The sequence below is a fragment of the Planococcus sp. S3-L1 genome, from assembly GCF_030063085.1.
In the GTDB taxonomy this organism is placed as follows: Bacteria; Bacillota; Bacilli; order Bacillales_A; family Planococcaceae; genus Planococcus; species Planococcus kocurii.
Map to the genome: position 1 here is coordinate 288,358 of NZ_JASISN010000001.1, position 168,655 is coordinate 457,012.

Here is a 168,655-nt window from a genome sequence, read left to right on the forward strand (position 1 = left end):
AAGCTTTGTCAGTTCTTATGCGTTCCATCATTTAACGGATACAGAAAAAGCCCAAGCTTTTCAACTTTATGCCGATCAACTGCCAAGAGGCGGAAAAGTAATTTTTGCAGACACTGTATTCGTTTCAGAAAGAGCCAAACAGGAAATAATTGCGTTTGAACAAAATAGAGGTCATCTTAATTTAGTAGAAGACTTGAACCGTGAATACTACACGACGGTTCCAAAACTAGAAGAGTTGATTACAAAAGCAGGGTTTACCGTAAAGTTGTCGAAGATGAACAACTATGTCTTTCTGATTGAAGCAACTAAAATCTAAGGAGCGATAGAGATGAAAAAAATGAATGTTGAAAGCTTTAACTTGGATCACACAAAAGTAGTGGCACCATATGTCCGTTTAGCTGGAGAAAAAACAGGAGCTAAAGGCGATACGATTCGCAAATACGACATCCGTTTCAAGCAACCAAACAAAGAGCATATGGAAATGCCTGGACTTCATTCGCTTGAACATATGATGGCTGAACACAGTCGCAATCATTCTGATAACATCGTTGATATTGGGCCAATGGGATGCCAGACAGGATTTTATTTGTCTGTTATTAATTTGGATGATTATGATGAAATTCTTCAAATATTAGAAAATACATTAAAAGACGTCTTAGAAGCAGACGAAGTGCCAGCATGCAATGAAGTTCAATGTGGTTGGGCTGCGAGTCATAGCTTAGAAGGCGCGAAAGAATTGGCGCGTGAAATGTTAGCGAAAAAAGATCAATGGACTCAAGTATTCGCTGAAACAGCGAACTAAGGAGAATCTTGATGAATTATGTAACGACCATTCAACAATTGATCGGGAACACACCATTACTAGAGTTAACACATAGTAAAATCCCAAACGGTTGCCGCATCTTTGCCAAGCTTGAATATTTCAATCCAGGCGGAAGCGTCAAAGACCGATTAGGCGTTTCGCTTATTGAAGATGCTGAAAAGCGTGGTGTCTTAGAGCCAGGCGGCACAATCATAGAGCCAACTGCTGGCAATACCGGCATTGGATTAGCGATTGCTGCAATTGGCAAAGGCTATCACGTGAAATTTGTAGTACCCGAAAAATTCAGCCAAGAAAAACAAGGTTTGATGCGCGCATTAGGAGCAGAAGTCATTAACACACCGACGGCAGAAGGCATTAAAGGTGCCATCAAAAAAGCCGAGCAATTGGTTAAAGAGCAAAATGCCTTCTCACCTTCTCAATTTTCCAACCCGGCGAATCCACAAACTTATGTTCAAACACTTGGTCCGGAAGTTTGGACTGCATTAGACGGAGAAATTGATATTTTTGTTGCGGGTGCTGGATCAGGTGGAACTTTTATGGGGACTGCTCGCTATTTAAAATCGCAAAAGCCATCGATAAAAACGGTCATTGTGGAACCAGAAGGCTCAATATTAAACGGTGGGTCATCAGGACCTCATTTGACCGAAGGCATCGGCATGGAATTTTTGCCGGATTATATGGATAAAAGCTATTTTGAAGCGATTCATACAATTACGGACAAAGATGCATTCATGGCAGTTCGAGAACTAGCGAAGACAGAAGGCTTGTTGGTTGGTAGTTCGTCAGGAGCGGCATTTGTAGCAGCGTTACGCGAAGCCGAAAATGCGAAGCCTGGAAGTCATATCGTGACAGTGTTTGCCGATTCAAGTGAACGCTATATGAGTCAACATATTTACGATAGAAGTTTTGAGGAGGAACAGCAATGAAGCCAAAAACGAGATTAATCCACGGTGGCATTGTCGGCGACGAAGCAACAGGCGCTGTATCGACACCGATTTACCAAGTGAGCACGTATAAGCAGGAAGCGGTCGGGAAATTTAAAGGCTATGAATATTCACGTACCGGAAACCCGACACGTCACGCACTGGAAGAATTGATAGCAGATGTCGAATTCGGTCATGCTGGATTTGCATTTGGCTCAGGGATGGCCGCTATTTCATCAGTTATGATGTTGTTTTCAGCAGGTGACCATATCGTGTTAACCGATGATGTATACGGTGGAACTTACCGTGTCATCAATAAAGTATTAAACCGCTTTGGCTTAGAATTTACTTTTGTGGATACTGGAAACCTAGCAGAAGTAGAAGCCGCTGTAAAAGAAAACACAAAAGCGATTTTCATTGAAACACCGACCAACCCATTGCTAAAAGTAACGGATATTGAAGCTGTTGCAGCATTTGCGAAGTCGAAAAACTTAGTAACGATTGTTGACAATACATTCATGACGCCTTATTTACAAAACCCAATTAAATTAGGTGCAGATATTGTCTTGCATAGCGCAACAAAATACATCGGTGGACATAGTGATGTTGTGGCAGGACTGGTTGTTGTGAATTCAGCGGAACTTGCTGAGGAAGTTCACTTTGTGCAAAATTCGATCGGTGCAATTTTAGGACCACAAGATTCTTGGTTACTCATTCGCGGACTGAAAACCTTAGGTCTGCGCATGGAAGAAGCGAACTCTAATGCGCAAAAAATTGCGGAGTTTTTAGAAGGGCACGACGTTGTTGGGAAAGTCATTTATCCGGGACTCGAAAGCCACCCAGGTCGCGAACTAATGCAAAAACAAGCGACGGGCTTTGGCGGCATGATTTCGTTTGATGTCGGCAGTAAAGAAAAAGCAGGAGAATTACTGGCGAAATTGAAATACTTTACGTTGGCCGAAAGCTTAGGGGCAGTTGAGAGTTTAATTTCTGTGCCAGCGCAAATGACACACGCATCGATTCCAATTGACCGCCGTGCAGAGTTAGGTATTGTAGAAGGTTTGGTGCGAATTTCAGTCGGAATAGAAGATGTAGAAGATTTGATTGAAGACCTAGCGTATGCATTAAAATGAGTAGAAAGCGGACCTCGGTCCGCTTTTTCTTTTGGAAAAAATGGCGGTATGGTAAGATAGAGACAGAATTTCGTTTTGAAAGGAAGAGGACATTGTCAAAAAAACTAGATGCATTTTTAGATGAGAACTTAACAGAATTAAAAGAGCAAGGTCTTTACAATGAAATTGACCCGGTTGAAGGACCAAACGGCGCGATCATTAAAGTTCGCGGCAAAGATCTGATCAACCTTTCTTCAAATAACTACTTAGGACTTGCGACAAACGAAGACTTGAAACAAGTAGCAAAAGACGCAATCGATAAGTATGGCGTCGGAGCAGGTGCGGTTCGTACGATTAACGGAACGCTTGACCTACACGTGAAACTAGAAGAAAAGCTTGCTGAATTCAAAGGAACAGCAGCAGCAATTTCCTATCAATCTGGTTTTAACTGCAACATGGCGGCGATTTCAGCTGTAATGGATAAAAACGATGCGATTCTTTCGGATCAATTAAACCATGCATCGATTATCGATGGTTGCCGTTTATCGAAAGCGAAAATCATCGCTTTCAAACACTCGGATATGGAAGATTTGCGCATGAAAGCAAAAGAGGCTACAGAATCAGGTCTTTACAATAAAGTGATGGTCATCACAGACGGCGTCTTCTCGATGGATGGCGACATTGCCAAACTTCCAGAAATCGTGGAAATCGCAAAAGAATTTGATTTGATTACGTATGTGGATGATGCACACGGATCAGGCGTAACGGGTAAAGGTAAAGGAACGGTAAAACATTTCGGTCTTGAAAAAGAAATCGATATGCAAATGGGAACTTTATCTAAAGCAGTCGGCGTTGTCGGCGGTTACGTAGCTGGTAAGAAAAACTTGATCGATTGGTTGAAAGTGCGTTCACGTCCATTCTTGTTTTCAACAGCAGTAACTCCAGGAGACGTTGCAGCGATTACTGCAGCGGTACAAATGATCATTGACTCAACAGAATTGCACGATAAGCTATGGGAAAATGGCGATTACTTGAAAAAAGGTCTAGACGCCTTAGGCTTTGACATCGGTCATTCCGAAACACCAATCACACCTTGCATCATCGGCGACGAGAAGTTAACACAAGAATTTTCAAAGCGTTTATTTGAAGAAGGCGTTTATGCAAAATCAATCGTCTTCCCAACAGTTCCAAAAGGCACGGGACGCGTACGCAATATGCCAACAGCGGCTCACACAAAAGAAATGTTAGATGAAGCGATCGCGACTTACGAAAAAGTCGGCAAAGCATTAGGCGTTATCAACTAAAAAATACGAAACAAGCCAAGCGACATGCCGCTTGGCTTGTTTTTATTTCCAAATAAAGGCGATACTGTCCAGATTGGACCAAATACTGTCCGAATCGTGCAAAATACTGTCCGAATTTCTCAAATACTGTCCAAATCAACCCGAATACTGTCCAAAGCCTTTTCTTGCGCCTCAAAATAAATCGCAGCAAAGACTTTTGCCGTCACCAACATGGCATTTTCATTAAAATCAAAGTTTTCATGATGATGCGGGTAAACCAATTCGCTATCATCCATTTTGGCGCCAACAAAAAAGTACGCGCCTGGCTTAGCTTGCGTATAATACGTAAAATCCTCAACTGGCATAATCGGATCGATTTCCACTACATGTTCATCTCCCAGCACGCCGCGTGCAGCGGCACGAACAATATCCGTTTCAGTGAGGTGATTCCAAAGCGAGTCGTAGCCCGTTTCGATGATCAATTCGGCAGTGGCGCCCATCGCTATGGCGACATTTTCCACAATTGCCCGTAAACGTTGTCCTGCAAGTATGCGAAGCTCAGGATCAAAGACACGAATGGTGCCTTCTAAAACAGCTTTGCTTGAAATAACGTTATCAGCATCACCCGCATGGAATTTACCGATAGAAACGACCAATTCTTTTAATGGATTGGCGTTACGGCTAACAATGGATTGAAGCGCGACCATAATATGGCTCGCTACTAAAATCGGGTCGATGCCTTGATGAGGTTCTGCGCCATGAGTTCCAGAACCGTGGACGGTAATTTTGATAGCATCTTCAGAAGCTTGCAAAAAGCCATCCCGCAAATAAACGCGACCCACATCCATCTTGCTCTGCAAATGAGCACCGAAAACTGCATCGACCCCGTCTAAGCAACCATCTTCAATCATGGCACGTGCCCCGCCTGGTGATAGTTCCTCACCAAATTGATGGATTAACACGATGGTTCCAGGCAAATCTTTTTGGATCGCGACCATCGCTTTTGCAAAACCAAGTAACGCAGCGGTATGTCCGTCGTGTCCACAAGCATGCATAACACCAGGGACCGTAGATTTATACGAGACATCTTTTTGATCCTCAATCGGCAACGCATCGAAATCGGCACGGAACGCGATCGTCTTGCCCGGTTTGCCACCACGAATTGTTCCAACGACCCCTCGTCCACCAACATTACGACGAACGTCAACGCCCATTGCTTCTAGTTGCTCTGCAATAAAAGCAGGAGTCGCGATTTCTTGATGCGACAACTCAGGATTCATGTGTAAGTATCTTCTAATTTCTACCATCTCTTCGAACAACGAATCGATTTGTTGTATGATTGTCATTTTCAAAACTCCTTTGATTATCAAATAAATTATCAATTATTCATAAAGTTCACTATAGTATAAGTATACAACAAGTTAAATCCATTGGAGGCTCTTAAATGAAAATTACAAAAGCGACGTTACACGCGGTCAGATTTCCTCTCAACGAACCATTTATTATTTCTTACGCAACTTATCCAGATATGCCAGCATTGATTGTCGTATTAGAAACGGATACCGGACTGACCGGCTACGGCGAAGCAGTTCCAGATGAGCATGTCACGGGAGAGTATTTTACTTCGGCATTTGAAGTGTTGAAAGAACAATTCCTCCCGGCAATTATCGGGCTGAGTCCATTCGACATCGAAGCGATTCATTCGAAAATGACTGCCTTAATGACAGGTAACTCAGCTGCAAAAGCCGCTGTGGATATTGCTTGTTATGATTTAATGGGCAAAGCAGTGGGACAGCCAGTTTACAATTTAATTGGTGGACAAGCAACTGCATATTTGGATTATCCCAAAGTGCTGAGCATCGAAGCGCCTGAAATTATGGCGGAAAAAGCGTTGCACGCTGTCGAAATGGGTTATGCTTCCTTGAAATTGAAAGTAGGCAAAGGACAAGCAAAAGAAGACGTAGAGCGAATTTTAGCTGTTCGTCAAGCAGTCGGTAGCGACGTGCCAATCCGTGTTGATGTCAATCAAGGATGGAAATCACCAGGCATTGCAGTCGCAGCGATTAAACAACTCGAGGAGGCTAACATTGCCTGGATTGAACAGCCAATCCGTATGGGGGATATTCGCGGATTAGCAGAAGTCCGGTCAAAGACAGCCGTCCCAATTATGGCTGACGAAAGTATTCAATCGATGGAAGACTTGCTAGAAATTATTCGTTTGCAAGCAGCAGATGTTATTAACATTAAGCTAATGAAATGTGCCGGCATTTTCTATGCTACGCAAATGGCGAAGACTGCTGAAGCCGCTGGCATGTTGTGCCAAATCGGTTCGATGGTAGAATCATCTGTTGCTTCAGCAGCAGGCTATCACGTTGCGATGGCACGTATCAATATCGAAAGCACAGAATTAACCGGACCATTGCTCTTTAGCGAAGAAATTGGCGATTTAACTTATGAACATCCATATGTATTGTTATCAGGCAAGCCGGGTTTAGGTATAGAAATAGATCAAGCACAGCTAGACAAACTAACAGTAAAGTCATGTGTAATTGAGTAGAAACAGAAAAACTCGCATCCCTTACAAGGGGTGCGAGTTTTTCTGTTTATAAGAGTCGAATCTACACGGCAGCTTGCGCTTTTCTGGTTGTCCAGCGCAAGCAGCCAGATTCTAGGGTCTTAAGCCACTCTCACTATGCGACTGACGAGACGTCGCTTCGCGAGAGCGTCTTACGCCCGTCGAATCTACACGGCAGCTTGCGCTTTTCTGGTTGTCCAGCGCAAGCAGCCAGATTCTAGGGTCTTAAGCCACTCTCGCTATGCGACTGACGAGACGTCGCTTCGCGAGAGCGTCTTACGCCCGTCGAATCTACACGGCAGCTTGCGCTTTTCTGTTAATCCGTATCTTGAATTAAACTCAAAAAGCGTTTGGTTCGTTCTTCAGTTGGGTGATTGAAAATGTCTTCCGGCTTGCCGCGTTCGACGATGCGTCCTTCGTCCATAAACAATACTTCGTCAGCGACGCCTTTGGCAAAGCGCATTTCGTGTGTCACGACAACCATCGTCATGCCTTCAGCGGCTAAATCTTTCATAACTTGTAGCACCTCCCCAACTAATTCGGGATCGAGTGCAGATGTTGGTTCGTCGAAGAGCATGACTTTCGGTTCGAGTGCTAGCGCTCGCGCAATACCGACGCGCTGTTGTTGACCACCACTCAGTTGGAACGGGTAGTCATTGATTTTTTCGCCGAGCCCAACTTTTATGAGCAATTGCTCTGCTTTTTGTTTAGCTAGTTTTTTGTTTTGTTTTTGAACAGTAATGGGTCCTTCCATGACATTTTCAAGAGCGGTCATGTGAGGAAATAAATTATAATGCTGAAAGACCATGGCGGATTGTTTACGAAAAGCCATGATTTGCTTTTTTGATAATGGTTTAGCGAAATCGACCGTTTGTTCACCAATTGTTACTAAACCCGAAGTTGGGGTTTCCAACGTATTTAGGCACCGTAGAAATGTCGTTTTTCCAGAACCAGAGGGACCAATCACGACAATTGCTTGTCCTTTTTGAACATCTGTATCGATGCCTTTTAATACTTCGAGTTTACCGAACTTTTTATGCAAATTTTTTATTGAAATCATATTGAACTCCTTACTGCATTCAGTAACCTGCGTGTATTATCTGGAAACATAACGGTCAAAACGATGTTCGAGCCTGCCTTGGACTAATGACAAGGCAAAGCAAATGACCCAGTACAGCAATGCCGCTTGACCGTATAATAGCAGGAATTCATAATTGGTTGCGGCAATTTGCTGTGCGACTCTGAACATTTCGGTAACTAAAATTAGGGAAGCAAGAGACGTATCTTTGACTAAACTGATAAAGGTATTGGACAAGGGAGGCAAAGAAACGCGCGATGCTTGTGGCAAAATGACGCGCCGCAGCGATTGCGTGTAGGACATGCCAATGGTATTGGCTGCCTCCCATTGCCCTTTTGGAATGGACAAGATCGCTGCTCGAATCACTTCAGACGCATAAGCGCCGACGTTCAGCGAAAAACCAATGACTGCTGCTGGGAATGGATCGATTGTGATGCCAAGTGTCGGCAATCCATAAAATAAGATGAACAATTGAACGAGTAAAGGTGTCCCACGAATAATGGAAACATAAACACGTGCGATAAGTTGAAAAATCTTAACTGTGGAAATTCGAGCCAGCGCTGTCAAAACCGCCAATATCAAACCGAAAATAAAAGAGATAATCGATAAAGGTAATGTAAATTGAAGTGTTGCTTCGATCAAAGGAAGAAATGAGGATTGCGCAATATCCACAAGTCGTTCCATTCTGACCGGATCCGAAAAAATACTATTCAAGTACATTTTCACCAAACCATTTTTCTGAAATTTCATCGTACGTGCCGTCTTCAATCATGTCAGCTAGTGCTTGGTTTGCTTCCTCTACTATTGCGCCGCTGCCTTTTCTAAATAGTAGCCCACTTTGTGCAGCATCTTCTGATTTATCTATTACTTTTACTTTCGCATCTGGACGTTGTTTCAGAAAATCCAAAACGGTTAAATTATCGTTAACGGTTGCATCCACGCGACCAGAATTCAATAATTCAATCGCTTGGTTAAATCCTTCAACCCCTTCAAGCTCTGCGCCAAAAGAAGTTGCTGTTTCAGCGTAGTTACTTGTGAGCGATTGTGCAGACAACTGACCTTTTAAATCTTCGAAGCTTTTAATTTCATTATTATCTTCAGCGACTACTAGGACTGCGGTCGACGTAATGTATGGATCTGAAAACTCATAGCTTTCTTGGCGTTCTGGATTAATACCGACTTGATTGGCTACCATATCAAACCGGCCAGCATCCAACCCCGCAAACATGGCATCCCATTGTGTTTCAAGGAATTCAGCTTCTACGCCGAGGCGATCAGCCACTTCACGTGCAATTTCAACATCAAAACCAGTGAGTTCTCCTGAGGCATCATGGAACGTGAAAGGCGGATATGTGCCTTCTGTACCAATGACCAACGTTCCTTCTTCTTGGACTTTAGCCAATACATCGTCTTCGGATTTACTGGCATCATCTGTCGTTGGATCTTCTTCCTTTGAACCGCTGCAAGCAGCTAAAACGAACATTATTCCTACTAATAAAAACGTTAAACTAAATTTTTTCATCAATAATCTCCTCAATTCCTTTGTAGTTTTAATCTAGATAATTTCTTTTTGAATGTGTATCTTCTTATTTTTTTCCTAAGCTAGACAACCAAAATATAAAGTTTATTTAACCTACTTGTATAGTTGGTTTTAAAGCTAAAAAAAAGAACAATTGCTGACTAATCAAAAGAAATCCTAAAGTTGGTCTATTATAGCATGTCTTTTCCTGTTCTCCAACCGTGCAGACATAGAAAATAAGTCCGAAATTTTGGATTATCAATGATCAAAGACTTACAAAGGCTATTTCATCAATAGAAGTAGCTATTCAGGTGGATTTTGAAGAAAATATTTGTATTTTTAAAAAGAACATCTTATAATGACTTAATAGGAAAGCTTTAATTGACAAGGTTTATAGGGATATTTTTGTGTTTTTGGACAGGACAAATGTTTTTGGGGAAAAGGAGTGTTGGAAATGGAACGAATTATGATTACGGGTGCTTTAGGACAAATAGGGTCAGAACTTGTTGGCAAAATGCGCAGCATATATGGCAATGATAATGTCTTAGCAACAGATATACGTCAAACTGCCGATCAATCAGGACCTTTTGAAATTTTGGATGTAACAGATGCACAGAGAATGTACGATTTAGCAAAAGATTTCGGTGCAGACACGATGGTTCATATGGCGGCTCTATTATCAGCGACTGCTGAAGAAAAACCATTACTTGCTTGGAACTTGAACATGGGGGGGCTTGTAAATGCACTTGAAGCCTCTCGCAAGCTAGGTATGCAATTTTTTACGCCTAGTTCTATCGGAGCGTTCGGTCCTTCAACACCTAAGAAAGATACGCCACAAGATACGTTACAGCGTCCAACAACAATGTACGGTGTTAATAAAGTAGCTGGTGAATTGCTCTGCGATTATTATCACACGAAATTTGGTGTCGATACACGCGGTGTTCGTTTCCCCGGGCTCATTTCGAACGTAGCACAACCGGGCGGCGGCACAACTGATTATGCAGTCGATATTTATTACCAAGCAATTGAAAAAGCAAGCTACACTTCATATATTGCAGAAGGAACAGCTATGGACATGATGTATATGCCTGACGCGCTGCAAGCGATTGTCGACTTAATGGAAGCAGATTCAGATCAGTTAATTCACCGTAACGCATTTAACGTAACAGCAATGAGTTTCACGCCTGAAGAAATTGCAGCGTCTATCCAAAAGCACATTCCCGACTTTAAAATGTCTTACGCAGTTGATCCGGTGAGACAGGAAATTGCAGATAGCTGGCCAGACAATATCGATGCATCGGCTGCGAAAGCCGAATGGGGCTTTAAAACGTCATATGACTTAGATGCAATGACTGTCGATATGTTAGAAAAGCTAAAAAAAAAGCTTCAACTAGTTTAAGACAATAAAAAATGCCATCCGCAATTTGCGGATGGCATTTTGTGTAGATTAGAACAACAAGTGCGCAACGCCTACAACAATCGGCAAAGCGATAATTGTACGAAGCAAGAAGATGATGATCAGGTCCAGGATGTTGACAGGGATTTTAGATCCAAGTAACAATCCACCAACTTCGGACATGTAAATCAATTGTGTGACGGACATGGTAGCGACGACAAAACGTGTCATTTCAGACTCGATGTCTGCACCAAGAATAGCAGGTAAGAACATATCAGCAAAGCCAACAACCATTAATTGAGCGGCTTCAGCTGCTTCTGGAACACCGAGCAATCGCAGGTAGGGTTCAAACGGTGTACCAAGAATGCTGAATACAGGTGTATACTCGGCTAAAATCAATGCAATTGTACCAAATGCCATTACAACTGGTGCAACACCAATCCACATATCTAGTACGTTTTTAAAACCATCCTCAAAAAACTTTTTAACTGAACGATTTCCTTCAGCTTTTGTCAAAGCATTTTCAATTCCGTGAGAAGTGACATTATAGCCTTGTGGAACATCTTCAGATTGAGAATCTTGAGGTGACCCGTCCATGAACGTAGTCGATTTGTTTGTCAGTGGATAAAGGCGTGGCATGATCAATGCCAAAATAACACCTGCTAAGATAACAGTAGCGTAGTACGGAAGGAAATAGGTGCCGAGGCCGATTTCCTGTATGACTACAATAGCAAAAGTAATCGAAACAACGGAGAACGTGGTTCCGATAATCGCTGCTTCACGCTGCGTATATCTGTTTGCCTCATATTGCTTGCTTGTCAATAAAACACCAATGGTACCATCTCCAACCCATGACGCCAAAGCATCAATAGATGAGCGACCTGGCAAGCGGAAAAGTGGACGCATGATTTTTACCATTATCGTACCGAAAAATTCCAATAAGCCAAAGTTCATCAAGAGGGGAAGAAACAATCCAGCAAAAAGAAAAATAGTGAAAAGGAAAGACAGTAAACCATCTCCAGATAAAAGAAGTCCGCCGGTATTTTCATTCCAGATAGGTTCAGGACCAACTTGGAACAACACCATAACCGCAAAAACCGCGCCGAGAATCCGAACAATCGTCCAAAATAGATTGACATTAAAGAGCTTGTCGATAAATGAAACATAGTCAGTTTCATTAACTTTTTTAGTGATAAAGAACAATGAACCGAGAGCGGCTACGATTAAAATGCCCATCATAATCCACGGTACGATGGATTCGATCGCTCCAGCCATAAGGTTAGCAAGAACTGCTATAGTTACCATCCAGCCATCTTCAGTTGGAATTGGCACTAAAAACAGGAGGATTCCGAGTAAAGAAGGAATCAAAAACAATAACCATGTTGAAGTAGAAAACTTTTTCACAAATAATTCCCCTTTTCTCCGTGCATGAATACACATAATAATAACTGATTATACAACGCTTTCCCCTATGTAAACGCTTTTATAACCAATGTTTATATTATCTGAAAATGCCTTAAAAAAACACCCCCCAACTGAGAAAAAGTTGAAGGGTGTTTTTTAGAAGGATTTTTCGAAATCTTCGTGCCAGCGATAATGATAAAAACGTTCTTTGGTTAACCAGTTTTCTGTAGCAGTATCACCTTGCTGAAGCTTATGTTCCATTTCTTCCAGCATCCAAGCTGTTTGTGAAATATGAGCTTTCATGGAATTCATTTTTTGCTCACGGACTTCACGGATGTCAAAAACGACATCAGGTTGGCCGAGCATCTCCACCGTGTTATTTGCAAAAGCTACGCCGTGAAGTGTTGGCCGATCTTTCATTCGGCGGACAGCACGAACAACAGCGCGTGCTGTTGCCTCATGATCTGGATGGACCGCAAAGTCCGGGTAAAAGGTGATGATTTTTGAAGGATTGAGTTCTTCAATCAAATCCGTCATCATCTTAACCATTTTCTCATCATCTTCAAACTCAATGGTTTTATCACGCAAGCCCATCATTCGAAGATCGGTTAATCCCATTGCGTCTGCAGAAGCTTGAAGCTCTTTTTTGCGGACTACAGGGAGCGATTCTCTCGTAGCAAAGGGCGGATTGCCTAAGTTGCGTCCCATTTCGCCAAGTGTTAGGCAAGCGTATGTAACAGGGGTGCCTTGTTGAATATGTGTCGTGATCGTTCCGGAAACACCAAATGCTTCGTCATCCGGGTGAGGGAAGACGACCAGCACATGACGTTCGTGTGGAATTGTCATTATGTGTCCCTCCTTTAATAACTAAACGGTGTTTCGCTAATTTCAAGCGCAACCGCTAGTTTTCCGTCTCCGGCGTGTCCGGCAAGCAACAGCCGACCCTCTTCGTCTAATTCGTAATGCGTAATGCCTTGTGCGTAGACCCAGCCATGCGGTAATTTTAGTCCAACACGGTGTGGACTGTCACCAACCACTTTTCCAAGTTCGTAATTGATCACAACGTTCCGGATAAATGCACCGGCGTTGAAAAAACTTTCGTTAAAATGTGAGGCATAAGAGCCGTTGGTTGTTTCCAAATGAAGGTAAACATCTTTACCGGCAAAAGCATCCAGCTGGACTTGTAATTTTTTTACTTCAACTAATTCCATGATGTTCCTCCTATAAAATCGGTATTCTTTCAGTATAAGGAATTATGTATGAGAATGCGATTAGGTTGCTTTGTAAAGCTAAGATTGTCCTGAGAATTCGCCCGCAGATAGGAGGCTAACAACCGCACTTCATTTCAACAGCAACAAAATTGGACCGCAAAAAAAGCGCGCCGAAGAAAATCCGGCACGCGTTTGTTCTTGCTTATAATTCAGTCACAATGACTTCAGGTTTTGTGAATTTCGAAGCGGCACCGTGCATAACTGGACCAACGTATTCGTTCAGCTTCCAGCCGTGCTGAATTGCTGTTGCGACAAAAAATTTCGCATTTAGAACAGCGTCTTTAACAGATTGCCCGTTTGCTAAGTTCGCGGTAATCGCAGCAGCGAACGTACAACCTGCGCCGTGGTTATAAGTGGTATCTGTTTTTTCAGATGTCAGTAAATAATGTGTTTTGCCATCAAACAATAAGTCTGCTGCTTTTTCATGCTGGAGCTGTTTGCCGCCTTTGATGACCACAAATTCTGCGCCGTGTGCGTGAATTTTTTCAGCGGCCGCTTGCATGTCTTCAACAGTTTTCAACACGCCCATTCCGGATAAATTTCCTGCTTCTACCAAGTTGGGTGTCACGACTTTGGCGTTTGGCAATAAATACTTTATCATGGCATCCACATTTTCAGGGAACAACACTTCGTTTTCCCCTTTGCAAGCCATAACGGGATCAATGACAACGTCTTTGATTCCAGAGTCTGCAATGGCTTTGCCGGCCATTTCAATGATGTCTACAGTTGGGAGCATACCAGTCTTCAAAGCGTCAACCCCTGTAGAAAACGCTGTTTTCAACTGGGCGTCTAGTGTATCTAATGCGATCGGATGAATCCCATGACTCCAGCCATTCTCAGGATCCATTGTGACGATGACCGTTAATGCGTTCATGCCATAAGTTCCGTGTTCTTGGAATGTTTTAAGGTCTGCTTGTATGCCTGCACCGCCAGAAGTATCTGATCCAGCAATGGTTAAGGTTTTTTTGAGTGTCATTAGGTTAGCTCCTCTAAATTGGATTGTCTTTGCCACTATTTTAACAAAATTTCGAGTGTTTACAACGAATTACGCTTATTCGGGACAAGCAGTAAAACGGTAGTTGCAACGCAAATAAGCAAAAAGGCAGTCGCAAAAATGCCCATTAAAACAAAGCCGCTTTTGAAAAGACCAATCGTAATAAGTAATGTTAGAATAGAAACAACAGCAATAATTACACCTAAACAGCCTAGTCCAGCGCGCTTTGCGCTTTCAGGAGCTGTTGTGCCTTTCGTTTTTGAAACACTCGTAATCTTTTCGCGCCAATCGGCCATCGTAATCGCTCCTTTGGACAATCGTACCATGAAGCTGGATAAATAGAACATAAGAAAGTAGGGGATATTTTGGCTAAAGATCCACGGATGACTGAAATCGAACGGTTGTTAGAAGAAATGAAAGAGCAAGGGGATACGAAAGAATCTGGCTTCTGGAAATATGCCAAACTGATGATGAGTGTTTTTCGCAATTCTTTTTTAGTGCTCATTGTGGTTTTACTATTACTTTTAGTGGCCTTGCCCCTTGGAGCTTTTTGGATGATTAAAGGCAGCACCTTCACAGAAAGTAAAGGCGCTTTTTTAGAACAGATTCAGGACTTGAATGAACTGTCCACAGCGGAAGCTTTTTCGAAAGTGATTATCGAACGCGAGGACAATTCATTATTTGGTCAGGAGATTGGCCTCGATTTGCCTGGTACAAAACGGCAATTATTGGTTGTTATTCCAGGGTCAGTACGAGCTGGAATTGATTTTTCCAAAGTATCTGAAGACGATATAGTACTCGATGAAGATGCTCAAACAGCGACATTAACATTGCCCCCAGCAGAATTTCTAGGAGGACCGGAATTGTTCATGGATCAAGTAGAAGTTTATTCGTATGAAGGGCTGTTTCGCAGCGGGGCTGACATTTCTGAAGCTTACGAACTGGCAGAAGAAGCTAAAAAGTTGATGCTTCAAGAAACCGAAGGCCAAGGTGTGTTACAGACGGCCGAAGATAATGCTGCGCGTTCTGTTCAAGAGATGTTCGGCTTGGTCAATTATGATGTTACAGTCGAGTTCGAGGAGTGATGGAGTTGAAAAAACAAATTTTTCACAACGATTGGCAGCAGGTCATCGGTAAAGAATTCGACAAACCGTATTATTTGGAGCTGCGTGCGTTTTTGAAAGAAGAATACGCTGAGCAAACGATTTATCCTGCAATGGAAAATATTTGGTCGGCCTTTGAACATACTGCCTATCGCGATGTAAAAGTCGTTATTCTCGGACAAGATCCATATCATGGTCCCAACCAAGCACATGGACTTAGTTTTTCTGTTTTACCCGGAGTAGCGCATCCGCCAAGCTTACGGAATTTGCTGAAAGAATTAAAAGAAGATATTGGTTGCGAAAAACCAAAAGATGGCACTTTAACGAAATGGGCCGACCAGGGCATTTTAATGATGAACAGCGTATTGACAGTAAGAGCAGGAGAAGCACATTCGCATCGCAACAAAGGCTGGGAGACGTTTACGGACAGCGTGATTGGTAAATTGTCCGAGCGCGAAGAGCCAATTGTTTTTATATTATGGGGCAAACCTGCCCAAATGAAAAAACGACTGATTGACCTCGATAAACATGATGTGCTTGAAGCGCCTCATCCAAGTCCGCTCAGCGCCCATCGTGGATTTTTTGGCAGTCGGCCTTATTCAAAAGTGAACAGTCTGTTACAAAGCCGCGGACAACAGCCTATTGATTTTTGTTTGGACTGAACTGTAGCAGGTGGACGTGTTAAACTGGAATTAAATCAAAACGGAGAGGGGCTGTATCATGGCCATCGATACGACGCGTATTTTAAATGAAATCGACAAGCATACGACGCGTGCTCGGGATGGCGATTCTTCAAAGTTTCGCGACTCAGTCGTAGCCATTCGTGCATTATGCGATTTGTTGTTAGAAGACGAGCAACCGATGAGCGACATTCAAACCCCACGTGCCGTGCCGCTTTCTTCCCCTCAGCCGCAAACGCAGACAGTATCTGCCGTCAACAAGCTGAAAGAAGAAGACGCAAACGGCGATTCGCTGTTTGAATTTTAAATGGAAAGAGGAAGTTAACTATGAAGTTTTTCTTAATTGCTGGAGCGGTTAACGCTCTTTTATCTGTAGCGTTCGGCGCATTTGGCGCACACCTTTTAGAAGGTCGTGTTGCAGACAAGTATTTGGATACATGGCAAACTGCCGTACAGTATCAAATGTTTCACTCGATTGGCTTGATCGTTGTCGCAATCTTGATGAGTTCAACGCTACTCGGATCACTCAGTTCATTAAGTTGGGCCGGTTATTTAATGCTTGCCGGAATTGTTATTTTCTCAGGTAGCTTATACGTATTAAGTTTGACGGGAATCGGCGTTCTTGGCGCTATTACGCCAATCGGAGGCATTGCGTTTATCGCCGCTTGGATCATGGTCATTATCGCTGCAGCTAAAGCATTATAATGACGTTGAAAAGGGCAATTCGCTTCGCGCGAATTGCCCTTTTTTTGAGTCGTTTTGCCGTTTGGACAGTAAAGTATATGATTCGGACAGTATTCGATGGAATTCGGACAGTATTTGTCGCGAAACGGACAGTATTTTGTTCCATTCGGACAGTATATCCAAATAATTGGAATAAATTCATAAAAGTTTGCTGGAAATCTCTTCACGAGGTGCGGTCACAAAAATTCAAATAGAAAAAGTCGCCTAAAGGGCGACTTTTCAATATAGATCAATTAAACTTCTAACATTTTAGTTGTGCGTTCGGCATCTAGGCGTGTGCCTACATAGAATGAACCAAATTCTGCGTAACGCGCGCTGACTTCGTCAAAACGCATTTCGTAGATCAACTTTTTGAATTGAAGAACGTCGTCTGCAAACAAAGTAACGCCCCATTCGTAGTCATCAAAGCCGACAGATCCAGAAATGATCTGTTTGACTTTACCAGCATAGCTACGGCCGATTTTACCATGAGATAGCATTAATTCTTTACGTGTATCCATTGGGAGCATGTACCAGTTATCATCACCGTCGCGACGCTTGTCCATTGGATAGAAGCAAATATACTGCGAACGTTGAAGTTCTGGGTATAGACGAGAACGGATATGTGGATTTTGGTAAGGATCTTCATCTGATTTTCCGGCAAGGTAGTTAGAAAGCTCAACAACTGAAACGTATGAGTACGTAGGAACTGTATAAGCAATCAATGTCAATTTGTTGTATTCTGTTTCAAGTTCGTTTAATTCGTCCATCGTTTCACGTAACATCATTAACATCAAGTCAGCTTTTTGGCCAACAATTGAATACAAGGCATGTGCGCCGGTTTTATTTTCATCAGCTTGGTTGATTTTGTCCATGAATGCTTGGAATTCGTCGATCGCGAATTGGCGTTCTTCGTCCGTTAGCATTTTCCACGAAACCCAGTCCATTGAGCGGAAATCATGGAGAACGTACCAGCCGTCTAATGTAATTGCAGCTTCATTCATTACTCAAACACTCCTTTTAATGTAAATCTCTCATCAATCAGTTTATCACACTGGCCATACAACTTCCTTTAAAACAAATGGCTGTCACTAATTTGACATGACGTCCATGGGTTTTCAGTGCTTGCTGAAAAGAGTAAACTAGAGACATGGAATTGCAGAAAGAGGAGAAAAAAATATGCCGTTATTTTTTGAAGAAACAGCTTGGCGTTTTTGGGATCAATCGTTAAGCGCGAAAAGTCGCTCTGCGCTTGAATCATTTGCAGCAGACGACACATTATGCGAGTTGGTGGGGGCGGGAAAGAGCACGCCAACCGTTCGAACATGGGTGCACGACGATACGGTAGTGTTAGGAATCCAAGATCATCGTTTGCCGCATATTGAAAAAGGCATGGATGTATTAAAAGACCATGGCTTTACGCCGATTGTACGGAATTCAGGAGGACTGGCAGTTGTGCTGGATGCCGGCGTTTTAAACATCTCGCTCGTGCTATCGGAAAAAGACAACGCCATCGATATCTCAGCGGGTTACGACTTGATGCTCGATTTGGTGCGTGAATTATTCCCTGAAGCGGATATTGACGCCTACGAAATCGTGGGATCGTATTGTCCAGGCTCTTACGATCTCAGCATTGGGGGTCGGAAATTCGCGGGCATTTCACAGCGCCGAATTCGTCGCGGCATCGCTGTTCAAGTTTATTTATGTATTGAAGGTAGTGGCGCACAGCGTGCAGAGGTCATTCGTGACTTTTACAAAGCGGGACTCCAAGGCGAAGAAACAAAGTTTGCCTATCCTGAAATAAAACCAGAAACAATGGCATCGCTTAGTGAACTATTGGCAAGACAAATTACTGTCCAAGAAGTTGTTGTAGATTTACATGCTTTGATGGGGTCACCAGTACCGATGGCGCTACAGCCTGATGAAACAGAGTTATACGGATTTTATTTAGATCGTGTAGTTGAGCGGAACCGAAAAATGCTAGAACGTCCTCTTGAATAGCATTGTGGCACTGGTGTAGAATAGCTGTTACATGAAAAAACGGAGGTGCGCGGGTGAGTTACGCAACACAAAAATTAGCCGAAGAAAAAGTCTTTAAAGATCCAGTTCATCGATATGTCCACGTGCGCGACCAAGTGATTTGGGACTTGATCAATTCGCGCGAAGTTCAGCGTTTGCGCAGGATCAAGCAATTGGGCACTTCATATTTAGTCTTTCACGGGGCGGAACATAGCCGGTTCAACCATTCGCTTGGCGTTTATGAAATCGTCCGCAGGATTTCGGATGATATTTTTCACGGTCGTCCAGAATGGGATGAAAATGAACGGTTAGTAGTGTTGTGCGCAGCGCTTCTTCACGACTTGGGACACGGTCCGTTTTCGCATTCATTTGAAAAAGTTTTCTCTGTCGATCACGAAGAATTTACACGGAAAATCCTGCTTGGAAATACTGAGGTTAACGAAATTCTTCAGAACGTATCACCAGAGTTTCCGACGAAAGTGGCAGAAGTTATCGCTAAAACGTATTCAAATAAACAGGTTGTGTCGTTGATTTCTAGTCAAATCGACGCGGATCGCATGGATTATCTTCAGCGCGATGCTTATTATACGGGGGTTTCGTACGGTCATTTTGATATGGAGCGAATTCTACGGGTGATGCGCCCACTAGGTGATCAAGTGGTGATCAAATCGAGTGGGATGCATGCAGTTGAGGATTACATCATGAGCCGCTACCAAATGTATTGGCAAGTGTATTTCCATCCAGTTGCGCGCAGTGCAGAAGTGATTTTACGGAAAATCCTTCAACGGGCGAAAGAATTGAGTGGAAATGGCTATAAATTCGAACAACCTCCAACTCATTTCTTATCATTTTTTGACCGCAGTTTTACGTTGAAAGACTATTTGGCGCTAGATGAAGGCGTCTTAATGACTTATTTTCAATTATGGATGACCGAACGTGATCCGATTCTTTCGGACTTGTGCGACCGATTTGTCAACAGGCGTTTGTTTCAATATGTCGATTTTGATCCAGCCAAGAATTACAAGAAGCTGGGCGAGTTGACCGAATTGTTTCGTTCTGCCGGCATAGACCCAGAGTATTATTTGATTGATGATTCAACTTCTGACTTGCCTTATGATTTTTATCGCCCGGGTGAAGAAGAGGAACGTTTGCCAATTCATTTGTTAATGCCAAATGGTGATATTAAAGAATTATCACGCTTGTCACAAATTGTGGATGCGATTTCAGGTAAACGCAGAACGGATTATAAATTGTATTTTCCAGCTGAACTGTTGATCGACGGCAAAAAGACAGCCATCAAGCAGCAGATTTTGGAAATGCTTCGAGAAGGAGGGGTCTAGTTGCTCCAAGAACACGCAAAAATTGTGGATTTTATTGCCACTGCAGAAGGTGTAACCGGTCGCAAGAAATTGCAGAAAATGATTTACATCATGAAGAAGCTGGACATTCCGTTTCAGGAAAAATACGAGTTTCATATTTATGGACCGTATTCAGAGGAATTGACTGCTCGTGTAGAGGAGTTATGCGACATGGGATTTTTATCAGAGGCATTGGAGGATAAAGGTTCTTATGTTCAATATAAATATACGGTAACAGAAGAAGGTCAGGAGTTTCGCAAGGTTTTGGGCACCTCTATTTTAGAAAACCCAGCGACTGCTGAAAAACTGAACGCCAAAAGTGGCCGTTTTTTAGAGTTAACCGCAACACTCTTGTATTTCGATAATTTACCTCATCAGGAACAAATTGACAAGCTACACATCGTCAAAGGAAAACTTAACTTTACAGTAGAAGAGATAGAAGATTCTTTTGCCTTTATTGCGGAATTGAGTTCATAACAAGCAGCAAACGAAAAAACTCCCGTAACGGGAGTTTTTTGGCTATTTTATGGGAAATGTCTAATCTAGCTTTTATCGGAGCTGACCAGGCACTTTCACTTTTCTATTGATCCAGCTGCAAGTGCCTAGCTCCTCGGGACATAAGTCAACCCAACTGTGTGGCAGAGAGCGCCACACTGCTGGTCCGTCTTATGCCTGTCGGAGCTGACCAGGCACTTTCACTTTTCTATTGATCCAGCTGCAAGTGCCTAGCTCCTCGGGACATAAGCCAACCCAACTGTGTGGCAAAGAGCGCCACACTGCTGGTCCGTCTTATGCCTGTCGGAGCTGACCAGGCACTTTCACTTTTCTATGGTCCAGTTGCAAGTGCCTAGCTCCTCGGGACATAAGCCAACCCAACTGTGTGGCAGAGAGCACCACACTGCTGGTCCGTCTTATGCCTATCGGAGCTGACCAGGCACTTTCACTTTTCTATTGATCCAGCTGCAAGTGCCTAGCTCCTCGGGACATAAGCCAACCCAACTGTGTGGCAGAGAGCACCACACTGCTGGTCCGTCTTATGCCTGTCGGAGCTGAACAGGCACTTTCACTTTTCTATGGTCCAGTTGCAAGTGCCTAGCTCCTCGGGTCATAAGCCACGCTAGCTGTGCGGCTGAAAACACGCCGCTTCGCCAGCGCGTCTTATGCTTGTCGAAGCTGAACGGCCATTTCCGCTTTTCGAGTTGTCCAGTTCCAGCAGCCAGATTCTCGGGTTATAAGCCACGCTAGCTGTGCGGCTGAAAACACGCCGCTTCGCCAGCGCGTCTTATGCCCGTCGAATCTACACGGCTGCTTTCACTTTTCTTTATTGATCGCTAAAGAGTTTGCCTTTTGTGCCGTAATCTGTTTTTTTCATGTCTTCGATAAAGACGGTTACGTTTTCGATTGGTGCGCCTGTCGTTTCAGAAACGGCTTCGGATACCTTTTCAACAAGTGCGCGTTTCTGGTCTTCTGTGCGACCTTCGAGCATTTTTACAGTAACGTATGGCATAATGAATACAGCTCCTTTTCTTAAGAATACTATCATCATAGCAGAACGGAGGATTCAGACAATGGCGAATGAAGAAAAACCAAAACAAAAAGTAGGATTTACCATTATAAAAAATGATCCAACGGACGGCCATAAAGGTTATGGCATTGGATCTCTATCTTTGGAGAATGTTTCTCCCTTATTTATTGACGTAGAAGAGCAAGAAGCGTTTATTGATATCGGTGCCATGCATGCCCGCAGTGAAGTAGAGCGCGGCATTAAATTTACAACTAACCGAGAAGATTCGGCAGGTGGCAAAGATTATTGGCTTGTGTGGATCACCATCGATTTTAATCCGGTAGGCCCTTATTACGCCGGAGTTGCAGCGTGTGAAATGGTCGTCAATCGTGAAAAACGAAGAGGCTACAAAATTTTAGCAGATCACGTGAACCGCATGGACAAATCAATGAAACGCAAAATTCTTGTGGACCAAATGGATGAGCCATCAAAACGCGTACTGGCCGACTATTTAGCATCGCATAATGCAGAAATGTGGAACAATAGCACAGAACAACTTCATCAAGATTTGGGTCGCTAATAAATAAATGTTTTTGTCTAATAAAAAAATGCTTTATTGAACAGATTGTGACATTTAAAATTGCGTCTACCGTACGGTTGAAGTTGTTTATAAAAGGCAGTACACTAGAACTACAGCTTTTCAATAGAAAGCTAGGACACCTGATAGCGAGCAAGTGCCGTGAGCCATTGCGATAAAACCCAAGCCCAATGCCTCATGTCTCTTTCTCCGCACCATCAGGATTTAAAAAGGTTTTCTGTGCAGGGAAAAAGTTCCCTGCACAGAAAACCTTTTTATTTTTAGTGTAGTGCAGCTTTGAGCGGGTAAAGAGGAGTATGAAATAAATATTGCACTTTTTTGGAAAACACTTATACTTTTTTAAGTGGATTTTATTCAGAATGAAAAGGAGTTTGGTTATAGATGGCAGGATTTTGGTATACAGAAAAGCAAACAGAAAACTTTGGGATTACGATGAAAATCAATAAAACCCTTCATACAGAACAAACAGATTTTCAATATCTTGAAATGGCAGAAACAGCGGAATGGGGCAATATGCTATTTTTAGACGGCATGGTCATGACTTCTGAAAAAGACGAATTTGTTTATCACGAAATGGTTGCACACGTTCCCTTGTTTACACACCCGAACCCAGAAAACGTATTAGTCGTTGGCGGTGGTGATGGCGGCGTAATTCGTGAAATTTTAAAGCACCCGTCTGTTAAAAAAGCGACACTTGTCGACATTGATGGAAAAGTAATCGAGTACTCGAAAAAATTCTTGCCTAGCATTGCGTCAGGCTTAGAAGATTCACGCGTAGAAGTGATCGTTGGAGACGGATTTATGCACATTGCAGAATCAGACAACGAATTTGACGTCATCATGGTAGATTCAACAGAGCCTGTTGGACCCGCTGTAAACTTGTTCTCTAAAGGTTTTTATGCAGGAATTTCAAAAGCCTTAAAAGAAGACGGAATTTTTGTTGCCCAATCAGACAACCCATGGTTTAAAGCAGATTTGATCAAACAAGTGCAAAGTGATGTAAAAGAAATTTTCCCAATCACTAGTCTGTATTTGGCGAATATCCCAACGTACCCGAGCGGTTTATGGGCATTCACGATTGGTTCGAAAAAGTACAACCCACTAGAAGTACCAGCAGAACGTTTCCATGAAATCGACACGAAATACTACACGCCAGAGTTACACAACGCTGCGTTTGTATTACCGAAATTCGTGAAAGATTTGACAGGAGAATAACACATGAGATTTGACGAAACGTATTCAGGAAAAGTATTCATTAAAAGCCACCCGAATTACGAAGAATCAAAAGCCGTTCTCTACGGCATGCCGATGGACTGGACAGTTAGTTACCGTCCGGGATCTCGTTTTGGTCCGAACAAAATTCGCGAAGTTTCAATTGGACTAGAAGAATATAGCCCGTACCTTGATCGTGAGCTAGGAGACGTTAAGTTTTTTGATGCAGGCGACATTCCGTTACCATTCGGTAATCCGGAAAAAAGCTTAGTGGAAATCGAAACGTATGTACACACTCTTTTAGCGGACGAAAAAATTCCAATGGGCATGGGCGGCGAGCATTTGGTGTCATTGCCCGTAATGAAAGCAGTCGCTAGCAAATACGATGATCTGGCAATTATTCACTTTGATGCGCACACAGACCTTCGCGAAAACTACGAAGGTGAAGAATATTCGCATTCGACACCGATACGCAAAATCGCAGATCATATCGGACCGAAGAACGTCTATTCATTTGGTATTCGTTCAGGGATGAAAGAAGAATTTGACTGGGCCAAAGAAAACGGCATGCACCTTTCGAAATTTGAAGTGCTCGAGCCGTTAAAAGAAGTTTTGCCAACGCTTGAAGGGCGCAATGTGTACGTCACGATTGATATGGACGTACTAGACCCTGCACACGCACCAGGAACCGGAACAGTTGACGCAGGCGGTATCACGTCTCGCGAATTACTAGCTTCTATCCATGCAATCGCAGCATCAGGTGTCAATGTCGTCGGTTTTGACCTTGTAGAACTAGCACCCGTGTACGATCATTCCGACCAAACAGCGAACACAGCAAGCAAATTAATGCGCGAAATGATTTTAGGTTGGGTGAAATAAGAAAAGCGCAAGCGGCCGTGTAGATTCGACGGGCGTAAGACGCGCTAGCGAAGCGGCGTTTTTTCAGCCGCACAGCTAGAGTGACTTATGACCCTAGAATCTGGCCGCTAGAGCTAGCCAAAAAGAAAAGCGAAAGCGCACATGTATCTCTGCCGGGCATAAGACGGATCGACGAAGCGGCGTTCTTTGCCGCACAGTCGAGACGGCTTATGACCCAAAGAGCTGTACGCTAGAGCTAGCCAATAAGAAAAGCGCAAGCGGCTGTTCAGTCCCGACAGGCTTAAGACAGAACACGCAGGAAATCTTGATTTCCGCAGTGGGCTGACTTAAGACCCCGAGGGACTAGCCGCTAGAGCTAGCCAATAAGAAAAGCGCAAGCGGCTGTGTAGATTCGACGGGCGTAAGACGCGCTAGCGAAGCGGCGTTTTTCCAGCCAATTAAATAGACCGTCAAACCCGTCTGGAATGTTTCTAGACGGGTTTTCTTATGGTGGCAAGAGCCTAAATTAGAAAACTTCTCTTGAAAACGGTAAAATGAAAAAAAGAATCCAGTAGAAGAGGTGCGTAGCATGAAATTGTATAAATGGACGGGGCCACAAGCTCAAGTCGAACAAATTAAGGCAGACCAACCAAATGCGAACATGATCCAGTTACAGAATGAGAAAGAAGCTGTTGTGCTTTACGAGGCAGGAGACGGGACAACTTTACGCAACGCAGAAGCGTATGAAGTGTTAAACGCTGTGGGCCATATTGAGGACGGCGGCTACGCGGTTTTTAACAATATTCCGGTAACAGATGAAGGTCGCGATCTTTTTGAATCGCGTTTTCAAAACAGAGCTGGAATGGTAGAAAAAGAACCTGGCTTTGCAGCAATACGTGTACTGCGTCCGCTTTATTCGGATACTTATACTATTTTAACTTTATGGAAAGACGAGAAATCGTTTAAAGATTGGCAAGAGTCACAAGCATATGGTCATGCACATGCAAAACGTGGTACAAAAGAAGGGATAGACAAACGACCAAATATTTTTCCGCGACCTTCTTTTGTCACTACCTATACGAAGTAACATTAAAATAAGGCAGACGGAGAAAACGAATTGTTTTCCCGTCTGTTTTTGGTTCCAGAAATAGTGGGCGCTACGTTTATTAAAATCCAATTAGAGATATAGATGAAGAAAGCAATAAAAAAGAAAGGACAGTGACTTATGCATGAGTTTGATGAGGTATTCATCCAAATCTTGGTGTTATTGGCCATTGCGATTACAGTTGTCGGGATTGCCAGAAAAATCAAGCAACCAGACACCATTGCATTAGTTCTGGTAGGTCTTTTGCTGGGAACGACTAGCTTACCATTTCCATTCATTGACATGGCCGAAGAATTTATTACACAATCGGAAGTTTTCCAAGTGATCATCATTTCTTTGTTTTTACCTATCCTGCTTGGTGATGCTACGTTAAAGCTTCCTTTTCATCATTTATACAAACGAAGAAAGACCGTATTAGGCCTTGCTTTAGGTGGAACATTTATATCATTTGTTGTGATTGGGTTTTTAACTCATTTTTTGCTAGGTCTTCCTTTAGCAGTCGCTTTTACGTTTGCGGCATTGATGAGCGCAACCGATCCAATCAGTGTCTTATCCATCTTTAAATCTGCAGGGGTTTCAGAAAAGCTTTCCACAATTATGGAAGGCGAATCTCTTTTTAATGACGGAATTGCGATCGTCTTATTTCAAATCGCGTCTGTTTATTTACTGACTTATATTGATATGGGCTGGGCAGGCTTAGGCAGTGGTGTGTTGCTATTTCTTCGTTTTGCTGTAGGAGGCATATTGGTGGGTGTCATTCTGGGGTACCTCTTTTCACAAGTTATTCGCTTTTATGACGATTATCCTTTTGAAATTGCCATCTCTGCATTATTATTTTTCGGGAGTTATTTTATCGCAGAGCATATACACGTGTCTGGAATCATCGCTGTAGTAGCAGGAGGGTTTGTTTTTAATGATTACGGCGGTAAAATCGGGATGTCAGAGTTAACGAAAAATGCGATTAATACATTTTGGGACGTCATCACACTTATTGCGAATTCGTTAATTTTCTTGATTGTCGGATTGGAAATTCGCAATATCGATTTTTCTGGTCAATGGTTGATCATCTTGTTGGCCATTGTGATTGTTTTAGTGGCGAGAGTTGTTGCTCTGTTTTTCAGTACAATGCCGGCTAAAGACTTAAATCGTAAAGAGCGGATTTTATTGAACTGGGGCGGGTTAAAAGGGAGTTTATCGATTGCCTTAGCATTAAGTCTCCCGGCAAGTTTCGACGGACGTGAAACGATTTTAATCCTAACGTTTGCGGTCGTCCTGTTTTCTTTAGTCATTCAAGGCTTAACCATCAAACCATTGATTAAACTATTAGGACTTCAGTCAAGATAAACCCAATCATACGAATGAAAAATAAACCGACCCTAAAATAAAGGGTCGGTTTTTGCTATAAATTTATCGAATTTCTCCATTCGCAACGTCCCGGTAAAAAGAACTGGTGCAAACAAGTAGGTGCTGTATTGAAAAAGCCGAGTGAATCGGGCTATAATGAGAAGGTTATTATTTGACGGGGAGGCGGAGAGACATGCAAAAGACAGTACAAATAAAACTGACAACGACGATCCGTCAGCCGGAAATGGAAGAACAAGTAATGGTATTGGAATCTCGAGGAACATTAACGGAGAAAAACCAGCTGCGCTATTTGCAGTATGCCGAGCAGCAAGATGACCTTGAAATTCGGACGATGGTTAAACTTCAAGAAAATGAAGCGGTGATTATGAGAAGCGGCGGCTTGCAGATGCGGCTCCCTTTTTTATTACATAAAGAACAAACCGGCAATCTGACAAATGAACAAGGATCGTTTATGTTGACGACGAAAGCGCATGAACTGTTGATCAGTGATACACGATTCAAGGTTCGATACGATATGGCATTAGGGTCAGAACATGTCGGTGAATACGAAATGGAAATACAATTTATGGAGGCTAAATAATGAATGCAGTAGAACAAGTTCAACACGCCATTAAAACAGCATTTGCGGAAGCAATCGAAAAAGCAGAGTTAACAACAGAATCAGTTGAAGTACAGTTGGAAACACCGAGAGATAAAACAAATGGCGATTATGCAACGAATATTGCGATGCAATTAACACGTTTGGCGAAAAAGCCACCTCGTGAAATTGCCGAAGCGATTGTAGCAAATCTTGATAAAGATGCAGCGAACATCCAAACAGTAGATATTGCTGGACCCGGATTTATCAACATTACAATCAAAAAAGATTATTTGCAGGACGTTGTCAAAACCGTACTAGAGCAAAAAGTAGATTACGGGCGTTCAACGGCAGGCGGCAATGAACGCATCCAAGTAGAGTTTGTTTCGGCTAATCCAACTGGAGACCTGCATTTAGGGCATGCGCGTGGCTCGTCAGTCGGCGATTCGCTATGCAACATTCTAGACTTGGCTGGATATGATGTATCTCGTGAATATTATATTAACGATGCCGGTAACCAAATTAACAATTTGGCTTTATCGATCGAAGCGCGTTATTTTGAGGCACTTGGCAAAGGCGACAGCATGCCAGAAGATGGCTACCGTGGCCAAGATATTAAAGACATCGCAGAAGCGCTGGTTCAAGAACATGGCGAAAAATTTGTCAGCATGACGCATGAAGAGCGTTTTGAAACATTCCGTCAACACGGGTTAAAAGTGGAATTGGCTAAACTGCAGCAAGATTTAGCAAACTTCCGCGTTGAGTTTGATGAATGGTACCCAGAATCATCCTTATACAAAAATGGTAAAATCGATGAAGCATTAGCTAAGCTCCGTGCAAATGGTCATGTCTTTGAAGAAGAAGGTGCTACTTGGTTCCGGTCAACAACATTTGGAGATGACAAAGATCGTGTCTTAATTAAAAATGATGGCACGTATACGTATTTAATGCCGGATATTGCCTACCATGAAGATAAATTGCAACGCGGTTTTGGCAAGCTGATCAACGTTTGGGGTGCTGACCACCACGGTTATATTCCACGGATGAAAGCGGCGATCGAAGCGCTTGGTTATGACCGTGATACACTTGAAGTGAGCATTATTCAGATGGTGCAATTGTACAAAGACGGCGAAAAAATGAAGATGAGTAAACGTACAGGAAAAGCGGTAACGATGCGCGAACTAGTCGAACTAGTTGGACTAGATGCCGTTCGTTATTTCTTCGCGATGCGTTCAGGCGATTCGCATATGGACTTTGATTTGGATTTGGCTGTTTCTCAGTCCAACGAAAACCCGGTTTATTACTCGCAATATGCGCATGCTCGTATTAGCTCAATCTTGCGTCAAGCAGAAGAACAAGGTTTACTAGCTTCAGAAGAGCATTTAAACTTGTTGACTTCTGAAAAAGAAATTGATGTGTTGAAAAAAATTGGGGATTTCCCACAAGTCATCGCAGATGCAGCGAAACAACGTGCACCTCACCGCATTACAACGTACATTCAAGAATTGGCGTCAAATTTCCATAGTTTCTACAATGCCAATAAAGTATTAGATGCAGCAAACGCCGAAATGACAAGTGCTCGTTTGGCATTGATCACGGCTGTGAAAACAACGTTAGCGAATGCACTCAAAACAGTCGGCGTTAGAGCTCCTGAAAAAATGTAAGCGAAAGCTAAACGGTTACGTGTATAATGAAACAGAATTCGAACTTTATAGCGATTCATAAAGGTGCTTATGTCTAAGAACATGAGTTAAAAGGGAAGCCGGTTCAACTCCGGCGCGGTCCCGCCACTGTATGTGAGAGGAATTTGCAATATGCCACTGAAGCAATGCTTTGGGAAGGTGCAAACACCAATGATCACAAGCCAGGAGACCTGCCTTTATGACAACACACCCATATGCCTGCGAGGAAAGGCTGGATGCGCATGCTTTTTTATGGCGTCCTTTCAATCCCTCGCAGAACTTTGCGGGGGATTTTGTTTTGTGTCAGTTTTAAGTAGTCCACAAATCAGCGTCCGCCTGCAGCGATTTTTATAACAAAAACATGACACTCTAGGGGGATTTTAATGATGAACAAGTTTTGGAAGTTTGGAGCAACAGCGGGATTAGCAGCCGTTTTACTAGCAGGATGTGGAGATGCGGCAACACCTGAAGAGGATGTCGAAACACCAGCAGAACCACCGGCAGAAGTAGCAGAAGTTGAATATCCGGTAACCATCATAGATGCAGTCGGAGATGAAATTGTTATTGAAGAAGAGCCAGAAGCTATTGTCTCGATGATTCCATCGAATACAGAAATTGCTTATGAATTAGGATTAGGCGAAAAAATGGTCGGCGTATCCGATTATGATAACTACCCAGAAGAAACAGCGGATGTTGAAAAAATTGGGGGACAAGAATTTAATGTAGAAAAAATTATTAGCCTTCAGCCAGACTTAGTGCTTGCACACGAATCGGGACTAGGTGTTGGAGATGCTGGATTGCAACAATTACGTGATGCAGGCCTTGACGTATTCGTCGTTCAAAATGCGGCTAGTTTTGAAGAAGTTTACGATTCAATTACAGAAATTGCACAAGCGACAGGAACGATGGAAGCAGCAGAAAAACTAGTTTCAGAAATGGAAGTCCAAGTGGCTGAAATCGAAGAACTGGCAGCAACAATTGAAGAACCCAAAACGGTCTTTTTAGAAGTCGGCAGCCAACCGGACATTTACACAACGGGAAGCGGCACATTCATGGATGAAATGTTGACATTGATTAATGCGGAAAACGTTGCTGGCGAATTAGAAGGATGGGTTATTATGGACCCAGAAGCAATCGTTGCAGCAAATCCGGATGTTATGATCACGACAGAAGGCGATTATGTTGAAGATGCAGTCGGTCAAATTAAAAAACGTGGCGGCTTTGCAGAAGTAACAGCTGTTAAAGAAGATGCCATCTACAGTTTAAATTCAGATATGCTCACTCGTTCAGGACCACGTTTAACTGCAGGACTAATGGAAATGGCACAGGCAGTTTATCCTGATGTTTTCAATGAGTAAACATCTAGTAGCATACAGCGTCTCTCTGCTGATTTTAGTAGGAGCCGTATTGCTCGGGGTGACCGTTGGAACGGTTTCTATTTCACCAGTTGTGCTGTGGAATCCGTCATCAGATGAAGCGGCGGCCAATATTTTATGGAATATTCGCATGCCTCGCGTAATTTTGGCAGGGCTTGTTGGAGCAGCGTTAGCGATTGCGGGTGCTGCGTTCCAAGGGCTTTTAAAAAATCCATTGGCCGATCCTTACACCCTGGGAGTGTCTTCCGGTGCCTCAGTCGGCGCTGTGACGACGCTCTTTTTTGGTATTTCGATACCGTTTTTAGGACCCTTCACCTTACCGGTTATGAGCATGATCGGAGCATTGCTGACGATGTTTGCCGTTATGAGCTTTGCAAAACTGGTGGATCGCTCGATGAAAATGGAAACCGTCATTTTAACTGGAATCATCTTTAGTTCATTTCTTGGATCAATTATTTCTTTAATGATTGCTTTAACAGGAGAAGAGTTACGGCAAATTATCGGGTGGCTGCTCGGCAGTGTGTCTATGCGTGGTTGGCCATATGTCCGAATGGCGTTGCCGTTTGTGTTAATCGGTTCTTTCATATTATGGCTAAAGCGTCGTGAATTAAATGCGATGCTGTTCGGTGAAGAACGCGCGCAGCACTTAGGCGTAGATGTCAAAAAGAGCAAAATGACGATCTTGATTGGCGGATCGGTACTAACAGGAGCCGCTGTTTCGGTTTCTGGAACGATTGGTTTTGTCGGATTGGTCGTTCCGCATATGACCCGTTTATTATGGGGATCGGATCATCGCCACGTTTTGCCTTTGTCGTTTATTAATGGAGCCGCTCTTTTGATCGTTTGTGATTTGGTATCACGAACGATTATCTCACCAACAGAATTGCCAATTGGTGTCATTACGGCGTTTATCGGCGCACCGGTATTTGCCTTTATCTTTTTCCGGCAGCGCAAAGGAGGGGTATAACAATGCTTGAAATAAAGGATCTAACAGGTGGCTACGGCGATAAAAATATCGTAAAAGACGTATCTTTTACTGTGAAGAAAGGCTCTATTCTAGGTATTTTAGGGCCAAATGGTAGCGGCAAATCGACCTTAATGAAATTAATTAGTGGTGTATTGCCAGCTGAAAGCGGCGAAGTTCGAATCGAAGGTATGTCGATTGCAGATTTTCCAGCTAAAGAACTAGCGAAAAAAATGGCGGTATTGCCTCAATTGCATACACACGCCTTTTCCCATACAGTTCGAGAAACGGTCTCGCTTGGCAGGTATCCGCATCAAGGGGGCTGGTTTTCATCATGGTCTGAAGAAGATGAGCGGACCGTTATAGAAGCCATGCGCTTGATGGACATTAGCCATTATGAAAAAACGCAAATTGACCGGATGTCTGGTGGCGAGCAGCAGCGTGTTTTCGTCGCACAAGCATTAGCGCAAGATGCGGGCATTTTACTATTAGATGAACCAACGAACCACTTAGATATTAACCATCAAAAGGAATTGCTCGATACCATTAAAAAGCAAGCTATTGAAAAAGAGTTAACCATTGTTTCGATTTTTCACGATATCAATTTGGCGTCTATGTATTGCGATCAATTATTGTTGCTTGACCGGGGTCAAGTTGTTCGAATGGGTGAACCACATGAAGTGGTTCGCGAACAGGATATTGAACGGGTCTATAAAACGCGAGTTAGCAATCACCCACATCCTGAATTACCAAAGCCGCAAATCACTTTATTGCCAGGAGTTAAGAATGCTTCAGCCATCTTCAAAATTCGGGCAGAAGAATTTCAGATTTCTAAAGACATGGTGCTATACAAAAGCCCCATTCCGTTAAAAACGGTTTCCTCAGCAGTCGTCAATGCAGGCTCCGGATGGTTCCGGAATTTTATGAATCGCCATGTGGATGCGTTTTATAATGTAGATGATAGTGTTCACGAAATGACGGAGTATATTGCGGGAAATGGCTTGAAAACGACGGATACAGTAGGAATGATGACAGCGGTTCAAACGCAAGATGCCATTGTTAAAGAATATGCAGGTCCTTTTGGTTCGGTCGTCATTGCGGTAACTGCAGGCGTTGGAAACGGTGTGGATGTCTCAAAAGCAGTAGAACGTACGCTACGCGTTGGTACCATCAACACATGGATACTAGTTAATGGAGTTTTGTCGGATGAAGCATTTATCCAAGCAATGATTACGGCGACTGAAGCCAAAACGAAAGCACTTCAACAAGAGCAAGTTAAAGATCCGCTGACTGGTACAATTGCAACCGGAACATCGACTGATAGTTGTTTGGTTGCGGCAACGCAACAAGGGGAGCAATTGCCTTATGCAGGGCCAATTACCGAGCTTGGAAAATTAATCGGTGTTGGCGTTTTTGAGTGTACTGTCGAAGCACTCAAATTATATGAACTAGCGAAAGCGAAAAATTGATAATGGCACATATTATCGCGATAGTGCTAGGTTTAACCATCGATCGTATGGTTGGAGATCCACCAAATTGGCCGCATCCGGTTCGCTGGATCGGCACAGCAATAAGCACATTAACGCGTCGCTGGAACAAGGGGGCAAACGCCTACCGAAACGGCTTTTTGTTAGTAGGAACTATTGCCTTGACCGTGTTTTTGATTGTTTATCTAGTTGTCGCACTGGCGTACTCGTTGAACCTTTTTGTAGGAATTGTCTTAGAAGCTTTACTGATTGCTTCTGGACTTGCCCAGAAGAGCTTAAAAGACGCAGCGATGGATGTTTACACGCCGCTGATCGATAAAGATATGGTGTTAGCACGTGAAAAATTATCTTGGATTGTCGGCAGAGATACAGCTGGCTTGAATGAAAGTGAAATAACGCGAGGCGTTGTTGAAACGGTTTCTGAAAATACGAGCGACGGTGTGACCGCGCCATTATTCTGGGCATTTTTGCTTGGAGCACCTGGATTATGGTTGTATAAAGCGGTCAATACGCTGGATTCAATGGTCGGTTACCATAATGAGGAATTTGAGAAGTTTGGCTTTGCTTCAGCAAAAACCGATGATGTGCTGAATTTCATTCCGAGTCGGTTAACCGGCTTTTTGATTTTAATCATGACAGAAAACAAACAGGCACTGTCCTTACATCAACGTTTTGCGAAATGGCTACAAGATGCACCCAAGCATCCAAGTCCAAACAGTGGTTGGTTAGAAGCGGCTACAGCGGTGCAACTGGGCATTGAGCTCGGTGGTGTAAATCGTTATCGTGGAGTCGAGACTTACCGTGCACGAATGGGAATCCCGATTTATCCATTAGAAGCACGACATATTCATGACACTGTTGGACACATGCAACGAGTCACCATTGGATTTTTCATTTTATTTGTTTTAGGAGGGATCTTGCTTGGTATTGCCTAATCACGGAGCTAATCCACTACATCTGTATAAACAAGCTGGAATCACTCCCCCTGAGCAAATTGTGGATTTCAGCGAAAACGTTCATCCGTTCGGTCCACCTGCATTCTTGGCAGAACAGTGGCCCAAAATGCTAGAACGGGTCGGAACTTATCCCGATCCACAAGGAGAACCGTTTCGCACAGCAGCTGCAAAATTTCATCAAGTAAAAGTAGACCAACTGGCTATAGGGAACGGTGCAGCTGAGATTTTCACTTGGTTAGCTAGAAGATATCGCAATCAACAAGTAGTATTAATCGAACCGGCATTTTCTGAATACCGCCAAACGCTGGAATCGGAAAACGTTCAGATCAGAGTGATTCAGCTGGGACCGGAAAATGGCTGGAAATTGACGTTGGAAAAACTTCAACCCGCCATTGTAGGCTGCACGGCGCTGTACATTTGCAACCCACAGAATCCTACAGGTATTTTGTTAGACCTCGAAACACTTAAAAAAATAGCGCAAGCTTGTTTAATTCAAAACTGCGAACTGGTACTTGATGAAGCCTTTATCGATTTTATTGGCGAACAAGTTTCGTTTATGCCGTTTTTACAGGAATTTCCGAATGTTATCATTGTTCGTTCGATGACCAAAATGTATGCAATTCCTGGGTTGCGACTGGGCTATGCGGTTAGTCAAACTGAAACAATCGATCAATTAAAGCAAGGAGCGGCACATTGGAATGTTAATGCCTTGTCTGCTGCGATTGGAGCAGATTGTCTGAAAGCAGTCAGTTATCGCTTCAAGGTGATTGGAGCCGCTTCAGCAGAACGACAGAAGATGCAGCAGTTTTTTAGTAGAAATCATTGTCGAACAACTGATTCTGCCGCTAATTTCTTGTCGTTTCAGTTGCCAGACCCGTATGATTCTCAAGCGTTTTTCGTAGAACTATTAAAAAAAGGAATGGTCCTTAGACACACGGAATCGTTCCGAGGAATGGATGGCAAGTGGTTCCGAATCGGCATGAAGTCAACGGAAAATATGGAGAAACTTCGGGAGGCGATTGCAGCATGGCTCGAGGTCAATTAGTTTTTATCAGTGGTGGAGTTCGTAGCGGCAAAAGCGCTTATGCAGAAATGCTTGTACGTGATACTGGCAAGGGCCGGAGGATTTATTTGGCTAGCGGTCAAGCTTATGATGAAGAGATGATCGAGCGCATTGAACGTCATCGAAAAGATCGGCAGGAAGATGGCTGGCTAACTATTGAGCAAGCCTACAGTATGGCAAATGTGTTACAAGAGCTTGAACCGGACGATTTGGTGCTATGGGACTGCGTAACAACGTGGCTTGCCAATGAACTTTATGAAGGTTGGGAAACGGGCAATATGTGTGCTGACATTGAAGACTGCATGGAGCAGAAATGGGGTAAGTTACAAGAGACGATTCTGGAAATGTTGAATACAGTCCATTTGTTGACAATTGTCTCAAATGAAGTATTAGACGACTTTGTGCGAGATCGACTGTACCAAAGCTGGCTTGGGCGTATTCATATTTGGCTCGTTCAGCAAGCTGATCAGGCACTCGAAATGGAAAATGGGTTGTCATTTAGAAGGAAGTGAAAAAATGCGTGGAATAATGATTCAAGGAACTTCATCAGATGTCGGAAAAAGCATGATATGTACAGCTTTTTGCCGAATTTTTTCTGATGAAGGATTCGAAGTAGCTCCTTTTAAATCGCAGAACATGTCGAACAATTCCTACGTCACAATACTTGGCGAAGAGATTGGTCGCGCGCAAGGTGTTCAAGCAGAAGCAGCGCGTGTTTTAGCGACCGTAGACATGAATCCAATCTTACTGAAACCTGAAAGTGGGATGAAATCGCAAGTGATTTTATTTGGTAAAAAACTTGAAACGATGGATGGTATGGATTACCGAGCACAGTTTTACGAAAAAGGATTAAAAGCAATCGATCAAGCACTAGCAAATTTGGCGCAAGACTTTACTCATCTAGTTATTGAAGGAGCTGGGAGTCCAGCTGAAGTCAACTTAAACGACCGCGAGATAGTTAATATGACGGTTGCTAAACGTGCAGATGTTCCGGTAATTTTAGTAGCCGATATCGAACGAGGTGGTGTTTTTGCATCGATTATCGGAACGCTCGCTTTGATACCCGAAAAACAGCGAGTTAAGGGTCTAATCATTAATAAATTCAGAGGCGACGTACAGCTTTTTGAAGAGGGTATCCGTTTTCTTGAATCGTATACAGGCATACCGGTACTCGGAGTTATTCCTCATATGGATCGTCATGAAATCGAACAAGAAGATTCGCTTGGAGTTCAAGCTGTTCAGCAGATATCCAGAGTTGAACATGCGATTGAACTAGTTGTCTGCAAACATCCTTATATGTCAAACTTCACAGATATTGAACCTTTTCTCAATGAACCAGATATTACCATTCGTTGGGCTGAAACAGTTGCTGATATTGGACATCCAGATATCTTGCTGTTACCAGGCACGAAAAGCACCATTGCAGATCTGCGCTACTGGAAACAGCAAAAGCTTGGAGCCAAACTGAGTGAACTGTACGGCAACACATGGATTGTCGGTTTGTGCGGAGGCTTTCAACTGTTTGCTGAAACCTTAACAGATCCACAAGGTTACGACGGCACAGCAGTAGAAAATGAAGAAGGATTTAGCTTGATCCCATCTATGCATGTGGAGTTTCAAAAGCAGAAAATGGTTCGACGCCAGAGAGCTACAGTAAAGTTTGAACATGCAGAAGTTGAAGTCGCAGGTTATGAAATTCATCACGGTAAAGTGACAGCATCCGCTTATCCGCTTATGCATTGTGGAGATATAGGAGAGGGATATTTTCATAATCGGCTACTGGGCACACATCTACATGGGTTTTTCCAGGATCTACACTGCCGTACTGCGTTTCTCGCACCCATTCGAAGGCAGAAAAATCTACCAATACCTTCACGTGAAGTAGTGAAGGATCCTTTTGATCGCTGGGCAGGACATGTTAAACGTCATCTCGACTGGGAGAAAGTCATAGAAATAATGGAAGCCGATCAATGAGCCGGCAGCTAAGAACAGGCCTTTTATTAGCGCTTCAATTTTTTTCAGTGATCCCAGTGAAAAAACAATTACCAATGGAAAAAATTCATATTACGGCGATGTATGCGATGCTGCCACTAGTAGGCATCCTTTTCGGTAGTGTTTTAGCGGTGTCGGTTTGGTTGTTACGTGATGCGACGGATGTCAGTTCATTGCTAATCGGCTTTGTCGTTGTCGCAATTGGCCTAGTGGTAACCGGAGGATTGCATATGGACGGACTGGCAGATACGGGCGATGCTTATTTTTCTTATCAAGACCGAGAAAAACGCTTAGCTATTATGGCAGATCCGCGGATTGGTGCTTTTGGAACGATGGTGTTACTACTGGCGATTGTTGGAAAAGTGATTATCGTGGCCGAATCGGTAGACTCTGTTTCTCTAGCAGTGATTTTATGGATTCCTGTTTTTTCAAGAATTGGCATGCTGGTCTTGTTCAGCTCAACCAAGTCAGCAAAACTTGATGGACTTGCAGCATTCTTTCAGCAACGGACAAATCACAAAGTCGTCTGGCTACTGGCGATTGCATGGCTGGGTTTTAGCTTTGCTGTGACCGTTTGGAGTACGACTAGTTGGATTGCGCTGATTTTGCTGATGCTATTACTTGTCTCACTTTGGCTGTACCGCGCTTGGTGCCTAAAGAATTTTGGCGGTGTTACAGGTGATTTGTTCGGCGCTTATGTGGAAGGAGTGGAAATTTTATTATGGATCAGTCTTTTGTTCTTCGTTTAATTCGCCATGCCGCTACACGAGGCAATGAACAAAAACGCTATATCGGTTGGACCGATGAATCCATTTTGCCCTTTAAAGCCACGCCTGACCTGCAGATAAAAAAAGTTGTGGGCAGTGATTTAAAGCGATGTCGAGAAACTGCTGCTATCCTGTTTCCCAATGCAGTTTACCAGGCAAACAGAGATTTTCGGGAATGTCATTTCGGTCAATGGGAAATGAAAACTTACGATGAGTTGAAAAGTAGTCAACTGTATCGGAACTGGATAGATCACCCTTGGCAGATCAGACCACCAAGTGGTGAAAGTCTCGCTGACATGGCGGAGCGAGTCGAACGAGGTTTGAAGAAACTGCCAGAAGGTAAAGCGATTACGCTCGTTCTTCACGGGGGACCGATTCGTTACTTAATTGCTGAAGCTTTGGGTGACAAATTTCAAAATCAAACTGCGCTGCATGGTGGTTGCCACATGTTAACGTGGCAGAGTCGCCAAGCGTTCGAGGAGCGTGAATTATGCACATCGTTTTCGGTGGAGCCTTTAACGGCAAACGGCAATACGTAAAAGAGCAATTGAAAAACCATAATGTTGACTGGAATGAAGCTCGGTTACCTGAAATAGCAACTCGAGAAACCGTCGTTATTGCAGGTTTAGAAAATTGGGTGAGACAACAACTTGAACAAGGTTTTTCAGAACAGTATATGATAGAACAAGTAAGGAAAATAGCTGGCCAGAAACAACTGTTGCAAATTTGGGTGCTGACAGATTTGAATCGCGGCATCGTGCCGACTGAACGGATCGAGCGTGAAATGCGCGACGTTCTTGGCCGGTTGTATCAATTTTTATTTCATGAAGCAGAAAGTATTACACGAATTTGGTACGGCATTCCACAAACAATAAAAGGGGCGGATCAAGATGAAAATTTACACAAAAACAGGCGATAAAGGGCAAACTAGTTTAATCGGAGCACGTACGGATAAAGATGCACCACGCGTAGAAGCCTATGGCACTATTGACGAAGTGAATTCGTTTATTGGCAAAGCGATGACGGAATTGGCACCGGAAAAATACGCCGATTTGTTAGAAGACCTAGAAGCGATACAAAACGAATTATTCGATTGCGGCGGAGATTTAGCTGACGTTCGAAAAGAGCCGAATTTTAAGATGACGGAAGCACCCGTTGAAGTTTTAGAAAAACGCATCGATGAACTAATGGAAGAACCGCCACTACTTGAACGATTCATTTTACCAGGAGGATCACCAGCAGCTGCAACTTTGCATATTGCACGTACGATTACGCGTCGTGCTGAGCGACAAACAGTGACGTTGATGAGATCAGGCGAAGAGTTTCCACTAGTCGTTCAACGTTATTTAAACCGTTTATCGGATTATCTATTTGCGGCATCGCGTGTCGTCAATTCACGTGCAGGTGTGCCAGATAATGAATATGTTCGTAGCGCTAAAGTCTTTAAAGGCGGCGGACGCGGCAAGAAATCGGCCGAGTGAGATGACGACAAAAAAATTAGCGCTTGCGGCGTTATTTATTAGCTTATCGGCAATCGGCGGGATGATTAAAATTCCGCTTGGCATCACGTCTATTGCGCTCGATTCGATGCCCGCATTAATTGCGGTGCTGTTTTTTACAGCACCTCTGGCAGCTACCATTGCGGCATTTGGTCACTTGATTTCGGCGCTATTTGGCGGTATGCCACTCGGACCATTACACCTGATGATTGCAGTCGAAATGTGGCTTGTTGTTTGGCTGTTCGCAAAACTGCATCAAGCAGGTAGGCATTGGTTGAAATGGCTGGCATTTGTTATTGGCAATGGAGTAGTAGCGGCAGTGCCGTTTTACTTTTTACTATCGCCCGCATTTTTTTATGCGTCCGTGCCAGGACTGTTAATTGCTGCTTCTATTAATGCAGCAGTTGCTGCTCTTTTAATGCCGTATGTCCTAAAAGCTAGTGGAGGTTCACACTATGCGTCACGAAATATGGATTGATGACTTTGTCATTACGTCGGACAATGCAGCAGGAATTGGTGAAAAACAGCACGACATCATCTATGCGCCTAATGCCATTACTGCGAAGTTTGCGGCACGCGTCGCGTTACTTGAACAATGGGCTGCAGGTAGCGAACCAGACGCAGTGCTGCTTCATAACTTTAGTGGAGCTGCGGAGTGGAACGATTACGTTACGGGTCTCACTGAACTATTTACTGAAGCAGAAACGCTAGTGCCCTCCATTTCGGGAAGTACAGAAAGCAATATGCCGACGCTGCAATCGGGTATTTCTGTAACAATGATTGGCAAACGAAAAAGAAATTTTATGCCGGCAGATGCTCTTAGGTGGTTTGCTTATGGTGTTCCACTTGTTGGGGAAGACGTGCTGACTAAGGTGGATCAAATTGCGGATCTTGTTCTCCTCAAGACAGCCCTTGAAACAGCCTTGATCGAACGCATGTGGCCAGTCGGCTCAAAAGGAATCGCACAAGAGTTTGAGTTGTTGATGGAGCGTCGTGTGGGAATATCCACTGCGCTTAACACAGAAACTTCTGGCGGTCCGGCGACCTGTGTTTTGGTCGGTGTACAGCACAGTAAAGCTGAATACACTCAGCGTTACTTTGGGGAAAATCTTTTTGAGATAGAGTTTAGATAGGGAAAAGCATTATCCATTCTTTAGGATGATGCTTTTTTATTTAAGAGTAGAAAGTTAAGAGAGTTCTGTACCTAGCATTTTTTCAGCGTACATCTAACAAATTTTTCTTATATAAATACAAGTAAACTCTGACAATTTAAAAATTATTCAAAATATAAGTTGACTGAATGCTCATTCATATTTTAATATAGAACATAGTATCGACAAGCTGCTGTCATTCACGTAAACTTTGAGTAAGTTATTTTTAGAATATACACACAAGGGGGATCTCGCGATGGAACCATTGTTAATTGCAAACTGGATTTTATTCATAGCTGTAACCGCTTACGCAGTTTATCTCTTCATCTATTTATTGAAGTCGAGATATGATTTTATCCAACTCGGTAAAAAAGTCGAGTTTGAAGAAAATTTCAACGAGCGTTTGCGTAAAGTTATGGTCAACGTATTTGGTCAGAAAAAATTATTGAAAGATAAGAAGAGCGGGACAATTCACGTTATGTTCTTCTATGGCTTCTTGTTAGTTCAAGCGAGCGCTATTGATTTTATTATTAAGGGATTATCGCCAGATTCACATTTACCGCTTGGACCTCTTTACCCAGCGTTTACTTTTTTCCAAGAAATTGTGACGTTAACCATTTTGGTTGCTGTAATTTGGGCGTTCTACCGACGCTATATTGAAAAGCTTGTTCGCTTGAAACGCGGATGGAAATCAGGACTTGTTCTTATTTTCATCGGTGGATTAATGGTAACAGTACTGATCGGTAACGGAATGAACATGATTTGGCACGGCCATGAAGCTGCCTGGACTGAACCAGTTGCTTCTTTAGTCGCGGGTGCATTTGCTTGGTTACCTGAAGCTGCAACCATTTCGATTTTCTACGTGATGTGGTGGGCACATTTGCTATTCCTGCTGACGTTCTTAGTTTATGTACCACAATCAAAACACGCTCACTTGATCTTCGGACCAGTGAACACATGGTTCCACAGAGTAGATCATGTAGGTCGCCTAAAACCAATCAACTTTGAAGAAATGGAAGACGAAGAAGATCCAGACGCAATGCCATCATTTGGAGTCGGGAAAATCACTGATTTCTCACAAAGCCAAATGATCGATTTCTACGCTTGCGTAGAATGTGGCCGTTGTACGAATATGTGTCCAGCAACAGGGACAGGGAAAATGCTGTCACCGATGGATTTGATCACAAAATTGCGTGACAACCTGACAAACACTGGTGCTGTCATGACGCAGAAAAAACCATGGGTGCCGGCCATGGCATTCAACAATACGCAAGGAAACCAGTTGGCAATGGCTGCGGGCGCTGAAGGTATTACAATCGACGAACTTTACAGCCCGAGCTTAATTGGAGACGTTATTACAGAAGAAGAAATTTGGGCGTGTACGACTTGCCGAAACTGTGAAGACCAATGTCCAGTTATGAACGAGCACGTGGACAAAATCATCGATCTTCGCCGTTATTTAGTAATGACAGAAGGAAAAATGAATCCGGATGCGCAGCGCGCGATGACAAACATCGAACGTCAAGGAAATCCTTGGGGTCTTAACCGTAAAGAAAAAGAAAATTGGAGAGATGCACGTCCAGATATTCAAATTCCGACAGTGAAAGAAATGAACAAAGCAGGCGAAGAGTTTGAATTCCTATTCTGGGTTGGCTCGATGGGTTCATTCGACAGTCGCTCGCAAAAGATCGCTTTGTCATTTGCTCGACTGATGAACGAAGCGGGTGTGAAATTTGCAATTCTCGGTAACAAAGAGAAAAACTCAGGTGACACGCCACGTCGTCTTGGAAATGAATTTTTATTCCAAGAACTAGCAACCGCTAATATTAAAGAATTTGAAAAAGCGGAAGTGAAAAAAATCGTCACAATTGATCCGCACGCTTACAATATCTTTAAAAATGAATACCCGGATTTTGGTTTTAAAGTTGAAGTTTATCACCATACGGAAATGTTGTTTGATCTCGTTCAAGAGGGACGTCTAAAACCACAATTCGCGGTAAACGAGCGAATTACGTTCCATGACTCTTGTTATCTAGGTCGCTACAACGATGTTTACGATGCACCGCGTGAAATCCTGAAAGCGATCGAAGGCGTAGAATTAGTTGAAATGAAACGTAATCGTGAAGACGGCATGTGCTGTGGAGCTGGTGGCGGAATGATGTGGATGGAAGAAGATGTAGGCCACCGTGTTAACGTTGCCCGTACTGAGCAAGCACTTGAAGTTAGCCCAACGATGATTTCTTCTGGCTGTCCGTATTGCTTAACAATGTTATCAGACGGAACAAAAGCGAAAGAAGTCGAAGAACAAGTTGGCACATACGATGTAGCTGAACTATTGGAAATGGCGGTTCTTGGAAACATGGCACCAGAGCCGGAAGCAATTGTTCAATAACTAGCAACCTCGTGAAGATTTTCTTGAGTACTTCTGGTCAAATTAATGAGCTAGCAATAAATAATTGATTAATGACAGAAGATTGAGTAGAATAACAGCATAAGCAATAAAAAAAGGGAGTAGAATACTCCCTTTTCTTTTCGGTAAAAATCGAGCGAGCGTTCAGTCACTAAATGAACTAAAAATAATTCGGGCGATTTATTTGTCACGAAGCTAGTAGACCCATGCAAGAGCATGGCGTTTGAGTCGTGTAGTTTACACGATATCCGAACACAATATAAGAGGTATTTCTTTTTTTGAAAGAAGTTGAAACCGTTTTCAAGAAAGCATAAAGGGAGGAAAATCATCATGGCAAAAACAGTCATTATCGACGGGGCACGTACAGCATTTGGGAAATTCGGAGGTAACTTGAGCACGCTAACAGCAAGTGACCTTGGAGCAGAAGCCATCAAAGCCGCGATGAGCCGCGCAGCTATTCAACCAGAAGACGTTCAAGAAGTGATCATGGGTAATGTGCTGCAAGCAGGACAAGGCCAAATTCCTTCTCGTCAAGCTGCGACAAAAGCAGGAATTCCATACAACGTAAAATCTGAAACAATCAATAAAGTCTGTGCATCGGGTATGCGCAGTGTTACATTAGCCGATCAACTTATCCGTTTAGGTGATGAAGAAGTTATTGTTGCAGGTGGCATGGAATCGATGTCCAATGCACCTTATTATTTACCAAAAGCACGCTGGGGTCTTCGTATGGGAGACGCTCAAGTCGTTGACGGCATGGTCCATGACGGTTTGTCATGCTCATTCCACCCAGACCGTGTTCACATGGGAACTTACGGCAATTCAACTGCTGAAGACTTTGACTTGTCTCGTGAAGAGCAAGACAAATGGTCGGCTCGTTCGCATGAACGTGCGATCAAAGCAAAAGATTTGTTTGCAGAAGAAATTGTGGCAATCGACATTCCGCAGCGCAAAGGAGATCCAATTACAGTTGATGTGGATGAAGCTCCGCGCGCCAATTCAACAATTGAAGCATTGGCAAAGCTAAAACCAGCATTCGGTAAAGATGGTACCATTACTGCTGGAAACGCACCTGGAATTAATGACGGAGCGGCGGCACTTGTCTTAATGAGTGAAGAACGAGCACAAAAAGAAGACAAAAAAGTTTTGGCTCACATTCTTTCACATACAGAAGTCGCAATCGAACCACATCGTTTCCCAGAAACTCCTGGAATCGTCATCAACGAGCTATTACAGAAAACAGGTAAATCGTTAGACGACATCGATTTATTCGAAATTAACGAAGCGTTTGCAGCAGTAGCATTAGCTAGCTCGAAAATTGCTGGACTTGACGCTGAAAAAGTGAACGTCAACGGGGGGTCTGTAGCACTTGGTCACCCAATTGGTGCAAGTGGTGCACGCATTATTCTGACACTCGCTTACGAATTAAAACGTCGCGGAGGCGGCATCGGTATCGCAGCAATCTGCTCAGGTGGCGGACAAGGCGACGCGATTATGATCAGCGTTCCTAAGGAGGAAAAATAAGCATGTCGATTCAAAACGTAATGGTTATTGGGGCAGGACAAATGGGTTCTGGCATCGCACAAGTTTGTGCACAAGCAGGATTAAATGTGAAGTTAAACGATATGAAACAAGAAGCATATGATAAAGGGATTGCAACAATCACAAAAAATTTATCGCGTAATGTTGAAAAAGGTCGCATGACAGAAAAAGAAAAAATAGCGGTTCTTAGCCGCATTACATCTTCACTAGACTTAAAAGACGCACACGATGTCGATATTGTCATTGAAGCAGCGGTTGAAAACATGGCGATTAAACATAGCATTTTTAAAACACTCGACGAAGTAGCGCCAAAGCACGCAATTCTCGCAACAAATACGTCGTCGTTACCAATCACAGAAATCGCGGCAGTAACCAACCGTCCTGAACAAGTAATTGGCATGCATTTTATGAATCCAGTGCCAATCATGAAGTTGGTGGAAATTATTCGTGGCTTGGCGACATCGGATGAAGTGTATAAAAAAGTGGAAGAAATGACTGTGCAATTGTCAAAAACTCCAGTAGAAGTAAATGATTTCCCGGGGTTTGTCGCCAACCGCATTTTGATGCCAATGATCAATGAAGCAATCTTCACACTTCAAGAAGGTGTCGCTACAAAAGAAGCCATTGATGACATCATGAAGATGGGCATGAACCATCCAATGGGACCACTCGAATTGGCTGATTTTATCGGACTTGATACGTGCCTTTATATTATGGAAGTGCTGCATGAAGGATTCGGTGACAGCAAATATCGTCCGAGCCCATTATTGCGCCAATACGTAAAAGCGGGATGGCTTGGTAAGAAAACCGGTCGTGGATTCTACAGCTACGCATAACATTAGGAGGAAACATTATGGATTTGCACTTTACAGATGAACAACTTATGATGCGCAACATGGTGCGAGATTTCGCAAAAGAAGAAATTGCTCCTTTTATCGAAAATATGGAAAACGATGAATTCCCAACAGAAATTATTAAGAAAATGGGTAAGCTTGGCTTGATGGGCATTACTGCACCTGAAAAATACGGCGGTTCTGAAATGGATTTTACTTCCTACATCACAGCTATTCATGAACTTTCAAAAGTAAGCAGTGTAGTGGGCGTAATTTTGTCTGTTCATACGTCTGTTGGGACAAACCCGATTTTGAATTTCGGATCACAACAACAAATTGAGAAATACGTACCAAAACTGGCAAGTGGCGAATACTTAGGAGCTTTCTGTTTAACAGAACCAGCAGCTGGTTCTGACGCTGGAAGCTTGAAAACAAAAGCTGTTCTAGACGGCGATGACTATGTATTAAATGGCTCAAAAGTATTTATTACGAATGGTGGAGCAGCTGATACGTATATCGTCTTTGCCTCTACAAAACCCGCTGCCGGATCTCGTGGAATTTCAGCGTTTATCGTTGAAAAAGACACACCGGGATTAATCATTGGGAAGAACGAAAAGAAAATGGGAATGCATGGTTCGAAAACCGTTCAACTAACATTCGAAAACATGCGCGTTCCAGCTGAAAACCTACTAGGCGAGGAAAATAAAGGATTCAGCATCGCAATGGCGAATTTGAACGTTGGGCGTATTGGCATTGCAGCACAGGCACTTGGTATTGCTGAAGCGGCTTATGAATACGCAGTAGCTTATGCAAAAGAACGCGTACAGTTTGGAAAACCAATTACTCATCAACAAGGTATTGGCTTTAAACTAGCAGACATGGCAACACAAGTAGAAGCAGCGAAATTGCTCGTTTATAATGCGGCTGATCTGTATTCAAATGGCAAAGACTGTAACAAAGAAGCTTCAATGGCAAAACTTTTCGCTTCAAAAGCAGCGATGGACGTAACCATTGAAGCCATTCAAGTATTCGGCGGTTATGGTTATACAAAAGATTATCCAGTTGAGCGTCTATTCCGCGACGCGAAAGTAACGGAAATTTACGAAGGCACAAGTGAAATTCAACGTATTGTAATAAGCAAACAACTAACCAAATAATTGGAGGAATAAAAATATGAATTTTCAACTATCTGAAGAACACCAAATGATCCGCAAAATGGTAAGAGATTTCGCAAATAAAGAAGTAGCGCCAACTGCAGAAGAGCGTGACGAGGAAGAACGTTTTGACCGTGAAATTTTCGATAAAATGGCTGAACTTGGCTTAACAGGAATTCCATGGCCAGAAGAGTATGGCGGAATTGGCTCAGATTACTTGGCGTATTGCATCGCAGTTGAAGAGTTATCACGCGTTTGTGCATCAACTGGCGTTACATTATCAGCACATACTTCATTAGCTGGTTGGCCGGTATATACATTCGGAACAGAAGAGCAAAAACAAAAATACCTTCGTCCAATGGCTGAAGGAACTAAAATCGGCGCTTATGGTTTGACTGAACCATCTGCAGGATCTGATGCAGGTTCTATGCGCACATCGGCAAGAGAAGATGGCGATCATTACGTATTAAATGGTTCGAAAATCTTTATCACAAACGGTGGCATCGCAGACATCTATGTCGTTTTCGCAGTAACAGATCCAGAATCAAAACATAAAGGCACGACAGCATTTATCATCGAAAAAGAATTTGAAGGTTTCTCGGTCGGTAAAAAAGAACGCAAGCTAGGCATTCGTTCAAGCCCGACAACGGAAATTATTTTTGACAACTGCCGCGTACCAAAAGAAAATGTCTTAGGGGAACTGGGTCAAGGCTTTAAAATTGCGATGCAAACACTTGACGGCGGCCGTAACGGAATTGCAGCTCAAGCGGTTGGAATCGCGCAAGGCGCACTTGACGCTTCAATCGATTACGCAAAAGAGCGTGAGCAATTCGGTAAGCCAATCTTGGTTAATCAAGGAGTTTCATTTAAATTAGCAGATATGGCAACTTCAATTGAAGCTTCTCGTTTGTTGACGTATCAAGCTGCTTGGCTTGAGTCGAACAAATTGTCTTATAGCAAAGAGTCAGCAATGGCGAAACTAATGGCAGGTGACACAGCGATGAAAGTGACCGTTGAAGCAGTACAAGTATTCGGTGGCTACGGTTATACAAAAGACTACCCGGTTGAACGCTTTATGCGCGATGCGAAAATCACACAAATTTACGAAGGTACACAAGAAGTTCAGCGTCTTGTTATTTCTCGGATGGTCACGAAATAAGCGGAGGGGTGCCTTATGAACAAAAAGCGTGAGATTGAGTCTTCCGTGAAAGATGAAAGCTTAATAGAAAAGCGTCGTGAACAAATGATTCGCGGCGCTGTCACGCTATTTAAAGAAAAAGGCTTTCACCGGACGACGACACGAGAAATTGCTAAAGCAGCAGGTTTTAGCATTGGAACTTTATACGAATACATCCGGACAAAAGAAGATGTGTTGTATCTTGTTTGTGACTCGATTTATGACGAAGTGCATGCACGTCTCGACAAACTTGATATCGAACAAGGGTCTGTTAGCGTTCTGACGATGGCGATTGAACATTACTACATTTTGATTGACGAGATGCAAGACGAATTTGTTGTCATGTACCAAGAATCCAAATCATTGCCAAAAGACGCTTTGGGCTACGTGCTGAATAAGGAACTCCAAATGGTCGCAATTTTTGAACGATTACTGACACAATGCGTCGAGAATAACGAAATCGCCATGACACCCAAAGAAGTGGTCATGGCGGCTCACCATTTATTTGTACAAGGACAGATGTGGGCTTTCAGACGCTGGGCTTTAGATGATTTCACCATTCAAGAATTTATCCATATCCAAACTAAGTTTCTTTTGCAGGGGATGGCAGGAGAACACATTTCAATACAGGGGGCTTAATATAATGGCTATCATTGAAGAATCGAAAACCTATCAGCCGAAAAATCATATTCGCTTTGTTACAGCTTCAAGTCTTTTTGACGGCCACGACGCGTCGATTAATATTATGCGCCGGATTTTGCAGTCGAGCGGTGCCGAAGTGATTCACTTAGGGCACAACCGTTCTGTTGAAGAAGTAGTCAATGCAGCGATTCAAGAAGACGTACAAGGCATTTGTATTTCTTCTTACCAAGGCGGTCATATGGAATACTTTAAGTATATGTATGATTTATTAAAGGAAAAAGGCGCTTCGCATATCCGTATTTACGGCGGTGGCGGCGGCGTTATTTTGCCACGCGAAATCAAAGAACTTGAAGCTTACGGCGTTGCGGGGATTTTTTCACCTGAAGATGGCCGTAAAAAAGGCTTGCAAGGCATGATCACTGAAATTGTTGAGGAATGTGATTTCTCAACGGTAAAAGAAAATCAGTCTTTTGAAAACTTAACAACTGAAGAACCGGTTGTACTGGCGAACGTCATTACAGCGGCTGAAGAAGCCCACACGCGAGATACAGATACAGATGAATTGTTGAGGGTGGTTCGTGAACAAACGAAAAACACACCGATTCTTGGAATTACGGGAACAGGCGGAGCTGGTAAAAGTTCGTTAACAGATGAATTGATTCGTCGTTTCTTATCAGAACTTCCAGACAAAAAAATTGCCATTTTGTCTATTGACCCAACCAAACAAAAAACGGGCGGGGCACTTTTAGGTGATCGTATCCGCATGAACGCCATTTTCAACAAGCGCGTCTTTATGAGGAGTCTTGCAACACGTGGTTCGCGTTCTGAATTGTCAGGCGCAATCGGTGATGTATTGGATGTTGTGAAAGCAGCAGATTTTGACTTGATTATCGTTGAAACGAGCGGAATTGGTCAAGGCGATGCAGAAATCGCGAATTTCTCAGACGTTTCGATGTATGTGATGACAAGTGAATTTGGTGCGCCGTCACAGCTTGAGAAAATCGATATGATTGATTATGCAGATTTGATTTGTATCAATAAATTCGAACGCAGCGGTTCACAAGATGCGCTTCGTCAAGTGCAAAAGCAGTACCAGCGCAGCCGCCTGTTGTGGGATAAAGAGCTAGATGATATGCCGGTTTACGGCACCATCGCAAGTCAGTTTAACGATAAAGGCACGAACTCGTTGTTTGCGGCATTAGTAGGGACGATTAATGAAAAATGTGGAACTGATTGGGAAACGGATTACGACAAATTCGTTAAAACGCAAAAAGAAAACCTCATTATTCCAAACGAACGTCGCTATTATTTGCGTGAACTGACGGATACAATCCGTGGCTATCACGCGAAAACGAAAGAGCAATCTGCTTTTGCACGTCGTCTGTTCCAATTAGAAGGAGCAATCGAAGCGGTAAAAGAAAAAGCGCCGGATGATGCATTAGTTGCTTCACTCGAGTCGCTTGCAGAAGGTGTTCGTGATGAACTAACAGCCGAATCAAAACGCATTTTAAACAACTGGGATGCCTTAAAAGAAATGTATGCGGGGGACGAGTTTGTTACGACGGTACGTGACAAAGAAATTCGTACCATTTTGCGTACAGAAAGCTTGTCTGGCATTAAAGTGCCTCGCGTTGTCTTGCCGAAATTCGTTGATTACGGTGAAATTTTGTCATGGGTTTATTTGGAGAATGCTCCAGGTTCATTCCCTTATACAGCAGGTGTATTCCCGTTCAAACGTGCTGGAGAAGATCCAAAACGTCAGTTTGCAGGAGAAGGTACACCTGAACGCACCAATCGTCGTTTCCATTACTTATCAAAAGACGACGATGCAAAACGTTTGTCAACAGCGTTTGACTCGGTAACGCTTTACGGCGAAGACCCGGATCACCGCCCGGATATTTACGGGAAAGTCGGCGAGTCTGGTGTATCCATTTGTACATTAGATGACATGAAGAAATTGTATGAAGGATTTGACCTTTGCGCACCGTCGACTTCTGTATCGATGACCATCAACGGACCGGCGCCAATCATTTTGGCGATGTTCATGAACACAGCAATTGATCAGCAAGTAAAAATCAATGAAGAAAAACTGGGTCGCACGTTGACTGTAGAAGAATTCACAGAAGTTCGTGAAGGCACGCTGCAAGTGGTTCGTGGAACCGTACAAGCGGATATTCTAAAAGAAGACCAAGGACAAAATACGTGTATCTTCTCAACTGAATTTGCATTACGAATGATGGGCGATATTCAGCAATACTTTATCGACCATAAAGTACGTAACTACTATTCAGTATCAATTTCTGGCTACCACATTGCAGAAGCGGGTGCGAATCCGATTTCACAATTAGCGTTTACCCTGTCGAACGGCTTCACGTACGTGGAATATTATTTGAGCCGCGGCATGAAAATCGATGACTTTGCACCAAACTTGTCGTTCTTCTTCTCGAACGGACTAGACCCGGAGTATACAGTTATTGGACGTGTAGCACGCCGCATTTGGGCAGTTGTCATGCGCGATAAATACGGTGCCAATGAACGTAGCCAAAAGCTGAAATACCACGTACAAACGTCAGGCCGCAGCTTGCACGCTCAGGAAATCGACTTTAACGATATCCGGACAACGCTTCAAGCGTTAATGGCGTTGCAAGACAACTGTAACTCATTGCACACCAACGCTTACGACGAAGCCATCACAACACCGACAGAAGAATCGGTCCGTCGCGCAATGGCCATTCAAATGATCATCACCAAAGAACACGGTCTTTCGAAAAACGAGAACCCGCTACAAGGCGCGTTCATCATTGAAGAAATGACCCAATTGGTAGAAGAAGCGGTAATGACAGAATTTGACCGCATCAACGACCGTGGAGGCGTACTGGGCGCAATGGAAACACAATACCAACGCGGCAAAATTCAAGAAGAATCCATGCATTACGAAATGAAAAAACACACAGGCGAATTGCCGATTATCGGAGTCAACACATACTTGAACCCGAATCCGCAAACGGACGATGACATCAACTCGATGGAAATCGCCCGCGCCACAATAGAAGAAAAAGAAACACAAATCGGCAACTTGCGCGCTTTCCAAGAACGCCATGATTCGGATGAAGCGTTAAATCGCTTGAAACAAGTAGCGAAAACTGGCGGCAATATCTTTGAAGAATTGATGGAAACTGTAAAAGTCGCAAGTCTCGGCCAAATCACCACCGCTTTATACGAAGTCGGCGGGCAATACAGACGCAATATGTAAGTAAAAGCTGGATAAAGAAGATGGAACACATGTCGAACGACATGTGTTCCATCTTTTTTGCGCGGAATGAGAGAAATACGCACGGAACGAGAGAAATACGCACGGAACGAGAGAAATACGCACGGCGCGAGAGAAATACGCACGGCGCGAGAGAAATACGCACGGCGCGAGAGAAATACGCACGGCGCGAGAGAAATACGCACGGCGCGAGAGAAATACGCACGGAACGAGAGAAATACGCACGGAACGAGAGAAATACGCAAGTTTCAACAAAAAACGCACACAACAAAAATCCTGCTTATCTGATAGAAAAACACAAATTAAAGAACTTTCTTTTTCAAAAGGATAGACAGTCGATATCCGTTTAGGTTTTCTGTATACTAAGAGAATGTGCAACATCTGAAAAAAGAAGGATGAATCCTATGCGTAAAGCTATTCACTACATAATCATCGGAATCTGTGTCATACTGATTTTCTTCCTGTACAATAAAGCTTTGGGATCAATTCCGTTTATGATTCTAGCAATCTATTTATTTTATTTTGGTTGGAGACAAATAGATCCAAGAAAAAAGAATACACGGTAGCGGAGACTAGTTAGTTTGTATATAATGAATTAAGTTATGAAAGAAGAAGGGACGTGCACGGAATGAAAATTCGTGAATTATCTAAAGAAGAACTAATAGAAGAGTCGTTTGTTGACTTGACATATGCGATGTTGCAAGAGACACATGAAACAAAAACCTATGCAGAATTGGTTGCAGAAATTGAAAAGTTACTGAGCCTATCTAAAGAGGATATGAAAGATCGATTAGTCCAGTTTTATACAGATTTGAACATTGACGGCCGCTTTTTGATTTTAGGCGAAAACCGTTGGGGTCTTCGCGAGTGGTACCCAGTTGAACAGATTGAAGAAGAATCTGCGCCAACGGTTAAAGCTCGTAAAAAGAAAGCCAAAGTGTCGGATGATGAAGGCTTTGACGATCTGGATGACTTGGCACTTGAAGACGAATTGGAGTTTGAGGACTTCGGTGAAGACGATGAAGACGAAGATGAAGACGATTTGATCAAATCGCCTGTTGAAGTACTAGACTTCGATGTGGATGAAGACAAAGAAGATGTAGACGTACTCGTTGAAGATATGGATGGCAACATCATTGATGGCGAAGACGATGATGAAGACGAAGAAGACGAGGACGACTTAAAGTAAACTGAACATTTTTTCACCTTGACTTATGAGGTCAGACTGGATAATATTTTATTTGGGCTCCTTACAATAGGAGAGATGATTCGTACAGTTTACGCGCTCCCCTGCATGCAGCAGGCGGAGCGCTTTTTATTTTTTACCATTCGAGGAGGAAAAGGAATGACAAAGTATATATTTGTAACCGGTGGCGTTGTGTCATCACTCGGAAAAGGTATTGTAGCTGCATCATTAGGACGTTTATTGAAAAACAGGGGATTGAATGTAACGATTCAAAAATTTGATCCGTACATCAACATTGACCCAGGAACAATGAGTCCATACCAGCACGGGGAAGTTTTTGTGACGAATGACGGCGCAGAAACAGATTTGGATCTTGGTCACTACGAACGTTTTATCGACATCAACTTAAACAAATACTCAAACGTAACAACAGGAAAAGTATATTCAACGGTCATTCAAAAAGAACGTCGCGGCGATTACTTGGGTGGAACGGTTCAAGTAATTCCACACATCACAAATGAAATCAAAGACCGCTTGTTGCGTGCTGCAAAAACAGCGAACGCAGATGTGGTCATTACAGAAATCGGTGGAACGGTTGGAGACATCGAATCACTGCCATTCCTTGAAGCAATCCGTCAAATGAAATCAGATCTTGGTCGCGATGAAGTAATGTATGTTCACTGTACATTGATTCCGTACCTAGGTGCTGCGAAAGAAATGAAGACAAAGCCGACACAGCATAGCGTCAAAGAACTTCGCAGTCTTGGAATTCAACCAAATCTGATTGTTGTGCGCACAGAACATCCAGTGCCACAGGACATGAAAGACAAAATTGCATTGTTCTGCGATATTAAGCCAGAAGAAGTTATTGAATCACGTGACGTAGATGTGATTTACGAAATGCCGCTTCGTTTGCAAGAGCAGCATATGGATCAAATCGTTCTAGATCATTTCGGAATTGAAGCGCCAGAAGCAGATATGACAGAGTGGAGAACACTTGTTGAGAAAGTACAATCTCTTAAAAAGAGCGTTCGTATTGGCCTTGTTGGGAAATACGTGGAACTTCAAGATGCCTACATTTCAGTAGTTGAAGCATTAAAGCATGCTGGCTTCGCGTTTGATTCTGAAATCGAAGTAGATTGGATCAACGCGGAACACATCAACGCAGAAAATGCTGCAGAAAAACTAAAAGACTGTGACGGCATTTTAGTTCCTGGTGGTTTCGGCGATCGTGGCGTTGAAGGGAAAATCATCGCAACTCAATTTGCGCGCGAAAACAATGTACCATTCTTCGGTATTTGTCTAGGAATGCAACTCGCTTCTGTTGAATTTGCACGCAGCATCATGAACTTAGAAGGTGCACATTCTTCTGAGTTAAATGCGAAAACGTCTTTCCCGGTTATCGATCTATTGCCTGAGCAAAAAGATATCGAAGACTTAGGCGGAACACTTCGTCTTGGTTTGTACCCTGCGAAACTTACAATAGGTTCGAAAGCACACGAAGCTTACGGCGAAGAACTGGTTTACGAAAGACACCGTCATCGTTACGAGTTCAATAACGAATACCGTGAGGCTTTTGAGAATGCTGGCTTCAAATTCACTGGAACTAGCCCGGATGGCCGTTTAGTAGAGATTATTGAATTAGCCGACCACCAGTGGTTCCTAGCTTGCCAATTCCACCCAGAATTTATTTCGCGTCCAAACCGTCCACAACCACTATTCCGTGAGTTTGTGAGGGCATCTATCGCTAATAAATAAAGAATTCACAAAAGCCTTCCCTTGAAAAAAAAGGGAAGGCTTTTGTGAAGGGATTCACCTATTCACCTAGCATATCGTCTATACTCAATTTGACTGCATAATAAATATACAGTGCAGCTAAGGCATACGGAACCAACACAGGCTGTTCATCGTCCTGTAATAGGTTGCCTGCTAGGTCATTTAGAGAGAAGAAAGCATCCGCCAACTCACTTTCCTGTGAGTGCGCAGCAACAAATGCAAAGGCAATGCCAGCATCTGCTAACCTGCCAGCAAGCTCGTCCCCTTCGTCATTTAGAGCTAATATCCAGACTCGATCAGTCCTGTGAACGATGCTTGAAGGCGACCATTCGACGGCAGTAGGCAAACCGTTTAAAGCAACGGGAATCACAGCTTTCATTTCACCAAAGGCTGCGATAAACACAGTACCTTCTGCAACGATGGCTTGTGCTAATACGCTAGCAATGTTATGGATAGGAGTATGTTGCTGAGACAAATGTGCCAGCATCTGTGTAAATTGTACGGTTAATCGATTCATAAAACTCACCTCGTAAAAAAGTATAGCAGATAAAGGAGTGGCTCTTCTTGAAGACTATTTTGATAGTAGACGATCAGCTAGGCATCCGACTATTATTAAAAGAAGTATTTAGCAAAGAAGGTTATCAAGCAATCGCAGCGGGAAACGGAATAGAAGCGCTTAAAAAAGTACAGGAATTTTCTCCGGATCTCGTATTACTAGACATGAAAATTCCTGGAATGGATGGTATTGAGATTTTAAAGCGCTTGAAAAAGACTAATCCTCGCATTCACGTCATTATGATGACAGCTTATGGTGAACTCGATCTCATTAAAGAATCAATGAATTGGGGGGCGGAGCGTTATTTCACTAAGCCTTTCGATGTCTTTGAAGTGCGTGATGCAGTTAAGCAACTACTCGAACAGTAGCTAGCGAAGAAGTGGCGTAACTACTGGGTTTTTGATATAGTATAAAGGATATTCGCTTTAACCATCGCTGAGGAGGAAATTTAAATGCCGTTAGTTTCTATGAAAGAAATGATGATAAAAGGTAAACAAGAAGGATATGCAATTGGTCAATTCAATTTAAATAATTTAGAATTCACACAGGCTATTCTTCAAGCCGCACAAGAAGAAAATTCTCCAGTTATTTGTGGAGTTTCTGAAGGCGCAGCACGTTACATGGGTGGATTTACAACAGTTGTTAACATGGTTAAAGGATTGATGCACGATTATAAAATTACGGTTCCGGTGGCGATTCATTTAGACCACGGTTCGAGCTTTGAGAAGTGTAAGGAAGCGATTGATGCAGGATTTACATCGGTCATGATTGATGCATCTCATCATCCATTTGAAGAAAATATTGAAATTACAAAACAAGTAGTCGAATATGCACGTCAGCACAATGTTTCTGTGGAAGCAGAATTAGGGACTGTCGGTGGACAAGAAGACGACATCATTGCGGATGGCGTTATTTACGCGGATCCACAGGAATGCAAGCAAATGGTTGAACAAACGGGTATTGATTGCCTAGCACCTGCACTTGGTTCGGTTCACGGACCTTATAAAGGTGAACCGAATTTAGGGTTTAAAGAAATGGAAGAAATCTCACAGCTATGTGACGTACCGCTCGTGTTGCACGGCGGAACAGGAATTCCATTAAAAGATATTCAACGTTCAGTTTCTCTTGGTACATCGAAAATCAATGTCAACACAGAAAGCCAAATTACATCGGCTCAAGCAGTTCGTGAAGTGTTGAAAAACGATGCGGATGTTTATGATCCCCGCAAATACATGGGACCAGCCCGTGAAGCGATTAAAAAAACAGTTACGGGTAAAATGCGTGAGTTCGGAAGTTCAGGAAAAGCATAATTTAAAAACAACAAGACGGAGGAGAAGCGTCCGAAAGGCGTCTTCTCTTTTTCCCGTCAAACTGGAGGAGAGAACATATGAAATTTTTTATTGATACAGCAAACTTTGACGAAATTAAAGAAGCACACGCATGGGGGATTCTTTCAGGGGTTACAACAAATCCATCATTAGTCGCAAAAGAAAAAAATGTTTCGTTCCATGACCGCTTAAAAGAAATTGCTGCGCTTGTTGACGGTTCAATTAGTGGAGAAGTGATTGCACTTGATGCAGAAGGGATGATCAAAGAAGGTCGCGAATTGGCTGATCTTGCTCCAAACATCACGGTGAAATTGCCGATGACACCAGAAGGCTTGAAAGCTTGTGCAGTTCTTGCCTCAGAAGGCAAAAAAGTAAACGTTACATTGATCTTCAGTGCGAACCAAGCATTGCTTGCAGCACGTGCTGGAGCGGCTTACGTGTCACCATTCCTTGGGCGTCTTGATGACATTGGACATAACGGCATGGACTTGATCGCAACAATTTCAGAAATTTTTGCAATCCATGATATTTCTTCAGAAATTATTGCGGCATCTATTCGCCATCCACAGCACGTTACAGAAGCGGCTTTAAACGGTGCACATATTGCGACAATGCCAATTAAAGTGATGCACCAAATGTTCAGACACCCGTTGACAGACCAAGGAATCGAAGCATTCCTTGCAGACTGGGAAAAACGTTCAGTAGAAGTAAACTAAAAAAGCTTGAAACAGTCGATTCCTTCCTGAAATGGGAAGGGACGCCTTCGTGAAAGTGGAAAAAATGCAAGTTGAGATCGGCAATCAGCTGAAGCGCCGAACCAATGGAACTTTTCAAGCCAACCAAACGGCCCGAAAAGTGGATAAAGGAGAAATTCAATGGATGTTTATAAAATAAAAGGTGGTAATCGCCTTTCCGGAACGATTAAAGTCAATGGCGCTAAAAATAGTGCAGTAGCATTGATTCCTGCGTCGATATTAGCTAATTCGCCAGTATCGATTGAAGGGTTACCGGGGATTTCTGATGCATGGACACTGAAAAGTATTTTGGAGGAAATTGGTGGAGAAGTGACTTTTGAAGACGGAACAATGACGATTGATCCGACGACAATGGTAGATATGCCTTTACCAAATGGCAATGTGAAAAAATTGCGAGCTTCTTATTACATGATGGGCGCAATGCTTGGCCGATTTAAGCACGCAGCAATTGGTCTTCCGGGAGGCTGTTTCTTAGGACCTCGTCCAATTGATCAGCATATTAAAGGCTTTGAAGCGCTTGGCGCAAAAGTAACGAATGAACAAGGTGCGATCTATTTGCGTGCCGATGAACTTCGTGGTGCTAAAATTTATTTAGATGTTGTCAGTGTCGGAGCAACCATTAACATTATGTTGGCGGCCGTTATGGCTAAAGGACAGACAACGATTGAAAATGCGGCAAAAGAGCCGGAGATTATTGACGTTGCGACTTTATTGACGAATATGGGCGCCAAAATCAAAGGAGCCGGAACCGATGTTATCCGAATTGACGGTGTAGAGGAATTACATGGAACCAATCACACAATCATTCCTGATCGAATCGAAGCCGGAACATTCATGATTATGGCAGCTGCAATTGGTGATGGCGTGACGATTGATAACGTCATTCCATTCCATATGGAAGCATTGACTGCAAAATTACGTGAAATGGGTGTTGACGTTCAAGAAGGTGAAGAATCGATTTTTATTCCTAAATCTACTGATCTTCATGCGATTGACGTAAAAACATTAGTTTACCCAGGGTTTCCAACAGATCTTCAGCAGCCATTTTCTGTACTTATGACTCAGGCTCAAGGATCTTCTATGATTACCGACACCATTTACTCGGCACGCTTTAAGCATATCGATGAACTTCGTCGCATGAATGCCAGTGGCCGTGTTGAAGGCCGAGCAGCAATTGTCACAGGGCCAACGCCATTGACGTCTGCAACTGTAGTGGCATCTGACTTACGTGCAGGAGCAGCTTTGGTAATCGCAGGGCTACTTGCAGAAGGTGAAACTGAAATTCGTGAAATTTATCATATCGAACGTGGGTATTCATCTATTATTGAGAAGCTTCAAGGTCTGGGTGCTGATATTCGGAGAGAAACAATTGACCCTGTGACGAGCATGAAGTCCGACCTTAGCCAAGACGCAAATTGATCTTCTTTTAGCATAAAAATATGTGCTACACTAACTAAGACATAGTTAAAGCTGAACGGAGGAACTGATCGTATGGAACGAAGTTTATCGATGGAATTAGTGCGTATTACTGAAGCAGCAGCAATTGCCTCTTCAAAATGGATGGGCCGCGGCATGAAAATCGAAGCAGATGATGCAGCGACCACAGCGATGAGAACGGTATTTGATACCATTCCGATGCGTGGTGTAGTGGTCATCGGTGAAGGTGAGATGGACGAGGCACCTATGCTTTATATCGGTGAGGAATTAGGAACAGGCAATGGTCCTGAAGTGGACGTTGCAGTAGATCCTTTAGAAGGAACGAATATTGTTGCCGCTGGTGGATGGAATGCTTTGGCAGTTCTAGCAATCGCGGATCGTGGCAACCTGTTAAATGCACCTGATATGTACATGGACAAAATTGCGGTTGGCCCAGAATCGGTTGGCAAAATTGATATCAATGCGCCAGTTATTGATAATCTCCGTGCTGTAGCAAAAGCTAAAAATAAAGACATTGAAGACGTGGTTGCGACAATTATGGATCGTCCGCGTCACAAGGATGTTATTGATCAGATTCGTGCAGCGGGAGCCCGCATCAAGCTAATTGGTGATGGAGACGTTGCCGGCGCAATCAATACCGCATTTGATCAAACAGGCGTTGATATTCTATTCGGAATTGGTGGAGCACCTGAAGGCGTAATCGCTGCAGTTGGCTTAAAATGCTTAGGTGGCGAAATCCAAGGGAAGCTGCTTCCGCAAAACGAAGAAGAAGCACAACGTTGCATAGATATGGGGATTGATGTGAACAAAGTGTTGATGATGGATGATCTTGTTAAAGGCGACGATGCTATTTTTGCAGCAACCGGTGTTACAGACGGAGAACTGTTAAAAGGCGTTCAGCTAAAAGGTGGCTTCGCAGAAAGCCACACACTGGTTATGCGAGCAAAATCAGGAACCATTCGCTTTATCGAAGGACGTCACAGTCTGCAGAAAAAGCCAAATCTCGTAATGAACGATTAACGATCCTACTTCATAAATGAGTCCGGCAATTTGCCGGGCTTCTTCTTTAAGATCTTCTCAATCATTCACTACTGATCCTCAAATTACGTAACAAGAATCAAATGCCATCTGCACCATCTTTAAACGAGCAGACGTTAAGAATGCTTAAATCAACAGATAAATGAACAAAGCAATAAGCCTATTTAAACGATTTATAAAAAATAATACGAATAAGAGTGGTGTCCGATACATGGCAACGATAACAATCTCCGCATTGGAGAATATGACGTTAAAAGAGCTTTACAATTTAGCAAAAGAATACAAGCTGACTAACTACAGTAAGCTATCTAAAAAGGAACTAATTTTTGCGATTTTGAAAACGCGTGCAGAACAAGAAGGTTTTTTCTTTATGGAAGGTGTATTGGAAATTATCCAATCTGAAGGTTTTGGTTTCTTACGACCAATCAATTATTCGCCTAGCTCACAGGATATTTATATTTCCGCTTCTCAAATCCGTCGTTTTGATTTGAGAAATGGCGATAAAGTTTCAGGGAAAGTACGTCCGCCGAAAGAAAATGAACGCTATTTCGGGTTACTGCAAGTAGAAGCAGTCAACGGTGAAGATCCAGAAGTGGCGAAAGAACGTGTTCACTTTCCAGGGCTTACACCACTTTACCCAGATCGTCACATTCGTTTAGAAACGACGCCGGCTCATTTATCTACGCGCATTATGGATTTAGTATCGCCTGTCGGATTTGGTCAACGCGGTTTAATCGTAGCGCCGCCTAAAGCGGGTAAGACAATGCTACTAAAAGAAATCGCTAATTCCATTACAACGAATCACCCAGAAGCAGAACTAATTGTCTTGCTAATAGATGAACGTCCAGAAGAAGTAACGGACATCGAGCGATCAGTAAATGCAGATGTCGTGTCATCGACGTTTGATGAAGTCCCTGAAAACCACGTGAAAGTTGCTGAACTTGTTCTTGAACGTGCTATGCGCCTCGTTGAACATAAACGTGACGTAGTTATTTTAATGGACTCAATTACGCGCCTAGCTCGAGCATATAATTTGGTGATTCCTCCGAGTGGACGTACACTATCAGGAGGAATCGATCCAGCAGCTTTCCACCGACCAAAACGCTTTTTCGGAGCAGCACGTAATATCGAAGAAGGCGGCAGTTTAACTATTTTAGCGACAGCTTTAGTAGAAACTGGATCGCGTATGGATGAAGTTATTTATGAGGAATTTAAAGGAACAGGTAACATGGAATTGCATCTTGACCGCAGTTTGGCTGAGCGTCGAATCTTCCCAGCACTTGATATTCGTCGTTCTGGCACACGTAAAGAGGAATTGTTAATTGAACCGAAACAACTTGAAAAGCTTTGGACTATTCGAAAAACGTTCTCGGATACACACGATTTTGGAGAACGTTTCCTGAAAAAACTAGGTCAAACAAATACCAATGAAGAATTTTTTGAGCAATTAGCAACTGAGATGAAAACGCATCGAAACAATAAGAAGATGATTTAATTACTTGCAAAAGACGCAGGAATTTGATATGATTGCGTTAATGAATTAAAGCAAAGCTATTGCATATACGGTCTGAAGAACCGTGTAAGGCAATAGTAAAATAGATTAAACTCTGTTCCAGATGGTTCAGGGCGAGAGGAGAAAATTACGATGAAAACAGGAATTCACCCAGATTACAAACAAGCTACAGTAACTTGCTCATGTGGAAACTCTTTCACAACTGGTTCTGTAAAAGAAAACATCAACGTTGAGCTTTGCTCGGAATGTCATCCATTCTACACTGGACGTCAGAAATTCGCAGCAGCTGATGGCCGCGTAGATCGTTTCAACAAAAAATACGGCTTAAAAGAAGAAATTAACGAGTAATACTTGCTCAGCGCTAGACTGGGATTGGGGATTTCAATTGTTGAATTTCCAACTTCCAGTCTTTTGCTTTCTTCTATCAATTAAAATTATACCTGCCTCGCGCGAAAACGCCTGGCGGGTATTTTTTCGTTTTATATCAGAAAAAACGCCTTACATATTCCAAAAAATCAGCAGGTTACGACATTATTTTGGTATGATAAATAGCAAAGAAACTCCTTAATCCATCTATTTCTTCGCTCATTGAGTAAATAACTAGGGATAAAAAGCGTTGCTGATCGCTAAAACAGTAAAAAACACAAGTGTTTGAAAGGGGTCTCACCTATGTATGTTATGAAGCAAACAGGCTGGGTCGAATTGATCTGCGGGAGCATGTTTTCCGGGAAATCGGAAGAATTGATTCGCCGTGTCCGTCGTTCCCAATTTGCTAAACAAAAAATTGCTGTATTTAAACCGAAAATCGACGATCGTTATAGTAAAGAAGAGGTCGTTTCTCATAATGGTTCAACTGTAATTGCCTTGCCCATTTCTTGCTCATCTGAAATGTGGGAATACATTACGGATGAATTTGATGTAATTGCTATAGATGAAGCTCAGTTTTTTGACGAAGATATTATTGGCAATGTTCAGAAACTCGCCAATCACGGATTCCGTGTAATTGTTGCGGGACTCGACCAAGACTTTAGAGGTCGTCCGTTCGGACCAATGCCAGCACTACTCGCAATTGCTGAGCAAGTAACAAAACTTCAAGCAGTTTGCACAGTTTGTGGTTCACCGGCAAGTCGCACGCAACGTTTAATCGACGGAAAACCGGCAGGCTCGGACGATCCAACCATTTTGGTCGGTGCATCAGAAGCCTACGAACCTCGCTGCCGCCATCACCATGAAGTGCCGACTGGCGTTACTGTTAAGTGAATAGAGTATAGATATTGAGATGGTTTTGACGAAATCGCTGCAGGCGGACGCTTTCCGCGGGCACGGCCTCTGCCGCTCTTCCTTCTAAGAGTCATGTGAACAATTATGTAAAGTGAAAACTCTATTTAAAAATTACAGTTGGCTTATCATTAAATTATCAGTGAAGACTTTGATTATTAATATCATTTATTAAGATATGAAGCAAACTAGCGGAGACTCCCGCGGGATAGCGAAGTACCGAAATCCACTCGGGCACAAAGCCCGAGTTAGTTCGGTGCAAGCCCGCAGGAAAGCGGAGCTAGTTTGCGGAATATCACAACAATAACCAAAAATTAGAACTTGAGGTGACACCTATGTTTGATCGATTACAATCAGTAGAAGATCGGTATGACCGTTTAAATGAATTGCTAAGTGATCCAGATATCGTTAGTGATACCAATAAGCTACGCGACTATTCAAAAGAACAATCAGACTTGCAAGAAACGGTTGAAAGTTACCGTGAATACAAAGACTTAACCACTCAATTGGCAGAAGCCAAAGCCATGTTCGACGAAAAAATGGATGCTGATATGCGTGAAATGGTCAAAGAAGAAGTGAGTGAACTAGACCAACAGGTTTCGGTTGTTGAAGAGCGCCTTCACAAATTATTGATTCCAAAAGATCCGAATGATGACAAAAACGTTATTATGGAAATTCGTGGAGCAGCAGGTGGCGATGAAGCAGCTTTGTTCGCTGGAGATTTGTACCGCATGTATACGCGTTTTGCTGAATCGAATGGCTGGAAAGTGCAAGTAATGGATTCAAATCCGACGGGTCTTGGCGGATTCAAGGAAATCGTCTTTATGATTACCGGTAAAGGCGCTTATTCAAAAATGAAATACGAAAATGGCGCACACCGTGTACAACGCGTTCCGGAAACAGAATCAGGCGGACGTATTCATACTTCTACTGCTACGGTTGCTTGTTTACCAGAAGTTGAAGAAGTAGAAGTTGATATTCATGAGAATGATATTCGTACCGATACGTATGCATCTTCTGGAGCAGGTGGACAATCGGTAAACACGACCATGTCAGCTGTTCGTTTGACGCATCTTCCAACGAATACAGTAGTAACGTGTCAGGACGAGAAATCACAAATTAAAAACAAAGCGAGTGCAATGAAAGTATTACGTGCGCGTGTTTACGAAAAATTCCAGCAAGAAGCTCAGGCTGAATACGATGCAGTCCGAAAATCAGCTGTTGGAACGGGTGACCGTTCTGAACGAATCCGCACATATAATTTTCCTCAAAATCGTGTAACGGATCATCGAATTGGTTTAACTATTCAAAAGTTAGATCAGATTTTACAAGGGAAAATGGATGAAATTATTGATGCCTTGATTATTGAAGAACAATCTGCTCGTATGGAAAGTCTCAATAATGACCAAGCTTAAGTATGTTTATGAGGCCCTGAAGAGGGCTTCTTCTTATTTAGAGGAAAATGGCCGCGAAGAAGGAGCCGCACGTGTGCTTCTTCAACACCAACTGGGTCTTTCGTATTCAGGGTTAATGGCATCAATGCGTGATGAAATAACCGAAGCGCAATTAGAAAGTTTTTGGACGAATATTGAACTACACACAAAAGGAATTCCTGTCCAACATTTGACAGGTACAGAAGAATTTTATGGGAGGCAATTTCGCGTAAATGCCGATGTATTAATTCCTAGACCCGAAACTGAAGAGTTAATAGAAGAAACGCTGCAACTAATCGAACGCCATATGTTAACAAAAGAAATCGCAATTGCGGATATTGGTACGGGAAGTGGTGTTATTGCCATTACGATGAAATGTGAATTGCCACAAGCGCAGGTCACTGCGACAGATATCTCCGAGCCAGCGCTACAAACAGCAATGCAAAATGCGGAAGAGTTAAATGCTGAAATTGATTTTCGGTTAGGTGATGTAACAAAACCAATCGAAAATCAAAAATGGGACGTTATTTTATCTAATCCGCCCTATATCGCCTATGCAGAAGCCCCAGGACTATCGGATAGCGTTCGTGATTTTGAGCCGCATCATGCTTTGTTTGCAGATAATGAAGGGCTGGCACTTTATGAAAAAATGGCAAAACAATTTCCTGAATTGCTAAATAAACCGGGAATTATCGGGTTTGAAATAGGTTATCAACAAGGAGCTGCCGTAGAAAAGATGCTAAAAAGAGCTTTTCCGACAGCATTAATCTATTGTAAAAAAGATATCAACAAAAATGACCGAATGGTTTTTGCGGTAATCGAGTAATTTATACACAAGTTACGCACAGGCTACATGACTTTATCCACGATTTGTGGATAAAAGATGAAAAACCCTTAAAAATAGGAGTTGTTGGTGTGAAAACGAAAATTGTTGTTGTGGATAAAAATGTGGATGAAGAAAATAGTTATACACAAGCTGTGGATATTTTGAAATCTGGTGAAGTAGTCGCTTTTCCAACCGAAACAGTATATGGTCTAGGAGCAGATGCAACGAATTTTGAAGCAGTCAGTAAAATTTTTGAAGCAAAAGGACGTCCTGCAGATAATCCACTGATTGTTCATGTTGATTCAAAAGAAACGGCATTGAGATATGTACAAGAAGTATCATCAAAAGCATTGGACTGCATGGATGCTTTTTGGCCGGGTGCTTTGACGTTGATTTTAAAAGCCGAACCTGAAATTTTTGCGTCTAATGTAACAGCGGATTTGCAAACGGTCGGAATTCGCGTACCCAATCATCCAGTTGCATTAACCTTACTGCAAAAATTGCAATTGCCTTTAGCTGCGCCGAGTGCCAACACGAGCGGCAAGCCTAGTCCAACTTTAGCTGAACATGTATTTCATGATATGGAGTCTAAAATCCCATTGATTTTGGACGGGGGAGCTACTGAGATTGGTATAGAGTCAACTGTTTTAGATATGACGAGCGAACCACCGGTCATTTTACGTCCGGGCAAAGTGTCAAAAGAACAAATAGAGGCAGTAATCGGAACGGTCCGGTCGTCATCAGGTAACACAAGCAATGTACCTAAATCACCAGGAATGAAATACATGCATTACGCGCCTACAGCTCCTTTGTATTTGATTGAAAATGAAAAAGGCTTGATTGAAAAAGCGATCGAATACGTTCAAGGAAAAGGGAAACGCATCGCAGTCATTAGCGAAACTGAATACCCAATGGCTGACTTTAATTTTCCACTGTCGATGGACAGCCTCTATGCTAGTTTGCGGAAATGCGATTTAACAGATGCTGACTTGATTTTGGCATCAGTAGAATCTGGCACGAAAGAAAATGACGCATTAATGAATAGACTCGAAAAAGCGGCCGACCACAAATGGTTTAGTTGAGTTGCTGAAAGGAGATGCAACATGAAAATTCTTTTTGTTTGCACGGGCAATACATGCCGAAGTCCGATGGCTGAAGCAATCTTAACGTCTAAAAATGTGGCTGGTGTAGAAGTGCGTTCTGCTGGTATATTCGCTGGAATTGCCCCACTCTCTACAAACGCCCAAGCGGTTCTGAACCAACAGCAAATTTCGTTTGCGCACACTTCAAAGCCGCTCGATGCTGAAGATTTGCAGTGGGCAGAATTAGTTTTAACTATGACCCATTCACACAAAATGACGTTGTTGCAAGCATATCCGGAAGTGGCAACTAAACTTTATACGCTAACTGAATTTGCCAAAGATTCGAGTAAGGATATTAGTGATCCATACGGTGGACCACTGGAGCTGTATGAAAAAACATTCCAAGAACTCAAGTTCTTAATTGATAAAATTGTTCTCAAAATGACGTAAGCAAAAAAGACAGACAAGCCTTTCACGGGTTTGCCTGTCTTTTTTGCGTAAAAATGTTAGAATTAATTAAAAGCGTGAAGAAAATTCGGCATGATTCGACACTGGCGCTTTTGCTGATTCATAAATTTGATTCCAAGAAAAGAGGGTATATTATGAGAGTAGCAATTTCATCAGATCATGGCGGCAACAATTTAAGGAAAGAAATCGTTAATTTAATGAACGAAATTGGGATTGAATACAAGGATTTTGGTCCACATACAGACGATTCAGTAGATTACCCAGATTATGCAAAACCGGTAGCAGATCTTGTAGCAAGTGGAGAATTTGATCGGGGTATTTTGATTTGCGGCACGGGTATCGGGATGTCTATCTCTGCGAATAAAGTTAAAGGAATCCGTTGTGCACTTGTGCATGATGTATTTAGTGCAAAAGCGACAAGAGGACATAACGATTCGAATATTTTAGCGATGGGCGAGCGCGTTATTGGTCCAGGTCTTGCACGCGAAATTGCGCAGACCTGGCTAACTGAAGAATTTGAAGGCGGTAGACACGAAAAACGCATTCAAAAAATCACAGACCTCGAAAAATAAGGAGGAGTCGGCATGCAAACTTTATGGCAATTGCAACTTGAAGAGGTTTTAAGCGAATTAGAGCAGCAGATCGAATTCAGGAAAGGCCAAGTGTTTGTAGTCGGCTGTTCAACATCAGAAGTAGCAGGAAAGCGCATCGGAACAGGTGGAGGCCTGGATATTGCAGAAAGTTTGTTTGGACCTTTAGCAAAATTTGCAGCTCGCCACCATCTCTTTTTGGCGTTTCAAGGCTGCGAACATATTAACCGGGCCTTGACTGTAGAGCGTCGGGCAGCTGAAAAATATGGCTGGGAACCGGTCACGGTGATTCCTGCTCCAAAAGCGGGAGGGTCAATGAGTGCATACGCATTCGGTAATATGATCGATCCTGTGGTGGTAGAAGAAATCCAGGCACATGCGGGGATTGATATTGGACAAACAATGATTGGCATGCATTTAAAAAGAGTTGCCGTTCCGTTGCGTACATCTGTTAAACTAGTAGGTGAAGCGGTTGTGGCATCCGCTACGACACGGCCGAAATTAATTGGCGGTGAGCGTGCGAACTATAATCGTGAGCTTGTTCAATCACGGGAGGGATATACGGATGGAATTGATTAAGATGCAAGACCCAGCAGTATATGAAGCGATGAATGCAGAAAAAGGAAGACAAGAAGCGAATATCGAATTGATTGCTTCTGAAAACTTTGTTTCGCAAGCCGTTATGGATGCACAAGGATCAGTATTAACAAACAAATACGCAGAAGGCTATCCGGGCAAACGCTATTACGGAGGCTGTGAATATGTAGATGTGGTTGAAAACATTGCACGTGACCGGCTGAAAGAGATTTTTGGCGCAGAGCATGCGAACGTTCAACCCCACTCAGGATCACAGGCCAATATGGCTGTATACACAGCCATTTTGGACAAAGGCGATACGATTCTTGGGATGAACTTAAACCATGGTGGGCATTTAACACATGGTAGTAAAGTGAATTTTAGTGGGATGCAGTATAATTTTGTTGAGTACGGAGTCACGGAAGAAGAGCAATTAATTGATTATGAAGCAGTTCGTCAAGCGGCATTAGAGCATAAGCCAAAAATGATCGTTGCTGGAGCAAGTGCTTACTCACGTCAATTGGATTTTGCTAAGTTCCGTGAAATTGCTGATGAAGTTGGCGCATACTTGATGGTCGACATGGCTCATATTGCAGGTCTAGTTGCTACTGGAGCTCATTCCAATCCTGTCCCTCATGCTCATTTCGTTACATCGACTACGCATAAAACATTGCGTGGGCCACGTGGTGGATTGATTCTTTGTAACGCAGAATTTGCGAAAAAAATTGATAAAACGATTTTCCCAGGAATTCAAGGCGGTCCGCTTATGCACGTAATCGCAGCGAAAGCCGTTGCATTTGGTGAAGCGCAACAACCAGAATTCAAAACCTATATTGAACAAGTTGTAAAAAATGCGGATGCACTAGCTAAAGCATTGATCGCAGAAGGTGTGAATATCGTATCTGGCGGCACGGACAATCATTTGCTGCTGCTCGATCTTCGTTCGTTAAATCTGACCGGGAAAGTTGCAGAACATGTACTTGATGAAGTTGGTATTACGACGAACAAAAATACCATTCCATTCGATCCGGAAAGCCCGTTTGTCACATCGGGTATCCGCTTAGGAACTGCTGCTGTTACATCTCGTGGATTTAAAGAACAGGATATGAAAGAAATTGCTGCGATTATGGCCATGCTTTTGAAAAATCCGGAAGATGAAAACGTGAAAAAAGATGCTACAGAACGTACGGCTAAACTAACTGCTGCGCATCCCTTATATAAATAAATTCATGCAGCTACCGAGTAAAACTGCTTGGTAGCTGTATTTTTACATTATTAAATTTGAAGAGGCACTTCATTTCTCGTAGTGATAGCGATTCTTCTAGCTGTTACGCTCAGCTTGCAGAAGTCTATACTTTTTTTCGTTATATAGCGGCACCACTTTAAGTTGTAGCTGGTCAAATTTCTTCGTATCAGCATGTAAAGGTGAATGGATATTGTTCAGTTGAAGTACATAGAAATAACAGCAGGAGGGACGTGTCGCATGTACACGAATGAACTTGAAAGAGATAAGAAAGTGATTATAGAGTGGCTGCGCCGTCTAGGTGTAGAATTCCATACATCGTTTCTAATCATCAATTCTGAAATAGAAAATCATCCCATCGTTTATGCAAATGACGCTTTCTACAAAATGATCGGCTATAGCGAAGCGGAAACGCTCGGGCGCAATGGACGCTTTCTTCACGGAGAAAAAACAGCAAAAGAAGCAAGTGATAAAGTACGTGCCTGCGTGGCTTCTGGTGAGAGTGGAGTAGTTGAAATCGTCAATTACCGAAAAAACGGCACACCTTTTTGGAACGAAATATCAGTGGAACCTTTGTCTTTTCCAGAGAAGAATTTCAATTTCACTTTGATGCTACAGCACGATATTACAGATCGTAAGCGTGCGGAAGCGCTGATTAAACTTCAAAAAGAAACGTACAGAGGCATTGAAAAAGGACATATGCTCAGTGTGCTGTTGCAGGACATCTGTCAGACAGCCGAATCGTTTTTTATTGATAGTGCAAAATGTACAGTTTTGTTGATCGATGATGATGAATTTTATAAAATCGGTGCAGCCAATTCTATGCCAAAAGGCTTTCAAGAAGCGATTAGTGGCTTAGCCGTTGAAGAAGATATTGGAACGTGCGGAGCTGCGTTTCATAGACAGAAATTAGTAGTTGTCGAAGACATGGGCTCAGATTATCTATGGCGGAATCATCAGCAATTGGTAAAAGAGTATGGGTTGGTAGCAAGCTGGTCCATTCCCATATTCAACGTTGAAGGAAAGACAATGGGTACGTTTGGGATTTACTTTTCTGTTCCATTGACTCCACACGAAGAAGATTTAGCCTTCATGGAAGAAATCGGATCCATTACTTCACTGGCGATCAAGTATTCTCAGCAGCAAGAAAAAATTCTGCGGCTTGCTTATGTCGATGAGCATACAGGATTGCCCAACCGAAATTATTTCAGAAATGAAGTCGCTGAACTGCTCAAAGAAAAACGAGAAGGCTTTATTGCCTTTATATCAACAGATGAATACGTCGCAGTAGTCGATCAATACGGTCACAGCACAGGAGATACCATTATGAGTGAAATCGGCAAACGGTTGATGCTGTCACAAAATTCTTCTGAGGGGTTGATTGCACGGTTTTCAGATTCAACGTTGGCCATGTTTAGCATGATGCCGTTCACTAAAATCCCGGAATATTTAGAGCATCTGTTGCAGGGGCTAGTCGAACCGATTACTGTTGGCGATATGGAATTATTTCTAACTTTGAAAATTGGTGTAGCAGTTGTGACTCCTCATCAAGAGAATTCGGAAGAATTGATTCGTTGTGCAGATAGTGCTTTGTCTCAGGCAAAACTTCGGACAGGCGAAGCGATTTGTTATTTTGAGAGTGAACATGATGAGTTTATGATGAAATACCTGCGTGTGGCTAATGAATTGACCGCAGCCCTTAGGCGCAATGAAGTGGGCGTGCACCTGCAGCCGAAAGTCGATTTGGCAACTGGTGAAATTATAAGCTTTGAAGCGCTCGCTCGCTGGACTTCACCGGACCTTGGCACGATTTCGCCGGATGTCTTTATTCCAGCAGCTGAAAAAAATGGCAAGATTCGTTTGTTGGAGCAGAACATCTTACAACAAGTGTTGGACTGGATGAAAAAAAGAGTAGAGCAGGGCTTGAAGATTCGACAAGTAGCTATCAACATATCAGCAGATCATTTTTTTCATCATTCATTTGTTCCGCATCTAATGGATATGACTGCCGAATATGGTATTGATCCACAGTGGATTCAATTGGAAATTACAGAACGAATTGGCTTTGTTGATATCGAGACAGCCAATAAAGTATTCAAACACTTGAAGCAGTGCGGCTTTACTACGTCGATTGATGATTTTGGAACAGGTTACTCATCACTCAGCTACTTGCAAAAACTGCCTGTCGAAGAATTAAAAATCGATCGTTCATTCATTTCGAATATGAATGAGCCAGGAACATTGGCGATTATTCGAACCATCATCCAGCTTGCAGAAAACCTGAACATGCGTGCAGTAGCAGAAGGTGTGGAAACGGAAAAAGATCGTCAAACATTGTTGGAGCTTGGCTGCAAAGTAGGGCAAGGTTATCTGTTCTATAAACCGATGCCGCTGAACGAAGCGTTTTACTTGTAACAGAAAAACTTGTTAGGAACTGAACATTAATTGCGTTGGCTCAAAAATGAATGGCGCTGATGGTTGTCCAAAATTTGATGCCAAGAAAAGCTGGGGAAGTTATCCTGGCTTTTTTTTGTGAAATAAACCATAGGTGAAAATAACTGAATAATGCTAAAGCAATATCTGACAACTTGGGCTACTGGTTTTCTGTTATACTATTTAAGATAATATTTGAAAAGGAGAGATAGCCATGGGAAAAGTATACGTTTTCGATCATCCGCTGATCCAACATAAAGTAACGTACATCCGTGATAAATCTACAGGCACAAAAGAGTTTCGTGAATTGGTGGATGAAATTGCTACATTGATGGCATTTGAAATCACACGCGACTTGCCATTAGAGGAAATCGACGTGGAGACACCAGTTCAAATGGCGAAATCTAAAGTTTTAGCAGGAAAAAAATTAGGCGTTGTGCCGATTTTGCGTGCAGGAATTGGAATGGTAGATGGAATTTTGAAATTGATTCCAGCTGCTAAAGTTGGACATATTGGGTTATACCGTGACCCGGTTACGTTGCAGCCGGTTGAGTACTATTTGAAATTACCTTCTGATGTACAAGAACGAGATTTCATCGTAGTTGATCCAATGCTTGCTACAGGCGGATCAGCAATCGAAGCAGTCAACTCTATGAAAAAACGTGGAGCCACAAAAATCCGTTTCATGTGCATCATCGCAGCTCCTGAAGGTGTAGAAGCTTTGCAAAAAGCTCATCCGGATGTGGATATCTACATCGCAGCGCTTGATGAGAAATTGAACGAAAAAGGATACATCGTACCAGGTCTTGGAGATGCTGGCGACCGATTATTCGGAACAAAATAAGAGAGCGAGGTATATCAGCTTGACGAAAAAATGGAAAGTAATGACGATATTTGGTACGCGGCCTGAAGCCATTAAAATGGCACCGCTTGTGTTAGAACTGCAAAAACATCCGGACACCATTGAGCCATTAGTAACGGTGACGGCGCAGCACAGAGAAATGCTGGACCAGGTTCTGGAGACATTCGGTATCACGCCTGATTTCGACTTGAACATTATGAAAGATCGTCAAACATTGACTGATGTGACAATGCGCGCGATGCAAGGGCTTGACGAAGTTATGAAAAAAGCAAAACCAGATATCGTGCTGGTTCATGGCGATACGACAACAACTTTCGCCGCTAGTCTTGCCGCATTTTATAACCAAGTTGCCATTGGACATGTAGAAGCGGGTTTGCGTACGCACAATAAATACTCGCCATATCCTGAAGAAATGAACCGTCAATTGACGGGAGTCATGGCAGACATTCATTTTTCACCAACTGAAAAATCTGCTCAAAATCTGCTTGCTGAAAACAAAAAAGAAGAAACCATTTATATTACAGGAAATACAGCGATTGATGCACTTCAAACAACGGTGCGTGAAACGTATTCGCATCCAATTTTGGAGAAAATCGGTACGGATCGTATGATTCTTTTGACGGCACATCGTCGTGAAAATTTAGGCCAACCGATGCGCAATATGTTCCGCGCCATCAAACGTTTGATCGAAGAGCATGACGATATTCAAGTAGTTTACCCGGTGCATATGAATCCGGCAGTACGTGAAGTAGCAGATGAGGTATTGGGTCGCGATCCGCGTATCCATTTGATCGAGCCGTTAGAAGTTTTGGATTTCCACAACTTTGCAGCACGTTCGTTCTTTATCCTGACTGACTCTGGTGGCATTCAAGAAGAGGCACCCTCATTAGGTAAGCCGGTATTGGTCCTTCGTGATACGACTGAACGCCCTGAAGGTATTAGTGCGGGAACGCTTAAGCTTGCGGGAACGGACGAAGAAACAATTTACGGAATGGCCAAAGAATTGCTGACGGATGAAGCGGCTTATAAAGCAATGTCGCAAGCATCTAATCCATACGGAGACGGTAAAGCATCTGCTCGGATTGTAGAAGCATTGCACACTTATTTCTCGAAGTTGTAAAAGAGTGAATCGCCGATTCCACTTTTCGTGTTGTCTAGTTGCAAGTGCCCAGCTCTTCGGGATGTAAGCCACTCTAGCTGTGCGGCAAAGAACGCCGCTTCGCCAGATTGTCTTACACCTGTCAGAGCTAAACAGGCACTTTCACTTTTCGTGTTGTCCAGTTGCATCGGCTAGCTCCTCGGGGTCTTAAGTCAGCCTGGCTGTGTGGCTGAAAAAACGCCACTTCGCCATTCTGCCTTAAGCCTGTCGGAGCTAAAATAGCCGATTCCACTTTTCGTGTTGTCTAGTTGCAAGTGCCCAGCTCTTCGGGATGTAAGCCACTCTAGCTGTGCGGCAAAGAACGCCGCTTCGCTAGATTGTCTTACACCTGTCAGAGCTAAACAGGCACTTTCACTTTTCTTGTTGTCTAGTTGCATCGGCTAGCTCCTCGGGGTCTTAAGTCAGCCTGGCTGTGTGGCTGAAAAACGCCACTTCGCCATTCTGCCTTAAGCCTGTCGGAGCTAAAATAGCCGATTCTACTTTTCTTGTTAAAGTTTGTCGACAATATGTCAGAGGGAAATCGCTTGTGAAGTTTTTCACTTCTACTAATTGACATGATTTTACCCCTAATGTATGCTTACAAAGGGTATGCATGAGAAGGTTTTCTTACATAGAATATGTAATTTGGAAGCCTGATGCGACTACTCTTTTTGAGGGTGTAATGTCAAATCAACGAAGTTCGAGGGGGTTGTCATGCGCCCAACAAAAAGGCCCTTGCAAGCGATGGCAATTTACAGCGCCATCCTCTCACAACTTGTCGGGTCCGTACTCATCGGGGTGTTTACAGGTATGTGGCTCGATGAAAGGATCGGAACCGCCCCGTTTTTCATGATCATCTGCCTATTCATAGGCATTACTGCCGGTGTTTGGGCAATGCTTCAGACTGTCCGCAAATTCGAATCAGGAGACAAGTGAAAATGGATGGACTTAGGGAGATATATACAAGGCTGAAAAAGATGATCCTTTTCATCTTAGCGTTCTACGTTATTGGTTGGGGGTTTACCTCTTATCAAGAAGTGTTCGCAGGTCTCATCATCGGAACTTTGTTCGGCATTTACAACATGTGGATTCTCGTTCGTCGGATGGAGAAATTCGACCGAGCGGTGGCTGAAGGCTCGAAAGTTCGTTCGCTTGGAACGGCATTACGGTTTGCATCAGGTGTTGCAGCTGTGGCGATTGCCATTTTATTCGCAGAGCACATTCACTTGGTCAGTACAGTAATTGGGTTGATGGTCCCTTATGCTCTGTTATTAACAGAGCGGATTGTTTATCACGTGAAACACCATTAAGAATGTGGAAAGAGAGGTGAAACTATCGTGGAACATGGCGCTCCTATGCTCAAGGTGTTCGGGATCTGGTTCAACCTATCGAACGTTATGATGCTACTTGTAGCCGCTCTTATCGTCTTCCTAATTGCTTTTGTCGCTACACGGAATTTGCAACTTAAACCGACGGGTATGCAAAACTTCATGGAATGGATCATGGATTTCGTGAAAGGGATAATCAAAAGCAATATGGATTGGAAAGATGGTGGCCGATTCCATGTTCTTGGAATCACCCTGATTATGTTCATTTTTGTGTCGAACATGTTGGGACTTCCATTTGCAATAGTTGTCAACGGAGATCTGTGGTGGAAATCACCAACAGCTGATCCGACGGTAGCAATGACACTAGCCGCAACGGTACTAGTTTTGAGCCATTTTTATGGGATCAAGCTAAAAGGACTAAAAGGATATGGCGGAAGCTATCTTAAGCCCATGCCATTCCTATTTCCTTTAAAGATTATTGAGGAATTCGCAAATACGCTGACACTCGGTCTGCGTCTTTACGGTAACATCTATGCGGGGGAAATCTTGTTAACTTTGTTAGCAGGCCTCGCATCAGCAAGTGCTTTCGGATTTGCAACAGCTATTTTACCAATGATGGCGTGGCAAGGGTTCTCGATCTTTATCGGGGCAATCCAATCATTTATTTTCGTTATGTTGACGATGGTCTATTTATCGCATAAAGTTGCCGACGACCATTGAGTATAAACTGCTCATCGAGCAAACAAAAAAACAACTATCCTGAGGAGGACACATTACAATGACAGGTTCATTAGGTTTATTAGCAGCAGCAATCGCAGTAGGTTTAGCAGCACTAGGCGCGGGTATCGGTAACGGTCTTATCGTTTCAAAAACAGTTGAAGGTATCGCTCGCCAGCCAGAAGCTCGTGGCGTATTACAAACAACTATGTTCATCGGTGTTGCATTGGTTGAGGCATTGCCAATCATCGCTGTAGTTATCGCGTTCATCGTTATGAACCAATAGTATTTTTATACAAAAAGTTAAATGGTGGGGATGCTTCGACATGGTTTTCGCCATTTAAACTTGTATGAACTAGTATTTTTCAGAAACACAACTTACGAAAATAAAAGATCTTACTATAGAAGAAATTGCATTTTAGGCTCTTGAAGGGAGTGAAACAATCGTGTTTTTTGATCACCTCGTACTCGGTGCAACCGGGGAGTTTTTGAATATTGGAGACATTCTCGCTACACTTGTGATCTTCATTTTACTAATGTTGCTATTGAAGAAGTTCGCATGGGGTCCTTTGATGGGCATAATGCAGCAACGTGAAGATTTGATCAAGAGTGAGATCGAAACTGCTGAAAACAGCCGTCTAGAATCACACAAATTGCTTGAAGAGCAGCGCAGCCTTCTTAAAGATGCGCGTACACAAGCACAAGAAATCGTTGAAAACGCTAAAAAGCAAGGCGAAGTTTCGCGTGAGGAAATCATTACAACTGCACGTGCTGAATCTGCTCGCATGAAAGATGCTGCAGTTCAGGAAATTGCTAACGAAAGAGATAAAGCGATTTCAGCTGTTCGTGAAGAAGTTGTGGCATTGTCACTACTTGCTGCTACGAAAGTGCTTGAAAAAGAAATCTCTGAGGAAGACAACCGTCAGTTGATTAATGAAACGATTGCGAAGGCAGGCGAAGTTCAGTGAGTCAAGTTGCAGAACGCTACGCTTTAGCATTGTTCCAAGTCGCTCAAAAGCATGAATCGTCTTTGGCAATTGAACATGATTTACGTGAAGTGAAAAAAGTCTTTGAAATGACTCCTGAACTTTACAATTTGATTGTTTCTCCAAAACTTTCAGCTGATAAAAGAACAAACTTAATCAATGAAGTGTTTCATGAGGCAAATCCGTTTGTCGTTAACACACTTCAATTGATGGCAGAACGCAAACGTCTGAACGAAGTTGGCTCATTGGCTGATGAGTTTATTGCTTTATCTAATCATGCACAAGGAATCGAAGATGCAGAAGTATATTCTACACGTCCATTGACTGAAGAAGAACGTGCATCGATTTCTTCTGTATTCGCTAAAAAAATTGGTAAACAATCTTTGCGAATTGAAAATATTATCGACCCATCGTTGATCGGTGGATTACGTATTCAAATCGGTAACCGTATTTATGACAGCAGCGTGAGCACGAAACTGGCACGTTTGCAACGTCAACTAATCGGTTAATTATGAAATTATGAGAGGGTGACATACATGAGCATCAAAGCTGAAGAAATCAGCGGTCTGATTAAACAACAGATTGAAAATTATCAATCAGAGATGAAAGTTGACGACGTTGGTACAGTAATTACCATTGGTGATGGTATCGCGCGCGCTCATGGCCTCGACAATGTCATGGCTGGAGAACTTGTAGAGTTCTCAACTGGTGCTATTGGTATGGCGCAAAACTTGGAAGCCAACAACGTTGGTATTATTATCCTTGGCCCTTACACAGACATCAAAGAAGGCGATGAAGTACGTCGAACTGGCCGTATTATGGAAGTACCGGTAGGACACGAACTTATCGGACGTGTAGTAAATCCACTTGGACAACCTGTTGACGGTCTTGGACCAATCAACACAACAAAATCTCGTCCAATTGAAAGTCCTGCACAAGGTGTAATGGCCCGTAAATCGGTTCATGAGCCACTTCAAACAGGTATTAAAGCGATTGATGCACTTGTGCCAATCGGTCGTGGACAGCGTGAGTTGATCATCGGTGACCGTCAGACAGGTAAAACTTCTGTAGCGATCGATACGATTTTAAACCAAGCTGACCAAGATATGATTTGTATCTACGTGGCAATCGGACAAAAAGAATCTACTGTACGTAACGTAGTAGAAACTTTCCGTAAAAATGGAGCATTAGATTACACAATCGTTGTAACAGCTTCAGCTTCACAACCAGCTCCATTATTGTACTTGGCGCCTTATGCAGGTATTACAATGGCAGAAGAATTCATGTTTGAAGGCAAACACGTGTTAATCGTCTATGATGATTTAACAAAACAAGCATCTGCTTACCGTGAACTTTCACTACTACTTCGTCGTCCACCAGGCCGTGAAGCTTACCCAGGTGACGTTTTCTACTTGCACTCACGTTTACTAGAACGTGCTGCAAAATTAAACGAAACTCTTGGTTCAGGTTCTATCACAGCATTGCCGTTCGTTGAAACGCAAGCTGGCGATATTGCTGCATATATTCCAACAAACGTTATCTCGATTACAGATGGTCAGATTTTCCTTCAGTCGGATCTATTCTTCTCGGGTGTACGCCCAGCGATCAATGCGGGTCTTTCTGTATCACGTGTTGGTGGTTCAGCTCAGATCAAAGCAATGAAAAAAGTTGCGGGTACATTACGTCTTGACTTGGCTGCTTTCCGTGAACTTGAGTCATTCTCACAGTTTGGTTCAGATCTTGATGCTGCAACTGCTGCGAAACTTGAGCGTGGGAAACGTACAGTTGAAGTCTTGAAGCAAGACTTGAACAATCCAATCAAAGTTGAAAAACAAGTTGTTATTTTCTACGCGTTAACTCGTGGATTCCTTGACGATATCGCGATCAACGACATTTCTCGCTTTGAAGCTGAATTGACAAGCTGGTTAGATCTAAACCACACAGAAATTTTGGATACTATTCGCACAACTCAAGGATTACCAGCTGATGACGCATTTGCTGCAGCGATTAACGAATTCAAACGCACATTTGCAAAATCTGAGTAATATCGAGTTCGAATAAGAAGAAAAAATAATAAGGTGGTGAAATACCAGTGGCATCATTACGCGATATAAAAAACCGAATTACGTCAACGAAGAAAACAAGTCAAATCACAAGAGCCATGCAAATGGTTTCTGCATCTAAACTAAGCCGTGCGGAAGTAAACGCGAAAGCGTTCGTTCCATACATGCACAAAATTCAGGATGTTGTCGCATCTATCGCAGCTGGATCTTCAGATACTAGCAACCCGATGATGATTGCTCGCCCTGTAAAGAAAACCGCTTATTTAGTGATTACATCAGATCGTGGGCTAGTAGGTGGATATAACAGTAATATTCTTCGTACTGTTATGGCTAAAATCCGCGAACGCCATACATCTAATGACGACTTTGTAATCCTCAGCGTTGGCCGGAAAGGAAAGGAATTCTTTGCGAAGCAAGGAATGACGATTCTTGAGAGTGCAATCGCACTTCCGGATCATCCGACGTTTGCGGATATTAAAGAAATAACGCGCAAAGCTGTTGGTATGTTCTCAGATGGTACGTATGACGAAGTTTATATGTACTACAATCACTTTGTTTCAGCTATTCAACAAGAAGTCACAGAGAAAAAAGTCTTGCCGCTGACGGATATTCAACCGACAGGATCAACTGCATCGTATGAGTTTGATCCTTCAGCAGAAGCAATTTTGGAAGTTTTACTTCCTCAATACGCAGAAAGCTTAATCTTTGGGGCTGTTCTTGACGGCAAAGCGAGTGAACATGCTGCATCCATGACAGCAATGAAGAGCGCGACTGATAATGCGTCTGATTTGATTAGTGGACTTACACTTCAATACAACCGTGCACGCCAAGCAGCAATCACACAGGAAATTACAGAGATTGTTGGCGGAGCATCTGCTTTAGAATAAAACATACAGAAGTATTCATGTAGACTCGACAGGCTAATGGCGAAATGCACTAGAAATTTTATTTCTAGAGTAGATTGCCTGAGAGCCTGTAAAATCTAGATGCTACATTCTAAAAATGAGTATCCCGTATAGGGAATTTTATAAAAAAGTAAGACAGGAGGGAACAGCATGAATACAGGACACGTTCTTCAGGTTATGGGACCTGTTGTAGATATCAAGTTCGCTAACGGACAGCTACCAGCTATTTATAACGCCTTAACTGTAAATATTGATCGTCCCGGCCAAGATCAAGTCGTTTTAACGCTTGAAGTGGCTCTTCACCTTGGTGATGATTCAGTCCGTACAATCGCGCTGGAATCCACTGATGGATTACAACGTGGTTCAGTAGTAACTGACTTGGGCAAAGCAATTTCTGTTCCAGTTGGAGATGTAACATTAGGCCGTGTATTCAACGTGCTTGGTGAAGTTATCGATTTAGGGGAAGAAATTCCAGCAGCAGTGCGTCGCGATCCGATTCACCGTTTAGCACCTACATTTGAGCATCTTTCCACAGAAGTTGAAATTCTTGAAACAGGTATCAAAGTTGTCGATTTGCTTGCACCTTATATCAAAGGTGGTAAAATCGGTCTCTTCGGTGGTGCCGGTGTAGGTAAAACAGTTCTTATTCAAGAATTGATTAACAACATCGCACAAGAACACGGTGGTTTATCCGTATTCGCTGGTGTTGGTGAACGTACACGTGAAGGAAATGACTTGTTCTTTGAAATGAGCGATTCTGGCGTTATTAAGAAAACGGCTATGGTTTTCGGCCAAATGAACGAGCCACCGGGTGCACGTATGCGTGTTGCTTTGACTGGTTTAACAATGGCAGAATACTTCCGTGACGAACAAGGCGCAGACGTTCTTCTATTCATCGATAACATTTACCGTTTCACACAAGCAGGATCTGAGGTATCTGCATTACTAGGCCGTATGCCATCAGCAGTTGGTTACCAACCAACACTTGCTACTGAAATGGGTCAATTACAAGAGCGTATCACGACGACAAGCAAAGGGTCAGTAACATCGATTCAAGCAATTTATGTACCAGCCGATGACTATACGGATCCGGCTCCGGCTACAACGTTTGCTCACTTAGATGCAACGACTAACCTTGAGCGTAAACTTTCTGAGATGGGTATTTACCCAGCAGTGGATCCTTTAGCATCAACTTCTCGTGCATTGTCACCAGAAATTGTTGGCGAAGAACATTACGGAATCTCGCGTGAAGTTCAAGAAACTTTGCAGCGCTACAGAGAATTACAAGATATTATTGCAATCCTTGGTATGGATGAGCTAAGTGATGAGGACAAGCTGACGGTTAACCGTGCACGCCGCGTTCAAAACTTCCTTTCTCAAAACTTCCACGTTGCTGAACAGTTCACTGGCCAAAAAGGTTCTTATGTTCCAGTTCAAGAAACGATCAAAGGATTCAGAGGAATTCTTGATGGAAAATATGACCACTTGCCAGAAGATGCTTTCCGTTTAGTTGGACGCATTGAAGATGTTATTGCAAAAGCAAAAGGCATGGGCGTAGAAGTCTAAAACCAGGGACCAGGAGGGAAAAAAATGAAGACCATTACAGTCAATATTGTCACTCCCGACGGCCCGGTATACGATTCAGAAGTATCTATGGTTATTGCAGTTACAGCAACAGGTGAGATGGGTATTTTACCAGGTCACATTCCAACAGTAGCTCCTCTTGGAATCGGTGCAGTCCGATTAAAGAAAGACAACTCGACAGAATTAGTTGCGGTAAACGGCGGATTTCTTGAAATCCGTCCTGAAAAAGTGACTATCCTTGCACAATCGGCTGAACGCGCAACAGAAATCGATCTGTCTCGTGCTCAGGAATCCGCTAAACGTGCAGAAGCACTTTTACAGGCAAATAAAGATGAAATCGACTTTAAACGTGCAGAATTGGCGTTAAAGCGTGCGATGAATCGTATCAACGTTTATGAGGGTAATGTTTAAAGAAAAGTGAAAGAGCCCGTGTAGATTCGACGGGCATAAGACGCACTGACGAAGCGGCGTTCTTTGCCGCACAGTCAGAGTGGCTTATGACCCTAGAATCTGGGCACTGAAGCTAGACAGCAAGAAAAGTGAAAGCGGCCGTTCAGCTCCGACAGGCATAAGGCAGACCAACAGTGTGGCGCACTTTGCCACGCAGGTGGGTTGGCTTATGACCCGAGGAGTTGGCCGTTGGAACTAGAAAATAAAGAAAAGCAGAAGCGGGCAAAAGGGCAATTGACTTTTGTCCGCTTTTTCAATTTACGAAAGGATGGATAACATGGAAAACATGATTGGGCAAACAGCATTGATTTCTATTTTTAGCCATATTTTCTTCACCGGAGTTGCTTTTTATGCAATGCGTGCATTAATGTTTGAAAAATTTATTCACAAGCACCATGTGTTACAGGCTCAAATTCTGTATATTTTTCTTAGTATTTCAATAGGGACGATGGTATCTACTTTTTTCCTAAATATTTCATCTTGGTCTAGGCAATTGCCTTATCTGTTTTAAAATTGCCGTTTTGCCATGGCCTTGAAGTTCATAGCTGTGGCAAAACGGCAAAATTATATTTCCGGGGAAATAAAAGAGTATATAAGGTTTACGCTAATGACAGTGGGGAAAAGGTTTAATAGAAATACTTTTAAAACATGACTTTTAGCCCTAACGGACATAAAAGTGAATAGGTATACGAACAATGTAGTGTTCCGATTAATAATAGAACAAAATGAGAGTATAGTTGCTTGTTTTTTATTAAAAAAAAAGGTAATATGAATAAGGTTTTGGTTCTAAATAATGACATTGGACTTTTAATTGTAGATGAGATATATAGATGAATATTAAACATATGGAGGGCATATTAGTGGATCAGATTATTGTAAAAGGCGGCCAAAAGTTAAAAGGAAAGGTACGGGTAGAAGGTGCTAAAAATGCAGTTCTCCCTGTATTGGCTGGAGCATTATTAGCTTCTAAAGGCTCAAGTGTAATTAAAGAAGTACCGAATTTAGCAGATGTATACACAATCCAAGAGGTCTTGAAAAGCTTGAACGTTTCCATTGAGTATTTCCCAGAAAAAAATGAAATGCTAATTGATTCTTCTGCAACGTTATCGAGCGAAGCACAATTTGAATATGTGCGTAAAATGCGTGCCTCAATTTTGGTAATGGGACCAGTTCTTGCGCGTAATGGTTTTGCTCGTGTAGCGTTGCCTGGTGGCTGTGCAATTGGATCACGTCCCATCGATCAGCACTTAAAAGGTTTTGAAGCAATGGGTGCGAGCATTACATTTGGGAACGGATTTGTTGAAGCAAAAACAGTAGGCCGTTTACGTGGCGCGAAAATCTATTTGGATTTTCCGAGTGTAGGCGCAACTGAAAATATTATGATGGCTGCTGCTTTAGCAGAAGGCACAACACTTATCGAAAATGCTGCTAAAGAACCTGAAATTGTTGATTTAGCTAATTACATAAATGAGATGGGTGGTCGCGTTATTGGCGCGGGTACAGATACGATGCGCATCGAAGGTGTAGAAGAGATGCATGGTGCTGAACATTACATCATCCCAGATCGTGTTGAAGCAGGAACGTTTATGGTCGCAGCTGCAATTACAGAAGGCGATGTAACGATTGAAAACGCTGTGCCAGAACATATGACAGCATTGATTTCTAAAATGGGTGAAATGGGTGTTGATATTCAAGAAACAGCAGAAGGATTGCGTATCCGTGCAAGTCGTCCGCTCCGTTCAATCGATATCAAAACAATGCCACATCCAGGATTCCCAACAGATATGCAATCGCAGATGATGTCATTAATGCTAACGGCAACTGGCAATGGTATTTTGACGGAAACAGTTTTTGAAAATCGCTTTATGCATGTGGAAGAATTCCGTCGCATGAATGCTGCAGTTAAAATTGAAGGACGTTCGGTAATTATGGAAGGTCCCTCAAAGCTTCAAGGAGCTGAAGTTGCGGCTACAGATTTAAGAGCTGCGGCTGCATTGATTCTTGCGGGACTTGCTGCAGATGGAATTACACGAGTAAACGAACTTTATCATTTGGATCGCGGCTATGTTAACTTTCATTTAAAACTAGCAGCTTTAGGCGCAGACATTGAGCGTGTAACTACTGAACAGATTGATGTTAAAGTTGAGCAATTGGTCTAATACGTTTATAAAGGGCTTGCGGCACTGTTTACCAGTCTCGCAAGCTTTTTCAATTGCTGTGAATAAATCGAGGAATTTTTGTCAATGAGATCTACATTATGATAAAATACTCTGTTAAGAGAATCTTTTTGAAGGTACATAAAAATGGTGGGAAATTTTTGTCAATGAGGAGTTTTCTATCGTTGAGTAGTAGGGAAGTCAAACGGATTTGTGCATTTTGTACATATGCCGTTCGAAAAGCGCTAGATTATAAGTCGTCAAACGGAATAACTGGTTTAAAAGGAGTGCGAGCTTAATGTTTTCTAAAGATATCGGAATCGATCTAGGGACTGCAAATGTATTAATATATGTTAAAGGCAAAGGAATCATTTTGAACGAACCTTCAGTAGTAGCCATGGATAAGAAAACAAATGAAATCGTGGCTATTGGAAAAGAAGCGCATAAAATGATTGGTAGAACGCCAAAACACATTGTGTCTGTCCGTCCATTGAGAGATGGAGTAATCCACGATTTTGATGTTACTGAAGCAATGCTGAAGCACTTTATTCATATTTTAAAGTTAAAGGGTTTTATGTCAAAGCCACGCATTCTAATATGTTGTCCGACGAATGTCACGAGTATTGAACAAAATGCAATCCGTGAAGTCGCAGAAAAAGCAGGTGCCAAAAAAGTGTACGTGGAAGTCGAACCAAAAGTAGCGGCAATTGGTGCCGGTCTTGATATCTATCGACCAAACGCCAGCATGGTCATTGATATTGGTGGTGGGACGACGGATATCGCAGTTTTATCTATGGGGGATATTGTCACAAGTGAAACCATTAAAATAGCCGGTGACCGCTTTGATCAGCAGATAATGACTTATATTAAACATCACCATAAGTTGTTGATTGGTGAAAAAACTGCCGAAAAGATTAAGCAGGAAATTGGGACAGCAGTATCGTGTACCAAAGCAAAAGAAATAGAAATACGTGGACGTGATCTGTTAACGGCTTTTCCAAAAACGTTGATCATTACTTCACCGGAAATCGAAACTGCTTTACGGGATTCGATTCAATCGATAGTTGAAGCAGCGCGAATGGTATTGGAGAAAACGCCACCTGAACTAGCGTCAGACATTGTGGAAAGTGGCGCAATTTTAACGGGTGGTGGCGCATTAGTGGACGGGCTGGATCAGTTATTAGCCGGAAAATTAGAAATCCCTGTTTCAATTGCCGAAAATCCATTGGAATGTGTTGTGTTGGGAACGGGTCTGATGCTGGAGGCGAAAGAAAATATTTTTCGCCACCGAAAATAAGGGCGATCGGCAGATAGTCAAAGTAGAATATTCTAGTTATACTAACTACAGTTTATCTATTCGAGTTTTGTTTGGAATTCGATAATTCAGTAGATGGAAAGGTTGACGGAGTGAATGGCTGAACTGAAGAAAAACTTTTCTCTTCGAAAAAAAACGTCTAAAGATGCAGCAAGTACAGAGAATCCGAAAAAGACGTGGTGGGTTCAAATACGGCTGTTTCCAATCTGGCTTCGTATTATCATTGTCATTGCATTGATTGCGTTAGCGGTTGTTTTAGGCGTCATGATTGGCTTTGGTGTCATTGGTGATGGTGAACCGGCGGATGCGCTGAAGTGGGAAACTTGGCAGCATATAGTAGATATCATGAGTGGCAAATAACGAAAAACTTCACCTAGTAGATGGCACTTGAAAAAAGAGTAGTAGACACTGTAAAGTAAGATAAAAGGAGCTGGATCAATTGTTGACAACAGAACAAATTCAAGCAATTTTACCTCATCGCTACCCATTTTTGATGGTAGACCGCATTTTAGAAATTGAAGCTGGCAAGAAAGCTGTTGGCTTAAAAAATGTATCGGCAAACGAAGAGTTTTTTAATGGGCATTTTCCAGGGTACCCTGTTATGCCAGGTGTTTTAATCGTTGAAGCGCTCGCACAAGTTGGTGCAGCCGCTGTGCTACAATTAGATGCCAATAAAGGCCGTCTAGCATTTTTTACAGGCATCGACAACTGCCGATTTAAAAGACAAGTTGTGCCGGGTGATCAGTTGCGTTTAGAAGTAGTATTGACAAAATTGCGCGGTTCAATGGGCAAAGGTCATGCAATTGCTACAGTGGATGGGGAAATTGCGTGCGAATGCGATATTCTCTTTGCACTGGGACCAGTAGCTTCAGCAGAGTAAGTTGCTAAAGCTGCACATCTAAATTTGGCGTTTGGAAATGGAGGCTAGTCATATGTACAAATCACTGCCACCAAGTGTGAAAAGCAGTATTACAAAATCCATCTCGAAAGTATTCGAAAAATACATGACTCAAATTGAATGGCAAGAAGAGAAATACCAGTTAGTCGACTTTATGGCTGCTTGGAAAGCATATATTGAAAATGAGGCAAAGTGGTATAAACAAGTACCGAAAGAAACGAAGCTTGCTCCTGCATTTCACGAAAGTATTGCAGAAAGAATCAATCAAACAATTGAACGGATAGTAAACGAATCCCCTTCTGAAGAACAAGTTGCCCGCATTGAAGCCAAACAAGAACTTTTACATACCTCTTATGACTATGCATGCAGAGCAGAAGCGGATTTTATTGAAGAAAAGCTGGTAAAAAAATCACTCGATTAAAGTTTGAGTAAACGAATAAACATCGCTTCCATTCATTTAAGAATAAAAAAGCTGTTCCTGAAAGTCAGAATGTAGACTTTCAGGAACAGCTTTTTATATGGGATTTTAAGGTGCCATTAAGTTTCGTCTTTACGAAGCCCTGGCCGTGTACGCATATCGATTTCAAAGCGTTCGAGTAAGTCCTGGCCTTCAAGTCCATCTTCTAGCAACTCTGACAGCAAAGTTTCTGCGTATTTTCGACGAGCTCGTTTTAGTGTACCTTTCATTAAGACTGAAACATGATCACCCATGATTTTCACATCATGAACTTCTACTTCAAAAGGGGCAGGTTCGTTTCCAGGATAAGAAATGACAACTTGGACGGCGACCGTCTCTTTTGTTTTTTTTAGCTGATCAAACGTCTCTTGATGTTCTAAATCAATCAGCATTTCAAGAATCCACGAGCGTTCACTATTTTCTTGGTTGATGATGATGCCGTCATTTACCGGATAATCCGTCACTTGGTCATCTTTTTCAATACCCAATGACAGCATTTTAAATGTTTTCATTTAGCAATGCCTCCTATACAACTTTGTTTCAGTATAGCATATTGAAGATTTGGCTGGCATACAGAAAAAGCTTGTTTGGAAATATCCAGATTCTACTAAAAATCAGTTTTGATTTGCAGTGCACTCGTATGAAAACTGAACAAACTCAACTAATAGCAGCGAAAACTATTTTTAGCAATCGATCAAAAATGAAATATGATAGAGGAAAAGCCCTGAAAAATTATTTTTCCTACTTTGCAAAGAATTCAATCTTCTTAGTATGCTCTAGTTAAGTAAAGGGGGTGAGAAAATGAATCAAGTTGGGATTGTAGGGCGTTTAACAAAAGATCCATCCATGCGAGTCATGAATGAAGGTCGGATACATACTTCCTTCATCGTTGCAGTTTCGAGAAACTACAAAAATCAGAAAGGAGAAATAGAAACAGATTTTGTACTTTGTTCCAGCTGGGGGAAACCGGCGCATAATGTCTCGAAATACTGCGTCAAAGGTTCACTCGTCGCAGTTACGGGACGTCTTCAGTCACGCTCCTACGATAAAGAAGACGGCACACGTATTTATGTGACAGAAGTACTCGGTGATCAAATTCGATTCCTCGATAAAAGAAAGTCACAAGAAGAAAATGCTCCGCAGTCAGAAGTGCCGCAAAACGATGCAGACTTCGATTTCCAACCGCCACAAACTGAACAAATCAATGCATAAATGAGTAAACAAAGGAGGCACTTAGCTATGCCAAAAGATGTGCAGCTGCAGCTAGAAGTGCATATGGAGCAATTAATCAAACTAACGGCTTTGCTCCATCAACGATTGGCAGAGGCCGAGCGGGAACTAAGTGAACTGAAAGTGATTTTCCGCTCGATTCAAAAAGGGTGAGTATTCGCGTCTAAAAGGGGAAATCCGGCCAGGTGGGGACCTGGCCGGATTATTTAACGCTAATTAAAGTGTGTAAGTAAATAATTCTTTCAAGTCGTGATCAGAAAGGTCGGTCATCCATTGACTCGATTGAATAAATTCTTCTGACATCGATTGTTTTTGAACCAATAACGAATCAATTTTCTCCTCAATCGTCCCGATTGTCACAAATTTATGAACATGAACAAATTGGGTTTGACCAATCCGGTAAGCACGGTCAGTCGCCTGATTTTCCACAGCTGGATTCCACCATCTGTCTGCATGTAAGACATGCGTTGCGGCTGTTAAGTTAAGACCCGTACCGCCTGCTTTTAAAGACAAGATGAAAATCGGGAATTTTCCAGCTTGGAACTGAGCCACTAAGGTATCCCGTTGTTGTTTTGGCATGCTGCCTGTTAAGAATGGCACTTCGTGTCCGTATAATTCATTGATTGCCTGTTGCAACAAATGTCCCATCCCGATGTATTGCGTGAAAATCAAACATTGTTCCCCGCGTTCAGCAATTTCTCCGGCTAAGGTCACAATGCGCTCCAGTTTTTGAGAACGAGGCAAAACTTCAGCAGCGTTGGTATACGGCTCTTTCAAGTAAAGAGACGGATGATTACATAGCTGCTTTAATTTACTAAGCATTTTCAAGACTAGTCCTTTTTTCTCGAATCCTGTGAGCGTCTCCATTTTCTGCACCGTATCCTGGACAAGTCCTTCGTAAAGAGCCGCTTGCTCTGGTGTTAGAGGACAATATTCCAGCTGTTCTTGTTTTTCAGGCAAGTTTAACTGAAGATCCGGATCTTTTTTCGTCCGGCGTAGCAGGAACGGCTGAATCCGCTGACGCAATTTTTCTTTGTGTTCTTCAGAATTATCCCGTTCAATTGGAATCATGAAGTTTTCTTGGAATTGCTTAATCCGATAGAGATAGCCTTTGTTGATAAAATCGAAAATTGACCACAATTCAGACAAACGGTTTTCAATTGGTGTTCCTGTCAAGGCAATGTGATGGTCACCTTTAAATTTTCGAATGGTCCGGGATTGTTTTGTGTACATATTCTTGATGTTCTGCGCTTCATCGAGTGTAATACTCGACCAGTGCAAGCTTTGCATTTCCTCACCATCCGAAGAGGCGATGCCATAAGTCGATAAAACAACATCCGGTTTTTCTTCAGCTAAGAAGGCATTAAATTCTTCGCCTTTCGGACGGATGCTTCCGTAATGAGTGACGACCTTTAGCTCAGGCGCAAAACGTTCTAATTCTTTTTGCCAGTTGCCGAGTACTGAAGTTGGGCAGACGATGAGCGATGGTTGATCGGGATTTTTTCCATGGACATGAAGCAAATAGGTGATCAACTGAACCGTTTTTCCAAGCCCCATATCGTCTGCCAAACAAAGTCCAAAGCCTTCTTCACGCATAAACACCAAATAATCGAAACCAATTTTCTGGTAAGGACGTAGCTCTGTCAATAAATTCTTTGGCAAGGGTGCCTCAGGTAAGTCGCGTTTGTCCAGTAGTTTATCCAGCAATGTTTTTAGCGATCGGTTCAAATGAAATTCAACTAATGGATCTTCCTCATCAGCCGTTTCCTCCAACATGATATCAGGGACATTTTGGAACAACATATCTTTGATTGTCCAATCAGCATCTTCTGCTTCTTCAATCATCTTCCGCAATTGCATCAATAAGTTTGAATCGACACGCACCCATTCGTTCCCAATACGAATAAATTCTTTGTTCTCAGACACTAAGCGTTGGAAATCTTGCATGCTCAGCTCATGACCGTTTAAGGAAAACTGCCAGTCAAAATTAATGATTTGATCAAGCCCGACAACCGATGCTTTTTTGATTGGTGAATTGACATTCGCTTTGACGCGGATTTTTGATTCTTGAACAACTTTCAACCAAGACGGAATGGACACTTCAATACCGAAAGCTTGCAAAATTTCTGCATCATTGCGCAGAAACTCAAGAATTTCTGCGTCTGTCCATTCGGTATGATAAAAGCGATCTTCATCAAAACTTTCAATAGAAGGGCATAAACTCAGTAGCAACGATTGACGTTTTTTGATATCTTCAGCAAAAGAGCGCCATCTCTCTGGTAAAGCTTTATCGATGAGTTCATCTGCACGGCGCTTAGATGGAGACCAGTAAACACTGCCACGCTTCGAACGCATAACCACTTTAAAAGACCAAAATTCATTAGCATCCGGTTCGCTCAGCTGCACTGCTACGACATAATCGTCAGCATCCGGTAACCCTTGCCAACCTGCTTGTTGAACAAAACCTTGAATATAAGGAAGTTGAGCTACTGATAATCCTTTTTGGCGCAATTGATGTTGAATGGTATCAGCAAGAAACGTTCGAATTTCACTATCTCCATAGGCATCGTGAATGATAATATTATTTTCTTCAATTGTCACATGATCCCATAGCTTAGGATCACTTAACGAGTCTGCCACTTTTCCGGCAAGCTTCAACCAGCCCTCATCTTCAGCGCGCTGTCCGACAAATGTAACGTAATGGTGAGGTTCGCTTTGAAATAGACGAACAAAATCAGCGGGAGTCAAGACCAAATCCAGGCCATCAGTCTGTGCAGTCAAGCCAAAAAAGCTGTCTTTATCCAGAAAATATAAATACGACTTCCAGATTTCAGGAGGAATCCGGTTGCCGGCTTCATTGACCGCTTGAATACGGAAAAGTTCTCCACGGGTAATGGTTAAATAATAGAGACGGCTTCCTTCAGTTTGGAATTGATTCATATAAGATTTCCTTTCTCGATCTCTTCTTGCAGTGCACGCAGGCGTTTGTTCTGTGTCCGGATTTCAGCAATATAAGCAGTCCAAAAGTCCAGTTGGCCACTTTTTTTACAGGCTGCTTTCATCTTTTTCCAGATTCGGACCGCTTGTTTGTAGCTTGGACGGTTCCGTTCTTCAAGATGAGCCAGCGCGTATCGGTGAAAGAGCGGCAGCACATAGTCAGGTGCCTCATTCTGTACTTCTTTAAGACCGCACTCCTCTGCAAAATACAAAGGGGAATTGTGAAGGTGATGCAATTCTGCCCACTGTTTATACAATTGCTTTTCGATTAAATAAGCAGAGTACGCAGGCAACCCATAATGACCAAACTGCTTGAATAGATCTTCCCAGTCTAATTCGCTTAATTCGATTTGTGAAAACAAGCGACTGAGCGTTCGAACATATTGATGCCGGTATTGTGTATAGAGTCCTTCAAAGAGAAATGTTTTTACGTGAGGCTTGATGGCCAAGAGAATACTGGTCAGCGCTTGTAAGTGCCCTTCATTTTCAGCAAGAACAGCTAAAGCGACCCAGTCGTGTGTTTCGTTTGGCGATATTTTTTTAACGTCCAATTCTCTCTTTAACAAAACGGCAAAAAAAGTTTTTAAACGTTCATCCGGATTTTTAAATGCCAACAGTTCTTCTTCACGCAATCTGCTCGTAGTAAACAAGGTAGTCCAAAATAATTCGTAAAGTGAAAAACGCTGTGAAAACGATTGATCTTTTTCTTCTATAAACTCTCGGATTAAGATTTTCAAGTGTTCAAAAAAAGCATCTGTTTCGAATGTCCGGTGCTGCACGCGCAGTTGCTCAAGCAAATCCCGCAATGCATGGATTTCGTCATCAAACCAAGTCTTAAAAAACGAATGGTGAACTTCTTGTGTACCCGTGATAAAAGTCGCCCATACTTCCGTCAAAGAAATAAAATGAGCATAAGTGCGGTAAAGAACCTTCCACTCACGTTCTAAGGGCATATAAGACAATGCGTTTTTCAAACGACCATCATACATTTGTTCAAAATAAAAATAATTGCGTGTTGTGTAATCTGGAATTTCATCGCGCCAGATGCTGCGGATTAGCTTTGTCCACTGCTCAGGAGAGCGCTTCTCAGCTAATAAGGTAAGTTGTTTATTTTCAGGTTCACGCCAAGAGGCCACCCATTCAGAAAGAGAACCAATTTTTTGATACAGCGCAAAAATGACCGCCAATCGATGGCGGCACATCGGCTCCTGTGGACAAGCACAAATTGCCGTAAGCTTGTCAAAGTTCAAAATAACCTTCACTGCATGAGCATCTTTTACAATAGCTTCAAGTAATAAGCGTTCTTCGTTAAATGATTGAATTTGTACACCATCGTGTCGCACTAAAAAGACTGCTTTTCGAACCATTTCTTCATCCAACGCACGAGTCGGTAGAAGTGATTTGTCGATAGCAGCCATATAATTGTGAATCGTATCTTCGAATCTTTTCGCTAGGGATTGAACCGTAGCCATATGCATCGCCCCAAAATAGACTTTCCTTCTATTATACGACTTTCAGACTGCTCCGTAAACGGTGAACAATCGTTTAATGCGGCATAGCCTAAAAAATAGCAAATTTATTTCTGCTTAGTCCTCTTTTTGTGTAAGATAAATGGTATTATAAAAGTTATAAAGACCTAATTATATCGTTTTGGATAGGAGAATGATAGTTGTTCAATTCGTTTGTTTTAGAAATCCCCGACTTGCGTTCTGTTTTGCATCCGAAGGACGTTGGGGCTTGGGAAGTAGTCTATACGAAGGATGAATTGGTGTTTGGTAAAATCAGATGGCAAATTTCATCAGATGGTGATTGTTACAGTATCCACAACCCTCAATTGTTTCCAGAGCACCTAGCGCAAATACAGATTGATTTCAAAATGAACCGAATCGTTTTTTACAAACGGCAATTATCTGATGAGGAGTTTCATGTTTTGGTGGCATGTATTTTGGAACAACTATGTATTTATATTGAGCCAAACGAAATGCATTTTATGGTCACCACTCCACGTCACCGACATCAACGAACACGCACGAAAAAATAACAACGCGATTCTCCTGTGCCTACCAGCTAACCTATTTTGGTTAGTTGGTAGGCTTTTTAGTATTAAGTATTCTCTTGGCACAGGTAGATCGGTATAGAGTGCGATTTTGTAAGTAGTCGTGTGTGAGGAAGAACCTTTGTTAATCGTACTTAGTGAAAGAAATCTGTGCTTCAACTTCGTGAGAAAAAATTTGGGAGGATCACAAAGAACGATGAATCACAGAAATAGCATAAAAGTTGTGACAAAAAATGTTCATAAACGTCTACTATATAAGAAGGTTGTTATGCAATTCTATATTCGAGAAGAAACTTTTATGCTATAATTTATGTAATCAGAATATTACAAATGATTAGAGGGGTGAGTCATATGTTGCATGTAAAGCTCATGAAGCCATTCTATACAAAGAAAGAAGGGCATCTAGTAAAGTTTGTGTTTGCTTATCAGTACTTTTCAATTATGAAAGATGATGAGTTGTTTCACTTTATTCCCGTAGAAGGCAAAGAGATTATCGTCAACCTCAATACCTTTCAAGTAGAAAACCTTTCGGAAGTGTTCGTCTTTCAAAAAGGCAATCGCTTTATCCGCTTGCCTTTGTATCAATTGCTGCTCGTGTCGGATATCCACAAGCATCTTCAAGCAATAGTGCAAGAAGAAAGAGATGAATTGATTGAAGTGAACGAACAAACACGAAAAGAAGCAACCGATGCTATTTACTTTTTAGAGCAGGAAAACTACAGTCGCCTGATCGATGAAGCATTGAGTACAGGAAACCGAGCGATGTTCGATGAGTTATTAATTCAGCAGCGCGAATTACAACAATTACATGGAGGTTTGTAAAGTGGAATTAGTAGCCTATGGATAAAAAACGTCTTTCCAGATTGTAAGGGGAAGGCGTTTTTGAATGCAAAAACAAGCATGTTAAAAGCTCTTTTCCGTTTGAATCGGAAAAGAGCTTTTAAGTATCTACGTTAATCATATGTCACCCCTTACATTAAAGTGTAGAAATTGATAAATAGCATAACGGCTGTTGAGCCAGCTACTCCGATTGCAAGATCTCCCCAACCTAATTCAAGTACTTTATCGAAATTCATAATCATCCGCTCCTTTTTTGTTTTTTTATGGAGATCTTACAGGTAAGTTACGGTGTTTGCTAACTTGTTTTTAGTATAAATGAATGATTTGTGATAAACATCGTACAAAATAACTAAAAATTCTAAAAAATAAAATAAAAAGTTTCCTTTTATCCCGTTCTTGGATAATCTCGGCGTCCGGTGGATTGAACTATGTTATGCGTATTGGTACATTGAATCATAAGAACGGAACAGAAATGAATAGCAAAGGAGTTTTTCAATGAAATTTTATTTGTCTATGGACATGGAAGGCGTCACAGCATTGCCGGACTATACCTATGTAGATGCTAAAGAAAAAAATTACGAACGTGGACGTCGTTTGATGACAGCAGATGCCAATGCGGTTATTCATGGTTCAGTGGATGCGGGTGCTGACAAGTTGTTGGTCAACGACAGTCACTCGAAGATGAATAACCTAATTGCTGAGGAGTTGCAGGAAAGAGCGGAGTTGATTACGAGTGGAGTTAAAGCGTATTCTATGGTTGAAGGTTTAGATAGTAGTTTTACAGGTACTTTTTTTGCATATCATGCATGAGCAGGACAAAAAGGGGTTATGGCTCATTCCATGGTTTTTGCGGTGCGATCAATGTGGATTGATGACGTCGAAATTGGTGAGCTTGGTTTAATACCTATGTTGCCGGCTACTACGGGGTACCCGTATTGTTAGTAGCAGGAGACGATTGTGCGTGCAAAAAAGCACAAGCATTAATCCCGAACAGTACTATAGCAGCTGTTAAACAATCTCTAACGCGTTCAGCGGTGCAAACTTTGCAACCAAAAAAAGCACAACAGCTTCTACATGCACAAACTATACGTGCAATTGAGAACCGGGAAAATGTTAAACCACTCGTTCCACCGGACAAACCGCTATTAAAAATCGAGTTTACCAATTACGGTGAAGCAGAACTTGCCGCCAGGATGCCGGGGTGTGAATTGCAACAACAGACGACCATTGTTCATTTTCAAGCGAAAGATATACTAGAAGCGTACCGTGCCATGTTAGTAATGACGGAACTTGCGATGCAAGCAAAGTTCTGTTGAATCCCGATTTCAGTAAACAGTGTGTCTGAAGGGGTATACTGGAAAAAAACGTTAGTACATAAAAGGAGTAGATGATTTTGCGTAAATTACCAAGTCGATTAAAAAAAGGGGACTTAGTAGGTGTCATCGCGCCTTCGAGTCCACCCAATCAAGAAAGTCTTCAGAAAGCTTTACCGTTTTTAGAAGAGCTCGGCCTAAGAGTCAAATTGGGAAACTCCGTGACTGCGGTCAATGGTTATTTGGCAGGAACGGATGAAGAACGTTTGGCCGATTTACACGCGATGTTTGAAGACCCAGAAGTGTCAGGCATTTTTTGTGCGGGTGGCGGCTACGGGGCAGCGCGTATAGCAGACCAAATTGATTACGCCATGATTAAAGAAAACCCGAAAGTGTTCTGGGGCTATTCGGATATTACCTTTTTACATACAGCTATCGGGGAATACGCCGATTTGGTGACGTTCCACGGGCCAATGTTAGCTTCAGATGTTGGCAAACCAGAATTCCATGAACGCAGTCGCCGCATGTTCAATCAATTGTTTGAACCATTTGAATTGCATTACACAGAAGAAGTCACGCCTCTCGAAACACTGGTCGGAGGGGTCGCTCAAGGCGAACTTGTCGGAGGCAATTTGTCTTTAGTCCGCAGTGCAATCGGTACCAAGTTCGATTTGGATGTGAAGGGTAAGATTTTACTGATCGAAGAAATAGATGAAGAACCGTGTGAAGTAGATGAAATTTTAAACCAGCTGCGCATGGCGCGGAAATTTGACGAAGCAGCAGGCATTGTTATTGGCGATTTCAAAAACGCTGAGCCAAATAAACGACAACCTTCGTTGACATTAGATCAGGTAGTCGATCATTACTTTGGTCAATTGAAGATACCTGTTGTCAAAGGCTTTAAAATTGGCCATTGTGAACCCCATTTTTCTGTACCACTTGGTGCGCTTGCACGTTTAGATGGCGATGCTAAAACCTTGACTATTCTTCCGGGTGTCGAATAACTGGTTCTAAATTAGAACAGAAATGGAGTGAATCGTTTGTTGCAGACAGAATCCACGGCATGGGTATGTCGTGTTCCGGTTGCAACCGTTTGGACAGCACCAGAAAAAGCGCGTGCGGTCGATGCGGAAGGAATTGCGGAACACCCTAATTTGAACAACTGGCTACGAACTATGAGCCGGGAAGACAAACAAGACTTAGTTGATAGCAACCGAATCCAAACGCAACTCCTATACGGGGAACCTGTGTTGATTGAGGAGGTAGTAAACGGCTGGGCGAAAATCATGGCGCTTTGGCAACCATGCCAAAAAGATGAACGTGGCTATCCAGGATGGGTACCTAGTAGTCAATTAAAAGAAGTCGAAAACTTAACAGAACTTGGCTATGCCCGTGTTACGCATCATAAAGCACAACTGTGGACAGAGAATTTCAAGCCGCTAAAAGTGGTGTCGTTTAATACAATGTTACCCGTCAAAGAAATAGCTGACTTTATTCGTTTGCAAACGCCTGATGGAGATGCATTCATTATGGCAAATACGGTGGAAATAGTTAGTGCGTATAACCAAAGTCCAAAAGGAAATGGATTGGACATCGCCAATCTTGGAGCGGAGTTTTTGGATTTGCCTTATTTATGGGCAGGGATGTCGAGCTATGGTTATGACTGTTCAGGTTTTACGTATAATTTAATGAAAGCCAATGGCGTCATTATTTCGCGTGATGCGGTAGACCAAGTACTTGAAGGCATTGAAATTGACCTGCATGCACAAAACACGTGGCACATTGGTGATTTGTTGTTTTTTGCTTACGAGGAAGGACGAGGCAAACTTCATCATGTGGGTGTTTATTACGGCAATGGTTTAATGCTTCATTCGCCTACTCCTGGAAAATCGGTTGAGATCATTGAATTGGCAGGAACAAAGCATGCCACCGAGTTATGTGCAGTCCGCCGATTTGTAGATGAAGAAGCGTAGCGTTAAAGAAAAAACGCCTCATTTTATTTCAGGCGCCACCGAATGACGGATACTTACTGCGTAAATTTGTCTGGATAGCCTATTTGTTTAAAGGTGAAATAGAAGCTGAATTGTGGTACAATAAGCAGATAGCGTTTTAAAAAGAGAGGCGTGGTAATGATGGCATTCCAACCCCATGAAAAAGAAGTATCTGAATTCGTAGCAGCGCGCTACATAGGCGAATGGATTTCGTTCACTCGCAACGGCGTCGATGTTAACGGCACAATCTTTAAAATTATGGACAACTCGGTGATTGTTGAAATTTCACCAGAAGACGCAAAAGAAATTGGTGCGGCATCCAACATGACCGTAATTTCACATAAGAAATACCGAATCACGGAAGCGTGATTCGGTGAGAAGGAGGCTGTTCGCCATGAACAGCCTCTTTTTTTTTGAGTGTTTTGGTTTCAATCCGTCCCTCCCGTAACGCGCTTTTGCTAGAGAGCGGAGGTGTCTGTAGTTTTTAAGAAACTGTGGCGATAGTTATGATGGGGAGCCATCAGCATGGCCCATATGGTCGATTCGAAAGCGTTCGCTTGAAGCAATTTCTTCGTTTTCACGCGTAGATGTCAGACCAGATATCTAAGTCTTTCGACTCAAAGCGATTAAAAAATGGAAAATGTACCAGCTAATTCATTCCAAAGGTGACGCTTTTTTGGTAAAGTAAAGTGAAGCAGAACGTTAATTGCCTTGAAAGGAACTATACGCATGATATCGGACTTTAAATTCTGGCATTTTTTCTCTAGACAAGGGCAACTTATACATAATATACAAACGACTGAAATGCGCAATGTCAACAAACGCATTGCCTGCATCATTGCCATCGGTCTGTTGGTTTTTGCCATCGGTGAAGTTTGGGGCATGAATACTTCTTCATTGACGCCACTGTTATCAGCGGGGATGTGGGACGCTTATACGTTGGCACGTTGGACTTCGCTTATGGGCACACTTCTTTGGGCTGGGTTTTATGTAGCTTTCCATTTATATGGAGCTTCTTTTTTATTCAGCAAAATTCTGAAGATGCCGTGGCGAGGCGCGATTATCATGCAAATGTATGTGACTGCTTTACTGGTCATCGAAAAAGGGTTGATTTTCTTACTGTTTGCTGTGACTGGTTTTACGACGTCTGTTTCATTTTTCTCGTTCGGACCGATTGCCGCGACGTTTTTGGATAATCATTTCTTGATTTATTTCTTTAACCAACTGACTGTATTTACTTCCTTAATCATCGCTGTACAATATCGTTTTATCCGCAGCTTTACAAAAATCAGCCCGAAACTGATTTTATTCGGCTTGATTATGCTGCATATTTTCGTAGCACTATTCGTAGCCTTGTTTAGCCTGGTTCCGGTAAACGACATGTTGAGTGGTTTCATGGAAGGGGGCAACCCATTTGAATAAGTTCTTTTTTGTCGGTTTATCGGTAGCAGTTGTTGCTTTTTTGACAGCTAATGCTCTTTTGCTATTTGGTGAGAAAAGCATTTTGCCGAAAAGCGTGTATGTCAGTGATTATGAACAAAGTTATGCCCGTACATACGATACGGAATTGTTCAAAGAAGCTCTAACAGCTCCGCAAGGAATCGTGGAAATTTATGTTCAAGATCATGAAGCACTTGAACAATGGGCCGTGAGTGAAGGAGACCGCGTAACAGCAGGATCTGAGCTAGCGCTATTAAACGAAGCAGAAACAGAAGAACAGCGTGCGGCGTGGGAAACACAGAAAACGGCTTTAGAAGGGCAGCAAACCGAAGTGAGAAGCTCGCTTGCCACACTTCAACAGGCTAAAAACGCTCAAAGCGGCCCTGTATCACAAGATGCGTCAAATAATTCCGAAGTTACCAACGAAGACGGTGAAACCATCGAGTTTGACGTCAATGTGTCTGTCGGTGTAGCGGTTCCACAAGATGGCTCTTACGCTGCAGGCATTGCTCAAGCAGAACAACAATTGGCTTCTATTGAATCACAATTAGCGGTATTGAATGCGCAATTGTCACAAAGCTTGTCGAACCCGTCTGTCATCAGTCCCGTAGATGGAACGGTGTCCAAAATCAACCGCGACACAGCACCGTTAAGTATTGAAATTTATTCCGATGAAAAAGTATTTCTTAGCTATGTGTTAGAAGATGAATGGCCGTTAGTCCAAGTCGCAGATGCAGTTAAAATTCAAGGCGAAGGCATTGATGGGATAGCTACGGGGACAGTCCAAAGCGTTTCTGAAGTGCCAGCTGAAAAATCCAAATGGCTAGAAGCCTATCATCAGTTAGATCCAAAAGAGCAAAACAACCCACTGGCGTATTACGAAATTCGAGTGGTGGCGGATACGCCGATTGAAGAGGTAATGCCCTTTGGCACTAACGTCAACACGTCGATTACAGTAGAAAAAGCTGAAAATGCGGTTGCATTACCGACAGCTTGGCTTTTCGACTACGACGGAGTAGATGGCAAAACACATGTATTGAACATTAATGGTCGTCCGCAGACATTGCCTGTAACTACCGATTTTGAAGACGGCGCGAAAGCCGTATTGTCAAAAGGGCCAGAAGCCGGAACGGTTATTATTCATGAAGACAAGCTCGAGACTTTTGTCTCGCCGCCAAAAGTCTTTATGCCATTCCCAGGACGTCAACCCAATTTTGAAGATGCGAAAAACACGTCTTGGCGTGCTTATGTTGAATACGTCTTGGCGCGTTAAACAAGCAAAAAACCCGGAAGCAACAGCTTTCGGGTTTTTGACTGTTTTAGAAAGACTGGATATCATCAGTTAGAACGGGCAATCATGTACGATGGAGTAAGAAAAGACGTGAATTTCGACTTGCCGTTAAAAGTAGACGAACGGAGTGTGTAGAATGGAAAAAACAGATTGGCGGTTTAAAATAGCTCACAAAGAAGCGTGGATTGGCGTCGGGTTGGCATTGTTTAATTTTATTTGGTGGTTTGGCTTTGCGTATGGTCTCGGTTCACGACCTGTTGACGAGTACAGCTACATTTTCGGTTTGCCAGATTGGTTTTTTTACAGTTGTGTCGTTGGCTTTTTGCTGATTTCGGTATTGGTCATCGTTGTGGTCCATTTTTTTTTCACAGAAGTACCGTTTGACGAAGAGGAGGATTCATGATGAATTATGCAGTATTGGTGCCGATGATTGTCTTTTTACTGGTCATTTTCTTTATCGGCTATTGGTCGAGTCGTAAGTTGTCGACGTCTTCCAATTTCATTAGTGATTATTTCCTCGGCGGTCGTGAACTTGGTGGCTTCGTACTGGCGATGACGATGGTCGCGACTTACGGCAGTGCGTCGAGTTTTCTTGGTGGTCCCGGCACGGCCTATACGATGGGATTTGGTTGGGTGCTGCTCGCCATGGCACAAGTCGTAACCGGTTATTTTGTGTTAATGATCCTCGGTAAAAAATACGCCATTATGGCACGCCGCTACAAAGCAATTACGATGATTGATTTTTTGAAATCACGTTACAACAGTTCAGCTGTCGTATTGCTATCTGCTTTTAGCATTATTGTTTTTCTTTTCTCAGCGATGGCAGCACAGTGGATAGGCGGGGCACGCCTTGTCGAGTCACTAACGGGTTTATCGTATAATTCAGCGCTGTTTTTGTTTGCGGTTAGTGTACTTGTTTACGTTACAATTGGCGGTTTCCGCGCAGTTGCACTGACAGATGCTGTTCAAGGCGCCGTTATGCTAGTCGGGACACTGGTGTTGTTGGTCGCAGTCATTAGTGCAGGCGGCGGCATTCCGAATATCGTGAATGACCTGATCAATGAAAACCCGAATTTGGTGACGCCTTATGGTGCAACTGGTGATTTAACGGCCGCTTACGTGTCATCATTTTGGATTTTGGTTGGTGTCGGCGTAGTTGGCTTGCCGCAAATTGCGGTGCGTGCCATGTCTTATAAAAATTCGCGTTCGATGCACCGAGCTTTGATTATTGGAACCCTTGTCACCGGTGTGATTATGCTCAATATGCATTTGATCGGCGTCTTTGCACGCCCCGTGATGCCAGGTATTGAAATTGGCGACAAAGTGATTCCACTGATTGCACTGGAAACCTTGCCGCCTTGGGTAGCGGGCATCGTTCTTGCCGCTCCAATGGCTGCTATTATGTCAACAGTCGATTCGTTGCTCCTGCTAGTTAGCTCGTCGATTGTGAAAGATGTTTACTTAAATTACGTAAAACCTGACGCCACGATCCAAACGATCAAGCGCATTTCTTTTGGTGTGACAGGGGTTCTTGGCGTTATTGTCTTTTTACTGGCATTAAATCCACCAGAACTATTAATTTTCTTGAATCTATTTGCCTTCGGTGGCCTAGAAGCCGCTTTTATTTGGCCGATTGTTCTTGGGTTGTACTGGAAGTGGGGCAATAAATACGGCGCGATTGCATCGATGGCAACAGGGATTAGTAGCTATATCGCTTTGCATTTTTATAACCTGGAAAACGGCAATCTGTTCGGTGTGCACACAGTGACCATGCCGGTGCTGTTATCACTCGCTGCTTTTGTTGTATTTAGTTTATTGATTGACAGAAAGGCCTATCAGTATAATGTTCCTACGCTTAAATAAGGGCTAGGTACAAAATGGTAAAATAAATGCTTGTCCTAGGATAGGCGAAAGAAGGTCTGTACAATTGACTCCTTGGAAAATTTACGGCATCTTAACAGCTGTCATGATTGTGTGGGGCTTTAACTTATCTGCTGTTAAATACATGTTGGAATTTATCGACCCCGTCACTTTAACGGCATTTCGAATTTTGTTGGCGGGAATATCGGTAATGGCGATACTCGCGAGCTTTAGAATGCTCAGATGGCCAGCCAAAAGTGAATGGAAATTTATCTTCCTCGGTTCGTTACTCAATGTAGTGGCCCACCATTATTTCTTGTCAAACGGCTTGTCTATTACGACCGGTTCGAATGCAGGGCTAATTCTAGGTACCGGGCCGATGCTAACAGCCGTACTGGTGTCTCTGATTATGCGCAATTATCCGTCTAAACTGCAGTGGCTCGGAGTAGTGGTTGGCTTTGCCGGAGTGGCGGCTACCGTCATGGTAGGAAATGGTGCAGCTAGCGGATTGAATACGGGTGACATTTTTGTCTTTATCTCGATTTTAGCGCAAGTCTTAAGTTACATTGTGATCGCTAACGCTGCACGTACCTTAGACCCGCGCATATTGACGGGGTATATGTTTGTAACAGGTGCACTCGTGTTGTTCGTTATTTCACTCCTACAAGAACCCGGTGAAATCCAAGCGTTTGCTGCTGTACCTGTATCCTTTTGGGTTGCATTCGGATTTTCCGCGATGATTGGAACGGCCGTTGGTCACATGCTCTACAATTATTCAATTGGACAAGCAGGACCAACAAAAGCAGCTATTTTCATGAACTTGAATACTTTGTTTTCGTTAGTAGGAGCCAGTGTGATTTTAAATGAAAAAATCACAGTCGGTCATATTTATGGATTGGTGCTCATTGTAATCGGCGTGCTATTCGGTTCTGGTGCCGCTGAAGACTTATTAAAAAAACGTAAAAAGCGGCTCTCGTCTTGAGCCGTTTTTTTCTGTCTAAGTCGGTATTGCGACAAGGAGACTTGCTATTTTTAAGTCGCCGCTCTTTTTATTTAGACGAAGTTTTACTATAATAAATTAGAGATAGCTAAACAGCTTTAGACAACTAGAGGAGTGAAAAGCCGTGGCCACATTATGGGGGACGCCAGAGAAATTACAGGAATTATTGTGTGAACTTGTTAGTTGGAAAAGCTTAACGTTGACGGATGGAGAAGTAGAGTTTGCTTACAAGCTTCAAGACAAATTAATGGAGCTGCCCTATTTTCAAGCAAACCCAGAACATATCAGCATGGGTGAAGTAAACTGGGGGCGTCAAAGCGTAACGGCTCTTTATAAACACCCAGAAGCGGTAGACACCATTGTCTTGCTGAGCCATTTTGATACGGTACACACAGGAGAATATGGAGATTTGGAACCTTTAGCATGCAGTCCCCAGTTACTAGGCGAAGCTTTTCAGCAGATTCGCGATGAACTCGATGCAGATACCCTACGTGATCTTGATTCTGGAGAATACCTCTTTGGCCGTGGAACGATGGACATGAAAGCAGGTCTTGCGCTTCACATGGCGTTGGTCGAAAAAGCATCAATCGAACAGTGGCCGATCAACTTATTGTTGATGACCGTTCCGGATGAAGAAGTAAACTCAGCAGGCATGCGCTACGGGGTAACTAGGCTGCTCGACCTCGAACGCGAACACGGGCTGGAATTTATTTTGTTTCTAAACGGTGAACCGGTTTTTGCGATGAAGCCAGGTGACACAGCGCATTATTTATATACGGGGTCCATCGGTAAAATCATGCCATCGGCTCTTTTTTACGGCAAGGAAACACATGTCGGCGAACCGCTTTCAGGCATCACGTCGAGCTATATTTCCACATACTTAACGCACCGGATGGAATGGAATTCTAGCTTTAGAGAAGTGGTTTACGGCGAACCTACGCCGTTACCCGTGACATTAACGCAACGTGATATGAAAGAAGAATACTCAGCGCAAACACCTTACCGCACTTCTGCGATGTACAATGTCTTTACGATGGAACGCAATGCAGAAGAAGTATTTGACATTTTCGAAAATGTGGCAAAAGGAGCGGCTGCTCATTGCGAACGTGATTATTACGCCATGTGTGAACGTGAAAACATCGAACCTGTCGGTGGCATTAACGTCATGCGCTACGAAAAACTAATGGAATACGCACGCACTAAATTTGGCCACGATTACATTACAGACTTACTGCGTGACACGTTAATGCATCCTGAGTGGGACGTTCGTGAAAAATCCATGCATGTTACAGACATTTTGCTTATCAACTGCCAAGAACTAACGCCAGCAATGGTGTTAATGTACGCACCGCCTTTTTACCCGCCAGTAAACTCATCTGAAAATGAACTGGTTAAACGCTGCGTTGCACAAGTCATAGAAAACGCCAAAGAAAAATTTGATTTAGATGTTAAACAAGGTCACTTTTTTAACGGCATCTCAGACCTCAGCTATGTTAGCTACAAAGACCAAAGCGACGGCTGGGTCACTTATGAAAACAACACACCGGTTTACGGCGATTCCTACAGCATTCCGTTTCAAGCGATGAAACAATTATCTGCGCCTGTTCTCAATGTTGGGCCATACGGCAAAGACGCACACAAACGCACAGAACGACTTCACATCAAAAATACATTTGAAGAAATGCCGATTCTCTTAGAACAAATGATTTTATCCATTCCAGTAAAAAGTCGCCACTAAGGCGGCTTTTTTTTATGGTTTTTGCTCGTGAAAAGAGTCTATGGGCTTTGGGCATATATGGATTTCAGAACGCTGAGCGAGCGTGTGGAAGAAGGCTGAAAAGTTCGGCTAGAGAACTAAAAATGGAGCATTCACACAGCAATAGCCAGCTTCTAAATCTCAAATTTAAAAGCTATAACGCTCTCAAAAACGATTTTCGGATATAAATGGGAACTATCTGAAAAACCTGTTAAACTACTTAAAAAAGGAGGAACTGTATGATTATCAAATGCCGAGAACTGCCAGCAAAAATTAACGGTTATGAAGCTTTACTGAAAAGACTATCGCCAAGGCACCCGAAACGAACAGCTATTAAAACGAGTCTTCATAAAGCAAGAGCCGATTATGGAGGTGAAGAGCGTCTAGACGAAGCGCTCTATTTTTTCGATCCACCATACGCATATCAAATGATCCAAGATTTTTCATTGGACGAACCGTTCAAAATTCAAGTCGATACTGTTTTGATTACACAAAGCTGCGTGATTTTACTGGAAGTCAAAAACAGTACAGGCAAACTTCAATTCAAGCAAAATCCTAGCCTGCTGCATACCATTTCGGTAGACGGAGAAGTTAAAAGCGATACAAGTCCAATCACGCAAATGGATGAGACCGCGCTGCGTGTAGAAAAAATTTTAAGAACAATGGGTTATAAGTTGCCGGTTTCTAGCATAATGGTCGTTGCCCACCCCTCTCAAATCGTCGAAGAAGTACCACGAAACTGTCGAATACTAGCAGTCGGCGACATAAACTTCTATTTGTCTACCTTAAACTTACCCACACCGATCCTCTCACTAGAAGAACTCCATGAACTCGGCAAAACACTCCTCACACTCCATCAAAACGTTCCGGCTTTTCCACTTGCTCCTAAGTTTCAAATCGAACAATCTGAAATCGAAACCGGCGTTTTCTGTCCACGTTGTCACCTTGGGAAAATGGAACGAACAACAATAGCATGGGAATGTGAAACATGCCGGTTGATCAGCAGAAACGCACACTTAAAAGCACTCGACGAATGGTTTATGCTATTAAAATCATCAATTAGCACAGCAGAATGTTGTGGATTTATTGGGATGACAAATCTCGAAACAGCTAAACATTTTCTAATGAAAAACGGTTGTCAACCAGTAGGTGGAAGGCGATATCGCCATTATACTCGTCAATAATAAAGGGAAACTTGAATTGAGAACACACGGATTGAATAGGGAAAATCCCCGTGTAGCAGCGCGGAATACGGAGGTTCCCCCCCTCACTTACAGCATTTCTTCACAACTTTCTCCTGTCCTCGTGTACAATCAAACTATAGTATTTAATTTTTCAGTTAAAGGAGTCGAGCCGATGAATAGTGAACAGCAAATAGTGGATTATTTTCATCATTTTCACGCGCATCCAGAAGTCAGTTGGAGAGAAGTAGAAACGACAAAAAAATTAGCAGCGATTATGACTGAACTGGGCGTCAAACATCATACGTTTCCAGATGTTACCGGGTTGATTGCTGAAATTGGTGAAGGACCAGAAGTAATTGCAATGCGGGCCGACATGGATGCGCTTTGGCAAGAAGTGGACGGGACATTGCAAGCTAATCATTCGTGCGGCCATGATGCCAATATGGCGATGGTGCTCGGTGCATTGCTGTATTTAAAAGATGAAACACTAACGAAACGTGTACGTTTTATTTTTCAGCCGGCCGAAGAATTGGGCAATGGCTCACTGTCAATGATTGAACGTGGGGCAATTGATGAAGTTTCGCAACTATATGGTGTTCATTTACGTCCTATCGAAGAGTTGCCATTTGGCCAAGTGACACCTGCACTTCATCACGGATCGGGTATTTTCTTAAGAGGAAAAATTCAAGGTGTCGATGCTCACGGGGCACGTCCGCATCAAGGAAAGAATGCTATCGATGTGATTGCAGCCATTCATCAATTTGTAAAATCGATTTATTTCTCGCCGTTTGAATCTTATTCAGCAAAGCTGACTCATATCCAAACAGGTGGAGACAGCCTCAACATCATTCCGGGAGCAGCGAAATTTGCACTGGATGTTCGGTCGCAATCGAATGGATTAATGATAGAACTGCAGCAAAAAATTAGCGACGGCTTAACAGCGATTGCCAAACTGCATGATGTCGAAATCACTTTTGAGTGGACGGATTATACGCCTGCTGCGGAAGTGTCAGAAACCGCGATGCACATTGCGGATGCCGCTATTCGTCAGACACTTGGGGACGAAGCAACTGCACCACCTATTCAAACAACCGGTGCAGATGATTTTCATTTTTATACCATTAAAAAACCTGAACTTCATGCCGCGATGATTGGCATTGGAGCAGATTTGACGCCAGGGCTTCATCATCCAATGATGAATTTTAACCTCAAAGCACTTGATATTGGTGCACGTGTTTTAGCCAATATAGCAAAGCACAAATAAAAATATAAAAAAATGATAGAAAACAAGGAAAAAGGGTATAGGTAAAACAGAGTAAAAAAAGCATATTTGAGAGATCTCAAATAGGAAGGAGGGCATATGAAAAAAAATGTTGTTTCGATACTAATCGCTCTCTTATTTTTACTTCCTGTCTCATCTGTTCAAGCTCACCACTTTCCGGACTTGTCAAAATATCATTTTGCTTATTATTCAATCCATAATTTATCCAAAGCGGGAATTTTAAATGGGTACAGTAACGGAAAATTTGGTCCTAATGATAATGTGACTAGAGCACAAGCAGCACTAATCTTAGCTAAAACCTTAAAAATCGATTTGAACACAAAGTTCAAACCCACATTCACAGATGTACCAACTACTCACTATGCCTATAAAGAAATTGCCGCTTTAACTGAAAAAGGCGTATTTGCGGATGCTACGAAATTTAATCCAGACAATCCTTTACCAAGAGCGCAAATGGCAAGAATTGTAGTAGCAGGTTTTGATATTACGGTAGATGCTAACGATGAAATTAGTTTTAAAGATGTTCCCTTAACGCATTGGGCACATTCTTATATAGTGACGATGGCGGAAGTTAATATTACCAGAGGGGTAACAACAGCAACGTTTCAGCCAGAGACGTTAGTAACACGCGCACAATTGGCTGCTTTTATTGAACGGTCTATTCAATTCTCAGAACGTGTCAATGCAAAAACGATTACTTACGACAAGGCAAAAAAAGCATATTCAGGTGTGACATCAGTTGCCTACGACACCATCGCAATGGTCAATGAAATCAGACAAGCAGCAGGTGCAGGAAAGCTACAGGAAGACTCAGCTTTGACCAAAATTGCTCAACTAAAAGCAGAAGACATGGCGCGCAATAATTATTTTGCCCATAGCTCTCCAACTTATGGCTTGCCGTGGGAAATGGCAATTGATTTAGGTTACCCAACCAATCAAGTAGGCGAAAATTTGGCGAGTGGGTACATAACTGCAAACGAAACAGTGGATGCATGGATGGAGTCTTCAGGCCATAAAGACAATCTTTTATTAAAATCGTATACAGTAATTGGCGTAGGGTATACGGAAGATTCAGATGGATTCCCTTATTGGGTGCATATGTATGCGATTAGGTAACGAAAAAGTACGTAAAAGCGGTACATGAAGCCATCAATATTCCCCGGGAAATAACTTAAAATACTAAAAATTCTCATCACCTTTAATCAGGTGATATAATGAGAGTGAGCCGATATCCGAGACCCTCTTTTACAGAGGGTCTCATTTTTATATCTAGTAGCAGAAAAATGTTTTAGCTACTGGTGACAGGGTATTGATAACAAGTTGAGTAAAAGGGGAGAATTTAAATGGATGCTTTTTTAGATGGGATCACGTGGTTCGTTGATAACGTCAATACTTTACTGTGGACATACATATTAATTGCATTACTGATGGGCCTCGGCCTTTATTTCACCATTCGTACCAAATTCGTCCAAGTTCGCTTGTTTGGCGAGATGTTCCGAGTGATTACTGAGAAGAAAGACGGGGACAGCGGCGTATCTGCTTTCCAAGCTTTTACCATCTCAACTGCATCACGTGTAGGAACTGGGAACATCACTGGTGTCGCTTTGGCAATTGCCATTGGGGGACCTGGAGCTGTTTTTTGGATGTGGATGGTCGCGATTATCGGAATGGCTACTGCATTCATCGAAAGTACATTGGCTCAAGTTTACAAAGTTCGTGACGGTGAACAATTCCGTGGCGGTCCCGCTTATTATATGGAAAAAGCGTTGGGTAACCGCAAATTAGGAATCGTTTTTGCGATTCTCTTAACGTTGGCGTTTGGATTTATCTTCAACTCGGTTCAATCAAACACCATCGCGCAATCATTTGAAGATGTCTTCAATATTCCCGATTGGTCGGTTGGATTGGGACTTGTTCTTTTGACAGCGGTCGTTATTTTCGGTGGCGTTAAACGAATCGCCAGTGTGACACAAATAGTCGTACCGATCATGGCAACTGTGTACATCATTGTGGCCTTGTATATTGTCATCATGAATTTTACTGAAATTCCTGCTGTCTTTAGTTTGATTATGAAAAGTGCTTTCGGCTTAGAAGAAGCAGTAGGCGGCGGTATTGGTGCAGCGATTATGCAAGGTGTTCGTCGAGGATTATTTTCCAACGAAGCCGGTATGGGTTCTGTACCGAACGCGGCAGCATCTGCCAACGTTTCGCATCCAGCGAAGCAAGGACTTGTTCAAAGTTTAGGAGTGTTCTTCGACACTATTGTTATTTGTTCGGCAACGGCTTTTATCATCATCTTAGCCGGATTGTATTCAACGAGTGAAAAAGAAGGAATTCTTTTGACACAGGCTTCACTAGATGTCCACTTAGGTAGCTGGGCGCCTTACTTTTTAGCAATTGCTATTTTGTTCTTTGCTTTTAGTTCAATTATTGGTAATTATTATTACGGTGAAACGAATATTGAATTTATCAATGCGCATAGCGGTTGGTTAATGGCTTACCGTTTTGGTGTCTTGGCGATGGTCATGTTCGGTGCACTCGCTCAAGTTCAATTGGTTTGGAATATGGCTGATCTGTTCATGGGCTTCATGGCCGTACTCAATTTGGTCGTCATTGCGCTGCTTGGCAAAACGGCTTTCAACGTACTCGACGATTATACAGAACAACGTAAAGCTGGAAAAAATCCAGTATTCTTTGCGAAAAACATTCCCGGTTTAAAAAACACAGAATGTTGGGGTGAAGGCGAAAGCCGTCACGAATAATAAAGAAAAACCCTTTTGCTACTTGGCGAAAGGGTTTTTTAGATTTCAAGAAAATAGAAGGGATGAATTTTAAAATGAGATCCCTCGCTTTTTGCGAAGTAGAATCGAGCGTTACCATCGGTTTTATGAAGTCCCTCAACAAGAGTCGAGTAAATGCCTAGCTAAATAGTGGAGCCGAAACATGAGTGAGTCATTTAACCTACATAACAATTAAAAGAATAATGTGTTTTTTGTGTAAATTGTCTAGCTGGACCTTGTTTATTTTGGTAAAGTAGAAGAGCAATGAGAAACATAATCCTTAAGGAGGAAAGAGCACATGACAAATGTCTTACAGAACAAAAAATTCATCGCTTCGGCAATCGCTGTAACAATGGTGGCTTCCGCAGTTTCAACCGTATCAGCGGATACGACGAAATTTCAAGATGTTTCCGACCGTTACATGAAAGCGGTTAATTTTTTAGTTGAAAATGGCATTACCAATGGTATTTCTGAAACACATTACGGTACGGCGGAAAATATAAAAAGACAAGATGCAGCTGTAATGATTGCGCGGGCAATAGGATTTAATTCAAATCAAGATTTTAACGATTCCGGATTTACAGACGTTCCGGCTTCAGCCAAATGGGCTGTAGATGCTTTAGTACAAGCAGGGATTGTTCACGGGAAAACAGCAAAACGCTTTGGTTCAACAGATTTGCTGACACGAAACGAACTTTCGAAAATCTTGGCCGGCGCTGCACAATACGATATAGATGACAAAGTAACAACAACACAATTTACTGATGTTAACGCCAAATTCGCGAAATATGTAGACGCATTACTTAAAAATGGCGTTACAGTAGGGAAATCTAAAACGCAATACGGTTCAGAATTCAATCTGACACGTGGAGAAATGGCCTTGTTTATTTTCCGAGCAAAAGAAGATTTGAAGAGAGAGTTATTCTCGATGTCTTTGATGCATACAAATGATACACATGCTCGCTTAGCGTCAGCCCCTAAACGCGTAACGGCTGTGAAGGAATTCCGTGCAAAAAATCCAGATGCTTTATTGCTAGATGCTGGAGATGTATTTTCTGGAACGTTGTATTTTAACGAGTTCACAGGTGAACCGGATGTTAAAATGATGAATTTAATGGGCTATGATGCCATGACTTTCGGAAATCATGAGTTTGACTTAGGTTCTTCTGATGAAGGACATCAGGCATTAAAAGATTTCGTCACAGCTGCCACATTCCCATTCTTATCTGCCAATACAGATTTTTCGAAGAATCCGTTGTTTGAAGGCTTGTTCCAAACAAAAATTTCCACAAAAGCAGAATCAGGAAATATTTATTCCGGTATGGTGAAGGAAATTAATGGCGAAAAAGTAGGGATATTTGGTCTTACAACAGAAGATACAGCTGCTATTTCCAGCCCGGGCGATATCACGTTCTCAAATTACATCGATGAAGCTCAAAAAATGGTAGACGAATTTGAAAAAATGGGAATTGATAAAGTAGTCGCTCTGACGCACATTGGATTTGATGACAACGCTGCCGTAGATAACGATCAAGAATTAGCAAAAGCAGTCGAAGGAATTGACGTCATTGTAGGAGGGCATACGCATACAAAGTTAACTAATCCTGTCTTGGTGAATAAGTTTGAAGCGCCAACAATTATTGTTCAAACGGGACAATACGGCGATAGTTTAGGGACCTTGAATGTGGAATTTGACGAGCATGGCGAAGTGTATGCATATGGCGGCGAGTTGATCAAAATTGAGGCGCAAGCTGAAGATGCAGAAGCGCTGAAAATCCTTAAACCTTATACAGACAGAGTAAAAGAAATTGAAGAAGAAGAAACGGCAGCAGTTGCTGTATCGGCTCTCCTCAATCCACGATCGGGTGATGAAGGCAATACAACTGGAGCTAGCGTGCGAAGCAACGAGACACCATTAGGCAATATTATTACGGACGGCATGCTGGCAAAAGCAAGAACTTTTAGTCCAGAAACTGTAATGGCTTTCCAAAATGGTGGCGGGATTCGCTCTGGGATTAACGCGGGACCAATTACAGTGGGAGAAGTCATCACTGTATTACCATTTGGCAACACATTAGCGACAATGGATTTAACAGGTGCTGAAATCAAACAAGCATTTGAAATCAGCGTAGGTCAGTATCCAAACGAAAATGGCGGATTCTTGCATGTGGCTGGAGCCGAAATTCGTTTTGATGCATCAAAACCTGCCGGATCGAAAATTGTGTCAATTACGTTTGTTGATGCGAACGGAGTTAAAACACCTTTAGTAGATTCAACAGCATACAAAGTGGCTACTAATGCCTTTACAGCTAAAGGCGGAGATGGTTATGACGTGTTAGCGAAAGCCTACGCTGAAGGTCGCGCGATTGATTTGGGCATCTCAGATTGGATTAACTTCCAAGAAGAGTTAGAGCGGATTGGTCAAATCACACCTAAAGTTGAAGGACGTATTGTCGAAATTAACACACCTCAATAATTCAGTAACTTTACTATTGTCGAAAGCTTTGTCCTGAGTAAAAAGGGCAAAGCTTTTTTTTGTGATCAAAATTTTTTTAGAAAATGAAAGAAATATATGGTCGCTAAGATAAATTTACTATGAGTCAAAAGACGGAATGTATTTTTCCTTACCAGAATGCAATTAAACGAGATGTCTCAATGAGTTAAAAAGAAGAACAAGATGAAAAAAAAGTAATAAAACCGAAACACTGACGTTTAAGTAAAGATCCAATAAGTGACTTTTGGTTCACTGTAGTTCTTAAATTTAATTGTTAAATAAAGTAAATAGTCTTAAAGTTACATAGAATTTATATGATTTATAGTTTAAAGTGTTGATTAACAAAGTCATCTAGGAGGAATATAAGTTTGAAAAAGTGGATAATTTTACTATGTATAGCACTCATTTCTTCAGTAATAGTCCCTAACAGTCATGTGGAAGCAAGTGGAAATTTTCAAGATATTGGGGATAGTCACCGTGCTGTAACTGAAATATCTTATTTAGTGAACAAGAACATCATCAACGGTGTAACGTCAACTCACTTTGTGCCTGATAGAGAAGTGACAAGAGGAGAAGCTGCTGCAATGATTGGCAGATCTTTAGGGTTGAATGGTACGAAACGTGATACGAGCTTTAAGGATGTTGGAGCTGGCAACATGGCTTCAGGTTATATCGTGGAACTTGTTAATAAAAAAGTAATTAGCGGCTATAGCGATGGAACGTTCCGTCCGAATGCTAAGTTAAATCGTGGTGAAATGGCAATTTTAATCAATCGTGCTTTTAATCTCGGAGGCACCAATTCATCAAACTCTGCTCAGATTCTGATGGATAAAGGAATTGCGCAAGGAATGACAGATGGCAGCTTTGGAACGAACGTTACGATTATTCGTTCAGACTTTGCTGTATTCTTAGCAAGAACACTCAATACGGATTTCCGTGTCCAGAGTGGAGATACCTCTATTTTTAAAACAACACAATACGTGAATGTAGGATCGACTACATTGAATATGCGCTCTAAACCGCAAATTACCAATTCGCCTTCAAATGTTATTGCGAAACTTACACACGGACAAGCAGTAAGTGTTGCAAGTTACACTGGCAACTGGGCATATATTAAAGTCAATAACCTTAAAGGATATGTTGATAAATCCTATTTACAATCAAAAAAACCATCTGCTGTACTGCCGGCTCCTCCCCCAGCAGCTGGCAATGACATCACAGTAATTATTGATCCCGGGCACGGTGGTAGTGACCCAGGAGCAGATGGTTTCGGATTTTTAGAAAAAAATGTTGTGCTAAATGTTGGCAATCACATGAAAGCTTATTTCGACAAGACGGCGATTCAAGTGAAAATGACACGGACAGGTGATACGTTCCCGAGTTTGACACAGCGTGCTCAATTTGCTGGGAAATACGGCGGCGATTTATTTGTTAGTATTCATGCCAATGCTTTCAACAACTCGGCTAATGGACAAGAGTCGTTTTACTATAGTTCAAGAGCTGCAACAAATCCCTATACAAATCAGTCTAAAGCGCTGTCTATCTATATGCTTGGCAGAATGCAAGAAGCTTGGCCATTAGTGAATCGCGGAGTAAAAGAAGGCAATTTAGCCGTATTGCGTCAAAATACAGTGCCTGCTACTCTAGTTGAAATGGGCTTTATTGACAGTGCAACAGATATTAAATACATTCAATCAGAAACTCATCGTAAAAATATGGGCAGAGCCTTATTCTTAGCCACTCTGGATTACTATTATCATTACGAAGGACGCACGGATTTAGCTCAGTATTACAGTGTAGCTGGATCTTCACCAAGTAAACGACTTCACTAATATGGATTCTTTCCCCACAAAACCTCCACCAGTATTGTCATCAGGTGGAGGTTTTGTATTCAAGGGATAGCGTATTAAAATTTGAAGAGAAATACTATCAACTAAACAAAAGGGCCTTAATTCAGAAAAAAATATATACCTTTTTATTGTAATTATTAAACATATAAAAGCGACTTGTTACACAAATGTAATGAAAATGTAACAATAACTGTGAGAATTGTCTGTTAAAATCAAAATTAGGTTAACAGCACGATTCGATAATTCGGCGCTTGATCAGCCAACCGGATCAAAAAACAATAAGAGGTGACAAATTGAAGAATCGCATATTGCTAATAATGATGATGGTACTACTATTTTCAGTAGTCAGTCCGTTTTTATCTACTGAAGCTAAGGCAACAGCACCAGACGATATTGCCAGTTATGCTCTTAAATTTAAAGGAACACCTTACAAATTTGGTGGCACTACTACAGCGGGATTCGATTGTTCAGGTTATATCCTGCATGTATTCAAAAATTTCGGTATTTCGTTACCAAGAACGTCAGCAGAACAATTTAATGTAGGGACACCTGTTTCGAAGAGTAACCTTCAAGAAGGTGACCTAGTATTCTTTGCCAATACATATAAGCCGGGAATTTCTCATACAGGTATTTATTTGGGAGACGGCGACGTAATTTCAGCAGAAAGTAAAGGTGTAGCAATTTCGAACCTTGATACAAATCCTTACTGGGGCCCTAAATACGCGGGTGCCAAACGCTTAAGTGGTGCAACAAGCGTTACGCCACCTATTCAAGCGGTGTTGCCACCAGTAACAGATGGTGAATTTGTAGATGTGGCTGCGACGCATCCAGCCTATAAAGCGATTAAATCATTAAATACTTCTGGAATTATTAATGGTTTTGAAAAGCAGGACTTCCGTCCAAATGAATCAATCACGCGTGGGCAAGCAGCAGCTATGGTGAATCGTGTGTTGCAACTTGAACCATCAGGCGCTGTTAAGTTCACAGATGTTTCAACGACACATCGTTTTGCGAAAGACATTGCAGCGATGAATCAGTCAGGAATTATTCTCGGGTACACAAATGGCGCATACGGCGTAGATGATACGTTAACAAAAACGCAATTGGCAGTTATTTTAGATCGTGCCTTTAAAATGTCTGAGTCCAGCAAAGCACAAGCGAGTACATCGTCTGTAAAATATTTAGATATTCCTTCAACATTCTGGGCGCACAAGCCTATCGTTACCCTTAAAGCAATTGATCAAACAACGGTTTTCCAAACATCAAGATATTATGAGTCCAAAAATGCAAATCGTTCAGAATTTGCAGCTGGGTTATACAGTGCAATGAGAGTAAAGTAATCGAATACGCAAAAGAACCTTTCTCTACAAGGGAAAAGGTTCTTTTTTTAGTACTAGAGATAGGTATAAAGAATTAGATTCAAAATCTTTTTTTGATATAGTTAAATCATATTAGGCATAAGGATCTTATTTTAATGTATTCCCAGATTCTCCTTCTTTAAAACATATTTTTACTATAAACTATGTATAAAAGAGGTTTATATTGGCAACTAATGAACTATTAGGATGATTCAAAACTACGAGTAGGATGCGTTGCAAAACGCTATTCGTACACTCAACAGGGGGCACATATGAAGACAATCAATAAGTTAGCAGTCATTATTTTACTAATTACCGGTATTTTTGGCTTTGCCTCAAGCAGTGAAGCTACTGACATTGTACCTGGCAGTGCGCTAGAAAAAGAAATGAAAGAAATGGTGCAAAAAGGAATTTTGACAGGGTACAAAGACGGTACATATAAGCCGACAGCTAATGTAACCCGAGAACAATTTGCTGCATTTATTAACCGTGCATTAAATTTACCAGCAGGAATCCACCCGTTTAAAGACGTTCCAAAAAATTCTAGCCTTTCAAATGAAATTGGAGCAGCCTATAGTGCAGGCTTGATGGTCGGAGTTACAGACAGCACATTCCGGCCGACTGCTAACATTACACGCGAACAAATGGCTCAAACCTTAAAAAATGTTCTTGAATATCAAGACATGGAAGTAATAGAAAAGCGCATCGAGTTTTCAGATGCTGAAGACTTTGTTTCTTCTGGCGGGATTCGCGCAGTATTTGCGATCGTTCATTACGAGATTACAGAAGGTATGCCGGATGGGAAGGGCGGTTTAAAATACGGACCGAAAGACATTGCTAGCCGTGAACAAGCTGCTGCTTTTATCTATCGCTTCTTGTTGGCTCATGAAAAAGCAAGTGTGCCACCGATTTTGCCAGACATACCAAATGATGGATCGTTGTATTATCTTGGGTATGTAGATAAAGGCGTACTCGTCAAACAGCAGTACGGTCATAAAGACTATCAGCTAGCGGTCGAATCGTTTAAAAAGGTTCCAACTGCACAAGTGATTTTCCATGGAGATGAAATCATTCAGATGAAGAGTGGATTGGCTTTTGGTAATCGAGTTTCAGGGAGCGGTACAAAAGAAGTGACCACCATTTATTATGATTCTCAATTTACCAAACAAGCTACATACATCGAACACGGCAGAGAATTACGTTATATCGATTCAACTGAAGAATTTGTAAAAGTTCAAGTGGGTGGAACGATTGGGTATGCAAAACATAGCGAAGTGGATTTTGTTCCTTCAGAACTAATTACAAATCAAGACTATTACTTGAAAAACAAATGGGGAACGCTAGAGCATTACCAATACAATTACGTTAGTAAAACTCGCGCTAGCCATTCAATTGGACCTGCACCTTCAGAAATGGTTGAAGGAGTAAAATACTACAGCAAAGACGGGATACATTTTGCCAATGCAGCAGGAGTTACTCAGTTTGTTCACTATCCTTATTTCCAATATCAATCTGTTCGCACAACTACTAATTACACTGCTGAACAGCTAGATCAATATGTGATGAGCAAACTAAAAGCAGTCACGACGAGTTCAGGAACATATAAAGACGCAGTAAACAAGTCGAAGTTAATTGGTACGGGTAAATATTTTATTGCGATGCAAAACAAATACAATGTCAACGCTTTGTTCATGCTATCTGCTGCCATGCACGAAAGTGCTTATGGCATGAGTGGCAATGCACAGACCAAAAACAACTTGTTCGGAATTCGTGTTTTTGACGGCTCTCCACATGAAGGCACGGTTTACTCTAAACCCGAAGCGAGTATCGATGCTTTTGCACGTGAGTACATGAACCGCAATTATGCAAATCCGCTCGGTGGCTATGCAAACGGAGCAAGTCCTGGCAACAAGACGACAGGCTTTAACGTTAGCTATGCTTCAGATCCGACATGGGGTGCGAAAGTAGCGGGACACATGTTCCGTGCAGATTTAGAATTAGGCAAAAAAGACATCGGGCAACACAAATTAGGCATTACCAATACCGCTTCAACAAACGTTCGAAACGCGCCAAACGGTCCGACGGTATTGTATCAATTCAAGCGTGGAAACCTAGGTATCAACAATGCATTTGGTTATCCTGTCGTCATTCTAGACACTCAAAAAGCAACGGATGGCTATACTTGGTACAAAGTCATTTCTGACTTGAATCCTGAGGCAGATACGAATAACGGTGTAGGGTGGATTCGTTCCGACTTAGTTGATCCTATTAATTGATATCGACAAATAAAAAAACAAAAGGCGCGTTGGATAAAATCCAACACGCCTTTTGTTTTTTTCGGGTCGTAGACAAAAGAATTTTTATAATCACTTCATCATTGATATATAAGACTCTGCGCTCCATGCTGACGCGATGCTAGTTGCCGAGGATGAAGCTTGAGCCTCCTGATCGCATTGCGCTCCAAATCCTTGAGAGATTGCTTATGAAAACTAGATTTGGTGGTCAAACCGGTTGACTTATACACAGTTATTCATTTTGATTAAATCTTTTTCTTTTCGCATACCACTTAATTCAAAATGACTCCTAACACTACTCCATCAGAATCGTCACTTTTTCAATCAATTCAATGTTTTCTTTCTCTAAATAAAGAAGTTTCGAATCAATCATGTCATCAAAATAAGCATTGCGTTCCATTCCCAGTTTTTCTAACAATAATTGCGTTTCTAGTAAATCCAGTAACGTCAGCTGAGGATAATCATCTCCGCTAAATGTCCCATCAGGACGCGCCTGGTACCAGAGATCCCCGTTTTCGCGAATCCATCCGCCAGCATCCTGACCAAATTCTTCGATGCCGCTCGTTACGCTTTCGGCTGCCTCTAAATAATCCTTATTTTGTGTATCCCCATAGGCCTGTAGCAAAATCTTTAAGCCGCCTAATTCGTGGTTTAACGAAGCATGCGTTAACGGCGTTTGGTCATCTTCATCAAAATAATCAACGATTAAAAATCCGCTGGCAGTAGGAAGTGTTTGTTCGGCGTTGATCTGCGTTAACAAATAATCAGCATAAGTTTCCACAGCTAACTCATTTTGCTCAATTTGGTCGTCATACAGTTTAGCAGTTTCATCTAAGTAAAATGCGACGTATTCGTTATAACGAGTATCCACATAAGGTGCCGTGACTTCATAGGCGTTTTTTAACCATGTGCTGGTATATTCAGTGGGCCAACGCGATCCGTCAAACTCAGCCAAGTAATAAAGTAAGTTGACACGTGAGTTTAAAATCATCGTTTCGTGAAAAGCAGAAGGGTCTTTTTGGTTCCAGCGTAAGGCCTCATCGTCTTCGAAACGACCAATTGCGCGGCCATAGCCCATTTTGGAGCTAGGTTCAATCGAAAAAGGCAGTTTGGTATAAGGGCCGTCGGTTGTCAGCCAGTTTAGTTGAACGGTTTGATTGTTCAAGGAATGATCAATCCACTCTTCTTCGGATGCGGTTGACGAAAACAACGGTTTTTCTGAAATCATCGCCCAAGATTCAGCCAGCTGAAGGGGCTGTAACCAAAACTTCTTGACGAGGGTGTTGCCCGAAATTTCTAGGTCTCGCACTTCTTTAGAAAGCTTGCGAAGATGACTGCTTGTTCCGTCATCGTAGTCGGTTTGCATTTTTTTAGACACATAGACATTGCTTTGAAGAAGCTCGAAATCGGAGCTTTTCAGCGTACCAAACGGATTAACAGTAGGGTCCATTCCGAAAACATCATGGTACTCATGTTCAATAATAGCAGGATTCCAACTGGTGAATTCAGGGTCTTCTAACCCCGATACAACGACCGTAGCAGGAAAGAACAACCAGCTGTTGTTTTCAAAGCGTTCAAAAAGAAAGGTAGAACCATTGCCTAAAGTTCGTTCCGTAATATCAACAAAGCCCACTTTCGCGCCAAACAACTCGATGTGTACACGGTGACTTTCGTCTATCGTGTTTTCAACTGTACGTTCTGTTTTTTCGGGTGGCATGATCGTAAATAGGGCTGGCAATTCAATGGTCACAGCCAATTCATCGCCTTCGTAAATAACGCGATTTTCTGTGACGAAGAAAAATGCAGCGAGTAGGAGCGAAGCAACCAGTAAAAAAAGGCCAGCTCCCCAAAAGACTTTCTTCAACACGTGATCATCCTTTCTTTTTCCGTTTGATTAATCCTACAAAACGTGCAAATCCGGCTGGGTGCATGAACCGCAACAGCACACCGTAAACGACAATTCCAATAGGAACAAGAACAGCCAGTTGAACAAGTGCGGGCCATTCGGATGCTGACAAGGCTGTCTTTGCGCCCCATACAGCAAGCCCCATCGCCGTGGCCGGTACAATCACGCGAACAGCCATGGACACGAAGCGTTTAAATTCGTGCATGCCTAAATCTTTGTAGACAACGACCATTGATAAAGTGAAGTAGTAAATCGAAACGATAGAGGCAGCAAAAGCCAACGCCAAATAGCCATAATCATCTACTAAGAACCAGTTTAACAAGAAGTTCAGTACGATGGTCGTCACGCTAATCCGAAGAACTACTGCTGTTTTACCGCGAGCATACATCGATTTTGACAGCATCAATTGCATACCCTGGAAAATGATGATAGGCAAATAGAACAGTAAGGCCATATACGTATAGTCTGCATCTTGTGCAGTAAACGCGCCACCTTCGTAGATGAACGAAATAATGGCGTCACCCACGACTAACAAACCAACAGAAATCGGCACAAGCGTAACAAACGAAATTTCCATGCCTAAAAACAAAGTATCTTTGAATTTGGCTGGATCCGTTGCTTGTTCAGACATTAAGGTGAAAATGATTGCTGCCAAAGTAGCCGCATAAATGGCCGTTGGGATGCTAATGATCAACGAAGCGTTATTCAAATAAGAAACAGCCGCTTCAATCGTCCCTGAGGCAAAAGCTTTGTTGACGAACAAATTTACTTGCCCGACAACCGAATTTAAAAGAGAAGGGATGATTAAAATAACGAAAGCTTTTCGGAAATCAGACTCCAACTTTAAAGTTGGCTGCCAGCTGTAATTTGATTTGATCAAATAATACATCTGGATGATGGCACCGATAATGGTTCCTGTCACAAATCCATAAGCTAATGCATAAATGCCCCATATGTCACTAAACAACAGCGCGAACATAGCAGACATAAATGTCGCCAGTAGCTTGGATACAAGAGTCGGAACAAAAATGCGGCGTGATTGAAGGTAAGATTCTAAAAGTCCTGCTAATGCGATAAATGTCATAAAGATAAAAAAGACTTCCGTCATCTGAATCGCAATAACTTCCGTTTCTGGCAGCATGTTGCCATAGATGAGCGGCACGATCCAACCGGCAGTGGACCAGCCGACAATCGACACACCGATAAACAGCAACATCGTCCAGTTTAAAAGCGCATTTGCGTTGCGATCGGTTACATCCAATTTACTTTGTCGCCGTTTAATATACAGTGGCAAGAAGACGTTATTAAAGCCAGTAGCGATCATGGCCACTACTAATGTAATAAAGGAAAAAGCCAAAAAATAACCATCTGTTTCAGCAGAAGCACCGAATTCCCGGGCGACAATCGATTCGCGTAGTAATCCCGATAGTTTTAATAACAGAGCCAGGCCAGTCGTCCAAATAGCCGCTTTTTTAAGACTCGACATAAATTCACTTCTTTCTCAGCAAAAAGCGGCTGGCTCAAAATAGAGAACCGGCCACTTTTTCTTTGGATACTCAGTTTGTTGTGAGCGCTTGTTGATAAATCTTTTCGTATTTCTCAGCAGCCGCAAAATGCGAATACTGCTCGATAATTTTAGTGCGGGCAGCTGATGCCAGTTTTTCGCCTTCTTGTGGATTCGCCAGTAAATAAATCATCGCGTCCGACAATTGCTCTACATTTTTCTCTTCAACGAGCAGTCCGTCCGTATTATGATCGACAATTTCTTTTAATCCACCCACCGCACAAGCAATCAAAGGAATACCTGAGCCCATAGCTTCTAAAGCAGAAATCGACGTCGCCTCTTCGACACCCGCGGAATAGATAGAAGGGACAAGCGCGATGTCACTAAGTGCGTAATACTGAATCATGTCTTTGTGATCGACTGCACCGAGCATAGTGACGTTTTTATCGATACCAAGCTCTTTTGCTTTGGCTTTCATCTGTTCCATCATTTCGCCAGTACCGGCAAAAACCAAGCGAGCATTCGGGTATTTTTCGAGTACCGGTGGAAACGACAAGATCGGATAAATGACACCGTTTTTCTTTGTTAACCTGCGAGGGATAAAGAAAATCAGCTCGTCTTGCGCGATGCCGTATTTCGTCCGGAATTCGGCGCGACGTTCGAGTTCGGGTTTGAAATCTTCCACATCGATAAAGTTTTTGATCATCGACGCTTCTACATTCGCTTCACGCTTTATATATTCCTTGATTCGTGTATCAACCGTAATCACAGCGCGCGTTTTTTTGTACATGCTGTATTCCACATCTAGTAACTTTTGTGCGTGCTTGCTGCCTTCTGCAACAGAACCTTTAGAGATGCCTTCAAACGTTAAGTAACCGTGAGTCGTCGTCACTGTAGGAAGTCCCACGTTGAGCGCAGCACGTGTTGCGAATACGTCTTGCGCATTAATCACATCAAATGACTTGTAAGCTTCATCTTTTAAAATCTGTTCCAGAAATTCCTGGCGGCGATTTAAGGTCCAAACGTAACCTGCTCCAAGGGATGCTTTATTCAGTAAAAAAGAAGGGCCACGTGCGATAAAATCACGGCGCCATTTAGGGACGTCTGAAAAAGACAGTGTTTCAACAGTATGTCCTAAATTTTCAAGACCCGTTTTTAATGTCGTCATATGTGTTGAAAGTCCACCTAAATGGGGATAGTCGTAAGTTGTTGCCAATAAAATTTTCATTTGACAGTTCCTTCCTAAAAAGCTTATTTCACAAAATGTTCTTGTAACAATTCGATATTGCGCATCGCTTCAGCGTGAAGCTTGGCCACATTCGGTTCCATAATTTGCTGTGCTTGTGTTTTGTTATCCAATAGGTATAACGCATTGGTTAATAGTTTGGTTTCATCTATCTCACCTAAACGGAAAGAATAGTCCCACATTCCTGAACGTTTCAAGAAACTTTCTACTTTTTTGTCGTAGCTGAATCCAAGATGAGGCACATTTGATAAAGCCGAGAAGATTAACGCGTGTAAGCGCAAACCGACAGTTAGTTCGGCATGACGAATGAAATTCAAAAACTCATTCGGCGTGAAGTCAGAACCGAGCAAGTAGGTTTTGTCTGCGTGTTTCATTTTTGCCATGACGTCTTTTGAAGCGGGCACATCGTATTTGCCTTCCATTGGAACAAATACCGGTGTCACGCCGCGCTGTTCGATCAATTGATCGAGTAAGTGAGCTGTTTTCTCAATATAATCCGGATGACTAAACCACGGACGAACCGTAACGGCCACAATTTTTTCGTCGCCGGTCAACGGCAGAGACTGATACGCACGATCTTCTTCGTCTGCTTTAAACGCAAAAACGATATCGGCAGTCACAACTGTTTCGGGACGCGTCACACCAAGCTTTTTCAAATAATCTTTCGAATACTGATCACGTACCGTAATAAAATCGGCGCGGTTCGCAAAGAGCTTCATCAAGATTTTACCCCAAGTTGATGTCACAGGGCCAATTCCTTGTGAAAAAAACATGACTTTTGTGCCGCAAAGTTTCGCTAGAATGACAATCAACAAGTAATAAGGAAGCGGACCAAACAAAAATTTCGTCGGGTAGGTGTCTTGCAACAAGCCGCCGCCTCCAGAAATCATCAAATCTGCACTCCGTAACGCTTTTACTTTTTCTTTGTTTTCACGTCTCCATGCGCGGTATACCGATTTGACGCCATATTCTTTTGCCGTCTGGTCTGGGGATAAGGAAAACACAGTAATTTCGGGGTTGGTTAATTCGGCTCTTAAATTATCAATAATCGCTTTTAGGATAGCTTCATCGCCAGTATTGCCCAATCCATAAAAGCCAGATAGTACTATTTTCACACTATTTCCTCCTCAAACTAAAGCTCTCAAGCCTTGTCCTTGCTAAATTCTATCACTTGTTAAACAGCCTATGCAACTACTGTTGAAATCTGCTATACTAATAAAATTGAAAGCTAGCGAATAGAGGGTACTCATGATGAAAGAAAGCTATTTAGGGGTGAATGTTTCACCTCTGTCATATGAAGGTATAATAGAAGATTTAAGACAGCGGATTCTAAATGGAGATCAGTCGACCATCATCGCTGTTAATCCGGAAAAAGTCATTGCCGCTGAGCGGGATCCGCAAGTGAAACAACTGATCAATTCGTCAACTTACCAGATTGCGGACGGCATTGGCATTTTGCTCGCCGCTAAAATAAAAGGCGGCAACATCACTTCACGTGTAACAGGTGTCGATATGATGGCGAAGCTACTAGAATTTGCGACTGCAGAAAAACTTCCCGTGTATTTTTACGGTGCACAAGAAGAAGTGGTCACAAAAGCAATTAGCAGCATTCAAGAAACCAATCCGGGAATCCTTGTCGCGGGATACACCAACGGCTTTGAAAAAGATGAAGATGCACTCGTTGAGCGGATTAACGCGAGCGGTGCAAAACTTATTTTTGTTGCACTCGGTAGTCCGAAACAAGAATTGTGGATTCAACGAAACATGGGGCGACTCCAAAACGTCCAAGTATTCCAAGGAGTCGGCGGCAGTTTTGACGTCTTTTCCGGAACTGTTAAACGAGCGCCGTTACTTTTTCGCAAGCTCGGAATTGAATGGCTTTACCGATTAATTTCCAGTCCGTCTCGCATCAAACGACAAATGAATTTGCCCATTTTTTTAATGAAAGTATTACGATCACGCTAAAGGAGCTAATGTAAAAATGAAGAAGTCTATCTGTGTTGTCGGTCTTGGCTATATCGGTTTGCCGACAGCTGTTATGTTTGCCAATCACGGACATCAGGTCCACGGTGTTGATATAAATGAAAAAGCAGTAAAAATGATCGGAAATAAAGAACTTCATATAGAAGAAGATGGATTGCAAGAGCGTTTAGACACAGCAATCGACAACGGTGCTTTTACGGTTGGCACAAAACCTGTAGAGGCAGATGTATTCATTATTGCGGTGCCTTCACCGATCAATCCGGATAAAACAGCGGAACTTGAATACGTGCGTCAAGCAACGGCTTCTGTTGTGCCGTTTTTGAAAAAAGGCAATCTGGTTATTCTTGAATCGACTGTGCCACCTAAAACGGTGGAAAACGTCATGATCCCTGAACTCATTCAATCAGGTCTTAACATGGGAACGGAATTATTTGTTTCTCATTCACCTGAACGTGTGATTCCAGGCAAAGTATTTACTGAATTGGTCTCTAATGACCGGATTATTGGCGGCATTAACGAACAATCTGCTCGCGTGACGTCGGAGTTATACAATTCGTTTGTCGAAGGACGTATGCACGAAACGGATACGACCACGGCTGAACTTGTAAAAGTCATGGAAAACACATACCGAGATGTCAACATTGCATTCGCAAACGAACTAGCCATGATTGCCCAAAACATCGGCGTCAATATTTGGGAAGCGATCCAGTTGGCGAACTACCATCCGCGAGTCAATATTCATACGCCAGGACCAGGTGTGGGCGGACATTGTATCGCTGTCGATCCATGGTTCTTAGTTGAATTAGATCCGCAGAAGTCGAAAATGATCCATTTGGCTCGTCAAACAAATGACGGCATGCCGGCCTACACAGCTCAGCTAACAGCAGACATTTTAAAAGCTAAAGGCATTGTTGATCCGAAAATCGCTATTTTTGGGTTAGCGTTCAAAGGCAATATTGACGACATGCGCGAAAGCCCTTCAGTAGATGTGGTCGAGCAGTTCACGTTGCGCAACTTCAATGTGAAGGCATTCGATCCGCATATTAAAGTTAATAATATTGACCAGCAAACGCAACATGCAGAAGAAGCCTTAACAGACGCGTCTGCACTCGTTATCGTAACGGATCATCAAGTATTTAAAGACTTAGATCCGATGACGTTGACTTCGATGAAAAATAAAATTGTCGTCGATACCAAAAACTGTGTAGACCGTACGAAGTGGGAAGCAGCTGGTTTTGACGTATACGTACTTGGAGATTCGAAGAACTGAAATAAGAAGTTAACTTTGAGATATGGGTTGGAAGAAATCGCTCCAGGTGGACGCTTTCGGGCCCGCAGGATGCGGGTCATGCAGCTGGCGCGACAGGACGTCGCGGTGCCGGCTGCCGGGGGCTCGCAGGAGTCGCTACCTTCCGCTCTTTCTTCTAGGAGTCATATTAAATAAATAAAAGTTCTAATATTTAACTGCCATTAAGATATGGAGCAAAACAATGGAGACTCCAGCGGGATAGCGAAGTGCCGAAATCCACTCGGGCGTTAAGCCCGAGTTAGTTCGGCGCAGGAAAGCGGAATTGTTTTGCGGAATATCGACTATAAAATTAAAAATTTCAACTAAACTAGGGAGACAAGCCTATGAAAAAAGTAAGGAAAGCGATTATTCCCGCTGCTGGATTAGGTACGCGTTTTTTACCAGCAACAAAAGCGATGCCGAAAGAAATGCTGCCGATTGTAGACAAACCGACCATTCAATACATTGTGGAAGAAGCAATTGCTTCGGGTATTGAAGACATTATTATCGTGACGGGAAAAGACAAACGGGCAATTGAAGATCATTTTGATTCGGCTCCTTTTCTGGAAGCGCGTCTTGAGGAATCCGAAAAGTTTGAATTGCTGAATGCCGTTCAGTTATCCAGCAAAGTGGATATTCACTATATCCGTCAAAAATCACCTCTGGGTCTTGGTCATGCAGTTTGGACTGCACGGAAATTTATCGGCGATGAACCTTTTGCTGTGTTGCTCGGCGATGATATTATTCAATCAGAAGTTCCAGGACTTCAGCAGTTGATGGCGCAATACAACAAAACGCAGTCTTCGGTCATTGGTGTTATGGAAGTTCCAGAAGAAGAAACCTATCGTTACGGCATTATGGATCCGTCCACAGTAGAGGGGCGGCTATACAAAGCCAATAAATTTGTCGAAAAACCAAGAGCGGGTACGGCTCCATCCAATTTAGCCATTATTGGGCGTTACGTCTTCACTCCAGAAATTTTTGGGTTTTTAGATAAGATGAAAGTCGGTGCGAATGGAGAAATCCAATTAACCGATGCTATTGAACAATTAAACGCAGTGCAAGATGTTTACGGATACGCGTTCGAAGGAAAGCGTTATGACGTAGGAGAAAAACGTGGATTTGTTGAAACAACACTGGAATTTGCTTTGGCACGTCCAGAACTTCGTGAAGATTTACTGGATTTCATGAAACTGAAACTAGAAGAATACAAGTAAAGTTCGAAAGGAAGGCCTATCTTTGAAAATTTTGCTCGTATCAAACATGTACCCTTCAGAAGACTTTCCGAGCTTCGGCGTTTTTGTAAAAAACACCGAAGCCATTTTAACGGATGAAGGATTTACTGTAGACAAAGCGGTTGTAACAAAGTCTATTAAAAAATCACAAAAAATAGCGGCTTATCTTGGCCATTATGCCAACGTTCTTCGGAAAGGGCTAACAGGTAACTACGATGTGATTTATGTGCATTATGCAGCTCACAATGCTTTTCCGCTTTTACTATTGAAAAAACTAAAGCCATCTGTCAAAATTATGACAAATGTTCATGGCAGTGACGTGGTTCCGGAAGTAGCCTCTCAAGAAAAATTCCAGCCTTATGTTAAAAAGCTATTGCAGCAATCCACGATGATTATTACGCCATCACATTATTACAAAGAGCTTGTTCACGAGAAATATGCAGTGACGACACCGATTGAAATTTTTCCGTCAGGTGGCGTAAACTCAGCAGTCTTTTATCCGAATCCCGGTGCACGACAACGCCAGCTGGAACAATTAGCATTAGATTCGACGATGCGTTATTTTGGTTACGTTGGACGGATGGATGTCGGCAAAGGCTGGGATCATTTACTAAAAGGGTTTTCTGCTTTTCTTGAGCAGAATCCAGCTGAAAAAAGCAAAACACGGTTAATCATGGTTGGTTCAGGCAAAGACGACGATGCATTTTTTCAAATGAGATCAGATCTTGGCTTAGACGACGTAGTGGTGCATTTTCCGTTGATGAAACACCAAGATTTAGCGGCCATTTATAACATCATTGAACTTTTCATATTCCCGACGACGAGAAAAGGGGAGAGTCTCGGATTGGTTGGTCTCGAAGCAATGGCTTGTGGCACACCGATTCTAGCAAGCCGAATTGGTGGCATACTGGACTATGTCCAAGATGGTGCCAACAGCTGGTTATTTACTGCTGGTGAGTGGGAAGATTTGGTTAAACAGTTGGAGCTGTATAACCAATTAACAATGGAAGAAAAGCAACAAATCGCTAAAGCTGCCTATGAAACAGCGCAAAATTATGATCAGCGAAAGATTCAATCAAAACTTTCTGCGATATTTCATAACTTAGAGCTAACTAAATGAAAGAGGATTTAACTATGGACTCTAAAAAAATTCTACTATTTTTTATCGCATTTATTGCCGTACAACCGATCATCGATATTTTGACGACGGCTTCTATTTTTATGGTAGATACAAGTCTAACTGTAGGGGTACTTCTTCGAACGGCGTATATGGCGTTAGCGATCGTATTTCTTTTGTGGATGGCAAGGACCAGCAAAAACAGCCGTCTTTTTACTGGGTATTTAATCGGTTTAGCGTTGTTAATTGGTATTAACATTGTCAGTAATCTTCAACTTAAAGATCCTTATTATTTGTTCCAGGAACTTAAGTTTTTCAACAAAGCTATTTATTTCCACATCGTCTTATTTGGGTTGTTAGTTGTTTACCGTCAGCTGAAAGACAAACAATACGACATCGCTAGTCAAACGACCAAGTATTTATGGGTTGCTGGACTATTCATTGGTGTTATTTTTATCGTTGCCCAATTGACGGGTACGAGTTTGTCTAATTATTCGCATACGAAAACGGGATTTACAGGTTGGTTTTATGCCGGTAATGAAATAGGTGCCATCATGGCAATTATTTTGCCTATCATGGCTTTGTATGCAATTGAGAAAACCGATGCCTGGAAAAAATCTTGGTCGTGGATCCCTTTTATCCTGTTAGCTGTTGGCATGCTAGCGTTAGGAACGAAAGTGGGCTATGGCGGCATTATTATTGTCTTATTATCGGTTGTGATCGGTAGTTTAATCATGCTCGCTATGAAAAAACGCACGGCGACCATTAAAATTAATTTGCTCATTGCAACGTTCTTAACCGTTGTCTTAATTGCGGTGACGCCGGTCACGCCGGTGTTCGGCAACATGTTCGCTCACATCACTTCTCTCGGCATCAATTTCGGAGAACCAGTTGAACGTCCTGGAGATGAAGTGTTAGTAGAAGGTGACGAAGGATTTGAAGAACAACTAGAAGAGGAAGAAGATACCGGAATAACAAGTGCACAAGTACAGAATTTAGTATTTAGTTCGCGTGAAACCTATGCACAATTTATGAAGGAAGATTTTCAAGATTCGCCGATGATGCAGCAATTATTCGGTTTAGGCTTTGCAGGGAATTATGAAACGCCAGCCCCTGGCAAGTCGCCGACGATGATCGAAATGGACTTTCATGACTGGTTTTATTCGTTCGGTTGGGTGACCTTCATTTATATGATGATTCCGTTCGTTTGGTTTACCGGTAAATTCCTGCTTCACTTTTTGTTCAATATCAAAACCCATTTTACCTATTTTTATATTTTGTACGGCGTTGCCTTTCTTCTTGGCATCGGCATTGCGTACACTGCGGGACATGTATTAACGGCACCTGCTGTTTCAATTTATGTCGCAGCAATTTTGGCCATGTTAGTCGTAAATGAAGATTTGCTCGAATCAAAATAACCAATCGTAAGTTTTGCCCCGAAAGGTAGCGTTGTAATGACGCGGTCTTTCGGGGCTTTTTTTATGGAGCGTAATTGCAAGCTTAAAAACGAGACTAAACAAGGGATAGGGGAGGTCCTTACTAGGAGAGGGTACAAAGACTAGCTGAATTTTAAAAAAACTTTTTATTGAAACTAGTTAAGAAAAAAAGGAGTAAGTAAAAAGTCTCTTTTTTATTCGGTTAAAATAAGATATAAAAGTTTAAAAATATTATTTTAATAAATATTTATTATTTTTAACGAAGTTTAAAAAGATAGATTATAATAAAAAAACATTTTTATTGGAATTGTATGATAAATGGGTTGATTCTCTAGGTACTAATTGCCATTTTTAGGTTTCAATATTTAGAAAACCGTATTAAATGTAATTCTTTTGTATTATTTTTGTAAGTATTAGTAAATTTTTTGATATATTATTACATTAGTGGTTGATTAAACTTAATTCTTTGGTAAACTAAGTAAGAGTTTAGTTATCTGTCAAAAACTTTCATCTAATCCACAAGAGGTAGGACCTTTGCATCGTTCATAAGACGTTGTTAATCTACAAATAGTGGAAATGTGATGGTGAAACGGATAATTGAATTGAGTTATACGACTCAATATAGTTATAGCACCACAAACCCAAGGAGGAATTACATTAATGGCTTACCAACCAAAAAATTACAAGAAATTCGTAGCAACTGCAGCAACGGCTACTTTAGTAGCAACGGCAATCGCTCCAGCAGCATTCGCAGACCAAGCTTCAACTTCAGCTTTCACTGATGTGGGAGATCGTTATACAGACGCAGTTGATTACGTAGTATCTGGCGGAATTGCAATCGGTATTACTCCGACTCAATTCGGTGTTAGCGCTTCAATCACTCGTGGCGATGCAGCGATCATGATCGCTACTGCAGCAGGTTTGATGAACGAAAAAGCTCCAGCTTCAGGTTTCTCTGACGTTCCTAAACGTGGTGCGGTTGCAGTCAACTCACTTAAAGAAGCAGGAATCATCAACGGCGTTTCAGCTACAAAATTCGGCTGGGATCAAACAATCACTCGTGGACAAGCAGCATTCATGCTTGCACAAGCTTATGACCTAAAAGACGGCGACGTTTCTAAATTGAACTTTACTGACGTTGGTTCAAAACACCGTTTCGCAACTGAAGTTGCATCATTAGTTGAAAACAAAATCACTGATGGCGAAACTGCAACTAAATTCGGAATCGAATCATCAATCAAACGTGGAGATTTCGCAATCTTCCTTCATAGATTACATGAGTTAACTAAAGCTCCTATGGCACCTACAGTATCATCTGTTACTGGTCTTAACACTAACCAGGTTCAAGTTAACTTCAACACAACTTTGAACGCTGATGATAAAGTTGCTAAAGCTGCAACTGAAGTTACAAACTATAAATTAGGTTCAGCAACTCCAACTAAAGCAGAATTGTCAACTGACAAGCGTTCAGTAGTCTTAACTTTTGCATCATCAGTTGAAGGCAAAGATCAAGTTCTTGTAGTTGAGCCAACTGCTACAAACGTAAAAGACACAGACGGTAAATGGGTAAACACTGAGAAATTTAGCGGCGTATTCACTTATACGGATACTGTTAAACCAGTTATCACTAGCACTGTTTACGAAAACGGTAAAATTACTTTGACTTTCTCTGAAGACCTTGGAACAGCTCCAACAGTAATCCGTGTAAACGGTGAGCCAGTTACAGGTGCGACTACTGGAAACAAAGTTGTAATCACTAAATCGTTAAACGCTAGTCAAACAGCTTCTCTATATGTAGCAGGAGCTACTGACAACGCAGCAGTTAAAAACGAAATGGTTATCTATAACGGTTCAGTAACTGCTCCATCAGCAGATATGGAAAAACCACGCGTAACAAGTGTACAAGTAGTTGATCAAAAAACTGCTAAAGTTACTTTGAGCGAAGATATTGTTGAAGACAACGTATCTGTTAAATTGCAACAAGGTGGAACACAAACTACAGCTACTTTAGTTCGTGATACTACTGACACAACTGGCAAAACGTATTTGTTAAATGTAGGGGAATTATTCCCAGCAGGTTCTACAGCAACTTCACAAACTTTCACTTTGTACGCTGAAGCTGGAGTTATGACAGATCTTGCTGCAAACAAAAACGAATTTTACAGTACTTCAGTAACTTTCGCTAAAGACTTGACTGCACCAACACTTTCTTCTACACGTGTTTCTGCTGAAAACGAAAAATTAGAATTCACTTTCAACGAGAAACTTGTTGTTGCAGGTTCTGATAGCCAAATCACTATCCGCAACTCACAAGGTGTAAACTTCACAGCTGTTGATGCAGAATCTATGCTGAAAACTGATGACGCTTCTACTTACTTAGTAGATTTCAAATCAACTACAGCAGCTTTGGACGCTGGAACTTACACGGTAACATTCCCAGCTGGATTCTTCACAGATGTACAAGGGAACAAATCTGCAGCAGTTTCATCAACAATCACTGTACCTGGAACTCCAGCAGCAGTTGATAACAAGAAGCCAACTGCTTCAGTAGTTACTACAGGCACTAACGAATTCACTGTTTCTTACAGCGAAGAAGTTGCTGCTAACGGAATCAGCCTTTCAAGCTACCGTCTAGACGGACAAGCTTTACCTGCTGGAACGGACATCTACTTCACTGGTACTGACAAAATGACAGCAGTAATCAAATTGCCTGCTGGATCTGTAAACATCGGTGATAACAAAACAGCAGGAACTCCGGCTGTATTGACAGTATTAAACACTACTGATAAAGCAGGAAACGTAATTGTTACTGCTAACTCAAGTGTAATGATCAAAGACAACACACCTGCAAAAATCACTTCAGTACAAACTGCTGGTGACGTTGTAGTTGTAACATTTGATGAAGTTATCTCAATTCCTAACGTTGATGCAAACTCTGTATTCGATGTTAAGGTTGGATCAACTGAAGCAAATGCTGGTAATTTGGTAGTTGTTGACGGTAACGAAACTCAAGTAAGATTCACGCTTGATACAGCTCCAACTGGTACAGTAAGTGCTACAGTTAAAGCTGGACAAACTGAATTGGTTGACAGAAACGGCGTTCTTGTAAAATAATTGAACGTTAGTTGAGCGCTTTGTGCTCATAATAAAAAAAGTGATACCGGGCTAGTGCCTGGTATCACTTTTTTGCTATTTGGTGCCTGGCACGCACACAATGCACACACAATTCAATAAATGGTAAGATACGTATAAAAAGAGTGCAAGAAAGGTGAAAATCACATGAGGTTTCCTCAAAAATGTAACGCTGCCGTTATCTTTACGGGACTGCTGTCAATACTCTTGTTTTTTTCGGCGATAACTACGTCGGCTAGTGCCGCTGCGCCATTAAAAGATGTGGCTACAACGCATTGGGCTTATGAGGACATTCAGTCGTTGCTCGAAAAAAACGTCTTGTCTGGCTATTCAAATGGAACGTTCAAACCAGAACAAGACGTGACGCGTGCACAAGCGGCAAAAATTATTGCATTGGCTGCGGGTATTGAGCCGCTCAATCCGAAAACAGCGAGTTATCCTGATGTGGCGACGGGTCACTGGGCGTTTGGTTATATTGAAGCATTGAAAAAAGAAGGCGTTATTCATGGCAAAGGCAATGGGCTGTATGCTCCGGATGACAAGTTAACACGTGGACAAATGGCCAAGATTTTGACAGAAGGTTTTGATCTTGTTGGTCATTCCACGAATTTCTTTGCCGATGTGACCACAAAAGATTGGATGTTTACGTATGTCTTAGCACTGCGTGATAACGGCATTACGGTTGGGTATCCGGAAGACAATACCTACCGGCCAAACGGCATCGTCACACGTGCGCAAATGGCTGCGTTTGCCAATCGCGCGATGGAATGGAAAGCTCTTCAACAACCAGCACTTCCGGGTAAAGTTATTGGATTTGGAGACAGCAATACGTCAGGTTCTTATTTACCGAAAGAATTTCCCGAGTACCCGAATCACAATTGGCCGGCTTTAGCAGGAATCACCAATGCCGGTGTCAGTGGCAATACGACAGCAAGTGCCTTGAAAAGATTCACACAAGACGTGTTGGATCAACAGCCATCTACGGTCGTCATGATGTTCGGGTTGAACGACGCATTAATGCGTGCAGATACGAAACAACCACAAGTCAGTAAGGAGCAATTCGAAAAAAATATCTCGCAACTAACAACGCAAATGGTGGCAAAAGGCATAACGGTTGTGTTGATGACCAATTTGCCCGTCAATGAACGTGTGTATTACCAGTCTCAAGCAGCGCAAACCCCAGGTATTGAAAAACTCTATGCCAGTAAGGGGGGCCTTCATGCGTGGCAAGACAGCTACAATGATATTATTCGCAAAGTCGCTCAACAACAAGGTGTTGAACTCATCGATAATTATGCCAACGCGGTGCAAAAAGCAGGAGGCGCAACAGACACTGATCTTGCAAACAGCGGATTAGTTGATCCACTTCTCGGATTTCATTGGACACCGCGCGGGCATATGATGGTGGCGCATTCCGTAAATGTGCGGGTGCCAGGCACCCACACAACTCTCGCGCAATTCAACAACAAAACCCCCACAAGCCGGTAATTCGGCGTGTGGGGGTTTTAACTGTGATTTTAGGGTTAGTTACCAAACAGTTTTTCGAGTGAGTATTGATCTCCGAACAGCAGGTCGTATTGAATCATTTCGTATTGCTGTTTGGTGGTCTCCACTTTATCGGGAGTCACTTTATAAAGTTCGCCATCTGCGTCTATTTTCACTTCGTTTGTGTAGCCCGGCATTTCCGCTTGGAAGTTTTCCAGTACTGCGTGATACAAAGGCTGCTCAATTCCAGCTAGGTCAAAGACAGTTGGTGCTAGGAAAGAGGGGCTGATCGTACCAAGGTCTGGAACTTCAGTGCCGTAGTTATTCCAAATAGCCAGCGGTGTGGATCTCATTTTCTTTTGATCTTCTAGGCTCCAATTAACGTCGCCCGCTCCGCGAGGGACATATCCAGCTTGCTTGAATAATTTATAGTCATTGCCAATCGCAGGTAAATGGTCTCCGAAAAAGACGACAATGGTTGGTTCGTCAGACGTTTCGTAATAATCGATCAAGCTCTTAAATGCAGCATCAGCGTCTGCGACTCCTTGTGTGTACGACCGCAACAATAAATTGAAAACGGGATCCACTGCAGGAGGTGTCTGCGTTTCGACAGTGAAATCTGGGTATTTATCCACGTTGTAACTGGTGTGGTTTTGCATCGTAATTGCATAGATAAATGACGGATCTTCATTCGCTTCTGTTTGTTCGATGATGGTATCGGTCACTTGCTGGTCAGAAACGTAAGGTCCTCGGTAGACAGGATCGGTAAACCCGTCAATATCAATGAATTCATCAAAACCGATATGTTTATACACTTCTTCCCGGTTCCAAAACCATTTCGGGTAAGGGTGAATGGCCGTCGTCTCATACCCGAGACTTGCCAAATAGTTAGGCATCGCCGGAATTTCACTTTTAATGTATTGCTGGTACGGAACGGAACCAGGCGGTAAGAACATATTGGTAAAGCCCGTCAGCGCTTCGAACTCGACGTTACTCGTGCCGCCGCCAAAAGCGGGAGCCAAAATATGGCCATCTTGCTGTGCTCTGACGTTTGGCATAGGGTCTTCATTAAACGACAACCCTTCAATCGACGTCGGGTCCCAGAAAGATTCGCTCATGATAAAGATGATGTTCGGATCTTGCTTAGCCGTTGAATTGGATTGCGGTTCAACTTTAGTCAAGTTGTCAACGATATCCATCACGTTCTTTTCGTTGTAGCCACTTGGTGGCAGCACGATAGCACTTTGCATATTCAACATAAACGTCAGCAAAAAGCCATTGGTTTTGTAATTGCGTTCTTGATCAAATGTCAGGTTGTTAATGTCGACATCTTTTAACGTGGACTCTACTTCAGGAATGGACCGGTAGAAAACGAAAATGCTCAAGTATGCGGCACCTAAACCAATAAACAGCATACGAACCCATGGGTTTAAGCGAATCCAGCGCTTTGGTTTTTTGATAAACAGAAACACCGAAATGGCGACAATGACCGCCACGATAAGTCCGAAAACAAGAATGACTTGTGTCAAGTTGATCGTTTCATATAAATTTGGCAATAAATTCAATACATTATTATAAAGCAACAAATCCCAAGGGTATAAAAATTCCCCTAAAAAACTGAATTTATAATAGCTGAAAACAGCCAGAGTCACCACTAACGCATTGGTGACGACAAAACTAACAAAATAACGATTAAAGATTCCTAAAAACACGATGAACAAGCTAAAAACAATCATGTAATTAAAGAAAAAGGCTTCTTTGTGATCACTGCGCCACACAGCGCGTTCAGCGTAACTACCGTTTAAATACGTTTCAATTCCATTTACCAACAAAAAGAAATAAAACATGGTGGCTAACATCACCAAAACCGGCTTGTAGCTCCATTTGACTTTCATGTAAATCACCTCAAAAAAAATTTTCGACTTTGCTGCTCCTGATGCAATCGGAATATCGACTACCCTCAAGTATAAAGGAAGTACAAGAGGCAAGCAAATTGCGCGAGAGTTGTGTGGGTGCCTGGCACCCGTACAATATACCCGAAATTTAAAGAAAAAACAGTCAACAAGATAGCTTTGGAACCATGGACTTTTGATGTATAAAATGGAAAAATGAAGGTGGATTAATTAATTGATAATTTTGATAATTTTATCTTGAAAAGGAGGAATCAAGATGAGGAAAACAAGTTTTTGGTTAATGGTGTTCATCTTATTGATCGGTAGTGTCACAGGGTTCAGTAGTTCGGTCGCATCAAAAGGGCTAAATCCCGAAGTGAAGCTGTCGAAAACCTTAGTAAAGCCGCAGTCACCAAAAGAAAAAGTGCGAATCATCATTGAATTACAAGAACAGCCGACGATTGAAATCGCAACGACGAAGGGTGTTCTTTACAAAGAGTTGTCTGAAAGTCAAAAACAACGCATTGAAGCGGCTGCCACTAAAAAACAAAAAACGGCACAAACAGCTATTACGAAAGTGGCACCCAAAATCGATTATCTTCAAACGTTTACAGCGGTCTTTAACGGTTTCTCAGCAGAAGTTACTGCGGGACAAGTAGCCCAAATCGCGGAGTTGCCGAGTGTTAAAGCTGTATATGAAGCGACGGAGTATAAACGTCCTGCAGTCCAGCCGACGATGAAATACGCCAAAGAACTGGTTCAAGCGCAACAAGCCTGGCGTGATTATGGCTTTAAAGGAGAAGGCATGATTGTCGGCGTGATCGATACAGGCATTGACTCGGGACATCGCGACATGAAACTGAGCGATAGCAAGACGGCTACCTTAACAAAAGGCCAAGTCGATGCGTTTGTCTCGGATCACGCGATTGAAGAAGGTGCATTTTTCACAGAAAAAGTGCCGTTTGGTTACAATTATATGGACGCCAACACTGAAATTCGTGACGTGGCACCGGGTGCTTCGATGCACGGCATGCACGTAGCCGGAACGATTGGTGCAAATGGCGATGAAAAAAAGGGTGGCATTAAAGGTGTTGCTCCGGAAGCGCAATTGTTGGCGCTGAAAGTGTTCGGCAACGACGCTTTATACCCAACAACTTTCGGTGATATTTACATTAAAGCGATGGACGACGCCATTAAACTTGGTGCAGACGTTATCAACATGTCGCTCGGCGCCACCGCTGGATTTGTCGATACGTCGAGTCCCGAACAGCAAGCAGTAGAACGCGCGACAAATAATGGGATTTTAGTAGCGATTTCTGCCGGCAACGAAGACATGCTGGGGTCTGGTTTTCAAGCACCTTTTGCCAAAAACCAAGACTACGGTTTGATTGGTACACCGGGAACTTCGGTGGATTCGTTCGGGGTAGCGTCATTTGAAAATACAGTGATTACAACGGAGAGTTTTGTCTACAGCGTAGACGGCAAAGTGTCGGCTCGTGCGCTATACTTGCCGGCAAACGAAGTCGACCCGCAAAAACTACCGGATGCTTCTTATCAAGTGGTTGAAGTTGGACTCGGTATGCCTGAGGATTTTGAAGGCAAAGACTTGACCGATAAATTCGCGTTGATTGCACGCGGTACCATTCCATTTGCGGAAAAAGCTTTTGCAGCGCAGTCTGCTGGAGCAGCAGGGGTTATTATTTACAACAATACGACGGGACCGGTTAATATTGAATGGGATCCGTCTATTGCCATTCCATTTTTGTCGACACTTCAAAAAGATGGATTGGCCATGAAAGCAGCATTACAAGCTGGAAAGGCGGTCACCATTGCGTTTGACGGAAAAGAGCTTGAAACGCCGAATCCAAATGCCGGTAAAATGAGTGATTTCACGTCTTGGGGACCAACACCCAACTTGGATTTTAAGCCAGAAATCACTGCACCAGGTGGCAATATTTTCTCGACGCTAAATGACAACGACTACGGGTTGATGAGTGGTACATCGATGGCGGCACCACACGTTGCAGGAGGAACGGCATTGATTTTTCAGCGCATTGAAGAGCTTGGCTTAGCAGGCAGAGACCGCGTTGAGTTCGCCAAAAACTTGCTGATGAACACGGCCAATCCAGTTGAACTGGTAGCGGGTCAATTCGTGTCACCAAGACGTCAAGGCGCAGGACTGATGCAGTTGCACGACGCCTTATCGACCGACGTAATCGTCACGGACGGAGCGACTGGTGACGCCAAAGTCGCGTTAAAAGAACTGACAAAAAATCAACTCACCATCAAGTTGCAAGCTGAAAATTTCTCAGACACGGCAGTAACTTACGAAGTCACAGTTAACGTTCAAACCGATGCAATTGTAAAACACAAAAAGCGCAAGATCAACACGACCGATCCTAATCGAGCAGGATCAAAAGTGGTAACAGATCTCGTCAACATTACCGCACCCGACCTTGTGACGGTACCAGCAAATGGCACAACAGAAATTCAAGTGACCATCGATGCGTCAACTTTAGTAGGACGTCCCGAATTTAAAGCGTTCACTAACGGTTTTTTCATCGACGGGTTTATTACATTAACCGATGCGAACGAAGAAGTAACCGGCAACACGCCGCTGACCGTGCCGTATTTTGGCTTTAATGGCAAATGGGACGCAGCATCGATTTTTGATGACGTCGCATGGAGTCCAGAAACGTTTTACGCTTCGACGTTTTTAACGGACGACTTTGGTTTGATCGTCAACGGCGGCAGTCACCAACAAGGTTTTGTTCCTGAGCGTTTTGCTTTTTCACCAAATGGCGACGGGAGCCGGGAGTCGATTATTCCCGTATTTTCGCTGTTGCGTAACGCCAAAGCGTTGGAAGTAAACGTGCTGGACGCGGATGGCAAGAAACTCCGGACCTTGCAGACAGGAAAAAACCTAGTGAAAAACTTCACGGAAAGTTTTTCTTATTATTATGATTTTTTCAACGAGTGGAACGGCGAAGTGCTCGGCAAGCCAGTTAAAGATGGCCAGTATCAACTGCAAATGCGTGCGGTTATTGATTATCCAGGTGCTAAATGGCAGTCACGAGTCATGCCGATTTTAGTGGATACCGTGGCACCTAAAGCAACTGCTACGCTGGATACGAAAACGGGCACGGTGAAAGTCACCAGCTTTACCGACAACAAACAAGGCGGAGGACCTGACCGCTGGGAAGTGTTCCATAACGGTGTGGAACTAACGCAAGCTCCGGACAGCTTTGAAGACCAGTCGTTATCACCGAGCGTCAAGAGCTACAAATTGCCTGTGGCCATCAAAAAAGGCGACAAGCTAAACGCGGTATTCCATGATACCGCCGGCAATAAAATCACAGTGCCACTAACCGGTGTTGTTGCAGATACACAACAACCAGCAGTGTCCATCATCTCGCCGGGGCTTTTCGAAGTGCTAAGTACGAAGAGAGTCGGCGTATTCGGTGTCGTAGAAGACCAGTCACGTATCGTCTCAGTAACTGTTAACGGTGAAAAAGCCGAACGCTTTGACGGAATGTTTTTCCAACACACCTTAACACTCAAAGACGGGCGTAACGACATCTTCGCTAAAGCCGTCGACGAAGCTGGCAACGAACTCGAAGTACGCAGCCAAGTGTTAATCGATACACAGCCGGCGCTACTGAAAATTTTGGATTTGCCAGAAACGGTGGGTGCAGAAGCGGATTCTGCAGAAGTAAGGTTTAATGTCTCAGACAACATGAACGCCATCCAAGTGTATGTAATCGACAGCGAAGTTTTTCGCCAAGACATGACCGAGCCCTACGGCGAAGTCGGCTTTGATGAAGACATGACCATCACGGTTCCGGTTGCTGCTCTAGGTGATAACAAATTCACTTTGAAAGTCATCGACGCAGCAGGACATGTCACAGAAGAAAGCTTCACGATCAAGAAACAGTGAGTGAATAATGGCGTGTTTGATTGTTTGGGTGCCAGGCACCCAAACAATTCAAACACAACTCAAAAAAATATTTTGAAAGAGAATTTGCAGGTTATCGAGTGGTTTCACAGTGAAAAATTAGTTTTGAGTCAGTATGCGTACATAAATCCAAGTTATTGTCTTTTTGGAACAATTGACGAACCTCGATCTTATTTCTACTATAGTCATAATCAGTAGTTGAAAAGGAGCGTGAAACGATGGGGAGAAGTCGACGTATTTGGACTCCGCATGCATACGAACATGTTGTGATGAGAGGCAACAATAGGCAAGCGATTTTTCAAGAGAAATCAGATATCGACGCTTTTTTTAGAGTCTTAACGTATGCACACGAAAAGTACCCGTTTACCATGTTGGCCTATTGCTTAATGACCAACCATTACCACTTATTGATCCGCTCACCCGAAGTCCCGTTAAGCAAGCTAATGGCACTCATTAACAAACGCTACAGCGATTATCACAAGAAAAAATACAACTACAGCGGCTATTTTTACGAAAGCCGTTATTATTCGGGCAAAGCCATAACCCACAAAAGCATCCTCGCAGTTAGCCGATACGTCCACAGAAACCCCATAGATACCAGTACCCCCATGGTAGCCACAATGAAAGACTATCCACACAGTTCGTACCGATTATACGCAGATGCACTACAAGCCCCCTATCAATTCCTCGATTTAAGTTATTTGCCAACCATTCTACCAAGGCCATATTCCAAATGCTTAACGGGTTATTTGATGTACTGCGAAGAACGGGATCTTCCGGAGAGGAGAGAGGGTGAATAGAATTGTACGAGAATTGAGCGGGTGCCAGGCACCAAATAAGAAAATTATTTCATTATTTGCATAAATTTAATAAAGCGTTTACAATTTTGCGCTATACTTGATAAGTAACTCATTCTATTCAAAGGAAGTGGAGCTTTTGTCGAGAAACACATGGACGAAGATTTTTTTGAGTTTACTACTGGTTTTGTCTGCAGTACTGCCTTACACAGCAGCAACTGCTGCAGAACCGATTACGGTAGCTGAAGCCATTGCGAATAATTCCGGTTCGGCTACGGTGAAAGGATTTATCGTCGGGACAGCTAGCAGCAACACTAGCTACGACCAAGAAGCGCCTTTTACAGCTGTTTCAAATCTAGGGCTTGCTGATTCACCAGATGAAACCGATCCGACAAAAATTCTTCCAGTTCAGTTGCCATCAAGTTCCGCAATTCGTGCAGGTTTGAACTTGGTGGACAATCCGACTAAGTTTAAAGCAGAAGTGACCATTACAGGTTCATTGGAAACTTACTTTACAACAGCAGGTCTAAAGTCTCCAACGGCTTTCACGATTCTGTCTGAAGGTGAAGTACCACCTGAGGCAACTGTCGTCGATACGTTGGCACAAGCGCGCACGATGTCGGGCAAACTGGTCCAAGTTGACGCCACGGTGACAACAGGCATAGGATTTTGGGGCGCGACTGCCTTTTATGTACAAGACGATACAGCTGGCATGTACGTTTATGCTTCAAACGCCACCGTTGCACCGGGAGACAAGGTGCGGTTGACGGGAACGGTCGCGGAGTATAGCGGCGAGCTTCAGCTGCAGCCGAATACAATAGAAGTTCTTTCTACAGGCAACGACTTGCCGTCCGTTCAAACCGTTACACCGACCGCTATCAATGAACAGACACAAGGCGAGCGTATTGAATTAGAAAATGTGACCATCACAAACTTGAAATCCGTTAACGATTTTGGAACGTTTGAGTTTTCGGCAACAGCTGAAAACGGTGAAACGGTCACCATTCGTAACGATAACCGCAACGGACTAAACTTCGAACAATTTACGAAGCAATACAAAGAAGGCGATTTAATCCATGTCAGCGGAATCGCTTCAAAGTTCAACGCTTCTTATCAGGTGAAAACACTCGGCTTCGAGAGCTTTGACCTGGTGAATAAGCCAGCTGTCTACGTAGATGTGTTTCCAGGTGTCGTTTCGGAAGGCACTGAAATCACGTTAGCTTCAGGCTGGAAAAACGCCGCTATTTACTATACGCTTGACGGTTCCACACCAACTGCCGCAAGCACCAAATACACAGCGCCAATCGTTTTGACAAAAGATGTAACGATCAAAGCCATCGCCATCACGGACGAAACGTCTGAGATTTTTACTTTTGCTTACACCGTTTTGAAAACAGGGGACTTGAAAATCCGTGATATTCAAGGCACGAATCATTACTCAGATTACCAAGGTGTCGTTGTCAATGAAATCGTCGGTGTCGTGACGCACGTCTACAACTCGGCAAACTTCGTCATTCAAGACATCAATCCAGATGATGATGTGACAACTTCAGAAGCATTGATGGTCAATAAAGCATCAAATGGTCTTCAACTTGGTGACCTGGTTACCATCACCGGAACTGTAGAAGAGCATTTCCAAGAAGGCTATTCAGATGCAAAAGATAATGATTTACCAATCACGCGTATTCGTGCGACTGACGCAACCAAAACAGCGACAGCCGCACTTCCTGAACCCATCATCATTGGAAAAGACGTTCAACCGCCATCTGAGATTATCGATAACGATGGCTTAACATCGTTTGATCCGACAGAAGACGGCGTTGATTTCTGGGAATCCCTTGAACTTATGCGCTTAGCTGTACCAAACGCACAGGTTGTGGGACCACAAAACTACGGCGAAGTGGTCGTCGTTGCTGAAAACTCACCCAATACAGACTTCCATAAACAAGGTGGAATTTTGATTTCAGAAAATGACTACAACCCGGAACGCATTACCGTCGATTTCAACAATGAAAACTACGTAGCCAAGGCAGGCGACTCGTTTACCGGTAATATTATCGGCGTAATGGGCTTCGGCTTTGGTAACTACAAGCTATGGGCGACAGAAAATGATTTGCCAACGCTTAAAGACGGCGGCACGAAGCCGGAACAAACATGGATTGCTAAGCAAAAAGACGAACTGACGGTAGCCGCTTATAATGTAGAAAATTTTTCTGCAGATCCGAGTCATACATCTGATACCAAAGCACAGCGCATTGCAGAGTCGTTCGTTAACGACTTAAACTCACCAGACATCATCGTTATGGTAGAAGTACAAGACAATGACGGCCCGGTTGCATCAGGAAACAGTGACGCAACGTTAAGCTATGAACGGTTGATTCAAGACATCAAAACAGCAGGCGGTCCAACGTATGCCTGGACTGACATCGCACCTGAATACAACAAAGACGGTGGGCAACCAGGTGGCAACATCCGTGTCGGGTATTTGTATAATCCTGAACGCGTAACCTTGTCAGAAGGAACAAAAGGCACTGCAACTCAAGACAACTCGTGGGTAGACGGCGAACTGGCTTTGAATCCAGGACGCGTTCAGCCAATCGCAATGCCAAACACCCGTAAACCAATTGCTGCACAATTTGACTTCCAAGGTGAGCAAGTCGTCGTTATTGGCGCTCACTTAAACTCAAAAGGTGGAGACCAGCCACTATTCGGCAAAAACCAGCCGCCTGTTCTTGGCTCTGTTGCAGAGCGCATTGAACTGGCAACAGCGATTAACGGCTTTATCGCGGATGGACTTAAACAAAATCCAGACTTGAACGTGATCGTTGCAGGAGACATGAATGATTTCGAATTTACACCTGCGCTAGCTGCATTAAAAGGCGATATTTTAACTAATAAAGTCGAAGATGTGCCGGTAGAAGATCGCTTTTCGTATTATTACCAAGGAAATTCACAAGTACTCGATCACTTGCTTGTGACGAACAACTTGGCACAACGTACAGAACTGGATATGGTCCACATTAACGCGATGTTCATGGAACAACAGGGCCGCGCATCAGATCATGATCCGCTACTAGCACAAATTGCCTTCGAAAAACCATCAGTTCCGGGCGAACAACAAGCAAATCCTGACTTTTCAGGTGACCAGGCTGTCGTTACAGCGGGCGAACCGAATAAAGATGGAGAACTTGCCATTACATTTACTGAAAGAAATCTAGTTGAACTGCTGAAGAGCGGCAAAGACTTACGGGTCGACATGCCGACAGCAGCTGTCAGCTTTTCAGCTGAAAACATTCAGCAAATTGCCTCAGCTGCAGGATCAGCATTTGTATTGGAGGTAGTAGTGGCAGACGCAAAAGAAGTCGACAAACGCCCAACTCTTACGAAACAAATCGACTTGTCGGTAACGGATGCAGCAGGAAAAGACCTTGCTTTGACATTCACTTCACCGGTGACACTGGCATTTGACACAACGAAAGACGTGAAAATCCAGTTTGGTGCGCGTGAAGATCGCAAAGGCAAGTGGAAAATCATTCAAGGGAAGTTAAAAGGGTCAACGTTTACACTTCATGTGAACGAGTTAGGAAACTACACAGTCGTTACGAATAAAGGCCAAATAAAGAAAAAATAATACCCAAACAAGCATCCCGTTTGAATCGTGCCTAAAAAGCACGGTTCAACGGGATGCTTTTTCTTTGCGCGCACAAGACCTTTTATCAGCGAGTTGATATAATGAACACAAAAAGAAGCGAGTGAACACGATGAATCAACTCTCGAGCTATAAAAAAATACTGCCAGTTCTTTTATTTTTTGTTGTTGCCATGAGTGCCTGTCAAGCACCAAAAGAGGACACGCGACCAGTTCCAGAAGAAACTGAAATGGTAGAGCAAAGCCAAGCAACGATGATCGCCCATGCTAAAACGCATGTCTACACACTGTATACCGATCTTGAACAAGGTTCGGGTTTTTTGATTAACAACAAAGGGGACATCTTGACCAATGCCCACGTCGTTTTAGATGCATCCTACATCACCGTCAAAAATAGCGACGGTCAAGAGTTTAATGGCAACGTGATCGGTATATCTGAAACGGAGGATCTTGCCATTGTTCGCGTCGCTGAACTAGCAGGCAAAGAGCCGTTAGCGATTAAAATGGAGGCCGTTGAAGTCGGTACGCCAGTCGTCGCAATCGGCAGTCCAAACGACCAAAGCAACACCGCAACAACCGGTGAAATCACAGCAACCGATCTCGATTTTTCGGATCAATACCAATACACAGACCTTTACGAAATGACCGCAGAAATCGCCCAAGGATCAAGTGGGGGGCCGCTCATCGCAGCAGACACAGGAGCAATTATTGGCATCAACTCCATTATTCTCGAAGAAAAACCAGGATCTGGCTACAGCATCCCGCTTTATACAGTCTGGGATCAACTAAGCGAATGGACCGAAAACCCACTGGTTACCGAAGAACAGGAAGTCGTCTTGCAAGATGTTAAAGATGCTTATTTTGCTGAAGATTTGCTGGAAAGTTTTATATCCGCCTACTACGAATTACTGCCTTATTCATTAAACGACGCTGACTCGGCTTATTACTTGTCCTACGTGTTGCCAGGCAGTCAAGCGGAACAGGAAGCAACCCGTTTGATTGAAGAGTATAGCGGACAAAATCGCATGTACGATACGGTTCAACCGACAATTACGCGTACTGAGATTAACGAAGAAAGCGCAGTAGTCACTGCTGAAGCAGAGTTTACTTACCACGAAGAAACTGGCGACAAATCAACAACTGTGTCACATGCAGGTGTTTATACGGTGGTGATTGATGAGTACGGAGATTATCAAATTACGGATATTGTGAATAACTGACGAGCAGGCTCTTGAAGGAGTCTGTTTTTTGTGGTTTTATACACCGCTTGGCAGAGATGGAGCACGTGCCAGCGCTAGGAGTGGTAATTTAGGTTCGAGTTTTTAGTTTTTCTCGGGTTCTGGAAGTCGCCTTCGAGCGCTTGGGCATGGCTCTTGCACTAAGCCGAGAAGAGCACTCGTCTTCGTGCTTCGCCTAGCCCTTGGCGCGCCTCGGCTAGGGAGTGGTGGATGTATAAGTGCACCTATTTTTATGTGGGAGTAGAGGGTGTAAGGTTCTGGAAACACTTGGCGGCGGTGGTGCACGTGCCTTCGCTAAGTAAGATTGAATAAGGGTAATAGGTTTTTTTAGGTTCTATACACCGCTTCGAGCGCTTGGGGCATGGCTCTCACACTAAGCCGAGAAGAGCACTCGTCTTCGTGCTTCGCCTAGCCCTTGGCGCGCCTCGGCTGGGTGTTGGGGGAGACTCAGCGAACTTACTTTTTTTGGGGTGGGTAGTGGGTGTGAAGTTCTGGAGTCGCTTGGCGGCGGAAGTGCACGCGCCTTCGCTTTTAGGGTGATGATTGCCTGGGGCTAGACACAAATGTTCTGCAATTTGTGTCTAGCCCGTTGTCGTCCATGGCTCTCACACTAAGCCGAGAAGAGCACTCGTCTTAGCGCTTCGCCTAGCCCGCGACGCGCCTCAGCTAGGGAGTGGTGGATGTTGTACATCTATTTGTATGTGGCAGTAGAGGGTGTAAGGTTCTGGAGACGCTCGGCCGCGGTGGTGCATGCGCCATCGCTAGAGGTGAAGGAAGAGTTGACGAGGTCTACCCGGGTGGTTGCTATCTGTACATGGGAATTTCACATCTTCATCTGATTGTTTTGCTGTTCTAAATGAACTGGTCACTTCTATACACAAAATTCACTCGTTATTTCAATTTTATAGCTTAGGAAGAAATCGAGAACAGAGCGGTAGATAGTATTACCGGCAAGGCTGTAGCTTTAGCTATCTCCAACTAAATTTTTACATAAAAAAAGAGGACCGGCAAAGGCCTGCTATCAGCAGACGTTCGGGTCACTCTTTTGAGTATCTGATTGGATTAGAAACGTTTGAAGCTGTGGAATTTTTTGCCCCAGTAAGGATCGTCCATGCTTTTGACTTCTGATTTTGCTCCGCCTGCATGGACAAATTTGTTGTTACCGATGTAAATCCCGACGTGTGAGATTCCAGCGCGGTACGTGTTCGCAAAGAAAACCAAATCGCCTGGCTGTGGGTTGCTGACTTTGTAAGTCTCAGCATATTGTGAAAGCGTTGTGCGTGACACGCTTTTGCCTGCTTGTTTAAATGCGTATTGGATAAATGCGCTGCAGTCGAATCCAGCAGTAGTTGTGCCGCCAAATTTGTAAGGAATGCCTTGAAGTTCTAACGCTTCTGATACCACTGATGAAGAAGAAGATGTTTTCGCAGAAGCTTTTTTCACGGTAGTTGAAGTAAGCAACGTGCTTAGTACCCAACCAGATTTGCCGTTAACTTTTACTTTGTACCAAGTCGATTTGCCGACTTTCTTTTGGTGAGTAGCCGTTGCGATTGCGCCTTTTTTAGCCATCGTCACAACTTTGTATTTGGTTCCTGCATCAGCACGAACGTTTGAGTTGTATTTCATTTTAAATGTACCTGATTTTGCAGTTGCTTTGCTGGCAGCAACTTGCTCTATGGATAAATCCGTAGTTACCTGAGATGAAGCGTCGTTTTGGATAGGCTGAGTTGCCTGTGCGTCTGTGGCTGAGTTAGCAAATAGCAATGATCCTGCTGTAAGTAGCGTAAAGAAAAGTTTTTTCATTGTTGTTGGTTCCTCCAAGTTTTTATTATTCACATTCATGAATTAATAATATTTTGCTCTGTCATTTACTATATAGAGAGAACAACTTAAAAACAACGTCAATTCAATTGCAGTTATATTACAGTTGTATAACAAAATGAAAAACGCTTTGGAAACCTTGATATAGAGGGATTTTGAATAGCTATAAAAAACGAAAAAAAGGTTTAATTCTCTGAAAAAGAGCTTTTCATGTCTCGATATAGTTGCTTTGTAACAATTAACATCCTAATAAATCCAAAATTAAAAGTCCTGCCAGCTCTATTTTAGCTACACAAAGCCAAAAAAATACAAGGGAATCTTAGACGAATAGTCTTTTTTTCATCTACTAATACAATACTCAAAATAGCATAAAGAAATAATATTACTATCTCAATAGTGTGAAAAATGAGATTGGACAAATAAATTTGGAACCAATTTTGACAACATTCGAAACGCTTCTTACAATTAGATTAATCAGAAAGTTAGAGGGAGGGACACTAGCGTGAAAAAAATTTTAGCGATCGATGGAGGTGGCGTGCGTGGCATTATTCCTGCAATGCTACTCGCCGAATTAGAAGCAGAAAGTGGAAAACCCATTTCTGAGTTGTTCGATTTGATTGTCGGGGCATCGACGGGTGGGATTTTGGCACTCGGACTTGTCGCACCAGATCTGCAAGATGCTAGAAAACCACGCTATTCGGCACAGCAATTTCTTGGATTTTATATAGAAGAATCTCAAGAAATATTTGATAAAAGTTTTTTTTACAAAGTTACGCGCGGCATCTTCACGAGCCGTTACCATGCACGTACACTTGAAAAAGTGCTGAAAAAGTATTTTGGGCGCACGATGCTCTCAGAAGCGATCAAACCTGTCGTCGTTCCGAGCTATGAACTTCGCGGCCGATTTACTGCTTTTTTCAAAAGTCGTGACGTCCATACAAAGAAAATCGAAAAAGATGTATTCATGCGGGATGTAGCACGGGCAGGATCGGCAGCTCCCACTTACTTTACCCCCAAAAAAATAAAGGCTTATCCAGGTGCAAGCTTTATTGACGGTGGGGTGTTTGCCAACAATCCAGCGATGTGTGCCTATGCGGAAGCAAAAGAAATTTTCCCGGACGATGAAGATTTACTCGTTGTGTCACTCGGAACAGGAAATCCACAGCTGACCATTGAATTTGAAAATTACCGTACATGGGGTCTGCTTAGATGGGCACGTCCACTTTGGTATATCCTCATGGACGGCAGCTCAGATGTTGTTCATTATCAATTGAATTATGTGTTACCGGACCGAGAAGAAAACAAGCGCTACTACCGCTTTCAAATTGAATTGCTGCAAGATGGCAGAGAAAAACTAGATGATGGGTCTCCGGAAAATATCCAGGCCTTGGTTAAACTCGGACAAGAGTTAGTCGACACACGAAAAGAAGAAATCCAAAAGCTTTGCCGGCAATTAGTGGAATCCTAATTTGTCATCAAAATGTATTGGTTCAAAGCTCTGCAACAAGCTAAGATGATAAAAGGAACAAAAAGTGGTGAAACTCTTTCTTCTATAATAGAAGGAGTCGAACTTGTTCTAGTGATTTTCAGTGACACTGAACACGTATCCAATTTAGTTCGAAAAAGGAGATACCCGAAATGGCCAGAAGATACGACTATATGGATTGGCTGCGGGTCTTGTCGATTTTTGTTGTGGTCGGCATCCATGTAGTATCAAAAATTATTAACAATGCTACGACAGATGAATGGATTTGGCATTTTGCCAACGCCTTTGACGCAGGGTTGCGTTGGTGTGTACCTATTTTCTTCATGCTTAGTGGGGCGTTGCTCCTGACGCGCGGCAAAGAAGAAAGTGTTTGGCAATTTCTCCAGAAACGATTGGCAAAAGTTGTTATTCCGTTGCTATTTTGGAGCTTGGTGTACACGCTATACAATATTTACATACTGGATGAATCGTATAGCGCTTATGAAATTTTGGTGCAGTTTTTAACCGATGATATTTATTACCACTTGTGGTTTTTATACACCATCACGGGTCTTTACTTGATGGCGCCTTTTTTGAAACTGCTCGTCATGCATATGGACAAGAAGACGTTTCAAGCCTTTTTGCTGTTTTGGATTTTCTTTTCTAGCTTTTTGCCATTCTTGCCAAAGTTCTTTGACTTTGAACTTGCTTTGGCTGCCGGCCTGTTTGAACCGTATATTGGGTATTTTTTGCTCGGTGCGTATCTCGTGCTGTACCCGGTACCGAAGAAATACTTGCCGACACTTGGCATACTCGCAGCAGTCAGTTATGGGGTGACGGTGTGGGGGACTTATTATTTAAATGTTGGATTGCCGGCGGGCGAGTTTGATGAATTTTTTTATGAGCATTACCGGCCGAATAATTTGTTGATTACGCTGTTTATTTTCATCGGCTTTCAGCATATGGCGAAACGAATCAAACCAAATGCGTTGATCACCCGCATCAGTACAGCGACGTTCGGCATTTATATCATTCACCCGCTTATTCAAGTTTTTTTGAATAGAAGCTTTGGGTTAAATGAAACAACGTTTAATCCACTGATTAGTGTGCCGCTTGTTTGGATCTTGATCTTTGTTATTTCGTTCGGCATCATTTTGGCGATGCAAAAGTTACCGGTTGTTAACCGACTGGTGCCATAGAAACGAGCCAGCCTTTCTGTTGAGGGGCTGGCTTTTAATTTTTGTGGGGTTCTGGAGTTTCTAGGCGGTGGAAAGAACGCGAAATCTTGATAGGTTTGGTGAGGTTCTGGACATCGCCTTCGAGCGCTTGGTGTTGTGTTGGAAGTTGGCCACTGTTTTTTAGGGGAATAGCGAGTGTGAGGTTCTGAAAGTCGCCTTCGGACGCTTTGGGCATGGCTCTCGCACGAAGCCGAGAAGAGCACTCGTCTTTGTGCTTCGCCTAGCCCTTGTCGCGCCTCGGCTGGGTGTTGTGGGAATACTTCATGAGCCTACTGGTGTTGGGATGGGAGTAAGCGTCGGGTTCTGGTGTCGCTTGGCGGCGGAAGTGCACGCGCCGGCGCTGGGTGTTTTTTTGTTGGAGTTCGTTTTGTGGGGTTCTGGACTTCGCCTGCGGACGCTTGGGCATGGCTTTCGCACAAAGCCGAGAAGAGCACTCGTCTTCGTGCTTCGCCTAGCCCTTGGCGCGCCTTGGCTGGGTGTTGGGGAATACTTCATCAGCCTACTGGTGTTGGTTGGGGGTAAGTGTCGGGTTCTGGAGTCGCTTGGCGGCGGTGGTGCACGCGCCTGCGCTTTTTGTGTTCAGATTCGGGATTGTTGGAGGAGTTTTTGTGGGGTTCTGGAAGTCGCCTTCGAGCGCTTGGGGCATGGCTCTCGCACAAAGCCGAGAAGAGCACTCGTCTTCGTGCTTCGCCTAGCCCTTGGCGCGCCTCGGCTGGGTGTTGGGGACGACTTAGCGAACTTACTTTGTTTGGGTTGGGTAGTGGGTGTGGGGTTCTGGAGTCGCTTGGCGGCGGTGGTGCACGCGCCGGCGCTAGGAGTGGGTAATTTGGGTTCGAGTTTTTAGTTTTTGTGAGGTTCTGAAAGTCGCCTTCGGACGCTTGGGGCACGGCTTTCGCACGAAGCCGAGAAGAGCACTCGTCTTTGTGCTTCGCCTAGCCCTTGACGCGCCTTGGCTGGGTGTTGGGGAATACTTCATCAGCCTACTGGTGTTGGTTGGGAGTAAGTGTCGGGTTCTGGAGTTGCTTGGCGGCGGTGGTGCACGCGCCGGCGCTTTTATCGTGAGGCTGGTTTCATGTTCACGTGCTCCCAAGCCAAGGTTCTGCACAACACTTTCAAAAAAGAGTACTTGTGGTTTTTTTGGGGGGATGCATACGCTGTCCTTTTAGGGTGATGATTTTTGCTTTTGACACTTTAGATTTAGGGGGGACGTGGGTTGTTCTCTAAACATAATGGAAATTTATTTATTCTGATATCTTTTTTTGAAAAGACCTTTCTATCTTTGCTGGAAGTGCGTACAATACAAGTAACTAAACACTGGATGCAATTGGCTTTGACGCGTATGCGGACATCTTATATACTGAAATTGGAAACGAATTTATATGTATGTTAAATATTTCTTTTATTTTTGGAAAATTAAACAAATTCATTTGGTTTAGCAAAGGGGGGTTTTTATTGAAAATAGTTTATGGCATGTTGAGCGCGTTACTTTTGTTCACAGCAATGGGGCAACTAACGGTTTCCGCTCAAGATCAGGATGAGAAACGCATGATTATCGTTTATGAAAAAGAGAAAAAGAGCTTTTCGATCGCTGAAAAGACCGAAGATTCTGGTGGTTCTGATGTGGAGGTTTATGATGAAGTGGCGATTGCGTCTGCTATGATGACAAACGCAGAAGCGCAGGAACTTTTAAAAGATTCGTCAGTTCGGACAATTGAGGAAGATATTGTGTTTTCACTTAGTGCGCAAACAGAAGGCTGGGGAATTCCTCAAATAAAAGCACCCGTAGCTTGGAATTCAGGATTTACCGGAAAAGGTGTGAAAATTGCTGTCATTGATTCGGGAATTTCTCCGCATAATGATTTGGTGATCAAAGGCGGGATTTCAACTGCCGATTATACAACTTCCTATTCAGATGACCAGGGACATGGAACGCATGTTGCCGGAATCATTGGTGCCCGCAATAATGGCATTGGCATAAAAGGGGTGGCTTATGACGCTGATATTTATTCTGTAAAAGCTTTTGACTGGGAAGGCAATGCTTATTTGTCGGATTTGATTGAAGGTGTGGAATGGTCAATCGCGAATAATATGAATATTATTAATCTTAGTGGAGGTTCTGCGGAAAATTCCAACGCCTTTAAAGCCGTTTTTGACCGAGCATATGCGAAAGGGCTGTTGATCGTGGCGGCCGCTGGAAATGTCGGTACTTTAAGTGGAAAAGAGGATAATGTGGAATTTCCTGCTCGCTATTCGTCTGTTATTGCAGTTGGCGCATTGGATCAAGATGCTAAACGTGCAGAATTTTCTTCAACAGGACCCGCTGTTGAAGTGATGGCACCCGGCGCATATGTTTTCAGTACGATGACGAGCAATCGGTACGAATATTTATCAGGAACGTCTATGGCCACGCCTTATGTAGCTGGTCAATTGGCTTTGTTGAAGCAAGCTTATCCAAAACTAACAAACAAGGATTTACGTGCGATTATAGCGGAAGAAGCAAAAGATTTAGGCAAAGTGGGCAGAGATCCGCTATATGGTCATGGCTTGATTCAAATTTCTTCCTATAAAGCACCGAGAGTATCGGAAACAAACAATCCGTTACTTAGTTTACGTCCGGACAAGTCGTCAATCACGAGTACAGTCGGCAATTCGGTTCAACTGGCGTTAACGGCTTCGTACACAAAGGGGGAAGTCATCAATGCAGCAGAAACCGCAAAATGGATTTCTGCAGATCCCTCGATTGCAACGGTATCCAAAGGGAAAGTGACGATGAAAGCAGTTGGCAGTACGACGGTAAAAGCGACTGTAGGAAGCAAAACGGTATCGCTGAAAGTAGAGGTTGTGCAAACAGCTAGATTGTTTACGGATGTTTCTGAAAAGTATTTCCCAGCCGTTGATTATTTGGTGAAAAGAGGACTTACCAAAGGTGAGCGTTCGACGCGGTTTGGCATTCAAAGCCCGATCCTGCGTGTAGATGCAGCGATTTGGCTGGCAAAAGAGTTGGAATTAGATTTAGCAGCAGCTCCAGCTTCTAGATTTACCGATGTCCCGGCACGTGCTGTAGCGTCCGTTAATGCGCTAAAACATGCGGGCTACATTGATGGCAAGACGGAGACATTATTTGGTGCTGCGCAAAGTATGACGCGAGGTGAAATCGCATTGATTTTGCAAAATAGTTATGCTTTGCAGCCAACTGCCGAAAAATTGCCATTTACAGATGTCTCTCCACGCTATGAAGAAGCGGTCAATGCACTCGTAGCGAACGGAGTTACAAATGGCGTAACCGCTACACAATTTGGCGTGAGTCAAAATGTAACGCGAGGTCAGCTGGCAATCTTTATTTATCAACTATCTCTTAAATAAGATGGAATTTGATTGGTGCTTAGAAATCGTCTGCCTATGGGTAGGCGATTTTTTGTTGTCTGCATCAGAGTAATTTAACTACTTTTGTAACAATTGTAATGTAAACGTAATATATATTTGACAAAAGAATAGTGGCAAGAGTGTTTTAATATGGTAAATTTAAACTGTCTTTTAGTTTGAAAATTCCGTTAGTTAAACAAGGGGGAGAAAGATTGGGGAAGATACGTTCGATTTTATTGATGGCATTGGTGTTTTTAGTCGCTTTTGGTTCGTTTTCGGCAGGTATACCGAATGTTTCAGCAGCACCGAACAAAACAGGTGCCGGCAACGAAGAATTGCAGCTCAAAAAACCAGCAGTTAAAATACCAGAAACGCTGAAGAACCCGAAAAATCCGAAAAAACAAGTTCGGATTATCGTAGAATTAGAAAGTGATCCAACAATCGAAAACGCAACACGTAAAGGGGTACTTTACAAAGATTTACCTAAGAAACAAAAAGAATCATTAGAAGCAACAGTAAGCACTGAACAAAATTCAATTCAATCGACTATTTCAGAACTTGCTCCAGAGATTACCTATTTAGAAAATTTCACGACGGTTTTTAACGGCTTTTCTGCTGAAGTCGAAGCAGGAAAAGTAAAAGAAATTGCCTCACAAACAGGTGTAAAAGCAGTTTATGAGTCAACCGAATACAAACGTCCGGAAATCAAACCGGAAATGAAATACTCAAAAGAACTTGTTCAAGCGCAACAAGTTTGGACCGATTATAAGTATAAAGGCGAGGGCATGGTCGTCGGCGTAATTGATACCGGCATCGATCCAAGCCATAAAGATATGGTGTTAACAGATGACACATCAGGTGAAATTACAAAAGCCGAAGTCGGTGCATTGCTCGGCGACCAATCCATCGAAGGCGGTCAATTTTTTACTTCTAAAGTGCCATTTGGCTATAATTACATGGACGGCAACAACGAAATTTTAGACCTTGGACCTGAAGCTTCAATGCACGGCATGCACGTAGCCGGTACAGTGGGAGCAAATGGCAATGAGGAAAATGGCGGCATTAAAGGCGTAGCACCAGAAGCACAATTACTGGCATTAAAAGTGTTCGGCAACGATCCGTTGTATCCGTCAACTTACGGAGATATTTACATTAAAGCGATTGATGACTCGATCAAATTAGGAGCAGACGTCATTAATATGTCACTTGGATCTGTTTCAGGATTTGTGGATTCTCAAAACCCGGAACAACAAGCAGTAGAGCGCGCGACGAATAGCGGTATTCTCGTGTCCATTTCAGCTGGAAACTCGGATATGCTGGGATCGGGTTATTTCTATCCTTACGCAGAAAACCAAGATTACGGCTTAACAGGTTCACCAAGTGTTTCATTTGACTCGTTTGGTGTAGCATCATTTGAAAACGATATCATTACAGCTATGAGTTTTGCTTATCAAGCGGACGGTGCAGAAGCTGGACGCGCGATGTACTTATTGGCAAATGATAAAGACCCGCGTGAGTTGCCAGCAGCTTCTTATGAAGTGGCAAGTGCAGGATTTGGTACAGCGGCTGACTTTGCTAGAACCGATTTAACCGGCAAATTTGCACTTATTTCACGCGGCAGCATTGCCTTTGTTGAAAAAGCAACCAATGCGCAAGCAGCAGGAGCAGTAGGAGTTATTATTTACAACAACACAACAGGTACCATCAATATGGCATCAGACCCAGCAGTTACGATTCCTTATATGTCGACTCTTCAAACAGATGGCGTCGCGATGAAGGCGTTAATCGATGCTGGCAAAAAGGTTACGGTTAACTTTGATGGGCAATATTTAGAAACGAAAAGCCCGACAGCTGGCCAAATGAGCAATTTCACTTCTTGGGGACCAACGCCAAACTTGGACTTCAAACCTGAAATTACAGCGCCAGGTGGCAACATTTTCTCAACTTTAAACAATGATGAGTACGGCTTAATGAGCGGAACGTCTATGGCAGCACCGCATGTTTCAGGCGGAACGGCATTGATTTTCCAACGCTTAGATGAACTCGGCCTAGAGGGCGAAGAACGTGTTCAGTTTGCGAAAAACCTGATGATGAATACAGCCAACCCAGTAGAATTGATTGCGGGCGAGTTTGTTTCACCACGTCGCCAAGGAGCAGGGTTGATGCAATTGCATGATGCGCTATCGACAGATGTGACGGTAGTTGAGAAATCAACAGGCGAATCCAAAGTAGCGTTAAAAGAAATCAAAGACGACAACTTTACATTTACCGTCGTAGCAGAGAATTTCTCTGACCAACCGGCAAATTATCAGGTAGCTGTAAATGTTCAAACCGATAAAGTATTAAAAGCAAGCGGCGTCGACGTAACGGCACCAAACGTTGCGGGATCGAACGTAGTGACAGAACAAGTGGTGATTGACGCGCCTAAAACAGTCGCAGTTCCGGCAAATGGCAGCAAAGAAATCATCGTGTCAGTAGATGTATCGGCACTAGAAAAAGATGCAGCCTATCAAGCCTTTACAAATGGCTTTTTCGTGGACGGGTTCTTAACATTAACGGACGTGAACGAAGAAGTGACAGGCAACACACCATTAGTCGTACCTTACTTCGGCTTTAACGGCGGATGGGACGATGCAAATATTTTTGATTACGTGGCATGGAATCCATCCACTTATTACGGCACGACATTCTTAGCAGATGAAAAAGGCAAAACCATTACAGGTGGAACGCATCAACCAGACTTTGTGCCAAGTCAATTCGCCTTTTCACCAAACGGCGATGGTGTCATGGACAAAGTAGTTCCGGTGTATTCATTGCTCAGAAACGCCAAAGAATTTGAAGTGAACGTATTGGACGCGGCAGGCAAAAAGTTGCGGACGATACGCACAGAAGATGAGTTGGTAAAAAATTACGCATCAACTGAATCGTATAATTTCAATCCAGCAAATGGCTGGGACGGAAAAGTGCTTGAAAAAGCAGTAGCAGATGGCAACTACCAAATTCAATTGCGCGCGGTCATCGATTATGAAAATGCGGAATGGCAGTCATTTGAATTCCCCGTCAAAGTCGATACGGTCGCACCAGTAGCGGTCGCAAGCTATAACGCGGCAGCTAAATTAGTAGAAGTTGCAAGCTTTACCGATAACCCACAAGGAGCGGGTCCAGATCGTTGGGAAGTGTTCTTAAACGGTAAAGAACTAACAGAAGATGCAGCAACACCGAAAGACGACTCATTAGCTCCTGGCGTTAAGAGCTACGCAGTGTCAGCTGAGCTAAAAGCCGGTGACAAGCTAAGTGCTGTATTCTATGACACAGCAGGCAACAAACAAGTAGTTGACTTAGCAACCGCGACGCCAGAAAAAGTCAAACCGGTCGTCTTTATCGATAAGCCGGACGTCTTATCCGTACACAAAACAAAAGAAGTGGCGATCGCTGGACGAGTAGAAGACGATTCGAAAATTGTCTCAGTGACCGTTAACGGCGAACCGGCAAAAGAATTTGACGGCAAAACCTTTAGCCACAGCCTGACATTAGCGGACGGTTCTCATTACGTTAAAGTCAAAGCGATTGACGAATTCGGCAACGAAATGGAAATTCGCCGTCAAGTGTTAGTAGACACGAAGCCTGCGGTGATCACATTAGTAGACGTACCGAAAAAAGTCGGTTCTGACCAAGACGAAGTGGAAATCACGTTTAACGTCAAAGACAATTTCGACGAAATCAGTGCGTATTACTACGACGATGAGATTTTCGCACAAAAACTAACAGCACCATACGAACTGAAAAACTTCAGTAAAAACATTACAACAACCGTACCTGTACTAACCGATGGCGCAAACGAGATCAAACTCAAAGTCGTTGATCTGGCTGGACATGTTACAGAAAAAACGTTCACCATCACGAAAAAAGCCGGGAAACCGGACAAGCCGGGGAAACCTGAAAAACCAGGAAAACCAGGAAAACCTGAAAAGCCAGGAAAACCGAATAAGAACTAAATGAAAAAAAGCCGGAAGCTTTGCTGCTTCCGGCTTTTTTTTATTGAATTGAATTGCATGAGAATTGTTTGGGTGCCAGGCACCAATTACTGGATTTTTATCAGTTCGTAGAAAACTTTACCATCGAAATCGACCGTTTTAACATTGCCGAATCCTTCGACCATGTAATATTTGTAGCCCGTGTCGTGTTTAACTGAAGGATCAAATGGAACCGTAACTTCAGTAGCGTTAGTAAACGTTTTATAGCCGGTCTTGACGGTTACATTTACACCAGTAATTTTACTTTTAGGTGCGAAAGGATTATCGATGTTGAATACTTTCCCTTTTTGGATAGGGTAAACCAATTCAACTACATATTCAGAGTACGGATAGCCAATAGCATACATGTCGTCGGTTTCGTTTTCTGTATAGAAGATGTCTTCCTGGTTTTTAGTGTAGTTTTCCCAAAGAAACCCGAGTGATTCGCCAGTTGCTGCGAGCTTAGAATCTTCCGTGTAGCGAGAATTTAATGTCGTGCCATCGTCTAAACGGTATGAATAAATCTTCGTTTTATCACGCAAGTAAGAGTTTTCCATATGCGTATCATTTTTGAAGACAGGCTCTAATCCACGCGCAAGAAATGCAGAAAACTGACCGCGAGTCACAGCGTCTAAAGGACGGAACGTTTTGTCAGGATAGCCGACCGCGATATTGTAACTAACGATTTTGTTGATTGACTCAAATGCCTTCATGTTGCTTGAAACATCTTTAAAGTTCAATTCAGTTGAAAGAGGTGTCGTGAAAACATTCCCAAGGACAATCGCCATATCGCCGCGAGTCATTTTTGCATCGGGACGGAACGTTTTATCTGGATAACCGTTCAAGTAACCGGCTTTTTGCGCAGCGGCAATATACCCGCTCGCTTTACTGCTTTTACTCACATCGGTAAATTGAGTCGCTTTTTGAGTAACATCCAATCCTTTCAGCTTGCCAATCATAATCGCCGCTTCGGCGCGAGTGACAACGTTATCGGGACGGAACGTGTTGTCATCATAGCCCGTAATGAATTTCTTGCCAATCAGGTAATCGATCTCGTCGTGAAAGCGGTAGTTTTCTGGCACGTCAGATGCAGCCAAAGCAGGTGTAGCGATCAAACTCAAAGCCAGTACAGTGCTACATAAAAACAAAGTTTTCTTCAAAGTTATCCAACCTCTCCAAGATCTATAGTTAATTCCATTTATAGTATACCCACTAAATGTCCTTAAATGGGTTTTTTTATGAAAAAAACTTAAAGTAGTGTGAGAATTGTTTGGGTGCCAGGCACCAAATACGCTATTTTTACTCATTCAAACAAAAATCCATCACCCTGCATTGTGAAATTTTTGTAAATACCTCCTATTATTTCGGTTGTCGTATATAATGGAGTTGTTCGACTATTCGATTAAAGGGAGATGGAGAAATGACGTTTGGCAGAAAAGCTTCTATGATTCTGGTGGCACTCGTTCTGGTGCTTAGCGGATTTTTCACTGCAAGTCCTAGGGCAGCGGCAGCGAACGAAGTGACGAGAGGCGAGTTTATTCAGCATTTGGTAACTTCTTTAAAAGTAGAGTTAGGAGACGGTTCGACGATCAGCTTTAAGGATGTCGATAAAAAACTCGCTCCCTACGTGGAAGCGGCATACAACTTAAAGCTCACAAGCGGCAAGTCAAAGACCGTATTTGCACCAAACGAAAAATTGTCTCGTGAGCAAGCATTTTCAATCGCTTCACGTGCAGTGATAACCGATAAAGTATATTCAACGGGATTGCTTGGCGGGTTTAAAGATCGCCATTACTTCAGTCAAAGTCTGTTAAAAGACTTGGCAAAAGGAGTGGGCATCGGTTTATTGGTCGGATACGGAGACGGTACGGTAAAACCATCCAAACCTGTTTCTCCGGGCGAAATGCGGGCCATTGTTCAGCGTTTGCTGAAAGAATATCAGCCAGCAGGCAGTAAGAACGTCACATTGCGCATTTTGGGAACATCTGATTTACACACAAACTTTGTCAATTACGATTATTACCGAGACCAGCCATCAAACAGTTTAGGTTTAGCTAAAACAGGGGTCTTAATCGAACAAGCACGCGCAGAAAACAGCAACTCGCTGTTATTTGATAACGGGGACTTGATTCAAGGAACGCCATTTGGCGGGTATAAAGTATCCGTCGACCCCATCGAAAAAGGAGAGCTGCACCCTGCTTACGCAGCACTCAAATCACTTGATTTCGATGCTTCAACTTTAGGCAATCACGAATTTAATTTCGGATTGGATTATTTGGACGAAGCACTAGACGATGCACCGTTTCCTGTCTTGAATGCCAACGTCTACGATGCCAAGACAAATAAAAACCGCTACAAGCCGTACACCATTATCGACAAACAAGTCGTCGATGGAAAAGGTAAAAAGCACACCATTCAAGTAGGCGTCATCGGAGTTGTTGCTCCGCAAATTATGAAATGGGACCGCGCGCATCTTGAAGGGAAAGTTACGGCAAAAGATGCAGTCGAGTCCGTTAAAAAATTCCTTCCTGAAGTGGAAAAAGCGGGAGCAGATGTAGTCGTTGTGTTATCCCACTCTGGAATGGGGGATGAAAAATACGACGTCGGTGAAGAAGACATCACCTATCAACTTTCTGAAATTGACGGCATCGATGCCATCGTCACAGGTCATAATCATGACGTATTCCCTGGATCGTACGGGGACTTGAAGAACGTCGACCAACAACAAGGAACGATTAACGGCACACCTGTTGTGATGCCGGGTAACTTTGGTAGCCATTTAGGCGTTATCGATTTACAGCTTTCTCCAAAAGGAAAAAACTGGAACGTTGCATCCGGAAAAGCGCAATTGCGCAAAATTGACACCGAATCAGACATCGTTTCACAGCAAGTGATTGATGCAGTCAAAGAAACACACGAAGCAACCATCGACTATGTGCGCAGCCCAGTCGGTGAAACCACAGCACCCATTAACAGCTATTTCTCATTGGTCAAAGACGACCCATCTGTTCAAATTGTCAACAACGCACAGAGCTGGTACGTCAAACAGCAAGTAGCAGGAACAGCCAACGCAGACTTGCCAATTTTGTCCGCAGCAGCACCATTTAAAGCAGGCGGACGAAACGGCGGAAATTATTACACCGATATCAAGACAGGCGAAATCGCCATTAAAAACGTCGCCGATTTATACGTCTTCGACAACACCATTTATGCCTTGAAACTAACCGGTAAAGAAGTGAAAGAATGGCTAGAAATGGCGGCAGGGCAATTCCAACAAATCAATCCGTCAGCAACAACAGAACAACCGTTGATCAACACAGACTTCCGTACCTATAATTTTGATGTATTGGACGGCGTCACGTACGAAATCGACGTCACGATCCCTGCAAAATACGATGCAGAAGCGGCACTCGTCAATCCAACTTCGAACCGCATCAAAAAGCTTTCTTATAACGGAGCGCCTGTAACCGATACACAGGAATTCTTAGTCGTCACAAACAATTACCGCGCAACAGGCAACTTCCCAGGCGTAACCGACGCCAAAGAAGTCATTGACTATGCCTATGAAAATCGCCAAGTCATCATCGACTACATGCTTGAAGTCGGAACAATCGACCCAGCAGCCGATGATAACTGGAAGTTTGCACCGATTGCCGGCAACCAAAACATCACCTTTGAAACGTCAGCTAACGCACAAAGCCTCATACCAGAAGCGAGCGGCATCACTTACGTCGCACCATCTGCCAATGATTTCGGTAAATACCGCATCGACATTAAGTAACATAAAAAAGCTTTCCGCGAGTCGCGGAAAGCTTTTTTGAATTGTTTGGGAGTTGTTTGGGTGCCTGGCACCCAAACTCATTCTAGCTCGTCCGCTAACTTTCGAACCATCGCCAAATGCTCTTCGATATTATCTTCCGTCACCCACACACCAAAATCTTCGGGCACCTCGGCATGTTCACCTTGTTCCAAACGCTCGGAAATCAGTTTGCCGATTTCTGGATAAAAATGGTGGCCGTCGTAATAATTCAAAATGTCATTCGTTACATCATTGGGGTACATGAAATTCCAGACGCCACCGTATACAGCGACCAAGTCACGGAGCCACATTTCGTATTCGTCCAGTAAGCCGGTTCCGACCAGCGACTTGAACAACTCTGTTGAAATCGGTGTCGTGTAGACAATTTTTTCAGCTTCTGGGTGCGTATCGTGAACTTTTTGCATGATTTCTTTGTAGCGCGAATAATAAACATAATGATCGCCGTAAAACGTATTTTCAAAACGCGTAATTTTAGCTGCCGTGTCGCGTTTGGTTTCTTCTGCCGTCAGCTTTTTCGCAAACGCATCGCCTTGTCGATTGTACAAACGGTCCGCCGTAATGTCGTCCGCTGCCGATAATTTTAAGTTATCAACCGCAAAACCAAATGTGTCAAAGGACAGCAAATTTTTTGCCCGGTAAAAAGGCTCTTGCACTTTTGTCTCATAGCCCGTAATCGCACGGGCATCTTTTGCCTGTTCTTCACTCGATTTGAAAAAATCGACACCAATCAAAACCCGCTCATAATCCGGATGTTGATCAAAGGCATAAAGCAACATCGTATAATATTCGCGCATCGATAAATTGGCAACGGCGTAATTATAAACGGTCCATTTTTCAAACCCTGACGGCTGAACATACGTGCTACGGCTACTGCCAAGCAACAACGTATCGGCATCTGTCGGGTCATAAAGCTGTTGCGCGGTTTTTTGTTCCCGCTCGTCCGCGACAATTTGCACATCGTTCAACCCATGCGCATGACCATAATGCCACAAAGGATCTATCCAAAAGTTAAAAGCAGCAACAGCAAACGTCAGTGAGGCGAAAATCGCCATGACGGCAAAGCTAAATTTTTTATCGTTCATGGGATCATCTCCTAAAAGTTAAAGTACAAGAATTCACTAACTTGTTGCAGCTGCATGACGCTATAGAAAAGCAGAACAGCAATAAAAACAGCCATACCGGCATTGCGTTGCTTTTGCTCCATAATTTCAACAGAATTTTTCGCAAAGAACGCCAGCGCCAACCCAATCGCTAAAGTTAACGCAACTTCGATAGAAGACGCAGAAAACGGCAGCTTCAGCAGCCAACTTTCATCAATCGATGGCAAGAGCGAAGCCAATCCACTCGGCAAGTAAAAGCCGTTAAATCCGAACATCGCCTTTAAAACCGTCAACGCATCAGCCAAGGTCAATGCACGGAAAAAGACCCAAGCAAGATGGACAAACAAGAACGTCACAATCCAAGCGGACACGTTATTCATACGGTGGCCGGTGCCTTTCCACCAACGGCAAATGACACTGGCAAAGCCGTGCAGCGCCCCCCAAATCAGAAACGTCCATCCAGCACCGTGCCAAATCCCACTAATAAAGAAAATAATCAGGATATGTAAATACGTGCGAGTAGGTCCTTTTCGGTTGCCTCCAAGCGGAATGTAAATATACGTCGTCAAGAAATGAGACAAAGTAATGTGCCAGCGTCTCCAGAAATCTTGAATATCCAATGCTTTATAAGGCGAATTGAAATTCAGCGGCAAGCGAATGTTAAACAACAGCGCCAGCCCAATCGCCATATCCGAGTACCCACTAAAATCGAAATACAATTGCAGCGTATAAGACAAAGTCGTAAACCAACTATCCACAAAAGTCAGCGAACCGACATTGCCATAGCCTTGATTGGCCCATTCCGCAAACTGATCGGCAATCGCCACTTTCTTAAAAAGCCCAATCGCAAAAATCAGCAAGCCTTTGGAAATATTCTCATAAACGATGCGGTAAGAATCCTTAGACGAAAACTGAGACATCACTTGGCGGTGATGAACAATCGGTCCCGCGATCAATTGCGGGAAAAACGACACAAACAACCCGTAATTCAAAAAATTATATTCTTTCGTTTCCAACCGGTACGAATCCACCAAATACGCAATTTGCTGGAACGTATAAAAACTAATCGCCAGTGGCAACAAAATATTCTTCAAAACCAAATCTTCACTAAAAACCACATTGATGTTTTCAACAAAAAAGTCGTAATACTTATAATAACCAAGCAGCAACACATTAAACAAAATCCCGGCAGTTAAAATGCCTCTCCGGAAAACGCCACCCCGATCACGCCCAAGAAAAGCCCCAATCGCATAATTGAGCAGCATCGAAATCAAAATCAGCGGCAAATAAGCAGGATTCCAATAGCCATAGAAAAACAAAGAAGCAACCAGCAACCAAGTCTTCGCAAACGGAATATGGATGCGCCCAAGAACATAATACAAAATCCAAACAATCGGCAAAAACAAAAAGATAAACTCAAAAGAATTGAAAATCATGTCCAGACACCTTCACAATACTAGAATTAATCGCTTAAAAGCATGCTCTAAACGTATAAAAAATTTTAAAAAAGCGAGAAGCAAAAACCCCGAACAACCTCTTCGCCAAACCTCACCCAGCCCAACAGAAACGCGATCACCATTCCGCAGCAACCAAGTAAAGTTTCATAACCCATCTATTATAACGTGAGAAAAATCTATTGTCATGAAATTGTTTGGGTGCCTGGCACGAATTACCACATTTGTACTACCCAACACAAGAAAGTATCATCAAAAAACAGATGTAACGAATCTCAAAAAAACAAAACCATCTCCACACCCACCGCCGCCAAGCGATTCCAGAACCCCACACCCACTACCTAACCCAAACAAAATAAGTTCGCTGAGTCTATCCCCCAACACCCAGCCAAGGCGCGCCAAGGGCTAGGCGAAGCACGAAGACGAGTGTACTTCTCGGCTTTGTGCGAAAGCCATGCCCAAAGCGTCCGCAGGCGAAGTCCAGAACTCCACAAAACGAACTCCAACAAAAAAAACACCCAGCGCCGGCGCGTGCACCACCGCCGCCAAGCGACACCAGAACCCGACGCTTACTCCCATCCCAACACCAGTAGGCTCATGAAGTATTCCCACAACACCCAGCCAAGGCGCGTCAAGGGCTAGGCGAAGCACGAAGACGAGTGCTCTTCTCGGCTTTGTGCGAAAGCCATGCCCAAGCGCCCGCAGGCGACTTCCAGAACCCCACAAAAAGAACTCCACAAGAACCCCACAAAACGAACCCCATAAAACGAACTCCACCAAAACTCAACATTCAAAAAACTCCCACATAACCCCAAAACAGAAAGCCATTTCACTAAATCTGGGAATCATGATATGATAGCTTAGTTAATGTTTAAAATCAAAAGGAGAAAATGTCTATGAAAATTGCAGTATTACTGCCTTGCTACAACGAAGAAATGACCATCGGCAAAGTGATAGATGACTTTAAAAGAGAACTTCCAGAATCGACAATATACGTCTATGACAACAACTCGAAAGACAAAACCACAGAAGTCGCGCTAGCCCACGGTGCAGTCGTTCGCCAAGAACCTCGCCAAGGAAAAGGCAACGTCGTGCGTTCCATGTTCCGAGAAATCGATGCGGACGTTTACGTCATGGCAGATGGCGACGATACATACCCAGCTGAATTCGTTCACAACATCATCAAGCCCGTCATTGACGGAGAAGCCAACCTCGTCATCGGCGACCGGTTATCCAATGGGACGTATTTCAATGAAAACAAACGAAAATTCCATGGCTTCGGCAACACACTTGTCAAAAACCTGATCAACGGCTTATACAAAAGCAACATCACCGACATCATGACCGGCTATCGTGCATTTGACCGCTTGTTCGTCAAATCACTGCCAGTCACAAGCCCGGGTTTTGAAATCGAAACCGAAATGAGCATTCACGCACTGGACAACAACTTCTTGATCAAAGAAGTCGCCATCGATTACCGCGACCGTCCAGAAGGCAGCGAATCAAAACTGAATACCGTACAAGATGGCATCAAAGTACTGCGAATGATTTTTACCTTATTCAAAGACTACAAGCCGTTACTATTCTTCTCGTGCTGGGCTGCCTTGTTCTTTATCTTGGGACTAGCTGCGGGAATTCCTGTAATCGTCGAGTACGTTCAAACTGACTTTGTGACGCGCGTACCGTCCGCGATTTTAGCAGTCGGCTTAATGCTGTTGTCTATGTTGGCATTTGCTTGTGGCCTCATACTCGACACCGTAGCGGGCACGCATCGCAAGCAATACGAACTCGAATTAATTCGAATTAGCGACCGCATCAAAAGCGAGAAAACTTTATGAAAAAAACGTACCTACTAGGTGCTGCATCTTTTGTTGCAGCACTTTTCCTTGCTTTTACTGCCATTTTTTACTTTCAGCCAATCCGGAATGCCCATCCTTTACTCATTGTTTTTGTTACGCTCGTGCTGTTCGGCTTACTCGTATACAGTCGGTCGTTCGTGCACACAGTCAACGGATGGACGCGCGCTAAAAAAATCAGCTTAGCTATTTTCATGCCGCTGTTTACCGTGTTAGCAGGACTCAGCTTACTTGGCGACCAGCAATACTTAGCCGACAACCACTGGCTCGTTAAAACCGCTGTTTATCTCGGTTTGTTTTTAACGATTGCACTCGTCGTGCTGTCCATCATCAAGCTCTTGCTCAGCATTCAAACGCCAGCAGGTGAACAAAAAGTATCGCCGTTTTATGTGCTGCTTTACATGTTGCCGATGCTCGGTGCGTCACTGGTCATGTTTATCGCCTTTTATCCTGCGGCCATGACGCCCGATTCGTTATCGCAATGGGAGCAGTCCGAAACGAAAGAATTTACCAACTGGCATCCCGTCATGTTCACATGGCTCATTATGTTCTTACGAAAAATCTGGGATAGCCCCGGCATCATTGCGTTGTTCCAAATTGTTGCGTTGGCCCTGACCATGGGCTATATGGGTTATCTAATGAAACGCTTTAAAGTCAACACCTGGATCCTTTGGGCGGTGCTAATTGTCGCGGCGATTGTGCCCGTCAATTCCATCATGTCGATCATTATTTGGAAAGACGTCTTATACAGCACGTCGTTGTTGTTCTTTTCTTTATTAATTTTACTGCTCGTGAAAACAAAAGGACTGGAAACGAAAAAAGTTTCGTTCGTCTTGTTATTCCTGTTAGGCTCGTTTATGTTGGTGTTTTTCCGCCATAACGGGTTTCCGGTATTCGTCATCACCATGATCGCGGCACTCATTATGTACCGCCGCATGTGGAAGCAATTACTGCCGATGACACTCGGCATTATCATCATTCACCAAGTCATTACCGGTCCCGTGTATACTGCACTGGACGTGGTCGATTCCGATCCGCAAGAAGCGCTCAGCATCCCAACGCAGCAAATCGCCAACATCGTCACCAAAAATGGCGACATGACCGAAGAGCAGCGCGAATACATCAATCGCCTTATGCCGCTCGAACTGTGGCCTGAGAAATACAACCCGTCTAGCGTAGACCCGATCAAATTTTCATGGGGCGAATACGATCGCTGGGTCATTTACGACGATCCGGCGCAATACGCCAAGCACTGGGCGCAGCTGGTCCTTCAAAATCCAGGACTTGCCGTCGAAGCCTTTCTCGACGAAACGTCCTTAGTGTGGCAGATGCGACTCGAAGAAGACGGTCACATGAACCGCTTCGTCACCAACATCTATTATGGCAATGAATTCAATCTACTCAATCAAGTTATTTACCCAAAAGTGACCTATAGCGCGCAATTGTATTTGAAAGTCGACACAGAAGCAGAAGAATTCTTGTGGCGCCCGGCGGTGTACTTGTTCTTTATCACCTTGTTCCTGTACGTTGCGTATCTACGCAACAACTGGCGCGTGTGGTTGATCTTGTTGCCAATCGCCTTAAACACAGCGGCCGTTATGGCAACCATGCCCGCTCAAGATTTCCGTTATTTGTTCAATGCGTCGCTCTTTTTCTACGCCGCCTTGCTAATCAGCTTGCTCAATTTCGACGACAAGGGTGGGTCTCTGCGTGAATAAACCCGAAAAAACGGCTCCCATCGGCATCTTGTTGATGATTTTCGCCGCCATTTCCACAGCAACGGGTCAGTTGCTATGGAAACTGTCTGACGCGATTCTGGACGTGCACATGCTCGGCGGTTTCGTCTTGTACGGCATGGGCGCTGTGCTCATGACCGCGGCATTCCGTTTTGGCAAGCTGTCCGTGCTGCATCCATTACTCAGTCTCGGTTACGTCATCGCCATTTTTTACGGAACGCTGTTTTTAGACGAAGCCATTACGTTTAATGTTTCGATGGGCACTTTGCTCATTTTGATCGGGGTTATCGTCATAGGGGGTGACAGCGATTAATCTGTTATTGGTCTTGTTGTTAGTCGTCATGACGTGGGTCGGTGCATTTGGCGGCTTTTTCCTAAAAAAAGCGTCGTCGTTCAATATCAACATGGAGCGCAAAGCATTTATGCTGCGCTTGCTGTTTGGGGTTTTCCTCTACGGCGTCAGCGCCATTTTGAACATTGTGGCGTTGAAGTTCTTGCCGTATACGATCGTGTTCCCGTTGACGGCGATCACGTACATTTGGACGATGCTGATTTCTTATTTCCTCTTAAAAGAACACATTGGCACACGCAAAATTCTAGGTGTGTTGCTCATTGTGACGGGTGCATTCGTGCTTGTCAGTTAAGAAATAAAAGCTGCAGAAAGACTTGGCATTGCCGAGTTTTCTGCAGCTTTTTTGTGTGGAGTGGGAGAGAGTGATTATCGTTTTTGAGGAGTTTTGGAAGTCGCCTTCGAGCGCTTTGGGCATGGCTTTCGCACAAAGCCGAGAAGTGCACTCGTCTTCGTGCTACGCCTAGCCCTTGGCGCGCCTCGGCTGGGTGTTGGGGAAGTCGCAGCGAACTTACTTTTTTGGGGTGGGTAGTAGGTATGGAATTCTGGACTCGCTTGGCGGCGACAGTGCACGCGCCGGCGCTTTTTTTTGTGGGTTTTGGGATTGTTGATGAAGTTTTGAGCGGTTCTGGAAGTCGCCTTCGAGCGCTTTGGGCATGGCTTTCGCACAAAGCCGAGAAGTGCACTCGCCTTCGTGCTTCGCCTAGCCCTGGTCGCGCCTTGGCTGGGTGGTGTGGAGACTTAGCGAACTTACTTTTTTGGGGTGGGTAGTGGGTGTGGAATTCTGGAGTCGCTTGGCGGCGGTGGTGCACGCGCCGGCGCTTTTTGTGTTCAGATTCGGGATTGGTGGAGGAGTTTTTGAGGCGTTCTAGAAGTGCACTCGTCTTCGCGCTTCGCCTAGCCCCTGTCGCGCCTCGGCTGGGTGTTGGGGGAGACTTAGCGAACTTACTTTTTTGGGGTGTGATAGTGGGTGTGGGGTTCTGGAATCGCTTGGCGGCGGTGGTGCACGCGCCGGCGCTTTTTGTGTTCAGATTCGGGATTGGTGGAGGAGTTTTTGAGGCGTTCTAGAAGTCGCCTTCGAGCGCTTTGGGCATGGCTTTCGCACAAAGCCGAGAAGTGCACTCGTCTTCGTGCTTCGCCTAGCCCCTGACGCGCCTCGGCTGGGTGTTGGGGGAGACTTAGCGAACTTACTTTGTTTGGGTGTGATAGTGGGTGTGGGGTTGTGGAATTGCTTGGCGGCGGTGGTGCACGCGCCGGCGCTTTTTTTTGTGGGTTTTGGGATTGTTGATGAAGTTTTGAGCGGTTCTGGTGTCGCCTTCGAGCGCTTGGGGCATGGCTTTCGCACAAAGCCGAGAAGAGCACTCGTCTTCGTGCTTCGCCTAGCCCTTGTCGCGCCTCGGCTGGGTATTGGGGGGAGACTTGGCGAACTTACTTTTTGGGTTGGGTAGTGGGTGTGGAATTCTGGAGTCGCTTGGCGGCGGTGGTGCACGCGCCGGCGCTTTTTGTGAGGCTGGTTTCATGTTCACCTGGGGCCAGGCACAAATGTTCTCCAATTTGTGTCTGGCCCGTTATCGTCCCTGTGTCGGACTCAAATGTTCCTTAATTTGTGACCGACACAGCGTTTAATGTGAAATAAGTCAAGCGCTAACTATAAGGAATTTTGACAACACAAAACCAAAGATCAACTGGAATAAAATTGAAATCGACAATCACAGAACAGTAATGAAGGCATTTCTCCG

General features: G+C 43.0%; 145 protein-coding genes, 1 pseudogene and 1 riboswitch (1 of these 147 cut by a window edge). Of the genes and pseudogenes, 120 read left to right on the plus strand and 26 right to left on the minus strand.

Features of this window, described 5'->3' with window-relative positions:
* The 5 genes from QMF37_RS01405 to QMF37_RS01425 form a co-directional block, all read left to right on the plus strand.
* Nucleotides 1-316, plus strand: partial view of a class I SAM-dependent DNA methyltransferase gene (locus QMF37_RS01405; RefSeq protein WP_058384396.1) — the 3' end only. 320 nt of this gene lie to the left of the window's left edge; 316 of the gene's 636 nt are visible here — the last part of the coding sequence; its start codon lies beyond the left edge, outside the window; the stop codon is at nucleotides 314-316.
* Nucleotides 317-328: 12 nt separating this feature from the next.
* Nucleotides 329-802 carry an S-ribosylhomocysteine lyase gene (locus tag QMF37_RS01410; protein ID WP_071153009.1) on the plus strand — a complete coding sequence of 158 codons (474 nt, stop codon included), beginning with the start codon at nucleotides 329-331 and terminating at the stop codon, nucleotides 800-802.
* Nucleotides 803-813: 11 nt separating this feature from the next.
* A complete protein-coding gene (locus QMF37_RS01415) occupies nucleotides 814-1,749 on the plus strand; it encodes a PLP-dependent cysteine synthase family protein (RefSeq protein WP_283476128.1) in 936 nt (311 codons plus the stop codon).
* Nucleotides 1,746-2,879 (plus strand): bifunctional cystathionine gamma-lyase/homocysteine desulfhydrase, encoded by a 1,134-nt coding sequence (locus QMF37_RS01420; RefSeq protein WP_283476130.1) that lies wholly within the window; start codon nucleotides 1,746-1,748, stop codon nucleotides 2,877-2,879. The genes QMF37_RS01415 and QMF37_RS01420 overlap by 4 nt, the downstream gene beginning before the upstream one ends.
* A gap of 92 nt (nucleotides 2,880-2,971) precedes the next feature.
* Complete coding sequence (locus QMF37_RS01425) at nucleotides 2,972-4,162, plus strand: glycine C-acetyltransferase (RefSeq protein WP_058384400.1); 1,191 nt, start codon at nucleotides 2,972-2,974, stop codon at nucleotides 4,160-4,162.
* Between the two features lie 119 nt (nucleotides 4,163-4,281).
* Here QMF37_RS01425 and QMF37_RS01430 read toward each other — a convergent pair whose 3' ends face one another.
* A complete protein-coding gene (locus tag QMF37_RS01430; RefSeq protein ID WP_283476132.1) occupies nucleotides 4,282-5,487 on the minus strand; it encodes a M20 metallopeptidase family protein in 1,206 nt (401 codons plus the stop codon).
* Between the two features lie 98 nt (nucleotides 5,488-5,585).
* Here QMF37_RS01430 and QMF37_RS01435 point away from each other — a divergent pair, with 98 nt between their 5' ends.
* The gene (locus tag QMF37_RS01435; protein ID WP_071153012.1) at nucleotides 5,586-6,698 is read left to right on the plus strand and encodes a mandelate racemase/muconate lactonizing enzyme family protein; all 1,113 of its coding nucleotides are present in this window, start codon (nucleotides 5,586-5,588) and stop codon (nucleotides 6,696-6,698) included.
* A gap of 334 nt (nucleotides 6,699-7,032) precedes the next feature.
* Here QMF37_RS01435 and QMF37_RS01440 read toward each other — a convergent pair whose 3' ends face one another.
* The 3 genes from QMF37_RS01440 to QMF37_RS01450 are packed head-to-tail and all read right to left on the minus strand — an operon-like array spanning nucleotide 7,033 to nucleotide 9,316.
* Nucleotides 7,033-7,776 carry an amino acid ABC transporter ATP-binding protein gene (locus QMF37_RS01440; RefSeq protein WP_283476134.1) on the minus strand — a complete coding sequence of 248 codons (744 nt, stop codon included), beginning with the start codon at nucleotides 7,774-7,776 and terminating at the stop codon, nucleotides 7,033-7,035.
* A gap of 36 nt (nucleotides 7,777-7,812) precedes the next feature.
* Entirely contained in the window at nucleotides 7,813-8,514 is a 702-nt protein-coding gene (locus tag QMF37_RS01445) for an amino acid ABC transporter permease (protein WP_058386841.1), read from the minus strand.
* The gene (locus QMF37_RS01450) at nucleotides 8,501-9,316 is read right to left on the minus strand and encodes an amino acid ABC transporter substrate-binding protein (protein ID WP_149455985.1); all 816 of its coding nucleotides are present in this window, start codon (nucleotides 9,314-9,316) and stop codon (nucleotides 8,501-8,503) included. Before QMF37_RS01450 ends, QMF37_RS01445 begins: the two co-directional genes overlap by 14 nt.
* A gap of 451 nt (nucleotides 9,317-9,767) precedes the next feature.
* On the opposite strand from QMF37_RS01450, the gene QMF37_RS01455 reads away from it, so the two are divergent.
* Nucleotides 9,768-10,712, plus strand: a complete 945-nt coding sequence (locus QMF37_RS01455; RefSeq protein WP_058384405.1) for an L-threonine 3-dehydrogenase — start codon at nucleotides 9,768-9,770, stop codon at nucleotides 10,710-10,712.
* A 48-nt stretch (nucleotides 10,713-10,760) separates the two neighbouring features.
* Here the strand turns inward: QMF37_RS01455 and QMF37_RS01460 are convergent, their stop codons facing one another.
* From QMF37_RS01460 to QMF37_RS01480, 5 genes are all read right to left on the minus strand, one after another.
* Nucleotides 10,761-12,113 carry a YjiH family protein gene (locus tag QMF37_RS01460; RefSeq protein ID WP_283476137.1) on the minus strand — a complete coding sequence of 451 codons (1,353 nt, stop codon included), beginning with the start codon at nucleotides 12,111-12,113 and terminating at the stop codon, nucleotides 10,761-10,763.
* 156 nt (nucleotides 12,114-12,269) lie between these two features.
* The gene (gene bshB2, locus QMF37_RS01465) at nucleotides 12,270-12,959 is read right to left on the minus strand and encodes a bacillithiol biosynthesis deacetylase BshB2 (RefSeq protein WP_071153015.1); all 690 of its coding nucleotides are present in this window, start codon (nucleotides 12,957-12,959) and stop codon (nucleotides 12,270-12,272) included.
* A gap of 14 nt (nucleotides 12,960-12,973) precedes the next feature.
* Entirely contained in the window at nucleotides 12,974-13,324 is a 351-nt protein-coding gene (locus QMF37_RS01470) for a YojF family protein (protein WP_058384408.1), read from the minus strand.
* Between the two features lie 202 nt (nucleotides 13,325-13,526).
* The gene (pdxK, locus tag QMF37_RS01475; RefSeq protein ID WP_071153016.1) at nucleotides 13,527-14,360 is read right to left on the minus strand and encodes a pyridoxine/pyridoxal/pyridoxamine kinase; all 834 of its coding nucleotides are present in this window, start codon (nucleotides 14,358-14,360) and stop codon (nucleotides 13,527-13,529) included.
* Nucleotides 14,361-14,419: 59 nt separating this feature from the next.
* Entirely contained in the window at nucleotides 14,420-14,674 is a 255-nt protein-coding gene (locus QMF37_RS01480; RefSeq protein ID WP_058384410.1) for a hypothetical protein, read from the minus strand.
* Between the two features lie 69 nt (nucleotides 14,675-14,743).
* Between QMF37_RS01480 and QMF37_RS01485 the strand changes: the two genes are divergently transcribed.
* The 4 genes from QMF37_RS01485 to QMF37_RS01500 are packed head-to-tail and all read left to right on the plus strand — an operon-like array spanning nucleotide 14,744 to nucleotide 16,866.
* Nucleotides 14,744-15,463, plus strand: coding sequence for a DUF4230 domain-containing protein (locus QMF37_RS01485; RefSeq protein WP_283476142.1), 720 nt, complete (start codon nucleotides 14,744-14,746; stop codon nucleotides 15,461-15,463).
* Complete coding sequence (locus QMF37_RS01490; RefSeq protein ID WP_071153019.1) at nucleotides 15,463-16,143, plus strand: uracil-DNA glycosylase; 681 nt, start codon at nucleotides 15,463-15,465, stop codon at nucleotides 16,141-16,143. The genes QMF37_RS01485 and QMF37_RS01490 overlap by 1 nt, the downstream gene beginning before the upstream one ends.
* 58 nt (nucleotides 16,144-16,201) lie before the next feature.
* Nucleotides 16,202-16,468, plus strand: coding sequence for a YwdI family protein (locus tag QMF37_RS01495; RefSeq protein WP_071153020.1), 267 nt, complete (start codon nucleotides 16,202-16,204; stop codon nucleotides 16,466-16,468).
* Between the two features lie 20 nt (nucleotides 16,469-16,488).
* Entirely contained in the window at nucleotides 16,489-16,866 is a 378-nt protein-coding gene (locus tag QMF37_RS01500) for a DUF423 domain-containing protein (RefSeq protein WP_071153021.1), read from the plus strand.
* 272 nt (nucleotides 16,867-17,138) lie between these two features.
* On the opposite strand, the gene hemQ is transcribed toward QMF37_RS01500, so the two are convergent.
* Entirely contained in the window at nucleotides 17,139-17,888 is a 750-nt protein-coding gene (gene hemQ / locus QMF37_RS01505; RefSeq protein ID WP_058384415.1) for a hydrogen peroxide-dependent heme synthase, read from the minus strand.
* A gap of 175 nt (nucleotides 17,889-18,063) precedes the next feature.
* Here hemQ and lipL point away from each other — a divergent pair, with 175 nt between their 5' ends.
* Genes lipL through QMF37_RS01520 form a run of 3 tightly spaced genes read left to right on the plus strand, consistent with a single transcriptional unit; the run spans nucleotide 18,064 to nucleotide 20,738 of the window.
* Entirely contained in the window at nucleotides 18,064-18,885 is an 822-nt protein-coding gene (gene lipL, locus QMF37_RS01510) for an octanoyl-[GcvH]:protein N-octanoyltransferase (RefSeq protein WP_283476146.1), read from the plus strand.
* Nucleotides 18,886-18,938: 53 nt separating this feature from the next.
* Nucleotides 18,939-20,243, plus strand: a complete 1,305-nt coding sequence (locus QMF37_RS01515; RefSeq protein WP_058384417.1) for an HD domain-containing protein — start codon at nucleotides 18,939-18,941, stop codon at nucleotides 20,241-20,243.
* On the plus strand, nucleotides 20,244-20,738 hold the full coding sequence (locus QMF37_RS01520) for a YwgA family protein (RefSeq protein WP_058384418.1): 495 nt from the start codon (nucleotides 20,244-20,246) through the stop codon (nucleotides 20,736-20,738).
* Between the two features lie 844 nt (nucleotides 20,739-21,582).
* Here the strand turns inward: QMF37_RS01520 and QMF37_RS01525 are convergent.
* Nucleotides 21,583-21,768, minus strand: coding sequence for a 2-hydroxymuconate tautomerase (locus QMF37_RS01525; protein WP_038704761.1), 186 nt, complete (start codon nucleotides 21,766-21,768; stop codon nucleotides 21,583-21,585).
* 61 nt (nucleotides 21,769-21,829) lie between these two features.
* Between QMF37_RS01525 and QMF37_RS01530 the strand changes: the two genes are divergently transcribed.
* The 29 genes from QMF37_RS01530 to QMF37_RS01670 all read left to right on the plus strand — a co-directional run bounded on the left by QMF37_RS01530 (nucleotide 21,830) and on the right by QMF37_RS01670 (nucleotide 54,390).
* The gene (locus QMF37_RS01530) at nucleotides 21,830-22,345 is read left to right on the plus strand and encodes a YwhD family protein (protein ID WP_283476151.1); all 516 of its coding nucleotides are present in this window, start codon (nucleotides 21,830-21,832) and stop codon (nucleotides 22,343-22,345) included.
* 399 nt (nucleotides 22,346-22,744) lie between these two features.
* A complete protein-coding gene (gene speE / locus QMF37_RS01535) occupies nucleotides 22,745-23,578 on the plus strand; it encodes a spermidine synthase (protein WP_283476152.1) in 834 nt (277 codons plus the stop codon).
* A 3-nt stretch (nucleotides 23,579-23,581) separates the two neighbouring features.
* Entirely contained in the window at nucleotides 23,582-24,454 is an 873-nt protein-coding gene (speB, locus tag QMF37_RS01540; RefSeq protein ID WP_078080675.1) for an agmatinase, read from the plus strand.
* A 568-nt stretch (nucleotides 24,455-25,022) separates the two neighbouring features.
* Entirely contained in the window at nucleotides 25,023-25,520 is a 498-nt protein-coding gene (locus QMF37_RS01545) for an antibiotic biosynthesis monooxygenase family protein (RefSeq protein ID WP_283476155.1), read from the plus strand.
* Nucleotides 25,521-25,658: 138 nt separating this feature from the next.
* On the plus strand, nucleotides 25,659-26,882 hold the full coding sequence (locus tag QMF37_RS01550; RefSeq protein WP_058384423.1) for a cation:proton antiporter: 1,224 nt from the start codon (nucleotides 25,659-25,661) through the stop codon (nucleotides 26,880-26,882).
* A gap of 193 nt (nucleotides 26,883-27,075) precedes the next feature.
* On the plus strand, nucleotides 27,076-27,483 hold the full coding sequence (locus QMF37_RS01555) for a YwiB family protein (RefSeq protein WP_058384424.1): 408 nt from the start codon (nucleotides 27,076-27,078) through the stop codon (nucleotides 27,481-27,483).
* Nucleotides 27,483-29,144, plus strand: a complete 1,662-nt coding sequence (gene argS / locus QMF37_RS01560; protein ID WP_283476158.1) for an arginine--tRNA ligase — start codon at nucleotides 27,483-27,485, stop codon at nucleotides 29,142-29,144. Before QMF37_RS01555 ends, argS begins: the two co-directional genes overlap by 1 nt.
* Before the next feature lie 44 nt (nucleotides 29,145-29,188).
* Nucleotides 29,189-29,375: riboswitch (cobalamin riboswitch) on the plus strand.
* Between the two features lie 173 nt (nucleotides 29,376-29,548).
* Entirely contained in the window at nucleotides 29,549-30,520 is a 972-nt protein-coding gene (locus QMF37_RS01565) for an ABC transporter substrate-binding protein (RefSeq protein ID WP_283476331.1), read from the plus strand.
* Nucleotides 30,504-31,505 (plus strand): FecCD family ABC transporter permease, encoded by a 1,002-nt coding sequence (locus QMF37_RS01570; protein ID WP_425439664.1) that lies wholly within the window; start codon nucleotides 30,504-30,506, stop codon nucleotides 31,503-31,505. The genes QMF37_RS01565 and QMF37_RS01570 overlap by 17 nt, the downstream gene beginning before the upstream one ends.
* Nucleotides 31,506-31,507: 2 nt before the next feature.
* Nucleotides 31,508-32,971, plus strand: coding sequence for an adenosylcobinamide amidohydrolase (locus tag QMF37_RS01575; protein WP_283476159.1), 1,464 nt, complete (start codon nucleotides 31,508-31,510; stop codon nucleotides 32,969-32,971).
* On the plus strand, nucleotides 32,971-33,924 hold the full coding sequence (gene cbiB / locus QMF37_RS01580) for an adenosylcobinamide-phosphate synthase CbiB (protein WP_283476333.1): 954 nt from the start codon (nucleotides 32,971-32,973) through the stop codon (nucleotides 33,922-33,924). The genes QMF37_RS01575 and cbiB overlap by 1 nt, the downstream gene beginning before the upstream one ends.
* The gene (locus QMF37_RS01585) at nucleotides 33,911-34,990 is read left to right on the plus strand and encodes a pyridoxal phosphate-dependent aminotransferase (RefSeq protein WP_071153027.1); all 1,080 of its coding nucleotides are present in this window, start codon (nucleotides 33,911-33,913) and stop codon (nucleotides 34,988-34,990) included. Before cbiB ends, QMF37_RS01585 begins: the two co-directional genes overlap by 14 nt.
* Nucleotides 34,972-35,520: a bifunctional adenosylcobinamide kinase/adenosylcobinamide-phosphate guanylyltransferase gene (locus QMF37_RS01590; protein WP_283476161.1), complete on the plus strand. Its 549-nt coding sequence runs from the start codon at nucleotides 34,972-34,974 to the stop codon at nucleotides 35,518-35,520. The genes QMF37_RS01585 and QMF37_RS01590 overlap by 19 nt, the downstream gene beginning before the upstream one ends.
* 4 nt (nucleotides 35,521-35,524) lie before the next feature.
* Nucleotides 35,525-36,982 (plus strand): cobyric acid synthase, encoded by a 1,458-nt coding sequence (locus QMF37_RS01595; protein WP_283476163.1) that lies wholly within the window; start codon nucleotides 35,525-35,527, stop codon nucleotides 36,980-36,982.
* Nucleotides 36,979-37,749, plus strand: a complete 771-nt coding sequence (cobS, locus tag QMF37_RS01600) for an adenosylcobinamide-GDP ribazoletransferase (RefSeq protein WP_283476166.1) — start codon at nucleotides 36,979-36,981, stop codon at nucleotides 37,747-37,749. Before QMF37_RS01595 ends, cobS begins: the two co-directional genes overlap by 4 nt.
* Nucleotides 37,722-38,306: a histidine phosphatase family protein gene (locus tag QMF37_RS01605; protein WP_071153030.1), complete on the plus strand. Its 585-nt coding sequence runs from the start codon at nucleotides 37,722-37,724 to the stop codon at nucleotides 38,304-38,306. The genes cobS and QMF37_RS01605 overlap by 28 nt, the downstream gene beginning before the upstream one ends.
* Entirely contained in the window at nucleotides 38,258-38,686 is a 429-nt protein-coding gene (locus tag QMF37_RS01610; RefSeq protein WP_071153031.1) for a bifunctional adenosylcobinamide kinase/adenosylcobinamide-phosphate guanylyltransferase, read from the plus strand. Before QMF37_RS01605 ends, QMF37_RS01610 begins: the two co-directional genes overlap by 49 nt.
* Nucleotides 38,658-39,248, plus strand: coding sequence for a cob(I)yrinic acid a,c-diamide adenosyltransferase (locus tag QMF37_RS01615; RefSeq protein WP_071153032.1), 591 nt, complete (start codon nucleotides 38,658-38,660; stop codon nucleotides 39,246-39,248). The genes QMF37_RS01610 and QMF37_RS01615 overlap by 29 nt, the downstream gene beginning before the upstream one ends.
* Nucleotide 39,249: 1 nt before the next feature.
* Nucleotides 39,250-39,744 (plus strand): ECF transporter S component, encoded by a 495-nt coding sequence (locus QMF37_RS01620; RefSeq protein WP_283476169.1) that lies wholly within the window; start codon nucleotides 39,250-39,252, stop codon nucleotides 39,742-39,744.
* On the plus strand, nucleotides 39,722-40,399 hold the full coding sequence (locus QMF37_RS01625) for an alpha-ribazole-5-phosphate synthase (RefSeq protein WP_283476171.1): 678 nt from the start codon (nucleotides 39,722-39,724) through the stop codon (nucleotides 40,397-40,399). The genes QMF37_RS01620 and QMF37_RS01625 overlap by 23 nt, the downstream gene beginning before the upstream one ends.
* A 274-nt stretch (nucleotides 40,400-40,673) precedes the next feature.
* Nucleotides 40,674-42,809, plus strand: coding sequence for a (Fe-S)-binding protein (locus QMF37_RS01630; RefSeq protein WP_283476173.1), 2,136 nt, complete (start codon nucleotides 40,674-40,676; stop codon nucleotides 42,807-42,809).
* A gap of 348 nt (nucleotides 42,810-43,157) precedes the next feature.
* Nucleotides 43,158-44,351, plus strand: a complete 1,194-nt coding sequence (locus tag QMF37_RS01635) for an acetyl-CoA C-acetyltransferase (protein WP_071153035.1) — start codon at nucleotides 43,158-43,160, stop codon at nucleotides 44,349-44,351.
* 2 nt (nucleotides 44,352-44,353) lie between these two features.
* Complete coding sequence (locus tag QMF37_RS01640; RefSeq protein WP_071153036.1) at nucleotides 44,354-45,205, plus strand: 3-hydroxybutyryl-CoA dehydrogenase; 852 nt, start codon at nucleotides 44,354-44,356, stop codon at nucleotides 45,203-45,205.
* A 17-nt stretch (nucleotides 45,206-45,222) separates the two neighbouring features.
* The gene (locus QMF37_RS01645) at nucleotides 45,223-46,359 is read left to right on the plus strand and encodes an acyl-CoA dehydrogenase (protein WP_283476177.1); all 1,137 of its coding nucleotides are present in this window, start codon (nucleotides 45,223-45,225) and stop codon (nucleotides 46,357-46,359) included.
* 16 nt (nucleotides 46,360-46,375) lie between these two features.
* On the plus strand, nucleotides 46,376-47,515 hold the full coding sequence (locus QMF37_RS01650) for an acyl-CoA dehydrogenase (RefSeq protein WP_071153038.1): 1,140 nt from the start codon (nucleotides 46,376-46,378) through the stop codon (nucleotides 47,513-47,515).
* A gap of 15 nt (nucleotides 47,516-47,530) precedes the next feature.
* Entirely contained in the window at nucleotides 47,531-48,172 is a 642-nt protein-coding gene (locus tag QMF37_RS01655; protein ID WP_071153039.1) for a TetR/AcrR family transcriptional regulator, read from the plus strand.
* 4 nt (nucleotides 48,173-48,176) lie between these two features.
* A complete protein-coding gene (icmF, locus tag QMF37_RS01660; protein WP_078080671.1) occupies nucleotides 48,177-51,428 on the plus strand; it encodes a fused isobutyryl-CoA mutase/GTPase IcmF in 3,252 nt (1,083 codons plus the stop codon).
* Nucleotides 51,429-52,074: 646 nt separating this feature from the next.
* A complete protein-coding gene (gene rpoE, locus QMF37_RS01665) occupies nucleotides 52,075-52,635 on the plus strand; it encodes a DNA-directed RNA polymerase subunit delta (protein ID WP_283476184.1) in 561 nt (186 codons plus the stop codon).
* A gap of 156 nt (nucleotides 52,636-52,791) precedes the next feature.
* Nucleotides 52,792-54,390: a CTP synthase gene (locus QMF37_RS01670; RefSeq protein WP_283476186.1), complete on the plus strand. Its 1,599-nt coding sequence runs from the start codon at nucleotides 52,792-52,794 to the stop codon at nucleotides 54,388-54,390.
* Nucleotides 54,391-54,448: 58 nt separating this feature from the next.
* On the opposite strand, the gene QMF37_RS01675 is transcribed toward QMF37_RS01670, so the two are convergent.
* Nucleotides 54,449-54,925, minus strand: a complete 477-nt coding sequence (locus tag QMF37_RS01675) for a DUF2529 family protein (protein ID WP_283476189.1) — start codon at nucleotides 54,923-54,925, stop codon at nucleotides 54,449-54,451.
* A gap of 47 nt (nucleotides 54,926-54,972) precedes the next feature.
* Here QMF37_RS01675 and QMF37_RS01680 point away from each other — a divergent pair, with 47 nt between their 5' ends.
* The 19 genes from QMF37_RS01680 (at nucleotide 54,973) to wecB (ending at nucleotide 72,946) form a co-directional block, all read left to right on the plus strand.
* Nucleotides 54,973-55,332, plus strand: coding sequence for a response regulator (locus QMF37_RS01680; RefSeq protein WP_071153043.1), 360 nt, complete (start codon nucleotides 54,973-54,975; stop codon nucleotides 55,330-55,332).
* Between the two features lie 84 nt (nucleotides 55,333-55,416).
* Nucleotides 55,417-56,274: a class II fructose-bisphosphate aldolase gene (locus QMF37_RS01685; protein ID WP_071153044.1), complete on the plus strand. Its 858-nt coding sequence runs from the start codon at nucleotides 55,417-55,419 to the stop codon at nucleotides 56,272-56,274.
* A 77-nt stretch (nucleotides 56,275-56,351) separates the two neighbouring features.
* Nucleotides 56,352-57,008, plus strand: a complete 657-nt coding sequence (fsa, locus tag QMF37_RS01690; protein WP_058384448.1) for a fructose-6-phosphate aldolase — start codon at nucleotides 56,352-56,354, stop codon at nucleotides 57,006-57,008.
* 49 nt (nucleotides 57,009-57,057) lie between these two features.
* The gene (locus QMF37_RS01695; protein ID WP_256204103.1) at nucleotides 57,058-57,186 is read left to right on the plus strand and encodes a hypothetical protein; all 129 of its coding nucleotides are present in this window, start codon (nucleotides 57,058-57,060) and stop codon (nucleotides 57,184-57,186) included.
* Complete coding sequence (locus QMF37_RS01700; protein ID WP_058384449.1) at nucleotides 57,168-58,466, plus strand: UDP-N-acetylglucosamine 1-carboxyvinyltransferase; 1,299 nt, start codon at nucleotides 57,168-57,170, stop codon at nucleotides 58,464-58,466. Before QMF37_RS01695 ends, QMF37_RS01700 begins: the two co-directional genes overlap by 19 nt.
* Nucleotides 58,467-58,538: 72 nt before the next feature.
* On the plus strand, nucleotides 58,539-59,504 hold the full coding sequence (gene glpX / locus QMF37_RS01705; RefSeq protein WP_071153045.1) for a class II fructose-bisphosphatase: 966 nt from the start codon (nucleotides 58,539-58,541) through the stop codon (nucleotides 59,502-59,504).
* Nucleotides 59,505-59,733: 229 nt separating this feature from the next.
* Entirely contained in the window at nucleotides 59,734-61,017 is a 1,284-nt protein-coding gene (rho, locus tag QMF37_RS01710; protein ID WP_071153046.1) for a transcription termination factor Rho, read from the plus strand.
* A gap of 150 nt (nucleotides 61,018-61,167) precedes the next feature.
* Nucleotides 61,168-61,383, plus strand: a complete 216-nt coding sequence (gene rpmE, locus QMF37_RS01715; RefSeq protein WP_008432981.1) for a 50S ribosomal protein L31 — start codon at nucleotides 61,168-61,170, stop codon at nucleotides 61,381-61,383.
* A 321-nt stretch (nucleotides 61,384-61,704) separates the two neighbouring features.
* On the plus strand, nucleotides 61,705-62,295 hold the full coding sequence (locus QMF37_RS01720) for a thymidine kinase (protein WP_071153047.1): 591 nt from the start codon (nucleotides 61,705-61,707) through the stop codon (nucleotides 62,293-62,295).
* Between the two features lie 353 nt (nucleotides 62,296-62,648).
* Complete coding sequence (gene prfA, locus QMF37_RS01725) at nucleotides 62,649-63,728, plus strand: peptide chain release factor 1 (RefSeq protein ID WP_058384453.1); 1,080 nt, start codon at nucleotides 62,649-62,651, stop codon at nucleotides 63,726-63,728.
* Entirely contained in the window at nucleotides 63,715-64,572 is an 858-nt protein-coding gene (gene prmC, locus QMF37_RS01730) for a peptide chain release factor N(5)-glutamine methyltransferase (protein WP_071153048.1), read from the plus strand. Before prfA ends, prmC begins: the two co-directional genes overlap by 14 nt.
* Nucleotides 64,573-64,661: 89 nt before the next feature.
* Nucleotides 64,662-65,654 carry an L-threonylcarbamoyladenylate synthase gene (locus tag QMF37_RS01735; RefSeq protein WP_071153049.1) on the plus strand — a complete coding sequence of 331 codons (993 nt, stop codon included), beginning with the start codon at nucleotides 64,662-64,664 and terminating at the stop codon, nucleotides 65,652-65,654.
* Nucleotides 65,655-65,675: 21 nt separating this feature from the next.
* On the plus strand, nucleotides 65,676-66,104 hold the full coding sequence (locus QMF37_RS01740) for a low molecular weight protein arginine phosphatase (protein ID WP_283476207.1): 429 nt from the start codon (nucleotides 65,676-65,678) through the stop codon (nucleotides 66,102-66,104).
* A 152-nt stretch (nucleotides 66,105-66,256) separates the two neighbouring features.
* The gene (gene rpiB / locus QMF37_RS01745; RefSeq protein WP_058384457.1) at nucleotides 66,257-66,694 is read left to right on the plus strand and encodes a ribose 5-phosphate isomerase B; all 438 of its coding nucleotides are present in this window, start codon (nucleotides 66,257-66,259) and stop codon (nucleotides 66,692-66,694) included.
* 12 nt (nucleotides 66,695-66,706) lie between these two features.
* A complete protein-coding gene (locus QMF37_RS01750) occupies nucleotides 66,707-67,291 on the plus strand; it encodes a TIGR01440 family protein (protein ID WP_058384458.1) in 585 nt (194 codons plus the stop codon).
* Entirely contained in the window at nucleotides 67,278-68,513 is a 1,236-nt protein-coding gene (gene glyA, locus QMF37_RS01755; RefSeq protein ID WP_283476210.1) for a serine hydroxymethyltransferase, read from the plus strand. The genes QMF37_RS01750 and glyA overlap by 14 nt, the downstream gene beginning before the upstream one ends.
* Nucleotides 68,514-68,771: 258 nt before the next feature.
* A complete protein-coding gene (locus tag QMF37_RS01760; protein WP_283476212.1) occupies nucleotides 68,772-70,946 on the plus strand; it encodes an EAL domain-containing protein in 2,175 nt (724 codons plus the stop codon).
* A 232-nt stretch (nucleotides 70,947-71,178) separates the two neighbouring features.
* Entirely contained in the window at nucleotides 71,179-71,808 is a 630-nt protein-coding gene (gene upp / locus QMF37_RS01765; RefSeq protein WP_058384461.1) for a uracil phosphoribosyltransferase, read from the plus strand.
* Nucleotides 71,809-71,827: 19 nt separating this feature from the next.
* Entirely contained in the window at nucleotides 71,828-72,946 is a 1,119-nt protein-coding gene (gene wecB / locus QMF37_RS01770) for a non-hydrolyzing UDP-N-acetylglucosamine 2-epimerase (RefSeq protein WP_058384462.1), read from the plus strand.
* On the opposite strand, the gene QMF37_RS01775 is transcribed toward wecB, so the two are convergent.
* Both QMF37_RS01775 and QMF37_RS01780 read right to left on the minus strand, forming a co-directional pair.
* A complete protein-coding gene (locus tag QMF37_RS01775; RefSeq protein WP_071153053.1) occupies nucleotides 72,928-73,113 on the minus strand; it encodes a hypothetical protein in 186 nt (61 codons plus the stop codon). The two genes, wecB and QMF37_RS01775, sit on opposite strands and share 19 nt — an antisense overlap.
* 24 nt (nucleotides 73,114-73,137) lie before the next feature.
* Complete coding sequence (locus QMF37_RS01780; protein ID WP_283476216.1) at nucleotides 73,138-73,362, minus strand: hypothetical protein; 225 nt, start codon at nucleotides 73,360-73,362, stop codon at nucleotides 73,138-73,140.
* A gap of 316 nt (nucleotides 73,363-73,678) precedes the next feature.
* Between QMF37_RS01780 and QMF37_RS01785 the strand changes: the two genes are divergently transcribed.
* The 16 genes from QMF37_RS01785 to QMF37_RS01860 all read left to right on the plus strand — a co-directional run bounded on the left by QMF37_RS01785 (nucleotide 73,679) and on the right by QMF37_RS01860 (nucleotide 85,787).
* Nucleotides 73,679-73,900: an AtpZ/AtpI family protein gene (locus QMF37_RS01785; RefSeq protein WP_058384463.1), complete on the plus strand. Its 222-nt coding sequence runs from the start codon at nucleotides 73,679-73,681 to the stop codon at nucleotides 73,898-73,900.
* Nucleotides 73,901-73,902: 2 nt separating this feature from the next.
* Complete coding sequence (locus QMF37_RS01790) at nucleotides 73,903-74,274, plus strand: ATP synthase subunit I (RefSeq protein WP_058384464.1); 372 nt, start codon at nucleotides 73,903-73,905, stop codon at nucleotides 74,272-74,274.
* Nucleotides 74,275-74,301: 27 nt separating this feature from the next.
* Nucleotides 74,302-75,012 (plus strand): F0F1 ATP synthase subunit A, encoded by a 711-nt coding sequence (gene atpB / locus QMF37_RS01795; protein ID WP_058384465.1) that lies wholly within the window; start codon nucleotides 74,302-74,304, stop codon nucleotides 75,010-75,012.
* Between the two features lie 58 nt (nucleotides 75,013-75,070).
* On the plus strand, nucleotides 75,071-75,295 hold the full coding sequence (atpE, locus tag QMF37_RS01800; protein WP_006829234.1) for a F0F1 ATP synthase subunit C: 225 nt from the start codon (nucleotides 75,071-75,073) through the stop codon (nucleotides 75,293-75,295).
* Nucleotides 75,296-75,455: 160 nt separating this feature from the next.
* Complete coding sequence (gene atpF / locus QMF37_RS01805; protein WP_058384466.1) at nucleotides 75,456-75,977, plus strand: F0F1 ATP synthase subunit B; 522 nt, start codon at nucleotides 75,456-75,458, stop codon at nucleotides 75,975-75,977.
* Nucleotides 75,974-76,504 carry a F0F1 ATP synthase subunit delta gene (locus tag QMF37_RS01810; RefSeq protein ID WP_058384467.1) on the plus strand — a complete coding sequence of 177 codons (531 nt, stop codon included), beginning with the start codon at nucleotides 75,974-75,976 and terminating at the stop codon, nucleotides 76,502-76,504. The genes atpF and QMF37_RS01810 overlap by 4 nt, the downstream gene beginning before the upstream one ends.
* Before the next feature lie 27 nt (nucleotides 76,505-76,531).
* Entirely contained in the window at nucleotides 76,532-78,040 is a 1,509-nt protein-coding gene (atpA, locus tag QMF37_RS01815) for a F0F1 ATP synthase subunit alpha (protein ID WP_058384468.1), read from the plus strand.
* Nucleotides 78,041-78,087: 47 nt separating this feature from the next.
* Nucleotides 78,088-78,945 (plus strand): ATP synthase F1 subunit gamma, encoded by an 858-nt coding sequence (gene atpG / locus QMF37_RS01820; RefSeq protein ID WP_058384469.1) that lies wholly within the window; start codon nucleotides 78,088-78,090, stop codon nucleotides 78,943-78,945.
* A gap of 168 nt (nucleotides 78,946-79,113) precedes the next feature.
* Nucleotides 79,114-80,529, plus strand: a complete 1,416-nt coding sequence (atpD, locus tag QMF37_RS01825; protein ID WP_058384470.1) for a F0F1 ATP synthase subunit beta — start codon at nucleotides 79,114-79,116, stop codon at nucleotides 80,527-80,529.
* Between the two features lie 24 nt (nucleotides 80,530-80,553).
* Nucleotides 80,554-80,958, plus strand: a complete 405-nt coding sequence (locus tag QMF37_RS01830) for a F0F1 ATP synthase subunit epsilon (protein ID WP_071153054.1) — start codon at nucleotides 80,554-80,556, stop codon at nucleotides 80,956-80,958.
* Nucleotides 80,959-81,274: 316 nt separating this feature from the next.
* Nucleotides 81,275-81,508, plus strand: coding sequence for a DUF1146 family protein (locus QMF37_RS01835; protein ID WP_058384472.1), 234 nt, complete (start codon nucleotides 81,275-81,277; stop codon nucleotides 81,506-81,508).
* Between the two features lie 349 nt (nucleotides 81,509-81,857).
* Entirely contained in the window at nucleotides 81,858-83,156 is a 1,299-nt protein-coding gene (gene murA / locus QMF37_RS01840; RefSeq protein WP_058384473.1) for a UDP-N-acetylglucosamine 1-carboxyvinyltransferase, read from the plus strand.
* A gap of 295 nt (nucleotides 83,157-83,451) precedes the next feature.
* Entirely contained in the window at nucleotides 83,452-84,450 is a 999-nt protein-coding gene (gene mreB / locus QMF37_RS01845) for a rod shape-determining protein (RefSeq protein WP_283476238.1), read from the plus strand.
* A gap of 114 nt (nucleotides 84,451-84,564) precedes the next feature.
* Nucleotides 84,565-84,828 (plus strand): DNA-directed RNA polymerase subunit beta, encoded by a 264-nt coding sequence (locus QMF37_RS01850; RefSeq protein ID WP_058384475.1) that lies wholly within the window; start codon nucleotides 84,565-84,567, stop codon nucleotides 84,826-84,828.
* 79 nt (nucleotides 84,829-84,907) lie between these two features.
* Entirely contained in the window at nucleotides 84,908-85,348 is a 441-nt protein-coding gene (gene fabZ, locus QMF37_RS01855) for a 3-hydroxyacyl-ACP dehydratase FabZ (RefSeq protein WP_058384476.1), read from the plus strand.
* 52 nt (nucleotides 85,349-85,400) lie between these two features.
* Nucleotides 85,401-85,787 carry a hypothetical protein gene (locus tag QMF37_RS01860; RefSeq protein ID WP_283476241.1) on the plus strand — a complete coding sequence of 129 codons (387 nt, stop codon included), beginning with the start codon at nucleotides 85,401-85,403 and terminating at the stop codon, nucleotides 85,785-85,787.
* Nucleotides 85,788-85,903: 116 nt separating this feature from the next.
* Here the strand turns inward: QMF37_RS01860 and QMF37_RS01865 are convergent, their stop codons facing one another.
* Nucleotides 85,904-86,335 carry a YwpF family protein gene (locus tag QMF37_RS01865; RefSeq protein ID WP_071153059.1) on the minus strand — a complete coding sequence of 144 codons (432 nt, stop codon included), beginning with the start codon at nucleotides 86,333-86,335 and terminating at the stop codon, nucleotides 85,904-85,906.
* Nucleotides 86,336-86,624: 289 nt separating this feature from the next.
* Here QMF37_RS01865 and QMF37_RS01870 point away from each other — a divergent pair, with 289 nt between their 5' ends.
* Both QMF37_RS01870 and QMF37_RS01875 read left to right on the plus strand, forming a co-directional pair.
* Nucleotides 86,625-87,035, plus strand: coding sequence for a single-stranded DNA-binding protein (locus QMF37_RS01870; RefSeq protein WP_058384479.1), 411 nt, complete (start codon nucleotides 86,625-86,627; stop codon nucleotides 87,033-87,035).
* Between the two features lie 27 nt (nucleotides 87,036-87,062).
* Complete coding sequence (locus QMF37_RS01875) at nucleotides 87,063-87,206, plus strand: hypothetical protein (protein ID WP_169793176.1); 144 nt, start codon at nucleotides 87,063-87,065, stop codon at nucleotides 87,204-87,206.
* 63 nt (nucleotides 87,207-87,269) lie between these two features.
* Here the strand turns inward: QMF37_RS01875 and QMF37_RS01880 are convergent, their stop codons facing one another.
* Nucleotides 87,270-89,993, minus strand: coding sequence for a DEAD/DEAH box helicase (locus QMF37_RS01880; RefSeq protein WP_283476246.1), 2,724 nt, complete (start codon nucleotides 89,991-89,993; stop codon nucleotides 87,270-87,272).
* Entirely contained in the window at nucleotides 89,990-91,522 is a 1,533-nt protein-coding gene (locus QMF37_RS01885; RefSeq protein WP_058384481.1) for a hypothetical protein, read from the minus strand. The genes QMF37_RS01880 and QMF37_RS01885 overlap by 4 nt, the downstream gene beginning before the upstream one ends.
* Before the next feature lie 197 nt (nucleotides 91,523-91,719).
* On the opposite strand from QMF37_RS01885, the gene QMF37_RS01890 reads away from it, so the two are divergent.
* The 20 genes and pseudogenes from QMF37_RS01890 to QMF37_RS01985 all read left to right on the plus strand — a co-directional run bounded on the left by QMF37_RS01890 (nucleotide 91,720) and on the right by QMF37_RS01985 (nucleotide 116,821).
* Nucleotides 91,720-92,091 (plus strand): hypothetical protein, encoded by a 372-nt coding sequence (locus QMF37_RS01890; RefSeq protein WP_071153061.1) that lies wholly within the window; start codon nucleotides 91,720-91,722, stop codon nucleotides 92,089-92,091.
* A 366-nt stretch (nucleotides 92,092-92,457) separates the two neighbouring features.
* Nucleotides 92,458-92,928: a hypothetical protein gene (locus QMF37_RS01895; RefSeq protein ID WP_058384483.1), complete on the plus strand. Its 471-nt coding sequence runs from the start codon at nucleotides 92,458-92,460 to the stop codon at nucleotides 92,926-92,928.
* Between the two features lie 513 nt (nucleotides 92,929-93,441).
* Nucleotides 93,442-94,262, plus strand: a pseudogene (locus tag QMF37_RS01900) (M55 family metallopeptidase).
* Between the two features lie 77 nt (nucleotides 94,263-94,339).
* Entirely contained in the window at nucleotides 94,340-95,263 is a 924-nt protein-coding gene (locus QMF37_RS01905) for a S66 peptidase family protein (protein WP_078080667.1), read from the plus strand.
* Between the two features lie 36 nt (nucleotides 95,264-95,299).
* A complete protein-coding gene (locus tag QMF37_RS01910; protein ID WP_058384485.1) occupies nucleotides 95,300-96,232 on the plus strand; it encodes a C40 family peptidase in 933 nt (310 codons plus the stop codon).
* A 156-nt stretch (nucleotides 96,233-96,388) separates the two neighbouring features.
* A complete protein-coding gene (locus QMF37_RS01915) occupies nucleotides 96,389-96,619 on the plus strand; it encodes a DUF2187 family protein (protein ID WP_237150114.1) in 231 nt (76 codons plus the stop codon).
* A 360-nt stretch (nucleotides 96,620-96,979) separates the two neighbouring features.
* Nucleotides 96,980-97,672: a hypothetical protein gene (locus QMF37_RS01920; RefSeq protein ID WP_245830197.1), complete on the plus strand. Its 693-nt coding sequence runs from the start codon at nucleotides 96,980-96,982 to the stop codon at nucleotides 97,670-97,672.
* Complete coding sequence (locus QMF37_RS01925) at nucleotides 97,665-98,963, plus strand: efflux RND transporter periplasmic adaptor subunit (protein WP_283476253.1); 1,299 nt, start codon at nucleotides 97,665-97,667, stop codon at nucleotides 98,961-98,963. Before QMF37_RS01920 ends, QMF37_RS01925 begins: the two co-directional genes overlap by 8 nt.
* A 154-nt stretch (nucleotides 98,964-99,117) precedes the next feature.
* A complete protein-coding gene (locus QMF37_RS01930) occupies nucleotides 99,118-99,384 on the plus strand; it encodes a YhdT family protein (protein WP_058384487.1) in 267 nt (88 codons plus the stop codon).
* Entirely contained in the window at nucleotides 99,384-100,844 is a 1,461-nt protein-coding gene (gene panF, locus QMF37_RS01935; protein WP_058384488.1) for a sodium/pantothenate symporter, read from the plus strand. Before QMF37_RS01930 ends, panF begins: the two co-directional genes overlap by 1 nt.
* 64 nt (nucleotides 100,845-100,908) lie before the next feature.
* On the plus strand, nucleotides 100,909-101,823 hold the full coding sequence (locus tag QMF37_RS01940; protein ID WP_149455964.1) for a DMT family transporter: 915 nt from the start codon (nucleotides 100,909-100,911) through the stop codon (nucleotides 101,821-101,823).
* A 142-nt stretch (nucleotides 101,824-101,965) separates the two neighbouring features.
* Complete coding sequence (locus tag QMF37_RS01945) at nucleotides 101,966-103,579, plus strand: M20/M25/M40 family metallo-hydrolase (protein ID WP_283476258.1); 1,614 nt, start codon at nucleotides 101,966-101,968, stop codon at nucleotides 103,577-103,579.
* 257 nt (nucleotides 103,580-103,836) lie between these two features.
* Entirely contained in the window at nucleotides 103,837-104,781 is a 945-nt protein-coding gene (locus QMF37_RS01950) for a nuclease-related domain-containing protein (protein WP_283476260.1), read from the plus strand.
* Nucleotides 104,782-104,953: 172 nt separating this feature from the next.
* A complete protein-coding gene (locus tag QMF37_RS01955) occupies nucleotides 104,954-106,045 on the plus strand; it encodes an amidohydrolase (RefSeq protein ID WP_071153067.1) in 1,092 nt (363 codons plus the stop codon).
* Nucleotides 106,046-106,141: 96 nt separating this feature from the next.
* Complete coding sequence (locus tag QMF37_RS01960) at nucleotides 106,142-107,179, plus strand: CAP and S-layer homology domain-containing protein (protein ID WP_071153068.1); 1,038 nt, start codon at nucleotides 106,142-106,144, stop codon at nucleotides 107,177-107,179.
* Nucleotides 107,180-107,406: 227 nt separating this feature from the next.
* Nucleotides 107,407-108,825 carry an alanine/glycine:cation symporter family protein gene (locus QMF37_RS01965; protein ID WP_071153069.1) on the plus strand — a complete coding sequence of 473 codons (1,419 nt, stop codon included), beginning with the start codon at nucleotides 107,407-107,409 and terminating at the stop codon, nucleotides 108,823-108,825.
* 316 nt (nucleotides 108,826-109,141) lie between these two features.
* Nucleotides 109,142-111,319 carry a 5'-nucleotidase C-terminal domain-containing protein gene (locus QMF37_RS01970; RefSeq protein ID WP_283476265.1) on the plus strand — a complete coding sequence of 726 codons (2,178 nt, stop codon included), beginning with the start codon at nucleotides 109,142-109,144 and terminating at the stop codon, nucleotides 111,317-111,319.
* Between the two features lie 386 nt (nucleotides 111,320-111,705).
* A complete protein-coding gene (locus tag QMF37_RS01975) occupies nucleotides 111,706-113,169 on the plus strand; it encodes an N-acetylmuramoyl-L-alanine amidase (protein ID WP_283476267.1) in 1,464 nt (487 codons plus the stop codon).
* Nucleotides 113,170-113,480: 311 nt separating this feature from the next.
* Nucleotides 113,481-114,527: a C40 family peptidase gene (locus tag QMF37_RS01980; protein ID WP_058384497.1), complete on the plus strand. Its 1,047-nt coding sequence runs from the start codon at nucleotides 113,481-113,483 to the stop codon at nucleotides 114,525-114,527.
* A 290-nt stretch (nucleotides 114,528-114,817) separates the two neighbouring features.
* Complete coding sequence (locus QMF37_RS01985) at nucleotides 114,818-116,821, plus strand: S-layer homology domain-containing protein (RefSeq protein ID WP_283476269.1); 2,004 nt, start codon at nucleotides 114,818-114,820, stop codon at nucleotides 116,819-116,821.
* A 313-nt stretch (nucleotides 116,822-117,134) separates the two neighbouring features.
* On the opposite strand, the gene QMF37_RS01990 is transcribed toward QMF37_RS01985, so the two are convergent.
* The 4 genes from QMF37_RS01990 to csaB form a co-directional block, all read right to left on the minus strand.
* The gene (locus QMF37_RS01990; RefSeq protein WP_283476271.1) at nucleotides 117,135-118,703 is read right to left on the minus strand and encodes a hypothetical protein; all 1,569 of its coding nucleotides are present in this window, start codon (nucleotides 118,701-118,703) and stop codon (nucleotides 117,135-117,137) included.
* A gap of 7 nt (nucleotides 118,704-118,710) precedes the next feature.
* Entirely contained in the window at nucleotides 118,711-120,231 is a 1,521-nt protein-coding gene (gene murJ, locus QMF37_RS01995) for a murein biosynthesis integral membrane protein MurJ (protein WP_071153075.1), read from the minus strand.
* 70 nt (nucleotides 120,232-120,301) lie between these two features.
* Nucleotides 120,302-121,477, minus strand: coding sequence for a glycosyltransferase family 4 protein (locus QMF37_RS02000; RefSeq protein ID WP_283476273.1), 1,176 nt, complete (start codon nucleotides 121,475-121,477; stop codon nucleotides 120,302-120,304).
* A 23-nt stretch (nucleotides 121,478-121,500) separates the two neighbouring features.
* Nucleotides 121,501-122,610, minus strand: a complete 1,110-nt coding sequence (gene csaB / locus QMF37_RS02005; RefSeq protein ID WP_283476275.1) for a polysaccharide pyruvyl transferase CsaB — start codon at nucleotides 122,608-122,610, stop codon at nucleotides 121,501-121,503.
* A 133-nt stretch (nucleotides 122,611-122,743) separates the two neighbouring features.
* Here csaB and QMF37_RS02010 point away from each other — a divergent pair, with 133 nt between their 5' ends.
* The 7 genes from QMF37_RS02010 to QMF37_RS02040 all read left to right on the plus strand — a co-directional run bounded on the left by QMF37_RS02010 (nucleotide 122,744) and on the right by QMF37_RS02040 (nucleotide 133,174).
* Nucleotides 122,744-123,460: a WecB/TagA/CpsF family glycosyltransferase gene (locus tag QMF37_RS02010; protein WP_071153077.1), complete on the plus strand. Its 717-nt coding sequence runs from the start codon at nucleotides 122,744-122,746 to the stop codon at nucleotides 123,458-123,460.
* A gap of 16 nt (nucleotides 123,461-123,476) precedes the next feature.
* Nucleotides 123,477-124,748 (plus strand): nucleotide sugar dehydrogenase, encoded by a 1,272-nt coding sequence (locus QMF37_RS02015; RefSeq protein ID WP_283476278.1) that lies wholly within the window; start codon nucleotides 123,477-123,479, stop codon nucleotides 124,746-124,748.
* A gap of 362 nt (nucleotides 124,749-125,110) precedes the next feature.
* The gene (galU, locus tag QMF37_RS02020; RefSeq protein ID WP_283476280.1) at nucleotides 125,111-125,983 is read left to right on the plus strand and encodes a UTP--glucose-1-phosphate uridylyltransferase GalU; all 873 of its coding nucleotides are present in this window, start codon (nucleotides 125,111-125,113) and stop codon (nucleotides 125,981-125,983) included.
* 22 nt (nucleotides 125,984-126,005) lie between these two features.
* Complete coding sequence (locus QMF37_RS02025) at nucleotides 126,006-127,121, plus strand: glycosyltransferase family 4 protein (RefSeq protein WP_283476282.1); 1,116 nt, start codon at nucleotides 126,006-126,008, stop codon at nucleotides 127,119-127,121.
* Between the two features lie 14 nt (nucleotides 127,122-127,135).
* Nucleotides 127,136-128,536 (plus strand): O-antigen ligase family protein, encoded by a 1,401-nt coding sequence (locus QMF37_RS02030; protein ID WP_283476284.1) that lies wholly within the window; start codon nucleotides 127,136-127,138, stop codon nucleotides 128,534-128,536.
* Between the two features lie 678 nt (nucleotides 128,537-129,214).
* The gene (locus QMF37_RS02035) at nucleotides 129,215-131,668 is read left to right on the plus strand and encodes an S-layer homology domain-containing protein (protein WP_283476287.1); all 2,454 of its coding nucleotides are present in this window, start codon (nucleotides 129,215-129,217) and stop codon (nucleotides 131,666-131,668) included.
* A 165-nt stretch (nucleotides 131,669-131,833) separates the two neighbouring features.
* Nucleotides 131,834-133,174, plus strand: a complete 1,341-nt coding sequence (locus QMF37_RS02040) for an S-layer homology domain-containing protein (protein ID WP_283476289.1) — start codon at nucleotides 131,834-131,836, stop codon at nucleotides 133,172-133,174.
* Between the two features lie 35 nt (nucleotides 133,175-133,209).
* Here QMF37_RS02040 and QMF37_RS02045 read toward each other — a convergent pair whose 3' ends face one another.
* A complete protein-coding gene (locus QMF37_RS02045) occupies nucleotides 133,210-135,066 on the minus strand; it encodes an LTA synthase family protein (RefSeq protein WP_169835277.1) in 1,857 nt (618 codons plus the stop codon).
* Nucleotides 135,067-135,340: 274 nt separating this feature from the next.
* Between QMF37_RS02045 and QMF37_RS02050 the strand changes: the two genes are divergently transcribed.
* From QMF37_RS02050 to QMF37_RS02065, 4 genes are all read left to right on the plus strand, one after another.
* Complete coding sequence (locus QMF37_RS02050; protein ID WP_283476293.1) at nucleotides 135,341-139,000, plus strand: S8 family serine peptidase; 3,660 nt, start codon at nucleotides 135,341-135,343, stop codon at nucleotides 138,998-139,000.
* A gap of 236 nt (nucleotides 139,001-139,236) precedes the next feature.
* Nucleotides 139,237-139,818 (plus strand): transposase, encoded by a 582-nt coding sequence (locus QMF37_RS02055; protein WP_071153086.1) that lies wholly within the window; start codon nucleotides 139,237-139,239, stop codon nucleotides 139,816-139,818.
* A 127-nt stretch (nucleotides 139,819-139,945) separates the two neighbouring features.
* Entirely contained in the window at nucleotides 139,946-143,446 is a 3,501-nt protein-coding gene (locus QMF37_RS02060; RefSeq protein ID WP_283476295.1) for a DUF6359 domain-containing protein, read from the plus strand.
* A 130-nt stretch (nucleotides 143,447-143,576) separates the two neighbouring features.
* Nucleotides 143,577-144,683 (plus strand): S1C family serine protease, encoded by a 1,107-nt coding sequence (locus QMF37_RS02065; RefSeq protein WP_283476297.1) that lies wholly within the window; start codon nucleotides 143,577-143,579, stop codon nucleotides 144,681-144,683.
* Between the two features lie 1,080 nt (nucleotides 144,684-145,763).
* Here QMF37_RS02065 and QMF37_RS02070 read toward each other — a convergent pair.
* Nucleotides 145,764-146,504 (minus strand): C40 family peptidase, encoded by a 741-nt coding sequence (locus QMF37_RS02070; RefSeq protein WP_283476299.1) that lies wholly within the window; start codon nucleotides 146,502-146,504, stop codon nucleotides 145,764-145,766.
* Between the two features lie 520 nt (nucleotides 146,505-147,024).
* On the opposite strand from QMF37_RS02070, the gene QMF37_RS02075 reads away from it, so the two are divergent.
* The 4 genes from QMF37_RS02075 (at nucleotide 147,025) to QMF37_RS02090 (ending at nucleotide 156,583) form a co-directional block, all read left to right on the plus strand.
* Nucleotides 147,025-147,990, plus strand: a complete 966-nt coding sequence (locus QMF37_RS02075) for a CBASS cGAMP-activated phospholipase (RefSeq protein ID WP_283476300.1) — start codon at nucleotides 147,025-147,027, stop codon at nucleotides 147,988-147,990.
* Nucleotides 147,991-148,160: 170 nt separating this feature from the next.
* Entirely contained in the window at nucleotides 148,161-149,186 is a 1,026-nt protein-coding gene (locus tag QMF37_RS02080) for an acyltransferase (RefSeq protein ID WP_283476302.1), read from the plus strand.
* A 1,491-nt stretch (nucleotides 149,187-150,677) separates the two neighbouring features.
* Nucleotides 150,678-152,588, plus strand: a complete 1,911-nt coding sequence (locus QMF37_RS02085) for a S8 family serine peptidase (protein WP_283476304.1) — start codon at nucleotides 150,678-150,680, stop codon at nucleotides 152,586-152,588.
* 212 nt (nucleotides 152,589-152,800) lie between these two features.
* Nucleotides 152,801-156,583 carry a S8 family serine peptidase gene (locus QMF37_RS02090; RefSeq protein WP_283476305.1) on the plus strand — a complete coding sequence of 1,261 codons (3,783 nt, stop codon included), beginning with the start codon at nucleotides 152,801-152,803 and terminating at the stop codon, nucleotides 156,581-156,583.
* Between the two features lie 86 nt (nucleotides 156,584-156,669).
* On the opposite strand, the gene QMF37_RS02095 is transcribed toward QMF37_RS02090, so the two are convergent.
* Nucleotides 156,670-157,761 carry an S-layer homology domain-containing protein gene (locus tag QMF37_RS02095; RefSeq protein WP_283476306.1) on the minus strand — a complete coding sequence of 364 codons (1,092 nt, stop codon included), beginning with the start codon at nucleotides 157,759-157,761 and terminating at the stop codon, nucleotides 156,670-156,672.
* 260 nt (nucleotides 157,762-158,021) lie between these two features.
* On the opposite strand from QMF37_RS02095, the gene QMF37_RS02100 reads away from it, so the two are divergent.
* On the plus strand, nucleotides 158,022-160,382 hold the full coding sequence (locus tag QMF37_RS02100; RefSeq protein WP_283476308.1) for a bifunctional 2',3'-cyclic-nucleotide 2'-phosphodiesterase/3'-nucleotidase: 2,361 nt from the start codon (nucleotides 158,022-158,024) through the stop codon (nucleotides 160,380-160,382).
* Between the two features lie 77 nt (nucleotides 160,383-160,459).
* On the opposite strand, the gene QMF37_RS02105 is transcribed toward QMF37_RS02100, so the two are convergent.
* Nucleotides 160,460-161,503 (minus strand): hypothetical protein, encoded by a 1,044-nt coding sequence (locus tag QMF37_RS02105; protein ID WP_283476310.1) that lies wholly within the window; start codon nucleotides 161,501-161,503, stop codon nucleotides 160,460-160,462.
* A gap of 11 nt (nucleotides 161,504-161,514) precedes the next feature.
* Nucleotides 161,515-162,957 carry an MBOAT family O-acyltransferase gene (locus QMF37_RS02110; RefSeq protein WP_283476312.1) on the minus strand — a complete coding sequence of 481 codons (1,443 nt, stop codon included), beginning with the start codon at nucleotides 162,955-162,957 and terminating at the stop codon, nucleotides 161,515-161,517.
* A gap of 914 nt (nucleotides 162,958-163,871) precedes the next feature.
* Between QMF37_RS02110 and QMF37_RS02115 the strand changes: the two genes are divergently transcribed.
* Genes QMF37_RS02115 through QMF37_RS02130 form a run of 4 tightly spaced genes read left to right on the plus strand, consistent with a single transcriptional unit; the run spans nucleotide 163,872 to nucleotide 167,211 of the window.
* Nucleotides 163,872-164,813, plus strand: coding sequence for a glycosyltransferase family 2 protein (locus QMF37_RS02115; RefSeq protein WP_058384526.1), 942 nt, complete (start codon nucleotides 163,872-163,874; stop codon nucleotides 164,811-164,813).
* A complete protein-coding gene (locus QMF37_RS02120; RefSeq protein ID WP_283476316.1) occupies nucleotides 164,810-166,549 on the plus strand; it encodes a DUF6020 family protein in 1,740 nt (579 codons plus the stop codon). The genes QMF37_RS02115 and QMF37_RS02120 overlap by 4 nt, the downstream gene beginning before the upstream one ends.
* Nucleotides 166,542-166,880 (plus strand): EamA family transporter, encoded by a 339-nt coding sequence (locus QMF37_RS02125; RefSeq protein WP_245830195.1) that lies wholly within the window; start codon nucleotides 166,542-166,544, stop codon nucleotides 166,878-166,880. The genes QMF37_RS02120 and QMF37_RS02125 overlap by 8 nt, the downstream gene beginning before the upstream one ends.
* Complete coding sequence (locus QMF37_RS02130; RefSeq protein ID WP_245830193.1) at nucleotides 166,867-167,211, plus strand: EamA family transporter; 345 nt, start codon at nucleotides 166,867-166,869, stop codon at nucleotides 167,209-167,211. Before QMF37_RS02125 ends, QMF37_RS02130 begins: the two co-directional genes overlap by 14 nt.
* Nucleotides 167,212-168,655 lie beyond the last annotated feature (1,444 nt).

Coding starts and splice junctions, on each gene's coding strand:
- QMF37_RS01530 (WP_283476151.1), top strand. CDS start 21,830: ATGGCGAATGAAGAAAAACCAAAACAAAAAGTAGGATTTACCATTATA.
- QMF37_RS02120 (WP_283476316.1), top strand. CDS start 164,810: ATGAAAAAAACGTACCTACTAGGTGCTGCATCTTTTGTTGCAGCACTT.
- upp (WP_058384461.1), top strand. CDS start 71,179: ATGGGAAAAGTATACGTTTTCGATCATCCGCTGATCCAACATAAAGTA.
- QMF37_RS02035 (WP_283476287.1), top strand. CDS start 129,215: ATGGCTTACCAACCAAAAAATTACAAGAAATTCGTAGCAACTGCAGCA.
- QMF37_RS02100 (WP_283476308.1), top strand. CDS start 158,022: ATGACGTTTGGCAGAAAAGCTTCTATGATTCTGGTGGCACTCGTTCTG.
- QMF37_RS02000 (WP_283476273.1), bottom strand. CDS start 121,477: ATGAAAATTTTATTGGCAACAACTTACGACTATCCCCATTTAGGTGGA.
- QMF37_RS01930 (WP_058384487.1), top strand. CDS start 99,118: ATGGAAAAAACAGATTGGCGGTTTAAAATAGCTCACAAAGAAGCGTGG.
- QMF37_RS01635 (WP_071153035.1), top strand. CDS start 43,158: ATGGCAAAAACAGTCATTATCGACGGGGCACGTACAGCATTTGGGAAA.
- QMF37_RS01420 (WP_283476130.1), top strand. CDS start 1,746: ATGAAGCCAAAAACGAGATTAATCCACGGTGGCATTGTCGGCGACGAA.
- QMF37_RS01490 (WP_071153019.1), top strand. CDS start 15,463: ATGGAGTTGAAAAAACAAATTTTTCACAACGATTGGCAGCAGGTCATC.
- QMF37_RS01785 (WP_058384463.1), top strand. CDS start 73,679: ATGCGCCCAACAAAAAGGCCCTTGCAAGCGATGGCAATTTACAGCGCC.
- QMF37_RS01985 (WP_283476269.1), top strand. CDS start 114,818: ATGAAGACAATCAATAAGTTAGCAGTCATTATTTTACTAATTACCGGT.
- QMF37_RS01430 (WP_283476132.1), bottom strand. CDS start 5,487: ATGACAATCATACAACAAATCGATTCGTTGTTCGAAGAGATGGTAGAA.
- cobS (WP_283476166.1), top strand. CDS start 36,979: ATGAGCCGGCAGCTAAGAACAGGCCTTTTATTAGCGCTTCAATTTTTT.
- QMF37_RS01550 (WP_058384423.1), top strand. CDS start 25,659: ATGCATGAGTTTGATGAGGTATTCATCCAAATCTTGGTGTTATTGGCC.
- QMF37_RS01970 (WP_283476265.1), top strand. CDS start 109,142: ATGACAAATGTCTTACAGAACAAAAAATTCATCGCTTCGGCAATCGCT.
- QMF37_RS01915 (WP_237150114.1), top strand. CDS start 96,389: ATGATGGCATTCCAACCCCATGAAAAAGAAGTATCTGAATTCGTAGCA.
- QMF37_RS02055 (WP_071153086.1), top strand. CDS start 139,237: ATGGGGAGAAGTCGACGTATTTGGACTCCGCATGCATACGAACATGTT.
- QMF37_RS01495 (WP_071153020.1), top strand. CDS start 16,202: ATGGCCATCGATACGACGCGTATTTTAAATGAAATCGACAAGCATACG.
- QMF37_RS01470 (WP_058384408.1), bottom strand. CDS start 13,324: ATGGAATTAGTTGAAGTAAAAAAATTACAAGTCCAGCTGGATGCTTTT.
- QMF37_RS01955 (WP_071153067.1), top strand. CDS start 104,954: ATGAATAGTGAACAGCAAATAGTGGATTATTTTCATCATTTTCACGCG.
- QMF37_RS01965 (WP_071153069.1), top strand. CDS start 107,407: ATGGATGCTTTTTTAGATGGGATCACGTGGTTCGTTGATAACGTCAAT.
- speE (WP_283476152.1), top strand. CDS start 22,745: ATGGCAGGATTTTGGTATACAGAAAAGCAAACAGAAAACTTTGGGATT.
- QMF37_RS01620 (WP_283476169.1), top strand. CDS start 39,250: ATGACGACAAAAAAATTAGCGCTTGCGGCGTTATTTATTAGCTTATCG.
- QMF37_RS01790 (WP_058384464.1), top strand. CDS start 73,903: ATGGATGGACTTAGGGAGATATATACAAGGCTGAAAAAGATGATCCTT.
- rpiB (WP_058384457.1), top strand. CDS start 66,257: ATGAGAGTAGCAATTTCATCAGATCATGGCGGCAACAATTTAAGGAAA.
- panF (WP_058384488.1), top strand. CDS start 99,384: ATGAATTATGCAGTATTGGTGCCGATGATTGTCTTTTTACTGGTCATT.
- QMF37_RS01615 (WP_071153032.1), top strand. CDS start 38,658: ATGAAAATTTACACAAAAACAGGCGATAAAGGGCAAACTAGTTTAATC.
- argS (WP_283476158.1), top strand. CDS start 27,483: ATGAATGCAGTAGAACAAGTTCAACACGCCATTAAAACAGCATTTGCG.
- QMF37_RS01570 (WP_425439664.1), top strand. CDS start 30,504: ATGTTTTCAATGAGTAAACATCTAGTAGCATACAGCGTCTCTCTGCTG.
- QMF37_RS01555 (WP_058384424.1), top strand. CDS start 27,076: ATGCAAAAGACAGTACAAATAAAACTGACAACGACGATCCGTCAGCCG.
- QMF37_RS01545 (WP_283476155.1), top strand. CDS start 25,023: ATGAAATTGTATAAATGGACGGGGCCACAAGCTCAAGTCGAACAAATT.
- QMF37_RS01700 (WP_058384449.1), top strand. CDS start 57,168: ATGGATGTTTATAAAATAAAAGGTGGTAATCGCCTTTCCGGAACGATT.
- QMF37_RS01720 (WP_071153047.1), top strand. CDS start 61,705: ATGTATGTTATGAAGCAAACAGGCTGGGTCGAATTGATCTGCGGGAGC.
- QMF37_RS01885 (WP_058384481.1), bottom strand. CDS start 91,522: ATGGCTACGGTTCAATCCCTAGCGAAAAGATTCGAAGATACGATTCAC.
- QMF37_RS02010 (WP_071153077.1), top strand. CDS start 122,744: ATGATGAAAGAAAGCTATTTAGGGGTGAATGTTTCACCTCTGTCATAT.
- QMF37_RS01830 (WP_071153054.1), top strand. CDS start 80,554: ATGAAGACCATTACAGTCAATATTGTCACTCCCGACGGCCCGGTATAC.
- QMF37_RS01760 (WP_283476212.1), top strand. CDS start 68,772: ATGTACACGAATGAACTTGAAAGAGATAAGAAAGTGATTATAGAGTGG.
- fsa (WP_058384448.1), top strand. CDS start 56,352: ATGAAATTTTTTATTGATACAGCAAACTTTGACGAAATTAAAGAAGCA.
- QMF37_RS02080 (WP_283476302.1), top strand. CDS start 148,161: ATGGCCAGAAGATACGACTATATGGATTGGCTGCGGGTCTTGTCGATT.
- QMF37_RS02110 (WP_283476312.1), bottom strand. CDS start 162,957: ATGATTTTCAATTCTTTTGAGTTTATCTTTTTGTTTTTGCCGATTGTT.
- QMF37_RS01625 (WP_283476171.1), top strand. CDS start 39,722: ATGCGTCACGAAATATGGATTGATGACTTTGTCATTACGTCGGACAAT.
- hemQ (WP_058384415.1), bottom strand. CDS start 17,888: ATGAATGAAGCTGCAATTACATTAGACGGCTGGTACGTTCTCCATGAT.
- QMF37_RS01500 (WP_071153021.1), top strand. CDS start 16,489: ATGAAGTTTTTCTTAATTGCTGGAGCGGTTAACGCTCTTTTATCTGTA.
- QMF37_RS01645 (WP_283476177.1), top strand. CDS start 45,223: ATGGATTTGCACTTTACAGATGAACAACTTATGATGCGCAACATGGTG.
- pdxK (WP_071153016.1), bottom strand. CDS start 14,360: ATGACACTCAAAAAAACCTTAACCATTGCTGGATCAGATACTTCTGGC.
- QMF37_RS01410 (WP_071153009.1), top strand. CDS start 329: ATGAAAAAAATGAATGTTGAAAGCTTTAACTTGGATCACACAAAAGTA.
- QMF37_RS01650 (WP_071153038.1), top strand. CDS start 46,376: ATGAATTTTCAACTATCTGAAGAACACCAAATGATCCGCAAAATGGTA.
- QMF37_RS01835 (WP_058384472.1), top strand. CDS start 81,275: ATGGAAAACATGATTGGGCAAACAGCATTGATTTCTATTTTTAGCCAT.
- QMF37_RS01740 (WP_283476207.1), top strand. CDS start 65,676: ATGAAAATTCTTTTTGTTTGCACGGGCAATACATGCCGAAGTCCGATG.
- mreB (WP_283476238.1), top strand. CDS start 83,452: ATGTTTTCTAAAGATATCGGAATCGATCTAGGGACTGCAAATGTATTA.
- QMF37_RS01455 (WP_058384405.1), top strand. CDS start 9,768: ATGGAACGAATTATGATTACGGGTGCTTTAGGACAAATAGGGTCAGAA.
- QMF37_RS02015 (WP_283476278.1), top strand. CDS start 123,477: ATGAAGAAGTCTATCTGTGTTGTCGGTCTTGGCTATATCGGTTTGCCG.
- QMF37_RS02045 (WP_169835277.1), bottom strand. CDS start 135,066: ATGAAAGTCAAATGGAGCTACAAGCCGGTTTTGGTGATGTTAGCCACC.
- QMF37_RS01590 (WP_283476161.1), top strand. CDS start 34,972: ATGGCTCGAGGTCAATTAGTTTTTATCAGTGGTGGAGTTCGTAGCGGC.
- QMF37_RS01860 (WP_283476241.1), top strand. CDS start 85,401: ATGTACAAATCACTGCCACCAAGTGTGAAAAGCAGTATTACAAAATCC.
- QMF37_RS01865 (WP_071153059.1), bottom strand. CDS start 86,335: ATGAAAACATTTAAAATGCTGTCATTGGGTATTGAAAAAGATGACCAA.
- QMF37_RS01870 (WP_058384479.1), top strand. CDS start 86,625: ATGAATCAAGTTGGGATTGTAGGGCGTTTAACAAAAGATCCATCCATG.
- speB (WP_078080675.1), top strand. CDS start 23,582: ATGAGATTTGACGAAACGTATTCAGGAAAAGTATTCATTAAAAGCCAC.
- QMF37_RS01610 (WP_071153031.1), top strand. CDS start 38,258: ATGCACATCGTTTTCGGTGGAGCCTTTAACGGCAAACGGCAATACGTA.
- QMF37_RS01920 (WP_245830197.1), top strand. CDS start 96,980: ATGATATCGGACTTTAAATTCTGGCATTTTTTCTCTAGACAAGGGCAA.
- icmF (WP_078080671.1), top strand. CDS start 48,177: ATGGCTATCATTGAAGAATCGAAAACCTATCAGCCGAAAAATCATATT.
- murJ (WP_071153075.1), bottom strand. CDS start 120,231: ATGTCGAGTCTTAAAAAAGCGGCTATTTGGACGACTGGCCTGGCTCTG.
- QMF37_RS02030 (WP_283476284.1), top strand. CDS start 127,136: ATGGACTCTAAAAAAATTCTACTATTTTTTATCGCATTTATTGCCGTA.
- QMF37_RS01670 (WP_283476186.1), top strand. CDS start 52,792: ATGACAAAGTATATATTTGTAACCGGTGGCGTTGTGTCATCACTCGGA.
- QMF37_RS01880 (WP_283476246.1), bottom strand. CDS start 89,993: ATGAATCAATTCCAAACTGAAGGAAGCCGTCTCTATTATTTAACCATT.
- QMF37_RS01960 (WP_071153068.1), top strand. CDS start 106,142: ATGAAAAAAAATGTTGTTTCGATACTAATCGCTCTCTTATTTTTACTT.
- prmC (WP_071153048.1), top strand. CDS start 63,715: ATGACCAAGCTTAAGTATGTTTATGAGGCCCTGAAGAGGGCTTCTTCT.
- QMF37_RS01655 (WP_071153039.1), top strand. CDS start 47,531: ATGAACAAAAAGCGTGAGATTGAGTCTTCCGTGAAAGATGAAAGCTTA.
- QMF37_RS01750 (WP_058384458.1), top strand. CDS start 66,707: ATGCAAACTTTATGGCAATTGCAACTTGAAGAGGTTTTAAGCGAATTA.
- rho (WP_071153046.1), top strand. CDS start 59,734: ATGGCAACGATAACAATCTCCGCATTGGAGAATATGACGTTAAAAGAG.
- bshB2 (WP_071153015.1), bottom strand. CDS start 12,959: ATGACAATTCCACACGAACGTCATGTGCTGGTCGTCTTCCCTCACCCG.
- QMF37_RS01685 (WP_071153044.1), top strand. CDS start 55,417: ATGCCGTTAGTTTCTATGAAAGAAATGATGATAAAAGGTAAACAAGAA.
- glpX (WP_071153045.1), top strand. CDS start 58,539: ATGGAACGAAGTTTATCGATGGAATTAGTGCGTATTACTGAAGCAGCA.
- QMF37_RS02065 (WP_283476297.1), top strand. CDS start 143,577: ATGAATCAACTCTCGAGCTATAAAAAAATACTGCCAGTTCTTTTATTT.
- QMF37_RS01575 (WP_283476159.1), top strand. CDS start 31,508: ATGCTTGAAATAAAGGATCTAACAGGTGGCTACGGCGATAAAAATATC.
- QMF37_RS01895 (WP_058384483.1), top strand. CDS start 92,458: ATGTTGCATGTAAAGCTCATGAAGCCATTCTATACAAAGAAAGAAGGG.
- QMF37_RS01480 (WP_058384410.1), bottom strand. CDS start 14,674: ATGGCCGATTGGCGCGAAAAGATTACGAGTGTTTCAAAAACGAAAGGC.
- QMF37_RS01450 (WP_149455985.1), bottom strand. CDS start 9,316: ATGAAAAAATTTAGTTTAACGTTTTTATTAGTAGGAATAATGTTCGTT.
- QMF37_RS02115 (WP_058384526.1), top strand. CDS start 163,872: ATGAAAATTGCAGTATTACTGCCTTGCTACAACGAAGAAATGACCATC.
- rpoE (WP_283476184.1), top strand. CDS start 52,075: ATGAAAATTCGTGAATTATCTAAAGAAGAACTAATAGAAGAGTCGTTT.
- glyA (WP_283476210.1), top strand. CDS start 67,278: ATGGAATTGATTAAGATGCAAGACCCAGCAGTATATGAAGCGATGAAT.
- prfA (WP_058384453.1), top strand. CDS start 62,649: ATGTTTGATCGATTACAATCAGTAGAAGATCGGTATGACCGTTTAAAT.
- galU (WP_283476280.1), top strand. CDS start 125,111: ATGAAAAAAGTAAGGAAAGCGATTATTCCCGCTGCTGGATTAGGTACG.
- atpD (WP_058384470.1), top strand. CDS start 79,114: ATGAATACAGGACACGTTCTTCAGGTTATGGGACCTGTTGTAGATATC.
- atpA (WP_058384468.1), top strand. CDS start 76,532: ATGAGCATCAAAGCTGAAGAAATCAGCGGTCTGATTAAACAACAGATT.
- QMF37_RS01595 (WP_283476163.1), top strand. CDS start 35,525: ATGCGTGGAATAATGATTCAAGGAACTTCATCAGATGTCGGAAAAAGC.
- QMF37_RS01445 (WP_058386841.1), bottom strand. CDS start 8,514: ATGTACTTGAATAGTATTTTTTCGGATCCGGTCAGAATGGAACGACTT.
- QMF37_RS01605 (WP_071153030.1), top strand. CDS start 37,722: ATGGATCAGTCTTTTGTTCTTCGTTTAATTCGCCATGCCGCTACACGA.
- QMF37_RS01675 (WP_283476189.1), bottom strand. CDS start 54,925: ATGAATCGATTAACCGTACAATTTACACAGATGCTGGCACATTTGTCT.
- QMF37_RS01630 (WP_283476173.1), top strand. CDS start 40,674: ATGGAACCATTGTTAATTGCAAACTGGATTTTATTCATAGCTGTAACC.
- QMF37_RS01415 (WP_283476128.1), top strand. CDS start 814: ATGAATTATGTAACGACCATTCAACAATTGATCGGGAACACACCATTA.
- QMF37_RS01850 (WP_058384475.1), top strand. CDS start 84,565: ATGGCTGAACTGAAGAAAAACTTTTCTCTTCGAAAAAAAACGTCTAAA.
- QMF37_RS02105 (WP_283476310.1), bottom strand. CDS start 161,503: ATGAACGATAAAAAATTTAGCTTTGCCGTCATGGCGATTTTCGCCTCA.
- QMF37_RS01525 (WP_038704761.1), bottom strand. CDS start 21,768: ATGCCATACGTTACTGTAAAAATGCTCGAAGGTCGCACAGAAGACCAG.
- QMF37_RS01640 (WP_071153036.1), top strand. CDS start 44,354: ATGTCGATTCAAAACGTAATGGTTATTGGGGCAGGACAAATGGGTTCT.
- QMF37_RS02050 (WP_283476293.1), top strand. CDS start 135,341: ATGAGGAAAACAAGTTTTTGGTTAATGGTGTTCATCTTATTGATCGGT.
- lipL (WP_283476146.1), top strand. CDS start 18,064: ATGCCGTTATTTTTTGAAGAAACAGCTTGGCGTTTTTGGGATCAATCG.
- QMF37_RS02040 (WP_283476289.1), top strand. CDS start 131,834: ATGAGGTTTCCTCAAAAATGTAACGCTGCCGTTATCTTTACGGGACTG.
- QMF37_RS01875 (WP_169793176.1), top strand. CDS start 87,063: ATGCCAAAAGATGTGCAGCTGCAGCTAGAAGTGCATATGGAGCAATTA.
- QMF37_RS01440 (WP_283476134.1), bottom strand. CDS start 7,776: ATGATTTCAATAAAAAATTTGCATAAAAAGTTCGGTAAACTCGAAGTA.
- QMF37_RS02070 (WP_283476299.1), bottom strand. CDS start 146,504: ATGAAAAAACTTTTCTTTACGCTACTTACAGCAGGATCATTGCTATTT.
- QMF37_RS01435 (WP_071153012.1), top strand. CDS start 5,586: ATGAAAATTACAAAAGCGACGTTACACGCGGTCAGATTTCCTCTCAAC.
- atpE (WP_006829234.1), top strand. CDS start 75,071: ATGACAGGTTCATTAGGTTTATTAGCAGCAGCAATCGCAGTAGGTTTA.
- QMF37_RS01950 (WP_283476260.1), top strand. CDS start 103,837: ATGATTATCAAATGCCGAGAACTGCCAGCAAAAATTAACGGTTATGAA.
- QMF37_RS01775 (WP_071153053.1), bottom strand. CDS start 73,113: ATGCAACTGGACAACACGAAAAGTGAAAGTGCCTGTTTAGCTCTGACA.
- QMF37_RS01565 (WP_283476331.1), top strand. CDS start 29,549: ATGAACAAGTTTTGGAAGTTTGGAGCAACAGCGGGATTAGCAGCCGTT.
- QMF37_RS01780 (WP_283476216.1), bottom strand. CDS start 73,362: ATGCAACTAGACAACAAGAAAAGTGAAAGTGCCTGTTTAGCTCTGACA.
- rpmE (WP_008432981.1), top strand. CDS start 61,168: ATGAAAACAGGAATTCACCCAGATTACAAACAAGCTACAGTAACTTGC.